Source organism: Burkholderia sp. M6-3 (assembly GCF_050858985.1).
Classification (GTDB): domain Bacteria; phylum Pseudomonadota; class Gammaproteobacteria; order Burkholderiales; family Burkholderiaceae; genus Paraburkholderia; species Paraburkholderia caledonica.
This window is the reverse complement of record NZ_CP110090.1, coordinates 3,281,409-3,510,280: the sequence shown is the minus strand read 5'-3', so window position 1 is coordinate 3,510,280 and position 228,872 is coordinate 3,281,409. Positions and strand designations below refer to the sequence as shown.

The window sequence follows — 228,872 nt, the reverse complement described above, 5'->3', positions numbered from 1 at the left end:
ATCCGCGCTTCCAGCGACGGCAGCGGCGAGGCGCGCAACAGCGCGGCGGGCGTGGCCGCATCTTCGCGATCGGCTGAGGCGTTCGACGTCATGGACGCTTAGTCCGCATCGCCAAGCGAAGCGAGCAGCTCGGCCTGATGCTCGCTGACGAGTGCACCGATCAGTTCGTCCAGGTCACCGTCCATAATCGCGTCGAGGCGATACAGCGTCAGATTGATCCGATGGTCTGTCAGACGTCCTTGCGGGAAGTTGTAGGTGCGAATCCGCTCGGAGCGATCGCCCGAGCCGATCAGGCTCTTACGCGTGGCGGCTTCCTTTGCCTGTTGCTCGTGCGACTGCTTGTCCTTGATGCGAGCCGCCAGCACTTTCAGTGCGCGGTCTTTGTTCTTGTGCTGTGAACGGTCGTCCTGACATTCGACGACGATCCCCGTCGGCAAGTGCGTAACGCGCACGGCCGAGTCCGTCTTGTTGATGTGCTGACCACCGGCGCCGGACGCACGGAACGTGTCGATCCGCAGATCCGCCGGATTGATTTCGACCTCGCCGATTTCGTCCGCTTCCGGCATCACGGCGACCGTGCACGCGGACGTGTGAATGCGGCCCTGCGTTTCGGTTGCCGGCACTCGCTGCACGCGGTGGCCGCCGGACTCGAACTTGAGCTTCGAATAGGCGGCTTCGCCAGCGATTCGCACGATCACTTCTTTATAGCCGCCCAGGTCGGATTCGCTTGCCGACATCATCTCGACCTGCCAGCGATTACGCTCGGCATAACGCAGATACATGCGCAAAAGATCGCCGGCGAAGAGCGCGGACTCGTCGCCGCCCGTCCCCGCGCGAATTTCGAGGAAGATGTTGCGGTCGTCGTTCGGGTCTTTCGGCAGCAGCATTTTCTGCAGTTCGCCGCCGAGCTGTTCCATCCGCTCGCGGGCCGCGCGAATTTCTTCTTCCGCGAACTCGCGCATGGAAGCATCCGCGAGCAGTTCCTGCGCGGTGGCGGCGTCGTGCATGGCCTGGCGCCAGAGCGCGTATTGCTCGACAACCGGTCCGAGCTCGGCGTGTTCGCGCGTGAGCTTGCGATACTGGTCGAGGTTCGCTGTGATGTCCTCTCGGCTCAACAGGTCGTTAAGTTCGGCCAGCCGGGTAGTCAGCTGGTCGAGCTTGCGTTGCATGCTCGTTTTCATCAGGCGGGTATCGGAGCGGACTCCGGCAAGGACGACAACTAGGAAGTGGGCGGATGCCCCAAGGCAGAAGCACGTCGCGGGCCACTTGCGGGTGGCGCGGACAGGCGGCATGTGCGCCGCTAACGCTCCGTGGAACCGGAGTGTTTGTAGAACCCGCTCATCAACTCGATGAGCGTGTCGCGGTTCTCGCCACTCGCGCGGTTGAGCGCGTGGGTCGGACCGTGAATCAGTTTGTTGGTGAGCGCTTGCGAAAGCGCTTCGAGCACAGCGGCAGGATCGTCGCCCCGCGCGAGCATTTTCTGCGCACGTTCGACTTCGGCCCGGCGCAGTACGTCGGCTTGCGTATGCATATGGCGGATCACCGGCACGATGCTGCGCGCTTCGAGCCACTGCATGAAGTTCTGCACGCGCGTTTCGATGATCGCTTCGGCCTGCGCAACGGCGGCCTGTCGCGACGCATTGCCTTCGCGGACGATCGCGCCGAGGTCGTCGACGGTGTACAGAAACACGTCTTCGAGCTGGCCGACTTCCGGTTCGATGTCGCGCGGAACCGCCAGATCGACCATGAAAATTGGCCGATGGCGACGCGCTTTCACCGCGCGCTCCACTGCGCCGAGACCGATGATCGGCAACGTGGAAGCCGTGCAGGACACGATGATGTCGAACTCGTGCATGCGAGTCGGCAGGTCGGACAACGGAATGGCGCGTCCGTTGAAGCGCTCGGCGAGCCGCGTGCCGCGCTCAGCCGTGCGGTTGGCGACCACGAGTTCGCGCGGTTGCTGCGCGGCAAAGTGCGTCGCGCACAACTCGATCATTTCGCCGGCGCCAATAAACAGCACGCGCTGGTTCGACACCTTGTCGAAGATGCGCTGCGCCAGCCGGACCGCGGCGGCGGCCATGGAAACGGATTGCGCGCCGATCTCGGTCGTGCTCCGCACTTCCTTCGCGACGGCAAACGTGCGCTGGAACAACTGGTTCAGATAGGTGCCCAGCGCGCCGGCTTCAGATGCCGTGCGAACGGCGTCCTTCATTTGTCCGACGATTTGCGTCTCGCCCAACACCATTGAATCCAGGCCCGACGCGACCCGAAATGCGTGGCGCACGGCTTCGGACTGCGGCAACGCGTAGACGTGCGGCGCGAGTTCTTCGATGGGCAGGTTGTGATAACGGGACAGCCACTGGATCGCGGCTTCGCGCACGGCCTGGTCGTCGGTCGCGCAGTAGAGTTCGGTGCGATTGCAGGTGGACAGAATCGCCGCTTCAGGCGCGGTGCGGGCTGTGGCTCCCAGCCAGACGCTTTTGAAAGTGTCCAGTGCGGGCTTGATCTGTTCGAGCGGAAACGCCACGCGTTCGCGCAAGGCGACAGGCGCAGTGTGGTGATTGATTCCGATCGTTAGGAGCTGCATTCTGGGGAGCTATGGTTTAGCTCGATATTATAGCGTTTTCACGATTCTTACATTGTGACGCGCGCTCAGCCGGGCGCGGCAACTGCTTCCGGCGGGAATGCGTCCAGTTGATAGCCATAGCCGTAGAGCGGCGTTAGCGAATAGCCCAACTCCGGGCGCAGTTCCAGCTTTGACCGCACGCGCGACGCATGGGTGTCGACGGTGCGCGACTTTACGTCGCGGCGGCGCGCCCACACGGTTTCGAGGATGTGCGCGCGCGACACGGGCCGCGACAGATTGGAGAACAGCAGCAGCGCGAAGCGGAATTCCTTCGGCGTCAGCGTGACCGTGCGGTGACGGAACGTCACGGCGAAGTTTCCGGTATCGAACGCATAGCCGCGAATCACGTCGTGCCGGCGGTTGGGCGGCCGGCGCAGCCCCGCGCGCCGTAGCAGCGCGTCTACTCGCGCGAGCATCTCGGGGCCACGGACCGGTTTGGTCACGCAGTCGTCGGCACCCGCATGGAGCACGGCGACGATCTGGCTTTCGCGCGGCTCCGTCATCAACACGATAACCGGCAGGCTGGGCAGGATCGCGCGGGCGTGCGCGATTACGTCTTCGGCTGAATGATCGCCGGCCCAGTTTTCGGTGATCAGCAGATCGAAGAACTGATCTGCAGCCTGTGCAAGGAAAGGGACGCTGGTAGTGAAGTGCTGACACACGTGGCCGCCGGCGAAAACAAGCCGAGTGACCAGTTTGGCGTGACTTGTATCCGGCTCGATAAGGGCAATTCGCATGGGCGCGTTGAGCTCGACGACGGCCGGGAACCAGGCTTTTCCGTAAGGCCTATAGCTTGCCTAACGTCACCCCGACCCCTAAACTCAACCGCTGTGCGGAAAGCGCCGTGCTGATTTTTTGAGAAAGAGACAAAAATGCTAGCTGTCGTCGAGCCTCGCGCCCATGAGACAAATCCGAAACTGCGCGAGACCGGCCACTAATGGGCTGGCCCGGAATCGTGGTGTTGGGGGCAGCAATCGGTATCGCGGGGTGGTGGTTGCATCCGCTGCGCCGCTTGAACCGCTCTAGCCGCGCCCGCTTGTGGGTGGCGGTGCTTGCCGGAATAGTGGGCGCGAGCGTCGCGCGCATGGCCGGCAATGTGATTGGCCTTTTCCATGACGGTGAGACGCTCGAATGGCCTGTTTGCACGGCCATTGCCATGATCGCCGTCGCCGTGACGGTCGGCTCGCTTTCCCGTCGATGAATATTTGCAGGTGACTTCCATGAATGCCCGACTTCCCCATACCTCTCCCATCCCCGAACGCCTCGCCACGTTGCGCAGCGCGATGGCACGCGAAGGCGTGGCCGCTTACCTCGTGCCGTCGGCGGATCCGCATTTGTCCGAATATTTGCCAGGGCGTTGGCAGGGGCGGGAATGGCTTTCCGGGTTCACCGGCTCGGCGGGCACCCTCGTCGTCACGGCGGACTTTGCAGGCGTCTGGACGGACAGCCGCTATTGGGAGCAGGCCAACGCGCAGCTCGCGGGCACTGGCGTTCAGCTCATGAAAATGACGGGCGGCCAGCAAACCGCGCCGCATTTCGATTGGCTCGCGCAGAACGTTGCGCCCGGTAGCGCGGTCGGCGTGGACGGCGCGGTGCTCGGCGTGGCGGCTGCGCGTGCTCTGACTCAGGCGCTCACGGCGCGCGGCGTGAAGCTGCGCACCGACGTCGATCTGTTCGACGCGATCTGGCCACAGCGTCCGACACTGCCGGTTGCCGCCGTGTTCGAGCACGCGGCGCCGCATGCAAGCGTCGCGCGTTCCGAAAAGCTTGCGCAGGTCCGCCGGGCAATGGCGGAGAAGGGCGCGCAATGGCACTTCATTTCCACACTCGACGACCTCGCGTGGCTGCTGAATCTGCGGGGCGCCGACGTTAGCTACAACCCGGTCTTCGTGGCGCACGCGCTGATCGGCGAAAACCGCGCGTCGCTGTTCATTGCCGACGGCAAGGTTCCGCAGGCGCTCGCCGAAGCTCTTGCACGCGACGGCGTCAGCGTCGAGCCATACGCGAAGGCCGCAGAGGCGCTCTCTGCGCTGCCCGCCGGCACGACGCTGCTCATCGACCCGCGCCGCATTACATATGGCTCGCTGCAATCGGTGCCGTCGACAGTAAAGATAGTCGAGGCAGTCAATCCGTCCACGTTCTTCAAGTCGCGCAAGACCGAGGCTGAGGCCAGGCACGTGCGCGAGACCATGGAGCAGGACGGCGCCGCACTGGCGGAATTCTTCGCGTGGTTCGAAGGCGCACTGGGCCGCGAGACGATCACCGAACTCACTATCGACGAACGTCTGACGGCGGCGCGCGCGCGCCGTCCCGGCTTCGTGTCGCTGAGCTTTGCGACCATTGCGGGCTTCAACGCGAACGGCGCAATGCCCCACTATCGCGCCACTAACGAATCGCATGCGGTAATCGAAGGCAACGGCCTGTTGCTGGTCGACTCCGGCGCACAGTATTTAAGCGGCACGACGGACATCACACGCGTCGTGCCGGTCGGCACCGTCAGCGACGAACAGCGGCGCGATTTCACGATCGTGCTGAAAGGCACCATGGCATTGTCGCGCGCCAGGTTCCCGCGCGGCATCCGTTCGCCGATGCTCGACGCAATCGCTCGCGCGCCGATCTGGGAAGCCGGCGCCGATTACGGCCACGGCACCGGTCATGGCGTCGGCTATTTCCTGAACGTGCACGAAGGCCCGCAAGTAATTTCGCACTACGCGCCTGCCGAATCGTGGACGGCAATGGAAGAAGGCATGATCACCTCGGTCGAACCGGGTATCTACCGGCCGGGCAAGTGGGGCGTGCGCATCGAGAACCTGGTGCTGAACGTGCCCGCCGGCGAGACGGAATTCGGCGACTTCCTGAAGTTCGAGACGCTAACGCTTTGCCCGATCGACACGCGGTGCCTCGACCTGTCGCTGCTGCGCGACGACGAGCGCGCGTGGCTGAACGACTATCACGATACGGTGCGCGCGCGTCTGTCGCCGCATGTTTCGGGCGACGCCAAGGCATGGCTCGAACTGCGCACCCAGCCCGTGTGAGCGCTGCAACCGCAATGGCAACCGCATAGCTAAAGGAGAGCGCATGGCCATCAAGGCAGTCGTGTTCGATTTCGGCGGCGTGCTGATCGACTGGAGTCCCGAATATCTTTACCGCCAACTGATTCCCGGCGAAGCCGAGCGACGCTGGTTCCTGACACATGTCTGCTCAATGGATTGGGTGATTCGTCAGGACGGCGGGCAGCCTATCGTCGAGGCGACGGAAGAACTCGTCGCCCGCTTTCCTGATCACGAAGCGCTGATCCGAGCTTTCTATGAGCGCTGGCACGAGATGGTGGCCGGGGTGCTGGAAGACGGCGTGGCGATCATGGAAAAGCTCGAAGCCGCGGAAGTCCCGCTTTTCGGTCTGACGAACTGGTCGGCTGAGACGTTCCCGTATGCGTGGGAGCACTACCCGGTGCTGCGACGCTTTCGGGACATTGTCGTCTCCGGCCGCGTGGGGCTGGTGAAACCCGATCCGGCGATTTTTGCGGCAATGCGCGAGCGGATCGACGTGCAACTACCAGGCGTCGAGCCGGGCGAACTAGTGTTTATCGACGACAACCTGAAGAACGCTGCAGCCGCCACCGCACTCGGCTGGCATGGCGTGCATCACACGAACGCCGCGCAAACAGAAGCGAAACTGCGGGAACTGGGTTTACCGGTCTGACGAGGCGAGTGTCGCTCGCGCGTCATGCAGTACGCGACATGTGTAGCGCGTTCGTGTCGCCGCGAGTGACTTCCCGTCGCGCGAAGTCTACTGCCCGAGCAAATTCTTCAAAGCATTACCCAAACCCTTCACGGTTTCTCCCGCGCCTTTTGCCACGCCTTCCACACTGACGCCCAGCGCTTTCGCGAATCCGGCGGCGATGCGAGTCGTCAAACCTTCCTGCACTGAGAATTTCGGATCGCGCAAGTTGCCGTCGAGCACGAAGTGCAGCGTGATGTCGCCGTTGCGAGCCTTCAGTGCGGCGACGGCGGCTTTCGTCGGAATCGACATGAAGGTGTCGAGCGGACTGCCGGTGTCCGCGAGTTGCAACTGGTGAACCGTGATCGTGCCCGGCGCATGCAACTGATAGTTGCGCACCGACGACTCGACGCTCAGGTCGACCGTGCCGCCCGTCACTCGCGCCTCGGCCCCGGCTTTCTTAACGAGGTAAGGATCGAGCATCACGACGTCGACGCCGCGCAGCGTGCTCGTCGTTTGCGAGTCCTTGCTGGCGATCTTGATCCATCCGCCGAATGTGACCGTGCCCGTGTGCGACGGCCCTTTGATCGAGCCGCTGACACTGACGTTGGTCGGCTCGGTGAGGGCCGGCAGATGAACGTTGTCGACCGTCGCGTTTGCGTTGCTTACCGTCACCTTGTAGGCGGGCGGACCGACGGTCATGTCATAGAAATGGAACCGCCCCTGCTCCAGGCTGATGTGATCGACCTGTTTTTCGCGGGGCGTTGCGCCAGCGGCGGTACTGCTCGCGTCGTCGTTCGCGCTCGTGACCGACTGTCGCAAATTCGGAAGCAGGCGGATCGTACCGGTTTGAGTTCGCAGCACCGCCATATCGAAACCGCGAACGACGACATTGCGAAAATGCATGCGCCGCGCGAGCAGGTCGCGGATATCCGGCGTGATAATGATTTCGTCGGCTCTCAATGGATCGCCGGCCGGCCAGCCTGGCGGCGCCTTCAACAGCACGTTGGTGAGATGAACCGAGGTCAGGCCGACGTCGATGCTTTGCGCGCTGCCCAGTGGACCCAGCGCCGTCACCACGCGCTCTTTCACTTCTCGCTGCGCGTATTGCAGCAGACCGAGCGCAATGACGACGAGCACAACCAGCACGCTGCCCACGGCAACGATCCAGCGTTTGCCCTTCGACATTGCCATGCTGTGCTCCTCGGTGCCGTGTGCGCGGCGTGGCGGTGATGGATGCGCGCGTGGTGGACGCGTGGCGCGAATCGACATATAGCACGCCCAGGTGAGCAATGGCTGTGCCCCGTCGCCACGTCGCCGACATGTGGCGTCTGCGGCTGCTATCGAGCGGATGTTTGCTGCGGCCAATCGCAGTACCGCCGACGCAAGCCGTTAGAGGCGACCCGCATGGGGCGACCTGCATGAAGCGACCCGCCCGTCTCCCGACGAGCAGGCCGCAGCTACTTTTACGCGGCGAGTCTTAGCGCGTAATCGGCTTGTAACGCAGACGTTTCGGACGCGCGGCTTCTTCGCCAAGGCGTGCACGCTTGTCCGCTTCGTACTCCTGGTAATTGCCGTCGAAGAACGTAACTTGCGAATCGCCTTCGAACGCGAGAATGTGCGTGGCGATGCGGTCAAGGAACCAGCGATCGTGCGAGATCACCATCACCGAGCCGGCAAATTCCAGCAAGGCGTCTTCGAGCGCGCGCAACGTTTCCACGTCGAGGTCGTTCGACGGTTCGTCGAGCAGCAACACGTTGCCGCCCGCGATCAGCGTCTTAGCAAGATGCAAACGGCCGCGCTCGCCGCCCGACAGATTGCCGACGATCTTCTGCTGATCGCCGCCCTTGAAGTTGAAACGGCCGATGTACGCGCGCGACGGCGTTTCATACTTGCCGACCGTCAGCACGTCGGCACCGCCGGAGATTTCTTCAAACACGGTCTTCGAAGGGTCCAGCGCGTCACGGCTTTGATCGACGTAAGCGAGCTTCACGGTCGGGCCCTTCACGATCTCGCCCGAATCGGGTTCTTCGCGGCCGGTGAGCATGCGGAACAGCGTGGACTTACCGGCGCCGTTCGGACCGATGATGCCCACGATCGCGCCCGCCGGAATCTTGAAGCTGACGTTATCGAGCAACAAACGATCGCCATACGACTTGCTGACATTCTTGAACTCGATCACTTCGTTGCCGAGGCGGTCGCCGACCGGAATGAAGATTTCCTGCGTTTCGTTACGCTTCTGATAGTCCTGGCTGTTCAGTTCCTCGAAGCGGGCGATACGCGCTTTCGACTTCGCCTGACGGCCCTTCGGGTTCTGCCGCACCCACTCCAGTTCCTTCTTGATCGCCTTCTGACGCGCCGATTCTGACGACTCTTCCTGCTTCAGGCGTTCTTCTTTCTGATCTAGCCAACTGCTGTAGTTGCCCTTCCACGGAATACCGTGGCCGCGGTCGAGTTCGAGAATCCACTCGGCCGCGTTATCCAGGAAGTAGCGATCGTGCGTGACCGCGACGACGGTGCCGGGAAAACGCGTGAGGAACTGTTCGAGCCAGTCGACCGATTCGGCGTCGAGGTGGTTGGTCGGCTCATCCAGCAACAGCATGTCGGGCTTTTCGAGCAGCAGCTTGCACAGTGCGACGCGGCGCTTTTCACCGCCCGACAGATGTTCGATTTTCGCGTCCCACGCGGGCAGGCGCAGCGCGTCGGCGGCGATTTCGATCTGCTGTTCGGCGCTGCCGCCGTCGGTTGTCGCGAGAATCGCTTCGTACTTGGCCTGCTCGGCAGCGAGCGCGTCGAAGTCGGCGTCGGGCTCCGCGTAGGCCGCGTAGATTTCATCGAGCTTTTTCTGCGCATTGAACACGTCGCCTAGACCTTCCTCAACGGTTTCCCGCACCGTCTTGTTCGGGTCGAGCTGAGGTTCCTGCGGCAGATAGCCGATGTTCAGGTTCGGCATTGGCGTGGCTTCGCCTTCGATGTCCTTGTCCACACCGGCCATGATGCGGATCAGCGTCGACTTGCCCGAGCCGTTCAGGCCGAGCAGGCCGATCTTCGCGCCGGGAAAAAAGGACAGCGAGATGTCTTTCAGGATTTGACGCTTGGGCGGCACGATCTTGCCGACCCGATTCATGGTGAAGACGTATTGGGCCATTTGCTTGCGAGACGTTGGCGACGCCGGCCGCGAGGGGGCGGGCAGTCGCGGGTGGATGGGTAACCGGTGCCACGGCGGTGTTACGGCGACGTCATGGCCGGGCGGAGCGCCCGGCGTTGGCCGGCGCGGTGTCGAGCGCGGTGTCCAGCGCAGTGTTCTGCTCACCGACGGCCGCGCGCGGGCCGTGTGCAGATGGCATTGTACTTCGGCGTGAGCGCGCGGCGGGCGGTGAGGCATGCGCGGTTGCGGTTGCTCCGAGGCTGTGTGCGATCTACAGCCAGCTGGCTACGCCGCCGTGTCGCGAGCATGTACCGCTGTGATGCCGGCTGAAACTGTAGCTGCCGTCGCGGCAGCGCGCCGTCGCGCCTTCAGGCGCCTTGCCTGACAGCGACCGGGCCGGCGCATGGACCGTGTTGCCGTCGCGATTGGTGTAGGTGTTGTGATTGCTGAGGTCGGCTTCGCCGGGCGTCGTACCCGGCGCGACATATGCGAAAGCCGGCGACATGCCGACCAGCAGCGCCGCCAGGACTGCAACGCCGCAGCGAGCGGCGTTCGAGCCAATGCATTGCATCATTTTTATGGATTGTTGTTGTGACCGCGTCTGTCAGTTCACCCGCCGCCCGCTTGCCGGATCGAAGAAATGCAGATGCCGGGCGGGCAGCGCGACCTGCAGCGCTTCGCCGGCCGCCGGCCGGTGCGCGTGCGGCAATCGCACCGTCACGTCGTGCTTGCCCCAACGTCCGTGCGCGAGATTGTCCGCGCCGAGCAACTCGCATGAATCGACGGTGAGCGTTGTATGCGGCGCATCGGCCTGCCCAGGACTCATGTGCTCGGGACGAATGCCTAGCGTCCACTCGCGTCCTTTGGCGACTTCGCGGCCAATCGACGCGACGCCGGCGAGCGGCAACTGCGGACCGTTGCCCGCCACATCGAAAGTCGAACCGTCGTCGGACACCCGGCCTTCCAGCAGATTCATGCCAGGCGAACCGATGAAGCCGGCGACGAACACGGTTGCGGGCCGCTCGTAGACTTCGGTTGGCGCGCCGATCTGTTCGGCGTGACCCTTGTTCATCACGATCACACGTTGCGCCAGCGTCATTGCTTCGATCTGATCGTGCGTCACGTAGAGGCTCGTTGTCGCGAGCCGCGCATGCAGCCGCTGGATTTCGAGCCGCATTTGCACGCGCAGACGCGCATCGAGATTGGACAGCGGTTCGTCGAACAGGAACACGGCGGGTTCGCGCACGATCGCGCGGCCCATTGCCACGCGCTGACGCTGTCCGCCCGACAGCTCGCGCGGCTTGCGTTGCAGCAGCGGTTCGAGTTCGAGAATCTGCGCGGCGGCGTTCACGCGTTGCGCGATCTGCGCCCGGTCGACGCCCGCGATCTTCAGCGCGTAGCCCATGTTTTCCGCCACGCTCATATGCGGATAAAGCGCGTAGTTCTGAAACACCATCGCGATGTTGCGGTCTTTCGGCTCCAGCTCGTTGACCACTTTGCCGGCGATCGAGATGGTTCCTTCGGAGATCCGCTCGAGCCCAGCGACCATCCGCAGCAATGTGGATTTGCCGCAACCCGACGGCCCGACCATCACGACGAACTCGCCGTCGTTCACGTCGACGTCGATGCCATGCAACACAAACTGTTTGCCGTCGTAGGTTTTTTTAACGCCTTGCAGTGTCAGTGCAGCCATGCGGTTTTAGCCCTTCGTTTCGTGTCGTTTATCTGTTGCCTGTGCGGCGTCAGTGCATTGATGCGTTGATGCGCTGGCGAGGCGCTTTCATTTTTCCGCATCGACAAGTCCGCGCACGAACCAGCGTTGCATGGTCAGCACGACGGCGAGCGGCGGCAGCATGGCGAGCAGCGTCGCCGTCATCACCAGATGCCACTCCGTTGCGGTGTCGCCCGACGCGATCATGCTCTTGATGCCGACCACGGCCGTAGTCAGCGACTGCTGGCTCGTGATCAAAATCGGCCACAAGTATTGATTCCAGCCGTAAATGAACGTGATCACGAACAGCGCCGCCATGTTCGTTTTGGACAGCGGCAGCACGACGTCCCAGAAGAAGCGCATGGCGCTCGCACCGTCGATGCGCGCGGCTTCCATCAACTCATCGGGCAAGGTCATGAAAAACTGACGGAAGAGAAACGTGGCAGTGGCCGAGGCGATCAACGGCAACGTCAAGCCGCTATAGGTATTGCTGAGGTGCATCGACGAGACGACTTGCACGGTCGGAAAAATGCGGACTTCGACCGGCAGCATCAACGTGATGAAGATCAGCCAGAACGACAGATTGCGAAACGGGAAGCGGAAAAATACGATCGCGAAAGCGGAGATCATCGACACGGCGATCTTGCCGATAGCAATGGCAAGCGCCATGACGAGGCTGTTGAACAGCATGCGGCCGAAGGGCGCCGCCGCGTTCCCGCTGCCGTGCGCCCAGACCGTCGCAACGTTTTCCAGGAGATGTGAACTCGGCACCAGTGAGAGCGGCACGGTGAACACTTCGTGCTCGCTCATGGTCGCCGCGCAGAACGCGACGTACACCGGAAACACCACCAACGCGACGCCGAGTATCAGCACCGCGTGGCAGAAGAGGTCGAAACCGCGGCGGTTTTCGATCATGAGTATTGAACCCTGCGTTCGATGAAGCGGAATTGCACGACCGTCAACGCGACGACGATCACCATCAGAACCACCGACTGCGCGCCGGAACTGCCGATGTCGAGTCCCTGGAAGCCTTCCGCGAAAATCTTGTAGATCAGCGTGCGCGTGGATTGCGCGGGACCGCCGCCGGTCGCCGCGTCGATCACGGGGAACGTGTCGAAGAATGCGTAGGTGATGTTGATGACCAGCAGGAAGAAGCTGGTCGGCGACAACAGCGGCAGTGCGATGCCGAAGAAGCGCCGCACGGGACCGGCGCCGTCGATGGCCGCGGCTTCGATCAACGAGCGCGGAATCGCCTGCAAGCCCGCATAGAAGAAGAGGAAGTTATAGCTGACCTGCTTCCACACCGAGGCTAGCACGACGAGAAACATCGCCTGTCCCGCATTGAGCGCGTGGTTCCACACGATGCCGTACTTTGCGAGCGCGAATGTGACGAGGCCGATACTCGGGTTGAACAGAAACGACCACAACACGGCCGCGATTGCCGGCGCGACTGCATACGGCCAGATCAGCAGCGTCTGGTAAGCCTTCGCGCCGCGCGTGACGCGGTCAGCGCAGACGGCCAGCAGCAGCGAAATCACGAGGCCGGAAACGGTGACGAGCGCACAGAAAATCAACGTCGTATTGAACGATGACAGATAGAGCGGATCGGCGAATAGTTGGCGGAAGTTGGCGAGCCCGACAAACTCGCTCGAGGTGCCGAACGCGTCCTGGCTTTGCGTGGATTGCCACAGCGCTTCGCCTGCGGGCCACAGAAAAAACAGCGCCGTGATCGCCAGTTGCGGCGCGACGAGCAGGTAGGGCAGCAGACTGGTGCCGAAGCGGGAGCGCTTTTCCATCGAAGATTCCCAAGGGTTGCTGCAAGCGGGTTTCGACGCGATTGCGCCGAAACCCTGCCGACTGGCTTTATGCTTTTATTGCGCCGGGTTGCGGTTGTTCACCGCTATTGCTGCATGAACCGCATGGTCTACACGAGCTGCGCAGACCGATACTGCGCTTAACTGCCGGCTTTTTCGAAGCGCCGCAGCAACTCGTCGCCACGCGAAACCGCTGAGTCGAGCGCCTGTTGCGGCGTTTTCTTCTCAGCCCACACCTGTTCGAGCTCTTCGTCGATGATCGTGCGGATCTGCGGCATGTTGCCCAAACGCAGGCCCTTCGTGTACGGCAGGGGCGGCTTGTTGAGCATCTGCTTGATGGCCGTGTCGCTGCCCGGGTTCTTCTCGTAGAAGCCCTGTTGTTGCGTCAACTGATAAGCGGCGGTCGTGACCGGCAGGTATCCCGTGTCCTGATGCCACTTGGCGGCCACCGGCGCCGACGACAGATACGACAGGAATTTCGCCACGCCCTTGTAGACAGCCGGGTCCTTGCCCGCCAACACCCACAGGCTCGCACCGCCGATTATCGCGTTCTGCGGCGCGCCCTTCACGTTTGCGTCGTAAGGCATCATGCCGGTGCCGAAGTTGAACTTCGCGTATTTCTTGATGGTGGCAAGCGAGCCCGACGAGTTCGTGATGATCCCGCAATCGCCGCTGTAGAACTTCGAGACGGGTTCGTCCTTGCGGCCAACGTAGGTGAACGAGCCATCCTTCTGCATGTTCTGCAGGAACTGGATGTGCGCGACCTGCAGCGGCTTGTTGAATTCGAGTTGCGCGTCGGCGCCGTCAAAACCATTGTTCTTCGACGCAAACGGCGCACCGTGCCACGCGCTGTAGTTCTCCAACTGGATCCAGCTTTGCCAGCCCGACGAATAACCGCACGCCATGCCGGAGGCTTTGAGCTTCTGCGCGTCGACCTGCAATTCGGCCCATGTCTTCGGCGGCTGGTTTGGATCGAGGCCGGCTTTCTTGAACGCGTCCTTGTTGTAGTAGAGAACCGGCGTCGAGCTGTTGAACGGCATCGAGATCAACTGGCCGCTTCTGGCGTCGCTGTAATAGCTGGCGATGGTCGGCACGAACGCTTTCTCGTCGAGCGGCACGCCGGCTTGCTTGAACACTTCCGATACGGGAATAACAGCCTTCTTCGCCTGCATCATGGTCGCGGTGCCGACTTCGTAGACTTGCAGGACGGCTGGCGCGTTGCCGCTGCGGTAGGCGGCGATGCCGGCGGCAAGCGTCTGGTCGTAAGTGCCTTTAAACACCGGCACGATCTTGTAGTCGGATTGCGACGCATTGAACGCGTTGGCGATATCGTTCAGACGTTCGCCCAGAGCGGCTTCCATTGCGTGCCAGAACTGGATTTCGGTGGCGGCCTGGGCCGTCTGGCTGGTGGCCATAATGCCCGCGCCCAGCACGGCGGCAACGGAAAGCGAACGGAACAGCGGCTTCAAACTCATCGATTAGTCTCCTGTGTCGATGGGAGTTAGCGCTTCAGCGCTTACTCCCATCCCATGCAACGCGGTCGATGGGAGTTAGCGCTTCAGCGCTTACTCCCATCCCATGCAACGCGGTCGATGGGAGTTAGCGCTTCAGCGCTTAGTCCCATCCCATGCAAAGCGATCGATAGGAAGGAGTTAGCGCTAAAGCGCCACCTCCCGTCTCAGCAAAGCAAATGCGGAAAGGGCGCAATTGCGAATCGCGCGATTCTATTTGTGTTCGATGACAGTCCGGCGTCGCTTTTACTGTGGCGCCGACTGCCGCAATTTAACATCGCATGTCATGAAATTGAAACATTTGCGGTTGGATCAAATACTCGGCGAGCCCGAGATGACCCTCGAACCTGCGAGCAATCCAGACGCGCCCGGCATGGATAGCAGAGCATTGCCAGACACTTCCTAAACCCGCAAAAAAGCACAAAGCCCGCACGAAGCGGGCTTTGATAGATGTATTACAGGCGGGAGCCGCGTGCGGCAACGCAGCCAAGTATCAGCCGGCAGGCGCTCGCGGAAAGCGCCGGGCGTTACACGTTGAACAGGAAGTTCATCACGTCGCCGTCGTGCACGACATATTCCTTGCCTTCGGCGCGCATCTTGCCGGCTTCTTTCGCGCCTTGCTCGCCCTTATAGGCGATGTAGTCGTTGAAAGAAATGGTCTGCGCGCGAATAAAGCCGCGCTCGAAGTCCGTGTGGATCGCGCCCGCCGCTTGCGGCGCCGTGTCGCCCACATGAATGGTCCATGCGCGTACTTCCTTCACGCCGGCCGTGAAGTACGTTTGCAAGCCCAGCAGCTTGAAGCCGGCGCGAATCACGCGATTCAGGCCCGGCTCTTCCATGCCCATGTCGGCGAGGAACACTTCCATATCGGCTTCGTCGAGGTCGGCGATTTCCGCTTCGATTGCCGCGCAGACGGCGACCACCGGCGCGTTTTCCGACGCCGCGTACTTCGTCACCGCGTCCAGATGCGGATTGTTCGTGAAGCCGTCTTCTTTCACATTCGCGACGTACATGGTCGGCTTTGCCGTGATCAGGCAGAACGGCTTGAGCGTGGCCTTTTCTTCGTCCGACAGATCGAGCGCCCGGACCGGTTTGGCCTGATCCAGTTGCGCACGCACCTTTTCCAGCACTGCGGCGTTCTTGATGGCTTCCTTGTCGTTGCCCGACTTGGCGGCCTTCGAATAGCGCGCGAGCGCTTTTTCGACCGTTGCGAGGTCCGCGAGCGCCAGTTCGGTGTTGATGACCTCGATGTCCGACAACGGATCGATCTTGTTGGCCACGTGAATCACGTTTTCGTCTTCGAAGCAGCGGACAACGTGCGTGATCGCATCGGTTTCGCGGATGTTCGCGAGGAACTGGTTGCCGAGGCCTTCGCCCTTGCTCGCGCCCGCCACCAGACCGGCGATGTCGACGAATTCGACGACGGCCGGCAGAATGCGCTCGGGTTTGACGATTTCGGCGAGCGCCTTCAGGCGCGCGTCCGGCACTTCGACAATGCCGACGTTCGGCTCGATCGTGCAGAACGGGTAATTTTCGGCGGCGATGCCCGCCTTGGTCAGCGCGTTGAACAGAGTGGACTTGCCGACGTTAGGCAAGCCGACGATGCCGCATTTGAGGCTCATGGAAATCCTTCAGTAATTCAATAAATTGCGTGATGCGCTCGACGCTGTGTGCAGGATTCGGGAAGCCACCGCGTTTGGCGGCAAAGGGAACGCAGCGGAGCGGGACGCGACGCCAGAGCGGGTGTTGCCTCGACGATTCTGGGCGAGTTCTGTCACGGAAAACGCAATTGTAACCCGTTCCAATCAGCTTCTTGACGTGGCTTCAGAAAGCTGCGCGCGCGATCCGTCCCTCGCAACCCCGCAGCTATAATGCGCGGATGAACGCACACCATCAGACTTTCGATGCCGCCGTGATCGGCGGTGGGCTGGTCGGCAAGACCGCGGCGCTTGCGCTCACGCAAGGCGGATTGCGCGTCGCGCTGCTCGCGCAGCCCTGCGCGCCGCTCGCCGCCGGCGCTTCGTTCGACTCGCGGGTGTATGCGTTGTCGTCGAGTTCGCAAGCGTTGCTCGAGCGCTTACGTGTCTGGCAGGCGCTCGACTTGTCGCGGCTCGGTCCTGTCTACGACATGCGCGTCTACGGCGACGCCCACGCCGAACTGCATTTCTCCGCGTTTCAGGCTTCGGTGCCGCAACTGGCGTGGATCGTCGAGTCGTCGGTGATCGAGCGCGCGCTCGATGCGGCGCTGCGCTTCCAGCCGAACCTCACGTGGATCGACAGCCGCGCGCAAGCGCTCGATTTCACCGCCGACAGCGCGAGCGTCGGTCTCGCGAACGGAAGCGTGCTCGTGGCGGAGCTGCTCGTCGGCGCAGACGGCGCGCATTCATGGGTCCGCGCACAGATCGGCTCGAAGATGAACCGGCGCGACTACCGGCAGACCGGCGTCGTCGCGAATTTCAAGGCCGAGAAACCGCACGGCGAGACCGCTTACCAATGGTTCAAGGACGGCGAGATCATCGCGCTGCTGCCCATGCCTGACGGTCACGTGTCGCTCGTGTGGTCGGCGCGCACGGAGCACGCCGAGCGGCTGATCGCGCTCGATCCGGCACAGCTCGCAGCGGAAGTGGAGCGCGTGACGGGCGGCCAGCTCGGCGGCCTCGACTGCGTGACGCCGGCACAGGGCTTCCCGCTCGCGCTGCAAACTGTCGACCGCCTGGTGGCGCCGCGCGTCGCGCTGGTCGGCGACGCCGCGCATCTGATCCATCCGCTCGCCGGACAGGGCATGAACCTCGGTCTGCGCGACGTCGCTGCGCTTGCTGATGTCGTCGCGGGCAAGGAGTCGTTTCGCGATCTCGGCGACATGGTCCTGCTGCGGCGCTACGAACGCGCGCGCCGCGAAGATATTCGTGCGCTGATGATCGCCACCGACGGTCTGCAGAAACTGTTTTCCGTGCCCGGCCCGCTGGCCAAGATCGTGCGCAATAGCGGCATGGCTTTCGTCGGTGCGCAGCCGTTCATCAAGCGCTGGCTCGTGTCGGCCGCGCTCGGCTGAAAGGCGGGCCGCATGACGGCTTCAACCCGGCTCTAACCCGGCGCGGCATGCCGAACCGGTGAGACAGGTATCATGAACGCACAGTTGCTGCGGCCTTCCCACGCAAAGGAGGGCAACGGCATGAACGCCCAACGCGCGCAGCGCGCGATTGAACCAGGAATTCAGCATGAAACGAACCTTCCGCATGGCGACCGCCATGCTTGCGATTGCCGCCGTCACCATCGGCTGCTCCGCGCAAGCCGACCAGTCCACCGACAAACTCAAGGCCACGCTGCAAACGCGTCTCGCGGACGTGACGATCAAGAGCGTGACCAAGTCGCCGATTGCCGGCTTGTATGAAGTGAACCTCGGCAGCCAGATCGTGTACAGCGACGCCAACGGCGACTACGTGCTGCTCGGCGACATGGTCGACACGAAGACGCGCAAGAATCTGACGGAAGCGCGCCTGTCGGAAACCAATCGGATCGACTTCGCGAGCCTGCCGTTCGCCAACGCGGTGAAGGTCGTGAAGGGCAACGGATCGCGCAAGATCGCGGTGTTCTCCGACCCGAACTGCCCGTACTGCAAGCAGCTCGAAACCACGCTGAAGTCGATCGACAACGTGACGGTCTACACGTTCTTGTACCCGGTTTTGTCGCCCGACTCGACCGCCAAGTCGAAGTCGATCTGGTGCTCGACTGATCGCGCGAAGGCGTGGGAATCGTGGATGCAAGACCATCAGGCGCCCACGGCCGCCGGCAGTTGCGACACCGCCGCGATCGACAAGAATCTCGCGCTCGGACATGCGATGAACGTGGAAGGCACGCCTACCGTGTTCCTCGCCGACGGCCGCCGCCTGCCGGGCGCGGTGCCGGCCGACCGGCTCGACAAGGAAATGGCAGCGGTGCACTGACACACGCGGCACTGACCAAACCGAAGGAGGCGCAAATGGCGCCTCCTTTCGCATCAAGCCCCCAACAATCAGCCAAAACCACCAATCGCCGCCGATGAAGCCGATCCGCTACACCATCGTTCCCAAGCAACCCGCCGCTCACCTGTTCGAAGTTACCGTCACCGTTGCCGATCCCGATCTCGCCGGGCAGCGTTTCATGCTGCCGGTATGGATTCCGGGCAGCTACATGGTGCGCGAGTTCGCGCGCAACATCGTGACGCTGCGCGCCTTCAACGACGCGGGCCGCAAGGTGCGTGTCGAGAAAACGGACAAGCACACGTGGCAGGCGGCGCCGGTGAAAGGCGCGCTGACGCTGCGCTACGAGGTCTATGCGTGGGATCTGTCGGTGCGGGCGGCGCATCTGGACGACACCACGGGTTTTTTCAACGGTACGAGCGTGTTCCTGGCGCCGCTCGGCCACGAGGAAGCGCAGTGCGTGGTCGATATCCAGAAACCGGAGGGCGCGGCGTATCGCAACTGGCGCGTCGCGACGGCGCTGCCAGAAGCGCGCGGCACGAAGCGTTACGGCTTCGGGGAATATCGCGCACAGAATTACGATGAGCTGATCGATCATCCTGTCACGCTCGGCAAATTTGAATTGGCGACGTTCAACGCGCACGGTGTGCCGCACGACGTCGTGATCGCGGGGCGCGTGATCGGGCTGGACATGGCCCGGCTCAGCGCCGACCTGAAGCGCATTTGCGAAGCGCAAATCGCGCTCTTCGAGCCGAAGTCGAAGAAAGCGCCTGTGGATCGCTACGTGTTCATGACGCAAGCTGTCACGGACGGCTACGGCGGCCTCGAACACCGCGCGTCGACGGCGCTGATCTGCAATCGCGGCGATCTGCCCGTGCAAGGCCGCGACGCGCTGACGGAAGGCTATCGGACCTACCTCGGCCTGTGCAGCCACGAATACTTTCACACGTGGAACGTGAAGCGGATCAAGCCCGCGGTTTTTGCGCCGTATGACCTTTCCGTCGAGAACTACACGTCGCTGTTGTGGCTGTTCGAAGGCTTCACCTCGTACTACGACGACCTGATTCTCGTGCGCAGCGGCCTGATTTCAGTCGACGATTATCTTGGCCTGCTCGGCAAGGTGATCGGCGGCGTGCAGCGCGGCAGCGGGCGACTGAAGCAGAGCGTCGCGGAAAGCTCGTTCGACGCCTGGGTCAAATACTACCGGCAGGACGAGAACGCGCCGAATGCCATCGTCAGCTATTACACGAAGGGCTCGCTCGTGGCGCTCGCGTTCGACCTGGCAATCCGCGCGCAGACCAGCAATCGCAAGTCGCTCGACGACGTGATGCGTCTGCTGTGGCAGCGCTTTGGCCGCGATTTTTACCGCGGCAAGCCGGTGGGCGTCGACGAACGCGAGGTCGAAGCACTGTTTGCAGAAGCGACCGGCGTGCACCTGGGCGAGCTGTTTGCGGAAGCGGTGCACGGAACGCGCGATTTGCCGCTCGAAACACTGTTGGAACCGTTCGGCGTCACGCTCGCGCCGGAAGTCGACAAGAGCGGCAAACCGTCGCTCGGTGTGCGCGTGCGCGGCGGCGCGGACTGTACGCTGACGGCTGTCCACGAAGGCAGCGCAGCCCAGAAAGCGGGGCTCTCGGCCGGCGACGTGCTGATCGCGCTCGACGGCCTGCGCGTGACGGGCTCGAATCTGGACACACTGCTCGCCCGTTATCAGGCGGGAGCCAAAGTGGAAGTTCACGCATTCCGCCGCGACGAGTTGCGCACCGCGCAACTCACGCTGGAAGGGCCTGAAGTGTCACGCTACAAGCTCACCGTCGCCGACCAGCGTCCCGCCCCTCGCAAGGCGCGCGAGCGCTGGCTGACAAGCTGATCGTAATCCGCGCCGACGTCAATTCCGGTCGGCGGCCGGCGGATTGTTCTATCACTGCAACAATCCGTCGCTGCCGGACGGCTTTTTCCCGGATCGGTAAAAAAACACAATGGCTCCACTCGCGCAACACAGCGCGCCCCCCACTGGAGTCAACCATGACCACGATCCTGCAAATCAACTCGGCAGCCCGCTCGCAAGGCGCGAACTCGACGCTGCTCCTCAACGAGCTGACCGAAAAGCTGCAACAATCGAATCCGGGCGCGCAAGTCGTCGTCCGTAACCTGCAAGCCGAACCGCTGCCGCATCTGGACGACGCCATTCTGGGCGCGTTTTTCACGCCGGCTGATCAGCGCACCGCCGAGCAAGCCGCGATTGCCGCGCGCAGCGAAGCGCTGATCGCGGAACTGCAAGCCGCCGACATCATCGTGATCGGCGCGCCGATGTACAACTTCGGCATTTCGTCGCAACTGAAGACTTATTTCGACTTCATCGCCCGCGCCGGCATCACGTTCCGCTACACCGCGAACGGCCCCGAAGGTCTCGTGACGGGCAAGAAGGTGTACGTCGTATCCGCACGCGGCGGCAAGTACGCGGGCACGCCGAACGATAGCCAGACGCCGTATCTGAAGAGCTTCCTTGGCTTCATCGGCATGACGGATGTGAACTTCATCTACGCCGAAGGTCTGAACATGGGCCCGGACGCAGCGGGCGCGGCGTTGGCTGCGGCGCGCGAAGCGATCGCGGCTGCTTGAGTTGGCTGACGAGGTCGCGGCCCAGGTTCGCTGCCTGGTTCGCGATTTTGGCTTGCTGCTGAGGTTCGCAAGTTAAGCCGATTGCGAGCGTTGAAAACTAAAACGCCACGGAAATAAATTCCGTGGCGTTTTTGTTTCCTGGCGCCGGTTCTGCCGCGGTTTGCAGACAGGAGCCGCTAAGCCAGCATTTGCGCTTCTTCGGGCAGGCGCCAGTCGATCGGCTCGCGGCCATGCTTCACGAGGTACTCGTTTGCCTTCGCGAAATGTCCGCAGCCGAGAAAGCCACGATGCGCGGACAGCGGCGAAGGATGGGGCGCCTCCAGCACGTAGTGCGACTTGCCGCCGAGCAGCGCGCGCTTCGCCTGCGCATGGGCGCCCCACAGCATGAACACGAGACCGTCGTGACGCATCGCGAGTTCGTGAATCAGCGAGTCTGTGCATTTTTCCCAGCCGCGCTTCGCGTGGCTGGCGGCAGAGTCGCGCTCCACGGTCAGCACCGTGTTCAGCAGCAGTACGCCTTGCTTCGCCCACGTGTCGAGGCAACCGTGACGAGGCGGTTCGTGGCCGAGGCTTGCCGCAATTTCCTTGAAAATGTTGCGCAGCGACGGCGGCGTGCGCACGTTCGGCGCGACTGAAAATGCGAGCCCGTGAGCTTGTGGCGTGCCGCGATCCTCGCCGTGATACGGGTCCTGGCCGAGAATCACGACCTTCACTTCATCGGGGCTCGTAAGCCGCAGCGCGCGGAACACGTCGGTGGGATAAACGGTTTTGCCGGCCGCGCGCTCACCGTCGACAAAACGGCAGAGCGGCGCGTAGGCATCGCTTTCAATGAAAGACTTCAGGTGCGCTCGCCACTCAGCCGGTAGCGCGGCGAACTGTTCTTCGAGCGTGGGCGGCGTGCCGGCTGGCTGCTGGGATTGCGGCTGCGACTCGGCGGGAAAAGTGCCGGTCGGCGCCGCGGCGTCGCCGAATAATGATGCTTGTGACGGCGCGGAGCGGGGGCGGGATGCAGTAGTCATGGCGCAGAAGTGTCGCAGCAAACGCGGTGTGACTCAAGCCGAGGCGGCGGCGCGCACTGTAGGCGGCGAACGCGCGGCGATGACGCAACCCGCGCTCAGCCCGCGCGCAATTGATACCCGCGCTGCGCCTTGCTGATGTTCTCGGGCGCGAGGCCGGCGATCTGCTTGCCGAGTTCGCTCGAAAGCGCGTGCAGCGCGGCTTCGTCGCCGGACTTCAGTTCGAGTTCGATTTCCGAAATAGGCGCGCGGCGCAATTCGCCGTTCACTTCGGCCAGCACGTTGCCCTGGTCGATTGCGGCTTCCACCTCGGAGCCGTCAACGCTCACTTGCCACAGCGTGCGTGTGAAGTCCGTGCGAAACAGTTCGATCAGTTGCGGCGCCGCTTCGCGCAACGCTTGTGCGGCGGCGGGCTCGTCGCATTCGCGCAGCAACGCGTCAATCTCGAGCGCCTCGCCCGCGACGGGCATTTCCCATTCGTGACGGCTGTGCAAGCCGTCTGCCGCACTGCCTACCGTCTTGAACGTCTGCAGCCAGCCGTCGGGTGTATGGCGCAGGCGCAACGCGCTCTTTGAGGCTGCCAGCGTGAGTTGCGGCGTGTCGAAGTAGATATTCGACAGCTTGATCGCGCGGCCCTCGTTGCCAGTGCGTGCGACGAACCACTGCCCGGCCGCGTTCACTTGCGCGGCCGGCAGCAGCAACTTGATCTCGCGTTCCATGGCCATGTCGTGCTCCGCTGCCTGTGTGCTACATGGGCTGCGGCATGCTCACGCCGCGCCCGGGAAGAACATGCGAGCAAGCTCCACGCCCGGCTCATCTGCGCGCATGAATGCCTCGCCGACGAGGAACGTGTTCACGTCCATCGCGCGCAGCCTTTCGACATCGACGCGCGACAGAATGCCAGATTCCGTTACCACGATGCGGTCGTCGGGAATCGCTTCGAGCATGCCGATGGTGTTTTCGATCGACGTCTCGAAAGTGCGCAGATTGCGATTGTTGACGCCGATCAGCGGTGTTTTCAGCGTGAGCGCCTGCATCAGCTCGTCGCTGTCATGCACTTCGACGAGCACCGCGAGGCCGAGCGAATGCGCGAGCGCTTCGAGGTCCTGCATCTGCGAAGTTTCCAGCGCGGCGGCGATCAACAGAATCGCGTCGGCGCCCATCGCGCGTGCCTCGACAATCTGGTACGGATCGACGATGAAGTCTTTGCGCAGCACCGGCAACTGGCACGCGGCGCGCGCCTGTTCCAGATACGCGACGCTGCCCTTAAAGAACTGCACGTCGGTCAATACCGACAGGCAGGCCGCGCCGTGCGTTTCATACGAACGCGCGATTTGCGCAGGGACGAAGTTCTCGCGCAGAACGCCTTTGGACGGGCTCGCTTTCTTCACCTCGGCGATCACTGCGGCGAGACCGGCCGCATGTTTTGCGCGCAGAGCGCCGACGAAATCGCGAATATCGCGCGACGACGCTTCGAGGCGCAGCTCTTCGAGCGGCGCGCTTTGTTCAGCGGCGCGGACTTCTTCGCGTTTGACCGCGATGATACGGTCGAGGATGTCGCTCATAAGAATCTCGCTACGTTGGTTGCTGCGTGATTAGTGCTTGAATTGCTGCGTGAAGCGGATCAGTTCGTCGACTTTTGCGCGAGCCTTGCCGCTGGCGATGGCTTCGCGTGCAAGCTCGATGCCGTTAGCGATCGACGACGCCACGTTCGCCGAGTACAGCGCCGTGCCCGCGTTCAGCGTAACGATCTCGCGTGCGACGCCCGGTTTGTTGTCGAGCGCTTCGAGCAGCATTGCTTTCGATTCCGTAGCGTCCGCCACTTTCAGCGTTCGATTCGACACCATCTGCATGCCGAAGTCTTCCGGATGAATCTCGTACTCGCGCACTTCGCCGTCACGCAACTCGCCGACTTGCGTGGCCGCGCCGAGCGACACTTCGTCCATGCCGTCCATACCGTACACCACGAGCACATGCTTTGCGCCGAGGCGCTGCATCACCCGAACCTGAATGCCGACCAGATCCGCATGGAACACGCCCATCAGCTGATTCGGCGCGCCTGCCGGATTCGTCAGCGGACCCAGAATGTTGAAGATGGTCCGCACGCCGAGTTCGCGGCGCACCGGCGCGATGTTTTTCATCGCCGGGTGATGATTCGGCGCGAACATGAAACCCATGCCGGTTTCGGCAATCGACGCTGCGACTTGTTCCGGCTGCAGGTCGATATTCACGCCGAGCGCTTCGAGCACATCTGCGCTGCCCGACTTGCTCGACACGCCGCGGTTGCCGTGCTTCGCGACTTTAGCGCCAGCTGCGGCGGACACGAACATTGTCGCCGTCGAGATATTGAACGTATGCGAACCGTCTCCGCCGGTGCCGACGATATCGACGAAGTTCGAGTTGTCCTGCACTTCCACGTGCCGGGCAAATTCACGCATCACCGTGGCGGCGGCGGTGATTTCGCCGATGGTCTCTTTTTTGACGCGCAAGCCTGTAATGATCGCGGCCGCCATGACGGGCGAAAGTTCGCCGCGCATGATGAGCCGCATCAGATGCAGCATTTCGTCGTGGAAAATCTCGCGGTGCTCGATGGTCCGTTGCAGCGCTTCTTGCGGCGTGATTGTCATGATGGTTTCTCGCTTCATCAGGCGGTGCGTTGGGCCGGCTTCGCTTTTGACTGCTTTACGAAATTTTCGAGCAGCGCATGGCCGTGTTCGGAAAGAATCGATTCCGGATGGAACTGAACGCCTTCGACGGCCAGTTCCTTATGACGCACGCCCATGATTTCGCCGTCTTCGGTCCATGCCGACACCTCGAGACAGTCCGGCAGCGATTCGCGTTCGATCGCGAGCGAGTGGTAGCGTGTCACGACGAAATGCTTCGGCAAATCCGAGAACACGCCTTTGCAATCGGTCTGGATCGTGCTGACCTTGCCGTGCATGATGGTTTGCGCGCGTACGACGCGGCCGCCGAACGCTTCGCCGATCGCCTGATGGCCGAGGCACACGCCGAGAATCGGCGTCTTGCCCGAGAACTCGCGCAGCACGCCGAGCGTAATGCCGGCGTGTTGCGGATTGCTTGGGCCGGGCGACAGGCAGATGCGCTCGGGGTTGAGCTTCGCGATTTCGTCCAGCGTGATTTCGTCGTTCCGATAGGTGCGCACGTCTTCGCCGAGTTCGCCGAAGTACTGCACCAGGTTGTAAGTGAACGAGTCGTAGTTGTCGATCATGAGCAGCATGGTGTGTCTCCGGTCAGAAGTCGCTATCGAGGCCGTCTTGAACCTGCTCTGCCGCGCGCAACACGGCGCGCGCCTTGTTCTCGGTCTCTTGCCATTCGGATTCCGGCACCGAATCCGCGACGACACCCGCCGCCGCCTGCACATACAGATTGCCGTTCGCGATCACGCCGGTGCGAATTGTGATCGCCAGATCCATTTCGCCGGTGAACGACAGATAGCCGACTGCGCCGCCGTAGAGGCCGCGCTTCACAGGTTCCAGTTCGTCGATCAATTCCATCGCGCGGACTTTTGGCGCGCCCGACAGCGTGCCGGCGGGGAAAGTGGCGCGGAGCACGTCGAAATTGGTGGTGCCGGGCTTCAGCTTGCCTTCAACCGAACTCACGATGTGCTGCACGTGCGAGTACTTTTCGATCACCATCTTGTCGGTGACGACCACAGAGCCGATCTGCGCGATGCGGCCCACGTCGTTGCGCGCGAGGTCGATCAGCATCACGTGCTCGGCGATTTCCTTCGGGTCGTTCAGCAGTTCCGTGGCGAGTTCGGCGTCGCGTTCGGGCGTGTTGCCGCGCGGACGCGTGCCGGCGAGCGGACGAATCGTGACGATACGATCTTCGCCGCGCTTTTCCTGACGCACGAGAATTTCCGGCGACGCACCTACCACGTGGAAGTCGCCGAAATTGTAGTAATACATGTACGGCGACGGATTGAGCGAACGCAGCGCGCGATACAACGACAGTGGGTTGTCGCGATACGGTTTCGTCAGACGTTGGCCGACCTGGACCTGCATCAGTTCACCGGCGGCGATGTATTCCTTCGCCTTGCGCACGGCGGCCAGATAGTCGTCTTTCGCAAACTCGCGGTACGTCTCGGTGCGCACGCTCGCCGAGGTGACCGGCGGCTCGACCGTTGCCCGCAAACGCTGACGCAGTTCGCGCAGACGCTGCTTTGCCTTCGTGTAAGCCTCAGGCTGCGTCGGGTCGGCGTAGATCACGAGGTACAGCTTGCCCGCGAGGTTGTCGATCACCGCGACTTCCTCGGTCAGCAACAACTGGATGTCCGGCAGATTCAGATCGTCTTTCGGCGCGCTATGCGCGAGCTTTTTCTCGATGTAGCGCACCGCGTCGTAGCCGAAATAGCCGGCGAGGCCGCCGGCGAAACGTGGCAAGCCCGGCCGCTGCGCGACCTTGAAACGGCTTTGAAACTGCTGGATGAACTCGAGCGGATCGCCCTCGTGCGTTTCGACAACCTTGCCGTCGCGTACCACTTCCGACACGCCGTTACGCGTGCGCAGCAGCGTGCGCGCCGGCAGTCCGATGAACGAATAGCGGCCAAAGCGCTCGCCACCCACGACCGACTCCAGCAGGAACGAATTCGCGCCGTTGCGCTCGGGTTGCGCGAGCTTCAGGTACAGCGAGAGCGGCGTTTCGAGGTCGGCGAGCGCTTCGGCGATCAGCGGAATACGGTTGAAGCCCTCGTTGGCGAGGGACTGGAATTCGAGTTCGGTCATGTTCCGATCCTGTACGTAGGTCCGGCGGCAGCGTGCGTCGGACAAAGCGGGGCATTGCGCGGCCGGTCAGGCGTTCGTGCGTTTTTCGATGATGAACCGACCGGCGCGATTTTCCCATCGACGCGAGCACGGAGTTCCAGCCACACATGTACGCACGTACTTTTTGTGGGTACACGCAGGCGGAATCAGCCGATGCAGCGAAACAGAACGATGGAAAAACGCGTGAGCGCAGCGAAGTAAAAAACGGTTGCCGAAGACGAGCTTCAGCGTACCTCAGGCGAGGTTAGCGCGACCAGCGACGCCAGGGCCAGGCTCCCCGGTCGATGCTAATCAGACTCCGTTTTTTATTCAGAAACATGAGGATGAAGGACTTTTCAAGTCGTGGATTGGTGCGCTGCGATCACCTTGGCGGCGTCCAGCAGCGAGGCAACTATACCATCGGATTTTATTGTTTGTATAGCTTGCCCATGGTTGTAGCCATAGGGCACGGTGAGCGTCGCCATGCCTGCCGCGCGGCCCGCCAGCGCGTCGTTTTCCGAATCGCCGATGGCGACCGTGGCGCGCGGTTCCACTCCGAGTTGCGCGGCGGCGGTGAGCATGGGCAGCGGGTCCGGCTTCTTTTTCGGCAGACTGTCGCCGCCGAGCACGACGCTGAAATATTGTGCGAGCCCATATTGCTGCAGCAGTTCGAGCGCGAAACGATGCGGCTTGTTGGTCACGCACGCGAGCTTCAGGCCGGCGTCGCCTAGCGCGACGAGGCCGGCTTCCACATCTGGATAAAGGCGTGTGTGCAGGCCGTTGATCTTCGCGTACTCGGCCTGATAAATGGCGAGCGCTTCGTCGAAACGGTCCTGCGCGTGCTCAGCCTCGAAGCGCGGCGCCAGCACGCTGCGGATCAGATGCTCGGAGCCTTTGCCGACATAGCCGACCACTTCTTCACGCGACGTTTCGACTGCGTCGAGTTGCGCGAGCATGCCGTTCAGGCCGGCGGTGAAGTCGTCGGCGGTGTCGACCATCGTGCCGTCCAGGTCGATGATCGCGGCTTGCAGGCGCGGGCCGTTGAAAGTCGGGGCAGGGAACGAAGCGGTCATGTGGCGCGAGTGTCAGTGCTGAATGTTGGCGAGCGCGGCGCGCATCTTGTCGATCACGACCTTGTGATCCGGCTGGCCGAAGATCGCCGAGCCAGCCACGAAGGTATCCGCGCCGGCCGCCGCGATTTCGGCGATGTTGTCCACTTTCACGCCGCCGTCCACTTCCAGATGAATCTCGCGGCCGGTGCGCTCCTTGTACGCGTTGATACGTTTGCGCGCTTCGCGAAGCTTGTTCAGCGCTTCGGGAATGAACGACTGGCCGCCGAATCCCGGGTTGACCGACATGATCAGCACGAGGTCGAGCTTGTCCATTACGTGATCGAGGTAATTCAGCGAAGTGGCGGGGTTGAACACGAGGCCCGCCTTGCAGCCGTGATCGCGAATCAGCGACAACGTTCGGTCGATGTGGTCCGAGCCTTCCGGGTGGAAGCTGATCAGATTCGCGCCCGCTTTCGCGAAGTCCGGCACGATGCGGTCGACGGGACGCACCATCAGATGCACGTCGATAGGCACGTCCACGTGCGGACGGATCGCCTCGCACACTAGCGGGCCGATCGTCAGGTTTGGCACGTAGTGGTTGTCCATCACGTCGAAATGGATCCAGTCGGCGCCGGCGGCGACGACGTTGCGCACTTCTTCCCCGAGGCGGGCGAAGTCGGCGGACAGAATGCTGGGAGCGATTCGAAATTGCGTCATGGCGGCGGGCGGATGCAAGCGGGAAAGCGTCATTTTACCGTGTTGTGTCGCGCACGCGCGAAGCGGCGGGCGGGCGCCGGAACGACGCGCGGCGCAGCCTCGGGCTTGAGCCGCGAGGATGGCAAAACGCCTTAAGCGTCCCTGGCCAAAGGATATGTCCGGTTGCGGGCATGTCGCGCATGACGCAGAATGCCAAACCATGGCGCTGCGTCGCCAATGGCCGCTTAAGCCATTGGCACTCGGGCTTTCCAGCGATTTTGTCGCCCCGTTTCACCAGATTGGAATCAGGATGAGCCAGTACGAATTCAGCGTGTCGGCGCAGGTGCAATTCCTGCCCGAAGAGTCGGACCCGGAGCGCCGCCAGTATGCGTTCGCCTATACGCTGACCATCCGCAACACCGGTCAGGTGCCTGCACAATTGATCGCGCGGCATTGGGTGATCACGGATAGCGACAAGACCGTGCAGGAAGTGAAGGGTTTGGGCGTGGTCGGGCACCAGCCGTTGCTGAAGCCCGGCGAGCAGTTCGAATATACGAGTTGGGCGGTCATTGCGACGCCGGTCGGCACGATGCGCGGGGAGTATTTCTGCGTGGCCGAAGACGGCGAGCGTTTCGACGCGCCAGTGCCGGAGTTCATTCTGCGCATGCCACGCACATTGCATTGAACCGTGAGCGCGGTTCACGGTCTTTAACGGTTCTGTGCGCGGGTTCTATGCGCGCCGTGGAATGCGTGAATCTGCGCCGCTTCAGCGCGGTTCTTGCGGCTTCTGTGTTTCCTTGCTGCTGGCGCGCGCCGCTTTCTTTTTACCAGACGACGTCCACACAACGATGAACACGAGCAGGAACAGCGCGAGAAGCGATTCCAGCGCGAAGATGAGCATCGGGTATTCGTCGAACAGATCAGACATGGCGGTTTCCATTAAGAACGAACATTGTAGGCGTTATGTCCGCGCGACCGGGGCTTGGCTCAGCGCGCTTTCAGTGGCGGCGATTCTCGCCGCCTGCGGTGGCGGCGGTGCGGTTCGACCTGTGGTTTCGCCTCCCACGGGCGCGGCGATCATTCCTGGCCAGATCTCGGCGACGCGGCTCACGCCGGTCGCCTGGCAGCAGGTTCCCGGCTGGCAGGACGATTCGCTGATCGGCGCAACAGCGGCATTGCGGCAGAACTGCGTGAGGCTTGCGCGCCAGGCGAACTGGGCGCGGGCATGTGCTGCGGCGGCGCAACTCGACGATCTCGACGCGACCAGCGCCCGTGCATTCTTTGAAGCGTATTTCACACCCTTTCAGCTAGCGAATACCGACGGCACGCTCGACGGACTCGTCACCGGCTACTACGAGCCGTTGTTGCGCGGCTCGCGCACCCGCCACGGCGTGTATCAGACGGCGCTTTATCGTTGGCCTTCCAGCTATCGTCCTGGCGCGGCGATGCCGCCGCGGGCGCAGCTGGAACGCATGGGCGTGCTCAACGGCAATGAACTCGTCTGGGTGGACGACCCGATTGAAGCGTTCTTCCTGCAAGTGCAGGGCTCCGGGCGCATTGTGATGGAAGATGGAAGCGTGATGCGCCTCGGTTTTGGCGGCACGAACAACCAGCCGTATAAATCCATCGGACGGTGGCTCCTGGATCGCGGCGAACTCACCCCCGCGCAGGCCACCATGCAAGGCATCAAGGCATGGGCGCGCGCGAACCCGAATCGGGTCGATGCGCTTCTCGATACGAACCCGCGCTTCGTGTTTTTCCGCGAGATGCCGTCAGGAGAGGGCATGCCCAAAGCCGGCGCCGACGGACCTATCGGCGCTTTGGGTGTGCCGCTGACGCCGGAGCGTTCCATTGCCGTCGATCCGACTTCGATCCCTCTCGGTACACCGGTGTTTTTGCAGACCACGCGTCCGCTGACAAATTCGCCGATGAACCGTCTCGTGTTTGCACAGGACACCGGCTCCGCGATCAAGGGCGGAGTGCGCGCAGACTACTTCTGGGGCCTCGGCGACGACGCCGGCGATCTCGCCGGCAAAATGAAGCAGGGCGGCCGGATGTGGTTGCTGCTGCCGAACTCCTGACCTGGGCTAGGGCGCGCAAAACCTTGCCGGAAGTGGCTGTCGTGCGGCGGTCCGGCTGACCGCCGCTTTTCCCGCGGCGTAGCTTCGCGCGATTCCGAGGCGCTGCTTACAGCCCCGACTTGCGCTTATCGACTACCCGGCGCGCCTTGCCCACCGAGCGTTCAATCCCGTTCACCGCGAGCACGTTCACCACAGCGCTGACGCCGATCAGCGCTTTGATGTCATAGGCCAGCGCCTGCTTGGCCGTGTTCAACACGGACGTGTCCGGCGCCGTTTCCGGACAAGGCTCCACGTTCAGCGTCAAAACGTCGAGCGGACCTTCCCTGGTGAGTACGATTTGATAGTGAGGCGCGAGCGCGTGCTGCTTGAGCAGCAGTTCCTCGATCTGCGTGGGAAACACGTTGACTCCGCGCACGATCATCATGTCGTCTGAGCGGCCGGTGATCTTTTCCATGCGACGCATGGTGCGCGCGCTGCCCGGCAAAAGACGCGTGAGGTCGCGCGTCCGGTAACGGATAATGGGTAACGCTTCCTTGGTCAGCGACGTGAACACCAGTTCGCCTAGTTCACCGTCCGGAAGCACCTCGCCCGTTTCGGGATCGATGATTTCTGGGTAGAAATGATCTTCCCAGATCGTCGGGCCGTCTTTCGTCTCGACGCATTCCGACGCCACGCCGGGGCCCATCACTTCCGACAAGCCGTAGATGTCGACAGCGTCGATCCCCATGCGCTTTTCGATTGCATGACGCATGTCGTTCGTCCACGGCTCCGCACCGAAGATGCCGATACGCAGCGAACAACTGGCCGGGTCGACGCCCTGGCGTTCGAGTTCGTCGGCGATCGAGAGCATGTAGCTCGGCGTCACCATGATGATGTCGGGCCGGAAGTCCTGGATCAGTTGCACCTGTTTTTCAGTCTGACCGCCGCCGAACGGGATGACGGTGAGGCCGGCGCGCTCTGCGCCGTAGTGGGCGCCCAAGCCGCCCGTGAACAGCCCGTATCCGTAGCTCACATGAACTTTGTCGCCGGGTTTGGCGCCCGCGGCGCGGATTGAACGCGCAACCAGATTCGCCCACGTGTCGATATCGCGCGCGGTGTAGCCCACGACGGTGGGCTTGCCGGTCGTGCCCGACGAAGCATGAATGCGCGAGATTCTGTCTTGCGGCACGGCAAACATTCCGAACGGATAGCTGTCACGCAAATCTTTTTTCGTCGTGAATGGAAAGCGGGCGAGGTCCGCAAGCGTGGTCAGTTCGCTCGGGTGGACGCCGGCTTCGTCGAACTTGCGACGATAGACCGGTGAGTTTTCATAAGCGTGGTTCAGCGACCATTTGAGCCGTTCAAGTTGAAGCGCGCATAGCTCGTCGCGGCTGGCGGTCTCGATCGGATCGAGGGGAAGGGCAGTGGTCATCGAATGTCTCCTTGCTGCTTCAATGCTCAGGTCTGGTATGCGTTGCGCTCACGCGCGAAACTAGGTGCGGCGTTCGCCGACTGCGCCTCTGCGGGGGCTCGGTGGTCGGTGTCACCGCTCAATGGCGGCTATGGACTGGCGACTCTTGCGAGGAGCGCCTTGCGTGCGCCTCTTTGTCTGTCATGCCGACGTTCCTGCGTCTTAGTCCGGTGCCGCTGCTGCCGTGCCGGACGCTATCGGCGGTATCACATTGCCTTTGATCTGCGCCGATTTGCCGCGAAACATCGCGACCGTATCGCCCGCCCGATTGGTTACTCGAATATCGTAAATGCCCGTGCGGCCGCTCAATGTCTGCTCGACCGCCTCTGCGGTGAGCACGTCGCCACCATGCACGGGTCGCAGAAATTCGATCGAGCATCCTGACGCGACGGTGTTCAGGTTGTACGAGTTGCAGGCGAACGCAAAGGTCGAATCGGCGAGCGTAAATATCAGGCCGCCATGGCAGATTTGATGACCGTTCAGGAAGTCGTCCCGTACGGCCATGCGCAAACGTGCGTAGCCGGCGCGTACTTCCAGAATTTCGAGACCGAGCGCGCGGCTGCACGCATCGTTTTCGTACATCGCGGCAGCGGTCGCGCGGGCGAGTTCGTCCGGTGTTATTTCGGCGGGATACGAAGGTTGCGTCGACATGTCAGCGGCCCTCGAAACGTGGTGCGCGTTTTTCGACGAAGGCTTGCACGCCCTCTGCATAGTCGTGGGAGGCACCCAGTTCGCGTTGCAGATCGCGTTCGAGATCGAGTTGCTGATCGAGCGTTTGAGTTGCGCCGGCGCGCATGGCCTGCTTGATTGCGGCGATGGCGCGCGTGGGTTGCTGCGCGAGTTGCGCAGCCAGTTTGGCCGCGGTTGCCGCCAGTTTCTGATCGTCGACCGCTTGCCAGATAAGTCCCCAGCTTTCGGCTTTTTCGGCGCTGAGTTTGTCGCCGGTAATGGCAAGTCCTAATGCGCGTGCCATGCCGACCCGCTGTGGCAGGAACCAGGTGCCGCCCGAATCCGGCACGAGGCCGATCTTCACGAATGCCTGGATGAAACTGGCCGAACGAGCCGCGAGCACGATGTCGCAAGCGAGCGCAAGGTTTGCACCGGCGCCCGCGGCCGTACCGTTGACTGCCGCTATGACGGGCAACGGCAACGCTTGCAGGCGGCGGATCAAAGGGTTGAAGTGCAAGCCGATCAATTCGCCCAGATCGGTCATGGCGACGGGCGTGAAGTCGAGGTCGGCGAGGTCTTGCCCTGCGCAGAATCCGCGCCCCGAGCCCGTCAGGACGAGAGCGCGGGCACCCGAGGTTTCGACCTCGCTGAGCGCTGCGTTCAACTCCTGATGCATTGCACGCGTGAAGCTGTTGAGCTTGTCCGGGCGGTTCAGCGTGATGGTTGCTACGCGGCTCGCTGCGTCGATGTCGAGGCCGATCGCTTCATATGACATTGGGTGTCTCCTCAAGGTCTCTATTCGCCAGGCTGCGGCGCTTATGTAAGAGGTCAGAGCCGTTCAATTACGAGCGCGATGCCCTGGCCGACGCCGATGCACATAGTGCAGAGCGCAAAGCGGCCGTTGCTGCGTTCCAACTGATGCAGCGCGGTCGTGACAAGGCGTGCGCCCGATGCCCCGAGCGGATGGCCGAGCGCAATTGCTCCGCCGTTGGGATTGACGCGCGGGTCGCCGTCGCTCAGACCGAGCATGCGCAGAACTGCGAGGCCTTGCGATGCGAACGCCTCGTTCAACTCGATCACGTCCAACTGATCGAGCGTCATGCCGAGTTGCCTGAGCAGCTTTTGCGTGGCAGGTGCCGGCCCAATGCCCATAATGCGCGGCTCGACGCCCGCCGTTGCCATGCCCACCACACGTGCGCGGCGGCGCAGGCCATATTGGTCGGCCGCCTGTTCACTGGCGATGAGGAGTGCGCAAGCGCCGTCGTTCACTCCCGACGCATTGCCTGCGGTTACAGTGCCGTCGGGGCGGACGACGCCCTTGAGCCTGGCCAGGCTTTCGAGCGATGTTTCCCGCGGATGTTCGTCGAGCGTCACACGAATCGCATCGCCCTTTTTCTGCGCGATTTCCACGCCGACGATCTCCTGTGCGAGCGTACCGTCGCGTTGCGCGCGGGCAGCCTTCTGCTGGCTGGCCAACGCGAACGCGTCCTGATCGGCGCGGCTGATTCCAAACTGCTCAGCCACGTTCTCCGCGGTCTCAGGCATTGAATCGACGCCGTACTGGCGCTTCATTAGCGGATTGACGAAACGCCAGCCAATAGTCGTGTCGTGGATTTCCGCTTGCCGCGCGAATGCGCTCGCCGCCTTGCCCATGACGAACGGCGCGCGAGTCATACTTTCGACTCCGCCGGCGATCATCAACTGCGCTTCACCTGCCTTGATCGCGCGCGCGGCTGTTCCGACGGCGTCCATGCCAGAGCCGCACAGCCGGTTTATCGTCGCGCCGGGCGCGTCTGCCGGCAGTCCCGCGAGCAACGCCGACATGCGAGCGACGTTGCGGTTGTCTTCGCCGGCCTGATTGGCGCAGCCGTAGATCACGTCGTCGACGGCACGCCAGTCCACGCCAGGATTACGCTCGATCAATGCCTTGATCGGCACGGCGCCGAGGTCGTCGGCCCGGACATCTTTCAGGGCGCCGCCGTAGCGGCCGATGGGAGTGCGAATCGCGTCGCAGATATAGGCGTCGTTCATAAGGTTCCTGCTGGGAAGACCGGCGGGCGGGCCGATCCGATGTCTCATGTTAGTTGGCGCGCACGGCGTGGTCCATTCGGCCAAACGGCATAGGACAAGCCGTGCGTTTGTCTTATGACGTTCAGCCAGCTATCGCTGGCGCGGCTTTCGGTTCAACATGAACGCGGCTCTGAATTACACGGAAGCGATTCGCGACGAAGGCCGCATCGGCGAGCGCGGCATTTGCAGCCGGATTCGCACCGGTGCCATGAAAGTCAGAGAAAGCTGCCGACTGATTGACGAACACACCGCCCGTCAAATTGATTGATAGCGCAACGCCGCCGCGAATCGACGCCTCGTGTGCCTGGTCGAGCACGGCTTCGTCGGTGCTGTAGACGGACAGGGTGAGTGCGCCGTGCTCGGCTGCGATGGTGCTGGCGAGATCGAGGGAGTGAGCGGTCGAGTCGGTGGCGATAACGAACGATATCGGGCCGAACCATTCCTTGGTGAACTGCTCACCGTCGGTTGCGGCGTCGAGCTGTAGCACGAGCGGCGTGCGCACGCGGGCACCGGCGAAAGCCGGGTGCGCGAGCGCCCGGCTTTCGACCAGCACGCGACCGAGCCTCGCGGCTTCGTCAATCCGCTGGGCGACGCCTTCGTTCTGGATAGCGCCCAGCAGTTCCACGGCGCGGGCCGGGTCGGCAACCAGTTTCTGCACGGCGCCGGCAATGGCCTGAGTGACTTCGTCGAAGCTGAGCGTGCCGTCCGCAGTCCGGATGCCGCCGCGCGGCACGTAGATGTTTTGCGGCGCGGTGCACATCTGGCCGGAATAGAGCGCGAGCGAGAAGGCAATGTTGCGAGCGACGGCTTTGATGTCATCGGCCGAATCGATCACGATCTGATTCACGCCGGCTTTCTCGGTGTAGACCTGCGCCTGATGCGCATTGCGTTCGAGCCACGTGCCGTTTTGCGTGCTGCCGGTGAAATCGATCAGTTTGATCTCCGGGCGCACGGCGAGGCTCTGGACGATCGCGCCGTCGTTCGGTTCAGTTGCTAGTAGCGTGACGACGTTTGGATCGAAACCGGCCTCACGTAGAACGTCCCGCGCAATTCGCACGGTCACGGCGAGCGGCAGAATTGCGCCGGGATGTGGTTTGACGATCACGGCGTTGCCGGTTGCGAGGTCGGCGAACAGCCCCGGATAGCCGTTCCACGTCGGGAACGTGCAGCAGCCGAGAACGAGCGCGGTGCCTCGCGGTACGATCGTGTAGCGCTTGTGCATGGCGAGAGGCGGGTTCTTGCCTTGCGGTTTTTCCCAGTGGGCGTCGGCGGGGATGCGGCGCAATTGGTCCCACGCGTATACGACGGCTTCGAGCGCCCGGTCCTGCGCGTGCGGGCCCCCAGCCTGGAAGGCCATCATGAAGGCCTGACCGGTTGTGTGCATCACGCTATAGCCGATCTCGAAGCTGGCTCGATTCAAGCGGGCGAGAATCTCGAGCGATACGCCGATCCAGGCTTGGGGGCCTGCAGCGCGCCAGTCGCGTTGCGCGTCCGCAGCGGCCGCCAGCAGGGCGTCGGGATCCGATTTAGGGTATCGAATGCCGAGCGGAAATCCGAACGGTGATACTTCAGCGCCAACGGTTTCTCCGGTCGACGGTTGGCCCAACTCGAACGTTGCGTTCAGATGCGCTTTGAACGCGGCTTCGCCGTCCGCGTTGGCTGTTTCCCCGTACACTTTCGGGCTGGGCATTTCAACGAAAGGGCTCCAGTAACCGCGCGTTTCGACCGCGGCGAGCGCCTTTTGCAGCGTGTCTTCATGCTTGGTGAATAACGGATGTGTCATGGCAGAGGGCTTGGTGTACGTTGGGAAAAGCCTGTCTAATAATTGACCGACCGGTTGGTTGGGGAATGTTAGCATTATTAAGATGGCTGCGCGAAGCGTTTTCGCGGTCGATTAACCACTAGGAGGCGGCATGGTTTACGAGAATATTCTGGTCGAAACGCGCGGGCGGGTCGGCCTCGTCACGTTGAATCGTCCTAAAGCACTGAACGCTTTGAATGATGCTTTGATGGACGAGCTCGGAGCGGCACTGCGCGAGTTCGATGCGGACGACGCGATTGGCGCGATCGTGTTGACCGGCAGCGAAAAGGCGTTTGCGGCCGGCGCCGACATCGGAATGATGTCGACATACTCCTATATGGACGTCTACAAGGGCGACTACATCACGCGTAACTGGGAGACGGTTCGCTCCATTCGTAAGCCGATCATTGCAGCGGTGGCGGGATTTGCACTGGGCGGCGGCTGCGAATTGGCGATGATGTGCGACATGATCTTCGCCGCGGACACGGCGAAGTTCGGCCAGCCGGAAATCAAATTAGGGATCATGCCGGGGGCTGGCGGCACGCAGCGCCTGCCGCGCGCGGTTTCGAAGGCTAAGGCAATGGACCTGTGTCTGACGGCGCGTTTTATGGACGCCGCTGAAGCAGAGCGCGCCGGGCTGGTATCGCGCGTGATTCCCGCTGCGTCTTTGATTGACGAGTCGATCGCGGCCGCCGCAACTATCGCCGAGTTTCCGCTGCCGGCAGTCATGATGGTGAAGGAGTCGGTCAATCGTGCATACGAAACGACGCTTGCCGAAGGTGTGCATTTCGAGCGTCGCCTCTTCCATTCGCTCTTTGCCACGGAAGATCAAAAAGAGGGGATGGCGGCGTTCGTGGAGAAGCGCAAACCGGTTTTCAAGCACCGTTAATACGCTTGTCAAAATAACGCTTGCAAGGTGCTGGCCGGCTCGCTAGAATCTCGCTCTTTCGTGCTCCGGACGCCGGGGCACGGGAAGCGGGAAAGCCAGTAGTGGCAAGGCTTCGAGCGGTGGCAGCGGGTTCAGGCAGTAACAGAAACCTGTTGACGGCGCAGCCGGAGTTCTTCATAATCTCGTTTCTCTGCTGCAGATGCAGCGACGCAGAACGAAGCGGTGCCGGGTAGGTGTGGTAAGGCAGCGCGGCGTGAGGCGAACCGATCTTTAAAAACTAACAGCCGATAAGTGTGGGCGCTTGATGCGCGACGCGGGTGGATCTTCGGATTCACATAAAGCGAAAGTATCAAGTCTCACACAGTAATGAAAGGAAGGTTTGGTCATCGAGAGATGGTTGAACACTTCGTCAGTACGTTGAGTGAGCGACCGGTTGGTAAAACAACCGAAAACAGTAACAGGTTTGAACTGAAGAGTTTGATCCTGGCTCAGATTGAACGCTGGCGGCATGCCTTACACATGCAAGTCGAACGGCAGCACGGGGGCAACCCTGGTGGCGAGTGGCGAACGGGTGAGTAATACATCGGAACGTGTCCTGTAGTGGGGGATAGCCCGGCGAAAGCCGGATTAATACCGCATACGCTCTGCGGAGGAAAGCGGGGGATCCTTCGGGACCTCGCGCTACAGGGGCGGCCGATGGCAGATTAGCTAGTTGGTGGGGTAAAGGCCTACCAAGGCGACGATCTGTAGCTGGTCTGAGAGGACGACCAGCCACACTGGGACTGAGACACGGCCCAGACTCCTACGGGAGGCAGCAGTGGGGAATTTTGGACAATGGGCGCAAGCCTGATCCAGCAATGCCGCGTGTGTGAAGAAGGCCTTCGGGTTGTAAAGCACTTTTGTCCGGAAAGAAAACCTCGTGGTTAATACCCGTGGGGGATGACGGTACCGGAAGAATAAGCACCGGCTAACTACGTGCCAGCAGCCGCGGTAATACGTAGGGTGCAAGCGTTAATCGGAATTACTGGGCGTAAAGCGTGCGCAGGCGGTTCGCTAAGACAGATGTGAAATCCCCGGGCTTAACCTGGGAACTGCATTTGTGACTGGCGGGCTAGAGTATGGCAGAGGGGGGTAGAATTCCACGTGTAGCAGTGAAATGCGTAGAGATGTGGAGGAATACCGATGGCGAAGGCAGCCCCCTGGGCCAATACTGACGCTCATGCACGAAAGCGTGGGGAGCAAACAGGATTAGATACCCTGGTAGTCCACGCCCTAAACGATGTCAACTAGTTGTCGGGTCTTCATTGACTTGGTAACGTAGCTAACGCGTGAAGTTGACCGCCTGGGGAGTACGGTCGCAAGATTAAAACTCAAAGGAATTGACGGGGACCCGCACAAGCGGTGGATGATGTGGATTAATTCGATGCAACGCGAAAAACCTTACCTACCCTTGACATGTATGGAACCCTGCTGAGAGGTGGGGGTGCCCGAAAGGGAGCCATAACACAGGTGCTGCATGGCTGTCGTCAGCTCGTGTCGTGAGATGTTGGGTTAAGTCCCGCAACGAGCGCAACCCTTGTCCCTAGTTGCTACGCAAGAGCACTCCAGGGAGACTGCCGGTGACAAACCGGAGGAAGGTGGGGATGACGTCAAGTCCTCATGGCCCTTATGGGTAGGGCTTCACACGTCATACAATGGTCGGAACAGAGGGTCGCCAACCCGCGAGGGGGAGCCAATCCCAGAAAACCGATCGTAGTCCGGATCGCACTCTGCAACTCGAGTGCGTGAAGCTGGAATCGCTAGTAATCGCGGATCAGCATGCCGCGGTGAATACGTTCCCGGGTCTTGTACACACCGCCCGTCACACCATGGGAGTGGGTTTCACCAGAAGTAGGTAGCCTAACCGCAAGGAGGGCGCTTACCACGGTGGGATTCATGACTGGGGTGAAGTCGTAACAAGGTAGCCGTATCGGAAGGTGCGGCTGGATCACCTCCTTTCTCGAGCTAGACGTGTCAAACGTTGAGCGCTCACGCTTATCGGCTGTAGTAGTAAAGAAACGCAGACAGACTCAGGGGTCTGTAGCTCAGTCGGTTAGAGCACCGTCTTGATAAGGCGGGGGTCGATGGTTCGAATCCATCCAGACCCACCACTGTCTTGTCTGGTGCGCTGGGCGTCTGAATACCTCTGGGGTCACTGTATGACTGGGGGATTAGCTCAGCTGGGAGAGCACCTGCTTTGCAAGCAGGGGGTCGTCGGTTCGATCCCGTCATCCTCCACCAATCCTCAATGCGTAGGGTTCTGTGTCAGGTACACAGAGCGTTGTGCATTGGCGATTGAGCCAGTCAGTAAGGATACGCGGTTACAGCAATCGCGCTATCGGCTGAACGTTCTTTAACAATCAGGAAGAAGTAGTAAAGAGATTCACGAAAGTGTACTTAGAGATGGGTACATGAGTAGGTGAATCAGGGTTGTGATTGTATCGATGTATTTTTAAGTGATCGAAAGATTGCTTTGGAATACGGCGCAACACGAATACTCAACCTGTAACGATTGTGAATCGACAGAGACACACCCGTTATAGGGTCAAGCGAACAAGTGCATGTGGTGGATGCCTTGGCGATCACAGGCGATGAAGGACGCGGTAGCCTGCGAAAAGCTACGGGGAGCTGGCAAACGAGCTTTGATCCGTAGATGTCCGAATGGGGAAACCCACTCCGTATGGAGTATCCATGACTGAATCCATAGGTCATGTGAAGCGAACGCGGTGAACTGAAACATCTAAGTAACCGCAGGAAAAGAAATCAACCGAGATTCCCAGAGTAGTGGCGAGCGAAATGGGAGCAGCCTGTACTCTTTATCTTCATTGTTAGTCGAAGGCTCTGGAAAGTGCCGCCATAGCAGGTGATAGCCCTGTAGACGAAAACAGCGAGGAAGAACTAGGTGTACGACAAGTAGGGCGGGACACGTGAAATCCTGTCTGAAGATGGGGGGACCATCCTCCAAGGCTAAATACTCGTGATCGACCGATAGTGAACCAGTACCGTGAGGGAAAGGCGAAAAGAACCCCGGGAGGGGAGTGAAACAGATCCTGAAACCGCATGCATACAAACAGTCGGAGCCTCGTAAGGGGTGACGGCGTACCTTTTGTATAATGGGTCAGCGACTTACATTCAGTGGCAAGCTTAACCGATTAGGGCAGGCGTAGCGAAAGCGAGTCCGAACAGGGCGTTCAGTCGCTGGGTGTAGACCCGAAACCAGGTGATCTATCCATGGCCAGGATGAAGGTGCGGTAACACGTACTGGAGGTCCGAACCCACTAACGTTGAAAAGTTAGGGGATGAGCTGTGGATAGGGGTGAAAGGCTAAACAAACCTGGAAATAGCTGGTTCTCTCCGAAAACTATTTAGGTAGTGCCTCGTGTATCACCTTCGGGGGTAGAGCACTGTCATGGTTGTGGGGTCCATTGCGGATTACTACGCCATAGCAAACTCCGAATACCGAAGAGTGCAATCACGGGAGACAGACATCGGGTGCTAACGTCCGGTGTCAAGAGGGAAACAACCCAGACCGCCAGCTAAGGTCCCCAAATATGGCTAAGTGGGAAACGAAGTGGGAAGGCTAAAACAGTCAGGAGGTTGGCTTAGAAGCAGCCATCCTTTAAAGAAAGCGTAATAGCTCACTGATCGAGTCGTCCTGCGCGGAAGATGTAACGGGGCTAAGCCATATACCGAAGCTGCGGATGCACATTTATGTGCATGGTAGGAGAGCGTTCCGTAAGCCTGCGAAGGTGCACTGGAAAGTGTGCTGGAGGTATCGGAAGTGCGAATGCTGACATGAGTAGCGATAAAGGGGGTGAAAGGCCCCCTCGCCGTAAGCCCAAGGTTTCCTACGCAACGTTCATCGGCGTAGGGTGAGTCGGCCCCTAAGGCGAGGCAGAAATGCGTAGCTGATGGGAAGCAGGTTAATATTCCTGCACCATTGTTGAATGCGATGGGGGGACGGATCGCGGAAGGTTGTCCGGGTGTTGGAAGTCCCGGTCCTTGCATTGGAGAAGGCGCTTTGGCAAATCCGGGCGCGTAATTCAAGGGTGTGAGGCCAGTCACTTCGGTGACGAAGCAATCGGAAGTGGTTCCAGGAAAAGCCTCTAAGCTTCAGTTCAACAAGACCGTACCGCAAACCGACACAGGTGGGCGAGATGAGTATTCTAAGGCGCTTGAGAGAACTCGGGAGAAGGAACTCGGCAAATTGGTACCGTAACTTCGGGATAAGGTACGCCCCTGTAGCTTGACTGGCCTGCGCCAGGAGGGTGAAGGGGTTGCAATAAACTGGTGGCTGCGACTGTTTAATAAAAACACAGCACTCTGCAAACACGAAAGTGGACGTATAGGGTGTGACGCCTGCCCGGTGCCGGAAGATTAAATGATGGGGTGCAAGCTCCTGATTGAAGTCCCGGTAAACGGCGGCCGTAACTATAACGGTCCTAAGGTAGCGAAATTCCTTGTCGGGTAAGTTCCGACCTGCACGAATGGCGTAACGATGGCCACACTGTCTCCTCCCGAGACTCAGCGAAGTTGAAGTGTTTGTGATGATGCAATCTCCCCGCGGCTAGACGGAAAGACCCCATGAACCTTTACTGTAGCTTTGCATTGGACTTTGAACCGGTCTGTGTAGGATAGGTGGGAGGCTGTGAAGCGTGGACGCCAGTCTGCGTGGAGCCATCCTTGAAATACCACCCTGATCTGTTTGAGGTTCTAACCTTGGTCCGTAATCCGGATCGGGGACAGTGCATGGTAGGCAGTTTGACTGGGGCGGTCTCCTCCCAAAGTGTAACGGAGGAGTACGAAGGTACGCTAGGTACGGTCGGAAATCGTGCTGATAGTGCAATGGCATAAGCGTGCTTAACTGCGAGACCGACAAGTCGAGCAGGTGCGAAAGCAGGTCATAGTGATCCGGTGGTTCTGTATGGAAGGGCCATCGCTCAACGGATAAAAGGTACTCTGGGGATAACAGGCTGATACCGCCCAAGAGTTCATATCGACGGCGGTGTTTGGCACCTCGATGTCGGCTCATCTCATCCTGGGGCTGTAGCCGGTCCCAAGGGTATGGCTGTTCGCCATTTAAAGAGGTACGTGAGCTGGGTTTAAAACGTCGTGAGACAGTTTGGTCCCTATCTGCCGTGGGCGCTGGATATTTGAAGGGGGCTGCTCCTAGTACGAGAGGACCGGAGTGGACGAACCTCTGGTGTACCGGTTGTCACGCCAGTGGCATCGCCGGGTAGCTATGTTCGGAAGAGATAACCGCTGAAAGCATCTAAGCGGGAAACTCGCCTTAAGATGAGATATCCCCGGGGCTTCGAGCCCCTTGAAGGGTCGTTCAAGACCAGGACGTTGATAGGTCAGGTGTGTAAGCGCAGTAATGTGCTCAGCTAACTGATACTAATTGCCCGTAAGGCTTGATCCTATAACAGGTGTGTCTCGGCAGCCGTTAGTGCTTCAGCACTTATGGATGCCCCACCCTGCGCCACGCGCAGGGTCTTATGCAGACCACACACGGTTGAGAGATCGATGTTGTGCCCGATACAGCACAACCCCGCATCGCCTGGTGAGCATCACCAGAAACTACTTCTTCCCGATTGGCTGTATTGCCCCAAAGGCAGTACGGCAACCCGTCAAAGCCTGATGACCATAGCGAGTCGGTCCCACCCCTTCCCATCCCGAACAGGACCGTGAAACGACTCCACGCCGATGATAGTGCGGATTGCCCGTGTGAAAGTAGGTAATCGTCAGGCTCCCCAGCAGCACCAGAAACCCCACCCCAGCAAAGGTGGGGTTTCTGCGTTTACGCGGCGAAAAAACGCGACGCTAAGACAGCGAGGCCACCTTGCAGCCTCACTGCCTGCCGATCCGCAGCGCGTTCGCATAACCCGTCAGCTCCAGATAAGCCCGCCCGAGATCCGCACCGTCGCGGCTCACGCGCGCACCGCGCCTTCCCGGTACACCGCGCCGGTAGACTGCCGCGAGTCCAGTTCCTGGTCGTCCATCAGCGGATCAACCAGCACGTCAGCGCGACGTGCCATCTGAACTTCATCGATCCGTCGTATCGCTCCCCGCCAGAAAGCGCTGTGCAAGTCGCACCCAATACGTCGAGCCGATAGGAAGCAGTTCATCGTTGAAGTCGTAACTGGCGTTGTGCAGCATGCACGGGCCCGCACCGTGGCCCGCATCGCGGTGGCCCCCGTCGCCGTTACCAAGAAACGCGTAACACCCTCGCTTCGCCAGCAGCATGAACGAAAAGTCCTCGGCACCCATCGTGGGTTCCACGGAATCGTCGACGTTCTCTGCACCGACGATCTCCTTCATTACGGCCGCCGCGAAGCGGGCTTCTTCGCCGCTGTTGATCGTTGGTGGGTAGTTCCGGTGAAAGTGCACCTCGGCCGAGCAATCATAGGCCTCCGCCGTGCTTTTTACGATCTTGCGCATGCGCGCTTCGATCAAGTCGAGCGTTTCTGTCGTGAACGTGCGCACTGTGCCCGCGAGCCAAGCATCGTTAGGAACGACGTTGACCGCATCGCCGGCGTGAATCTGGGTGATTGAGAGCACCGCCGTATCAAGCGGCTTCTTGTTTCGCGTGATGATGCTCTGCAATCCGTTAGCGATCTGCACGGCGGTAAATACCGGGTCACGACCATTGTGCGGTAGCGCTGCGTGCGAGCCGACGCCTTTGATCTCGATACGAAACTCATTGCTGGAGGCCATAATCGGCCCTTCAGTCACGCCAAATTTGCCGGCAGGCATGCCCGGCCAGTTGTGAATGCCGAACACTGCGTCGACCGGGAATTTCTCGAATAATCCATCGTCGATCATCGCTTGGGCACCGGCGCCGCCTTCTTCGGCAGGCTGGAAAATGAATACGATGGTGCCGTCGAAGTCACCGTGTTTCGCAAGATGTCGCGCCGCGCCGAGCAGCATTGCTGTATGGCCGTCGTGGCCGCACGCATGCATTTTCCCGTCGTTTTTCGATTTGTGTTCGAAGCTGTTCAGTTCCTGGATTGGCAGCGCATCCATGTCGGCGCGCAGACCGACAGAACGTGTACTGTTTCCGCGTTTGAGGACGCCAACTACGCCTGTCTTTCCCAATCCACGGTGAGTTTCTATGCCCCACGACTCAAGCGTTCTGGCGACGAGATCAGCGGTCGCAGTCTCTTCGTAACGCAGTTCGGGGTGAGCGTGGATCGTTCGTCGAAGACTCTGTATTTCTCCGTGAGCAGCTTGAATTTCGGGGATCAGTTTCATAATAGAGTGTCGATGCGCTTTAGCTTTTGACTTGCAAGGAATCGCTCGGGCGAGTTGCGCCCGGACGCAGTGCTAACGATTCTACGCCGAAGCCTTTTTGGCGGCAGCATGCAGGCAAGCGCCGACGGACGTAATAAAATCCGGCGTTACGCCGTACTTCCCGTCCCCTGAATGGTTACCCCATGAACGCTCCGACTGAATTCGCTCGCGCAGTTTGCCCACACGACTGCCCCGACACCTGCGCGATGCGTGTAACAGTTGAGGCTGGTCGGGCGGTCAAAGTGGTCGGTGACCCGGACCACCCGCCAACCCAAGGCGCGTTGTGCACCAAAGTCAGTCGATATGCAGAGAGAGTTCACCATCCGCACCGTCTGACAACGCCGATGAGGCGCATTGGCCGCAAGGGCGAAGGGCGTTTCGAAGCCATCAGCTGGAGCGAGGCGTTTGAACTTGGCGCGAAGCATCTGTCGGAGATAGCGCAGCGCGCGCCGGAGGCGATCCTGCCATACAGCTACGCCGGCACCATGGGCCTGATTCAAGGCGACAGCATCGCTCAACGTTTCTTCCATAAGCTCGGCGCATCGCAGCTGGATCGGACGATCTGCGCAGCGGCTGGCGCGGCGGGCTTGAAATACACGTACGGCGCGGGCATCGGCATGCTCACGGAGTTTTTCGACGAAAGCGAGGTCATCCTGATCTGGGGCTCGAATCCGATCACGTCGAACCTGCACTTCTGGACACGTGCGCAGCAGGCCAAGCGCCAGGGCGCCCGACTCATTGCGATCGACCCGTATCGCTCGCTGACCGCCGAGAAGTGCCATCAACACATTGCGCTGAAGCCCGGGACCGACGGCGCACTCGCGCTCGGCATGATGAACGTGCTGATCTCCGAAGATCTGCTCGATCACGCTTACATCGCGGCGCACACACTGGGCTTTGATGAGCTGAAAGCGCGGGCGCTCGGGTATCCGCCGTCCCGCGTCGCCGAGATTTGCGGCATCGACGAGCAGGTTATCGTCGACTTGGCGCGACTTTACGGCAGCACGAAAAAGGCTGCGATTCGCCTGAACTATGGTCTGCAAAGAGTGCGCGGCGGCGGTAATGCCGTGCGCGCCATTGCGTGCTTGCCGTCGCTGACCGGCGCGTGGCGCGAGCGGGCAGGCGGCGCCTTGTTGTCGTCGTCAGGGTGGGCGCCGGTCGACTCGCATGCATTGCAGCGTCCCGACCTGATGCCAGGCTGGCCGACCAAGCCCAGCCGCGTAATCAATATGAACGCAATCGGCGACGCGTTGCTGCATCCGGGCGACGCGGCATTCGGTCCGAAGATCGAGGCGATCGTCGTCTATAACTCGAATCCTGTTGCCGTTGCACCTGATTCTGAACGCGTCGCTGCAGGGTTCGCACGCGAAGATTTGTTCACGATCGTACTTGAGCACTTCCAGACCGACACCGCCGACTATGCGGATCTGCTCCTCCCGGCCACCACGCAACTGGAGCATCTCGACGTGCACAAATCGTACGGCCACACGCACGTCATGGTGAACGTGCCTGCAATTCCTCCTGTCGGCGACGCGCGTCCCAATACTGAAATCTTTCGCGGCCTGGCGCGTCAGATGGGGCTGGATGAGCCGTCGCTGTTCGAAAGCGACGAAACCGTTGCGCGCAGCGCTTTGCGTTGGCAAGACAAGACGCTTGAAGGCGTCGATTGGGAATCGCTCAAACGGGTCGGTTGGGCAAAGCTGAACCTCCCCGACGCGCCTTTTGCCGAAGGCGGCTTTCGCACGCCCTCGGGCAAGTGCGAGTTCTACAGTGAACAGCTCGCGCAGCAGGGGCTCGATCCGCTTCCGGACTACGTGCCGCCGTATGAATCTGCGGAGTCGGCGCCCGAACTCGCCGCTCGCTACCCGCTTGCGATGATCTCGCCGCCCGCGCGCAACTTCCTGAACAGCACCTTCGTCAACGTTGAAAGCCTGCGGTCTACCGAAGGTGAGCCACATCTCGACATTCACCCGTCAGACGCCGGATCGCGGAATATTGTCGACGGTGACCAGGTGCGTATCTTCAACGACCGCGGCTCAATGCAGGCGCGCGCCCGTGTCACCGACCGGGCGCGTCAAGGCCTCGTGGTCGGCCTGTCGATCTGGTGGAAGAAACTGGCGCCCGATGGCCGCAACGCAAATCAGGTTACGAGCCAGGCGCTGACCGATCTCGGTGGATCGGCGACCTTCTACGACTGCCTGGTCCAGGTCGAGCGCGTCTGACGAATTTCTTCCATCCAGCCACGCCGCGCCGCGGAAGCCTCAGAACGTTCGAGGCAGCAGTCTAACCACGCCGTCACTCGCCATTACCGCAGGGGTCCCCATGCTACGATGCGTTTTTAGCACGACCATTCGAAAATAAAGAAGGAGACGCTGCATGGATAAAATCTGGCTGAAATCTTACCCGCCCGGCGTTCCCGCAGAGATCGACCCAACCCGCTATTCGTCCGTCGCGGAACTGCTCGAAGAGGCGTTTCGCGAGCACCGCGACAAGCCCGCGTTTGTCTGCATGGGAAAAGAGATCAGCTACGGCGAGCTGGACGCGCTTTCGCGCAAGCTGGCCGCCTGGTTTCAGTCGAAGGGTCTTGCGCGTGGCGCTCGCGTCGCGATCATGATGCCGAACGTGCTCCAGTATCCGGTGGCGATCGCTGCAATCTTGCGCGCGGGTTACGTGGTCGTGAACGTCAATCCGCTTTACACGCCGCGTGAGCTCGAGCATCAGTTGAAGGATAGCGGCGCGGAAGCAATCGTCCTGCTCGAAAACTTCGCGGTGACTTTGCAGGCAGTTGTGCGCAATACCACCGTGAAGCATATCGTGGTCGCGGCAATGGGCGATCTGATGGGCGTCAAAGGCGCGGTTGTGAACTTCGTCGTGCGTCAGGTGAAGAAAATGGTGCCGGCCTGGAGTTTGCCGGGCCACGTCAAATTCAACGCCGCAATCGCGGAAGGCGAACGGCAGACTTTCAAACCCGTTCAACAGGGCCCGGACGACGTCGCATTCCTGCAGTACACCGGCGGCACCACAGGCGTGGCCAAGGGCGCGACACTGCTGCATCGGAATCTTATTGCCAACGTGCTGCAATCGGAAATCTGGCTCAATCCGGTTCGCGCAAATCGTACGGACATCGAGCAGTTCGTCACCGTTGTCGCGCTGCCGCTATATCACGTCTTCGCGCTGACAGTGTGTGGGCTGCTGACCATTCGCACGGGCGGCTTGGGCGTTCTGATCCCGAACCCACGCGATATCCCCGGGATGATCAAGGCTCTGCAAGGCTATGCGATCACGACGATCCCTGCGGTCAACACGCTGTACAACGCGCTGTTGAACAACCCGGACTTCCACAAGCTCGACTTCTCCAAACTGATCGCGGCCAACGGTGGTGGGATGGCGGTTCAGGAAGCCGTCGCGAAACGGTGGTTCGAGAACACGCATACGCCGATTATCGAGGGCTATGGCCTGTCGGAGACGTCGCCGTGTGTGACTTGCAACCCGGTGACGGTAACGGAATATAGCGGCACGATCGGTCTGCCGCTGCCGTCGACCGAAGTCTCGATTCGGGACGACGAAGGCAACGAGGTCCCACTTGGCCAGCCCGGCGAGATTTGCATTCGCGGTCCGCAGGTCATGGCCGGCTATTGGAACCGGCCAGACGAAACGGCCAAGGTCATGACGTCGGACGGCTTCTTCAGATCGGGCGATGTGGGCTTTATGAACGAGCGGGGCTTCGTGAAGATCGTCGACCGCAAGAAAGACATGATTCTGGTTTCGGGCTTCAACGTTTATCCGAACGAGATCGAGGACGTAGTGGCCAGGCTGCCCGGCGTATTCGAGGTGGCTGCGGTCGGCGTGCCCGACCAGCATTCAGGTGAGGCGGTTAAGCTGTTCGTCGTCAGGAAGGATGACGCGCTCACCGACGCGGATATTTTCGCCTACTGCAAGCAGCAGCTGACTGGCTACAAACGGCCAAAGATCGTCGAATTCCGCACCGAGCTACCGAAGAGCAATGTCGGCAAGATCTTGCGGCGCGAGCTACGCGACGGGCGTGCATGAACGTAAGGCACTAATTAAATCCGGGCTCTCAACGAGTTCCGGCTAGCAAGACCAGAAAGCCCGGCAGACGAACAGTCTGCCGGGCTTTTTATTTGCGCTATCGCAAACGCAAAGCCCGCAAGCGTCGCGGCTCGCCGGACCCATAAAAAAAGGCGCCCGAAGGCGCCTTTGAGGCAAAACTGCGTATTTACGACTTATTAGAACTTGTGGCGGATGCCGACGCGAGCCGCGAGTTGGTTCTGGTTCTGCGAGCCCGACAGACCGTTGATGCCAGCCTTGGCCGAAGTCACAGCGCCGGTAGCGGTCAGCGTGTCGCCCAAAGCGTGCTGGTACACGCCCATCACGTAGACGTCGGTACGCTTGGACAGGAAGTAGTCCACGCCCAGTGCGCCTTGGTGGTACTGAGCACGCGATGCACCAGCGATGTCTGCGCCGCGCGTGTAGTCGTATGCCGCGCCGACCAGCAACGCCGGGGTCAACTGATACTTGAAGTTGATTTCCGCGTTGTTGAACGTAGCCGACTGACCCTTGAACGGCGATGCAAACGAAGCGCCCAAGTTGGCGAAGCGGATGTTCGAGTACGTCAGGCCGACCGTTGCCGCGCCGAACGTGTATGCGCCGCCTGCACCGACCACCTGGTACGTGTTAGCCGACGAGAAGCCAGCGTAGACCGGCGACGTCACTGCAAAGTTTGCTGCAGCCGTCGGGGTCGCCGGCGTGTTCGTCGCGATCGTGCCACCGTTGTTGAACAGGCCGCCCGAAGCTGCCGGCGTACGTGCGTTCAAGTAACCGACGCCCAAGACCAGCGGACCGTTGTTGTAGCCAGCGCCCAACGACCAGATCTGGTTCGAAGTAAAGTTGCCCGCAACACCGCCGAAGCTGTACGTGCCGCCGAACTTCAGGCCGGCGTAATCCGCGCTGGTGTATTTGACCGTGTTGTTCGTACGGTATGCGTTGTTGAAGTTGTCGATGTCGCCCGGGTGAGCAGCGATGTAGCCGCCCCACTGGTCGCCGGCTTCCAGCGGACCAACGTAGTCGACGACGGAGTCGTACTGACGACCCAGCGTGACCGTGCCGAACTGGCTCGACAGACCGACGTATGCTTGACGACCGAACATCAGGCCGCCTTGACCCAGCTTGCCGTTGTTCACGTCAAAGCCGTTTTCCAACACGAACAGTGCCTTCAGACCGCCGCCCAGATCTTCCGTGCCGCGCAGGCCGAAACGCGAGCCTTGCATAACACCGCTGGACAGGTTGTACAGGTGCTTGCCACCCGAGTTGGTGTTGATGTTGAAGCCTTCGTCAATGATACCGTACAGGGTCACGCTGCTCTGAGCATGTGCGACGCCTGCGAATGCGCCCAGTGCTGCGAGAGCGAGAAGCGACTTTTTCATCGAATGATCTCCAAGGATTACGAATCTTTTGTACAAGGCGAATATTTATGTAGCGTTGAGGCCTTGCTTGTCCAACTTCGCGAGAAGTTGCACGTAATGTAACAAAACGGCTACATGGCACAAAGAAAAAGGAGGGCGTCTGGAAGGCTCCTGTTTCGTTTACGCAACATGATCTAAAATCGAAATTTTGATGTCTCCGAAGGCCAGATCCGGCCTCGCCGGAGACTGCGTTTTCTTCCGCAAAGGCTTGCTGCACAGGCAGCGCGGAGCGGGGAGCTGGATGTCGAATCAGGGAGTGCCGAATGTTTCTGGACGAGTTGATTACTGAATTTGATCGGGGTTTACGCTCAATGACCGGCGTCTCACGCATGAGCCGTCCGTTGCCGGTTCCGCAAGAATCGACTGCATACGGTGAGGTGCCCGAGCTGTCGCCGGCCGAGCGCGCCCACTCCGCAGGTCTCATGCGCGTGAATCACGTGGGCGAAGTCTGCGCACAGGCGCTCTACCAGGCGCAGAAGCTCGCGACGAGGTCGCCATCGCTGCGGACCGTGTTCGATCGGGCCGCAGTCGAAGAAGAAGATCATCTCGCGTGGACGGCCAGGCGTCTTCAGGCACTCGACTCGCGCCCGAGTCTGCTGAATCCGCTCTGGTATGCGGGCGCGCTCGCCATCGGCCTCGTAGCCGGACGTCTGGGCGACCGCGTCAGTCTCGGCTTCATGGCGGAGACGGAGCGCCAGGTCGAACAGCATCTGGATAGCCACATGGACCGTTTGCCTGCCGCCGACCGTGAGTCGCGTGCTATTGTCGACCAGATGCGGGCCGACGAGGCCGAGCATGGCAAGGCCGCCATGGACGCTGGCGGCATCGAGCTGCCATTCCCAGCGCGCGCGCTGATGCGTGCGATGTCCAAAGTGATGACCCGTACCGCCTACTACATATAAGAGACCGCAGACGTCGGTTTTCTGCCCGAAACCGCCCCGAACTACCGTATGTGGGACGACGCCCAGGGCGTCGTCCTTGCTCGATCCCCTAATCCCCGCCTAACACCTCCCAGCCGCCTGCCGCGATCGCTTACGGTCCGCGCCTTTCCCTCGTACTTTTCACGTATCACCTTCACAAGCCGCAGTAGCTCGTTCATTTATAACGATTTTCCGTTTTATGTCTGACATGAACGAGTCGCGCTAAGTCCTTGTTCTAACAAACAAATTTCGCCGAAAAACCGTCTGTCTCCCTTGACCCCCGTTTAGCGTTCCTCTAAAGTGGGAGACAGTGTGAGAAAGTGTATTTTTGTGTGATCTGACACGCGGTTTCGGGTAGATTTTTACGAATCGGGCAGCCGGCTCAAAAGCGCCGGTCAAGAGGGAGAGCTAAGTGTTCCAAGGGGCGTCGGCGCTGACTCTCGATGCGAAAGGACGGATGTCAATTCCGTCCCGCTATCGGGATGCGCTGCAAACACAGGCAGAGGGCCGGGTGACGATCACCAAGCACCCGGACGGCTGCCTGTTGCTCTTTCCGCGCCCGGAATGGGAAATCTTCCGCGACAAAGTCGACAAGCTGCCCATGAACGCCGCCTGGTGGAAGCGCATTTTTCTCGGTAACGCAATGGACGTGGACATGGACGGCGCGGGCCGTGTGCTCGTGTCGCCGGAGTTGCGCGCCGCCGGCACGCTGGAAAAAGAAGTGACGCTGCTCGGCATGGGCCGCCACTTCGAGCTGTGGGACGCACAAATTTACGCCGCGAAGGAACAGGCGGCGATCGCCGAGGGCATGCCCGAAGCGTTAAAGAATTTCACGTTCTGATCGCGGCATACATATATGGCATCTGCGATGAGAAGCGAATTGCAGCATCGCACGGTGCTGCTGGAAGAAGCGGTCAACGCGCTGGTCACTCGCGCGGACGGCGTTTATGTAGACGGCACGTTTGGGCGTGGCGGTCACAGCCGGCTGGTGCTGGAGAAGCTGAGCGAGTCGGGGCGGTTGATCGCTTTCGACAAAGACCCGCTCGCGATCGCCACGGCGCAGCAGATCGCCGATCCGCGCTTTGGCATCGTGCATGAGAGTTTTGCTTCACTGCGCACCGCGATTGCGGAGCGCGGGATTGAACGGGTGTCGGGTGTTTTGCTGGATCTGGGCGTGTCGTCGCCGCAAGTCGACGACCCGGAGCGGGGTTTCAGTTTCCGCGCCGACGGCCCGCTCGACATGCGGATGGACCCGACGCGCGGCGAGTCTGCTGCTGAATGGCTGGCGCGGGCCACGGTGCAGGAACTGACGGAGGTGATACGAGATTATGGGGAAGAACGGTTTGCTTTTCAGATTGCAAAGGCGCTTGTTGCTCGCCGGGCAGAGTCCGGCCGTCTTGGGCCTCTCGTCAGCACGGGCGAGCTTGCCCAAATCGTGGCTAACGTCGTCAAAACCCGTGAGAAGGGCAAGGATCCGGCAACCCGCACCTTTCAGGCTATACGGATTCACATCAATCAAGAGCTTGCGGAGCTGCAAGTCGTTTTAGAAGCAGCGTTAGCGCTGCTGGAGCAAGGGGGACGGCTGGTGGTCATCAGCTTTCATTCGCTCGAGGACCGGATCGTCAAGCGATTCATGCAGGCGCACGCAAGTACGCCTGCGGTCGATCGTCGCCTGCCGATTCGCGCCGTCGACCTGCCGAGTCCCCCGCTCAAAATCATCGGCCGTGTGTTTGCAAGCGACGCTGAAGTCGCCGCCAACCCGCGCGCCCGTTCTGCCGTGATGCGCGTGGCGGAGCGAATCGCACCATGAATCGTCTCAACATTTTCCTGCTGATGATCGTGATGGGCTGTGCCTTGTCTGTCGTCAACGCAACCAATCAGCAGCGCCAGATCTTCATCCAGTTGCAGCGCGCGCAGTCTCAGGAGCGCCAGCTGCAACAGGACTATTCGCAGCTTCAATACCAGCAGAGCGCGCTGTCGAAAACGTCGCGCATCGAGCAGATCGCTACCGCGTCGCTAAAAATGCAATCGGTCTCGACCGGCCGTACACAATATCTGACGCTCGATCCGGGCTCGGCGAAGGCTGAAGACGCGCCAATTCCGACTTCCGGTCCGGCGTCCGCGCCTGCAACGAGCCGCAGCGGAGGCGTGCGATGAAAAAATCGTCGGCTCGCAAGAGCGTCGCTTTCTCGGCGAATCCGATCCTGTCGGTGCGCTTGCCTATGTGGCGCTCCAAGCTTGTCGTGTTCCTGCTTTTCATGGCGTTCGTCGCGCTGACCGCGCGCGCCTTCTGGATTCAGGGCCCCGGCAACGCGTTCTATCTGAAGCAGGGCGAAATCCGTTATCAGCGCCGGCTGGAATTGCCCGCCACGCGCGGCAAGATTCTCGACCGCAACGGTCTCGTGCTGGCCACGAGCTTGCCGGTGCGCGCCATCTGGGCAATTCCGGAATCGGTGCCGGACGATCTCGGCGCGGAAAAGCTGGGCGCGCTCGGCAAACTGCTCGGCATGACCGATAAGGAATTGCGCAGGAAGCTCTCGGAAGACAAGAACTTCGTGTACGTCAAGCGTCAGGTGCCGGTCGACATCGCCGAGAAGGTAAAGGCGCTGGACATCCCGGGCATTTACGCGCGCGACGAGTACAAGCGTTTCTATCCGGAAGGCGAGATCACCGCTCACCTGATCGGCTTCACCAACGTCGAAGATGAAGGCCAGGAAGGCGTCGAACTCGGCGATCAGAAGCTGCTGGCGGGCATGTCGGGCAGCCGCCGGGTGATCAAGGACCGCATGGGCCACATCATCGAGGACGTGGACGAGCAGGTCGTGCCGCACAACGGCCAGGACGTGGATCTGTCGATCGACAGCAAGATCCAGTACATCGCGTACACGAACCTGAAAGCGGCCGTCGAAAAATTCAAGGCGAAGGCCGGCGCGGCAATGGTGATCGACGTGCGGACCGGCGAAGTGCTGGCGCTCGTCAATTACCCGACCTACAACCCGAACGACCGGTCGCACATGACCGGCGACCAGTTGCGCAATCGCATCCTGACCGACACGTTCGAGCCGGGCTCGATCATGAAACCCTTCACGGTGTCGCTCGCGCTCGATCTGCACCGCGTCACGCCGACTACACTGGTTGATACAGGCGGCGGCCGCTTCGTGCTTGACGGTGCGCCGATTACCGACGACAGCGCGTTCGGTGTCCTGACCGTCGGCGGCGTGATCCAGAAGTCGAGCAACATCGGTGCGACGAAGATTGCGATGCAGCTCAAGCCCGAAGAGATGTGGAATATGTACACGAGCATCGGTCTCGGTCAGGCGCCGAAGGTCGGTTTCCCCGGCGCGGCGGCGGGACGTCTGCGTCCGTGGAAAAGCTGGCGCCGTATCGAGCAGGCGACCATGTCATACGGCTATGGCCTGTCGGTGTCGCTGTTCCAGTTGGGTCGCGCGTATTCGGCCATCGCGCACGACGGTCAGATCATGCCGGTGTCGATTTTCCGCACGCCTGGCGATCAGCCGGCAACGGGTCCGCAGATTTTCTCGCCGACTACCGCCCGCGAAGTGCGCGCGATGCTCGAAACGGTCGTCTCGCCGGGCGGCACGTCGCCGGATGCAGCGGTGCCGGGTTATCGCGTCGGGGGCAAGAGCGGTACGGCGTATAAGCACGGTCCGCATGGTTACGACCACTCGAAATATCGCGCGTCGTTTGTCGGTATGGCGCCCATGCCGAACCCGCGTATCGTCGTCGCGGTATCGGTCGACGAGCCGACCGCAGGTAGCCACTTCGGTGGTCAGGTGTCCGGGCCCGTGTTCTCGGGCATCGTCGGCGATACGCTGCGTTCGCTGAACGTGCCGCCGCAAATGCCGGTCAAGCAAATGGTGGTGTCGGACGATTCCGCATCTCCCGCGCCGTCTGCAACGCCCGCGCCGTCTGCTGCGAAAAAGATCTCGACCAGCGCCGGCGCAAAGAAGATGACGATTTCCGCGAACGCGAAGAGCCATCCGGGAGTCGTTCGATGAGCGCGCTGCGCAACAATCATCCGGCGCATCGGGAGATCGCCGAAGCGCTGGGCTGGCTGCGCGCACGCGTGCAGCCCGGCGCTCATCTGCACGCCGACACGCGTTCGCTCGCCGCCGGCGACGCATTCTTCGCCTACGCAGTGGATGGCGCGGACAACCGTCCGTTCATCGACAGTGCAATTGAACGCGGTGCTGCCGCCGTGCTCGTTCAGGCCGAAGGATTCAACGGCGCGATCGATGCATCTACGACGCTTGCGGTGCCGGCGTTGAACGACCTCGCCGGTTCAATCGCGAGTGCCTGGTACAACGATCCGAGCGACAGCATGCTGACGGTCGGCGTAACGGGCACGAACGGCAAGACTTCGTGCAGTCAGTGGATTTCTGCGGCGCTTACGGCCCTCGGCACACGTTGCGCGATCGTCGGCACGCTTGGCACCGGTTTGCCGGGGCAACTGGTGCACACCGGCTTCACGACACCCGACGCGCCGCAATTGCAGCGCAGTCTTGCGCAATTGCGCGACGCCGGCGCGCGCGCAGTCGCAACGGAAGTGTCGTCGCATGCGCTGCATCAAGGGCGCGTGAACGGCACGGCGTTCGACATCGCCGTGTTCACGAATCTCACGCAGGATCATCTCGACTATCACCGCACTTTCGAAGCGTATGAAGCGGCGAAGGCGCGTCTTTTCGCGTGGCCTGAACTGCGCGCGGCGGTGATCAATCGTGACGATGCGGCCGGCCGCCGTCTGCTTGTCAGCACTCGAGGCCACGCGCGCACCATCGCTTACGGCCTCGACTCCGCGCCGCACGACGCGTCGCAAAGTGCAGGGCAAAGCGAGCCGCAAGCGGACGCGTGGTTGCTCGCGTCGAACGTGCGCGCCACCGCGACCGGCACGGCGTTTCATCTGAACACGTCCGACTGGGGCGAGGCCGACGTCGAAGTACAAACGCTCGGTGCGTTCAACGTGAGCAATCTGCTCGCCGTGCTCGGCGCATTGCTTGCCGCCGACATGCCGTTCGACGCCGCGCTCGCCCAACTGGCGAAGCTCGAATCGGTGAACGGCCGGATGGAACGCCTCGGCGGCCGCTTGCAGAACGACGAGCCGCTCGTCGTGATCGACTACGCGCACACGCCAGACGCGCTTGAAAAAACGCTGGAAGCGCTGCGCCCGATGGCAACCGCGCGCGGCGGCGAACTGATTTGCATGTTCGGCTGCGGCGGCGACCGCGACGCGACCAAGCGTCCGCTGATGGGCGCAATCGCCGAGAAGATCGCGGACGGCGTCGTAGTCACGAGCGACAACCCGCGCAGCGAAGATCCGCAATCGATCATCGAGCAGATCGCGGCGGGAATGAAAGACGCGTCGAAAGCGCGTCGCATCGAAGACCGCGCGAGCGCGATCCTTCAGGCGATCCGCAGCGCCGCGCGAGAAGACGTCATCGTGCTGGCCGGAAAAGGGCACGAAGCAACGCAGGAAATCATGGGCAAGAAGCGCGCTTTCTCCGATCAGGATCACGCCCGTCTCGCGCTCGCCGCGCGGGCGACGCAGGCACGCGGAGGTGGCGAATGAGCGGGCAAGGAAATCCAATGTTCTCGCTGCGTGAAGCCGCGGCGCTGATTCCTGGCGCGACCGTGGTCGGCGACGACAGCGTCACCTTCGAACGCGTGTCGACCGATAGCCGCAGCGCGGGTCCGGGCGATCTCTTCGTCGCGATCAAGGGCGAGCGTTTCGACGCGCACGACTTTCTCGCCGACGTTGCAGCGCGCAACGTGACGGCGGCGCTCGTTTCGCGCGCGCCGCAAGACTGGAGCGTGCCGGCGCTGCGCGTGACCGATACGCGCGTCGGGTTGGGCGCGCTGGCTCGCGGCTGGCGTCGCAAGTTCGGCATGCCGCTCGTCGCCGTGACAGGCAGCAATGGCAAGACCACGGTCAAAGAAATGATCGCGTCGATCTTCGCCGCCGCCGTTGGAGCGGATGCACGGCTCGCGACCGCGGGCAACTTCAACAACGATATCGGCCTGCCGCTCACGCTGTTCCGTCTGAATGTCGCGCATCGGCTGGCCGTGGTCGAGCTCGGCATGAATCATCCTGGCGAAACGTCGTTGCTCGCGAAGATCGCCGAGCCGACGGTTGCGGTCGTGAACAACGCGCAGCGCGAGCATCAGGAATTCATGGCGACCGTCGAAGCGGTCGCGCTCGAGCATGCGAGCGTAATTCATGCACTGAATCCGGACGGCGTCGCCGTGTTCCCTGCGGACGACGCCTTCGCCAGCATCTGGCGCGTGGCCGCGACCGGCAACCGGATCGTCGACTTCGCGCTGAACAGCGACGAACGCGCGACCGAAGCCGCCGTCACCGGCAGGTTCGACGGCAAGCTGCTCAGCGTCGACACACCGCAAGGCCATGTCGAAATCACGCTGCAAGTGCTCGGCAATCACAACGCGCACAACGCACTGGCCGCGACATCGGCCGCTCTGGCCGCGGGCGTTTCGCTCGATGCGATCAAGCGCGGCCTCGAATCGTTCGGCGCGGTGAAAGGCCGCTTGCAGGTCAAGCATGCCGCGCTCGGCACGCTAGCCGGCGCAACGGTGATCGACGACACGTACAACGCGAATCCCGACTCGATGCGCGCCGCGATCGACGTGCTCGCGTCGCACGCTTCGCCGCGTGTGCTCGTCATGGGCGACATGGGCGAAGTCGGCGACAACGGTCCCGAGTTCCACCGCGAGATCGGCGCATACGCGAAGGAACGCGGTATCGACGCGCTGTATGCAATGGGCGACGCCTCGCGCGACGCCTGCACCGCGTATGGCGCTGGCGCGCATCACGTGGCCGACATCGGCACGCTGGTCGCGCAATTGCAGCAGGCCGGCTTCGGCGCCGCTGCAACGCTTCTCGTGAAAGGCTCGCGCTTCATGCAGATGGAGCGCGTGGTGGACGCCGTTACGAGTCCACAACCCAACGCAGCGGGCAGTACGCCCGCCGCACACTGAAATAGAAGGACCGAAGCATGCTACTGGCGCTGGCGCAATGGCTGCAGAATGACGCAAGCTTCTTGCGCGTGTTCAGTTATCTCACTTTCCGCGCGGTGATGGCGACCATCACCGCGCTGCTGATCGGGCTCGTCTGCGGCCCGGCGGTGATTCGCAAGCTGACCGCCATGAAGGTCGGTCAGGCTGTTCGTAAAGACGGTCCGCAAACGCACCTCGTGAAATCCGGCACGCCGACCATGGGCGGTGTGCTGATTCTGCTCGGCATCGCCGTGGCCACGCTGTTGTGGGCGGACCTGACCAATCGCTTCATCTGGATCGTGATTCTGGTTACGTTCGGCTTCGGCGTGATCGGTTGGGTCGACGATTACCGCAAGGTCGTCTACAAAGACCCGCGCGGCATGTCGTCGCGCGAAAAGTATTTCTGGCAGTCGGTGATCGGTCTGTTCGCCGCGGTGTATCTCGCGTTCAGCGTGTCGGAGGCGAGTAACGTGCGTGTGTTCGACCTGTTCATGGCGTGGGTGCGCAGCGGCTTGTCGATGGGCTTGCCCGCGCGTGCCGACCTGATGTTGCCGTTCGTCAAATCGATCAGCTATCCGCTCGGCGTGTGGGGCTTCATCGTACTGACGTATCTGGTTATCGTCGGCGCGAGCAATGCGGTCAATCTCACTGATGGTCTCGACGGGCTCGTGATCATGCCGGTCGTGCTGGTCGGCGCATCGCTCGGCGTGTTCGCTTACGTGATGGGCAGCTCGGTCTACTCGAAATACCTGTTGTTTCCGCATATCGCCGGCGCGGGCGAATTACTGATTTTCTGCTCGGCAATGGGCGGCGCGGGGCTCGCGTTCCTCTGGTTCAACACGCATCCGGCACAAATGTTCATGGGCGATGTCGGCGCGCTTGCGCTCGGCGGCGCGCTCGGCACGGTCGCGGTCATCGTGCGCCAGGAAATCGTGCTTTTCATCATGGGCGGCATTTTCGTCGCGGAAACGCTTTCGGTGATGTTGCAGGTGGCGTGGTTCAAATTCACCAAGCGCCGTTTTGGCGAGGGCCGGCGTCTGTTCAAGATGGCGCCGCTGCATCACCACTTCGAATTGTCGGGTTGGAAGGAGACGCAAGTGGTCGTGCGCTTCTGGATCATCACGTTGATGTTGTGTCTGTTCGGATTGTCCACGCTCAAGTTGCGTTAAGCAGGTATTAGGGGAAGCAGGCGATGTTCGGCGAGAAGTTTCGGGATCGGCAAAAGCCGATGGTGCTCGTGCTGGGACTGGGTGAATCCGGTCTCGCGATGGCGCGCTGGTGCGCGCGGCACGGCTGTCGGCTGCGTGTGGCCGATACGCGCGAAGTACCGCCGAATCTGTCCGCACTGGAAGCGCATGGCGTCGACGCTGCGTTCGTCGGCGGCCCGTTTTCGCCGGTGTTGCTCGAAGGCGTGGAGCTCGTTGCAATCAGCCCGGGTTTGTCGCCGCTCGCCGCCGACCTGCTGCCGCTGATCGCCGCAGCCCGCGAGCGGGGCATCCCCGTGTGGGGCGAGCTCGAACTGTTCTCCCAAGCGTTGAAAACGCTCGGCGAGAGCGGCTACGCGCCGAAAGTCATCGCGATCACGGGCACCAACGGCAAGACCACGACTACCAGCCTGACGGGCCTGCTGTGCGAACGTGCGGGCAAGAAAGTCGCAGTGGCGGGCAATATTAGCCCCGCGCTGCTCGACAAACTGAGCGAAGCGATCGACAACACCGCACTGCCCGACGTGTGGGTGCTCGAACTGTCGAGCTTCCAGCTTGAAACAGCGCATACGTTCGAGCCGGACGCCGCGGCGATTCTCAACATCACTCAGGATCACCTCGACTGGCATGGCGGGCTCGACGCGTACGCTGCCGCGAAAGGCCGGATCTTCGGTACACAAACGGTGCGCGTGCTCAATCGCGACGACGCGCGCGTGATGGCGCTCGCGCCTTCCGACGCTGGGGACATCGAAGTCGTGACCTTCGGCGTAACCGAACCGAAGAGCGACGGCGACTACGGTCTATTGCGCGATAACGGCATGATCTGGCTCGTCGAAGCACATGATCTTGACGCGAGCGACGAACCCGCGCCGAAGCGTCGTCGCAAGAACGAAGCGGTTACGCCGCCGAACATTGCGCTGAAGCGCCTGATGCCGGCGGACGCGTTGCGCATTCGCGGTCTGCATAACGCGGCCAACGCGCTTGCCGCCTATGCACTCGCGCGCGCCATTGGCCTGCCCGGCGCGCGGCTCCTGCATGGCTTGCGCGAGTATCACGGCGAGCCGCATCGCGTGGAACTGATCGCATCGATCGACGGCATTGATTATGTCGACGACAGCAAGGGCACTAACGTGGGCGCGACGGTTGCCGCACTCGACGGTCTCGCGCAGCGCGTCGTGCTGATTGCAGGCGGCGACGGCAAGGGCCAGGACTTCGAGCCGCTTGCCGCGCCGGTCATGCGCTGGTGCCGCGCAGTAATGCTGATTGGCCGTGACGCGCCGCAGATTCGCGCGGCGCTCGAAGAGACCGGCATCGCGATGACTGACCACGCCACGCTCGAAGAAGCGACGCGTGCGGCAACGGCGCTCGCGCAACCGGGCGACGCCATCCTGTTGTCACCGGCTTGTGCAAGCTTCGACATGTTCAAGGGTTATGCGCATCGTGCGGCGGTGTTTCGCAGCACGGTAGAAGAAATCGCGGCCGAACGGGGGACGATGATATGAGCTGGTCCGAACGATTCGGTTCACGCGCCGCCGCGAATGGCGACCCGGCAAGCGCCACGCGCGCTGCCGGCCGCACGGGCGGCAGCGGTCTCGCGAGCGCCGTCAACGGTGTGCGGCCGTTGCGCTCGCGCATGCTCGACTACGATCATTCGCTGCTGTGGGTGGTCGTCGCGCTGCTCGGCCTGGGCGTGGTGATGGTGTACTCGGCGTCGATCGCGATGCCCGACTCGCCGAAGTACGCGTCGTACCGCGACTACGCGTTCCTCGTGCGCCAGATCATTTTCGTGGTCATGGGAGCAGTGGTCGGCGTCGTGGCGTTCCGAGTTCCGATTTCGACCTGGGACAAATACGCGCCCAAGCTATTCCTGATCTCGCTCGTCGCTCTGGTGATCGTGCTGATTCCGCACGTCGGCAAGGGCGTGAACGGCGCGCGCCGCTGGATTCCGCTCGGCATCACGAACATGCAGCCGTCCGAAATCATGAAGCTCGCGGTGACGATCTACGCGGCGAACTACACGGTACGCAAGCAGGAATACATGCACAGCTTCGCCAAAGGCTTCCTGCCGATGGCAATGGCGGTGGGTTTCGTCGGCGCGTTGCTGCTGCTCGAACCGGACATGGGCGCGTTCATGGTGATCGCGGCGATCGCGATGGGTCTGCTGTTTCTCGGAGGCGTGAACGGCAAGCTGTTCGGCGGGCTCGTCGCGACCGCGGTCGGCACATTCAGTTTGCTGGTGTGGGCATCGCCGTGGCGGCGCGAGCGGATCTTCGCTTACCTGGACCCGTGGGACGACCGTTACGCGCAGGGCAAAGCTTATCAATTGACGCACTCGCTGATTGCGTTCGGCCGCGGCGAGTGGTTCGGCGTAGGTCTCGGCGGCAGCGTCGAGAAGCTCAACTATCTGCCCGAAGCGCATACCGACTTCATTCTCGCGGTGATCGGCGAGGAACTCGGCTTTGTCGGCGTGCTTGTCGTGATCCTGATGTTCTACTGGATAGTGCGCCGCGCGTTCGAGATCGGCCGTCAGGCGCTCGCGCTCGACCGCACGTTCGCGGGCCTGGTCGCGAAGGGCGTCGGCATCTGGTTCGGCGCGCAGACGTTTATCAACATGGGCGTGAACCTCGGCTTGCTGCCGACTAAAGGCCTGACGTTGCCGCTCGTCAGTTATGGCGGTTCCGGCATCTTGCTGAACTGCGTCGCCGTCGCGGTGTTGATGCGCGTCGACTATGAAAATCGTGTGTTGATGCGTGGGGGGAAGGTATGACCCTCACGCAGCAACGCACGATTTCGGCGAAGGCTAACTTCGTGCGCAAGGCGCGCGAAGTTAAGCGAAGCGGCCGCAGCCACAACCGGTTTTCATTCATGTTGATGCGTGGAGGGAAGGTATGACCCTCATGCAGCAACGCACGCTGATGGTGATGGCCGGCGGCACCGGGGGACACGTGTTCCCCGGGCTCGCGGTCGCGCATCTGATGCAGGCGTGGGGCTGGAAAGTCGTATGGCTCGGCAACCCTGCCGGCATGGAAGCCACGCTCGTGCCGAAGCATGGCATTCCCATGGAGTACGTACGCTTTGGCGGACTGCGCGGCAAGGGCCTGAAGACCAAGCTGATGTTGCCGCTGAATCTGCTGCGCGCATGCACGCAGAGTCTGAGCGTGCTGCGTCGCGTGAAGCCGGATGTCGTGCTCGGCATGGGCGGTTACATCACGTTTCCGGCGGGGTTGATGACCGCATTGAGCGGCCGTCCTCTCGTGCTGCATGAACAGAATTCGATTGCAGGGCTCGCGAACAAGGTCCTCGCGAAGCTTGCCAGACGCGTGCTGGTTGCATTTCCGAATGCGTTGCCGCACGGCGAATGGACCGGTAATCCGATTCGTGCGGAACTTGCGCGCGCGATTGCGCCCAAAGCACGCTATGCAGAACGCAACGGTCCGCTGAATGTGCTGGTGGTCGGTGGCAGTCTCGGCGCTGCGGCGCTCAACGAAGTCGTGCCCCGCGCGGTCGCGCTGCTTGGTGCGAACGAACGGCCGCGCATCGTGCATCAGGCCGGCGCCAAACATATCGACGCGCTGCGCGAGAACTACGCGGCGGCTGGCTTGCAAACTGGCGCGGACGTGCAACTCGTGCCGTTCATCGACGACATGACGAGCGCCTATGCGAAAGCCGATCTCGTGATTTGCCGCTCGGGCGCAATGACGGTGTCCGAAATTTCAGCAGTAGGTGTGGCCGCGTTGTTCGTGCCGTTCCCGTACGCGGTGGACGATCATCAGACCACTAATGCAGCGTTTCTCGCCGATAACGGCGCAGCGCTGGTCGTGCAGCAACGCGATCTGTCGGCGGAAAAACTCGCCGACTGGTTGCGCAGCCAGACGCGGGAAAGTCTCGCGGACATGGCAGAGCGTTCGCGCTCGCTCGCGAAACCCGACGCCACGGAACAGGTCGCGAAGATTTGCGCGACTGTGGCGGGTTCGATTTCGGGCGCGAGCCCAGAAGGAAAGCAATGAAACACATCGTCAAACACATTCACTTTGTCGGCATCGGCGGTGTCGGCATGAGCGGCATCGCGGAGGTGTTGGTCAACCTCGGCTATCACGTGAGCGGCTCGGATCTGTCGAGCAATGCGGTTACCGATCGACTCGCCGCGCTCGGCGCGCGCATTGCGATCGGTCATGCCGCGGAGAACATAGAAGGCGCTAACGCTGTGGTCGTCTCGACCGCGGTACGTAGCGACAACCCCGAAGTGCTGGCGGCGCGTCATCGCCGTATTCCGATCGTGCCGCGCGCGGTGATGCTCGCGGAACTGATGCGGCTGAAACAGGGCATTGCGATTGCCGGCACGCACGGCAAGACCACGACCACGTCGCTGGTGGCAAGCGTGCTCGCCGCGGGCGGGCTCGACCCGACCTTCGTGATCGGCGGCAGGCTGATCAGCGCGGGCGCGAATGCGCGCCTCGGCACCGGCGACTTCATCGTGGCGGAAGCGGACGAGTCGGACGCGTCGTTCCTGAATCTGTTTCCGGTGATCGAAGTCATTACGAACATCGACGCCGATCACATGGACACCTACGGCCACGACTTCGCGCGGCTCAAGCAGGCATTTATCGAATTCACGCACCGTTTGCCGTTTTACGGCATCGCAGTGCTGTGCGTCGACGATCCGAACGTGAAGGAGATTCTGCCGTTCGTGTCGAAACCGATCATCCGCTACGGATTCGCCCCGGATGCACAGGTGCGGGCGGTGAACGTTCAGGCGCGCGACGGCAAGATGCATTTCACGGCAATGCGCGAAGACGCGCCGCCAATCGACATCGTGTTGAACCTGCCGGGCGAGCACAACGTGCAGAACGCGTTGGCCGCAATCGCGATCGCGACCGAACTCGAAGTGAAAGATGCCGACATCCAGCGGGCGCTGGCCGATTTCAACGGCGTGGGCCGGCGTTTTCAGCGCTACGGCGAAGTGCCGGTGGTCGGGGAAGGCAACACGTCGGGCGCATACACGCTGGTCGACGACTACGGCCATCACCCGGTCGAAATGGCGGCAACGGTCGCGGCGGCGCGCGGTGCATTCCCGGGGCGGCGTCTGGTACTCGCATTCCAGCCTCACCGCTTCACGCGCACGCGCGACTGTTTCGAGGATTTCGTAAAGGTGCTGTCCACAGTTGACGCGCTCGTGCTGACCGAAGTCTATTCGGCGGGCGAAGCGCCGATCGTCGCGGCGGACGGCCGTGCGCTCGCGCGTGCGTTGCGCGTGGCGGGCAAGGTGGAACCCGTGTTCGTCGATACGGTGGACGAAGTGCCGGACGCGCTTGCAGCACTCGTGCGCGACGGCGATGTAGTGATCACGATGGGTGCGGGGTCGATCGGCAGTGTGCCGGGTCGTCTCGCTCTCGAAACGAAGGTGTGAGATGAGCAGTATCCAGTCAGATCAACTCGCTAAACAATTCGGCAAAGTGGCCGTGCTGCTCGGTGGGAATTCCGCCGAGCGCGAGGTGTCGCTCAATTCCGGGCGCCTCGTCTTACAGGGTCTGCGCGATGCCGGCGTCGACGCGCATCCGTTCGATCCGGCCGAGCGTCCGCTTGCCGCGTTGAAGGAAGAAGGCTTTGTGCGCGCGTTCAATGCGCTGCACGGCGGTTACGGCGAAAACGGCCAGATTCAGGGCGCGCTCGACTTTTACGGCATCAAGTACACGGGCAGCGGCGTGCTTGGCTCGGCGCTCGGGCTCGATAAATTCCGCACCAAGCTCGTGTGGCAGCAACTCGGTATTCCGACACCGCCGTTCGAAGCCGTACTGCGTGGCGACGACTACGAAGCGCGCGCGAAAGACATCGTCGCGAAGCTCGGATTGCCGCTTTTCGTGAAGCCGGCAAGCGAAGGCTCGAGCGTCGCGGTCATCAAGGTGAAAAGCGCCGACGCATTGCCGGCTGCGCTCGTCGAAGCGGTCAAGTACGACAAGATCGTGGTGGTCGAAAAGAGCATTGAAGGCGGCGGCGAATACACGGCGTGCATTGCGGGCGACCTGGATTTACCGGTGATCCACATCGTGCCGGCAGGCGAGTTCTACGACTATCACGCGAAGTACATCGCAAACGACACGCAGTATCTGATTCCGTGCGGTCTGACGCCCGACGACGAAGCGCGCCTGAAAGTGCTGGCGCGACGTGCGTTCGACGTGCTCGGCTGCACCGATTGGGGCCGCGCCGACTTCATGCTGGACGCCGACGGCAATCCGTATTTCCTCGAAGTGAACACGGCGCCCGGCATGACCGATCACTCGCTGCCGCCGAAAGCGGCGCGCGCGGTGGGCATCAGTTATCAGGAACTGGTTGTCGGCGTATTGGCGCTGACGCTCAAGGATTAACGGGCAGCACTAACCGAAGCACTAACCGGGGCAACCCGAAAGCAACACCATGTGGAACAACGTTCGCCAGCTCAATTTCGCCGCCAACGCATTGCATGCGTTGCTGGTGCTCGTGCTGCTGGCGGCGGGCGGTTACTGGCTGATCCAGCGCCCGAATTTCGCACTGCGCGAAATCCAGATCGACGGCGATACCGAGCATATCAATTCGCCGACGGTGCGCGCAGGCGTGGTTGGGCGGCTGAAGGGCAACTTCTTCACGGTCGATCTCGACGTCGCGCGGCAAGCCTTCGAGCAGATGCCGTGGGTGCGTCACGCGAGCGTGCGGCGCGTCTGGCCGAATGCGCTCGCTGTCACGCTCGAAGAGTACAAACCGCTTGGCACGTGGGGCAGCGATCAACTGGTGAGCGTCGACGGCGATCTGTTCACCGCGAACCAGGGCGAGCTGGAGCAGGACTTGCCCGCATTCGACGGCCCGGACGGTACGGCGAAAGAAGTGGTCGCGCGTTATCACGACTTTCAGAAGTGGTTCGCGCCGCTTGGCGCCACGCCCGAAGAAGTGACGTTGTCGCCGCGTTACGCGTGGACCGTCAAGCTGTCGAACGGCATGCAGGTGGAGTTGGGGCGCGAGCGCAATCAGGACACGCTGCTCGATCGGAGCAAGCGCCTAACCGCGGCCTGGAACGCGGTGACGCAACGTTGGGGAAAGGATATCGAGTATGCGGACTTGCGCTATCCGAACGGTTTCGCGATTCGTGCCGCTGGCATGCGCTTTATCAGCGAACCCGACAAGGGCAAGAAGTAAACGGACATCACACGCAATGAGCACGCTATGAGTAAAGACTATAAAGATCTGCTGGTCGCCCTCGACATCGGGACGTCGAAGGTGGTGGCCATCGTCGCCGAGCTGAAGGGCGAAGGTCACTACGAGGTGATCGGCCTCGGCCAGAGCGAATCGAAGGGGCTCAAGAAAGGCGTGGTGGTGAATATCGAAGCCACCGTGCAGTCCATTCAGCGCGCGCTCGAAGAAGCCGAGCTGATGGCCGACTGCAAGATCACGAACGTCTTCACCGGCATTGCCGGCAGCCATATCCGCAGCTTCAATTCGAGCGGCATGGTGGCGATCAAGGAAAAGGAAGTCACGCAGGCCGATGTGGCGCGCGTGATCGAAACGGCGAAGGCGATCAACATTCCGACCGACCAGCAGGTGCTGCATATCCTCACGCAGGAATTCATCATCGACGGTCAGGAAGATGTGCGCGAGCCGATCGGCATGAGCGGCATCCGGCTCGAAGTGAAGGTGCATATCGTCACTGGCGCGGTGAGCGCGGCGCAGAACATCGTGAAGTGCGTGCGCCGCTGCGGGCTCGAAGTGAACGATCTGATTCTGCAGCCGCTCGCGTCGTCGCTCGCGGTGCTGACGGAGGACGAAAAGGAACTGGGCGTGGTGCTGGTCGACATCGGCGGCGGCACGACGGACATTGCGATTTTCAGCGAAGGCGCGATCCGACATACGGCGGTGATTCCGATTGCCGGCGACCAGATCACAAGCGACATCGCCATGGCCTTGCGCACGCCGACGCCGGACGCGGAAGACATCAAGGTCGACTACGGCATCGCCAAACAGGCGCTGGCCGATCCGGACGAAATGATCGAGGTGCCGGGTCTCGGCGAGCGCGGCCCGCGCACGCTGTCGCGCCAGGCGCTGGCGGCGGTCGTCGAGCCGCGTGTCGAAGAACTGTTTTCGCTCGTGCAGCAGGTCGTGCGCGAGTCGGGTTACGAGGAACTGCTGAGCTCCGGCGTGGTGCTGACCGGCGGCGCGTCGATGATGCCCGGCATGGTCGAACTGGGCGAGGACATCTTCCTGAAGCCCGTGCGGATCGGCGTGCCGGAATACGCGGGCGGTCTTGCCGACGTGGTGCGCAACCCGCGCTATTCGACGGCGATGGGCCTGCTCGTCGAAGGACGCTCGCAACGCATGCGCGGCCGCAAGGTGGCGGTGCAGTCGGGTTCGATGGGGCAAGTGTTCACGCGCATGAAGGACTGGTTCCTCGGCAACTTTTAAGAATTTGTTGTACCGAGCAGGTTTCAACGGGTTTTCGACAGTTTCAGAAATACGCGCTGGTGCCGGCGGCCGGCGCGCGACAGGGGGTTGCCCGATCTCTTGCCGAATAACGGCCGAGTGGCTGAATTTTTTATCTTGACGGAGGCAACATGGAATTCCAGATGCTGGAAACCGAAACGAACGGCACCATCATCAAGGTGGTCGGAGTAGGTGGCGCTGGCGGCAATGCCGTTCAGCACATGATCAACAAGGGCGTGCAAGGCGTCGACTTCATCGTGATGAACACGGACGCGCAGGCTTTGTCGCGTTCGCGCGCTACCGCGGTGATCCAGTTGGGCAACACGGGTTTGGGCGCCGGAGCCAAGCCGGAGATGGGCCACGCCGCAGCGCAGGAAGCACGTGAGCGCATCGCCGACGCATTGCGCGGCGCGCACATGGTCTTCATCACGGCCGGCATGGGCGGCGGCACGGGCACGGGCGCAGCGCCGGTGGTCGCGCAGATCGCGAAGGAAATGGGGATCTTGACCGTTGGCGTGGTCAGCAAGCCGTTCGAATTCGAAGGCGGCAAGCGCATGCGTGTGGCAGAAGCCGGTTCGCAGCAACTGGAGGATCACGTCGACTCGCTGATCGTCGTCCTGAACGACAAGCTGTTCGAGGTGATGGGCGATGACGCCGAGATGGACAAGTGCTTCCAGTGCGCAGACGACGTTCTGAACAACGCAGTTGCCGGCATCGCGGAAATCATCAACGTCGACGGTCTGGTGAACGTCGACTTCGAAGACGTGAAGACGGTGATGGGCGAGCAGGGCAAGGCGATGATGGGCACGGCGACGGTTGCCGGCGTCGATCGCGCGCGTCTCGCTGCCGAGCAGGCTGTTGCCAGCCCGCTGCTGGAAGGTGTGGATCTGTCGGGCGCGCGTGGCGTGCTGGTGAACATCACGTCGAGCCGTTCGCTGCGTCTGTCCGAAACGCGCGAAGTGATGAACACCATCAAGAGCTATGCTGCAGAAGACGCAACCGTGATTTTCGGCGCGGTGTACGACGATGCAATGGGCGACGCGCTGCGCGTGACGGTCGTGGCAACGGGTCTCGGCCGCGCGGCGAAGAAGCAGCAATCGGCACCGATGACGCTGCTGCGCACCGGCACCGACAATCAGCCGATCAGCACGCAACACGCGGCCTACGCAACGCCGTCGCACGCAAGCACCGCCGACTACGGCGCGCTGGACACGCCGGCTGTGTGGCGCACGTCGCGCGACACCGCGGCTTCGCACGTGCAGGCGCTGCAGGAAAAGGGCGTCGACACGTACGACATTCCGGCATTCCTGCGTAAGCAGGCGGACTGAGCGCACGGGCAGGCTTTCGCTGCCGCGCCTGTTCCAGGGCGTTGGCGGACGAATGCACGAGCGTGGCGGGTGAACGGCAAACAAGCCGCGTATCGTCGGATTCGCGGCAAGGACAAGTGCCCTCTTCGGAAAATGAAGCGGCTTGGGCAACTGTCGCCGATTCACTGCGACACGATGACGTGCGAGAGACGCTTCGCATCGATGCAAAGGACTGAGCATGATTCAAGCTGGTGACAAGCTGCCCGACGCAACGCTCTTCGAGTATGTCGAAGACGAGCGCGCGGGCTGCACGATCGGGCCTAATAGCTTCGACGTGCGCGAGCAGACGGCGGGCAAGCGTGTGGTGATCTTCGGATTGCCTGGCGCGTTCACGCCGACCTGTTCTGCCAAGCACGTACCGGGTTATGTCGAATACGCCGAGCAGTTGCACGCGCTCGGCGTCGACGAAATCTGGTGCGTGTCCGTGAACGACGCGTTCGTGATGGGCGCGTGGGGACGCGATCTGCACGCCTCGGGCAAGGTGCGCATGATGGCGGATGGCAGTGCGGCTTTCACACGAGCGCTTGGTCTCGAGCAGGATTTGTCGGCGCGCGGCATGGGGATCCGTTCCCAGCGCTACGCAATGGTTGTCGACGACGGCGTGGTCAAGACGCTGAACGTCGAGGCTGCGGGCAAATTCGAAGTGAGCGATGCAAGGAGTATCCTCGCTACGTTGAGCTAGTTATGGCGGCGTCATCACACTGACGCGGCACGCGGAAAACCGCGTTGTACCGCGGCAACAGTGAATGCGACGCTTTTGTGACAGGCCGTTACGCGGGCCGACGACCGGAAACGCCTCCGTTCCGGACGTCGGCCCGTCACGCTTTCCCTCACGGGCGCCCAATGAATAATGTGGGTAACGCAGCGAAACAGATTGATACGTTCCGTGCGAAGACGCTCCTTAGGGTTATGGAGTATAATTCGTGCTATGGAACAAAAAGTCCCGATTGGGATTTTCAATCGAATAAAAGATCACCATGTTGAAGCAGCGCACCATCAAATCAATCGTCAAGACGGTCGGCATCGGCTTGCACTCCGGCCGTAAGGTCGACCTGACGCTCCGCCCGGCAGCGCCGGACACGGGCATTGTGTTTTCGCGCGTGGATTTGCCCACGCCGGTAGACATTCCCGCGTCGGCAATGGCGATTGGCGATACACGTCTCGCTTCCGTATTGCAGAAAGACGGCGCGCGCGTCTCTACCATCGAGCATTTGATGTCCGCCTGCGCCGGACTCGGCATCGATAACCTTTATGTCGACGTCACCGCTGAAGAAATTCCGATCATGGACGGTAGCGCCGGCTCGTTCGTGTTTCTGATTCAATCGGCGGGAATCGAAGAGCAGAACGCAGCGAAGAAATTCATCAAGGTCACCAAGCCGGTCGAGATTCGTGACGGCGAAAAATTCGCCCGGCTCGATCCGTTTTTCGGTTTCAAGCTCAAGTTTACGATTGATTTCCGTCACCCGGCTGTCGATAAGACCGGCCAGGCGCTGGAAGTCGATTTCGCGAATACGTCGTACGTGCGCGAAATCGCCCGCGCACGCACGTTTGGTTTTGCTCACGAAGTGGAAATGATGCGTGAGTTGGGGCTCGCACGCGGCGGCAGCATGGACAATGCGATCGTGCTCGACGAGTACCGCATTCTGAACAACGACGGTCTGCGTTACGACGACGAGTTCGTCAAACACAAGATGTTGGACGCGATCGGCGACCTGTACGTGGTGGGCCATCCTTTGCTCGCTTCGTACAACGCGTACAAGTCGGGCCATGGCCTGAACAACGCGCTTCTGCGGGAACTGCTCGCGCATGAAGATTCGTACGAGATCGTCACTTTCGACGACACGCGCAAGGCGCCGCGCGGCTTCGCTTATGAGACGCAGACGGCTTTTGCGTGAAGATTTAGCTTCACGTCTTCGGTGAAATCTCGGAAGCGAACGCGCGAAAAATAAGCGGCTCAAATGAGCCGCTTTTTCTTTTGTTCAGCGATTTCTCCGATGCCGCGCCGCCATTTTCGCCAGCGCTTCCTGCAGCGGCGAGGGCGCAAGCGATTCGCTCAGCGCGTGCAGCGCCTCGGCGCCGACAGGCGTCATGCGCGCCTGCTTGACCGGCGGCGGCTCCTTCGCGGGTTGCGGCCGCACCCGGATGCGCAGCGCGTTGACCGGCCAGCCGCGCTGCTGCAAGTCTGACAGCAGCCGCGGCTCCAGATGCCGCAGTCGCGCCGCCAGCGCGTTGTGGGCGGCGAACAGCGCCAGCACGCCTTCCTTGATAAAGCTGGGTTCCACGCTCGTCGCCAGATAGTCGGGCAGCAGGTCCCGCAAATCTTTCTCCAAAGCGGCAATCTGCTCGACGCCCGCGCGCAGCGCGGCAAACGCGTCGGTGCGATTGAGCACTTCGACTACCGGCTGGGGCCGGCGCACGCTGAACTGCTTTGGCGGCGGCCTTGAAAACGAGGGGAAACGGCTCATGTTTGACAGTGGCGGCGCGTTCGCACCCAATGCGCGAACACGCCCCGATTGTACCGCGCGGGATGCACGCAGACCCGCCCGTGTGTACGCCGCCGAAGCGCGGCGCGGCGGGCTCCGCTGCCTTGCCGGCGACATCAGCGCAGGCGGGGGCGCGTGCTAAAATGCCCGATTCGGTGCGACACGCACGCTCGTGTCCGGCGGCTCCACGTTACGGAGCATCGACTAGAGGGTTATTGAGGCAACTCACCATGCCCTCCGCAGGCGGCCACCTTGTGGGCTGCACTTTAAGAAGCAGATGCGACCCTATGGGAAGCATCCTTGTAGTGAAATGGGTAACCGGAGCAATCAGCCGGGGACCTTGTTGCATGGACTTGATTACCGTCAGGTCCCGCCCAGTCAGCGGCTTCACCTCCGCCGACAGGGCGGGGTGATGTTTGCAATTCCCGAGCCTTCAGGCAAGGGTTTCGCTAAACGATACGAGCGAAAGCTCGGTGTGTCATTGTTCGACCTCGTTGCTGAAGATGAGGGTAGTGAACCTGCTGTACGACCAGCAGTAGCCTAGGAGGACATGCGTCACTGGCAACGGTGCGGTGTGAAGCTCTTCTGACAATGTAGCCCCCGGATGTTTCGGGCAGGTCGTTTCCGTGAGGAATCGGTCTGGATACTCCTAGCAGCAAGGGGGTAAGGCGCTAGGCTGGCTGATAGGGTTAACGGAAGTGAACTGCTGATAAACCTCGTTAGCATTGTGTGCCAAAGCTGCTGATAGGCACTGACCAAAAGGTATGCGGTTGGATAGCCCGCTCGAATCTCGGGTTACGTCGTTAGTGATACCGCCGGGGAATAGGCAGAACCTAAGTCAGTCGTGTGACATGCCGGGAACGTGGTAAGCCTGTATGGTTGCCAGCGCAGTTGGGCTGGCAGGCGAACCGTGAGGGACGCTGATGATTGTGCAGGTATGGGAGGACGGAAAAAGCGAAAGCCGGGCTGTAATGGTTTGGATAGGGGTTGGAACATCACCCCACGCGAAAGCGGGCAGACTTCCGTCTGGTCTACCGTCGCAAGACGGCTGACTACCCTCTGTAACTTGGTCAGATGCAGGTGCATGCGCCTGCATTGAGTTTTTGTTGTTCCCCAGCGGGGTGTATCTGCCCCGCTGGGGGAGATGCGCCTTCTGTCTGGGGACTTTTCCAGGTAGGAGAGCAGCATGAAAGTATCTGGTCGAAAGACCGGATCTGCGCTTTCCCACGCGCCGGACAACTGGTACGCCATAGATTGGCGACGGGTTGAGCGGAACGTGAGAGGGATGCAGATTCGAATTGCGAAGGCGACGCGGGAAAGCGATTGGCGAAGGGTGAAAGCCCTGCAACGGATGCTGACCCGCACGTTGTCTGCGAAGCTGTATGCGGTACGACGTGTTACGCAGAACCAGGGTGCGCGAACGGCTGGAGTCGATCGCGAGCTGTGGGATTCGCCTGAAAGCCGGTGGGAAGCCATCGGCAGGTTGAAGCGGCGCGGATACAAGCCTCTGCCATTACGGAGAGTCTTTATCCCCAAGGCCAATGGGAAGGAACGCCCTCTGGGCATTCCGACCATGCGGGACAGGGCGATGCAAGCTCTGCATCTGCTGGCTTTGGAGCCCGTATCGGAGTCGACGAGTGACCTGAATTCCTACGGGTTCAGGCTAAATCGTTCGACCGCTGATGCGATGGCCCAAATCCGCGTTTGTATGTCCCAAGAGGCTTCTGCCAAATGGGTCCTCGAAGCGGATATCAGGGGATGCTTTGACCACATCAGTCATAACTGGTTGGAAAACAATGTCCTGATGGACAGAGTAATCCTCCGGAAATGGTTGAAGGCTGGCCTGATTTATAAGGGGCAGCTACAGGCGACTGAGGCCGGTACGCCGCAGGGAGGCATCATCTCCCCGACGTTGGCAAACGTAACGCTGAATGGGCTGGAGCGAGAACTGGAGGCGCACCTCGGTGCAAAACTAGGGATCATGAAAGCTCGAAGGCTCAAAGTAAATGTGGTGCGGTACGCGGACGACTTTGTAATCACCGGCGACTCGCGTGAGTTGCTGGAGTGCGAGGTCCGACCTTGGGTAGAGGCATTCCTTGCGGTTCGGGGACTGCAGTTATCGGAGGAGAAGACGCGGATCACTCACATTGACGACGGCTTCGATTTCCTTGGGTGGAATTTCCGGAAGTACTCGGGAAAGATGCTCATCAAACCGAGCAAGAAGAACGCGCAAGCGTTCTACAGCAAGGTGGCGGAAACGATTCGCAGCAACAAGACGGTGAAGCAGGAGGAGATGATCCGACTGCTAAATCCAATGTTGCGCGGATGGGCGCAGTATCACCATCCGGTTACGGCCAAAAAGGCGTACACCCACATGGAGCATCTGGTGTTTCGGAGGCTCTGGTGGTGGTCCAAGCGGCGGCATCCGCGAAAGAGCAGCAGTTGGGTGAGACAGAAGTACTTCCACTCAATCGACGCTCGACAGTGGGTGTTTGCGGTCCGGACGGTTCGAGACGATGGCAGTTGGGGTCTGATGGAGTTGTACCAACTCAGCGGTACGACGATCAGGAGACACCAGAAGATCCAAGGAGAATTTAATCCCTTTGATCCGAAGTGGGAGCAATATGGCGAGCAACTGCGGCAGACGCGTCTGTGGGATTCGATGCGCTACCGGAAACAGTGGGCAAAGCTGTACATGTCGCAGAGCGGGCTGTGTGCGCACTGCGGCTGTGCCTTGACGGACGAAACAGGCTGGCACGACCATCATCTGGAATATCGGATGCATGGCGGGTCAGACAAGTTGTCCAACCGGGTCTTGCTTCACCCGCACTGTCACCAGCAGGTACACGTTGGTAAACTTGTAGTAACTAAGCCGGTTCTGTCGTAGACAGAACTTTGTTTGTAGATTTGAGCCGTATGCGGGGAAACTCGCACGTACGGTTCTCGGGGGGCCCGATCTTCGTAAGAAGGTCGGGCTACCCGACAATTCACTCTTGGACTAAGCCGCCGAGGCCACTCCGACCCCGGAGCGCGCGTGCTTTAATCGCACGCCGCAACCCAGCCGAAGCCGCGACGCAGACACCGATCCGATGACCACCGGTTTTCTACAGAAGATTTTTGGCAGCCGCAACCAGCGGCTAGTCAAGCAATATCAAAAGACCGTCGCGGCGATCAATGCGCTCGAACCGCAGATCGAGCAATTGACGGACGATCAACTGCGCGCGAAAACGGACGAGTTCCGCCAACGCGTCGCGAGCGGCGAGTCGCTGGATAAACTGCTGCCGGAAGCGTTTGCGGTCTGCCGCGAGGCGAGCAAGCGCGTGCTGAAAATGCGCCACTTCGACGTGCAGCTGATCGGCGGCATGGTTCTGCACTACGGCAAGATCGGCGAAATGCGCACCGGTGAAGGCAAGACGCTCGTGGCCACGCTGCCGGTGTATCTGAACGCGCTGTCGGGCCGCGGCGTTCACGTCGTCACGGTGAACGACTATCTGGCCCAGCGCGACGCCGAGTGGATGGCGCGCCTTTATAACTTCCTCGGTATGTCCGTCGGCATCAATCTGTCGCAGATGGACCACGAGATGAAGCAGCAGGCATACGCGGCCGACATCACGTACGGTACGAACAACGAGTTCGGCTTCGACTACCTGCGCGACAACATGGTGTACGAGCCGGAAGCCCGCGTGCAGCGAGCGCTGAACTTCGCCGTGGTCGACGAAGTGGACTCGATTCTGATCGACGAAGCGCGTACCCCGCTGATCATCTCCGGTCAGGCGGAAGATCACACCGAACTCTACGTGCGCATGAACGCGCTGCCGCCGCTGCTCGAGCGCCAGATCGGCGAAGAAAAGGCTGACGGCACAGGCGTGGAAAAGCCGGGCGACTACACGCTCGACGAAAAAGGCCGCCAGGTCTTCCTGACCGAATCGGGTCACGAGAAAGCGGAGCGCCTGCTCGCCGAGTGGGGCCTGATCGGCGAGGGCGAAAGCCTCTACGCGCCGCAGAACATCACGCTGATGCACCATGTGTACGCCGCACTGCGCGCTCACACGCTGTTCTACAAAGACCAGCACTACGTGGTGCAGAACGGCGAGGTGATCATCGTCGACGAATTCACCGGTCGTCTGATGGCAGGCCGCCGCTGGTCGGACGGCTTGCACCAGGCTGTCGAGGCGAAGGAGCACGTGAAGATTCAGAGCGAGAACCAGACGCTCGCGTCGATCACGTTCCAGAACTACTTCCGCATGTACGCCAAGCTGTCCGGCATGACCGGCACGGCCGACACGGAAGCGTATGAATTCAACGAGATCTACGGTCTCGAAACGGTCGTGATCCCGACCAACCGTCCGCCCAAGCGGATCGACAAGCAGGATCAGATCTACAAGACCGCCAAGGAACGTTACGACGCGGTGATCCGCGACATCCGTGATTGCTACGAGCGCGGTCAGCCGGTGCTGGTCGGCACCACGTCGATTGAAAATTCGGAACTGCTCTCGCACCTGCTGAAGCAGGCTGGTTTGCCGCACGAAGTGCTCAACGCGAAGCAGCACGCGCGTGAAGCGGAGATCGTCGCGGAAGCCGGCCGTCCGAAGCGCATTACGATCGCCACGAACATGGCCGGTCGCGGCACTGACATCGTGCTCGGCGGCAATGCGGAAAAACAGGCGTCGTTCATTGAACTAGACGAGACAATCCCCGAGGACGAAAAGCAGCGCCGCATCCAGAAGCTGCATGACGAATGGCAGGCGCTGCACGATCAGGTAAAGGCCGCGGGCGGTCTGCACATCATCGGCACGGAGCGTCACGAATCGCGGCGGATCGACAACCAGTTGCGCGGCCGTGCGGGCCGTCAGGGTGACCCGGGTTCGTCGCGCTTTTATCTGTCGCTGGAAGATCCGCTGCTGCGCATTTTCGCGGGCGACCGTGTGCGCGCGATCATGGACCGCCTGAAGATGCCGGAAGGCGAGGCGATCGAAGCGGGCATCGTTTCGCGCTCCATCGAATCGGCGCAACGCAAGGTCGAGGCGCGCAACTTCGATATCCGTAAGCAACTGCTCGAATACGACGACGTCTCGAACGATCAGCGCAAGGTGATCTACCAGCAGCGTAACGAACTGCTCGAGGCGAACGACATTACCGAAACCATCGGCGCGATGCGTCATGGCGTGATCGCCGAGATCGTTCACCAGTTCGTGCCGGCGGGCAGCATTGAAGAACAGTGGGACGTGCCGGAACTGGAGGAAGTGCTGCGCAACGAATGGCAGCTCGACCTTGCAATCCAGGAAATGATCAACGAGTCGAATTCGATCACATCCGACGAAATTCTCGAAGCGGTGCAAGCCGCTGCAGACGAAGCATACGAAGCCAAGGTCGAACTGGTCGGCCGCGAGTCGTTCAGCGCGTTCGAACGTTCGATCATGCTGCAAACGCTCGACCGCAGCTGGCGCGAACATCTCGCCGCGCTCGACCATTTGCGTCAGGGCATCCATCTGCGTGGCTACGCGCAGAAGAACCCGAAGCAGGAATACAAGCGCGAGGCTTTCGAACTGTTTGCTGCCATGCTCGACGCGGTGAAGCTCGAAGTCACTCGCGTGGTGATGAACGTGCAGATCCAGTCGCCCGAGCAGTTGGAGCAGGCGGCCGAACAGATGGAAGAGCAGGGCGGCCACCTCGAGAACGTCGAGTTTCGTCACGCCGAATTTGCCGAAGCTTCGTCCGCGGCGCCTGCTGCAGCAGAGGCCGCAACCGCCGCGATGATCGGCGACGCGATGAGCCACGGCTCGTCGCCGCAAACGGCGTCGCCTGTCGGTACGGACAATGTGCCGAAGGTCGGCCGCAATGATCCGTGCCCGTGCGGCAGCGGCAAGAAGTACAAGCAGTGTCACGGCAAGATCGCATAATGCCTTGGGCGGCGCGCTTACGAGCGCGCCGCGTCGCATGACGCAGTCTTTCTTGCACCGTGTTGTGTTGCTGATTTCGCGGTGGTCCGGCATCTGGCCGAGCTACTAGTTCCGTTTCCCTCAATGCCGGCACTCGCCGGCATTTTCTTCGACAGGTCGCGACCATGGCTGTCAATTTCCCCTCGATCGATCCCGCTCAACTGCATCCCGTCGCCGGCGTCACGCTCGGTTGGGCGGAGGCGAACATTCGCAAGCCGAACCGCAAGGACGTGCTCGTCATTTCCGTCGATGAAGGCGCGACGGTAGGCGGCGTCTTCACGCAAAACCGCTTTTGCGCGGCGCCGGTCACGGTGTGCCGCGAGAACCTGGAACGGGTGCGCGCTGGCGGCAAGCCGATTCGGGCCTTGGTGATCAACACCGGAAACGCGAACGCGGGCACCGGCGAGCCGGGTCTGGTGGCGGCTCGCGAAACCTGCGTGGAACTCGCGCGCCTCGCCGACATCGCGCCGGAGCAGGTGCTGCCGTTTTCAACGGGCGTGATTCTGGAACCGTTGCCGGTCGATCGTCTGAAGGCGGGTTTGCCGGCCGCGCTCGCGAACCGCAAGGAAGCCAACTGGTACGACGCCGCGCAGGCGATCATGACCACCGACACGTTGCCGAAGGCGACCTCGCGCAAGGTCACGATCGACGGCCACACGGTCACGCTGACCGGCATCAGCAAGGGCGCCGGCATGATCAAGCCGAACATGGCGACCATGCTCGGCTTCCTCGCGTTCGACGCGGCGCTTGCGCAGCCGGTGCTCGACGCGCTGGTCAAACACGTTGCAGACCGCTCGTTCAACTGCATCACGATCGACGGCGATACGTCGACGAACGATTCGTTCATCCTGATCGCATCGGGCAAATCGAGCCTGCCGGCGATCACGTCCACCGACTCGCCCGCGTACGCAGCGTTGCGCGACGCGGTGACCGAGGTCGCACAGACGCTCGCGCAGCTGATCGTGCGCGACGGCGAAGGCGCGACGAAATTCATGACGGTGCACGTAGAAGGCGGTTCGAGCGTCGGTGAATGCCGGCAGATCGCGTATGCGATCGGCCATTCGCCACTCGTGAAGACAGCCTTTTATGCATCGGACCCGAACCTCGGCCGCATTCTCGCGGCTATCGGTTATGCCGGCATCGACGATCTCGACGTCGGCAAGATCGATCTGTATCTGGACGACGTGCTGGTCGCGACCGCCGGCGGCCGCAATCCGGCGTACCGCGAAGAAGACGGCCAGCGCGTCATGAAGAAGAGCGAGATCGGCATTCGCGTCGTGCTCGGCCGCGGCAATGCGCAAGCCACGATCTGGACTTGCGATCTGTCGCACGACTACGTAAGCATCAACGCCGACTACCGCTCCTAACCAGGTTCATCATGCGGCCTCTGGCTGCTCACTCATTGTTATGGACAAACTCGAACAGTTTCTGACACGTGCCGAAGCCGTGCTCGTCCGCCTGGAAGCGATGCTTCCGCCCGCCGCGCCTGAGATCGACTGGGCGGCGGCGGTCGCTTTTCGCTGGCGCAAACGCCAGGGGCGCGGCTACCTGCAGCCGGTGCCGGCCATCTCCGACATCACGCTCGACGATCTACAAAACATCGACCGTCAGAAAGCGCTGATCGAACAGAACACGCGCCAATTCGTCCACAAGCTTCCGGCCAATAACGTGCTGTTGACGGGCGCGCGGGGTACCGGCAAGTCGTCGCTGATCAAGGCGTGCCTGAACGCGTATGCGAAAGACGGCTTGCGCCTGATCGAAGTGGACAAGGACGATTTGCACGACCTGGGCGACATCGTCGAACTGATTGCGAAGCGGCCGGAGCGCTTCGTGGTGTTCTGCGACGACCTCTCGTTCGAAGACGGCGAGTCGGGCTACAAGGCGCTGAAAGTTGCGCTCGACGGCTCGGTTGCCGCGCAATCGGACAACGTGCTCATTTACGCGACGTCGAACCGCCGCCATCTGCTGCCGGAGTACATGAGCGACAACGAGACCTACAAGCACACGTCAGACGGTGAGATTCATCCCGGCGAACTGGTCGAAGAAAAGATCTCACTGTCGGAACGTTTCGGCCTGTGGGTCAGCTTCTATCCGTTCAAGCAGGACGACTACCTGTCGATCATCGGCCACTGGCTGCGGCATTTCGGCTGCAATGACGCTGAAGTTGAAGCCGCGCGCGGCGACGCGCTGGTGTGGGCACTCGAGCGCGGTTCGCGCTCGGGGCGCGTCGCGTGGCAGTTTGCGCGCGACTGGTCCGGCCGGAAATCCGAAGCATGAGCGACGCGCAGACGAACTCGGCCGGTCGTCCGGTGACGGAAGTCGCCGTCGGCGTGCTGGTGCAGCCGGACGGGCGCTATCTGCTGGCGCAGCGTCCGGCGGGCAAGCCATACGAGGGCTACTGGGAATTTCCGGGCGGTAAGCTGGAAACGGGCGAATCGGTCGAGGCGGCGCTTGCCCGCGAGTTACATGAAGAGCTGGGCATCGAAGTGGAAGCGTGCCACCTTTGGCATACGCTCGAACACGATTATCCGCATGCTTATGTGCGGCTTTTTTTCTGCAAGGTGACGCAGTGGAAGGGCGAGCCGCACGGCCGCGAAGGCCAGGCGTTCGCGTGGCAGGCGCTGCCGGCCGAGGTTGCGCCGCTCCTGCCGGCGACCATTCCCGTGCTGGAGTGGCTCGCGTCGGAGAAACGCTGACCGCGGTTCAAGCGGACGACGCGCCCGCGCGCTCAATGCGGGTTGTAGTCGCCGCCAGGCGCCTCGTCTGACGGCGCTTCCTGATCGGTCCCGCCGATTTTGTACTTCTCAGCGGCCCACGCGCCGAGATCGATCTGTTTGCAGCGGTCCGAGCAGAACGGGCGGAAGCGGTTTTCGGGCGTCCAGCGGACGTCCTTTCCGCAAGTAGGGCATTTGACGACGGTTGGCATACGGTCAGGCGGTCAGTACAAATGGAACAAGTAACGAATATAGGGGCTTTTGCTACCGCTTTAAAGGCGCGGCGAGCAAGCCGACCGCTTTATTGAGTCCGTGCAGCGCTTGCGAAGGGCTTGCTTACAGGCTGCAAAGCGTGAGCTGGAAGGGCACATCCACATCGACGGCACGTGGACGCAGATCGCCGTCCTGCACCGTGAAGCGCACCCAGAGCATGTATTTGTTGGCGCTGGCCTCGGGAATCACTCGCAGTTCGGGCGCCACGCGCACCTGCATCAACTGATACGAGCGGCCCGACAGCATTTGCTGATAGCTGCCTGCCATGGCCATAACCTTCGACGCCTGCCCCGACTCCCGTGCAAGCCTTAACACGATCGTGGCCGCGTCGCGCAAAGGCAGCAGCGGTGTGACCCACTTGGCAATGTCCTGACGACGCTGATCCGGATGCAGCTGCTGCCACGCGTAATAAGAGGGCAGGTCGAATTTGCAGGTGCCGCCCGGAATGATCGCCCGGCTGCGGATGCTCGCGAGCCATTCGTTCTCCGCAAGATGCTGGCCCGTCTTGCCCTGCATCTGCGAAAGTCCCGCTAATGTGTGCTCGATTTCGCCGAGCACTGCTTCAAGCGCGCTCTGCTCGATTCCCGGATTGCCGCGAAACGGGGCGAGCGTTTGCCGCTGCCGTTCGAGTTCCTTCATCAGGTCGGACTTGAGATCCGCGCGACCCGCCACCTCTGAGATTTCGAACAGCGTGGTGAGTGCGACATGATGTTCCCTGGCGTCTTCTTGCGTCAGAAAAAACGTGAAGCGCTCGAACAGGTCTTCGAGGCGCAATAGCGTCCGGATTCGCTCGTTGAAGGGGTACTCGTAAAGGATCAAGCGGGCTCGCCTCGGGCGTGGTCGGTGACGGGAATGCAGGACATTCTAATGCCGTGGGACTACCCTAGCAATCACGCGCTTTTCCTGCGGGTTTTTGCACATTTTTGGGCGCGTTTTTCATGGTTTTCCGCTGCTTCGGCATACAGCTAAAGCCAAAGTTCAACGTTTCGCGCCAATAGGTCGCGCGGGCTCTGCGCGCGCCAGCGCCAGGTATGCGCGATGCTGCGCGTCGACCTGCGCTTCGAGCGCGCCGAGCGGCGCATTGTCGTTGACGATCACGTCATCTGCGGCGGCGAGCCGCGCTTCGCGCGTAGCCTGGCGGGCGATGATCGCGAGCACCTGTTCGCGGCTGAAACCATTGCGGGTCATTACGCGCGAGATTTGCGTCTCCACGCTGCAATCCACGGCGAGTACGCGATTCACGCGGGTTTTCCAGCTGCCCGACTCCACCAGTAGCGGAACCACAACGATCACATAAGGGCCGGTGGCCTCGCGTTGCTCGCGTTCCGTTTCTGCGCGAATTAGCGGATGCGTGATGTTCTCGAGCCGCTTGCGCGCCGCGTCGTCGCTGAATACAAGCGTGCGCATGCGTGCGCGGTCGAGCGAGCCGTCCGCGGCGACGAACTCGTTGCCGAACTCGGCGGCGATCCGGGGCATCGCCATGCCGTGCGGTGCGGTGATGCGATGCGCGATCAGATCGGTGTCGACGAGCGGCACGCCGTGCGCCGCGAACAGATCGGCAACAGTCGATTTGCCGCTGCCGATGCCGCCTGTGAGTCCCACAACGAACATGCTTCAGCCTCCGAGAGCCAGGTAAAGCGGTGTGCCGAAAAACAAGGTGAGAACGCCGCCTGCCGCAAGAAACGGCCCGAAAGGCAGCGGCTCTTCGAAGCGCATGCGGCCGCGCCACGTTGCCGCAAGACCGACGACCGCGCCCGCGACGGCGGCGACCAGCACGATCTGAGGGAGCGCCGCCCACCCAAGCCACGCGCCGAGCGCCGCGAGCAGTTTGAAGTCGCCGTAACCCATGCCGTCGATACCTCGCGCGAGCCGGAACAGCCAATGCACGGCCCACAGCACGAGATAGCCGAAAATGGCGCCGAGCACGGCATCCTGGAGACTTGCGAACACGCCGTAGAAGTTGACGATGATGCCTGCCCAAAGCAGGGGCAACGTCATCGAGTCCGGTAGCAGATGCGTGTCGATGTCGATGGCGCTCATCGCCAGCAGGGCGGCGCACAGTCCGAACCCGGCGAGCGCGGCGAGCGTCGGACCGAACAGCGCGAGAGCGCCGGCCGCGAGGGCTGCAGTGCAGAGTTCGAGGAGCGGATAACGTGCGCTCACGCGCGCCCCGCATGCGGAACAGCGACCGCGCAGCAGCACATAGCTGAGCAGCGGCAGATTCTCCCATGCGTGCAGCACATGCCCGCAGTGAGGACAGGCGCTGCGTGGCACCCATAGGTTGTAGCGCGCCGGCAGGCCGTCTTCTTCGAGAGGTTGGTTAGTCGCCTCGCTCACTTCCAGGCGCCACGCGCGTTCGAGCATGATCGGCACTCTATGCACGACGACGTTCAGGAAGCTGCCGATGACGAGCCCGAATACGATCGCAAAAGCAAACTGCAAGGCGGCCGGCAGGCTGCCGAATGCCTGACCGAGACCCGCTGCGAAATGATCCGGCAGCAGGTTCGAAAGCGAGCCCGAAAGCACGGTGGAGGAGGTTTCTGGCACGAGTGGGTGAGCTGCCTGCATGGACGAAACGGTGGATTCGGCTGCGATGCTACACCACGTTGCCGAGTTGAATAATGGGAAGATACATCGCGATGACAAGCCCGCCGACCAGCACCCCCAGCACAACGATGACGAGCGGTTCGCACAGACTCGACAGCGTGCCGATCTTTTCGTCTACCTGACGATCGGCCAGCGACGCCACGTCGAGAAGCATGGTGTCGAGTGCTCCGGACTCCTCGGCAACGGCGACCGGCTGCACGACATCTTGCGGGAAGCAGCTTGCCGAACGCATGGCCGCTGCAAGCCGTTCACCGCGCCGCAGGCGCGCCGCGATGTCCACGGTTGCGCGATCGAAAAAGGCGTTGCCCGTGGCGTGAGTCAGCGAATCGAATGCGTCGGCGAGCGGCGTGCCGGCCGACAGCAAGGTGCCGAGCGCGCGGCTCCACCGAGCGGCGCAGAGCGTGGCCAGCAGTGAACCGGCAATCGGTATTTTCAGCGATAAACGCGCGAAACGGATGCGCGCCGTTTCGGAACGCCGCAGGAGAAACGTCGCCGCGAAATACGCCGCGACGACGACCGCGATGGCGGGCACACTCCATTGCGCTGCACCCGACGATAGCGCTACTACAAACTGCGTTGGCGCCGGCAAACGCGCTCCAAATCCATCGAAGATCTGTTTGAAAGTCGGTACCACCCACACGAGCAAAGCTGCGGTGATTGCCAGAGCCAACAGCAAGATTACGACAGGATAGGTCAACGCCGCGCGCACTTTCGCCCGTTCCGCGGCGGCGCGCTCGCGGTCGTCGGCGATACGCGCGAGAACTGCGGGCAGAGCGCCAGCAGCCTCGCCCACTTCGACGAGTTGACAATACAGAGCGTTGAACTGCAAGGGATGATGTTGCAAGGCAGCCGAAAATCGCAGGCCGGCCGTGATGTCGCGAGCCAATGCGCCGACGATCCGCGGCATGCCGGGACGGCGCGAACTTTGCGCCTGCCCCAGTAGGTCCAGTGCGGGAGCGAGCGGCAAGCCGGCGCGCAGCAGGCTTGCTAGCTGGCGTGTGAACAGCGTGACGTCTGCGGTAGTTGCTTTCGGGCGCGGCGCGGGTCCGTGGGCTTTCAGATCGACCACGAACAGGTTGTCGCGTTTGAGCAGAGCGCGAGCGGTGCCCGCATCCGGCGCAATGAGCAAGCCCGTTCTATGGTTTCCGTCGGGATCGACACCGTGCCATCGGAAGCGCGTGTCGGTCGACGCAGGGCGATGTGTAACGGTATTGCTCACGCGACCTCGGTGGCGGCGAGTGCTTCGGCGAGGCTCGTCGTGCCGTCGCGCACGCGAGCCAACGCGGCGTTGCGAAGCGTGCCGATGTTTTCGCTACGCGCCTGCCGCGCGAGGTCGTGCGTTCCCGCTCGCGCGACGATCAACTCACGCATGGCATCGGATACGGGCATGACCTGATGCACGCCGACGCGGCCCCGATAGCCAATGCCGTGACAAGCCGCACAGCCCTTCGCAGCGTAGGGCTGCCAACCGTCGACCTGTTCTTCGGCGAAGCCCGCGGAACGAAGTGCCGCGGGGGAGTGCGGCGCGGGCGTCCGGCAGGCTGTGCATAGGCGGCGCACCAGTCGCTGCGCCGTCACCATGCGCAGGGCGGCCGCGAGGTTATATGGCGCCACGCCAATGTCGATCAGACGCGCTGCAGCGGCTGGCGCGTCGTTCGTGTGCAACGTCGACAGCACCAGGTGGCCGGTTAGCGCGGCCTTTACGGCGACGTCGGCGGTTTCCTCGTCGCGTATTTCGCCAACCATGACGACGTCCGGATCCTGGCGCAGAAAGGCACGCAGCGCGACGGCGAAAGTGAGCCCGGCCTTTTCACGCACGCTGACCTGGTTGATGCCGGCCAGCTGGATTTCCGCCGGATCTTCGACGGAACAAAGATTGCGCGACTCGCTGTTGAGCAGATTCAGGAAGCAGTACAGCGACAGCGTCTTGCCGCTGCCTGTCGGCCCCGTGACGAGCACCAGGCCGTGCGGCGCGCGAATTGCAGAATCGACGGCATTGCGCTGCTGTGCATCGAGCCCGAGCGAGTCGAGCGAAAGATCGGTTGGCAGCGCGTCGAGCCTGCGCAATACGAGCTTTTCCCCGAACAGCGTGGGCAGCGAGTTGACGCGGTAGTCCTCGATCCTGCCTGGCGACGTGGCGAGCCGAAGCCGGCCGTCCTGTGGAACACGCCGCTTGGCGATGTCCATGCGCGCCAGAACCTTCACGCGCGTGATAAAGGCGTCCCGCAGATGGGCGGGCGGCGTCGCGATTTCATGCAACACGCCGTCGATGCGCAAGCGCACCCGCCAGCCGTTTTCCGCTGGTTCGATGTGCAGATCCGATGCGTTGCGGCGTGTCGCTTCCCGCAGCGTGTCAGTCAGCAGACGCACGGCGGGGGCGTTGTCGGGATCGTGGGCCAGTGCGGCAACGCCGTCGGTTTCGCCGGTGCGCGCGTTCGGCTTATTGCGAGAGGCGCTCTCGCTGCCTGCCGGTAGTGGCCGCAGCAAGGCCGCGGGTTGAAAAGAAGCTTGCATGAAGAGCCGGCGACTAGCCGCCTGTAGAACACGACGGCTTCATCTTCGAGCAAGGCGGTCGGCGCCGCCACTCGGCCGTTCGGCTAATGGCACTCGGCACGGGCTTATGCGATGCTGGGGTGTGCTACGGCCTCAACCTTGAGCGGTAGGCACTTAGCCCAACAGCGCCTTGCCGCCCTTCACGCGCGCTGGCGGCTTGAACAGCTTTACGGTGCGGATCGCCTGGTCGTCGCTGCGCATCACTTCGAGCTTTACGTCGCCGATCTGCACACAGACATCGCCATCGGGAATGTCTTCGAGAATTTCGAGGATCAGCCCGTTAAGCGTTTTCGGGCCGTCAGTGGGCAGCGAAAGTTGCAACCAGCGGTTCAGTTCACGCAGCGGCATGCTTCCCGAAACGATGCATTCGCCCAGCTCGTTCCAGCCCCCACGCGAATTGGCGCCGCGCGGGATCGACGTGGTGAACTCGCCGATCAGTTCCTCGATGATGTCTTCCGGCGTGACGAGCCCTTGCAACTCGCCGTATTCGTTGACGACGAGCGCGATCCGATGCCGGCTCTCCTGGAAGTACTGCAATTGCTGGAACACCGGCGTGCCGGTCGGCACGAAGTACGGCTCGGCGAGCAGTTCGCGCAGCGTCTCGCGTTCCAGCTCCTGGTTGTGCAGCGCGGCGAGTGTCTTGCGAACGTGCAGCACGCCGAGCACGCGGTCAATGTCGCCTTGATAGACGATCAGCTTGTTGTGATAGCAGGTTTCGAGCTGGTGCAGAATCTGCTCGAACGGCGCGTCGAAGTCGAGCGCCTCGATACGTCGCCGGGGGATCATCACATCGTCGACGGAAATGTTTTCGAGGTCGAACAGGTTCAGCAAAATGCTCCGGTGCTTGGTCGGCATGAAGCTGCCGGACTCGAGCACGATGGTGCGCAGTTCTTCAGTGGAGAGGCGCTGATCGCGCGCGCCTTTTGTGTTGATGTGCAGCACCCGCAAGATGCCGGTGGCGAACAGATTGACGAACCAGACGAGCGGCCTGGCAATGCGCATCATCGGCGCGATGAGCAGGCTGGCGGGCAGCGCGATCTTTTCGGGAAACGTCGCGCCGACGATCTTCGGCGTGATCTCGGCAAAAACGATAATCAGAAACGCGACGATGCCGGTCGCGATAGACAGCACCACGTTGTTACGACCGAACGTATGCAGCGCGATCGAAGTAGTCAGCACCGGAATGATGGTGTTGAACAGATTGTTGCCGATCAGCACGACGCTCAGCAGTTGATCCGTGTGCGCCAGGAGACCCTGAGTGGTCTTCGCGCCGAGCGCATTCTTGTTGGCAAGGTGCTTCAGGCGATGGCGGTTGAGCGCCATCATCGCCGTTTCGGAAATGGAGAAAAAGCTCGAGCAGATAAGCAGCAGAAAGACGGCGCCAATCTGCGCCCATAAGGGAAGTTGTTCCACGCGTCGTGAAGAATAGAAGAGGGGAAAAGGATGGGGAGAATATAGCAGAGGGGGCGGAGCAACCCGCCACCAGGGAAGTTGCGAGCCGGGAGGCTTCAGCCTGAACTGCCTGCGGGTGCCGCGAGCAGGGCGACAAGATCGGGCCGCAAAAACAAAAAACCGCCGAGCAAGCTGGGCGGTTTTTCGAGCCTTGAACTAACAAGGCGAATCTGGTCGGGGTGAGAGGATTCGAACCTCCGGCCTCTACGTCCCGAACGTAGCGCTCTACCAGGCTAAGCTACACCCCGATGTGTACTGCAGACTCGATTCAGACTTAACCAGCGTTTGAGTCTTGTTTAAGACTGTCTCGCCGTCGAGTAAGAACATAATTCTAGCAGGCTTTCTTTGTAAATGGAATCAGGAAACGAACAAATCGCGGCTGCCGCAGCTTGCGCTTCCTGTTTCGCGCATTCGAGCGTGTGATCAAGTGCGCCGGACCGTGTGATCGCCTCGAAGATCGTGTCGAAACGGTCGGTGCCGCCTTGCTCAATGGCCTCGCGAGCGAGAGCCGACTGCTCGGGGGTGCCGCGCTCTATCAAATAGATGAGCGGCAGCGTGGGCTTGCCCTCGCGCAGATCGTCGCCGGCATTTTTCCCCATCGACTCGGCCGTGCCCGTGTAGTCGAGCCAGTCGTCCATGATCTGGAAAGCCGTACCGATGCGCCGGCCGAATTCCGCCGCCGCTGCTTCGGTTCTGGCATCTGCGCCGGCCAGCACCGCGCCGAGCTGAGCCGCGGCCTCGAAGAGTTTGGCAGTCTTGTAGCGGATCACCTGCATGTAGCGGGCTTGGTCCACGTCGGCGTCGTGCATGTTCAGCAGCTGCAGCACTTCGCCTTCGGAGATGATGTTGGTGGCTTCCGACAGAATCTCCATGACGCGCATCTTGCCCACTCCCACCATCATCTGGAACGAGCGCGAATAGAGAAAGTCGCCGACGAGCACGCTCGCCGCATTGCCGAACAGCGCGTTGGCGGTCTGGCGGCCGCGCCGTAGATCCGATTCGTCGACCACGTCGTCGTGCAGCAGGGTTGCCGTGTGGATGAATTCGACGACCGCCGCCAGTTCGTGCCGATGCCCCGTGGTCTCGCCGAGCGCGCCGGCCACCAAGAGCAGCAGGGCTGGCCGCAGCCGTTTGCCGCCGGCACTGATGATGTACTCGGAAATCTGGTTGATCAGCATCACCTCGGACGCAAGACGGTGCCGGATGACGCGATTCACCTGCTGCATGTCTTCGGCGATCGGAGCGAGCAGGCTGGCGGCGTTGGAGGAGGTGGTGGCAGTCGACGACATGATGGCTGAATTGGGTAGTGCCGCGAATTATAAGGCGAATCGCGGTTGGTCCGGGTCGCGGACTGCCGCGCGGCGCGCTCGTGGGCACCGCCAGGCGCTCGGCTGCGCGTCACCCGGGCGGAACGCAGGGCCGCTCTGAATGAGTTTTGACCGAGCAGCTAACTCTATGTATAATCACGGGTTTCCGCGCGCGGTGCGTGGGAAAAATGAACACAGAGTGAGGTTCTCAATGTACGCGGTCATAAAAACCGGTGGCAAGCAGTATAAAGTTGCCGTCGGCGAAAAACTTAAAGTAGAACAGATACCGGCAGACATTGACGCTGAAATCACGCTCGACCAGGTTCTCGCAGTGGGCGAAGGCGAATCGATTAAGTTCGGTGCGCCGCTGGTCAGTGGGGCTTCCGTCAAGGCTACCGTCGTGTCGCAAGGTCGTCACAAGAAAGTGACCATCTTCAAGATGCGTCGCCGGAAGCACTACCAGAAGCATGGCGGCCACCGCCAGAACTATACCGAACTGCGCATCGACGCGATCAACGCGTAAGCGCACCGGTTAAGGAGCAAATCAAATGGCACACAAAAAGGCAGGCGGATCGTCCCGGAACGGCCGCGACTCCGAGTCGAAGCGACTTGGCGTGAAAGTGTACGGCGGTCAGGCTATCAACGCTGGCGGCATCATCGTTCGTCAACGTGGCACGCGTATGCACGCTGGCGAGAACGTCGGCATTGGCAAGGATCACACCTTGTTCGCGCTGACGGACGGCCACGTTCAGTTCTCGACGAAAGGCGCCGCGAAGAAGCACATGGTCAACGTCGTCCCGGCAGCAGTCTGAGTTCACTCAGGCACGGGCTTCAGGACCGGAAAAAGGCCCCGCGAAGTTAGCGGGGCTTTTTTTATTGCGGCAAGGGACGTCGGCGCTGCAATTTCGGCACTGCGCCTATGCCGTTCGGTCGATTGATCAACGCGCGACGGGCGCGGCAAAATAGCAGCATCCAGTAGTATTCAGCAGCACCATCTGGCAGTACACCACGGGACGGAGTTACGCATGAAGTTCATTGACGAAGCGAGGATTGAAGTCATCGCCGGCGACGGAGGGGATGGCAGCGCGTCGATGCGCCGCGAGAAGTTTGTTCCGTTCGGCGGCCCGGATGGCGGCGACGGCGGCCGGGGCGGCAGCGTCATTGCGGTAGCAGACCGCAACATCAACACGCTGATCGACTACCGCTACGCGAAAAAACACATGGCGCGAAACGGCGAGAACGGCCGCGGCGCAGACTGTTACGGCAAGGGCGGCGACGACATCACGCTGCGCATGCCGGTCGGCACCACCATTACCGACATGGAAACCGGCGAACTGATCGCCGATCTGACCGAGCACAATCAGAGCGTGCAGATCGCGCAGGGCGGTGCGGGCGGTCTCGGCAATCTGCACTTCAAATCCAGCACCAACCGCGCTCCGCGTCAGAAAACCGACGGCAAGCCGGGCGAGCGACGCATGGTGCGCCTCGAGTTGAAGGTGCTGGCCGACGTCGGCCTGCTCGGCATGCCGAACGCGGGCAAGTCCACGTTCATCTCTTCCGTGTCGAACGCGAAGCCGAAGATCGCCGACTATCCGTTCACTACGCTTGCGCCGAATCTCGGCGTGGTTCGCGTTGGTCCGAGCCGCAGCTTCGTGATCGCCGACATTCCGGGTCTGATCGAAGGTGCCGCGGAAGGCGCGGGCCTCGGCCACCAGTTCCTGCGGCATTTGCAGCGCACGGGCTTGCTGCTGCACATCGTCGACCTGGCGCCGTTCGACGAAGCGGTCGATCCAGTCGCGGAAGCCAAGGCGATTGTCAACGAACTGCGCAAGTACGACGAGCTCCTGTATCAGAAGCCGCGCTGGCTCGTGCTCAACAAGCTCGACATGGTCCCCGAGGACGAGCGTGAAGCGCGCGTTTCGGCGTTTATCGAAGGTTTCGGTTGGGACGGCCCGGTCTTCGAAATCTCGGCGCTGACCGGTCAGGGTTGCGAGAATCTATGCTATGCGGTGTTCGACTACATCGCGGCCCATTCCGAAGCGCAGCGCGCGGCCGAAGCCGAAGACCTCGCCGCCGACGTACGCTTTCGCGATAAGCCGGAAGCACCTGCCGCCGCTAGCGAATCCAGCGCCGATCCGCAGGGCTAAACAATTGGGGCGCCGGGCCTTTGCGGGTTGGCGGCGCGCGTCAGGCGTCATCTTGGGAGCTGCGCACAATGCGTTCCGTCATCGCAGATTCACGGCGATTGGTAGTGAAAGTCGGCTCGAGCCTCGTCACGAATGACGGGCGCGGCCTCGATCATGCTGCGATCGGCCGCTGGGCTGCGCAAATTGCCGCACTGCGCGCGCAGAGCAAGGAAGTGGTGCTGGTCAGTTCCGGCGCCATCGCCGAAGGAATGCAGCGGCTCGGTTGGAGCAAGCGCCCCCGCGAGATCGACGAATTGCAGGCGGCCGCCGCTGTCGGTCAAATGGGCCTCGCGCAGGTATACGAGAGCCGCTTCGCCGAGCATTCGATTCAAACCGCGCAAATCCTGCTGACTCATGCCGACCTTGCAGACCGCGAGCGCTATCTGAACGCGCGCTCCACGTTGCTGACGCTGCTGCGGCTCGGCGTGGTGCCAATCATCAACGAGAACGACACGGTCGTCACCGACGAAATCAAGTTTGGCGACAACGACACGCTGGGCGCACTGGTCGCGAATCTCATTGAGGGTGACGCGCTCATTATCCTCACTGATCAGCAAGGGCTTTTTACCGCCGATCCCCGGAAGGACCCGAACGCCACGCTCGTTCAGCAGGCAGATGCCGGCGCGCCTGACCTGGAAGCCATGGCTGGCGGCGCCGGCTCAAGCCTCGGTCGCGGCGGCATGCTCACCAAGATTCTCGCCGCCAAGCGCGCCGCTCACAGCGGCGCAAACACGGTGATCGCGAGCGGGCGCGAAGCGGACGTGCTGTCGCGGCTCGCGTCTGGCGAGGCGATCGGCACGCAGTTGATCGCTCGCACCGCGCGCATGGCGGCGCGGAAGCAATGGATGGCCGATCACTTGCAGGTGCGCGGCCACGTCGTGATCGACGACGGAGCCGTGGAGAAACTGACGGCAGGCGGAAAGAGCTTGCTGCCCATTGGCATCGTCGGCGTGCAGGGCGCCTTTGCTCGCGGCGAGGTGATCGCGTGCCTCAACGCAGCGGGCCGGGAAGTGGCGCGCGGCCTCACCAACTACAGCAGTGCAGAGACAAAGCTGATCCAGCGGCGTCCGAGCGGCGAGATCGAATCAGTGCTCGGCTATATGCTAGAGCCCGAACTGATTCATCGCGACAACCTGGTGCTGGTTTGAGTAGCTAACTGGCTCACGCGCAACATGTGAAAAAGCCGTTCCAGCGAGATGCAGGAACGGCTTTTTTCTGGCGCGTCGGCGAAGCGTCAGTGAATCAACGAAGTCGCCGTGCGCTTGTAGCGGATGTTCTCCACAATCGTCTTTGCGCTCCCCGTCGGGATCTTGTTTGCGCACAGATAGTCCTGATACAGCGCCGCGTGATACGCGTTCAGCGCACCATTCTCGATACGCGTAAAGTCGTTCGCGACTGTCCTGTCCCAATCGTCATGATCCGCGTTCAGGCCGGCATACAGGCGCCATTCATAGTTGTCGCAGCGGATGCCTTCATAGTTCACGTTGCGCGCGCCACTCGGGCTCGTCACCACCACGGTATAGCGCACGACGCCGTCGGAGCCGACAGTCAGCGAGTTCTTGTCGATCGCGAAATGTAGCGGCGTATTGCCTGACACCTCGAAAGGCAGCAGGTTCGAGTCCTGCGGCAGCGGTGGCAAAGTCTCGACCTTGTTTTCGACCCAATTGCTCGGCCGGTCCAGCAAATAGGCAAAGGCGCTGTCGTCCTTGTTGGTGGCTGTGCCGGCGCTCGAACAGCCAGTCAGCAGAGCGCCGGTGGCGACGCACGCCACGACGAGAGCAAGTGCTTTCAATATGGTTTCCTCGAAAAAGCGGGCGCGGCTCAAGAAGCCGCGCCCGCATAGACGACAAAGGCGACGTAGACGGCCACGCAGAATGGTCAGTTGCGCACGCCGTGATGACGGAACATCGAACCCGCAGCCTCGCGAGCCGAGTCGTCGTCGAGTTCCGATACGGTGCCGGCCTCGTTCCCCGAGCCGGCAGCTTCGCCGCAATCGGACACGCTTGTCGTGTGAACCGAAGTTTCGATTCTGACGGACGTTACCGTGGTCACCGTCATTACCGTGGAATCCGGCGGACTTTCCATGGACGACGCTATCCGGGGATAACGCGGCCCGTGGTGCCCGCCAGGTTTTTCCGCACGCGGCGCAGTGCGGCGCATGAAACGGGATAGCTCCGTCAGCGCCAACTGATAAACATCCCGCTTGAACTCGATCACACAGTCGAGCGGTACCCAATACTCGTTCCAGCGCCAGGCGTCGAACTCCGGGTGGTCTGTGGCGCGCAAGCAGATGTCGCAATCGCGTCCTACCATTCGGAGCAAGAACCAGATTTGTTTCTGGCCGCGGTAGTGACCGCGTACCTCGCGCTTGATGAACTTGTCAGGCACCTCGTAACGCAACCAGTCGCGCGTGCGACCAATCACCTTGACGTGCTCCGGAAGCAGACCGGTTTCTTCGTGTAACTCCCGATACATCGCTTGCACGGGGGTCTCTCCGTACTTGATGCCCCCCTGCGGAAACTGCCAGGAATGTTCACGGAGCCGTTTGCCCCAAAACACCTCGTTGTGCGCGTTCAAGAGGATGATGCCGACGTTCGGGCGAAAGCCTTCACGATCCAGCATACAACCACCTTCGAATCCTTTAAAATTGCTTTGATTATAAACAGATAACGGACCCGACGCACCGATTCGCACCAGATTGGAACGATTCGCCGCAAAAGGCCTGCTTTGCGGTAGCCTGTCCGTCTTTGCGTGCCTGATCCCTTGTGCGAAAGACTTTGCACGGCGGCTTGTGCGCCCCGGCGGCGGCCCTTGCGCCGGAATGGCGAACCGGGCGGGCCCGGCCAGGCAGCCGTATCGATTTCCCCGTTTTTACCCTTTCGGGCGGTCCCTCCGGAGCCGCCGCTTTTGGAAAATCTGAATGAAAGCTTCCCGTTTCTTTATCGGCACCCTGAAAGAAGCTCCGGCCGACGCCGAGATCGTCAGTCACAAGCTCATGGTGCGTGCCGGCATGATCCGCCGCGTCGCCGGCGGCATCTATAACTACCTGCCGATCGGCTTGCGCTCGATCCGCAAGGTGGAAGCGATCGTGCGTGAGGAAATGAACCGGGCAGGCGCGATTGAACTGCTGATGCCGGCTGTGCAACCGGCCGAGCTGTGGCAGGAGTCGGGTCGCTGGGAAAAATACGGCCCTGAACTCCTTCGTTTCAAAGACCGCAAGCAATCCGACTTCGTGATCGGACCGACCCACGAAGAAGTGGTGACAGACATCGCGCGTGGGCAGATCAAGAGCTACCGTCAGCTGCCGGTCAACTTCTATCAGATCCAGACGAAGTTCCGCGACGAAATCCGTCCGCGTTTCGGCGTGATGCGCGGCCGCGAGTTCATCATGAAAGACGCGTACTCGTTCGACAAGGACGCGGCAGGCCTGCGCGAGTCATATCGCAAGATGTACGACGCGTACGTGCGCATCTTCACGCGCCTCGGTCTCGATTTCCGCGCGGTCGCGGCGGACAACGGTTCGATTGGCGGCAGCGGCTCGCATGAATTCCACGTGATCGCCGATACGGGTGAGGACGCAATCGCCTATTGCCCGACGTCCGACTTCGCCGCGAACGTCGAAGCGGCCGAAGCTTTGCCGCTCTACGCACAGCGCGCGGCGCCCACCGAGCAGATGAAAAAGACGCCGACGCCCGGCAAGGCGAAGTGCGAGGCCGTCGCCGAACTGCTGAACATTCCGCTCGAGCGCACCATCAAGTCGATCGTGCTCGCCACCGAAAACGAGGGCGCCGAACCGACCATCTGGTTGCTGATGCTGCGCGGCGATCACGACCTGAATGAGATCAAGGCAAGCAAGCTGCCGGGACTCGCCGATTTCCGCATGGCGACCGAGGCCGAGATCATCGAAACGTTCGGCACGCCGCCAGGCTATCTCGGTCCGCTCAACACAAAGAAGCCGGTGAAAGTCGTGGCGGACCGCACGGTCGCGAACATGAGCGACTTCGTGGTGGGATCGAACGAGGTGGACTACCACACCACGGGCGTGAACTGGGGTCGCGATCTGCCGGAACCGGTCGTTGCCGATATTCGCAACGTGAAAAAGGGCGATCCGTCGCCGGACGGCAACGGCGTGCTAGACATTTGCCGCGGCATCGAAGTCGGCCACGTGTTCCAGCTCGGCACCAAGTATTCGGAAGCGATGAACGCAACGTGCCTCGACGAAAACGGCAAGCCGCAGCCTATGGAAATGGGCTGCTACGGCATCGGCGTCACGCGTATTCTGGGCGCCGCGATCGAACAGAATTTTGACGACAAGGGCATCATCTGGCCGGAATCGATCGCGCCGTTCGAAGTCGTGCTGTGCCCGATGGGCTATGACCGCAGCGAAGCCGTGCGCGAGCAGGCCGACAAGCTCTACGCCGAACTGGTCGAAGCGGGCATCGACGTGATTCTCGACGATCGTGGCGAGCGCCCCGGCGTGATGTTCGCCGACTGGGAGCTGATCGGCGTGCCGCATCGTCTCGTGATCGGCGATCGTGGCCTGAAGGAAGGCAAGCTCGAATATCAGGGCCGCCGCGACGCGGAGGCGACGTTGCTGCCGGTCGATGAAGCCGCGCAAACGGTGATCGAGAAGGTTCGCGCGGCGCTGGCGCGCTAAGCGGGGCGGACGGTGGAGTACACCTTCCTGTCCGCGACCGTGCTGCTGATCCTGATCACTGACCCGCTCGGCAACATTCCGCTTTTCATCAGTTGTCTGCGCGGTGTGTCGCCGAAGCGGCGCACCGCGGTGATTCTGCGAGAAGTCGCGATCGCGTTTGCGATCCTGCTGGTGTTCATGGTCGTCGGCGACGCGTTTTTGCGCATGATGAGTCTCACCGACCAGTCGTTGCGCATCGGCGGCGGCATTGTGTTGTTTCTGATTGCGCTGCGTATGGTGTTCCCGCATCCTGACGGCCCTTTTGGCGGCGACGTGCGTGGCGGCGAGCCGCTGATCGTGCCGCTTGCCATTCCGGCGCTGGCAGGGCCGTCGGCGCTCGCAACCGTGATGCTGCTGACGTCGCAGGCGCCCGGCAAGATGTTCGAATGGATCGGCGCGCTGACCGTCACCATGATCGTCTGCGCAGTGGTGCTGATGCTGGCCGAGCGTATTCAGGCCTGGCTCGGCGAGCGAACCATGATGGCATTTGAACGGTTAATGGGACTCGTGCTGGTGGCGATCTCAGTGGAGATGATGCTTGGCGGTATCCGCGCGTTCGTGCATCAACTGTGAGTGGCGCGCGCTGTCAGTCGAAGCGGCAATTGGCAACACGTGGACGGATCTCTGAGTCGAACTCAGTTGAGTGAAACCCCGCAAGCAACATTCGACGCAACAAATAGCGGCCCAGTGGGCCGCTTTTTTTATCTCGTGATTTGCGCGCCGGGCAAGTCACGCGCCTTCAGTCAACGCGCGAATAGTCGGCAGGTTGCGCCAGTAGCCTTTGGCGTCCATGCCGCAGCCGAAAACGTAGCGGTCCGGCACTTCGAAGCCGCAGTAATCGGGGCGCAGCGGCTTGGCTTTCGGAATGATCTTTTCGCACAGCACGGCGCTCAGGAAGCGCTTGGCGCCCATTGCGAGGATGCGGTCGCGGATCGCGGCCATCGTCTCGCCTTCGTCGAGGATGTCGTCGAGCACTAGCACCACGCGATCCTTCACCGACTCGGCCGGCGCCACGCGCCATTGCATCTCGTTGCCGCCCTTTGTGGTGTTGCGATAGCGGGTGAGGTGGATGTAGTCGAACTCGAGCGGGAAATCGAGGTGCGGCAACAGCATGCCGGTGAACACCGCGGCGCCGCCCATCACCGACAGCACGAGCGGAAAGTCCTCGCTCATTTCGTTGCGGATGGAGGTCGCCATGCCGCTGATCGACGCGTTGACCTCGTCGGCCGAAACGATTTCTTCGGAGTGGCTAAAAATGTGGAGAGCTTCTTCGCGGTTCATGACGTCTGGCGGGCGGTAACTGTATACATAGTGTGAGTGAGAACGCCCTGAAGGAAGTTCCCATGGTGACGGTGGCTGCGGGCCGGGTCGGCAACCCGCGCGCCGCCGTCTTGCTAAAGCTTAGCGCATGCCGGGCAACATGCCCTTCATGCCGCGCATCATCTTTTGCAGATTGCCGCCTTTCAGCTTTTTCATCATGGTGCGCATCTGATCGTACTGGTTCAGCATGCGGTTGACTTCCTGCACCTGCACACCCGCACCTGCGGCGATGCGGCGCTTGCGCGTCGCCTTGATCAGATCCGGCTTGGCGCGCTCGAGCGGCGTCATGGAGTTGATGATGCCTTCCATGCGGCGCATCTGTTTTTCGGCCTGGCTCATGTCGGCGCCGGCGGCGGCCTGCTGGAATTGCGCGGGCAGCTTGTCCATCAACGAAGAGAGACCGCCCATGCCCTTCATTTGCGTCAGTTGTGCGCGGAAATCGTTGAGGTCGAAGTCGCCGCCTTTCTTGACCTTATCGGCGAGCTTCTGTGCGGCTTGAACGTCCACGCCGCGTTGCGCTTCCTCGACGAGAGCGAGAATGTCGCCCATGCCGAGAATCCGGTTCGCCATACGATCCGGGTAGAAGACTTCAAGACCGTCGAGCTTTTCCGCGACGCCGACGAACTTGATCGGCTTGCCCGTCACGTGACGCACCGAGAGTGCGGCGCCACCGCGCGAGTCGCCGTCGAGCTTCGTGAGCACCACGCCGGTGAGCGGCAGCGCGTCGCTAAATGCTTTGGCGGTGTTGACCGCGTCCTGGCCGAGCATTGCATCGACGACGAACAGCGTTTCCGCCGGCTTCAACGTGGTGTGCAGCGCGGTGATTTCCTGCATCATCGCTTCGTCGATACCTAGACGGCCGGCCGTGTCGACCAGCAGCACGTCGTGATAATGACGCCTGGCCCAGTCGACCGCGGCGCGCGCGATGTCGACCGGCTTCTGATCCGGTTCCGACGGGAAGAAGTCCGCGCCGACCTGCTCGGTCACCGTCTTCAACTGCGCGATAGCAGCGGGGCGATAGACGTCGCACGAAACGGTCAAAACCTTTTTCTTGTACTTCTCGCGCAGCAGCTTGGCGAGCTTGCCGACCGTGGTCGTTTTACCCGCGCCTTGCAGACCCGCCATCAGAATGACGGCCGGCGGCGTGACGGCGAGATTCAGCTCGGCGGCTTTGCCTTCGTAGTCGCCGCCGATCACGGCGGTCAGCTCGCGCTGCACGACGCCGACGAGTGCCTGACCAGGCGACAGGCTGCTAATCACTTCTTCGCCGAGCGCCTTCTCTTTGACCTTGGCGATGAACTCGCGCACGACGGGCAGCGCCACGTCCGCCTCGAGCAGCGCCAGACGCACCTCGCGCAGCATTTCCTGGGTGTTCGCCTCGGTGAGCCGGGCTTCGCCGCGCAGCGTCTTGACGACGCGCGCCATCCGTTGAGTCAGATTGTCGAGCATGGGGAGCGATGAACAGTGCGGCCCCGGGCGAGCGCGAAGTGGAAGACGTCGCGGATCAGGGGCCTAGTGTAAACTTCGAATATGGATATTGTACTGTATGCCCTCACTGCGCTCCTGTACGGCGGACTCGCCATAGCCGGCTGGCGCTCGCACCGGCACGCCGGGTCGCGCCCCGTGCTGGAAAGCGTTCCGCCAATGCCGGCTGCCGCGACCACCGGCGCGAACACACAGGCACAGTCCGGGTTCGCCGGCTCGGCAGCTTCGGGCATGAGTTCGTCGGGCCGCACGTTGCTGTTCGTCGCGCTGCTCGCGCATGGCGTGCTGCTGCATACCACGATCTTCCCGCAGAACGCCATGGTGTTCGGCTTTGCGTTTGCGCTGTCCGCCATGTTCTGGCTCGGCGCGGGCATCTACTGGATAGAAAGCTTCTTTTTCCCGCTCGACGGACTGCGTCTGCTGGTATTGCCGCTCGCCTGCGTCGCCTCGTTATTGCCGCTCGCCTTCAACGGCGTGCGTGTGCTGCCGTATTCGGCCGCACCCATGTTCAAGCTGCACTTTCTGATCGCCAACATCGCCTATGGTCTGTTCGCGATCGCGGCGCTGCACGCCATTCTGATGCTGCTCGTCGAGCGGCGTCTTCACGCAATGCGCGGCGGAATCGCGCAGCGGAACGTGGCTGCGGCAGGCAACGGCTGGCTGTCCAGCTGGCTCGACACGCTGCCGCCGTTGCTCACGCTCGAGAAGTTGCTATTCCGTCTGATCGGCGCCGGCTTCGTGCTGCTCACGCTGACGCTCGTGTCGGGCATTCTGTTCAGCGAGCAACTGGTCGACCGCGCGCTGCGTCTCGATCACAAGACCGTGTTCGCGATTCTTTCGTGGGTCATGTTCGGCGCGCTTCTGACGGCGCGCAAAGTGTCCGGCTGGCGCGGCCGTGCTGCATTGCGCTGGGTGCTGGCGTCGTTCGTCGCGTTGCTGCTGGCGTACGTCGGCAGCCGTTTTGTTTTCGAGGTGCTGTTGCACCGTGCTGTAGTGTGAGCGTGCCCCATGCGACAAATTTTTCTGCTCATCATATTGTTCTTCGTCGGCCAGTGGCTCGTGAAGGCGCTGCGCCGTCATGACGCGCACTCGGCACAACGCACCGGCGCCGGCGGCGCGCGAGGCGCATCGGGCGCCGCCGGCAATGGCAACGGTGCCGCGCGTCCCGCACAACCGCCTCAACTCGCCGAGCCGATGATCCGTTGCGTCGAGTGCGGCGTGCATGCGCCTAAGAGCGACTCGGTGGTCGTCGCCGGGCAACCGTTCTGCAGCGCCGCTCACGCGCGGCGGCACGGCGCACGACCCACGGGCCGCGACGCCCGATGAGCATCGCGTTCGCCGTCGACGCAGACGGTTGGGTCGCACAAGCGCGCAGGCTGCCATCGCCGAATTTCGAAGCACGGCCGCAAGGCGCGGTGCCGACTCTGATCGTGGTCCATAACATCAGCCTGCCGCCTAACCAGTTTGGCGGCACGGCGATCGCCGAACTGTTTCTCAATACGCTCGATTGTGACGCGCATCCTTATTACGAAGCGCATCTGCGCGGCGTGCGGGTGTCCGCGCACTTCGTGATTCATCGCGACGGCGCGCTCGAGCAGTTCGTGTCGTGCAATGAGCGCGCATGGCACGCAGGCCCATCGAACTTCTTCGGCCGTGAGCGTTGCAACGATTTCTCGATCGGCATCGAACTGGAAGGCAGTGACACGACTCCTTTCGAGGCGGCGCAATACCGCACGCTCAGCTCGCTCGTCAGTGCGCTGACAGCTCGCTATCCGATCGAAGCGCTTGCCGGGCACTCCGACATTGCGCCTGGTCGCAAGACTGATCCAGGACCACATTTCGAGTGGGCGCGTCTGCAACGCGATACGTTGCTGGCGGATCGGTATTTCCCCTATCTCAAGTTTTCCAGAACGCTGTAACGGCACTTTGCGCGACGTCGCGCGTGAGCCGCAGAGCGAGGCTCTGCCTGCTTCTGCGGGTGGAGCGCTTCGCGCCGCGCGGTGCAAAAGTCAAGACTTCAAAAGCAAATAAAACCGTTTGACCTGTCTCGAATCTCCACTATACTTGGTGCCACAAATTCAGTTACGCACTAGATATTGTGTGTCCTGTGTATAACTGTGTGAATAACCGAGTGCATAACTACTTGCACAAGTCGCGGCGCCCCGCTCTTTGAGCACGGCGCCGCAAGCATTCCAGGCAGCGAAAAATAATCCTGCAGCGCAGCCGGACCTGACCAGCCGGCGGCAACCAAAAGCATCAGGAAAGGGGCTGAGAGTGATCGCGACGCATACGACGAAGACCGTTTTCAATTCGAATCAGGCTTCATCGCAGTCGCATCCCGCCAGCCGCCCAGGCCGGTCTTTTTCCTGCACCTCCTCGCTTGCGCACGCGGCGGCGCAGCGTTCGTTTTAATCCGCGGCACTCGCCGCAACATTTCCAGGACCAGGAGCTTTGCACATGCAAACCACCGACAACGTGACGACCCGGTATGAGGGATCACCGACTGGCCAGGCGTTCGGCCAGGCACAAGGCACTCAAGCGCTCGCGCCGCAAGCGACGTACGCCGACTACAAGGTGATCCGTCGTAATGGCAGCGTGGTGTCGTTCGAACCGTCGAAGATCGCCATCGCCGTGACGAAGGCATTTCTCGCCGTCAACGGTGGTCAAGGCGCGGCGTCGGCGCGTGTGCGTGAACTGGTCGAACAACTGACGCAGAACGTGGTGCGCGCGCTGCTGCGCAGCCGTCCGAACGGCGGCACGTTCCATATCGAAGACATTCAGGATCAGGTCGAACTCGCGCTGATGCGCGGCGGCGAGCACAACGTCGCACGTGCGTACGTGCTGTATCGCGAGAAGCGCACGCAGGCGCGCGCTCATGACGATCACGCTGCCGCCGGCACGCCGGGCCTCACGGTCACGGACAATGGCGTGACGCGTCCGCTCGACCTCGCTGCGCTGCGCGGCATTATCGAGTCCGCTTGCGCGAACCTGGGTGACGCGGTGAGCGCGGAGCCGATCGTCGCGGAAACGGTGAAGAATCTGTACGACGGCGTGCCGATGAGCCAGGTCTACGACTCGGCGATTCTGGCTGCCCGTACGATGATCGAAAAAGACCCGGCGTACAGCCAGGTCACCGCTCGCATTCTGCTGCACACCATCCGCCGCGAGATTCTCGAAGAAGAAGTCACGCAAGCCGAAATGGGCGAGCGTTATGCCGAGTACTTTCCGCAGTTCATCAAGCGCGGCGTGCAAGCCGAGCTGCTCGACGACAAGCTGCTGCAGTTCGACCTGAAGCGCCTGGGTGCCGCGCTCGACAACAACCGCGATCTGCAATTCGGCTATCTCGGTCTGCAGACACTGTATGACCGTTACTTCCTGCACCACGACGGCGTGCGTATCGAAATGCCTCAGGCATTCTTTATGCGTGTCGCAATGGGCCTGTCGCTGAACGAGATCGACCGCGAAGCGCGCGCGATCGAGTTTTACAACGTGCTGTCGAGCTTCGACTTCATGTCGTCCACGCCGACGCTGTTCAACTCGGGCACGCGCCGCTCGCAGCTGTCGTCGTGCTACCTGACCACGGTCGACGACGACCTGGACGGCATCTACGAAGCACTGAAGGAAAACGCGCTGCTCTCGAAGTTTGCCGGCGGTCTGGGCAACGACTGGACGCGTGTGCGTGCGCTCGGCTCGCACATCAAGGGCACCAATGGCAAATCGCAAGGCGTGGTGCCGTTCCTGAAGGTCGTCAACGACACGGCTGTCGCCGTGAACCAGGGCGGCAAGCGCAAGGGCGCGGTGTGCGCGTACCTGGAAACGTGGCACCTGGACATTGAAGAGTTCCTCGAGCTGCGCAAGAACACCGGCGACGACCGTCGTCGCACGCACGACATGAACACGGCGAACTGGATTCCCGACCTGTTCATGAAGCGCGTGATGGAAGGCGGCGACTGGACGCTGTTCTCGCCGTCCACCTGCCCGGACCTGCACGACAAGTTCGGCGCCGAGTTCGAAGCGGCTTACACGGCTTACGAAGACAAGGTCGCGCGCGGCGAGATCAAGCTGTTCAAGAAGGTGCCCGCGGCGCAACTGTGGCGCAAGATGCTCGGCATGCTGTTCGAAACCGGCCACCCGTGGATCACGTTCAAGGATCCGTGCAATGTGCGTTCGCCGCAACAGCACGTCGGCGTCGTCCACTCGTCCAACCTTTGCACGGAAATTACGCTGAACACGAGCGACTCGGAAATCGCGGTCTGCAACCTGGGCTCGGTGAACCTCGTCGCGCATCTGAAGGAACAGGCCGACGGCACGCTCGCGCTCGACCATGACAAGCTCAAGCGCACGGTCAGCGTTGCAATGCGCATGCTCGACAATGTGATCGACATCAACTATTACGCAGTTGCCAAGGCGCGTAACTCGAACCTGAAGCACCGTCCGGTCGGCATGGGCATCATGGGCTTCCAGGACTGCCTGCATCTGCTGCGCACGCCGTACGCGTCTGAAGAAGCGGTCAAGTTCGCCGACACGTCGATGGAAGCGGTCTGCTACTACGCTTACTACGCGTCGACCGAACTGGCGCAAGAACGCGGCCGCTACTCCAGCTACCGCGACTCGCTGTGGGATCGCGGCATCCTCCCGCAAGACTCGGTCAAGCTGCTGGCCGACGCGCGTGGCGGCTATGTCGAAGTCGATTCGAGCGAGTCGATGGACTGGACGGAACTACGCGAGCGCATCGCCACTTACGGCATGCGCAACTCGAACTGCATCGCGATCGCGCCGACGGCGACGATCTCGAACATCATCGGCGTGTCGGCTTGCATCGAACCGACGTTCCAGAACCTGTATGTGAAGTCGAACCTGTCGGGCGAGTTCACGGTGGTCAACGACTACCTGGTGCGTGACCTGAAGGCGCGCGGCCTGTGGGACGAAGTGATGGTCGCCGACCTGAAGTACTTCGACGGCACGCTCTCGCGCATCGACCGTATCCCGGCCGACCTGCGCGCGATCTACGCGACCGCGTTCGAAGTCGATCCGAAGTGGCTCGTCGAAGCGGCGTCGCGCCGTCAGAAGTGGATCGACCAGGCGCAGTCGCTGAACATCTACATGGGCGGCGCATCGGGTAAGAAGCTCGACGAGATCTACAAGCTCGCATGGGTGCGCGGTCTGAAGACCACGTACTACCTCCGCACGATGGCGGCAACGCACGTCGAGAAATCGACAGTCGCTCACGGCGCGCTCAACGCAGTGAGCTCGGGCGGCGGTGAAGGCACGGGTGGCGTCGGCGGCGGCGCGGCAGGCGGTTTCGGCGCGAGCGGCGGTGCCGGTGGTGCACTCGGCAACGGCGGCGGCCTTCAGGCAGCAGCAGCGGCAGCGCCGGCAGTCGCAGTGGAAGCGGCACCCGAAGCAGACGGTCCCGTCTGCATGATGCGTCCGGGCGACCCCGGCTTCGACGAATGCGAGGCTTGCCAGTAAGGGCCGAGCAGCAAGCGGGTTCGTTGCTTGCTGACGGGTTCCAGGTAAAGACCCGCATGCAGCGATCAACGAACCTGATAGAGATGAAGCAGATATAAACCGACGAGCGGCGCGACAAGCAAGATAGACGAAGTCAGCGAGGCCGCACCGCTCATCGACGCAACGAAGCGAAGCATCCACGCAACGAAGCGTAGGCAACGAAGCCGGGCGACAAGCGCAACGAAGCAACGAAGCCAGGCAACGAAGCAACGAAGCAACGAGTCGGCACTTCACAAAGCGCGCGAGACAACATCCGGGCGCGCGACCCAACGCTTCGACCGATGGAGCGAACAACGCAGTCGGCCACACGCATCGCCACGCATTGCATTGAACTTCATCTCGCTAGCGCTGACGAACCGGCAACTCGCAGAGAAGTGCAAGACACAGCAAACGCACTCCGCAATACAGATAGATAGAGCAGCGAAACGACGCTTCAACGCGTTGCTCTTCGAACTCGCGAAGCACCTCGGCGACACACGTTCAACTCGCTTCATACGAGGCAATGCACACAGTCTGTTGAACAAAGTGTTGTATGAACGTAGCAACGCGAATCGAAAACAGGATTTTTCGCGAGTGGACTCTTTTATCGCTCGTGAAAAGATGGTACAAACCGTTCTAAATTGATGGTGACATTTATGCTCAACTGGGATGACGAGATCACTGCCGTAACTCCCTCGAGCGCTACGCAACCGAACGTGTTGCGCAACGCTGCGGGACCGGCTGTCGGTTCGCAAGTCGGAACGCGTTCCGCTCCTCATGCTCCCTCGGCTCAAGACATCTTCGCGAACGACATCGCTGTCGCTCCCGTTGCTCATGCTGCTGGAACTGCTGCAGTTTCAGAAGCGCGAGTGAATGTCGCCGACAAGCGCATCATCAACGGCCAGACTGACGTGAATCAGTTGGTGCCGTTCAAGTACAAGTGGGCTTGGGAAAAGTATCTGGCTGGTTGCGCCAACCACTGGATGCCGCAAGAAGTGAACATGTCGCGCGACATCGCCCTCTGGAAAGACCCGAACGGGCTGACCGAAGACGAGCGCCGCATCGTCAAGCGCAACCTGGGCTTCTTCGTCACGGCCGACTCCCTCGCCGCCAACAACATCGTGCTGGGCACCTACCGCCACATCACGGCTCCCGAATGCCGCCAGTTCCTGCTGCGCCAGGCGTTCGAAGAAGCGATCCACACACACGCCTATCAGTACATCGTCGAATCGCTGGGCCTCGACGAAGGCGAAATCTTCAACGCGTATCACGAGGTCCCCTCGATCCGCGCGAAAGACGAATTCCTCATTCCGTACATCAACGTGCTGACCGATCCGGGTTTCCAGACCGGCACGCTCGAGACTGACCAGACGCTGCTGCGCTCCCTGATCGTGTTCGCCTGCGTGATGGAAGGCTTGTTCTTCTACGTCGGCTTCACGCAAATTCTGGCGCTCGGCCGTCAGAACAAGATGACGGGCGCCGCGGAACAGTACCAGTACATCCTGCGCGACGAGTCGATGCACTGCAACTTCGGCATCGACCTGATCAACCAGATCAAACTTGAGAACCCGCAACTCTGGACGGCTGAGTTCCGCGCGGAAATCCGCGAGATCTTCCAGCAAGCGGTCGAACTTGAATATCGTTACGCAGAAGACACGATGCCGCGCGGGGTGCTCGGCCTCAATGCGTCGATGTTCAAGAGTTATCTGCGCTTCATCTGCAACCGCCGTTGCCAGCAGATCGGTCTCGATCCGCTGTACCCGAACGAGGAAAACCCGTTCCCGTGGATGAGCGAGATGATCGACCTGAAGAAGGAGCGCAACTTCTTCGAGACGCGTGTGATCGAATATCAGACTGGCGGCGCGCTGACCTGGGAGTGATCCGGGTTCGTGTCGTAGATGCATTCATCGATGGGGATGCCGTGAGCCTTGGCCGCGGCAATTATGTTTAGGAGCTGAACCGCCTGATGCAAAGCGTGCCCGGTGCGCCGCGTGCCTTCGCGGCCCACAAACATGACAGGCACTTTGCGAACCCTTCAGTGGGATGGGCAAACTTCCCCCCGGAAAAAGTCGCCGGCGTTATCGCCGGCGGCTCGATCAAGCAATTGCCGGTGTTGAAACCCAACACCGATGACATTTGGCGCGCGGTGCCTTCGGGCACGGCGCGCCTTACCGCATTCATTAGCGTAAGCGCGCGGCACCTGCGTACGCCGATGAATAGCCCGCTTCGTAGCGCGCGCCCTGAGAAGCGTCCGCGGGAAGCGGGTTTTGACGAAGGGTGTAGTTTGAACTGACTCTCATCTGAAAACCTGAAGGAGAAAATGATGGCAACTGCAAAGAAAGCCGCCGCTAAGAAGCCTGCAGCAAAGAAGGTCGCAGCAAAGAAGGCAGCTCCGGCGAAGAAGGCTGCACCGGCAAAGAAGGTAGCAGCGAAGAAGGCAGCGCCGGCTAAGAAGGTCGCGGCAAAGAAAGCTGCACCGGCTAAGAAGGTAGCAGCGAAGAAAGCTGCACCGGCTAAGAAGGTTGCAGCGAAGAAAGCCGCACCGGCAAAGAAGGTAGCAGCGAAGAAGGCAGCGCCGGCTAAGAAGGCCGCAGCAAAGAAGGCAGCACCGGCGAAGAAGGCAGCAGCGAAGAAGGCTGCACCGGCTAAGAAGGCCGCAGCCAAGAAGACCGCGCCTGCGAAGAAGGCTGCTGCGAAGAAAGCCGCGCCTGCTAAGAAGGCTGCCGCCAAGAAGGCTGCGCCCGCGAAAAAGGCTGCTGCTAAAAAGGCTGCGCCTGCCAAGAAGGCTGCTCCTGCGAAGAAGGCCGCTGCTCCTGCGAAGAAGGCTGCCCCTGCGAAGAAGGCTGTCGCCAAGAAGGCTGCGCCTGCACCCGCTGCGACTTCTGTTTCGAGCGCACCGGCGGCGACGGTGAAGACCGCGCTGAACCCGGCAGCGGCATGGCCGTTCCCGACGGGCAGCCGTCCGTAACTCGGGCAGTTAGCAGGTCAGTAAGCAGTAGGAGTGCATGGACGCATCGCACGATGCGTCCAATGATCGAGTGGCGCTCAACGTAGCTTCGCGAGCGCTACCCGGTCAGGGTCCCGTTGCCGGTTTCCGGCGACGGGATTTTTTTTCGTCGGTGCATAACGGGGAACGTCGGCACGCGGAATCAACCCCACGGATGCAGCCACACACGCACCGCGCGCAGGCGAAAAAAAACGCATGCACAGGGGAGGGCATGCGTGTGAGGTCGACGCGGCCGCGTTATGCCTGGCCGTTCGAGAGGGGAACCTTAATGCGTGACGCGCGTAACGCCGCCGCTGGAAAGAAGCCGAACGCGCTCGCCGGCACGGAAGATCTCGCCGGTTGAGCTTTGCGTGATCGCGCGGATGTCGCCGTTATCGAGCCGCACGGTAACTTCCAGACCGTCGTGCACGGCCACCCGGTTCTCGACCGTGTTGCCGGCCACCGCACCCGCCAGACCGCCAATGATCCCGGTGATGATCGAGCCCGTGCCGCCGCCGATAGTGCTGCCCGCCACTGCACCGAGAGCGCCGCCGCCGATTGCGCCAATGCCGCTCGGCTGGCCGTTGTTCGAGCTGATCTTGACTGCGCGCACACTGTCGACCGTGCCCATGCGGACCGTTTCTTCGCGCTGTGCCTGCGACGCCGTGTAAACGTCGGCAGAGCTGCTGTTGTATGCGCACCCCGACATGACCAGCGAACCGGCGATCAAGGTGGCCACCATCAGGCGACTCGTTATTCTCATTCCCTAACTCCAATAGCTTCGGTATTACGGCAGGTCGTACCCGAACGCCTGCTTGAACCGTTCGTTGATCTGCGCCCGGGTGGGCGCATAGTTTTGCGGACCCTGATGCTCGATCTTCAGCGCGCCCATCAGGCTCGCGAGACGGCCGGCGGTCGCCCAGCCGAGCTTGTTCTCGATGCCGTACAGCAAGCCGCCGCGAAACGCGTCGCCGCATCCTGTAGGGTCCAGCACCTGCTGTGCCTTAACGGCCGGAATCTCTTCGACGCCGTCCGCGTGATGAATCTGCGCACCGTGTTCGCCGAGCGTGACGATGAGCGCTTCGACCTTGCCGGCGATCTCTTCGATCGACCAACCTGTCTTGTTGCTCACAAGTTTGGCTTCGTAATCGTTGACAGCTACGTAAGTCGCAAGTTCAATCATGCGCCGCAGTGCAGCACCGTCGAAGAGGGGCAAACCTTGACCTGGATCGAAGATGAACGGCACGCCCGCCGCGGCGAGGTGCTCGGAATGCTGAATCATGCCGTCGTAACCGTCGGGCGCGACGATGCCGAGCGTGATGCCTTTCGCTTCGTCCGCGCGGTTCAGGTGCGACTGCATCATCGCGCCCGGATGGAACGCGGTGATCTGATTGTTTTCGAGGTCGGTGGTGATCATGGCCTGCGCCGAATAGGTGCCCGGCACGACCAGCACGTTTTCCGTCGATAGCCCGAGTTGCGCGAACCGGTCCATGTACAACTGGGCGTCGACCGCGCCGAGCGTGCCCATGATGCGCGCGTCGCCACCCAGCAGGTTCAGCGAATACGCGATGTTGCCCGCGCACCCGCCGAACTCGCGGCGCATCGTCGGCACGAGAAAGCTCACGTTCAGGATGTGGACCTGCTCCGGCAGGATGTGCTCCCGGAAGCGGCCTTCGAAGGTCATGATGTTGTCGTAGGCGAGCGAGCCGCAAATCAGCGTAGCCAAGGCGAGCGTCCTGTAAAAAATGAAGAAATAGGTGGTGAGGACGTGACAGCGCCGCGCGTGAAGCGCGGCGCCGGAGTCTTCGGGTGCTGAGGTTTTACTTCAGCGCGGCAAGTGCTGCGTCGTAGTTCGGTTCGTTCTTGATTTCGTCGACCAGTTCCGCATGAACCACCTTGTCGTTCTCGTCGATCACGACAACCGCGCGCGCCGTGAGACCCGTGAGCGGACCGCTCGTCACGTCGACGCCATACGCCTGCGCGAATTCATGGCCGCGGAAAGTCGAGGCCGTGACGACGTTTTCGATGCCTTCCGTCGTGCAAAAGCGCGAGGCGGCGAACGGCAGGTCGCCCGACACGACGATCACAGCGGTGTTACTCAGCTTCGCAGCGGCTTCGTTGAACTTGCGGGTCGACGTCGCGCAGGTCGGCGTGTCGAGGCTCGGGACAATGTTCAACACTTTGCGCTTGCCGGCGAAATCGGCGAGCGACAGCGGCTTGAGGTCCTTGCCGACCAGCGAGAAAGCGGGAGCGCTCTGACCCACCGACGGGAAGGTGCCGGCTACATCGATCGGGTTACCACCCAGCGTGACTTGACTCATGTTGTTGTGCTCCGAAAGTTCGTCTGTGATGACGGTGAACGCGCCCGCTCGACGCGAGCGCGCAGGGATGCGTTACGGATAGAAGATCTGTACGCGGAAATTGGAGGCGACCGCGTTGCCGGTATCGAGGTGCACGATCATGGTTTGCGTCATGTGCGGCGGCAGGCCGGCTGCGATAGGCGTACCCGGCGCAACGTAGTCTTGCGGGAACAGCACGCGGCGCAACGCCACGTTGTTCTGATCGTCGAGAAGCGTGAGTTCGATCGCCGGATAGGCCAGCGCGACATTGAAGCGGTTGCGCAGCGGCATTCGCAACTCGAGCTTGTGCGGCCCGTCGATTTGCCGCAAATCGGACGGCTCTACCTGCAAGCCGTCGATATCGTGCGGTGCGGTGAGCTGACAGCCGAGCGACGCGCACACCTTCGCGTACAGCGCATGGGTACCCGGCAGATAGACGAGTACCGTTTCACGCTGCCACCACGCGAGTTGCGCAAGCAACGCGACGACGAGCAAGACTGCCGCCACCGATCCGCCGATGATCCATGCGAGGCGCCGTGGTTCTGCGGCGCGCGTCTCCCGCGTGACCGGAAACGGATCCATGTCGTCGCTGATCGGCGGCTGCACCGAGAACGGTTCACCGCTCGGCGTCGCAGCCGCGCGAGTCGGCCCGCGCAGGTCGGGATCGGCGGAATAGGGGTGCGGATGCGTTGCGCCGAGGCCGGCCGCGCCTACGCCGGTCGTTCCGAAATGAGGTTCGTTATCCGAAAATCCATGGAACGCACCCGACTCGTTGAGCACCGGTTCGTCGATTGGAAAATCGGAAGGGCGTTCGGTCTTGTGCCACACGCGCGGCGCTTCCTCGGCGGGCGGCTCCGCTTCATAGGCGAAGGGTTCGAGCGGCGCGTCCGCGAGCAGCGGTTCGTGGTCGGCCGGCGCCGCGGTGCCGGGGGCGCCCGGCGGTGACGTGGGCTCCGTCGCGGCATGGCCAGGCGCGCCAGCGGTGCCTGCGCTGGTGTGGCCGGGCTGGGCCGCGACGTTCTGTGCGTTATGACGGAAGCGTTCCTCGAAGAGCGGCGTGGGGCGCGGCGCCCAGGGATCCCAGGCGGCGGGGCTGAAGTCGGCGCCGCTCGGACGCACGCCGGAGAGCGCTTCGATTGCCGCGGCTGCGGAGACCTGTCTGGCGGTGGAGAAGTCGCCGCCCTCGCTTATGTCGAAGAGGCTGCCGGATGCGTCGAATACTTCATGGCATTGCCCGCAACGCACGAGGCCGCGGCGCAGCGCCAACTGCGTCGGTTGCAGGCGGAAGACGGTTTCACAGAAGGGACAGCGCGTCGCCAGAAGCATATTGAGCCGGTTAGCCGAGGGGCCGTTGGTTGGACAATACGCCTTATTCTAATGGCTTTCGCGGCGTGTTCCCGTCAGACATACCCACCCTTCGTGTTCGCGCCATACGCCGATGTCGATCCATCGCGCGTACACCTGCGCGACTTCATCGGCCTGGCGCGCCAGAATACCTGACAGTGCGATGCGGCCGCCCGGCTTGACCTTCGACGAGAGCATCGAGGCCATCAGCTTGAGCGGATTGGACAGAATATTGGCGACGACGATGTCGAACTCGCCGGTGGGGCATTCGTTGGGCAGACCGTAGGTGACTTCGGCGCGGTTGCGCTCGCTGTTATGACGCGCCGACTCGACCGCTTGCGGATCGATGTCGATGCCGTACACCGGATCGGCGCCGCATTTTTTCGCGAGAATCGCGAGAATGCCGGAGCCGCAACCGTAGTCGAGCACGGATTGTCCAGGCTTCACCGATTGCTCCAGCCACTCCATGCACAGACGCGTGGTGGGATGGCTGCCGGTGCCGAACGCGAGGCCGGGATCGAGTTCGAGTACCAGCGCGTTGGGGTCCGGCGCGTCGTGCCACGAAGGCACGACCCAGATGCGCTCGCCAATCGGGATCGGATCGAACTGCGACTGCGTGAGACGCACCCAATCCTGTTCTTCAACGTCACGCACAGTGAACGACGGCGCCGCCGGAAGGCCGACCTCGTTCGCAGCGGCGGCGAGCAGCACCGCCGGTTCATGTTCCGCCGCGAGCAGCGCGATCACGCGCGAACGCTGCCACGCGGTGCGGTCGGGCGTGAGACCGGGCTCGCCGAAAAGCGGCTGCTCGTCGGGCGTATCGGCGTCCGCATCTTCGACCGATACGGACAGCGCGCCCAACTCGAGCAGCGCGTCGGAAAATTCCTCTGCATGCTCGCGAGCCAATTCAGCGACCAGTTCCCGGTAACTCATGACTTACGCTTCTTCCGGCGCGGCCTGCAGCTTCGCGGCCAACCGGTTTTCGAGGTAGTGAATGCTCGTGCCGCCTTCGACGAACTTCGCATCCAGCATCAGCTCGCGATGCAACGGGATGTTCGTCTGGATTCCTTCGACGACCATTTCCGACAGCGCGATGCGCATCCGCTTGATTGCCTGCTCGCGTGTGGCGCCGTAAGCGATCAGCTTGCCGATCATCGAATCATAGTTCGGCGGCACGAAATAGCCATTGTAGGCATGCGAATCGACGCGGATGCCCGGGCCGCCCGGCATGTGCCACGACGTGAGACGTCCCGGCGACGGAATAAACTTGAACGGATCTTCAGCGTTGATCCGGCATTCGATCGCATGGCCCTTGAACACGATGTCGCGCTGACGGAACGCGAGCTTTTCGCCGGCCGCAATGCGGATCTGTTCCTGGACGATGTCGACGCCCGTGATCAGTTCGGTCACCGGGTGCTCGACCTGCACGCGCGTGTTCATTTCAATGAAGTAGAACTCGCCGTTTTCGTAAAGGAATTCGAACGTACCGGCGCCAAGATAGCCCATCTTCTTGCACGCATCCGCGCAACGGTCGCCAATGCGGTCGATCAGACGGCGCGCAATGCCAGGTGCCGGCGCTTCTTCGATCACTTTCTGGTGGCGGCGCTGCATCGAGCAATCGCGCTCGCCGAGCCAGACTGCGTTCTTGAACGAATCGGACAGCACCTGAATTTCGATGTGCCGCGGGTTCTCCAGGAATTTTTCCATGTAGACCTGCGGGTTGCCGAACGCACGGCCGGCTTCTTCGCGCGTCATGTTGACCGCGTTGACGAGCGCCGCTTCGGTGTGAACGACGCGCATGCCGCGGCCACCGCCGCCGCCGGCGGCCTTGATGATGACCGGATAGCCGACTTGCCGCGCAATTTTCACGATCTCTTTCGGATCTTCCGGCAATGCGCCTTCAGAACCCGGCACGCACGGCACGCCGGTCTTGATCATGGTCTGCTTGGCAGTCACCTTGTCGCCCATCATCCGGATGGTTTCCGGACGCGGACCGATGAAGGTGAAGCCGGATTGCTCGACACGTTCGGCAAAGTCGGCGTTCTCCGACAGAAAGCCGTAACCGGGGTGAATCGCCTCGGCGTCCGTGACTTCCGCCGCGCTGATCAGCGCCGGCATATTGAGGTAGCTCAGATTCGAAGGCGCCGGGCCGATACAGACGGCTTCGTCGGCGAGCTTGACGTATTTGGCTTCCTTGTCGGCTTCGGAATAGACGACGACCGTCTTGACGCCCAGTTCGCGGCAGGCGCGCTGGATGCGAAGCGCGATCTCGCCACGATTGGCAATGAGAATTTTTTCAAACATAGCGGGTTTTCGACTCATCAATGGGCGCCGGGTTGCTCAGAACACCGGCTGCCTCAGAGGATCGGGCGCGCGCCGAGTGCAACGGCGCGCGGGGCGGCATGCGCACAGCGGGGCGCAATGCGCCGCGTTAGCCGACCACGAACAGCGGTTGGCCGTATTCGACCGCCTGACCGTTTTCGACGAGAATTTCCTTCACGACGCCGGACTTGTCCGACTCGATTTCGTTGAGCAGCTTCATTGCTTCGATGATGCAGATCGTCTGGCCTTCCTTGACCGTGTCACCGACCTGGACGAACGGGTCGGCACCCGGCGACGGGGCACGGTAGAACGTTCCAACCATCGGCGAGGTTACGACATGACCTTGCGGCGCGGCGGCTGCCGGCGTGGCCGGGGCACCTGCCGCCGTTACGGCGGGCGCTTCGCCGCCTGCCATCGGGGCCGGCTGTGAGTATTGCGGCGCGTACGAAGCGGACGGCTGCACATAAACCGGCGGCGCGTTCTTGACGATGCGAACCTTGCCCTCGCCCTCGGTCACTTCGAGTTCCGAGATGCCGGACTCCGACACGAGATCGATCAGAGTTTTCAGTTTGCGTAGATCCATCAGGAAGCCCCTTTTTTCTATGCGTGGAGTGCCGGCGCGTGTGCGGCCGGCGCAAATTAGACGTGTTTGTATTTCAGCCCCGCGACGAACCGGCGGCCAGCCGGTCGAGCGCGAATTCGAGTGCGTACAGATAACCCTTCCAGCCGAGGCCGCAGATCACGCCCTCAGCCTGGTCGGAAAAATACGAGTGATGCCGGAACGCTTCACGACGATGCACGTTCGACAGATGAATCTCGACGAACGGAATGCCGACGCCCGCGAGAGCGTCCCGGATGGCGACACTCGTGTGCGTGTACGCAGCCGGATTGATCAGGATGAAATCGGTTTTTTCTGTCCGGGCGGATTGGATGCGATCCACCAGAGCACCTTCATGGTTGCTCTGGAACGACGCGAGTTCTACGCCGGCGTCGGCGGCGCGGTCGGATAGTGCCTGATCGATCTGCGGCAAGGTCACGCGGCCATAAACCTCGGGTTCCCGGGTGCCGAGAAGGTTGAGGTTGGGGCCGTGCAGTACCAGCAGTCGCGTCATGGTCGCTTCTTTTTCCGTGGAATTGGGCGCACTTTAGCGCTGATTAGAGAAACTTGTCTAGTTTCCTGCACGGACGAAGCGTTCGGAAGCTGTTTGGAGCTGGGCGCCGGGCGCCTAATTTCTCGCAAATCCGGCGGATTTGCTCCGAATTTTGTGCCTTTCTCTGCAAAACCGCTGCCAAAAGATTGAGAAATTTACAGCGCGTCGAGGGTCTGTTTTAAGGCGACGGGATCGATCTGGCCTAATTTTGTCGACCGAATGTTGCCCTTTGCATCAATTACGACGGTGAACGGCAGGCCGCCCGCCGTATTGCCGAACGACCGCGCAAGGTCGGCACCGCCGAACCCCGTCACGTAAACCGGGTAGGCCACCTTCACTTTTTGTAGGAAGGCCTGCACGTTTTTCTCGGAATCGACGCCAAGTCCAACGAACTGGATGCCTTTCTTCGCGTAATCGCGCTGAAGTTGCGAGAGCGCGGGCATTTCCTCGACACACGGGCCGCACCACGAAGCCCAGAAATTGACGACGATCGGGCGTCCTTTCAGCACGGAAAGCGATCCGGGCTTGCCGTCCGCGGTAGTGACCGGGGCCGCCCAAAGCTGGGCAACAGCGCCTTCTCTCGACGCGGAACCGGCGGCGTGAGCGGTCGCAGTCAAACCGTCGTCGCCGTTCAGCCAGTAATTGGCGAGGACGCCGCTTCCTGCCGCGACTCCGGCGACGAGCGCCCCCATCAGAATCCGTCTGGTGTTCATCATGTGTCTAGTTGGGTGAAGGCGCTACGCCGCCTGCTGCGAGCAGCGACTGGACGGTCTGAAGATTCGCGCGCGCCGTGCGCCCGCGCGCGTCGGCTTTGACAGCGCCGCGCAGGTCGTCCGCCTCATAAAGCGCGACATGAACGCCTACGGGCTCCGAGTCGCGCCCTTCGCTTGCCGGCCGCCACAGAAAGCTCAGTGTCTCGACGTAGCCGCGGCCCGCAAAGTGGCGCGTTTCCGAGACGTCGTATTGAATGTTCGCGTTGAGGAAGTAGATGGCTACCTCTTTCGGGTTGTCGCAGAACACCTGAAGATGAATGTCCGAATGCTCGCCGGCCGTGCCGCCCAGCACTGCGCCCGTCAAATAAGGGTTGAAAGGCGCGAGCCGCTCCATCCATTCGACCGCGATGCCGCGCAGGCGCCGCAGCAGCGCCGGCTGGCTGTCGCCCTGAAAGAGCGATTGATATTCGCGGATTTCTTCCTCGATCTGATCGTTATCAGGCAGCCATTCGCCGGCAATCCGGCTTTCTCCAATGACTTGTCGAGCCGCTTTGCGCTTGGCCGTTGCATAGTCGAGACCGTCTTCGGCGATCAGGCGCGCAGCCGCAATGGCGATTTCCTCGCGCACGCGCTGCGGATCAAAATGTGATTTGCGAACCATCCGTCAATCATACTAGAGATTGATGACAGCCCTTTCCGGCGGCGCTGGCCGGCTGCCGGGCGTGGCCAAAGCGGGCGAGTCCGCTTAGGGGTTCGGGAGGCGTCGGTTACAATGACGTCCTTCGCGGACGGCTCTTTTGGCCGCTCCCGCTCTCCCATCCCTCTCAGGAAAACGCCGGGCCGCCCCACAAGTTTTCTTGCCCCTGCGGGGGCCTGGCACGAACCGCCAGGTAAGGGCCTTTCAGGAAAAAAACGCCCGCGCGGCACGACAGGCTTATGCATATCCACATCCTCGGTATCTGCGGCACGTTCATGGGCGGTCTCGCGGTCCTCGCGCGCGGCGCGGGCCACACGGTGACGGGCTGCGACGCCGGCGTCTATCCGCCAATGAGCACGCAGCTCGAAGCGCAAGGCATCCGTCTGATCGAGGGCTACGACGCGGACCAGTTGAACGGTCTGAACGCCGACCTGTTCGTGATCGGCAACGTGGTGTCGCGCGGTAACCCGCTAATGGAAGCGATTCTCGACCGTGGCCTGCCGTATGTGTCCGGCCCGCAGTGGCTCGGCGAACACGTGCTGAACGGCAAATGGGTGCTCGCCGTGGCCGGTACGCACGGCAAGACGACCACCAGTTCCATGCTCACATGGCTGCTCGAAGATGCCGGTCTCAATCCCGGTTTTCTGATTGGCGGTGTGCCGCTGAATTTCGGCGTTTCCGCCCGGCTCACCGATTCCAGCTTCTTCGTGATCGAAGCCGACGAGTACGACACGGCCTTCTTCGACAAGCGGTCCAAGTTCGTCCACTACCGACCGAAGACCGCAGTTCTGAACAACCTGGAATTCGATCACGCCGACATCTTCCCGGATCTGGCGGCTATCGAGACGCAGTTTCATCACCTGATCCGCACGGTGCCGCGCATCGGTCGTGTTGTGACGAACGGCCGGGAAGACCCGCTCGAACGCGTGCTGACGCGCGGCTGCTGGAGCGAAGTGGAGCGTTTCGGCGTGCAGGGCGGCTGGGAAACCCTACCCGCGGAGGACGGTGTGCCCGTCGACGAACGTTTTGCGGTGTATCACAACGCCGAGCGCGTCGGCGTGGTCGAGTGGCAGGTGCAGGGTGAGCACAACCGCATGAACGCACTCGCCGCGATTGCGGCCGCGCGCCATGTCGGCGTTCCGCCGGCGCAGGCCGCAAAGTCGCTGTCGAGTTTTCGCAACGTGAAGCGGCGCATGGAAGTGCGCGGCAGCGTAGACGGCGTGACGGTGTACGACGACTTCGCACATCACCCAACCGCGATCGACACCACGGTGGCTGGACTGCGGGCGCGTGTGGGCCGCGACAATACGCGGATTCTCGCCGTGCTGGAGCCGCGCTCGAACACGATGAAGCTCGGCGTGATGAAGGCGCAACTTCCGGCAAGTCTCGCAGACGCCGATCTCGTGTTCGGCTACGGCGCACCGAGCGGCCGCGACGCGCTGGGCTGGAATTTGGGCGAGGCACTGGCGCCGCTCGGCGGCAAGGCGCAAGCCTTCGAAAATCTCGACGCGCTGGTCAAAGCCGTGGTCCACGCAGCGCGCCCCGGCGATCAGATTCTGGTGATGAGCAACGGCGGCTTTGGCGGCGTGCATCAGAAACTGCTCGACGCCCTGTCCGCGAGAGGCGCTTCGTGATTCTTTATCTGCACGGTTTTCGTTCTTCGCCAAATTCGTTCAAGGCGCGAGTGCTCGCGGCGCGGCTCGTGGAGCTCGGCCGCAGCGACGAATGGTGCTGCCCGATGCTGCCCGTTTCACCGTTTGAGACGGTCGCGCTCGCCGAGGCGCTCGTGGCCGCCGCCGGTTCAAAGCGCGTGACGGTGATCGGCAGTTCGCTCGGCGGGTACTTCGCCACCTATCTGGCGGAAAAGCACGGCTGGCCGGCCGTGCTCCTGAATCCGGCGGTCGTGCCGCAGCGCGACCTGAGCGCCTATCTCGGCGAACAGCCGTTGTGGCACGGCGGCGGCAGTATCGTCGTCGAACCGCATCATCTTGACGAACTGCGCGCGCTCAGTGTGACGTCCATCACGCGCCCCGAACGTTATTATTTGCTGGCGGCGACCGGCGACGAAGTGCTCGACTACCGTGAAATGCTCGCGCACTATCGCGGCGCGCGCACTACGCTGATCGAAGGGAGCGACCACGCGATCAGCGAGTTCGCCGACTATGTCGACGACGTACTGGCGTTTTGCGACGCAGAAGACGTCGAGCCGCCGGCGCCACGCGAGGCTGCTTGACGGTCGGTAGGCGTGCGGAGCGGGGACTGATATTGAGCCCTGAGTGCGGTCGCGAGCGGGCTTGAAAGCTTGCAGAACTGCGCAGAACCGGCCCCGAACCAAAGCCGCCGACGCAATGGCACCGCCCCAGCAGCAGGAGCGCAGCCAACTATTAGATTCATGCCGCCAACGCGCGCCTCACGCGCGGCGGATCCATTATCACGAATACGTTGCCGTGCCGTGCACGCCGGCGGATGCAAGTCAGACGAGAGTATTGAGTGAACGTTTTCTTCGAGGAATCGGGAAGTTTCAAGGCAGGCAGTGTGCTGTCGCGCCAAGGCGATGCTTTTCAGGTCGAGTTGCCGGGCGGCCGGCGCGCGAAGGTGCGCGCGAAGGACGTGCTGATCGAATTCGAAAAGCCGGGTGCGGCCGAACTGATGCAGCAGGCCGACGCCGTTGCTCAGGAGATCGACCTGGATTTCCTGTGGGAATGCGCGCCCGACGACGAATTTCCGTTCGCCACGCTTGGCGCGGAGTATTTCGGCGAGCGCTTTGGCCCGATCGAACGCGCGGCGCTGGTGCTGCGCATGCACGGTGCGCCGGTATATTTCCGCCGCAAGGGCCGCGGCATGTATCAACGCGCGCCGCAGGAGCAGCTGAAAATGGCGCTCGCGGGCCTTGAGCGTAAGCGTCAGCAGGCGCTCGTGCAGCAAGGCTACGAAGAGGAACTGAAGGCCGGCCGCTTGCCGGAGGCGTTCACCGGCAAGACGGCGCTCGCGTTGCTCACCAAGCCCGACAAGAACACGATCGAGTACAAGGCGCTCGAAGCCGCTGCGGCTGCGCGCGGCATTTCGCAAGCGCGTCTCATGCTCGAGTGCGGCGCGATTCCGTCGGCACGAGCTTTGCACGAGGCTAAATTCCTGTCGGAGTTTTTCCCACACGGCACCGGCTTTCCGCTTGTCACGCCCGGCAGCGTGCCCGAAGATCTGCCCGAAGCGAACGTGCAGGCGTTCTCCATCGACGACATTACGACCACTGAGATCGACGACGCGTTTTCCGTCGAGCATCTCGCGGACGGCCGCGTGCGGATCGGCGTGCACATCGCGGCGCCGGCGCTTGGCATTCAACGCGGCGACGAGGTGGACGCCATCGCGCGCACACGTTTGTCGACCGTGTACATGCCGGGCGACAAGATCACGATGCTGCCCGATAGCGTGGTGGACGCGTTCACGCTCGCCGAAGGCGGCTTGCGTCCGGCGCTTTCACTGTATGTGATCGTCAATCGCGAGACGCAGGAGATCGTGGCGAGCGAAACGCGTGCGGAGCGCGTGTTCGTGAAGAACAATCTGCGGCACAACACGCTCGATGAACTGGTCACCGAAGAGGCGCTCGCCGCGGGCACGGGCGACTATTCGCACAAGGAAGATATCGCCGTTTTGTGGCCGTTCGCGCAGGCGCTGTTCGAGAAGCGTCAGGCTGCGCGCGCGGGTTATGGTCTGCGCCGCGAGGTGCAGCGCAATACCGACTTCAACTTTTACGTCGAGGGCGAGCACATCACGATCACGCCGCGGCGGCGCGGTTCGCCGCTCGACACGATCGTCGCCGAACTGGCGATCCTGGCAAATTCGTCATGGGGCGCGTTTCTGCACGACCACGGCGTGCCGGGCATCTATCGCACACAGCGCGCGTTCGGCGCACCCACCGGCCCCAAGCGCACCCGCATGCAGACGAACGCCGCGCCGCACGAAGGGCTCGGCGTCACGCAATATGCGTGGAGCACGTCGCCGCTGCGCCGTTACGTCGACCTGGTGAACCAGTGGCAGTTGCTCGCCTGCGTCCAACACGGCGTAACCGCGAAGCTGGCCGCGCCGTTCAAGCCCAAAGATGCCGACCTGTTCGCCGTCGTTCAAGGTTTCGACGACACGTACAGCGCGTACGCCGATCATCAGCGTCGCATGGAATATTTCTGGTGTCTGCGCTGGCTGAAGCAGGAAAACCGCAAGCAGGTGGTGGCGTCCGTTGTGAAGGGCGACCTCGTGCGGCTCGAAGAGATTCCGCTGCTGCTGCATGTGCCGGGGCTTGGCGTGCATGCGCGCGGCACGCGTCTTCAGATGGAGGTGATGTCGATCGACGAGTTGACCGTCGAGGCGTCCGTGCGTCTTCTGCATGTGCTCGACGCTCCGACTGTCACGAGCGGCGCCGAAGCTGATGAGGCCGACGACGCGGACGAAGCGGAAGAGGGCGAAGAGGAAATCGTCGAGGCGTCCGATGAAAGCGCCGAAAGCGAAGCCGAGGCGCAAGCGGAAGCCGATATCGACGGTGCGGAAAGCGGCGCAACCTCGGCGGACAGCGCCGATAACGACAATGGTTCGAGCGATGCCGCCGCCGAGCAGCGCATCACGGAACCGGGTCGATGAGCGGGGCCGAAATGAAAGACCGTTATGCGGTGATCGGAAATCCGGTCGGCCACAGCAAGTCGCCGTTCATTCACAGCCGGTTTGCCGCGCAAACGGGCGAGCCGGTCGAGTACAGCGCGTTGCTCGCGCCGGTGGACGCTTTCGTGCCGCACGTGCGCGCCTTCATCGAAGCAGGCGGCCGCGGGCTGAACGTGACCGTGCCGTTCAAGCTCGACGCGCACGCATTCGCCAGCAGCCTGTCGCCCCGCGCGGCCGCTGCTGGCGCGGTGAATACCTTGCGCATCGATCCGAACGGCGTGTATGGCGACAATACCGACGGCTTCGGTCTCGTTCGCGACATCGAGGTGAATCTCGGCGTGTCGTTGAAAGGGGCGCGCATTCTGTTGCTCGGCGCAGGTGGCGCCGCGCGCGGCGTGGTGCTGCCCATGCTGGATCGCGCGCCGCACACGCTGACCATCGTTAACCGGACGGCCGCGAAGGCCGAGGCACTGGTCGATCAGTTCGCACAAGCCGCGAGTGGCATTGCGTGCCGTCTGAGCGGCGGCAACGCGCGAGCGATAGAGCCGGGCGCATACGACGTGATCGTGAATGCCACTGCGGGCAGTCTGGAGGCATCGTTGCCGGAATGCGACGACGGCGCGTTCGGCAGCAGCACGCTTGCGTACGACATGATGTACGGCGCGCATCCGACGGTGTTCATGGAGCACGCGCAGAAGCTCGGAGCGCGGGGCGCCGACGGCCTCGGCATGCTGGTCGAGCAGGCCGCAGAATCGTTTTACGTGTGGCGCGGCGTGCGACCCGACAGCGTTCCTGTGCTGGCCGAATTGCGCGCGTTGCTGACGGCGTCGTCGCACGCTTGAGACAGCTTTCGTCAGACGCCCCACGAACTCGAGGACCGACTCTACGATGACAGCCACGCGACGCACGAACCGGCCAGGTCCGGCGCGATGGATCGCTTATCTTGTCGCAGTGCTCGTCTTTGCGTGGCTCTCGACGCAGGTGTTCTACTTCGCGCAGATTGCGGTGTGGAACTATGTCAATCCGCGTTCGACGGCTTACATGCGCTCCGACGCGTGGCGCTTGTCGCAGGAAAAGCCTGGTCTTTCGATGCAGCACACGTGGGTGCCGTACGACCAGATTTCGCGCAACCTGAAGCGGGCGATCATTGCGTCCGAAGATGCGAACTTCGTCAACAACAACGGCTACGAAACCGATGCGATCCTGCAGGCGTGGGAGCGCAACAAGGCGAAGGGCAAAATCGTTCGAGGCGGCTCGACGATCACGCAGCAACTCGCCCGCAATCTCTTCTTGTCGCGCGAGAAGAGTTACATACGTAAAGCGCAGGAGCTGATCATCACGTGGATGCTGGACACCTTGATGAACAAGGAGCGCATCTTCGAGATTTACCTGAATTCCGTTGAGTGGGCCAATGGCGTTTATGGCGCCGAGGCGGCGGCGCGTTATTACTACAAGACGCCGGCGAGCGGGTTGACAGCGGCGCAGTCGGCGCGGCTCGCGGTCATGCTGCAGCAGCCGAAGTATTACGACGAGCATCGCGGGTCCGCGTATCTGGCGCAGAGGTCCAGGGTGATTGCCCGAAGGATGGGGGCGGCTGAGTTGCCCGAGTAGGTTTTTGTTTGCGGTGTTTTGTTTCTGAACCCGTTGGCCTTTCCTTGAATTCGCGGTGGTCTGCTGGTGTTGCCCCTGTGCGGGGCGGCACTTACTTTCTTTGCATGCCGCAAAGAAAGTAAGCAAAGAAAGCGGCTTCAAACCGCCAGCTTATAAGTGGGTCCCCTGGCTTGGAGGGGGCAGTGGTGCATCTGGAGTCCGTGCCCTCGCGCACTCCGCCCCCGTGACAAGGCAGTCATTCTTCCGGCGACGCTTCGCGCGCCGCAGCGGTCGTTCTTAGAACCGCTGCCGTTCAAACTTCTTTTCCCGTTTCCCATCGCCGTCTGTCTCGCCACGACGCTGCCTGCGCTCGGCGACGGCGCCAATCGCGAGCCGTTGGTGCTAAGCGGACCTATCCGGCGAGCACGCAGTGCGAGGCGGGAGGTATGACTGCCTTGTCGCCGAGGCGGAGTGTGCGAGAGCACGGATTCCAGATGCACCACTGCCCCCTCCGAGCCAGGGGACCCGCTTACGAGCTAGCGGTGTGAGCCGCTTTCTTTGCTTACTTTCTTTGCGGCATGCAAAGAAAGTAAGTGCCGCCCCGCACAGGGGCAACGCCAATAGACCGCCGCGAAATCAAGGAAAGGCCAAAGGTCCTCAACACCAGACCCACCAACACCCCACAAGCCCGCGGCAACAACAAATCCCATTATCTGACCACACAAATCACATATTGGAGCTTTCTCAAAAACCCCCCTACAATCCACTCCATCAGCAGGAACCAAAATTCTGCGACAGCAAAAAAACCGGAGACAAGCCAAACCATGCCTACCAAAGCCCTCAGGCAGCACCCCCGCGCCCACGCCGCCGCGCACACCCAAGGCCCGCTCTCCGGCCCCGCGCTGTAAGCGCAGAAACCACCGACAAGCGAATCGCCATGAACAAAGCGATGCCCAACCACGCCGAAAGCGCAGCCGAAGCCGAACTGGCGCCACACGCCGACCATGACGCGTCTAGCGCCACGCCGCGCACGGCGCCCGCAACCAATGCGCCACGCGCCACGCCTCAGCCTGCCGTTGTGAACGGAATTGCGTTGCCGAGTACGCTGCTCGACATCACGCCGCAACAGGCCGGCACGCAGACGCTTCTGCGCGGCCTCGCGATTCTCGAAGCGGCTGCCGCCGGCGTGCGCGATCTCCGTACCTTCGGGGCCGCGCTCGGCACGACGCGCAGCACCACGCATCGGCTGGTCAGCAGCCTCGTGCAGGCGCGCTACCTGCGTCAGGTGCAAGGCGGTTATTTGCTCGGCCCCAAGCTGATCGAACTGGGCACCATCGCGCTCGAACAGATGCCGCTCACCGCGGTCGCTCGCCCGCATCTCGAATCGCTCGCGGAACAGACGCTCGACACGATTCACCTCGGCGTGCGCGATGGCGACGACGTGCTCTACATCGACAAGATTCCCGGCACGCGCGGACTCGAAATGCGTTCACGCGTCGGTCACCGGATGCCGCTGGCGTCGACCGGAATCGGCAAGGCTATGATGCTCGATCTCACGCCGGAGCACTGGCAGTCGCTGTTCGACGCATCGCGACGCGCGCTTGCCAGCGTTACCTTCAAGCCCGACAACCGTCCCGACGCGCAGACTTTCATGCAGCGCATGACGAACTACGCCGCCGGCGGCTACACGTTCGACCTCGAGGAAAACGAAGCGTCGATTCGCTGCGTCGCGGCTCCGGTGCGCGATGCGTCGGGCGCGGTTGTCGCGGCGCTGTCGGTGGCCAGCACGATTCCTTATATGTCGCTGGAGCGCATGGACGAACTGATTCCGGTCGTGCAGCGCGAAGCGCGCGCGATCTCCGAAGAACTCGGCTGGCGAGCCCCGCAACCCACAACCCGCAGGATCAAGCGATGAAACACGCGGGTTCTCCCACGCCGTCGGACGCGCAAGTCGCGGTCGGCGCCGCCGCGGCCAGCGCACCAGCGAACGCCGAAACTAACGCAGAAGCGAATGCCGAAGCGAACAGTCACGCGGCGCTGATTGCGCTCGACTGGGGCACGACGTCGCTGCGCGCGTATCTGTACGACGCGTCCGGCAACGTGCTGGCGACGCGCGCATCGACGGCCGGCATCATGAACCTGCCGCGCAGCGCGGAGCAGGGCGGTTTCGACGCCGCATTCGAGGACGCCTGCGGCGCCTGGCTCAAGGCCACGCCCGGCGCACCCGTCATTGCTGCGGGCATGGTCGGCAGCGCGCAAGGCTGGCTCGAAGCGCCCTACGTCGATGCGCCCGCGAATGCGGATGCGCTCGCGGCGGGCATCGTCCGCGTGAAGGCGGCTTGCGGCGCGACGCTGCATATCATCCCCGGCGTGCTGCAACGCGGTGAGTTGCCCAACGTGATGCGCGGCGAAGAAACGCAGATCTTCGGCGCATTAAGCGAGGATTCCCGCGACGCGGACAGCAGCAAGCGCGCGCTGATCGGCTTGCCCGGCACGCACGCGAAGTGGGCGGTGGTGCAGGCCGGGCGTATCGAACGTTTTCATACGTTCATGACGGGCGAAGTATTCGGCGCATTGCGCGAGCACACGATTCTCGGCCGCACGATGGTCACGCCCGACCGTCCGGATTCCGAAGCGTTTCTGCGCGGCGTGAACATCGCGCGCGACAAGGGACAGGCGGGCGTGCTGGCGACGGTCTTCAGCTCGCGCACGCTCGGTCTCACAGGACAACTTTCGCGCGAGCAGCAGCCGGACTATCTATCGGGTCTGCTGATCGGGCATGAACTGGCCGGCCTCGAAACCGTGCTGAAGCAGCAGCAAAGCTCGCTTGCGGGACAGAGCCTGCGCCTGATCGGCAACGAAGCGTTGTGCGAACGTTATCGAGTCGCGCTCGCACAGTTCGGCTGCACGCAGGCCGAACTCGTCAAGCAGGCGACCGAGCGCGGCCTGTGGCGCCTCGCGTCGCAGGCGGGGCTCGTCAACCCGGCCGCCCATGCAGCGCAGGCCGGTTAGTCAGCGCGCCGCCATCCACGAAACAAGGAACCGACATGCAACCTCACATCAATCTGCCCGCTCCGTATATGCCGCACGCGGGTTTGATCGCCGCGTTCGAGGCATGTCCGCTGATCGCGATCATGCGCGGCGTGACGCCCGCCGATGCGGCGGAGCACGGACAGGCGCTGTACGAAGCCGGCTTTCGCATCGTCGAAGTGCCGCTGAATTCGCCGCAGCCGTTCGACAGCATTGCGGCTATCCGCAAGGCGCTACCCGCCGATGCGATCGTCGGTGCGGGCACGGTGTTGCATCCGAGTTTTGTCAACGACGTGAAGTCGGCCGGCGGTGAACTGATCGTGATGCCGCACAGCGATCCGGACGTCATCGTCGCCGCCAAAGCGCAAGGCATGGCCTGCGCGCCCGGTGTCGCCACGCCGACTGAAGCGTTCATCGCGCTAAAAAACGGCGCGGACGTATTGAAGATGTTCCCGGCCGAACAACTCGGCTGCCAGGTGGTGAAGGCCTGGCGCGCGGTGATCGCGGCGCAGGTGCCGCTCGTACCGGTCGGTGGCATCGCACCTGACAACATGGGACCGTTTCTGAGCGCCGGAGCGAACGGCTTCGGTCTCGGCTCTGCGCTCTATAAGCCGGGCCAGAGCGCGGCGGTGACGGCTTCGCACGCGAAGGCCTTTATCAACGGATTGCGCGTTGCGCGCGCAGGTGTGAAGAAATGACACGCCTGGCGGGCAAAGTCGCATTAGTCACCGGCGCGGGGCGCGGCATCGGCGCGGCGATTGCCCTTGCGTTTGCGCGCGAAGGCGCAGCGGTGGCGCTTGCCGAACTCGACATCGACACGGCGCGGGAGACGGCGCAGCAGATCAGTTCGGAAACCGGGGCGCGCGTGTTGGCTGTGCATACGGACGTCACGCAATCGGCTTCGGTCCAGCACGCGGTGAGCGAAGCGGAAAAAACGCTCGGGCCGCTCGACGTGCTGGTGAACAACGCGGGCATCAACGTGTTTTGCGACCCGCTGACCATGACCGACGACGACTGGCGCCGCTGCTTCGCGGTCGATCTCGACGGCGTCTGGAACGGCTGCCGCGCGGTATTGCCGGGTATGGTCGAACGCGGCGCGGGCAGCATCCTGAACATCGCGTCGACGCATGCGTTCAAGATCATTCCCGGTTGTTTTCCGTACCCGGTCGCGAAGCACGGCGTGATTGGCCTCACGCGCGCGCTCGGCATCGAGTACGCGCCGCGCAACGTGCGCGTCAACGCAATCGCGCCGGGCTACATCGAAACCCAGTTGACGCATGACTGGTGGGACGAACAGCCGGACCCGGCCGCCGCGCGGCAGGCGACGATGGATTTGCAGCCGATGAAACGCATCGGCCGCCCGGAAGAAGTAGCGATGACGGCGGTATTTCTCGCATCGGATGAAGCGCCGTTCATCAACGCTACGTGTATCACCGTCGACGGCGGCCGCTCCGTGCTTTATCACGATTGAGCCGGCGACCGGGCAGCAACCGGCCAGAAAAGCGGGCAGTAGAGCAAAAAAGAAACGCCGTACAAAGCGAACCAGAAAAACGTAGCACCGTTTCACCGGACGACGCGCTGGCCGCGTGTGTCACAACCGGTACAAGAAGACGCGGCCGATACCTTCTCGTTATCAATTAGTCAGGAGACACGCAACATGAAACGTAGAATTTTCCTCACGCTGGCAGCAGCGGCGGCGGGTGTGGTCTTCAACGCGCCGGTCGCGCAAGCCGCCGATCCGGTCAAGATCGGTTTCCTCGTCAAGCAGCCGGAAGAACCGTGGTTCCAGGACGAATGGAAGTTCGCCGAAATTGCCGCCAAGGAAAAGGGCTTCACGCTGGTGAAGATCGGCGCGCCGTCGGGCGAAAAGGTGATGAGCGCGATCGACAACCTGTCGGCGCAAAAGGCGCAAGGCTTCGTGATCTGCACGCCTGACGTGAAGCTCGGACCGGGCATCGTCGCCAAAGCGAAAGCCGACGGCCTGAAGATGATGACGGTGGACGACCGCCTGGTCGACGGCGCGGGCAAGCCGATCGCGTCGGTGCCGCACATGGGCATCTCGGCGTACAACATTGGCAAGCAGGTCGGCGACGGTCTGGCCGCAGAAATCAAGAAGCGCGGCTGGGACATGAAGGACGTGGGCGCGATCGACGTGACCTACGAACAACTCCCGACCGCGCATGACCGCACGAGCGGCGCAACCGACGCGCTGCTCGCCGCCGGCTTCCCGAAAGCGAACGTGATCGCCGCGCCGCAAGCGAAGACCGACACGGAAAACGCGTTCAACGCCGCCAACATCGCGCTGACGAAGAACCCGCAGTTCAAGCACTGGGTCGCGTATGCGCTGAACGACGAAGGCGTGCTCGGCGCGGTGCGCGCAGCGGAAGGGCGCGGCTTCAAGGCCGACAACATGATCGGCATCGGCATCGGCGGTTCGGATTCGGCCTTGAACGAGTTCAAGAAGCCGAACCCGACGGGCTTCTTCGGCACGGTCATCATCAGCCCGAAGCGCCACGGCGAGGAAACCGCGACGCTGATGTACGACTGGATCACGCAAGGCAAGGCGCCGCCCCCGCTCACGCTGACGACCGGCATGCTGGCCACGCGTGAGAACGTCGGCGAAGTGCGCGAGAAGATGGGGCTTGCTTCGAAGTAACGCGCGCTGCAATGAAGGATTGCCGGCGCGTCGCCTACGGTGCGCGCGCCGGCAACTGAAACGGAACATGAGCAACAGGACATAGGCCATGCGTTGCAGGTGTCGAACTACGATGCCCAGCGAGGCGCGGCCGAGATGAAACAGCGAGGAGGCGAAGTGTCAGCGACGCTACGTTTTGACAATATCGGCAAAGTCTTTCCAGGCGTGCGCGCGCTCGACGGTGTGTCCTTCGACGTCAACGTCGGCCAGGTGCACGGCCTGATGGGCGAAAACGGCGCAGGGAAATCGACCCTGCTGAAGATACTCGGTGGTGAATATCAGCCAGACTCGGGCCGCGTGATGATCGACGGAAAAGAAGTGCGCTTTACGAGCGCGGCTTCGTCGATCGCGGCGGGTATCGCGGTGATTCACCAGGAATTGCAGTACGTGCCCGATCTGACCGTCGCGGAAAACCTGCTGCTAGGCCAGTTGCCGAATTCGTTCGGCTGGGTCAACAAGCGCGATGCGAAGCGCTTCGTGCGCGAGCGTCTCGAAGCAATGGGCGTCGCGCTGGACCCGAACGCGAAGCTGCGCAAGCTCTCCATCGCGCAACGGCAGATGGTGGAAATCTGCAAGGCATTGCTGCGCAACGCTCGCGTGATCGCGCTCGACGAACCGACCAGTTCGCTGTCGCATCGCGAAACCGAAGTGCTGTTCAAGCTGGTGCGCGATCTGCGCGCCGACAACCGCGCGATGATCTACATCTCGCATCGCATGGACGAAATTTACGAACTCTGCGACGCGTGCACGATTTTCCGTGACGGTCGCAAGATCGCTTCGCATCCGACGCTCGAAGGCGTGTCGCGCGACACCATCGTCAGCGAAATGGTCGGGCGTGAGATCTCGGACATTTACAACTATTCGGAGCGGCCGCTCGGCGAAGTGCGCTTCGCGGCGAAGGCGATCGAAGGCCATGCGCTCTCGCAGCCGGCCAGCTTCGAAGTGCGGCGCGGCGAAATTGTCGGCTTCTTTGGCCTCGTGGGCGCAGGCCGCAGCGAACTGATGCATCTCGTCTACGGCACGGAGCATAAGAAGGGCGGCGAACTGGTGCTCGACGGCAAGACGATTCGAGTGAAAAGCGCCGGTGAAGCGATTCGCCACGGCATCGTACTGTGTCCGGAAGATCGCAAGGAAGAAGGCATTGTCGCGATGGCGACGGTGTCGGAGAACATCAACATCAGCTGCCGCCGTCACTATCTGCGCGCGGGCGTCTTCCTTGATCGCAAGAAAGAAGCGGAAACCGCGGACCGCTTCATCAAGCTGCTGAAGATCAAGACGCCGAGCCGCCGCCAGAAGATCCGCTTTCTTTCGGGCGGCAATCAGCAGAAGGCGATTCTGTCGCGCTGGCTCGCCGAACCCGATCTGAAGGTCGTGATTCTGGACGAACCGACTCGCGGCATCGACGTGGGCGCGAAGCACGAAATCTATAACGTGATTTACCAGCTTGCCGAACGCGGCTGCGCGATCGTGATGATTTCGTCGGAACTGCCCGAAGTGCTGGGCGTGTCCGACCGCATCGTCGTGATGCGCCAGGGCCGCATTGCCGGCGAACTGTCGCGCAAGGATGCAACGGAACAAGCGGTGTTGAGCCTCGCGTTGCCGCAAAGCTCGACCGCACTGCCCGCAACCGGAACTGCCGCTCAACAGGCGGCCTGAACATCATTGGACGAAAGTCCGGCAACCCGTGGGGAACGGGAGGAGTCTTCATCATGCAAGCTAGAGAAAACCTCACGCAACAGGCCGCCAAGAGCGCGGCTGAGGCGCTGATCCCGCAGACGAGCGACAAGGCGAAGTGGTGGCAGCAAATCACCGAGTACAGCCTGATCCTGATCTTCGTGGTGATGTTCGTGACGATGTCGCTGACCGTAGACCACTTCTTCTCGATCGAGAACATGCTCGGCCTCGCGCTGTCCATTTCGCAGATCGGCATGGTCGCGTGCACGATGATGTTCTGTCTCGCGTCGCGAGATTTCGACTTGTCGATCGGATCGACCGTCGCGTTTGCTGGCGTGTTGTGCGCGATGGTGCTCAACGCGACCGACAATACGTTCATCGCGATCGTTGCCGCAGTGGCGGCCGGCGCGGTGATCGGCTTCGTCAACGGCGCGGTGATCGCGTATCTGCGCATCAACGCACTGATCACCACGCTCGCAACGATGGAAATCGTGCGCGGCCTCGGCTTTATCGTGTCGCACGGTCAGGCGGTGGGTGTGTCGTCGGATACGTTCATTGCGCTGGGCGGCTTGAGCTTCTTCGGCGTGTCGCTGCCGATCTGGGTCACGCTGCTGTGCTTCATCGTGTTCGGCGTGATGCTGAATCAGACCGTGTACGGCCGCAATACGCTTGCGATCGGCGGCAATCCGGAAGCGTCGCGGCTCGCAGGTATCAACGTCGAGCGCACACGCGTGTACATCTTCCTGATTCAGGGCGCCGTCACCGCGCTCGCAGGTGTAATCCTAGCGTCGCGGATCACGTCGGGACAGCCGAATGCCGCGCAAGGCTTCGAACTGAACGTGATTTCGGCGTGCGTGCTCGGCGGCGTGTCGCTGCTCGGCGGACGTGCGACGATCTCCGGCGTCGTGATCGGCGTGCTGATCATGGGCACCGTCGAGAACGTGATGAACCTGATGAACATCGACGCGTTCTATCAGTACCTCGTGCGTGGCGCGATCCTGCTCGCAGCCGTGCTGCTCGACCAGTTGAAGAACCGCGGTTCGCGCGACTAATCCCGGCTTAATCATCTCGCTCTAAAAGGAATCGAACGATGTCGTCTCCGGCCAATGCAAACGAGCGTCTCGCGAACAGCGCATTCGCGCGCTACCCTAGTCTTGTCGACCGCACGGTGTTGATTACGGGCGGCGCGACCGGTATCGGCGCATCGTTTGTCGAGCATTTCGCGGCGCAGGGCGCGCGCGTTGCGTTCTTCGATATCGACGCAACCGCGGGCGAAGCGCTGGCGGACGAACTCGGCGACTCGAAGCATAAGCCGCTTTTCCTGCCCTGCGATCTGACCGACGTCGACGCGCTGCAAAAAGCGATCGCCGACGTGAAAGCTGCCCTCGGCCCGATCCAGGCGCTCGTGAATAATGCAGCGAACGACAAGCGTCACACGATCGGCGAAGTCACGCGCGAATCTTTCGACGCTGGCATCGCGGTGAACATCCGTCACCAGTTCTTTGCCGCGCAGGCGGTGATGGAAGACATGAAAGCCGCGAACAGCGGTTCGATCATCAATCTCGGCTCGATTAGCTGGATGTTGAAGAACGGCGGTTATCCGGTGTACGTGATGTCGAAATCGGCGGTGCAGGGTTTGACCCGCGGTCTTGCACGCGACCTGGGGCACTTCAACATTCGCGTGAACACGCTGGTGCCGGGCTGGGTGATGACGGAAAAGCAGAAGCGCCTGTGGCTCGACGATGCCGGTCGCCGCGCGATCAAGGAAGGGCAGTGCATCTACGCAGAACTCATGCCGGACGACCTCGCCCGTATGGCGCTTTTCCTCGCCGCCGACGACAGCAGAATGATCACTGCGCAGGACATCGTCGTGGACGGAGGCTGGGCATGACGGCAAGCGCGCGCCCGCACGCCGGTGCGCAATTTACAAAAAGCGCGGCGCTGCTGCTCGACACCAAGTGCACGTTGGGCGAAGGCGCGACATGGTGCGCGAGAACCGGCCGCTTCTACTGGACGGATATCGAAGGTGCGCGTTTGTGGCGCTACGACCCGAGCGACGGCCGCAGCACTTTCTGGCCGATGCCCGAACGTCTCGCCACCTTTGCGCTGTGTGCCGATCCGCATTACCTGTTGCTCGGCCTTGCCTCGCAGCTCGCCTTCTTCGACATTGCGACGGGACAGACGCGGCACATCGTCGATGTGGAAGCGGGTATGAATACGAGGGTGAACGACGGCCGCTGTGATCGTCAGGGGCGTTTTGTGTTCGGCACGAAAGACGAAGGTTCGCCGTTGCAGGCGATCGGCGGGTTCTACCGGCTCAATCACGACCTGTCGCTGGAGCGTCTGCCGCTGCCCGCGCCGGCCATTTCCAACAGCGTCGCGTTCAGTCCCGACGGCGCGACGATGTATTACTGCGACTCGCCCACACGTGAGATCCGCGCGTGCGACTATCGTGCGGACGGCGGCGTTGCCAACGACCGGCTTTTCGTGCGCCTCGCAGACGCCACTGGCGAACCCGACGGCTCGACTGTCGATCGCGACGGCGGCTTGTGGAACGCGCAGTGGGGTGGCAGACGCGTCGTGCGTTACGGCGCGGACGGCGTCGAAACGGAGCGCGTGGAAGTGCCCACGGCGCAGCCGAGTTGCGTTGCGCTCGGCGGCGCGCAACTGGGCACGCTGTACATCACGAGTGCGCGCGTCGGTCTCGACGCAGCGGCGCTTGCCGGCGATTCGCGGGCGGGCGGCGTGTTCGTCGCGACACCTGCGCGGCGCGGTTTGCCGGAGCCGGTGTTCCAGGGCGCGCCAGCGTAGCGCAGAATGACGCTGCTTCGCGGTTGATTCAGTAACGAAAACGCGCGGCTGCAGTGACGAGCCGTGCTTGACAGCAACCAGCAACAACCGAGCATTCCGCGCAACACGGCAGCAAGCAGTTCGGACCAGAGGCGACCTGTTCAAGAAAATCGCCCGACAGCACCCGTCAGCCACGACGGCAACGTCCCAGCCTCTCGAAGGAGCAGATATGACTGTTGCGAATCCTGTTTCCGCCTCGTCCCAAACATCACAAAGCGCTCAGAGCCGGCGCTCGCGACTCGCGGCGGCGGCCAATCCGGTGTTGCCGGGGCCGAGCACGTCGGCGGTAGCGGTCGGTGAGACCTCGGCCGGCGACGTCGCGTGCATTACGCTCGCCAATGCACATTTGCGTCTCGACGTTGCGCCGACGCTGGGTGGCGGAATCACGCGCTTCGACTGGCGCGACGACGGCGCGCTCACGCCGATTTTTCGTCGCTGCCGCCATGTCGCCGCCGACACGCAACCGAACGAACTCGCCTGTTATCCGCTGCTGCCCTATTCGAACCGTATCGGCGGCGGGCATTTCAATTTCGCTGGGCGGCGTGTCGACGTGGCGTGCAATCGCGCGGACGAGCCGTTTCCGATTCACGGCGACGGCTGGCAGTCGGCGTGGCATGTCGTCGATTCAGACCGGGAGAACGTGCGGCTCACGCTCGATCGCCGTGACGGCAAGCCCTACGCGTTTCGCGCGGCGCAGACCTACAAGCTGGACGGCCCGTCGCTCGTCATCACGCTCGAAATCGAGAACGCGGGCCGCGAGGCGTTGCCTTTCGGGCTCGGCGTGCATCCGTTTTTCGTGCGCGACGCCGACACGGAACTGTCGGCTGCGGCAGGCGGTCTATGGCTCGCCGGCGATGACTGGCTGCCGGTCCGCCACGTTCAGGCGCCGCCGGCGTGGCAGTTCGGCGTCGCTTATCCGCTGCCGGAAACCATCGTCAATCATGCATTCACTGGGTGGAGCGGGCAGGCGGCCGTGGTGTGGCCCAAGCGCCGGCTGTCGCTGAACATTGCCGCCGACACCGATTACTACGTGCTGTACACGCCTCCTGGCGAGGATTTCTTCTGCTTCGAGCCCGTCGATCATCCGATCAACGCGATGAATCTTGCCGGCGGCGCATGCGAAAACGGCATGACGCTGCTTGGGTGTGGCGAGCAACTCGTGCGGACGTTCCGCTTTACCGTTGAACGTACCGGTTTGCGTTCGATGCCGGGCGCGCGAGGATCGCGGCGTCGGCAGTAGAGCGCGGTCTGGTGACTCGCGGCGCCTCGAAGGGCTCGCGCTGAACGGAGTCAGAAGAGTGAAGCGAGTGAAGCGAAGGGAGCCGCGCCGCCCGCCCACGCCGGACAGGTAAAATACGCGCCTCTTCCGACTACCGGCTCGCCGCGAGACTCACCATGTCCAACTTCATCCAGACACTCAACGACGCGTGGCAGCGCACGAACTCGCTGCTGTGCGTCGGCCTCGATCCGGAGCCCAGCAAGTTTCCGGGCGCGCTTGCCGGCCGCGCTGACGCGATCTTCGACTTCTGCCGCGAGATCGTCGACGCGACTGCACCGTATGCGTCGTCGTTCAAGCCGCAAATCGCCTATTTCGCGGCGCATCGCGCGGAAGACCAGCTTGAGCAGCTGATCGCGCACATCCACGCACATCATCCGGGCTTGCCGGTCATTCTCGACGCGAAGCGCGGCGACATTGGCAGCACTGCGGAGCAATACGCGCGGGAGGCGTTCGAACGCTATCAAGCGGACGCGGTGACGGTGAATCCGTACATGGGCTTCGATTCGATCGAGCCGTATTTGCAGCATGAAGGCAAAGGCGTGATCGTACTGTGCCGCACGTCGAACGCGGGCGGCTCTGACCTGCAATTCCTGGAAACGGGGGGGCGTCCGCTGTATCAAGTCGTCGCGCAACTGGCGGCGGAAAAGTGGAATGCGAGCGGCCAGCTGGCTCTGGTGGTCGGCGCGACTTTCCCGAAGGAAATCGAAGCGGTGCGCGGAATTGTCGGCGATATGCCGCTACTGATTCCGGGCATCGGCGCGCAGGGCGGTGACGTGCAGGCGACCGTGAGCGCGGGCCGCACCGCCAACGGCACGGGCATGCTGATCAACTCCTCGCGCGCGATCATCTATGCAGGCAAGGGCGAGGATTTCGCTCAAGCGGCAGCGAAGGCCGCCATGGAGACGCGCGACCGGATCAACGCATTCCGTTGAATCACGTAGTGAGTTGGTGAAGGGGGCCGGCTTAGTCCGCGGCCGGCCCGAGCCGCTCGATGTGCGCGGCATGCTGCGGGTATTGCGCTTTCAACGCATCCACATCCGCAAGCTCGAATTCACTGAACTCGAAACCGGGCGCCACCGTGCAGCCCACGAGCGCGAACGTCGCCGGGTCTGCACATTCGGCGGCGAACCACAAACCGGCGGGCACCACCGCCTGGAACACGGTGTCGCGATGAGTCAACGCGTTGCCGAGCCGATGTGTAACGAGGACGCCGGACTCGTCCAGCACGTGGACATGCAGCGGTTCGCCTGCATAGAAATGCCAGACCTCGTCGGACTTGATCCGGTGCCACGCCGAATGCGCGCCGCCGCATAACAGGTAGTAGATCGCCGTCGACGCCGAACGCGTCTCGGCCGAGCCGCCCGCGCGGCTCACGCGCTCCGCCGACCGGTAGGTCTCGCTGAAAAATCCGCCTTCTGGATGCGGCTTCAGATCGAATCGGTGGATCAGTTCGTCTCTGGCTGCGTGCGAATCGCGCATCGGGTTCCCGCCTTCAATGAAACTCAATGTTCGCGTTCGTCGAGCAGCGCGAGCACGCCGCGCAGCGCGTGCGCCGCGGCCTGCACGCGAATCTGTTCGCGGTCGCCTTTGAAAATCTTCGTTTCGACCGATGTGTGCAGCCGGTTGCTCCAGCCGAACGACACCATGCCGACCGGCTTGGTCTCCGTGCCGCCGCCCGGGCCGGCGACGCCCGTGATCGACAACGAAACCTGGGCGCGGCTGTTGCGCAGCGCGCCTTCCGCCATCGCGCGCGCCACTTGCTCGCTGACCGCGCCGTACTTGTCGATCATGTCCGCGGGCACGCCGATCATTTCGCTCTTGGCCTGATTCGAATACGTGACGAAGCCGCGCTCGAACCAGCCGCTGCTGCCTGAGATGTCGGTGATCGCGGTCGCGACCATGCCGCCCGTGCACGACTCGGCGGTGACAAGCATCAGGCGCTCGTCGCGCAGGCGGTTGCTCACGCGGATCGCGAGCTGGTGAACGACGGAATCGGTAGGCATGGCGTCAATCCGGAACGGGGCGGAGCGGTTAAACGGACATGCGCCAGAGCGCAATCACGAGCAAGGTGAAAAACGCGGCAACGAGGTCGTCGAACATGATGCCGAAGCCGCCTTTCAGCCGGCGATCGAAATAGCTGATGGGCGGCGGCTTCACCATGTCGAAAAAGCGGAACACGATGAACGCCCAGAACTGGCCTGTCAGCGTGACTGGCGTGACCATCAGCAGCACGAGCCAGAAGGCGACGATTTCGTCCCACACGACCGGCGATGGGTCGTCAGTGCCGAGCTTCCTGGCGGTAAAGCCGCAAATCGCAATGCCGCCCACGAAGCCGACGACGATCAGCACGCCCCACTCGATCACGGTCAGATAGCGGCTGAACACGGCAAACGAGGCCCACGCGAACAACGTGCCGATCGTGCCGGGCGCGATCGGCGACAAGCCGCTGCCGAAACCAAGCGACAGAATGTGCAGCGGGTGCGACAACATGAAGCGCGCGGTCGCGCGGCGCGGCTGAGGGCGTTGCGGCTTGGGCGGCTGGCCGCCGACAAGATTGTCGGCGGGCGTGAGCGGGCGATCAGTCTGCATGAAAGTGGTCGAAGCCTTGCAACGTCAGGGAGAGCGGCGCGCCGGCAGAGTCGCGCCAGTCGATCGCCGGGCGGTCGTCCGCCGTTTGGAGAGCGCTTATTGTACCGATGCGCGTGACGGGCACGCCCGCCCTGTGGCCGGCGGCCTGAACGGCGTCGCGCGCGGCCGGCGGCGCGGTGAAGCACAACTCGTAGTCGTCGCCGCCCGCGAGCGTGCAGCGCCGCTGCGTTCCGAGCGGCAGCCTGCGCAGTGCGGACGAACGCGGCACCGCGTCGGCGTCGACGGTGGCCTGCATATTCGATCGATCGAGAATGTGCTTGAGGTCGCCGGCGAGCCCATCCGAAATATCCAGCGCCGCATGGGCGACGCCGCGCAACGCCAACCCGAGCGCGATGCGCGGCTCCGGGCGTTCGAGCGCGCGGCGAAACGCCGTGGCGTCGCCGGCATCGGCGGTCCACTCGCCGCGCTGGATGCCGAGGCCTGCACGCGCGTCGCCGAGCGTGCCCGACACCCAGATGTCGTCGCCCGCTCGAGCGGCGTCGCGGCGCAGTGCGGCTTGCGGCGGCACGCTGCCGAACACGGTGATGCACAGGTTCAGCGGGCCGCCGGTCGTATCGCCGCCGATCAGCGCACAGCCATGACGCTCGGCGAGCGCGAACAGTCCTTCGCTAAATGCGGCGAGCCACGTTTCATCGGCCTTGGGCAAGGAGAACGCGAGCGTGAACGCCTGCGGTTGCGCGCCCATCGCGGCGAGGTCCGACAGATTGACGGCGAGCGCCTTGTGTCCGAGCGCCTCCGGATCGACATCCGCGAAGAAGTGGCGGCCTTCCACCAGCATGTCTGTCGAAATCGCCAGCATTTCGCCCGCGGGTGGCGCGAGCAGCGCGCAGTCGTCGCCGATGCCTAGCGAACCGGTCGGGGCCGCCGACGCCTTGCCCGCCGCGCGGCGCGCAAAGAAACGTTCAATCAGCGAGAACTCTGAAAGCATTGTGAGGAAAAGTGAAGGGACGACCGCCTTTCGCTACGTTTCAGTCTCGGCAGTTGTACCCGTATTGAAGGAATCGAGCCGGCAATTGGGGCTACAATGCCGTCGAACATCTATTCTAATCCGCACTTCGAAGCCCGCCTTATGTCGACTCCCGTCAATAGCAAACTCCGCGAAGCCGCCCTCGATTACCACGAATTCCCGACCCCCGGGAAGATCGCGATCGCCCCCACCAAGCAGATGATCAACCAGCGCGATCTCGCGCTGGCGTACTCGCCAGGTGTCGCGTTCGCGTGTGAAGAAATCGTCGAGAACCCGCTGAATGCCGCGCGCTTCACGGCGCGCAGCAACCTGGTCGGCGTCGTGACGAACGGCACGGCGGTGCTCGGCCTGGGCAATATCGGCCCGCTCGCATCCAAGCCGGTCATGGAAGGTAAGGCGGTGCTGTTCAAAAAGTTCGCCGGCATCGACGTGTTCGATATCGAGTTGAACGAGTCCGATCCGCACAAGCTCGTCGACGTGATCGCGGCGCTCGAGCCGACGTTTGGCGGTATCAATCTCGAAGACATCAAGGCGCCGGACTGCTTCATCGTCGAGCGCGAATGTCGCAAGCGCATGAAGATTCCGGTCTTCCACGACGATCAGCACGGCACGGCGATTGTCGTCGCGGCGGCGATCACGAACGGTTTGAAGGTTGTCGGCAAGGACATCAAGGACGTCAAGCTGGTCTCCTCCGGCGCGGGCGCGGCGGCGCTGGCCTGTCTGGACCTGCTCGTCGATATCGGGCTGCCGCTCGAAAACATCACGGTCACCGATCTGGCCGGCGTGGTCTACAAGGGCCGCGTCGAACTGATGGACCCGGACAAGGAACGCTTCGCGCGTGACACCGAGGCCCGCACGCTCGCAGAGGCAATTGGCGGCGCGGACGTGTTCCTGGGCCTGTCGGCGGGCGGCGTGCTCAAGCAGGAGATGGTCAAGCAGATGGCGGAACGGCCGCTGATTCTGGCGCTTGCTAACCCGACGCCGGAAATCCTGCCGGAACTGGCGCTCGAAGTGCGTCCGGACGCCGTGCTGTGCACGGGCCGCACCGACTACCCGAACCAGGTGAACAACGTGCTGGTGTTCCCGTTCCTGTTCCGCGGCGCGCTGGACGCGGGCGCGACCACGGTCACGCGGGAAATGGAAATCGCCGCGGTCAATGCGATTGCCGAACTGGCGCGCCAGGAGCAGAGCGACATCGTCGCGACGGCTTACGGCATTCAGGACCTCTCGTTCGGTCCGGAATACCTGATTCCGAAGCCGTTCGACCCGCGTCTGATCGTCAAGGTCGCGCCGGCAGTGGCGAAGGCCGCGATGGATTCGGGTGTCGCCGAGCGTCCGATCGAGGACATGGATGCCTACGAGCAGCATCTGCAGCAGTTCGTGTATCACAGCGGCACGACGATGAAGCCGATCTTCCAGCTGGCGCGCGGCGTCGAGCCGGAGAAGAAGCGCATTGTGTTCGCGGAAGGCGAAGAAGAGCGCGTGTTGCGCGCCATGCAGATCATCGTCGACGAAAAGCTGGCTAAGCCGATCCTGATTGGCCGTCCGGCCGTGATCGAGCAGCGCATTGCGCGCTACGGTCTGCGTCTCGTCGCAGGTCAGGATTACACGGTCGTCAATACGGACCATGACGAGCGTTATCGCGACTTCTGGCAGGAGTATTACAAGATGATGTCCCGCAAGGGCATCACCGCGCAGATGGCCAAGCTCGAAATGCGCCGCCGCACCACGCTGATCGGCGCGATGCTGGTCAGAAAAGGCGAGGCGGACGGCATGATTTGCGGCACGATCAGCACGACGCACCGCCATCTGCACTTTATCGACCAGGTGATCGGCAAGCGCGAAGGTTGCGCCGTCTATGCCGCGATGAACGCGCTGGTGCTGCCGAATCGCCAGATTTTCCTGGTCGATACGCACGTGAACGTGGACCCGACGCCGGAGCAGCTGGCCGAGATCACGATCATGGCCGCCGAGGAAGTGCGCCGTTTCGGTATCGAGCCGAAGGTCGCGCTGGTGTCACACTCGAACTTCGGTTCGAGCAATGCGCCGACCGCCCAGAAAATGCGCGATACGCTCGCGATCCTGCAAGAACGCGCGCCCGAATTGCAGGTTGACGGCGAAATGCACGGCGACGTCGCGCTCGACGCCAATTTGCGCCGCGAAGTGCTGCCCGACTCGACGCTCGAAGGCGATGCCAACCTGCTGGTGCTGCCGAACATCGACGCCGCCAACATCTCGTACAACCTGCTGAAGACGGCGGCGGGCAACAACATCGCCATTGGCCCGATGCTGCTGGGCGCGGCGCAGCCGGTGCACGTGCTGACGGCCTCCGCGACGGTTCGACGCATCGTCAACATGACGGCGTTGCTGGTTGCGGATGTGATCGCGGCCCGTTGATGCTCCGTCCACGCTGACCGGCGCCGGCTTCCGCCGGCGTGGTTGGCGGAGAAGCTTGCCGGCGGCTCCTGCCGGCCTCGTCCAACGAAAAAAAAAGGCGTGCCCGCAATGGGCACGCCTTAGGGCGAACAGGGGATAGCCGCCCAAAACGGCAAACAACAGACTTCCTTGCAAGAATTCAGCGCCCGGCATTCCGCGTGGAAAAGCCGGTGTTGCTACGTCTTTTGCTTGGTTGAGCTAATGTTAGCGCGCCTTGGATAAATTTTGTGTCAAAAGTCGTCAAAGCACTGCTGGTGGGGCTTTCGCGTCGAATCGGATCATTTTGCGACTCCGGCGAACGTTGATTCCGGGGACCATTAGCGATACCCTTACGACTTTCATGGTCGTAAAACTCGTGATCTAACAGCCGGGAAACTTGGTAATGGCACGCAGATGGCAGCGCATCAAGGGCGTGCTGATCAGTGCTATTGCGCTGTGCGTTTTCTGCGGCCCCGTGCCTCACGCCATCGCGCGCAATTACCCGGCACCCACCGGCACGAATGCACAGGGCCAAGGCACCATTGCGGCGGCGCAGTTGCCCCGCGAGGCGGTCAATACATTGAACTTGATTGCCGCTGGCGGGCCTTACCCGTATGAAAAGGACGGCGTCGTGTTCGGCAACCGCGAACGGTTGCTACCGCCCAACCGGCGCGGCTTTTACCACGAATACACCGTTCCCACGCCTCGTTCACGTAATCGCGGGGCGCGTCGCATCGTCTGCGGAGGTCCGCTGAAGCGCACCGACAATTGTTACTACTCGGACGACCATTACACCAGTTTTAATCGTATTGTTGAATGACATCGGGATGAACGGCATGAGCGACAACGTCTACGCGCACGACACCGGAGTCGCGACGGATCTTTTCGCGGCCGGCGACGGCAATCTTTTCCAGCGCGTCATGAAGATGCGCGCCGGCGAGCAGGGCCGTGAGAACCGGAGCGAAGCTGACAGTGTGGTTTCATCGAACGAGGAGCCCATGAGTCTTTTCAAGACCGTACGACCGAACATCGTACAGTCGATCCGCGCGTTTCGCGTTCAGGATCTCGCCGACGAGGCGAATCGACTCGGACAGCACTTTCTCTACGCGTATTGCGCAAACGCGCAATCCAAGCAGGAAGTCCTGGAAACCATCGCTACATCGTTCCTGTTTCCGAAACATTTCGGCAAGAATTATGACGCGCTCTACGATTGCCTAACCGACTTGGTCCATAAGGCCGGTGCCCAGCCTGGCTTTGTAATCGTGCTCGAGCAATTGCCCGTCGCGCAGAAATTCGACAAGGAAGGGCGAGAGACGCTGCTCGACGTGTTTCGCGAAGCGGCCGAATTCTGGGCCGAGCGCAAGGTTGCGTTCCGCGTCTTTTATTCGTTCGCCTGAATGCTTTGAGCCGAGCTTCTCAGTTCGGCCACAGCCGGAATCGCAAAGGCCCGCCAACTGGCGGGCCTTTGCTTTTGGCGGATCGGGCTTGCGCTTAGCGTCAGTGGCACTGGGTGGCGCCATTGGCGCTCCTATTGCGTGCGCCGCCGTCGGCTTCGATCGCTGCCGTTGCGGCTGCCTAGGGGCTCAGGCGCCAACGAAATCACCACCTCACCAGCCGCCCCACGCAGCCGCGAGTGCGGACAGAACCGCCATGCCAGCGGTCTCGGTGCGCAACACGCGCGGTCCGAGCCCGACCGCCTGAAATCCGTGGTCCGTCGCGGCGGCTTCTTCCGCGGCGGAAAAGCCGCCTTCGGGGCCGACCAGCACGGTGACGGGCCCCTTCGGCGGAATCGTCGGAAGCGCTGAAAAATGGATGCTCGCGCGTGGCGACAACAGAATGCGCAGTTCGTCTTCTGCGGGAACGCGCGGCATTGCGGCGAGCCAGGTGGCGATTTCCCGTACCGGCATGACTGTCGGCAGGCGGTTGCGTCCGCATTGCTCACACGACGCCCGCACAATACCTTCCCAGTGCGCATGCCGCCGAAGCGCACGATCGCCGTTCAGACGCACGACGCTGCGCGTGGTGGTCAACGGCACGAAGCTCGACGCGCCGAGTTCGACGGCCTTCTCGATCAGCCAGTCCATCTTGTCGCCGCTTGCTATGCCCTGAGCGAGCGTGAGCCGATACGGCGGCTCGACTTCGATGTTGCGGAATTCGCCGACCTTCACGGTGACCGTGCGGCGTTCGATTGCGACGAGTTCGGCGCTGTATTCGCCGCCCTCACCGTTGAAAAGCACAATGGAGTCACCGGTCTGCAAGCGCAGCACGAGGACGTGCCGTACGACGTCATCGGGAAGTTGCATGATGTCGTCGGGCGAAAGAGGCGTACCGACGAAGAAGCGAGGCATCAGAAAAATACTCATTAGTTCACGAAAGGTGGCGAGCGAGCGCCCAACGGTAGCCGTCCAGATCCTCGACCTGGGCGAAGCGGTCGCCCCAGAACTGGTCCTGTGGCTCGCTCAACGATTTGGCGCCGGCGGCAAGCGCCCGGGCGTAAACCGTGTCGACATCGTCGACGTAGACATAGAATGATTGCGGCGCGATCGCGCCCGCGCTGCGGGGTGTTTTTGCGGTGGAGCCGAACGCGCCTTCTGGCGCGAACATCACGATCAACTGACCTTGATAGGTCATTTCGACATGCATGACGATGCCGTCGTCCTGCACGCTGTCCCGCAATTCGAAGCCGAATGCCGCGGTGTAAAAGGCAGTCGCGGCTCGCGCGTCCCGTACCGTCAGATAGGGGGTCAACCAGGGCACACCGGCTGGGCGGGAGGCGGTCATGGGGTTCTCCAGATCTAGGGTTATTGGGCGCATGCCGGGCGTCCGGCAACGGATTGCGCATCGGCAAAGAGATAGCGCACTCCGGCGAAGCCGTGCATTTTGCCCGTGCGTCAGTGTGACGGCTTTAAGAATTGACCTAGTTTATCTTGCACCGACGGCGATGCCGTAAAGAGTCCGGCATGCGCGGCAGGGCTGTAGTGCTTCCGTGCGTCGATTCCTCGCATGGCGAGGCGCTCGGCCACGATATCCGCCGTCAGCGCGGCAGGATCGAGCGTGTCGCTGGCGGTCGCCATCATCCACAACGAGCCGTATAGCGGGACATACGTGTTCATGGTGCGTACGACCGCGAACGCGCCGCGCAGATCGCCAAGCAGGGCGGCAATGCGTTCGGCGTGGAAATAGGGCGAGCCCAGATGGACGGACAGCACGGCGTTCGTGCTCATCACCCGCTTGAGCTGACTGTAGAAGGCGGTCGTGTACAGGCCGGCCGCTGGCGAGTCGGGCGGCGTCAGATCGAATACGACCAGATCGAACTGCGCAGACTGGGCTTGCGCGGCCGCGGTCACGAAATGCGCGGCATCGCCGATCACGAGTTCGACGCGCGGATCGTCGAATGCGCCGCCCTGTACTTCGGGCAGGTGTTCGCGTGTCAGGCGAACCACCTGTTCGTCGAGTTCGGCGACCACGATCCTTTCAATGCCCGGATGCGCCAGCAGTTGCCGCGCGGCGCCCCCGTCGCCTCCGCCTAGCACCAGCGCGGCTTTCGGTGCCGGATGCGCCAACGCCGCCGGATGCACCATGCACTCGTGATAGATGAATTCGTCGCCGGTGGACGTCATGGGACGGCCGTCCAGCGTGAAGATCCGGCCGAGCTGGCGCGTATCCCACACCTCGATGCGCTGATACGGCGAATCGACGCGTGCGATCAGCGACGCGTCCGGAAATCCGTAGACAGCGTCCGGACTCGGGTGGAACAGCAAAGTAGCGCTCAAGGTGGTTTGCCCAGTGTGAACGGGTTGGTTTCTGCTGCCCGATTGTAAGGGCGACGCGCCGCACGGTCTCGTGCGCGCCCCACGATGCGGAACGAATCAGCCGATCTCTGGAGGCACCGGGCGGCGCCCGCCATGCGGCTTTGCGCACAGGGAGCGACACAACGTTCTGTTAGAATGGCACGCTTTCAGCCTTGTCCGTTTGCTCTGCCCGTTTCGCGTCTTCCGGCGCCGCACCGTGCGCCGAAGCGGACTGGCCGCCGAGCTTCCGGGCCTCAAGCGCACATCGCTTTCTGACTCTGTCTCCGGACTCGACATGACGACCCCGTCTCCCGCACCCACTTCCTTGATGGCCAACGCAATTCGCGCGCTGTCCATGGACGCCGTTCAACAAGCGAATTCCGGGCACCCCGGCATGCCAATGGGCATGGCCGAAATCGGCGTGGCCCTGTGGTCGCGCCATCTGCGCCACAATCCGAAGAACCCGCAATGGGCGGACCGCGACCGTTTCGTTCTGTCGAACGGCCACGGTTCGATGCTGCTGTACTCGCTGCTTCACCTGACCGGCTACGACCTGCCGATCAGCGAACTGAAGAACTTCCGCCAGATGCATTCGAAGACGCCGGGCCACCCGGAATACGGCATCACGCCGGGCGTCGAAACGACCACCGGCCCGCTCGGCCAGGGTCTGGCGAACGCGGTCGGCATGGCACTCGCGGAGTCGCTGCTCGCCACCGAATTCAACAAGCCCGACGCGAAGATCGTCGACCACCACACGTATGTGTTCGTCGGCGACGGCTGCCTGATGGAAGGCATTTCGCATGAAGCGTGTTCGCTCGCGGGCGTGCTGAAGCTGAACAAGCTGATCGCGTTCTACGACGACAACGGCATTTCCATCGACGGCGAAGTGGTGCACTGGTTCCACGACGACACGCCGAAGCGCTTTGAAGCATACGGCTGGAACGTGATTCCGAACGTGGTCGGCCACGACGTCGACGCAGTCGACGCCGCCATCAAAAAGGCCAAGCAATCGGACAAACCCACGCTGATCTGCTGCAAGACCGTGATCGGCGAAGGTGCGCCGACCAAAGCCGGCAGCCACGACTCGCACGGCGCGCCGCTCGGCGACAAGGAAATTGCGGCGACGCGTGAGGCTATCGGCTGGAAGTGGGAGCCGTTTGTGATTCCGCAGGAAGTCTACGCAGCGTGGGACGCGAAGGAAGCGGGCGCGCGTTTCGAATCCGACTGGGATAAGGCGTTCGCGGCGTATGCGGCGAAATATCCGCAAGAAGCGGCTGAATTCACGCGTCGTATGGGCAAGCAACTGCCCGCTGACTGGAAGGAAAAGGCGAAGGCGATCATCGCCGGCGCGAACGAGCGTGCAGAAACGGTCGCGACGCGCAAGGCATCGCAGCAGGCCATCGAGGCATTGTCCGCAGTGCTGCCGGAGCTGCTCGGCGGCTCGGCCGACCTGACCGGCTCGAACCTGACCAACTGGAAGGCCGCGAAGCCGGTTCGCGTGAACGGCGAAGGCCGCGCGGCGGGCAACTACGTCAACTACGGCGTGCGCGAGTTCGGCATGAGCGCCGCGATCAACGGCGTTGCGCTGCACGGCGGCTTCAAGGCGTTCGGCGGCACGTTCCTGACGTTCTCCGACTACAGCCGCAACGCGCTGCGCGTTGCCGCACTGATGAAGGCGCCGTCCATTTTCGTGTTCACGCACGACTCGATCGGTCTCGGCGAAGACGGCCCGACTCACCAGTCGATCGAACACGTAGCGAGCTTGCGTCTGATTCCGCATCTCCAGGTGTGGCGTCCCGCAGATACCGTCGAAACGGCGGTGGCGTGGACTCATGCGGTCGAACACCATGGCCCGTCGTGCCTGATTTTCAGCCGTCAGAACCTGCAGTTCTCGGAGCGCACCGACGCGCAGATCGCTAACATTGAGAAGGGCGGTTATGTGCTGCGCGACTGGAACGACGAGATCGTTGCGCGCAAAATCATCCTGATGGCCACTGGTTCGGAAGTCGAACTGGCGCTCAAGGCGGTCGAGCCGCTGGCGCGCGAGGGCATCGCGGCGCGCGTCGTCTCCATGCCGTCCACCACGGTTTTCGACAAGCAGGATGCCGAATACCGCGAACGCGTGCTGCCGCAAGGCGTGCGCCGTGTCGCGATCGAAGCGGGCGTGACGGATTTCTGGCGCAAGTACGTGGGTCTGGAAGGCGGCGTGGTCGGCATCGACACGTTCGGCGAATCGGCCCCGGCTGGCGTGCTGTTCAAGCATTTCGGCTTCACCGTCGAACACGTGGTAGAGACGGCCAAAGCCGCACTCGGCTGATCTGAATCAAAGCGTTGCCGCACGGCTGCAGCAGGAGCACGAACGCGCGGCAACGCAGCCGGTCAGACGAACATCGACGTATTTTTTTAGTCATCAGGAGATAGATCATGACGATTCGCGTTGCAATCAACGGCTACGGCCGGATCGGCCGCAACACGCTGCGCGCCTTCTATGAAAACGGCAAGAAGCACGATATCGAAATCGTCGCCATCAACGATCTGGGCGATGCCAAGACCAATGCTCACCTGACGCAATACGACACCGCGCACGGCAAGTTCCCGGGCGAAGTGTCGGTGGACGGCGACTACCTGGTTGTGAACGGCGACAAGATCCGCGTGCTGGCCAACCGCAACCCGGCTGAACTGCCGTGGGGCGAGCTGAACGTCGACGTCGTGATGGAATGCACGGGCTTTTTCACGACGAAGGAAAAGGCAAGCGCGCACATCAAGGGCGGCGCGAAGAAGGTCATCATTTCGGCGCCGGGCGGTAAGGACGTCGACGCAACGATCGTCTACGGCGTGAACCACAACGTGCTGAAGGCATCGGACACGGTGATCTCGAACGCATCGTGCACGACGAACTGCCTCGCGCCGCTCGTCAAGCCGCTGAACGACAAGATCGGCCTCGTAAACGGCCTGATGACGACCATTCACGCGTACACGAACGACCAGGTTCTGACGGACGTGTACCACGAAGACCTGCGCCGCGCGCGCTCGGCCACGCATAGCCAGATCCCGACCAAGACGGGCGCTGCGTCGGCTGTCGGCCTGGTGCTGCCGGAACTGAACGGCAAGCTGGACGGCTACGCGATTCGCGTGCCGACCATCAACGTGTCGGTGGTCGATCTGTCGTTCATCGCCGCACGCGACACCACGGTCGAGGAAGTCAACTCGATCATGAAAGAAGCGTCGCAAGGCGCGCTGAAAGGCATCCTCGGCTACAACGACGCGCCGCTGGTGTCGATCGACTTCAACCACAACCCGGCTTCGTCGACGTTCGACGCAACGCTGACCAAGGTGTCGGGCCGCCTGGTGAAGGTGTCGAGCTGGTATGACAACGAGTGGGGCTTCTCGAACCGCATGCTGGACACGGCCGTGGCGCTCGCCAACGCGAAGTAAGCCGTTCTATGCTTTTCCGGACGCCGTCGGCGCAATGCTGGCGGTTGGGAAAAAGGCCGCTCTTCGGAGCGGCTTTTTTACGCCTGCCGAGTGTCGAAATAGACGCCGGACGTCGCGGCGTTTAAGGCAAAGAAGTTCGCCCGACCAAAAAAATGGCCCGGCCGATTCAACCCGGCCGGGCCATTTTTCTGCTGATCGCTAATCGTTCGACCGCGCCCCCCGACACGGCCGACACCACGTCAATGCTTGCGATGCGGGCAGTTTTCCTTAGTGCAGGCGCCGTAAAGTGCCAGGGCGTGTTCCTGCAGCTTGAAGCCGCGTTCCTTCGCGATGGACTGCTGACGACTCTCGATTTCGGAGTCGAAAAATTCTTCGACGAGGCCGCAATCAAGGCACACCAGATGGTCGTGATGCGACCCTTCGTTCAGCTCGAAAACAGCCTTGCCCGATTCGAAATTACTGCGCGAGAGCAGGCCGGCCTGCTCGAATTGCGTCAGCACACGATAGACGGTGGCAAGACCGATATCGAGCTCCTCGTGCAGGAGGTTGCGGTACACGTCTTCGGCCGTCAGGTGACGCACCGGGCTGTGCTGGAAAATCTCGAGGATTTTGAGGCGCGGAAGGGTCGCCTTGAGCCCGATGTTCTTGAGATCGGTTGGATTGGTCATGACAAGGGATCCCTAGAGTACAATGCTGGGCTCTCATAGTAATGTGTTTTTGCCGTTCTGGTCATCTTCGATGGAATGAAACTCGCGCGGCTCGTCAGCGGGCCCGCACGGTGAGTGAAATGATTTCAAAATCTCAACTGATCTACCGGGGGAGCCGCATGCGGGGTACCTTGACCGCTGTTGCGGCTGTCGCGATTCTTGCAGGATGTTCCACGTACGACAGCCTCACTCAGCGGGTTGCTCAAAGCATCACGCCGTACCGGATTACCGTTGTGCAAGGCAACTTCGTTTCGAAAGAAGCCGCCGCGCAAATGCAGGTGGGCCTTTCGCGCGCACAGGTGCGTCAGTTGCTGGGCACGCCGCTGCTCACCGACATGTTCCACGCAGATCGCTGGGACTACGTGTTCTATTTCAAGCGTGGCTCGACTAGCGTCGTGCAGCAGCGCGACTTCGTGGTCAACTTCGCAGGCGATCGCGTCGCCAGCTGGAGCGGCGGCGAAGATCTGCCGTCCAACCTCGAACTGCTTGCTGAGATCGACGGTGACAAGCGCGGCAAAAAGGCGGCCGCGGCGAGCGTAGCGAGCAGCACGGGCGAGGCAAGCGCGCCGGTAGCCACGGCGCCGGTCACGGTCGACACCGCGCGTCCGCCGTCCGTCGAAGGTGCTGCCGCAGCGGCCGCGCCGTCCACCGACGCGAACGCTGAAGCCGCTCAAGCCGCGAATCGTGCGACGAATGCGGTGCAAGCGCCGTCGCGTAATACGCCGTCGTCGGTGCGCTCAACCGCTCCGACCGCGAATGCCGGCGGCATCCCGCCGCAAGGCCCGACGTCCGGTGGGCAGCCGCAGTTCCAGTTCCACCGTCCGCCGCCGCCGCAATCGCCGTCGTCGAAGGACAATCCGGTCGGGCCGACGGGCTCGCAAAGCAGCGGCCCGACGCAGAATGCGCCGGTTGGCACGCCGTCCACTTCGGGAACGAGCCAGTAATAGCGCTGTCCTTGTTTTAAGACGGCCGCTGCGCATTCGCCCGCCGTGGAGTGTCACTCCAAAGTCGCTTCGGGCTTCGCGCGGCGCCGTCGGATTCTCTGCTGTTCCAGTCCCGCGCGGTGCGAGGGCGTGCTGCCCGCCGCCGCTTTTGCCCGCCTCTGCCGGGCTGTGTCTTTCGAACCCTCGTACCATGAAAATTGCGATTGCTGGCGCATCGGGCCGTATGGGCCGCATGCTCATCGAAACCGTTCTCAACGATTCCGACGCCACGCTGTCGGGCGCGCTCGACCGTCCGGGTTCTCCGCAACTCGGTCAGGACGCTGGCGCCTTTCTCGGCAAACAGACGGGCGTGATTCTGACTGACGACATTGAACGTGTGTTCGCGGAATCGGACTACCTGATCGACTTCACGCGCCCTGAAGGCACGCTGACGCATCTGGAAGCCGCGCAGCGTCACAACGTGAAAATGGTGATCGGCACGACCGGCTTCGACAATGAGCAGAAGGCGCAACTGCGCGGCGCGGCGGACAACATCGCGATCATGTTTGCGTCGAATATGAGCGTGGGCGTGAACGTTACGCTCAAGCTGCTCGAGTACGCCGCGAAGCATTTCGCGACCGGCTACGACATCGAGATCATCGAGGCGCATCATCGTCACAAGGTCGATGCGCCGTCGGGCACCGCGCTGACGATGGGCGAAGTGATCGCCAACGCTCTCGGGCGCAATCTCGACGACTGCGCGGTCTATAGCCGCGAAGGCGTGACCGGCGAGCGCGATCCGTCCACGATCGGATTTTCGGCGATCCGCGGCGGCGATATCGTCGGCGACCATACGGTGCTGTTCGCCGGCATCGGCGAGCGCATTGAAATCACGCACAAATCGGCGAGCCGCCTGTCGTACGCACAGGGCGCGCTGCGTGCCGTGCGTTTCCTCGAAGGCCACCAGACCGGCTTCTTCGACATGCAAGACGTGCTCGGCCTGCGCTAAACGCGGCGCGCACAGCTTGCTTATCCGCACGAACTCACTTTTCCCCGGCGAAATCAGATGGCAGGCGGCAGCAGCATCATCCATTACCTGCAAACGAGCGACGCGATCACGCATGGTGTCGCTTATGTGCTGCTGGCGATGTCGATTGCGAGCTGGTGCTTTCTGATCGTCAAGGCCTGGGTGCTGGTGCGGGCCAAACGTCAGGCGACGCGCGCTGTCGCGCGCTTCTGGCAGGCGCCGACCCTCGCGGAAGGCGTCGCCGAATTGAAACGCGCCGACCGCGAGCGCGTTTTCGCGCCGCTTGCGGAAGCGGCGCTCCATGCAGCCGAAGTCGATATTCCCGGCGCACTGCTTGCGCGCGTCGAGCGCAGTGAGCGTGTGGTTCGCGCGTTGCGTCAGGCGCTCAATGCGTCGCAGCGCAGGCTCGAATTCGGCCAGGTGCTGCTCGCTTCGGTGGGCAGCACGGCGCCTTTCGTCGGCCTGCTCGGCACCGTTTGGGGCATTTATCACGCGCTCGGCAGCATTGCCGCGAGCGGTCAGGCGCAGATCGAGAACGTCGCCGGGCCGGTCGGCGAGGCGCTCATCATGACGGCCTTCGGCCTCGTGGTGGCGATTCCCGCAGTGCTTGCCTACAACGTGCTGGGGCGCCTCGTGCGGCAACTGTCGGAGGAACTCGACGGATTCGCGCACGACCTGCACGCGTACGTGTGCGCGCCCGTGGGCCAGCCGCAAGCACCGGTGCGCGGTCCGCAGGCCACGACTCACTAAGGGCAATAAGCGCAATAGGGCACTAAGCGCGCGTCACGACATAAGGAGGCGGCATGGCGTTCGGCGGACTGGAGAAAAAGCAGACGGCTGCACCGATGGCCGAGATCAACATGACGCCGCTGATCGACGTGATGCTAGTGCTGCTGGTGATTTTCATCATTACCGCGCCCTTATTCACGCACGCGATCCGGCTCGACCTGCCGAAGGTCGCGTCGGCGCCGGCGCGCGAAACGCCGCAAACCATTTCTCTTTCAATCGACGCCGCCGGCAAGCTGTACTGGGACGGCAGCGTCATCACGCTCGAGCAGATGCGCACGCGCTTCGCGCAAGCCGGCAAGCAGGCCGACCAGCCCGAAATTCATCTGCACGCCGAGCGCAATACGCGCTACGAGGTGATCGCGCAGGTCATGGGCGCCGCGCAGCAGGCCGGTCTTGAGCGCATCGGCTTTGTGACCGAGCCGCCGCCACCGGGCTCGCAGCAGTAGGCGCGCGGGCGCTCGCCGCGCGGCGCAGCCGTCCGCGAACGGTATAATCAGCCCTTTCCCCGCAGTACGGGAAACGACGCCATTTCATCCAGCAAAAGCACCAAGCGGCCGGTGCGGAAGCACCGAACCCAGCGATCCCATCACACCATGCACGAAAAATACGTTCCCTCCGACGTCGAATCCGCCGCGCAAGGGCAATGGCGCGCCATCGACGCGTACAAGACATCGGAAACCACCGACAAGCCCAAGTTCTACTGCGTCTCGATGCTGCCGTATCCGTCGGGCAAGCTGCACATGGGGCACGTGCGCAACTACACGATCAACGACGTGATGTACCGCTATCTGCGGATGAACGGCTACAACGTGCTGATGCCGATGGGTTGGGACGCGTTCGGCATGCCGGCTGAAAACGCCGCGATGGCTAATAACGTGCCGCCGGCAAAGTGGACCTACGACAACATCGCTTACATGAAGAAGCAGATGCAGTCCATGGGCCTCGCAATCGACTGGTCGCGCGAAGTCGCCACCTGCAGCCCCGATTACTACAAGTGGAACCAGTGGTTGTTCCTGAAGATGCTGGAAAAGGGCATCGCGTACAAGAAAACCGGCACCGTCAACTGGGACCCGGTCGATCAAACGGTGCTCGCGAACGAGCAGGTGATCGACGGTCGCGGCTGGCGCTCGGGCGCGCTCGTCGAGAAGCGTGAAATCCCGATGTACTACATGCGCATCACGCAGTACGCAGACGAATTGCTGAACGATCTGGAAGGCCTCGGCTGGCCAGAGCGCGTGAAGATCATGCAGCAGAACTGGATCGGCAAGAGCTTCGGCGTGAACTTCGGTTTCCCGTATGAAATCGACGGCGAACAGAAGCTGTTGCGTGTGTTCACCACGCGCGCCGACACGATCATGGGCGTGACCTTCGCCGCGATCGCGGCCGAGCATCCGCTTGCCACGCGTCTCGCGAAAGACAAGCCGGAACTGCAGGCGTTCATCGACGAATGCAAGCGCGGCGGCGTGGCGGAAGCCGACGTCGCGACCATGGAAAAGAAGGGCATGCGCACCGGCTTTTTCGTCAAGCATCCGCTCACGCAGGAACCGGTCGAAGTGTGGATCGGCAATTACGTGCTGATGACTTACGGCGAAGGCGCGGTGATGTGCGTGCCGGCGCACGACGAGCGCGATTTCGCGTTCGCAAAGAAATACGGCCTGCCGATCAAACAGGTGGTGGCCGTCGAAGGCAAGGAATTTTCGACGCAGGCCTGGGAAGAGTGGTACGGCGAGAAGGGCGGTACGCTCGTCAACAGCGGCAAGTACGACGGCCTGAACTATGAACAGGCAGTAGACGCGATCGCCGCCGACCTGAAGGCGCTGGGCCTGGGCGACAAGCAGATCACGTGGCGTCTGCGTGATTGGGGCGTGTCGCGCCAGCGTTACTGGGGCACGCCGATTCCGATCATCCACTGCCCCAAGTGCGGCGACGTGCCGGTGCCGGAAAAAGACTTGCCTGTCGTGCTTCCCGAGGACCTCGTGCCGGACGGCACGGGCAATCCCCTCGCGAAGTCCGAAGCGTTCGTGAACTGCACCTGCCCGACCTGTGGCAGCGCAGCCAAACGCGAGACGGACACGATGGACACGTTCGTCGATTCGTCGTGGTACTTCTACCGCTATGCATCGCCGGGCGCACCGACCATGGTCGACGAGCGCACCGACTACTGGGCGCCGATGGACCAGTACATCGGCGGCATCGAACACGCGATTCTGCACCTGTTGTACTCGCGCTTCTGGGCCAAAGTGATGCGCGACCTCGGTCTCGTCAAGTTCGGCGAGCCGGCGAAAAACCTGCTCACGCAGGGCATGGTGCTGAACGAAACCTACTATCGGGAAGACGCAACGGGCAAGAAAACCTGGTACAACCCGGCCGACGTCACCGTTTCCTTCGACGACAAGGGCCGCCCGGTTGGTGCGGTGCTGAATTCGGACGGCCTGCCGGTCGTGCTGGGCGGCGTCGAGAAAATGTCGAAGTCGAAGAACAACGGCGTCGATCCGCAATCGCTGATCGATCAGCACGGCGCGGACACCGCGCGTCTGTTCGTCATGTTCGCCGCACCGCCCGAGCAGCAGCTGGAGTGGTCGGGCTCGGGCGTGGAAGGCGCGAGCCGTTTCCTGCGTCGCGTGTGGAGCTTCGGTCACGCGAACGAAGCGGCGCTGCGCGCGGGCGGCCAGTTCGACGTCGCGCAACTCGCGGACGCTGACAAACTGCTGCGTCGCGAAATCTACAGCGTGCTCAAACAGGCTGACTTCGACTACCAGCGTTTGCAGTACAACACGGTCGTGTCGGCCGCGATGAAAATGCTCAATGCGCTCGATAGCGCAAAGGACGCGCAGCCTGCTGTGTTGCGCGAAACTTATGGTGTGATGCTGCGCGTGCTGTATCCGGTCGTGCCGCACCTCACGTTCCAGTTGTGGCAGGAACTCGGTTACGCCGACGAGTTCGGCTCGCTGCTCGACGCGCCGTGGCCGAAGGTCGACGAGAAGGCGCTCGAGCAATCGGAGATCGAACTCGTGCTGCAGGTGAACGGCAAGGTGCGCGGCGCGCTGACGGTGTCGAAAGACGCGTCGCGCGAATCGATCGAGCAGTTGGCGGCCGCGCACGAAATGGTCGCGAAATTCAGCGAAGGCAAGGCGCCCAAGAAGATTGTCGTGGTGCCGGGCCGCCTCGTGAACGTGGTCGTTTGACGAGCCAGCAGCATCTGTCAACAGGCATAGCGCCGTCGCGTGCGGCGGCGCGTGCCTCTCGCCGGGAACCCACTGCGAACCAGGAGCCAATGTGACTCGCAGATCGTTTTTTTTGACGCTGGCTTGCAGCGTATTGATGTTGTCCGCGTGCGGTTTCCAATTGCGCGGCCAGCAGGACTATGCGTTCAAGCGCCTGTTCGTCGCCGGCGGTTCGGCATCGGCGAACGCGCGGCTCGCGCGCATGGTGCAAGGCGGCAGCGACACGGTCGTGGTGAACTCGGTGACCAGCGCGGACGCTACGTTGCAGATTACCGAAGGCCGCGGCTACAGCACGCTGACGCTGAACTCACTGGGCGTCGTGGAAGAGTATCAATTGAATCTCTCCATGAACTACTCGCTGATCGGCAAGGACGGCACGGTGCTGATTCCGCCGAGCGTGATCGCACTGAACCGCGCGATGACCTATAGCGACAAGTACTCGCAAGCGAAAGCCGCCGAGTCGGACATCCTCTTCGCCGATATGGAAAACGACGCGATCGACCAGCTCACGCGCCGTCTTTCGAGCGTCCGTTCGCTGCATCCGGCGCCGGGTGAGCAGGTGCCGGCCGTCGCGCCGCGTGCGCCTTTGCCGCCGCCGCCGCTGTGAGCGCGGGCGTCGACGGGATCTGAGAACTACATAGCCATGCAACTGCGACTTGACGCGCTCGAAGCGCATCTCGCCAAGGGACTCGCCGGACTGTACGTCGTGTACGGCGACGAGCATCTGCTCGCGCAGGAAGCGTGCGACCGGATTCGCGCGGCGGCGCGCGCGGCCGGCTTCACCGATCGCTCCGTGTTCACCGTGGAGCGCGGTTTCGACTGGAGTTCGCTGTTGGGCGCGAGCCAGTCGATGTCACTGTTTGGTGACCGTCAACTGGTCGAACTGCGCATTCCGTCGGGCAAGCCCGGTAAAGAAGGCGCAGACGCCCTGAAAGCGCTGGCGGCCGCCGTCAATGACGACGTATTGACCATGATCACGCTGCCGCGGCTCGACGCGGCCACGCAGAAATCCGCCTGGTTCACGGCGCTTGCCGACGCGGGCGTCGCGTTGAAAATCGATCCGGTCGAGCGCGCGCAGTTGCCCAACTGGGTCGGCCAGCGGCTCGCGGCGCAAGGCCAGCGGGTCGCCGCCGGGGAAGAAGGGCGGCGCGCGCTCGCGTTTATCGCCGAGCGTGTCGAAGGCAATTTGCTGGCGGCGCATCAGGAAATTCAGAAGCTCGGCTTGCTTTATCCGGCCAGCTCGCTGAGCTTCGAGCAGATTCACGACGCCGTGCTCAACGTCGCGCGCTACGACGTGTTCAAGCTGAACGAGGCGATGCTCGCGGGCGACGTCGGCCGTCTGTCGCGCATGCTCGACGGCCTGCGCGGCGAAGGCGAAGCCGCGGTCCTCGTGCTGTGGGCGGTCGTCGAAGAATTGCGTACGCTTTTGCGCATCAAACGCGGCGTCGCGGCCGGCAAACCGCTCGCGATGCTGGTGCGCGAAAACCGCGTCTGGGGTCCGCGCGAGCGGTTGATCGGGCCGGCTTTGTCACGTGTTACCGAGGCCTCGCTTGAAAAAGCGCTGGCGCTGGCGGCGCGGCTCGACCGCCAGGTCAAGGGCTTGTCGGGCGGCACGCCTGGCAATCATCGCAATGACCCGCCGCCCGATCCTTGGGACGGCTTGTTTGAACTCGCGATGACGGTCGCGTCGCCGAAAACGGCGCCTGTTCCGCCGCCGCGACCTCGAGGAGCAGCCGGAGCCGCAGCGGGCGCACGCAGGCCGGCGTGATCCGGTAATGCAGGCCAGGCCGTGGTCACATTCGGTGTGGGCACACGCAGGGCATGACGATCGCCACGGCTCTGGCGGACGGCTGAACCGTCCGGACCACTAGTTCGCTTTAGCCTGCCGGGCTTCGCGTGCTGAAGAGTCGGCGGATTCCGCGGGATAGATAGCGCTGGCCACCATCGCAAGCAGAGCGCGTTGCCCCGACTTACAATCGTTGAATCATTCGCTAATCAGCCTTTGCGCCGCACGTCGACGTGCGCGCCATCACGAGAATCACATGGATATCGACCAGTACATGACCGACCTCGGCCGCCGCGCCCGCCAGGCCTCGCGTGCGATGGCGCGGGCGTCGACGGCCGCGAAGAACGCTGCACTCGCGGCGGTCGCAGCGGGTATCGAGCGCGACGCCGCGTTGCTCAAGGAAGCCAACGCGCGTGACCTCGCGCGGGCACGCGACAAAGGCCACGACGCGGCTTTCATCGACCGGCTGACTTTGTCGGATAAAGCGCTGAAAACGATGGTCGAAGGCCTGCGCCAGGTCGCGGCGCTCGCCGACCCGATCGGCGAGATCAGCAATCTGAAGTACCGGCCAAGCGGCATTCAGGTCGGGCAGATGCGCGTGCCGCTCGGGGTGATCGGCATCATCTACGAATCGCGTCCTAACGTGACGATCGACGCCGCCGCGCTCTGCCTGAAGTCGGGCAACGCCACGATCCTGCGCGGCGGTTCGGAAGCGTTGGAATGCAATACGGCGCTCGCGAAGCTGATCGGCGAGGGGCTCGAAGCTGCCGGTTTGCCGCAGGACGCCGTGCAGGTCGTCGCAACCGCGGACCGCGCCGCGGTCGGCAAGCTCATCACGATGAGCGAGTACGTCGACGTGATCGTTCCGCGCGGTGGCAAGAGTCTGATCGAGCGGCTGATGAACGAAGCGCGAGTGCCGATGATCAAGCACCTCGACGGCATCTGCCACGTGTACGTGGACGACCGCGCGGATCTCGCGAAGGCGCTGACGGTTTGCGACAACGCCAAGACGCACCGCTATGGCACCTGCAACACGATGGAGACGCTGCTCGTCGCGCGTGATATCGCATCGACGGTGTTGCCGCCTCTTGGCAGGCTGTATCGCGAGAAAGAAGTTGAGTTGCGCGTGGACGCGGCGGCGCGTGCGGTGCTGGCCGACGCGGGCGTGGGCCCGTTGGTCGATGCAACGGAAGACGACTGGCGCACCGAATATCTCGCGCCGGTGCTGGCGATCAAGGTGGTCGACGATCTGGACGCGGCGATCGAGCACATCAACACTTATAGCTCGCAGCACACCGACGCAATCGTCACCGAAGACCACGACCGCGCCATGCGTTTTCTCCGCGAAGTGGATTCGGCAAGCGTGATGGTGAATGCATCGACCCGTTTCGCCGACGGCTTCGAGTTTGGCCTTGGCGCCGAAATCGGCATCTCAAATGACAAGCTTCATGCACGCGGTCCGGTGGGACTGGAAGGTTTGACGTCGCTGAAGTATGTCGTGCTCGGGCATGGCGAAGGGCGTCAATAAGCGCTCATCCAACGGTAGGCGTGGCCGTGCAACGCGGCCACGTTTGTCCGCCTGCCTACGCCTCCTGACGTTGCCGCGACCGTCGGTCACTGTGCGTCGCGATGGATGGCCGCCATGATTGCCGCCGCTGGTCACAACAGGCTGTCAACACAGGCTGACCACGACACGCTGGTTACAACACTCAACACGCACCCAAGGACATCCGATGCTCTGGATCAAGACGTTTCATATCGTTCTGGTCGCTTCCTGGTTTGCCGGTCTGTTCTATTTGCCGCGCATTTTCGTCAACCTGGCGATGGAAACCGAGCCGGCGGCGGTGAAGCGTCTCCTGATCATGGCGCGCAAGCTGTTTCGCTTCATGTCGTTGATCGCAGCGCCGGCGCTCATTTGCGGGTTGTGGCTTTGGCTCGTCGTGGGAATCGGACAAGGACAGGGCTGGATTCACGCGAAGGTCGGCGTCGTCGCGCTGCTGGTGATTTACCACGCGTACTGCGGCGTGTTGCTGCGGACATTCGAGCGCGGGCAGAACCGCCGCACGCACAAGTGGTATCGGATGTTCAACGAACTGCCCGTGCTCGGGATGCTGGCCGCGGTCGCGCTGGTGGTCATCAAGCCGTTTTGATGTGAGTCACACGCCGAGCGTGTCGGATGACTAATTGTTCGCATGTCACGCTGCGGGTAGTGTCGCTCGCAGCGTGACAACTAACGTAGTGGCTTGGCTTCAGCGACGCGGCATTCCCCCGCCGCTCAGCTACAAGAGTGAATGTGTGAAGCTTGCTCCTTAGAAGCGGTCCGCACACTCTGTGGGCATCCTAAATTTCCGCTTCCCCACCGATTTCAGGCGCTGAACCCTGCCGCCTTCGTTAAGACTTTTCAGAATTGTGGTGCGGCACATTTGCCGCGCTTGTCCGTGCGCGGCATCCCTCGCCGCTAATATCGGCGGACTCGCTTCGCATCGAATTTCTTGCTTGCGTCCATCGCGCAAGCGCCTCACGGACTCTTCCATTCTCTCGCCGCTAGCCTGCTAGACGGCAAGCCCGCCTCTGCGCCCTAAAGCGCGCCGCATCGACTCCACGTTTGTCTGCAAACGCCTGCCGCCGCAGGACGCGCTTTTAGTCCTCGTCTGATTCTGTCTGTTGGACGCGTCTCATATTCTCAACTTCGAACATTAGCAAAGCACGACGGCATAGCCCCGCTTCGCTCAATGTCGAGCCGCAGTGCGCGGTTGTCGTGTGTCCAACTTAATTATGAGTGTTTCATGAAAAGAATCGGTTCCGCCGGGTATTTAGCAAACGTCTCGGCATGCTCGTCGCTGTCGCGGAAAACGTCGCGAGTCAAGGTAAGCAAGCAGGTGAAAGCGCCGGCGTGGGTCCTTCGGGCCGCGAACTGGGCGTCGTTTCCACGATGACCGCCATGGCCGTCGCGCTCGTCGCATTTCAGCCGTCGGTGAGCCGCGCGCAGTCGCTGCCGACCAACGGCCAGGTGATGGCAGGTCAGGCGAGCATTTCGCAGAACACCAACACGATGACCGTCAATCAAGGTACGCAACGTACCGCCGTGAACACGAAAAGGCGAGCCGTGAACTGCTTCAGCTGCTCAGCAAGATCGACCAGCATTACGGCATCCTGATGGACGTCGACGTCTGGGCTCAATCGAATGAAGCCCAGGACATCATGGACGATCACCTGCTCGCACGTCTCACGTCCGCAATCACGAGCCTTGTGACTGATCCGAAGTTCACGTTCTCCGACGCAGGTATCGTTCGCACGGCGTTGTTCCAGCGTTGGCTTGCCGCGATGTTTGCCGCGAGCCCGTTCCGCAACGCCGATCACATTCTTCGGTCGCTTGGCGTCGACGAGCACGCGCGCAATGCCATCGAGCTGCGCAACAGCGAAGTCCGCAAGTTCCAGCTGTTTTATCTGCCGGAGTCGGAAGTCCGTCTCGACTGGGACGCGCTGTGGAAACTCGACAAGACGATGGCCGCATCTCTTGCGATGACGATCATGTCGTCGCGCTTTCTCGGCACGCCGTCGGCGCACCAGAAGCGCGAACTGCTGCTGCGTTGGTTGCCCGAGCGGCTCGAGCAGATCGACAGCATCGATTCCCTGCCGATGGGCGTCTTGCACGACGTCTACATGCACTGCAGCTACGCGGACATGGCGGCCAAGCACGACATCAAGAAGCCGATTAACGCGCTGATTCGCCGCAAGCTCGAGTCGCTTGGCATTACGGACGTCACGCGCACGGCCGCTGGTGTCGAGGGTGAGAAGCCGGTGCTTCTGGTCGTGCTCGAATGGTTCTCGAAGAACCACTCGATCTATCGCACGCATTCGCAGACGCTCGTCGCGATGCGCGACAAGTTCCACCTGATCGGCATGGGCTACGACGGCCGTGTTGACGACGCCGGCAAGGCGGTATTTCATGAGTTCATCCCGCTGCAAGGCGCGAACGTGTGGGAAGCCGCGCGTCATGCGCGAGACACGAGCGAGGCGCGCAACGCGCAGCAGATGTACATGCCGAGCGTCGGCATGTTCCCGATCACGATGGTCCTCGCGTGCCTGCGCGTCGCGCCTTTGCAATTGATGGCGCTGGGTCATCCGGCCACGACCCACGGTCATGCAATGGATTACGTCGTGGTCGAAGAAGACTATGTGGGCGACGAAGCATGCTTCAGCGAAAAGCTGTTGAAGCTGCCTTCGGACGGCATGCCGTATCGCGCGCCGGCCGCCATGCTCGAACTGGAACTGCCGGCTGAGAAAGAGCCGTCCAATGTCGTGAAAATTGCAGTGGCCGGCACGACGATCAAGCTCAACCCAGGTTTCCTGCACACGTGCGCAGCGATTGCCCGCGAAGCAAGCGTGCCGGTGGAGTTCCATTTCCTGGTAGGTCAGGCGACGGGTCTCGTATTTCCGCAAGTGCGCAACCTGATACGTCGATTGCTTGGGAAAAATGCTGTCGTTCACAAGCATCAAGGCTACGCCGGTTACATGAAGGTGATCGCCGGTTGCGACATGTTCCTGAACCCGTTCCCGTTCGGCAACACGAACGGAATCGTCGATACGGTCTGGGCCGGGCTCGTGGGTGTCTGCAAGACAGGCCGCGAGGTGCATGAACATATCGACGAAGGTATGTTCCGCCGCCTCGGTTTTCCAGAGTGGACCATCACGAAGACGAACGACGAATACAAGGCTTCCGCGCTGCGTCTGATCGAAAACGCGCACGAACGACGCGAGTTGGCCGCGGCAATGGCAGGCCCGAAGGCCATTGAAAAGCTGATCTTCCACGGACGTCCGGAAATCCTGGGTGAGCGTATGCAAGCGTTGTGGCTCGACAAGCTGCATGGAGCGCAGTGAGACGAACATGAAAGAGACCAGCAAATCCGCTATGCGTCGCGCACGCGACCCGTCGTTCCAGCAGCACTACTTCGCGGGCAAAGGCATCGACATCGGCGCCGGCGACGACCCCTTGAGCGCGCATGCACACGCCTTTCCGCGCGTGACGGAGATCGTGTCATGGGACAAGGCACAAGGCGACGCGCTTCGCATGGCGGGCGCACCGGACGCATCGTTCGACTTCGTGCACTCGAGCCATTGCCTCGAACACCTGGCCAATCCGTTTCAGGGACTCGCCAGATGGCTGGAACTGCTGAAGCCGGGCGGCTATGCGATCCTGACCGTTCCCGACGAAGATCTGTATGAGAAGGGCAAATGGCCGAGCCCGTTCAATCGCGAGCACAAGGTCAGCTTCACGATCTGCAAGCCGGAGAAAACGCTGCCGGGCTCGGTGAACGTGCTGGATCTGGTGCGTGCATTCGCGCCGGTCGCGTCGTGCGAACGCGTAACTCTGGTGCGTGAGAATTACGATGAGCGGCGCGCGAATGTCGATCAGACAGCGCGTGGTCTCGCCGAATGTGCGATCGAAATCGTGCTGCGAAAGCGCGCGGTACCGAGCGCGCGCGAGATGATGAACGTTGCGTCGAAGGCGCGAGACGCGCAGGAAAGTCTGCGTGCCTGGCGACTCGCCGTGAAAACGTATCCGTACCGCTTCGAGGTTTACCACGGCGCGATGCTTGCATGGTTGCGCTGGGATCTCATCGAAGATATCGACCGACTGTGGGCTCAATGCATCGAATGTCTGCCGGATCAGCATCTGCCGCGGCTCTATCTCGCGCTGCACACCATCGCGCGAGGCAAGATACAGGAAGGCTTCCGCACGCGCGAATCGTGGATGAGCAAGTTCGGATGGCAGCGCCGCACGACAGTGCAACCGCCGTCGACGATTCCTGCCTGGTCCGGCGAGCCGCTCGGCGGGAAGTCAATCGTGATATGGAGCGAGTTCGGTCTCGGCGACGAAATCTTCTTCTTGCGATTCGCGCGTATTCTGCGTGAGCAATGTGGCGCTGCGCAGGTGTCGGTGGTATGTCAGGCACCGCTCGTGGCGTTGTTCGAGCGCTCGGGAGAGGCCGACACGGTGCTCAGCGTCGCGCAAGCCGCCGAGCTGCCGCCGCACGACTACTGGGTGTTTCCGCATGCGATTCCGGCTCACGTCGCGTTGGACCTCGAAGCGTTGCCGAAGTCCGTGCCATACCTGCATGCGCCGGGCACAACCGGGTTCGCTGCGTTGACGAAAAGTAAGGACAAGCTGAAAGTGGGCGTCGTGTTCAAAGGCGCGCCGACCCATGAGAACGACAGGCAGCGGTCGTTGCCGTCACTTTCTGTGCTGGACGACCTGTTCAAGGTAGATGACGCGGAGTTCTTCAGTTTGCAGAAGGGCGCAGGTGCCGACGAAGCTGCGACCTACGCGAAGCGTCTGCCGAACTTCCACGATGTCGGCGCTTCGCTGCGCACCATGGACGAAACTGCCAACGCGATCGCCGCGCTCGACGTCGTGCTGACCGTGGATACATCGGTTGCACATGTGGCGGCTGCAATGGGCAAGCCGGTGTGGTTGATGCTGCCGTTCTTCGGCGACTGGCGCTGGCACTACACGCGCAATGACAGTCCGTGGTATCCGACAATGCGTCTGTTCCGTCGGCTTCCGGGCGGCGACTGGTCGGAGGTGGTCGCGCGCATTCGCGGCCGCTTGCTGATGGCGCTGACCTCGGGCGACGCAGACTTGTGATTAGCCAAGTGTCCTTCGAGCGACACAAAACAAACGGGCTCCCTTGGGAGCCCGTTTTGCATTCAGGTAAAGCAACACGCAGTGAAAGGGGATTGCTCCCCTGCGCAACCCTTCATCCGTCTGTCCCAATTCTTCTGCGCGCAATCAGTTCTTTCGCATCCGCCAGTTTCTCCGCAAGCTCCGGCCCGCGTTTTAGCGCGACGCCCACAGCGAGAATGTCGCCGATCGCAAGATGCGAAGTGCGCGAGGTCATCGGCGAAAAGATATCGGTGTCTTCGTCGATGTTGGCGAATAGTCCTACCGACGCGATCCGCGCGAGCGGCGAGTTGCCATGCGTCACGGCAATCACTTTTGCGCCGCCCGCCACAGCCGACCTGGCTGCATCGACGATATCGCGCGTGCGCCCCGTATTCGAAATCGCGACCACGACGTCGCCCTGGCCGAGCATCGCTGCCGACATCAGGAACGTATGCGGGTCCGAATAAGCGACGCTAGGCATACCCAGCCGGAAGAACTTGTGCTGCATGTCGAGCGCGGTGATGCCCGATCCGCCGGCGCCGTAGAACTCGATCCGCTTCGCTTGGGCGAGTACGTCGATCGCCGCCGCGACGCTATCCGACGACAGATTGTTGCGCACCTGGATCAGCGCGCCGATCGTCCGGTCGAACACCTTGGCGGCGACGCCCGGCGCCGGTTCGTCCGCGCGCACGTCCCGGTAAACGGCAGGTACTTCAGTCGCAATGCCCTGCGCGAGCCGGATCTTGAACTCGCGGAATCCCGAGAAGCCGAGCGCGTGACAAAAACGCGCTATGGTCGGCTGGCTCACGCCCGCACGCGCGGCGACTTCCGTCATCGAAAGATCGAGCACCTCGCGCGGCGCCTCGATCACGTAATCGGCCAGCTTGCGCTCGGAGGGGCGCAGCTGCTCGCGCATCTCTTCAACCTGGGACAGCATCATCGGAAATCTCGCACTATGCTGAAGAATGCGTGGACTATAACTGATTGCCTAGTATGTACAAAAACTACATATCCGCCGTAGGTGTTATCCCTTAGCTCTTTGCTCAATCTCTCGGATCAGCCGTCAGCAAGGCGTTCAGCGGAATTGCCGATGTCGCATTGCAGCAGGGATTCCGATTGCGGACGTGTAGTTTTTCTACTAACATTGCCGTCGTTGGTTGATTCGACTCTCCGCGATATCTATCTCGCATCATGTCCGCGCGCCTGCCGCCAGCGACGAAGGAGCTCCGATGGTTTCCCCGCATTCGCAATTGTTAAAGGTCACGCAGCGCGTGGTCGAACGCAGCAAGCCGACTCGCGAGGCGTACCTCGCGCGTATTCACGAGGCGCAGGGCAGGTTCCCGGCGCGCGGCGCGCTTTCCTGCGCCAATCTGGCCCACGGTTTCGCGGGCCTGGAAGGCAATGACAAGCTCGTCATCAAGCAAATTCGTGAACCGAACATCGGCATTGTCTCCGCGTACAACGAGATGCTGTCGGCTCACGCGCCGTACAAAAACTACCCGGACATCATCAAGCAGGCCGCGCGCGAGAACGGCGGTGTCGCTCAGTTCGCGGGCGGCGTGCCGGCCATGTGCGACGGCATTACGCAAGGCAACGCGGGCATGGAGCTGTCGCTTTTCTCGCGCGAAGTCATCGCGATGAGCACTGCGGTTGCGCTTACGCACAATATGTTCGACGCGGCGCTGTGCCTCGGCATCTGCGACAAGATCGTGCCGGGCCTGTTGATCGGCGCGCTGCAGTTCGGCCATCTGCCGACCATCTTCGTGCCGGCCGGCCCCATGACGAGCGGTCTTTCGAACGACGACAAAGCCAAGACGCGCCAGCAGTTCGCAACCGGCCAGTGCGGCCGCGACGCGCTGCTCGAAGCGGAAGCCGCCGCCTATCACGGCCACGGGACCTGCACGTTCTACGGCACCGCGAACAGCAACCAGATGCTGATGGAAATCATGGGCCTGCATCTGCCCGGCTCGGCTTTCGTGCATCCGCATACGCCGTTGCGCGACGCGTTGACCGCCCAGGCCGCGCGCCGCGTGCTCGACCTCACCGTCGAGCGCGGCCACTACATGCCGATTGGTCACGTGATCGACGAGAAAGCGATCGTCAACGGAATCGTCGCTCTGCTGGCGACAGGCGGCTCGACCAATCACACGCTGCACCTCGTCGCGATTGCGCGTGCCGCCGGCATCGTGATCGATTGGGACGACTTCGACACGCTGTCGCAAGCGGTGCCGCTGCTCGCGAAGATCTATCCGAATGGCAAAGCCGACGTGAATCATTTCCACGCCGCCGGTGGCGTGGCGTTCCTGGTGCGCAATCTGCTCGAAGGTGGATTGCTGCATGAAGACGTCAACACGGTGGCGGGCAAGGGACTTCATCACTACACGGAAGAACCGAAGCTGCTCGACGGCAAGCTGCAATGGGTTCCAGGCGTACAGGCCAGCGAAGACACCGCGGTGTTGCGCGGCATCAAGGAGCCTTTCCAGGCGGACGGCGGCCTGCGTTTGATGCAGGGCAAGCTTGGACGCGGCGTGATCAAGATCTCGGCCGTCGCGCAGCAACATCGCAAGGTGAAGGCGCCGGCCATCGTATTCGACTCGCAGGAAGCCGTGCAGGAAGCGTTCGATAACGGCGAACTGAAGCGTGACTTCATTGCCGTGGTGCGTTTCCAGGGCGCGCGGGCAAACGGCATGCCGGAACTTCATCGTTTGACGCCGCTGCTCGGTGTGTTGCAGGATCAAGGTTTCCATGTCGCGCTGGTCACCGACGGGCGCATGTCAGGAGCGTCGGGTAAGGTACCCGCGGTGATCCATCTGTCGCCGGAAGCACTGCTGCAAGGTCCGATCGGCAAGGTGCGCAGCGGCGACATGCTGGTGATCGACGCCGAAGCTGGCGTGCTCGACATCGAGATCGACCCGGCCGAATGGGCTGCGCGCCCGAACGCCGTGCCGCTGCATCAGGCGGAGAACGAAGTCGGTTTTGGCCGCGAGCTGTTCGGTGTGTTTCGCGCGGCGGCAGCGCCGGCGGAGCAGGGCGCGTCGGTGTTCGGGCCGATGGTGGGCGAACGTGCGACATCGCACGGCGAGCACATCGCCCCTGCTGCGAGCCATGTGGGTGAGCCGGGCGTGACTGTTGCGAGCACCACGCAGGCGGGGTAAGCGGTACCCTCGCCGGGCGAACTGAGTCGCCAGAAAAAACGGCAATCAATCAAGCCAGCCATCCAGCCAGCCAAGCGCGCCAACCGGCAGCTGGCAGAAACAAGGAGTTTGACAATGACGTCGAAAACAGTAAGCGATATCGTGCGCCTTGGTCCGGTGATTCCGGTGCTTGCGTTCGATTCCGCCGAGCAGGGCGAACACGTGTCGCGCGCATTGCATGCGGGCGGCGTGAAGGTGCTCGAAATCACGCTGCGCACGGCTGCCGGCCTGGAAGCGATTGAGCGCGCAAGCCACCTTGCCGATGACATCGTGGTCGGCGTCGGCACGATCACCCGGCCCGAGCACTGCGCTCAGGCGAAGAAAGCAGGCGCGCAGTTCGGTGTCTCGCCGGGCCTCACGAAGGACATGCACAAAGCCGCGCAGGACGCCGGACTGCCGCTTCTGCCTGGTGTGATGACGCCGACCGACATCATCACCGCGCTCGAACTCGGTTACGAGATCGTGAAGTTTTTCCCGGCGCAGCAAGCGGGCGGTGTGCCAATGCTGCAAGCTTTTCATGGCCCGTTCCCGACGCTGAAGTTTTGCCCGACCGGCGGCATCACCGCGGAAACGGCCACGCACTTTCTGTCGTTGCCGAATGTGGTGTGCGTCGGCGGATCATGGCTCACGCCGAAAGCTGCATTGGCCGCGCAGAACTGGGAAGAAGTCACGCGTCTTGCGCGCGCCGCTAGCCAGTTGGCCGCGCCCGCTCACTAGTTCCTATCCGCCGCATCTAGCCCGGTCAGCGAACCAGGAAAGCAAAAAGCCTCGTCGATACAGCCGCTCCGGCTGTCGCGGCGAGGCTTCGTTGCAAATATGCTCGTTAGTTTCGCGGGCATTTCGAGACAACAAACAGTAAAATTCAGCGTCCGCGCGGTTCGCATAGTTCTGATGCGTGCCGGTCGCCATGAGACGAGGTGGCTGCTGTCTTGCGCACCCACAATCAATAACGCAAAAAGGAGGAGCTTCATGGAAGCTGTTCACGGCAGCACGCTGCTGGTATTCGGGGTAATCGCCATCGCCTTGCTGATCTTGTTGATCACGCGCTACAAGGTCTATCCGTTCCTCGTTCTGATCATCGTGTCGCTGCTGCTCGGGCTTGCGTCCGGCATGCCGATGGCGACCATCGTCAAATCGTTCGAAACGGGCAACGGCAACACGCTGGGTCACATCGCGGTAGTGGTGGGGCTTGGCACCATGCTTGGCAAGATGATGGCCGAATCGGGCGGCGCCGAACGCATCGCCACGACGCTCATCAACTGGTTCGGCGAGAAGAATATTCACTGGGCGATGATGGTCGTCGCGATCATCGTCGGTCTGCCGGTGTTCTTTGAAGTCGGCTTCGTGCTGCTGATTCCGATTGCCTTCAACGTCGCGAAGCGCACCAATAAATCGCTGCTGCTGGTCGGCCTGCCGATGGTCGCGGGTCTGTCCGTCGTGCACGGGCTGATTCCGCCGCATCCGGCCGCAATGCTCGCAGTGCAGCAGTATCACGCCGATATCGGCAAGACGATTGCCTATGGTCTGATTATCGGCGTGCCGACCGCTATCGTCGCCGGTCCGCTGTTTGCGCTGCTGATTAGCCGCTACGTCAAGCTGCCGCAAGAAAACGCGCTGGCCGCGCAATTCCTCGGTCACGACGACGCGGCGAAAAATGGTGCAACGAACACGGCGCCGAAGCGCGAACTGCCGAGCTTCGGCATCACGCTCTTCACGGTTCTGCTGCCTGTGATTCTGATGCTGGTGGGTAGCTGGGCGGACCTGGTGTTCACGCCGAAGACCTTGCCGAACGACCTGCTGCATTTCGTCGGCAACTCGGACGTCGCGCTGCTGATCGCGGTGCTGGTCAGCTTCTGGACCTTCGGTGCGAGCCGTGGCTTCAATCGCGATCAGATCCAGAAATTCTGCGGCGAATGTCTTGCGCCGATCGCGGGCATCACGCTGATCGTTGGCGCGGGCGGCGGTTTTGGGCGCGTGCTGATGGATAGCGGCATTTCGAAGGAAATCGTTGCTGCGGCCACCGCAGCGCACTTGTCGCCGTTGCTGTTCGGCTGGCTGGTCGCGGCGCTGATTCGTCTTGCCACGGGCTCGGCGACGGTCGCAATGACCACTGCCTGCGGCATCGTCGCGCCAATCGCGGCGGCAAGCGGTGTGCAAGTGAAGCCGGAATTGCTCGTGCTGGCAACGGGCTCGGGCTCGCTGATTTTCTCGCACGTGAACGACGGCGGTTTCTGGCTGATCAAGGAATACTTCGGTATGACGGTGGGGCAGACCTTCAAGACATGGTCGCTCCTCGAGACCATCATTTCGTTGATGGGTTTGGGCTTGACCTTCGCGCTAGCGGCGGTCCTGTAAGGAGTTTTTGATGATTCTGATCGCAATGGGCGTGTCGGGCGCCGGCAAAACGAGAATTGGCGAGATGCTGGCGGAACGCCTGCACTGCGCGTTCACCGACGGCGACGCGTTCCACAGCGCCGCCAACAAGGAGAAGATGCACCACGGCATTCCGCTCACCGACGAAGACCGGTGGCCGTGGCTCAAAACTATCCGCGCCGCGATCGAAGAAAAGCAGAAGGCGGGCGAGACAGCGGTGTTCACATGTTCGTCGCTGAAACGCTCGTATCGCGACATTCTGCGCGACGGCGACAAGGACGTGTGCTTCGTTTATCTGAAGGGCTCGCGCGAGGTGTTGGAACAACGTCTGACCACGCGTACCGGGCACTTCTTCGATCCGTCGCTGCTGCAGAGCCAGCTCGATACGCTTGAAGAGCCGGGTGCAGACGAGGCAGTGACGGTGAGCATTGAACTGTCGCCGGAACAGATCGTGGACGAGGTGTTGAAGCAGGTCCAAAAACGGTAAGTTCTGGCGCAGTGTTTGCCGGTGAGATGAAAAAAGCCGCTCGATTGAGCGGCTTTTTTTTGCCCTGCAGAATGACGACGGCGTTTAGCGGATGCGCTTCGCCAGTTCGACGGCCTTGCCGATGTACGAACCCGGCGTCATGGCAAGCAGGCGGTCTTTCGCGTCTTGCGGAATGGCCAGGCCGCCCACGAACGTTTGCAACGCCTCGCGCGTGATGCCCTTGCCGCGCGTCAATTCCTTCAACTGCTCATACGGATTCTCAATGCCGTAGCGGCGCATCACCGTCTGCACTGGCTCGGCCAGCACTTCCCAGCAATTGTCGAGGTCTTCGTTCAGGCGCTGCGCGTTCACTTCGAGCTTGTCGAGACCGCGGATCAGCGAGTCGTACGCGAGCAGCGAGTAACCGAACGCGACACCCATGTTGCGCAGCACCGTGGAGTCGGTCAAGTCGCGCTGCCAGCGCGAAACCGGCAGCTTGTCGGCGAGATGTCGCAGCGTGGCGTTTGCGAGACCCAGATTGCCTTCGGAGTTTTCGAAGTCGATCGGGTTGACCTTGTGCGGCATCGTCGACGAACCAATCTCGCCGGCCTTCGTGCGTTGCTTGAAGTAGCCGACCGAAATGTAGCCCCACACGTCGCGGTCGAGATCCAGCAGGATCGTATTTGCGCGCGCGACCGCGTCGAACAGCTCGGCCATGTAGTCGTGCGGCTCGATCTGGATCGTGTACGGATTGAATGCGAGCTTCAGACGCTGTTCGACCACTTCACGCGAGAACGCTTCCCAGTCGAACTCCGGATACGCCGACAGATGCGCGTTGAAGTTGCCGACCGCGCCGTTCATCTTGCCGAGCAGTTCGACCTTCGCGATACGGTCGATCGCGCGTTCGAGGCGCGCGGCCACGTTGGCGATCTCCTTGCCGAGCGTTGTCGGGCTAGCCGGCTGGCCGTGCGTGCGCGAGAGCATCGGCTGCTCCGCTTGCGCGTGAGCGAGTGCAACGAGCTTCTGATGCACCGTGCGCAGCGCCGGCAAAATGACGTGTTCGCGGGCGCCCGCAAGCATCAGGCCGTGCGACGTGTTGTTGATGTCCTCCGACGTGCACGCGAAGTGGATGAACTCGCTCGCGCGCTCCAGTTCTTCCTGACCTTTGACCGATTCCTTCAGCCAGTACTCGACCGCTTTCACGTCGTGATTCGTTACGCGCTCGATTTCCTTGATGCGCGCGGCGTCGTGCGCGGTGAAGCGCTCGGCCAGTTGCAGCAGGAATTGCTCGGAGGCATCGGAAAAGCGCGGCACTTCCGCGAAACCCGCGCGCGAAAGGGCGATCAGCCAATGGATTTCGACCGTCACGCGATTGCGCATGAACGCGGCTTCCGAGAGCCAGTCGCGCAGGGCTTCGGTTTTCGACGCATAGCGTCCGTCGAGCGGAGAGAGCGCATTCAGCGCGAACAGGGTGTCGGGGCGGGTGTCGAACATGATGGCGGCTGGCTCTAGGCGTTGAGCGCTCACTGAACTCACGGTGAGCGGATCGGAACGGAGGGAACCGCGGATTTTACCACCAGACCAGCATCCGGCCGGAGCGCCGGCCGTCAGCCTTCATTGAACGTGCCGCGGCGAAAGCCTGCGACGCTCAAGCCGGCGAGCCTTCGTAGCAAGGGAATAGCGTAGGCAGGATGAACGAAGGCATCGAGTAGCGCGAGAAACAGCGCGACGTCGAGCCCGGATGCACGATATGCAGGCAACTCGCCTGCGGATCGTCCGCGGCAATGACTTTGCGGCCTGCTTCGACCACGGGCCGGATAAAACTTTCGTCGTCGCACAGGTCGATATCGTCGAAGGCGGACACCGCAGCCAGTGCCTTTTCGTACACGTATGAGAAGCCGTAGAACAGCACGAAGTCCGCGCCTATCTGCATTTTTTCGTGGAACTCCACATGACTGACCGACTGGCCGCTCAGTTCGTAATGCAGGCCGACTTTCGCGTTGAGGTCCATGTAGCCGAAGAATCGTGTGTGCGGTGCATACATGAAAAAGCCCGACAGCTTGACGAGATCGGCGCGGTTTTCACGCATCGTCGTGACCATGTGGGCGAGGTAATGCGGCGCATAGTGGTCGTCGTCGTCGAAATGGGCGATCACCGTACCGCGCGCTTCGCCGATCAAAAAGTTACGCTTCGAGCCGATCGACATTCGCGCCGGCGAATGAAAATAGCGAATGCGTGCGTCCTGCGAAGCCAGCGCCAGCAGATACGCGCTCGGCACGGCGCTGTCATCGAGAATCAGCCATTCCCAGTCGACTCGCTGGCGCAACACGCAGCGCGTGATGGCAGGCAGCAGGTGCTCTCGATTGGCGGTCGGCGTGATGATCGAAACGAGTGGCGGCATGGGCGGGGCCGTGTTGCGCGGCAAGGTGAGGTGACGTGGGTAGAGGAATGACCGACGTGTGCCGGCCGTGTCCGCGGTGGCGGTGTAGCGCAACGAGGGTTGACCGCCCGCGTCTCGCGCCGACGCAAGATAGCGATGCGCGGCGCGCGGGCCTATCGGCGGAATCCGATTTTTTGGCCAAGCTGCGATAAAGCCTTCGCGGCCAACGCCGGTGTCGCCTCGACACCCACTAGAATGCTGACTTCTTCTTTCTTGCCGGCAGCAGGCTTCGCATGGAACTGAAATGGCTGGAAGACTTCGTTTCGCTCGCGGAAACGCGCAGTTTCAGCCGCTCGGCTGAGTTGCGTCATGTCACGCAGCCGGCGTTCTCGCGGCGCATTCAGGCGCTCGAGGCGTGGCTCGGCACCGAATTGATCGACCGCTCGGTTTATCCGACGCGGCTCACGGCGGCGGGGCAGGTCTTCAACGAGCAGGCGCTCGCGATGCTCTCGCAGTTCCACGAAGCCCGGGCACTCCTGCGCGGCCACACAGCGACGCCGCAAGCGACCATCGAGTTCGCCGTGCCGCACACGCTGTCGCTCACGTACTTCCCGCGCTGGCTTCAACGCATCGAAGCGCAAATGGGCCCGATCCATACGCGGCTGCGCGCGCTCAACGTGCACGACGCGGCGCTGTCGCTGGTGGAAGGCGGTTGCGATCTGATGATGGGTTATCACCATCCCAGTCACCCAGTCGCGCTCGATCCCGGCCGCTACGACATGCTGACGCTAGGCAACGAGCCGATCAGCCCATTCTCCGCGCCGGGGCGCGCAGGTCGGCCGCGTCATACGTTGCCGGGCACGGCCGAAGCGCCGACGCCGTACCTGTCGTACACGCCGAACGCGTATCTCGGGCGCATGACCGAGGTGATTCTCGCGAACGCGCACGAACGCCTCTATCTCGACCGGCTCTACGAAACCGACATGGCGGAAGGCCTCAAGGCGATGGCGCTGGCCGGTCACGGCATCGCCTTCCTGCCGCACAGCGCGGTGGAAGACGCGGTCGCGGACGGCAAGCTGATCCGGCTCGATCGCGGCACGCGCGGCACGCCCGAAGGCCAACTCACGCTGACAATGGAAATTCGCCTGTATCGAGACAAACTGGCCGCGAAGAGCGACGACGCGCGGCAAATCCTCGTGCGGCAGTTGTGGGACGTGGTGTCGGAAGAACTCGCGCATGGCAGCTCTTGAAGCGACCCGTTACCAACCTGCTTGCCTACGACGCAAATTTGCGGCTTTTCTCGGGTTATGCAAAAAAAACATAATCGGATAAGGAAACGGCATTGGATTTCAAAACGGCGTTTTTCGACAATGCTGCTATTCGAACAACGCCGGAGCGTTCATGTCTTCCCAGCAGCAAGTCGCCCAATCCGCCTCAACGTTGCAGTCCGTTCCCTCCTACCTGAATAGCGAAGACCTCGGCCCTTGGGGTAACTACCTGCGCCAGGTCGACCGCGTCGCGCCGTACCTCGGCTCGTTGTCCCGCTGGCTCGAAACCCTGAAGCGCCCCAAGCGCATCCTGATCGTCGACGTGCCTATCGAACTCGATAACGGCACCGTCGCGCACTTCGAGGGCTACCGCGTGCAGCACAACGTGTCGCGCGGTCCGGGCAAGGGCGGCGTGCGTTATCACCAGGACGTGACGCTGTCGGAAGTGATGGCGCTGTCCGCGTGGATGTCGGTGAAGAACGCTGCGGTGAACGTTCCTTACGGCGGCGCGAAGGGTGGCATCCGTGTCGATCCGCGCACTTTGTCGCGTGGCGAACTGGAGCGCATGACGCGTCGCTATACCAGCGAAATCGGCATCATCATCGGACCGAATACCGACATTCCCGCGCCGGACGTGAACACGAACGAGCAGATCATGGCGTGGATGATGGACACGTATTCGATGAACCAGGGCCAAACGGCGACCGGCGTCGTGACCGGCAAGCCCATCACGCTCGGCGGTTCGCTCGGCCGCCGCGAAGCGACGGGCCGCGGCGTGTTCGTGGTCGGTTGCGAGGCGGCACGCCGCATCGGCTTCGACATCGAAGGAGCTCGCATTGCCGTGCAAGGTTTCGGCAACGTAGGCGGGATCGCCGCGCGTCTGTTCCAGGAAGCCGGCGCGAAGGTGGTCGCAGTGCAGGATCACACTGGATCGCTCTACAAGTCGAGCGGTATCGACGCGGTTGCGTTGCTCGATCACGTCGCGAAGAGGGGCGGCGTCGGTGGTTTCCCTGAAGCCGACGCGGTCACGAATGAAGAATTCTGGACCGTCGAATCCGACATCCTGATCCCGGCTGCGCTGGAAAACCAGATTACCGAAAAGAACGCCGGCAAGATCAAGACGAAGATCGTCGTGGAAGGCGCAAACGGCCCGACCACTACGGCGGCCGACGACATCCTGCACGATCGCGGCATCCTCGTCATTCCGGACGTGGTGGCCAACGCGGGTGGCGTTACGGTGTCTTACTTCGAGTGGGTGCAGGATTTCTCGAGCTTTTTCTGGACCGAAGACGAGATCAACCAGCGCCTCGAACGCGTGATGCGCGAAGCATTCGCCGCTGTGTGGCAGGTGTCGAGCGAGCAGAACGTGTCGGTGAGAACGGCGGCGTTCATCGTCGCGTGTAAGCGGATTTTGCAAGCGCGCGAAATGCGCGGCCTGTATCCCTGATCGCAGATTGTAATTGCAGGAAACGGCGGGTCTGTTACCTTACCGATCCGTCGCGCATTTCACGTGAATGCGTATGCTTGAACGCGATCCACAAGAGCGCGTGTTTTGCCCGGCGGGCGGCATCGTTACGATGCCGCCCGCCTTTGTATATGCCGAAACCCCGGCCGACTGTGCGAAGCGCCGCCAGGCAATAGCGGCGTGCGCGCAACAACAATGGTTTATAGCCATACTTTCAGAATAATTACTTTGCTAAACTGGCGCCGGTTCTTGCCAAGGAGATCAAACATGAAGGTTAAAAAGGCTGCGCTGCTGCTCGCGACTCTCGGACTGTTTACGGTTGGCGCGCACGCGCAAGACGCCGGTACGCTGAAGAAAATCAAGGACACGGGCGTTATTTCGCTGGGTCATCGCGAATCGTCGATTCCGTTTTCCTACTATGACGACAAGCAGAACGTCATCGGCTATTCGCAGGAATTCGCACTGAAGGTGGTTGAGGCAGTCAAGCAGAAGCTGAACATGCCGAACCTGAAGGTGAAACTGACGCCGGTCACGTCGCAAAACCGTATTCCGCTGGTGCAGAACGGCACCGTCGACATGGAATGCGGCTCCACCACGAATAATGCAGAGCGCCAGCAACAGGTGGCGTTCTCGAACACGATCTTCGTGATCGGCACGCGTCTGATGACCAAGAAAGATTCGGGCATTAAAGACTGGGCCGACCTGAAGGGCAAGACGGTCGTCACGACCGCCGGCACCACCTCCGAGCGCCTGCTTCGCAAGATGAATCAGGACAAGAGCATGGGCATGAACATCATCAGCGCGAAGGACCACGGCGAGTCGTTCCTGACGCTGTCCACCGGTCGCGCCGCTGCCTTCATGATGGACGACGCGCTGCTCGCCGGCGAGCGCGCCAAATCGAACACGCCCAACGATTTCGTGATCGTCGGCGCGCCGCAATCGCATGAAGCTTACGGTTGCATGCTGCGCAAGAACGATCCGGAGTTCAAGAAGGTTGTCGACGACGCAATCGCGAAGGTCGAAACTTCGGGCGAAGCCGATCAGATCTACAAGAAGTGGTTCGAAACGCCGATTCCGCCGAAGGGCCTGAACCTGAACTTCCCGGAAAGCGACGACATCAAGGCGCTCTTCAAGAGCCCGAATGACAAGGCGATCGACTAAACCTTAGCTGTTTTTTTGAAACGCTGAACGAAACGGAAGGGGCCACGCGCTTCTTCCGTTTCTTTTTGCTGGAGTCTTGGTCATGTCATATCACTGGAACTGGGGCATTCTGCTGAGTCCGGTCTCCACCGGCGAGCCGACCACCTATCTGGGCTGGCTGCTGTCGGGCTTTTGGGTGACGATTACCGTGTCGCTGTCGGCATGGGTGATCGCGTTGATCGTCGGTTCGTTGTTCGGCGTGCTGCGCACGGTACCGAACAAATGGGCGTCGGGCATCGGCACGCTCTACGTCGCGATTTTTCGCAACATCCCGCTGATCGTGCAATTCTTCATCTGGTATCTGGTGATACCCGAATTACTGCCGGTCTCGATGGGCACCTGGTTCAAGCAACTGCCGCCTGGCGCGCAGTTCTTCTCGTCGTCGATCATCTGTCTCGGGCTCTTTACCGCCGCGCGCGTGTGCGAGCAGGTGCGCTCGGGCATCAACGCATTGCCGCGCGGCCAGCGCGCCGCGGGTCTCGCAATGGGCTTTACGCAATGGCAGACATACCGCTATGTGCTGCTGCCCGTCGCGTATCGGATCATCGTGCCGCCGCTCACGTCGGAGTTTCTGAATATCTTCAAGAATTCGGCGGTGGCGTCCACGATCGGTCTGCTGGATCTGTCCGCTCAGGCACGCCAACTCGTCGACTACACGTCGCAGACGTATGAGTCGTTTATCGCGGTCACGCTGGCCTACGTGCTGATCAATCTGGTCGTGATGCAACTGATGCGCTGGGTCGAAGCCAAGACCCGGTTGCCCGGCTATATCGGAGGCAAGTGATGCACCACTTCGACTGGAGCGGTATTCCGGGTGCACTGCCCACGCTGTGGACCGGCGCGGTGGTCACGTTCAAGATCACGCTCATCGCAATCGTGATCGGCATTGTGTGGGGCACGGTCCTCGCCATGTTGCGGTTGTCGTCGTTCAAGCCTTTCGAGTGGTTCGCCAAGGGCTATGTGACGATTTTTCGCTCGATCCCGCTGGTGATGGTTCTGCTGTGGTTCTTCCTGATCGTGCCGCAGGTGCTGCAGAACGTGCTCGGTCTGTCGCCGGATATCGACATTCGTCTCGCGTCCGCGATGGTCGCTTTCTCGCTGTTCGAGGCGGCGTACTATTCCGAGATCATCCGCGCGGGTATTCAGTCCGTGCCGCGCGGGCAGGTCAACGCGTCGTTCGCGCTCGGCATGAACTACGCGCAGTCCATGCGTCTGGTGGTGCTGCCGCAGGCGTTCCGTGCAATGGTGCCGCTGCTGCTCACGCAGGGCATCGTGTTGTTTCAGGATACGTCGCTCGTTTACGTGATCAGCCTCGCCGACTTCTTCCGCACCGCCACGAATATTGGCGATCGTGACGGCACGAATGTCGAGATGGTACTGTTCGCGGGCGCGTGTTATTTCGTGATCTGCGTGATCGCGTCGAGCCTCGTCAAAGGTCTTCAGAAAAAGGTCGCAAGATGATCTCTATCAAGAATGTTTCGAAGTGGTACGGCCAGTTTCAGGTACTGACGGACTGCACGACGGAAGTCAAAAAAGGTGAAGTGGTCGTGGTGTGCGGACCGTCGGGTTCGGGCAAGTCGACGCTGATCAAGACCGTCAATGGTCTTGAGCCGTTTCAGAAGGGCGAGATCGTCATCAACGGCCAATCGCTGACTGACAAGAAAACCAATCTGTCGAAGCTGCGTTCGAAGGTCGGCATGGTGTTCCAGCACTTCGAGCTGTTCCCGCATCTGTCGATCGTGCAAAACCTCACGCTCGCGCAAATCAAGGTGCTCGGCCGCTCGAAAGACGAAGCGTCGGCGAAGGGGCTGAAGCTGCTCGATCGCGTCGGTCTGCGCGCACATGCGGACAAATTTCCAGGCCAGTTGTCGGGCGGTCAGCAGCAGCGCGTGGCGATTGCGCGCGCGTTGTCGATGGATCCGATCGCGATGTTGTTCGACGAACCCACGTCGGCACTCGACCCGGAAATGATCAACGAAGTGCTCGACGTGATGGTCGAACTTGCGCAGGAAGGCATGACCATGATGTGCGTGACGCACGAAATGGGCTTTGCGAAGAAGGTCGCGCATCGCGTGATCTTCATGGACAAGGGCTTGATCGTGGAAGACGACCGCAAGGAAGACTTCTTCGCCAATCCGAAGTCCGATCGCGCAAAGGATTTTCTCGCGAAGATCCTGCACTGAGATTGCGAGTGTCGCGTCGTTTCGCACGCGACTGCCCGCTAGGGCCGCAACAAAAAGCCGCTCGAAAGAGCGGCTTTTTTATTGCTGAAACGCGGCTGATTTGCGTGTGATCAGGACTCGAACGCCGCGGCGTCGTCCGCCGCTTCGAGATCGACTTCGGCTTCTATGGCGGGGGCGGCCGGCGTTGATGCCGCGATCGTGCTCGCCGAAGCGGACGCATCCAGCGCTGGGTTGCGAAGCTTTTCCAGCACCGAAGCCGGCACAGGCACATTGACGCGGCCAATGACGTCGCCGTGCTGGAACATCAACAGATCGCCGGGTTCGAACGCGCTCCACACCTCGTTGTCGGTCAGCGGCTGCGTCGCGATTACCGCAACGCGGTCTTCGGGCGTGGTGTATTTGGCGAAGTCGATCGAGACGTCGGCGTCGACCAGATGCGCGGTAGAAAAAGGCCAGCGCCGCACGATGTAGTGCAGATGCGTGGAGCAATGCGCGAACAGCGCCTGGCCATTCGACATCAGAAAATTGAACACGCCGAATTGCGTAATCTCGCGCGTGAGTGTTTCGAGCGCGGCGAAGAGTTCATTGAGCGGCGGTTGCTGCGCGCCGGGAAACGCCTTGCGCAGACCCTCGAGCAATGCGCAAAAAGCAAGCTCGCTGTCCGTCGTGCCGACTGGCTGATAGACGCCCGAAAGCACCGGCGAAAAGTCTTTCAGATCGCCGTTGTGCGCAAAGATCCAGTGGCGTCCCCACAGTTCGCGCATGAACGGGTGGCAGTTTTCAAGCAGGATGTGCCCTTGCGTCGCCTTGCGAATATGCGCGATGGTGTTCTTCGACTTGATCGGATAGCGCTTGACCATTTCGGCGATCGGCGAGGTGGCCGACGATTGATGGTCGATGAACAGGCGACATGCTTTGTCTTCGAAGAAGGCGATGCCCCAGCCGTCGGCGTGGTGATCGGTGACGCCGCCTCGCGCCGCAAAGCCGGTGAACGAGAACGTGACGTCCGTCGGCGCGGCGCAGTTCATTCCGAGAAGTTGGCACATGTTGCGGGTAAGCCTGTGAACGGGGCGAGCCGTTACAATGATGATTGTCCAAGCATATCACCGAGCCAGAAACGCCAAATAGCAAAATAGACGTGTGTTCAGGCCGCAACACGGCGGTTTGACCTCATTGCTGGCGCATTGCTCGCATTTTCAGCTGCCCCTGTTCCGCTCTCGCTCTCCTCTCGCCATGACCGATTCCAACGCTTCCCCTGATTCCCGCGACTCGATCACGCTCGCACGCCCGGACGACTGGCACTTGCATGTGCGCGACGGCGCAATGCTTGCAGCCGTGTTGCCGGACACAGCCCGCCAGTTCGCTCGCGCGATCATCATGCCAAATCTGAAGCCGCCGGTCACGACCACGGCGATGGCGCAGGCGTACCGCGAGCGCATCGTGGCCGCCATCCCGGCCGGCGCAAAATTCGAGCCGCTAATGACGCTGTATCTGACGGACAACACGCCGCCGGACGAAATCCGCCGCGCCCGCGACAGTGGTTTCGTTCATGGCGTGAAGCTGTACCCGGCGGGCGCTACGACCAACTCGGACGCCGGCGTGACCGACATCATGAAGTGCGCGAAAACGCTCGAAGTGATGCAGGAGACCGGCATGCCGCTCCTCGTGCATGGCGAAGTGACGGACTCGTCGATCGATCTGTTCGACCGCGAAAAGGTGTTCATCGACCGGGTCATGACGCCGTTGCGCCGCGACTTCCCCGCGCTGAAGGTGGTGTTCGAGCACATCACCACCAAAGACGCGGTCGACTACATCCGCGAAGCAGGCGTTGCGCCGAACCTCCTCGGCGCGACGATCACCGCACACCACTTGCTGTACAACCGCAACGCGATTTTCCAGGGCGGCATTCGCCCGCATTACTACTGCCTGCCGGTGCTCAAGCGCGAGACGCACCGCGTCGCGCTGGTCGAAGCGGCAATCTCGGGTAATCCACGTTTTTTCCTGGGTACCGACAGCGCGCCGCATCCGAAGGGTTTGAAGGAGCACGCTTGCGGCTGTGCCGGCTGCTATACGGCGCTGCACGCGCTGGAGCTGTACACCGAAGCCTTCGACCAGGCGGGCGCGCTCGACAAGCTCGAAGGCTTCGCGAGCTTCTTTGGCGCGGACTTTTACGGTCTGCCGCGCAATCAGGAGAAGGTCACGCTGCGTCGGGAAGAGTGGACGTTGCCTGCTGAACTGCCAGTCGGCGATACGCCTGTTGTACCGCTGCGCGGCGGTGAGTCGATCGGTTGGCGGCTGATTTGAGGCTTTGCTAGATGCAGAGTGAAGCGGGCTCGGGTGTGGTCGACGGCGAAGGCGCGGCGGCACAGGTGGGTGCAGAACCGGTGCCGGCAGCGGACGCCGGGGCGCGCTTCGCCGCCATCGACTGGTCAAAGCCGTGGTTCGCGCAGTTCGCCGGACGCGGCCAGCGCTGGCAGCGGGCCGCACTTACGAGTTACGCCGCATTGCTCGCCGAAATGAATGCCGACGCCGCCGGCACGTGTCAGACCACGGGCCGTGGCCAACGTCTTGCGTTCATCGCGCAGGACGAACTCCCGCCTGGCGCCGCCTACGAAGGGCACATCGCGTCGACTGGCTGCGTGCCGACACGCCACAATCTGCACGACTTCTTCAACGCGTCGATGTGGTTCGCCTTCCCGCGCATCAAGGCCGCGCTCAATACACGGCAGTCGGCGGCGATCGACCTGCTCGGCGTCGGCTCGACGCGCGGCAGGGTGCGCGATGCGCTGACTCTCTTCGACGAAAACGCACTGCTGTTTGCGTGTAGCGATCCAGCGTTGAGCGCCGCGCTGCGCGGCTTCGACTGGCAGACGTTACTGCTCCAGCGGCGCGACGCATGGGGTTCGAGTTGTGAGGTGCGCTGCTTCGGCCATGCGCTGCTGGAAAAACTCATCGCGCCGTTCAAGGGTTGCACCGGGCATGCATGGATCGTCGACGTACCGTCGGCATACTTCGAATGGAACGCCGCCGCCCGCGACGCGTGGCTGGACGAGGCCGTCAGCGCCGCGTTGCTGACCACCGACGCGCTGACGAGCAGGCTGTTCGCGCCGCTTCCGGTGCTCGGAATTCCGGGCTGGTGGCCCGACAACGAGACCCCCGGGTTTTACGACGATAAGTCTGTGTTCCGCTCCGGCCGGCGCGCAGATGTTAAAATCGGCGCCAGCAAAGCAGGCCAGGCAGTCGCGGCCTCAGCGGCTTCGGCCAAAGAGGGCGAGGAAAGTCCGGACTCCACAGGGCAGGGTGATGGCTAACGGCCATCCGTGGCGACACGCGGAACAGGGCAACAGAAAGCAAACCGCCGATGGCCCGGCGCAAGTCGGGATCAGGTAAGGGTGAAACGGTGCGGTAAGAGCGCACCGCGGCTGCTGCAAGGCAGACCGGCACGGTAACCTCCACCCGGAGCAATTCCAAGTAGGCAGGCGCGCATCTTCGAGATGCAGGACGGGGCCCCCGTCTCGTCTGCGGGTAGGAAGCTTGAGCGTGTCAGTAATGACTCGCCTAGAGGAATGGCTGCCACGCGCGTCGCGTCCTCGGACGTTGCGCGTGCACAGAATCCGGCTTATCGGCCTGCTTTGCCACCTCATAAAAAATGCCGGCGTCTTTTCAGAGCGCCGGCATTTTTCGTTTCTCCGTGCGGGGCTTCGGCCAGGACAGCCCGCGCGGCTCGTGCTTTCGCCGTGACACTGCGCTCAGTTCGCCACAATATCGAACGAGTGCGTGAGTTCGGCCGTCTTCGCGATCATGATCGACGCCGAGCAGTATTTGTCGTGCGACAGGTTGATCGCGCGTTCCACGGTGGCCGGGTTCAGATTCTTGCCGGTCACGGTGAAGTGGAAATGGATCTTCGTGAACACTTTCGGATCTTCGCTGGCGCGCTCGGCCTTTAGCGTCACCGAGCAGCCCGCGATTTCCTGGCGGCTTTTCTTCAGGATCATCACGACGTCGTAGGCGGTGCAACCGCCCGTGCCGAGCAGAACCATTTCCATCGGACGCGGTGCGAGATTGCGGCCGCCGCCCTCGGGCGCGCCGTCCATCGCAACCAGGTGGCCGCTGCCCGTCTCAGCAGCAAACGCCATCCCGTCTTGCCCCATCCAGCTCACTTTGCATTCCATGCTGTACTCCACCGCGCATCGCTATATCGAGACGGCATTGTAGCCCGGCGATCCAGCATCCGCCCGAGGCGACTCGCGAGCCAAATATGCGAATCGACGTCTCTCATGCTGCACCGCGGCATGTTGGGACGACGTTCGGAAGATTTTCCGGTGTTTAGGGGTTTTACTCTAGTAGCGCTGGCTTGCGTCGCAGAACCGCGTATGGCTCGCCGCTGTAACTACTTGAGCGGACGTTTCTTTTGACACCCGTGCACCGCATTATGAAATCACATTTCACATTGCAAATGTTCTTGCGTTGCACAAGCTTGCTTCATATAATTGCGTCATCGGTTGCGGCAGTTCGCAACCTCCGCTGTCTCCTCCACCTCCTCCTTTGGTGGATTAAACCCGAACCACTTGTTCGGGTTTTTTTTCGCCTAGTTCTTACGCGCTCCGAAGGTCCACGAGGGCAGATTTGGTACCAAGTCCAGCACGTTTTGACTTGACGTCGCAAATTCCTTTATAATTCAGGGCTTTTCCGCATTCGCGCCCGCGGAGGAAGAACAGGGAGAGCCTGCACGCGCCTCGATGCGCACACTACAAGCAGGAAAAAACACATTGGGCGCAGCAATTTTTTTGGATCGATCATGAAGACGTTTTCCGCAAAAGCCCATGAGGTGACGCGCGAATGGTACGTGATTGACGCGACGGATAAGGTTCTCGGGCGTGTCGCCAGCGAAGTGGCACACCGTCTTCGCGGCAAGCACAAGCCTGAATTCACTCCGCACGTCGACACCGGTGATTTCATCATCGTTATCAACGCCGGCAAGCTGAAGGTCACGGGCAACAAGGCTACTGACAAGAAGTACTATCGCCACTCGGGCTACCCGGGCGGTATCTATGAAACGACGTTCGGCAAGATGCAGGAACGCTTCCCGGGCCGCGCGCTCGAAAAAGCGGTCAAGGGCATGCTGCCGAAGGGCCCGCTCGGCTACGCGATGATCAAGAAGCTGAAGGTCTACGCTGAAGCAACGCATCCGCATTCGGCGCAACAGCCGAAAGCGCTCGAGATCTAAGGGGAGCCCACATGATCGGTAACTGGAATTACGGCACGGGCCGCCGCAAGAGCGCCGTCGCACGCGTGTTCATCAAGGCAGGCAAGGGCGAGATCATTGTGAACGGCAAGCCTATCGCCGATTACTTCTCGCGCGAAACGTCGCTGATGATCGTTCGTCAACCGCTGGAACTCACGAACCACGGCGTCACGTTCGACATCAAGGTCAACGTGAACGGTGGCGGTGAAACGGGTCAAGCCGGTGCGGTTCGCCACGGCATCACCCGCGCGCTGATGGACTACGACGCAACGCTGAAGCCGGAACTGTCGAAGGCTGGCTTCGTTACGCGTGATGCTCGTGAAGTCGAACGTAAGAAGGTCGGCTTCCACAAGGCACGTCGCAGGAAGCAATTCTCGAAGCGTTAATCGCTTCGGGTGCGCACCGGCTCCAGGGTCGGAACGCAGCAAAAAGCCGCCAACGCTGTCGCGAAGGCGGCTTTTTTTTATGATCATTGGCGCCAATTGGGTAATGGCGCGGTCGCTGCTCGGCCCGTTGCGGCGCCAATGTAGGCAGACTGCGCGCGCAACGGCAGCGTCGATCAGGGCGACTCTAAGAACCCATTGATTTTGTGGGCTTCGGCACGATATTGAGATCAGCCCTACAATAGCGGTTAGAAGCTTTTTGGAGAGTTCGAATGAACGCAGTCACCGACACACCCGTGACCGAGATGCCCGCCCCCTTCGTCTTTACCGACGCAGCGGCTGACAAGGTCAAGCAACTGATCGAAGAAGAAGGCAATGCGGACCTGAAACTGCGCGTTTTCGTGCAGGGCGGCGGCTGTTCCGGCTTCCAGTACGGCTTTACGTTCGACGAAGCCGTCAACGAAGACGACACCGTCATGAACAAGAGCGGCGTGCAATTGTTGATCGACTCGATGAGCTACCAGTATCTGGTCGGCGCTGAGATCGACTACAAGGACGATATCAACGGCGCGCAGTTCGTGATCAAGAACCCGAATGCGACGACCACGTGCGGTTGCGGTTCGTCGTTCTCGGTCTGACAACGGACACACAAAGCGTTGGAAAGCAACGGGGCTTCGCGCCCCGTTTTTTATTGCCTGTGCACGCCGACGAGACGCGCGCCCGCGCGACGTGGGCCACCGCGCTCGCTCGACGACCACCGCGTCAACGCGGGTAAATTGCTCCCAACACGCGTTCCGCGCTCGCGCCGGTAACAGCCGGCAAACTTCCCGGCAGGCGCGCGACACAGCGCATCGCGAGCCATGCAAAGGCCAGCGGCTCGACCTGGCTCGGCGGCACGCCGAGGGCGTCGGTCGTCATCACGGGAACGCCGCTTACGCCGCTGTCTTCCAGTGCCTGCTGCAGCGCCTTCAATATCTCCGGATTGCGCGCACCACCGCCGCACACGTAAACCGCTCGGGCGTCCGGCGCGTGCCGCTCGATCTCCCGCGCCACTGTCACAGCGGTCAGCGCGACCAGCGTCGCTTGCACGTCGGCCGGCGCGAGGTCCCCAAACGGGCGCAGTTTGGCGTCGAGCCACTCGGCGTTGAACAGGTCGCGTCCGGTGCTTTTAGGCGGCTGTTGCGCAAAAAACGGCTCGTCGAGCAGCGCATTCAGCAGTGACTGGTCCACTTGGCCGCTTGCCGCGAACTGACCGTTTTCGTCGAATGGCTTGCCGAGATGGCGCTGCGCCCATTCGTCGAGAAGTGCATTCGCCGGCCCGCAATCGAAGCCGCGCACGCTGCCGGTCGCATTCAGAATGGTGATGTTGCTGATGCCGCCAAGATTGCACACCACGCGCGTCTCGTCTTTCGCGCCGAAGATGGTCGCATGAAACGCCGGCACGAGCGGCGCGCCCTGGCCGCCAGCCGCGACGTCCCTACTGCGGAAGTCGGCGACCACGTCGATATGCATCATCTCGGCGAGCAGCGCCGGGTTGTTGATCTGCCGCGTGTAGCCTTTTTCCGGCCTGTGCCGCACCGTCTGCCCATGCACGCCGATCGCGCGCACTTCGGCGGCGGAAACGTGGCAGCCGCGCAGGAGCTCGTGACAACACACCGTATAGCGCGTGGCGAGCGCGTTGGCGGCCAGCGCTTCCCTTTCGATCTCGTTCTCGCCCGGCTGCTGCAGCGCGAACAATGCGTCGCGCAAGCCGGCTGCAAAGCCGACGAACGCCTCGGCCAGCACCAGGGGCGGTTTCCCTTGCGCGAACCGGACAGCCACGCCGTCCACACCGTCCATGCTGGTGCCGGACATTAATCCAAAGTAGACGCCGTCTGCGGGGTCTTGCGCCACGTTGCTGCTCTTGGTCATGGTTCGTTGCTCTTTCATTGCCGCTGCTTTGCGAAGGTTTTAGCAGATTATCGATGCAAGCGCCCTCGAATATAAAGCGCGTCCCTGCCGAAGCGACGCGCTGCAGTTGGGATGCGACCTGCAACTCGCACCGGCAGGGGGCGCGTTGCCCCTGCCGGTGGGCGCGGCGGCGCGCATCTATGGGACAATCTACCTTTTCCGCGACTTCCCGTTTCCAGCATGAGCACCGAGTCCACCAAGCCTAACGCCGCCCCCGCCTTCCCGATCACCGACGAAGTCCGTCACGCGCTCGCCGTCACCAAGCGAGGCGTCGACGAATTGCTGATCGAAGAAGAATTCGCGCAAAAACTCGCGAAGAGCGCGGCGACCGGCACGCCGCTGCGTATCAAGCTCGGGCTCGATCCGACCGCGCCGGACATTCATATCGGCCACACGGTCGTACTGAACAAGATGCGGCAGTTGCAGGATCTCGGTCACACCGTCATTTTTCTGATCGGCGACTTCACGTCGCTCATCGGCGACCCGTCGGGCCGCAATGCCACGCGCCCGCCGCTCACGCGCGAGCAGATCGAATCGAACGCGAAGACGTATTTCGAGCAGGCCGCGCTGGTGCTCGACCGCGAGAAGACCGAGATCCGCTACAACAGCGAGTGGTCGATGCCGCTCGGCGCCGACGGCATGATCAAGCTCGCGTCGCGCTACACGGTCGCTCGAATTCTCGAACGCGAAGATTTCACCAAGCGTTTTCAGAGCGGCGTGCCGATTTCTATCCACGAATTCCTGTATCCGCTGATGCAGGGTTATGACTCGGTCGCGCTGAATGCCGATCTGGAACTCGGCGGCACCGATCAGAAGTTCAACCTGCTGGTCGGTCGCGAACTGCAGAAGCAGTACGGCCAGGAGCAGCAGTGCATTTTGACGATGCCGCTGCTCGAAGGCCTCGACGGCGTCGAGAAGATGTCGAAGTCGAAGAACAACTACATTGGCATCAGCGAAAAACCGACAGAGATGTTCGGCAAGCTGATGAGCATTTCCGACGTGTTGATGTGGCGCTACTTCGAATTGCTGTCGTTCCGTCCAATGGACGAAATCGCAGGCTTCAAGAAAGAGATCGAGGCCGGCCGCAATCCGCGCGACTTCAAGGTCATGCTGGGCCAGGAAATCGTCGCGCGCTTTCATTCGCAGGCCGATGCCGAGCGTGCACTGGAAGACTTCAACCACCGCGCGAAGGGCGGCGTGCCGGACGATATTCCGGCGGTGATGCTGGCAGGCGCACCGCTAGCTATCGGCCAATTGCTCAAGCAGGCCAACCTTGTGCCGTCGACGAGCGAAGCGTTGCGCAACATCGAGCAGGGCGGTGTGAAGATCGACGGCGCGACCGTGTCGGACAAGGGCCTGAAGGTCGAGTCGGGCGAGTACGTCGTGCAGGTCGGCAAGCGCCGCTTTGCGCGCGTCACGCTGACTGCGTAAGTGTGCGGGCAATGAAACGACCCTCGCAGCCGGAGCCGGCCCGATGATCGCGTTGATCCAACGCGTGCGGCGCGCCGAAGTGCGCGTGGCCGACCGCGTGACAGGCGCGATCGACGCGGGCCTGCTCGCGCTCGTGTGCGCGGAGCGCGGCGACACCGAAGCGGCGGCCGACCGTCTGCTCGCCAAAGTGCTCGGCTACCGCGTGTTTAGCGACGCCGCAGGCAAGATGAATCTTTCTGTGCAAAACCTGGACGGCGCCGGCCGCGCTGGCGGCCTGCTGCTGGTTTCGCAGTTCACGTTGGCCGCGGACACCAACAGCGGCTTGCGCCCGAGCTTCACGCCGGCCGCGCCGCCAGACGAGGGCAAACGCCTGTTCGACTACTTTGTTTCGGCGGCTCGTGCAAAGCATCCTATCGTCGAGACCGGCGAATTTGGCGCCGAGATGCAGGTGTCGCTCGTCAACGACGGGCCGGTCACGTTCTGGCTGCAGACCAACGCCTGAGTTTCGCGCAGCTCTTGCAACCATAGCGGTTCGGCACAACCGGCCAACAGCGCCCAACTGGATCCCATGACCACGCAGATTCTGTTTATCCGGCACGGCGAGACCGACTGGAACCGCATCAAACGCATTCAAGGGCACATCGACATCCCGCTCGCGGCGGTGGGACTTGCGCAGGCGCAAAGCCTCGCACGCCGCATCGCCGATGAAGTGAAGCACGGCGCGCGGCTCGATGCGATCTATTCGAGCGACTTGCAGCGCGCGCGGCAAACCGCGCAACCCGTCGCGGACGCGTTAGGTTTTCCCGTGCATTTGCGCGAAGGGTTGCGCGAGCGCTCATACGGCGCGTTCCAGGGTCACGACAGTGACGAAATCGCCGCGCGTTTCCCGGACGAATACGCACACTGGCAAACCCGCGACCCCGGCTTCACGCCGCCGGCAGGCGAGTCGCAGCGCGCGTTCTACCACCGCGTGCTGCACGCGATCGAACCGCTCGTCGCCGCGCATCCGGGCGGGCGAATAGCCTGCGTCGCGCACGGTGGCGTGCTCGATTGTGTGCGTCGCTTTGCATGCGGTTTACCGCTCGATGCGCCGCGTGACTACACGCTGCTGAACACTAGCGTGAATGTGGTGGACTTCGACAACGGCCGTGCGACGGTGGTGTCGTGGGGAGACATCGCGCATCTCGACGCGCCTGGCGCCGACGATAGCTTGAAGAAGGGTCCGGAACCGGGGTGTTAATCACTCGCGCCACGCTACGTGAACTCGTGTCACGCCGTTGAGCGAAGATCCGATGCCGCGCGCCGCAGTAGCCGACGACGCGGGCGTTCGAACACGCCGTTCATCCCGTTAATTTGATAACAGGCCGCGACGGCCGGCACGCGCGCCAGGCTGCTCAACCGGCCCCGGAATAGCCGCTCGCGCCGAGATCCGGCTTCAGGTCGCAGCCGAGTCCCACAGCCCAGGCAACGTGCTGGACGCGTCCGGCGCCGCGAGCCCGAAGTGCCGGTAAGTCAGCAGCGTGGCCACACGGCCGCGCGGCGTGCGTTGCAGGAAGCCTTGCTGGATCAGATACGGCTCGAGCACGTCTTCAATAGTGTCGCGTTCTTCGCCAATGGCCGCTGCAAGGTTGTCTACGCCGACCGGTCCGCCGTCGAACTTGTGCAAAATCGCTTCCAGCAGCTTGCGGTCCATCAGGTCGAAGCCAACCGCGTCGACGTCGAGCATTCTGAGCGCCGCGTCGGCGACTTGGGCGGTGATGTTGCCGTCGGCTTTGACTTCGGCGAAATCGCGCACGCGGCGCAGCAGCCGGTTGGCGATACGCGGCGTGCCACGCGCACGCTTGGCGATTTCGAACGCGCCGTCAGGATGAATCTGCGCATTCAGCAGCGAAGCCGAACGCGTGACGATGCGCGCGAGTTCCTCGGCGTTATAAAACTCCAGCCGTGCAACGATGCCGAAGCGATCGCGCAGCGGATTGGTCAGCATACCCGCGCGGGTAGTCGCACCGACCAGCGTGAACGGCTGCAAGTCCAGCTTGACGCTGCGCGCGGCCGGCCCTTCGCCGATCATGATGTCGATTTGATAATCCTCCAACGCGGGGTACAGAATTTCTTCGACGACCGGTGAAAGCCGGTGAATTTCGTCGATGAACAACACGTCGTTGGCTTCGAGATTGGTCAGCAGCGCGGCCAGGTCGCCGGCGCGCTCCAGCACCGGACCGGAAGTTTGCCGCAAATTGACGCCCATTTCCCGCGCGATGATGTGCGCGAGCGTGGTTTTGCCCAAGCCCGGCGGCCCAAACAGCAACACGTGGTCGAGCGATTCGGAGCGGCGCTTGGCTGCCTCAATGAAGATTTCCAGCTGACCGCGCACTTTTTCCTGCCCGACATATTCTTCGAGCTGGCGCGGTCGCAACGCTCGTTCGAACGCTTCTTCGTTCGGCGAGACGGGCGTGGCCGCGATGATGCGCTCGGCGGCGAGTTTGTCGGTTTCGATCATGTGGTCATTGTACCGCGCGAGGACGGTCGGGAAACCCGGCCGAATGGCCAATGCGCGTCGACCCGATAGACGACCTCACATCACGCGGGCGTCATTGCCCGAGCACGGCGAGGCCGCCGCCGAGACCCCGGCTTCAGGCCTTGGACAACGCCTTGAGCGCGAGCTTGATGCCTTCCGAAACGCCGGTGCCGGCCGGCACGTTCTTGATCGCCGCCAACGCTTCTTTCTCCGAGTAGCCCAATGCGAGCAGTGCGTTGAGAATGTCGGATGCGTGATCCGATGCCGACGCCGCGCCGGCCATCGCGCCGAGGTCCGCGCCAAGCTTGCCCTTCAGTTCGAGCAGCAGTCGCTCTGCCGTTTTCTTGCCGATGCCAGGTACGCGCGTGAGGCGCGCGGCGTCCTGCAGCGTGACGGTCTGCGAAAGCTCGTGCACGCTCATGCCGGACAGCACGGCTAGCGCCATGCGCGCGCCGATGCCCGAGATTTTCAACAACTCGCGGAAAGTGGAGCGTTCCTCCGTCGTGCCGAAGCCGTAGAGCAGATGCGCGTCTTCTCGCACGATCATTTGGGTGAGCAGCACCACGCGTTCGCCGGTGGACGGCAAGTTGTAGAACGTGCTCATGGGCACATCGACTTCATAGCCGACACCGTTGCAGTCGACGAGCAGATGCGGCGGGTTTTTTTCCAGCAGAACGCCGGCAATGCGACCGATCATGGCGAATTCAGATTCGAGAGAAAGGGCGAGTGTAGCGCAGGGCGTGTGCGCCGCTTAAGGCCAGTCATTGCATCAAGCGAAAAAAGCGGCGGGCGGCACGGAAACGGCGGGCGGCACAGAAATATTAGCCAACCAGACGCCCGCGCCGCACGCGCAGTCCTTTCTTTGCAAGCGATGGCGCGATGCCACCTAGCGTGCTCAATGTCGTGCCGCCATGCGCATGACAAATGGCCATGCCGAGCGCGTCGGCGGCGTCGGTGCTCGGCACGCCAGAAAGATTGAGCAGGCGCACGACCATCTGCTGCATCTGTTCCTTGGTCGCGCGGCCGTAACCGACTACCGCCTGCTTCAGCTGCAGGGCAGTGTATTCGGCGACCGGCACGCCGCCCGCGACGAGTCCGCAGATGGCCGCGCCGCGCGCCTGGCCGAGCAGCAACGTGGATTGCGGATTGACGTTGACGAACACCTTTTCGATCGCCGATTGATCCGGCGAGTGCTGCCGAATCAGCGTCGAGATACCCTCGAAGATAGTGCCGAGCCGCGACGGCAAATCGGCGTCAGCGGTCTTGATGATGCCGCTCGCGACATAGCTCAGTGTGTGACCGCTTTGATCGATCACGCCGAAGCCGGTCACGCGCAAGCCGGGGTCGATGCCGAGAATTCTCATGAAGTGCCGCAGATGCGGTTAAAACCAAGTGCCTGCGATACTACAACACACACGCCGCGCGGCGGTCCGCATGTGGCGGGGCAGGCGGAATAAAAACTGCTGCCGTGGGCACAGGGAGGCGATCGCACATGCAGCGCTATGGGAACAGGAGCGGAAAATCGGGCGTCGTGGCTTACGAAATCGGCGATAACTTCGTCGCCGCTCGCTTCAACTCGGGCACGACCTACTGGTATTCGAAACAGAGCGTCGGCGCGAAACATGTTGCTGCGCTCAAGCGCCTCGCGAAGCAAGGCGAGGGCCTTGGCACCTACATCAGCCAGCACCCGGACGTGAGGGACGGCTACGAGCGCAAGGATCCCCCGGACTGACGACTCAGTCGGCGTTGCCCGGGCGTCCGGAAACAAAACGGCCCGACGGAAAATTCCACCGGGCCGTTCTATCGTCGCCTACTGCGGATGTTGCAATGACACGCCGCTCGTCAAACCCGAATCAATGCCGGAAATGACGCACGCCGGTCAACACCATCGCGATGTTGTGTTCGTCAGCGGCGCTCACCACCTCGTCGTCGCGCATCGAGCCGCCCGGCTGGATCACGCAGGTCGCGCCCGCTGCCACGACCACGTCGAGGCCGTCGCGGAACGGGAAGAACGCGTCCGACGCGACCGCCGAGCCACTCAGCTTCAAACCGGCGTTCTGCGCCTTGATGCTCGCGATGCGCGCCGAGTCCACGCGGCTCATCTGGCCGGCGCCGACGCCGAGCGTCATGCCGTTGCCGCAGAACACGATTGCGTTCGACTTCACGTACTTCGCCACGCGCCATGCGAACAGCAGGTCGTCCATTTCCTTCGGCGTCGGATGACGCTTCGTGACCACGCGCAGCTCGCGCGGCTGCACGTTCTTCGAATCGAGTGATTGGACCAGCAGGCCGCCGCCCACGCGCTTCAGATCGAACGCGTTATGGCCTTCGCCCAGTGCGATTTCAAGCAAGCGCACATTCTGCTTCGCCGCGAAAACCTGGCGCGCTTCGGCACTGAACGACGGCGCGATCAGCACTTCGACGAACTGCTTGGCCACCGCTTGCGCCGCCGCTTCATCCACTTCGCGATTGAACGCGATGATGCCGCCGAACGCCGACGTCGGATCGGTCTGGAACGCCTTCGAATAGGCTTCGTTCGCGTCCGCGCCGACCGCCACGCCGCACGGATTCGCGTGCTTGACGATCACGCAGGCCGGCACGTCGAAGGTCTTCACGCATTCCCACGCCGCGTCGGAGTCGGCGATGTTGTTGTACGACAGTTCCTTGCCTTGCAACTGGTTGTAGTTCGCGAGCGCGCCGGCCGGCACCGACAGGTCGCGATAGAACGCGGCGCTCTGATGCGGGTTTTCGCCGTAGCGCAAATCCTGCACCTTGTTGAAGGCGAGGTTGAAGGTCGCCGGATAGGCGTTGCGCGACGCGTGCTGCAGTTCGTCGGTGAGACTCGTCAGATAGTTCGTGATCGCGCCGTCGTACTGCGCGGTGTGTGCGAACACCTTGGTCGCGAGACGGAAGTTCGTCTTGTACGACACCGCGTTGCTGTTCGCGCGCATTTCCTCGAGGACGACCGCGTAATCAGCGGGATCGACCACCACGGTCACATCGCGATGATTCTTCGCGGCGGAGCGCAGCATGGTCGGGCCGCCGATGTCGATGTTCTCAATTGCGTCTTCCAGCGAGCATTCTTCTTTCGACACCGTCTGCACGAACGGGTACAGGTTCACGACCAGCAGATCGATGGTCGGAATGTCGTGCTTCTCGAGCGCGGCCATGTGTTCCGGCAGGTCGCGGCGCGCGAGAATGCCGCCGTGCACCTTCGGATGCAGCGTCTTCACGCGCCCGTCGAGCATTTCCGGGAAGCCCGTGTAGTCGGCGACTTCGGTGACGGAGAGGCCGGCGTCCGCGAGCAGTTTCGCGGTGCCGCCGGTCGACAGGATCTTGACACCGAGATCCGACAGCGACTTGGCGAAGTCGACGATGCCGGACTTGTCGGAAACGGAGATGAGCGCTTGCTTGATCATGATGAAGACGAAAAGCCGAAGGGAAACGTGGCAGGGCGCGAGAAAACTACTTCGAGCTACAACAAACCGTGCTGTTGCAGCTTCTTGCGCAGCGTATTGCGGTTGATGCCGAGATACTCGGCGGCCAGCGACTGATTGCCGCCGGCCTGCTCGAGCACCACTTCGAGCAGGGGTTTTTCAACGCACGAAATCACCATGTCGTACACGTCGTGCGGATTCGAGCCGTCGAGATCCTGGAAGTACACGCCCAGGCTGTCGCGGACAGATTGTTCGATATTATTCTTGCTCATGCTGCTAGTCGGTCTGTGTGGTCCTCGCCCGTATTGTCTGGGCCGGAGTTGCCGACGGTTTCGTCGACGTAGACGAGGCGGTCGGAGATCGCCTTCTGTGCGTCGAAAAACTCGTTGACGGCGAGGAGTTGTTCGCGCGTGGTGTCCAGCGTATTCATGCGATGCCGGAACACGTTGGCGCCGGAAAGGCCGCGAGTGTACCAGCCGATGTGCTTGCGCGCAGTGCGAACGCCGGTAAATTCCCCGTAGAACTCGTAGTGATCTTCCAGGTGCTCGTTCATGACCTGCTGGATTTCGTCGATGCGCGGCGGCGGCAACAACCCGCCCGTCTGCAGGAAATGTTCGATCTCGCGGAACAGCCACGGGCGCCCCTGCGCCGCGCGGCCGATCATGATGGCGTCCGCGCCCGTGACGGCAAGCACGTGGCGCGCTTTCTCCGGCGACGTTATGTCGCCGTTGGCGACCACCGGAATTCGCACCGCCGCCTTTACTGCAGCGATGGTCTCGTATTCAGCGTCGCCGTGATACAGGTCGGCGCGGGTGCGGCCGTGCACGGTCAGCATCGAAATGCCGGCGTTTTCCGCGAGGCGCGCGACGTTCAGCGCATTCCTGTTCTCGCGATCCCAGCCGGTGCGGATTTTCAGCGTGACCGGCACCGCGTCGGGACCGACGCCCACCGCGCTCACCACCGCCTCGACAATGCGCTGCACGAGCGGCTCGTTCTGCAACAGGGCCGAGCCGGCCGCCACATTGCAGACCTTTTTGGCCGGACAGCCCATATTGATGTCGATGATCTGCGCGCCGTTCGCCACGTTGTAGCGGGCCGCTTCGGCCATCATGGCGGGATCGGCGCCGGCGATCTGCACGGCGATTGGCTCGACCTCGCCCGCGTGATTCGCGCGGCGCATGGTCTTCTCGCTTTTCCACAACTGCGCGTTCGACGCGACCATTTCGGACACGGCATAGCCCGCGCCCAGCCGTTTGCACAACTGCCGGAACGGACGGTCGGTCACGCCGGCCATGGGCGCGACGAACAGGTTATTGCGTAGATTGTGCGGGCCGAGAGTGGGCATGACATGGACGCGCCAGCGACCGATTGCACAGTGTTGTCAATCGGAGCGTTCGCGAAATGCGAGGGAAAATCGCTATTTTAGCGTTAACAGATAACCCGCACCGGACCTGCGAGTGCTGTAACCCATTAAATCTTCTATGAAAGTGGTCGGCGTCATAGAGTTCTGGCTGCTCGCCGAACCAGGCTCGGGCGGCAAAGGCGCGACGAAAGCGGAGCCGCGCGTAGACCGGGATGCGAGCCGCGCGTCTTTGCTCAGCGGCGTTGCCCGAACATCATCTGACGCGCGAGCGCGGTTTTCACAGGAGGCACGAATTCGAGCGCGGTCAGCGCGAGGCCGCGCATGATCGCGAGCGGCGCGAAGTCGACGGTGAAAAGACGCGCGAGCGTGTCGGTCGCACCGATCGTCATGCGGCGGTCGAGCGCGCGGCGCTGCGCGAACGTCGCGAGCGCGAGCGGCGTGGGACCTTCCGCCGACAACGCGTCGGCGAGCGCATGCGCGTCGCGCAAGCCGAGATTGAGCCCTTGACCCGCTACCGGATGCAGCGTTTGCGCTGCATTGCCGATTGCGACAGCGCGACCCTTGACGAGCGTATCGACGGCGTTCAGGCCGAGCGGGAACGACGCGCGCCCCTTGATGTGCGTGAAGCGTCCCATGCGACCGCCGAACGCGCTGCCGAGTTCGTGCAGGAAATCGTCGTCGGAGAGTTGCGCGCGGCGCGCGGCTTCGTCCGGCGAGCAGCACCACACGAGCGCGTAGTCCGCGCCACGCACGCCGCCCATCGGCAGCAACGCGATCGGGCCTTCGGGCGTGAAGCGTTCCCACGCGACATGCGGTTGCGGCGCCGACACGGTCACCGTGCCGACCAGCGCTGTTTGCCCGTAGTCGCGCGTGCTCTGCGTGCCCTGTTTGTCCGAGCGTTTGCCGGCATGCTCGCCGGCGTCGTTCGACGCCGATGTGCGCGTGTGCGCTTCGGGGTCGCGCCCGTCGTCTGCTTCGGTGTCGTTCTCGGTACTTGCGCCGACGGCCGCGGCTGCGCGCCTCTTTGCGCCGCCGTGCCCGCTTTTCTGGTCGCCGAACAGGCCACCTTCCGCGTTCACAAGAATCCGTGTGCGCAAGCGGCGCGTGACGCCGGCGGTTTCGATCGGCAGCGTGACGCCGTCGTTTTCCTGAATGGGCGCGGCGGCGGAGGTCGAGCGGAACCAGTGCACCGGCGTCGCGTGCACGGCCTCGGCGAGGCCATGCACGATCGAGCCATAGCGCAGCACATAGCCGAGCGCCGGCAGGCCGTGCTCAGCGTGGTCGATCAGCGTGCGGCCGAAACGACCGCGCTGCGATACGTGGATGCGTTGGATCGCGGTGGCGTCGGCGGGCCAGCGCAGCGGCTCCAGGATCATGCGGCTGCCGTGCGAGACGGCGATCGCGCGCGGATCGGCAATCGAATCTTCGGGCTCGCGGGCGTCCACGAGGCCGACTTTGAGCGCGCGCGTCGCGCTGCGGCGTGCCAGCCAACCGGCAAGCGCGAGCCCCACCGGCCCGGCGCCCACGATCGTCACGTCGAAATCGAATGCCTGATCGAGTGCGGCCGGCCTCAGGATCACCGTGGACGGGGAGACATCGTTCATTGCGGGTTACTTCCTCGTTTCATGAGCCGCGGGCGTCGCGCATCAGCGCTTCGATCTCGTCGGCGGCGACCGGCACGTCGCGCGTCATCAGTTCACAGCCTGCTGGCGTGACGATCGCATCGTCCTCGATGCGAATGCCGATGTTCCAGTAGCGCTCGGGCACGCCTTCGGCCGGGCGGATATACAAGCCGGGCTCGATCGTCAGCGTCATCGAAGCCTGCAACGTGCGCCAGGGCAACGCGCCAGCTTCGTCGCGCGGCGCGCCGCGTTCACGGTAGTCGCCGACATCGTGCACGTCCATGCCGAGCCAGTGACCGGTGCGGTGCATATAGAACGGCGCGTAGGCGCGCTCGGCGATCAGGTCGTCGACAGAAGCGAATTTGTTGCGCTCGACAATGCCCGTGTCCAGCAAGCCTTGCGACAGCACGCGCACGGCGGCCTGATGCGGATCGTCGAAGCTCGCGCCGACGCGCGTTGCGTCGACAGCCGCCTGCTGCGCGGCGAGCACAATGTCGTAAAGCTCGCGCTGCGCCGGCGTGAAGCGGCCGCTTGCCGGGAACGTTCGCGTGATGTCGGATGCGTAGCTGTCCAGTTCGCAGGCCGCGTCGATCAGGATGAGATCGCCATCCCGCGCAATCGCGTTACCGGCCGGATAGTGCAGCACGCAAGCATTGGCGCCGGCCGCGACGATCGACGTATAGGCGGGCGCCTGCGCACCGAATTTGCGGAACGTGTAGAGCAGCTCCGCTTCGAGTTCGTACTCGCGCACGCCGGGGCGGCACGCCGTCATCGCCCGGCGGTGCGCCTGCGCGGAAATCTGTCCGGCGCGGCGCATGATCGCCAGTTCGTGGTCGTCCTTGATGAGCCGCATGTCGTCGAGCAGCGGCACGAGATCGCGCGCGGCCATGGGCGCCGCGACGCCGCTGCGGCCTTGAGCGCGCACGGCCTCGAGCCAGCTGCGCACCTGGCCGTCGAGTTTCTCCGACGCGCCCAGCGCGTAGTGCAGCGACGGCTTGTCCGCGAGCAGCCTTGGCATGTGCGCGTCGATTTCGCCGAACGGAAACGCGGCGTCGAATCCGAAGGCTACCCGCGCGCCGTCGGGCCCGAAACGGAAGCCTTCCCACGTTTCGCGCTCGATATTTTTCTCGCGGCAGAACAGGATGGACGCGGGCTCGCCGGTTGCGGCGCTTGCGTCGAGCACGAGCAGCGCTTCGGGCTCGGTGAAGCCGGTCAGATAGTAGAAGTAGCTGTCGTGCCGGTACGGATAATCCGCGTCGCGGTTTCGCAGCGCTTCGGGCGCGGTCGGCACGATGGCGACACCGCCGCCCGCTGCGCGCAGCGCGGCGAGTACGCGCTCGCGGCGTGTACGGTAGACGTCGATGGCAATGGTGGGTTCGGTCGGCTGGTTCATCGTGCGATTGTAGCGCCCAATGCACAGAGTCATTTCGTGCCTATGCCGACGCCGAACGACCGGCGCGTTGGCCGTTCGGCCGGCTAGACGGCGCCCGGGCGGCGCGGCAATGTTGCAATCCATCCACAGCGGACGTGCATGCGGCTCGCAGAGAGCGCACGGGCCGCTCGCGCAAGGCGCCAAGCACTTATACTTTCGCCGGATTCAGAAAAAGGCAGATGGCAATGATGAAACTCATCGGTTCGCTCGCCAGCCCGTTCGTGCGCAAAGCGCGCATCGTGCTGGCCGACAAGAAGATCGACTACGAGCTGGTGCCCGAGAACGTCTGGGCGCCGGATACCCGCATCCACACCTTCAATCCGCTCGGCAAAGTCCCGTGCCTCGTGATGGAAGATGGCGAAGCAGTGTTCGACTCGCGCGTGATCTGCGAATACGTGGACACGCTGTCGCCGGTCGGCAAGCTGATTCCGCAAGCGGGGCGCGAGCGCATCGAGGTGCGTTGCTGGGAAGCGCTCGCCGACGGCTTGCTGGACGCCGCCGTGCTGATCCGCCTTGAAAGCACGCAGCGCACGCCGGAGCAGCGGGTCGACGCGTGGGTGGCGCGGCAGCAGCGCAAGATCGACGAATCGCTCGTTGCCATGTCTCAGGGGCTGGGCAGCAAGCCGTGGTGCGCGGGAAATCACTACACGCTCGCCGATATCGCCGTGGGTTGCGCGTTGGGCTATCTCGACTTCCGCATGCCCGAACTGAACTGGCGCGAGTCGCACCCGAATCTCGACAAGCATTTTCAGAAGCTTTCGTTGCGCCCGTCGTTTATTGATACTGTGCCGGTTAACTGACTGAGCCGATAAAGCAGGTTGCCCGCGATTACAGCAAGTTTGCAAAATTGCGTTAATCAGTCTTTCAAAATAATGAATTAATGCTTTCGTTTGTGGTAAAAAAGCGCCTCCCGTCAGGCGCTTTTTTTCGTCTGCCGCGTGGGGAATGGTTCTACGGTTATTTATCCGGCATGTTTCAGCGCCGAAAGCGGCCATTGCGAATAGGCGACGCGTTATGCGTCGTCAAAACGAATACACCACAAAGAGACTTTCATGATGAAAACGTATCGCTTTGTTATTGCCGCCTCCGCCTGCTCGCTGTTTGCCGCGTGCTCGAATGTGAGCAGCCTGGATCCGTCGGCACTGGTTCAATCGGGCCAGCTGGTCACGCAAGCGGCTACGCTTTCCGACGCCGACGTGCGCACGCTGACCGACAAATCGTGCGCGCAACTCGACAGCGAAAACACGATCGCGCCCGCTAATAGCAAATACCAGAAGCGTGTAAACAAGATTGCCGCGCAATTGGGCGACAATATCAACGGCACGCCGGTGAATTACAAGGTGTACATGACGAAGGACGTCAACGCGTGGGCAATGGCTAACGGTTGCGTGCGCGTGTACAGCGGTCTGATGGACATGATGAACGACAACGAGGTGCGCGGCGTGGTCGGCCATGAAATGGGCCACGTGGCGCTCGGCCATACGAAGAAGGCAATGCAGGTTGCGTATGCGACATCGGCGGCGCGTTCGGTCGCTTCTTCGGCGGGCGGCGTTGCGGGTGCGCTGTCCGGTTCGCAATTGGGCGATTTTTCCGAAAAGCTGATTAACGCGCAGTTCTCGCAAACTCAGGAAAGTGCCGCCGACGACTATTCGTTCGATTTGCAGAAAAAGAAAAATCTCGATCCGTCGGGCCTTGTCACGGCATTCAACAAACTCGCGCAAATAGACGGCGGAAAATCGAGTATGTTGAGTTCGCACCCGGCGTCGCCTGCACGCGCGCAGCATATTCAGCAGCGTATTGCTTCGAATCAGTAACGCTCGCGTGGTTCACCAAACGCGCGCTTGCGGCCATGCCGCAGCGCGCGTTTTTTTATTGCTTATGCTTCACCGTTCCCGGATTTACCGTTTCTCCGGAAGGTCCTGCCCGGCCCGAAAGCAAAGCCAAATGCGAGTAGGAATAACGAAACGGCGAGCACCGTGTTATTGCCGCTCGTCACATATGGCGTACGGCCGGCCGTGCCTTGCACGGTGACGTCGAGAGAACCGATCGTATAGGGCGTGAGCCGTCCGAGCACCTTGCCGTCGGCGTCGATCGCTGCCGTCATGCCCGTGTTGGTCGCACGCAGCATCGGGCGGCCGGTTTCGAGCGAGCGCATGCGCGCTATCTGCAAGTGCTGGTCGAGCGCGATCGTGTCGCCGAACCAGGCGAGATTGGTCGAGTTGATCAGCACGCCCGCCGGCGTATCGCTTTCGCGGATGGTCCGCGCAATTTCTTCGCCGAAAATGTCTTCGTAGCAAATGTCGACCGCGACCGGCTGGTTGTGCACGATGAACGGCTTTTGCACCGGACCGCCGCGGGCGAAGTCGCCGAGCGGAATGCTCATCAGGTTGACGAACCAGCGAAAGCCCCACGGTACGAACTCGCCGAACGGTACCAGGTGATGCTTGTCGTAGCGGTAGATGTCGCGTGTGCCGGGCGTCACGCCAAACAGGCTGTTCGTGTAGTCGACCACGCGGCCTTCGGGCGTGACGGAGCCGCCAATTGCGCCAAACAGGATCGCGCTGCCGGTGGAGTCCGAGAAGCTGCGCACCGCCGACGCGAACGGCGCCGGCAACTGCTGCGCCAGCACGGGAATGGCCGTCTCCGGCGTGACGATGAGGTCGGCGGCCTTCGAGGTGATCATCTGCTGATACTGATCGATGGCGGCGCGCATGCCCGCTTCCTCGAACTTCATTTCCTGTTTGACGTCGCCTTGCAGGAGCCGCACGGACAACGGCGCGTTGGCAGGAACAGTCCACTTGGCGAGCGGCAGCAGCAGGCCTGCCGCGATCAACGCCAGCGCGACGCCGGCCGGCGCGGCAATCCGCGAAGTGCCGCCGCGGGTATGCTCGCCGCTGGACGCAGCCTCGCGAGCCTCGCGCCGACGGCGCAGCAGAGCAACGACCGCCTGCACGACCAACGCCGCTGCGAGCGCGAGCACCCAACCGACGCCATACACGCCCGCGAGCGGCGCAAATCCCGCGAACGGGCCGTCGACTTGCGCGTAGCCGCTAGAGAGCCACGGAAAACCGGTGAACACCGTGCCACGCAACCATTCGCCGATCGCCCATGCGCTGGCGAACGCGAGCGCTCCATGCCACGTCGGCGAGAACGGCGTATCGGTACTCGACGACCCATTGCGGGCGTGACCGGCGCAGAACGACCAGATGCCCGCGGCCAAAGCAGGATACAGCGCGAGATAAAGCGAAAACAGCACGAGAGCCGTGCCGGCAAGCGGCGCTGGCATGCCGCCGAAAAAATGCATGCTGACGTACAACCACCAGACGCCGCTCACGAAGTTGCCGAAGCCAAACGCGCCGCCTGTCAGGGCAGCACTTTTCCAGCCCGTGGTGCGCGTCAGCCAGCCAAAGAAAAACACGAAGATGACAAGTTCGAGCCAGCCGCCATGCGGCGTGGGTGCGAACGACAGCGTGTTGGCCGCGCCGGCCGCCAGCGCGACGAGATAATGCCAGCGGGGAAGCGTGCGCGCTCGCGTGGGTCTGGCGGCAGAAGCGCTCGTGCCGTGACGGGAGCGGGAAGTAATCGGGTCGGCCATTGTTGCGCGGTCGGCGTGAGGAGTGGCAAATTGAAAAGTCAGGCCGCTGAGCCGGCGGGTAGGCATCGGCGGCTTGAAGCGGGAGCAGCCGGGTCGCTCAGGTGCTCAGGTTTGCACGTGCTGCGCTTCGCGCTCGCGCTGACCGGCAAGCGGGTCGCGCCGCACAAGCAACATGTGAACCTGGCGGGCGTCGCCCCGCAGAATCTCGAAAATGAGATCGTCGATGCGAACCTTCTCGCCGCGATGCGGGACGCGCCCGAAGTGATGCGTGACGAGTCCGCCGATCGTATCGACTTCTTCGTCCGGGTAGTGTGTGCCGAATGCCTCGTTGAACTGCTCGATTTCGGTCAGCGCCCGCACACGGAAGCGTCCGTCCGGCGAGGCGATGATGTTGCCGCTTTCTTCGTCGAAATCGTATTCGTCTTCAATATCGCCGACGATCTGTTCCAGCACGTCCTCGATAGTGATGAGACCGGCTACGCCGCCGTATTCGTCGACCACCACCGCGAGGTGATTGCGATTCACCCGGAAATCGTGCAGCAACACATTCAACCGCTTTGATTCGGGGATAAAGACGGCGGGGCGCAACATGCCGCGCACATCGAACTCTTCTTCCGCGTAGTAACGCAGCAGGTCTTTCGCCAGCAGCACGCCGATGATGTTGTCGCGATTGCCTTCATACACCGGATAGCGCGAATGCGCTTTTTCCAGCACGTAAGGGATGAATTCTGCGGGATTGTCCGCGATGTTGATCGCGTCCATTTGCGCGCGCGGCACCATGATGTCGCGTGCGCTGAGTTCGGTGACCTGGAATACGCCTTCGATCATCGACAGCGAGTCGGCGTCAATCAGGTTGCGCTCGTGCGCGTCCTGCAGAATTTCCAGAAGTTCGGCGCGCGAGTCGGGCTCGGGCGAGATGAAATCGGTAAGACGCTCGAGCAGCGAGCGTTTTTCCTGCGGTTTGTCGGTGTGGCGTCGACTGGGATACGTGTCGTTCATGGTAGTGCGCCCGGCAAGACTGGGCGCGCTGTTGCAGAGCATTAAGGATACACCAGGCACATGGCAGGACCGTGTCCCGCCGCACTTGGCGATGAATGAAACCGGGCTGACACCGTTGCGCCGCAAGGCGCGGGCCATGGGTCAATCCTAACTGATTACCGGATGGAAAGCGTTTCGGAACAAAAAACGGCGCGGCGCTCAACTAGCGCTTACTGACGCTTTGTTGAGCCTCACTTACCCGCTTGCGGCTGCCTGCGCATCTCAGCGCCCGCGGAAGCGGGCTCGTCGCTGTCGGCCTGACAGCGCTGGAGTAGCGCTTCCAGCGCCCGGTCCGGCATGCCGCTTTCGCGCAGCGCGTGAACCGTGCGGCTCACATAGTCGAGTGTCGTGCCATAGCGGCCGCGTGCGCAGCCGAACACCGTTTTGACAATTTCGTCGCCCAGCTTGCCCGTGTAACTCGGCACGTCGCGGCGCATGACGAACGCAAGTGCATCGACGCGCCGACCGTCGGCGAGCAGGCACGGCAGCCATGCTGGCCGGTACGAACCCATCGCCATCTCGCGGCGCCAGAGCGCTTCGAGATGCGGCATGGCGCCTTGCGCCGCGAGACGAAACGCAATGCCCGTGCAGGAGCCGCCGCGATCGAGCGCGAGCACGAGGCCCGGCTGTTCCGGCGTGCCCCGATTTACGCGCGACCAGAGATACAGGCCCCGGTGATAACCATGCACCTTCGAGCGCGTGGCTTCGACGGTGGGCAGTCCGGGATTCCAGATCAGCGAGCCATAGCCGAACAGCCATAAGTCGCTCTGTCGATCCCAATCGCGCAGCGTGCATTCGAGCGACGCGCGCAACTCCTCGTCCGTCAGCAGCCGCGACTCGCCGAGCGCGGGAGGATAGTCCGGGCAGGGCGTTCGCGTGTCGGCGTCAGAGGAGGATGAGCTCACGGTTCGGTCCGGGCGACGGTTAGCGATAAGGGTCGGGAAAGCCGAGCTTGCCGAGAATTTCCGTTTCGATCGCTTCCATTTCCTCGGCTTCTTCCTCGACTTCGTGGTCGTAGCCTTGAGCGTGAAGCGTGCCGTGCACGAGCAGATGCGCATAGTGCGCGAGGAGCGGTTTGCCCTGCTCGGCGGCTTCTTTCTCCACGACGGGGCAGCACAGGATCAGATCGCCCGTCACCGGATCGTCTGCCGATTCCGCGTAAGCGAAAGTCAGCACATTGGTCGAATAATCCTTGCCGCGATACGTGCGGTTCAACGTCCGGCCTTCTTCCGCGTCGACGAAACGCACGGTCAGCTCGCCGTCCGCGAAAAGCGCAGCCTTGATCCAGCTTGCCACGGTGGCGCGAGGCAGCAGTGCCTTGTGCTCGGGCCACGCCTTGGCCGCGGGGAATTGCAGGTTCAGCGTCAGTTTAGGGGCGCGGGTCATGCTGGTTTGAAGTGATGCGTGAAGCGAGGCGCGGAACACAGCCGGTCCGTGGGCCGCGCATTCAGCGGATTATCGGTTGCGTCGAGCCGCATTAACGCGAATCCGCCGGGTTGGCAGTTTTCTGCGAATGCGCGTCGTACGCCTCGACAATTCGTGCGACGAGCGGATGCCGCACCACGTCCGCACTGGTGAAGCGCGTGAGCGCGATCCCGCGCACGTCGGACAGAACCTGCTGCGCTTCGATGAGCCCGCTCTTGTGCCCGCGCGGCAAGTCGACCTGAGTCGTGTCGCCGGTCACCACGGCCTTCGAGCCGAAGCCGATCCGCGTGAGGAACATTTTCATCTGCTCGGGCGTGGTGTTCTGCGCTTCGTCGAGAATGATGAACGCGTGATTCAGCGTGCGGCCGCGCATGTACGCGAGCGGCGCGATTTCGATCATTTGCCGCTCGAACATCTTGGCGGTTTTGTCGAAGCCCAGCAGATCGTAGAGCGCGTCGTACAGCGGACGCAGGTACGGATCGACCTTCTGCGCGAGATCACCCGGCAGAAAGCCCAGACGCTCGCCCGCTTCGACGGCCGGGCGCGTGAGGACGATGCGCTTGACCTGATCGCGTTCGAGCGCGTCAACCGCGCAGGCGACCGCTAGATAGGTCTTGCCCGTGCCGGCCGGACCGACGCCAAACGTGACGTCGTGAGAAATGATCTGCTTCAGATACTCGCGCTGCGCCGGCGTGCGGCCGCGCAGATCGGCGCGCCGTGTGTACAGTTTCGGACCGAGTTCTTCGAGGTCGTCTTCGTCGCTGTCGGCGGGCTGGTCGAACGGATGGTCGGGATTGCCGGGAAAGCCCGGCTCGCCCGCTTCGTCGCCATTGCCGTTGCCGTTGGTGCGATGCCGCGCCGGGTGGCGCACTTCGACGAGCGCAAGCTGAATGTCGTCGACCGACAGCGGCTCGCGCGCGTTGTTGTAGAAGTTTTCGAGAGCGGTAAGCGCAAGCTTGGCGCCGCGTCCGCGAATCGTAATGCGATGTCCGCGGCGTTGCAGCGTCACGTCGAGCGCCTGCTCGATTTGCCGCAGATTTTCGTCGAGCGGTCCGCAGAGGTTGGCGAGCCGCGCGTTGTCGTCGCGCGGAGCAGTGAATTCCAGATGCGGCTGAGTGGTTTTCAAGGCGGTGATTCGATCCTGTCGGTTTCAGTACTCGGGTGCGTCGGGCGGCGCGTGGCGCGGCCCGGCCGCGCCGCTCTGTCAGTTGTCAGTCGGTCAATGCGTGACAGCGCTTGCGTTGTCCGCTGCATTGTCGTGCACCAGCACGAGCTCCCCACGCAGTGAATGTGGGTACGCTTTGACGATTTTCACGTCGACCATTTGACCGGTCAGCCGCGCATGCGAAGCCAACGGCGCCGGAAAATTCACTACGCGGTTGTTCTCCGTGCGGCCCGCGAGTTCGTTCGGATCCTTACGCGCCGGGCGTTCAACCAGAATGCGCTCCACCTTGCCGACCATCGAATCGCTGATTCGCTGCACGTTTTCTTCGATCGTGGCTTGCAGATGTTGCAGGCGGCGCAGCTTCACTTCGCGCGGCGTGTCGTCGTGCAGGTTCGCAGCCGGCGTGCCCGGGCGCGGACTGTAGATGAACGAGAAGCTCGTGTCGTACTTCATCTCGTGCACGAGCGCCATCATCTTGTCGAAATCTTCTTCCGTCTCGCCGGGGAAGCCGACGATCATGTCCGTGGAAAGTGACAGGTCCGGGCGGATAGCTCGCAATTTGCGGATCACAGACTTGTATTCGAGCACGGTGTAGCCGCGCTTCATCGCCATGAGAATCCGGTCGGAGCCGTGCTGCACCGGCAGATGCAGGTGACTCACGAGCTTGGGCACCTTCGCGTAGGTGTCGATCAGGCGCTGCGTGAATTCCTTTGGATGCGACGTGGTATAGCGAATCCGCTCGATCCCCGGAATATCCGCAACGTATTCGATCAGCGTCGCAAAGTCGGCGATTTCGGACGAACCCAAGGTAAGCGCGCCACGATACGCGTTCACGTTCTGACCGAGCAGCGTGACTTCGCGCACGCCCTGGTCAGCGAGGCCCGCAATTTCGGTGAGCACGTCGTCGAGCGGACGCGATACTTCTTCACCGCGCGTGTAGGGCACCACGCAATAGCTGCAGTACTTGCTGCAGCCTTCCATGATCGACACGAACGCGCTCGGACCGTCGACGCGAGCCGGCGGCAAATGGTCGAACTTTTCGATTTCCGGGAAAGTGATGTCGACCTGCGCGCGGCCGCTTTCACGGCGCTTGTCGATCATTTGCGGCAGACGGTGCAGCGTTTGCGGCCCGAACACCAGATCGACGTACGGCGCGCGCGCTACGATCGACGCGCCTTCCTGGCTCGCCACGCAGCCGCCCACGCCGATAATCAGGTTCGGGTTCGCTTCTTTCAGTTCGCGAACGCGGCCGAGGTCGGAGAAGACCTTTTCCTGAGCTTTCTCGCGTACCGAGCAGGTGTTGAACAGAATGACGTCCGCGTCTTCCGGCGTGTCCGTCTTGATGAGCCCTTCAGCCGCGCCCAGTACATCGACCATTTTGTCGGAGTCGTACTCGTTCATCTGGCAGCCAAAGGTCTTTACATAAACTTTCTTGGTCATCGAATTTCGCCGGTCGCAGTGGTTAATCTGGGGGCGTCGTATTAGGGGTCAAGGAGATGCGAAAACGTGCGCGAAGCCTCGAAACGGCCGGCACTTTCAGCGCACTGGGGCGGGCAGGGACCGTCATTCCAGTCATGTCTAGCCGCTCACCGCGCCCGCTCGCAGCGTAACGCAACATTATAGCCCTTCGCCGGATACAGTTTGTCCGCCCGTTCCGGCCCGCGGCACGTGTGTGGGCACGTCTGGCGGCACGTCGGGCGGCAAGCCCAGCAGGCTTTCCAGTTCGTCGGACACTTGCGCGAAGCGCTCGCTCAGGAAATCCAGCAGCACGCGCACGCGCGGCGCCATGAAACGGTTACGGTGGTAGAGCGCGTGCAGCGGCGCGTCGGGATAGCGCCACTCAGGCAGCAGAATTTTCAGGCCGTCGGCGCGCAGATCCGCTTGCACGTCCCACATCGACTTGATTGCGATGCCGTAGCCGCGCAGCGCCCATTCGCGGGCGACGGCGCCGTCGTTGGTCTCGCGCGCGGTTTCGAACGGCACGGTGTACTGCTGCACTTCGTCGCCGCGCGTGAAACGCCACTCGTTCACCGGACCCGAGCCGGTGCTGAGCACGATGCAATCGAAATTGGCGAGATCGTATGGGTCTTTGGGCTCGCCCTTGCGTGCGATATATTCCGGCGATGCGCACAGCACGCGCCGGTTGGGCGCCAGCTTGCGCGCGACCAGCGAACTGTCTTGCGGCACGCCGAAACGGATCGCGAGATCGATGTCCTCCTGCACCAGATTCGACAGAGAGTCCGACAGCGTCAGGGCGAAGGTCACTTCCGGGTAGAGCGCGTTGAACTCGTCGAGCCAGTGCATCAACAGATTGCGGCCGAAGTCCGACGTCGCGGATACGCGCACCTTGCCGCGCACCACCCCTTGCCCTGCTTGCAGCGCGGCTTTTGCGTCGTCTAGCGATTGCAGCGCCTGGCGGCAGCAGTTCAAGTAGAGACGGCCTTCGTCGGTGAGTCGCAGCTGGCGGGTGGTGCGCTCGAACAGGCGCGCCTTGAGGCTGGCTTCGAGTTTCGCGAGGCGCGCGCTAGCAGCGGCCGGTGTCAGCCCCATTTTGCGGCCCGCCGCGGACAGACTGCCGTGCTGCGCGGCTTCTACGAAGAGACGAATGTCGCCAAGGTTATCCATTGCGTTCTTCAAATCGCATTTGAAAATGCTTCAAATACTACGCCAATTATCAAATTGACGCGTCGCGGTCACAATGCAAGCCTCGAAAACCGATGCGGCGCAGTCAGCCGACCGAAGCCATGCAACTCGATCACGCGACTATCGTCACAGCCGATCTCGACACGGCCCGGCGTTTCTTCGTCGATGTAGTCGGGTTGACGCAGGGCGCCCGTCCGGCGTTTTCTGTCGGCGGCTACTGGCTGTATGCCAACGGCAGCCCGGTGATCCATCTGGTCGAGAGCACGGTGCCGGACGCCTCGATGAGAGCCGCGCCGCGCATCGACCACATTGCATTCCGTCTGGAAAGCGCCGTCGAGTGGCAGGCGCTGCTCGCGCGCCTGCGGGCAACCGGCGTCGACTATCGGACGGCGCAAGTGCCGCCGATGGGCCCGCAAGAAGCCGCCATGCAGATTTTCGTGGCGCTTACGCCGGGTGTCGTCGTCGAGTTCGTGACGGCGCTGCATCACGCTCAACCGTAGAACCTGGAGAACAACAGTGCCAATTCCATTACTCGCGCTCGCGATCAGCGCCTTCGCTATCGGGACGACCGAGTTCGTCATCATGGGCTTGCTGCCCGAGGTCGCGCGCGATCTCGCGGTGTCGATTCCGTCGGCGGGATTGCTGGTGAGCGGGTATGCGCTCGGCGTCGCGGTCGGCGCGCCGCTGCTCGCCGTCGTCACGAGCCGGATGCCGCGCAAGCTCGCGTTGCAATTGCTGATGGGCGTGTTCATCGTCGGCAATACGTTGTGTGCGATTGCATCGGATTATTCCGTGCTGATGATCGCGCGCGTGGTGACGTCGTTCGCGCACGGGTCGTTTTTCGGCATTGGCGCAGTGGTGGCCGCGTCGCTCGTGCCGCTCGAGAAGCGCGCGAGCGCAATTGCGTTGATGTTCACCGGCCTCACGCTTGCCAACGTGCTCGGCGTGCCGTTCGGTACTTTCGTGGGCCAGGAGTTCGGCTGGCGCGCGGCCTTCTGGATTGTCAGCGGGTTCGGCGTGCTGTCGCTCGCAGGCGTGACGGCACTCGTGCCGAATCGCCACGATTCGGGTCCTGCTGGTCTCGGTCATGAAGTGCGCGTGCTGAAGGACCCGCAAGTCTGGACCGCGCTTGCGATGACGGTGCTCGGCTTCGGCGGCGTATTCGTCGTGTTCACGTATATCGCGCCGATTCTGGAGCAGGTGAGCGGCTTCTCGCCGCGTGCCGTCACGCTGATCCTGGTGCTGTTCGGCGTGGGGCTGACGATCGGCAACACGGTCGGCGGCAAGCTCGCGGACCGCGCGCTGATGCCCTCGTTGATGGGCATTCTCGCCGCGCTCGCGGTCGTGATGGCGATCTTCGCGCGTACCAGTCATTCGCCCGTGGCCGCGGCAATCACAGTGTTCGTGTGGGGCATTGCCGCCTTCGCGACCGTGCCGCCGTTGCAGATGCGCGTGGTCGAGAAGGCCGCCAAGGCGCCGAATCTCGCGTCGACGCTGAACATTGGCGCGTTCAATGTAGGCAATGCGGGCGGCGCGTGGCTGGGAGGTCTCGTGATCGATCACGGCCATTCGCTGGATACATTGCCATGGGTTGCCGCGGCCGTGAGCGTCGTGGCTCTGTTGCTGACCTGGTTGGCATCGCGCATGGATCGGCCGGTGCCGCAGCCGGTCAATCGGCGCGACATGGAAGTGCGCGAGCGGGCTTGAGTGCTCAGGAAGTGCAAGCGCTGTTGCCTGCAGTGGACGGGCGCGCTCTGACGAAAAGCGAAGCCGCGCCCATATGAAAAATCCGCACAAGCTTTGCGAGAAACGTCCTCCGCAATGCTGATAACAGTGTGAAGATAACTTCGTTGGGCACGGCGGGGCGCGATGCTATCTTGCTTCCACTAACTGCTTGCCCGCCGTCCGGCGGCGCTTCTGGAGGCAATCATGCATTCCCCGCTTGCGCTGGTTCGCGATCCCACCGCTGATACCGATGCGCCGCCGCGTGCTGCTGAACCCTTCGATGCACTCGAACATCTCGTCGGCGTCAATCTCGCGCGCTTGCGCGCCGAACGCCAGTTGTCGCTCGATGCTCTCGCACGCGCGTCCGGCGTGTCGCGCGCCATGCTCGCGCAGATCGAGTCGGCGCGCAGCGTGCCGTCGATCAAGGTGCTCTGCAAAGTGGCGGCCGCGTTGAAAGTGTCGGTCGCGGCATTCCTGCGACGTCACGCGACCAACGGCTTCGAACACTTGCCGGCGGAGCGCTCGTCGCGCGTCGTCAGTTCCAACGGACGCTATTCGGCTCGTCCGCTCTATCCCGATACCGAACCGACCGCCGCCGAATTCCACGAATTGCGCATCGCGCCGTTGCACACGGAACCCGGCACGCGTCGCGCGCCGGGCACGACGGTGAACCTCGTCGTCAGTGAGGGCACGCTCGAGGTGAGCGTGCACGATCAACGTCAGTTGCTGGCCACGGGCGACGCGATCGTGTTCGACGCCGATCAGCCGCATAGCCTGCGCAATCCCGGCGACACCGAGGCGCGCGCGTTTCGCGTAACGTTGAAGGCCGAGACGCCGCCGCGTTGGGACGTGCCCTCGCAGCCGGACACGGCGCGCGATGCGGCGCCGGTTTGATCGAACGCAGGGCGGCGCGTCGTCTCGCTGGTCAGCGTCTCGAAGTCAGAAATATGGATGAGCACGGCGCTCACCGCGAATCCCGTTGCGCAGTAGGGTTGCACTGCAGTTCGCGCGCGACTGTTGTATGCTTGGCCCGCCGGTTATCCGGCAATCAGTGCGTCTTCAGGGCGGGGTGAAATTCCCCACCGGCGGTATGCCGGCAACGCGAAAGCGTGAGCCGGCGAGCCCGCGAGCGCCCGCAGTAGTCTGGCTTTCAGTGAACCGGAAGCCGCCGCGGGGTCAGCAGATCTGGTGAGAAGCCAGAGCCGACGGTCACAGTCCGGATGGAAGAAGATGTGCAGATAGTCATGTTCGTCTCCGTGGCGCCGCTCGCGGGTCCGGGCGGTGCATGAACGCCGCTTCGACTATGCAGAGGCGGTTCGCGGCGCGTCTTTGTCTGTTTGCAATGCCCTGAAACGTTTTTCGCCCCACTTTTGCGATGAGCGTTTCAACTATGTCCTTTGCTACTTTTCCTGCCCCCTCGACGATTGCGGACGATGCATTCGCCGATCTCCCGCTGCTCGACACCGAATCCGTTCCGCCGCGTATCGCCGCCGCGCTGCAAGCAATGCGCGATGGCCGCGCCGTCGTGCTGCAAGACGACGATGACCGCGAGAACGAGGCCGACCTGATCGTATCCGCGGAGCGTCTTTCCGTCGAAACAATGGCGCTGCTGATTCGCGAATGTAGCGGGATCGTCTGCCTGTGCCTGCCCGACCAGAAGATCCGCGCGCTCGAACTTCCGCCGATGGTCGCCAACAACGAAAGCCGTCATGGCACGGCGTTCACGGTTTCGATCGAAGCACGCGAAGGCGTGACGACCGGCGTGTCCGCACTCGACCGCGTGACAACCATTCGCGCCGCCATTGCCGATACGGCGAAGCCCGGCGACATCGTGAGCCCCGGCCACGTGTTTCCGTTGCGTGCGATGCCTGGCGGCGTGCTTGCGCGGCGCGGACATACGGAGGGCACGGTGGATCTCGCGATTCTCGCGGGTCTGAAGCCGGCCGGGGTACTGTGCGAATTGATGAACGCTGACGGCACGATGACGCGCGGCGCGGACGTCGAACGCTTTGCCGCACAACACAATCTGCCGATGCTGACGATTGCCGAGTTGGCCGAGTTCCGTCGCGCGTTGGCTGAGGCGCGTGAATGCGTCGAGCAGGAAGCGTGAACCCAAGGATGTAGTTCGGGCGGCGCGTTGAATCAACGCGCTCATCGACGTCGCTCTTTAACGGGCTCTTTCGGCTCTTTTGCAGCACGTTGTACTCAAAGCACGAGGCCGACCGCATACGGTCGGCCTGTCTTCTTGAACGTTACCTTCGGCGAAGTCGCTACGACTGCACGTCGCCGAATTCTCCCCGCACGCCCGCTTCGAGCAACGCGGGCAATTCGTCCATGTGTTTCATGATGCGCGTCATGCCCATCTTGCGCAGCGCGTCCGCGTAGCCGTCGGGAATATGGCTCGCGCCGACGAAAGCGATCGTCTTCATGCCCGCCGCGCGCGCCGCGTTCAGACCCGCCACGCTGTCTTCCACGACGATGCATCGCGATGGCTCGACGCCGAGCGTCTGCGCAGCAAACAGGTACACATCGGGGAAAGGTTTGGGACGTGCGACCTGTTCGGCGCTGAAAATGCGCTCACCGAAAATCTGCTGCAGTCCGGCGCGCTGCACCGACGCCGTCACGCGTGACATGCGGCTGTTCGACACGACCGCGGCCGGCAGCGTCACGCGTTGCAGCGCAGTTCGAACACCGTTGATCGGACTGAGCGACGCGGCCAGCGCGAGCTCGACATTGTGTTCAATCGTGTTCAGGAAATCGGGCGGCAGAGCGATGTCGAACGCTTTCTCGATGCCTTCGAGGAAGCGCGACGTTTGCTGGCCAAAGGCCGTCTTGACGATGGGTTCGAAGTCGAGGCCGGGGAAAGTCGCCGATAGCGTCTCGAACATGACGCGGTCAGCAATGACTTCGCTGTCGACGAGTACGCCGTCGCAGTCGCAAATGAGATGGTCGATCATGCCTGAAGGAACGGAAAGCGGGGGCGCGTGGGCCGGAATGGCCGGCCCATGCACGCCGGGTGAAAGCGCCATGATACGTGCTTTGACGCGGCAAGCGTCGCGCAGCCGCTTTCCGCTGCATTCCACCGATTCCATCGCCAGCGATCCTCGCGCGCGTCGGCTATTCACCTCCGCGCGGCGAGATCAGCGCGTATGCAGATACAGATAAAGAGCCGCCGCCACCGCGCCGCCGACGAGCGGCCCGCACACCGGAATCCATGCATAGCGCCAGTCGCTGTCGCGCTTGCCGGGAATCGGGAGCAGCGCATGCATCAGACGCGGCGACAGATCCCGCGCCGGACTCATCGCGTAACCGGTCGGGCCACCGAGCGAGATGCCGATGCCGAGCACGAGCAGGCCGACTGGCAGCGCGTCGAGCGCACCGAGACCGACCTGCGGCGAGGCGAGATACAGCACGCCGAGAATCAGCACGAAGGTCGCGATCATCTCGGTCAACAGGTTGTGAGGCACGCTGCGAATCGCCGGCGCGGTGCAGAACACGCCGAGCTTGACGTCGGCGTCGCCTTCTTTCGCAAAGTGCTGGCGATACGCGACCCACACGAGCAACGCGCCGGCCATCCCGCCCAGCATTTGCGCCGCGATATAGCCGGGGACCTTGGCCCACGCAAACTTGCCAGCGAGCGCGAGACTGACCGTCACGACCGGATTCAGGTGCGCACCGCTGTACGATGCAGTGACGTAGACCGCGATGAAAACGGCCATTGCCCAGCCCATCACGATCACGATCAGATCGGCGCCCTTGCCTTTGGTGCGCGCGAGCAGCACGTTGGCGACAGCACCGTCGCCGAGCAGCACGACGAGTGCCGTGCCAATGAATTCCGCAATGTATGGTGACATTGTTGGGTATCCGAAATATTGTTGTTGGGAAAACCGCTGGACGGGCAGCCTGGTCGCGTTTCGTGGCCTGGTGCTTGCCGCCTCGTCGTTGGTTTTTTTTGATTCGTTGCGGTTGTGTCGCGATCGGATCGCGCTTTCATCGCGCTGCGGTCGCGGCCGCATTCATCCTGGTTGGACTTGCCTCATGGCGAACGCTTCGCCGCGCCCATCGCGACCACTGCTCTCAAGGTGTGTCGGCCCATGCTTTGGCCGCGCGAATCGCGCGCTTCCAGCCGTCGAGACATTCCTCGACATCCGCTTGGTCGAGCGCGGGCGTGAAGCGGCGGTCGAGCTTCCACTGGCTTTGCAGTTCGTCCACATCTTTCCAGTAGCCGACTGCGAGGCCCGCCAGATACGCCGCGCCCAACGCAGTGGTTTCCGACACTTTGGGGCGAACCGCATCCACGCCGAGGATGTCGGCCTGGAACTGCATCAACAGGTTGTTCGCGCAGGCGCCGCCGTCCACACGCAATTCGCCGATGCGAATGCCGGAGTCGGCTTCCATCGCCTTCAGAACGTCGAGTGACTGATACGCAATCGAATCGAGCGCGGCGCGAGCGATATGCGCCGACGTCGTGCCGCGCGTCACGCCGAACAGCGTGCCGCGGGCGCGCGCATTCCAGTGCGGCGCGCCGAGCCCGGCGAACGCGGGCACCAGATAGACGCCGTCGCAATGCGGCACGCCGCGCGCCAACGTTTCGATCTCAGCCGCGTTTTTGATGATGCCCAGACCGTCGCGCAGCCATTGCACGACCGCGCCGCCGATGAAGATGCTGCCTTCGAGCGCGTAGTTGATCTGATCGCCGATCTGCCACGCAATCGTGGTGACGAGATTGTTCTTCGATTCAATCGGCTTGTCGCCGGTGTTCATCACCAGGAAGCAGCCGGTGCCGTAGGTGTTCTTCACCATGCCGGATTCGGTGCACATCTGGCCGAAGAGCGCGGCGTGCTGGTCGCCGGCAATGCCCGCGAGCGGAATCTTCGAGGCGAATACGGTGGTCTTGGTAGGCCCATACACTTCGGACGAAGGACGCACTTCAGGCAGCATGCTGCGCGGAATGTCGAGTGCGTCGAGCAGTTCGTCGTCCCACTTCAGTGTGTGGATGTTGAACAGCATGGTGCGCGACGCGTTGGTCACGTCGGTCACATGCAGGCCGCCCTTGGTGAAATTCCACACGAGCCAACTGTCGACGGTGCCGAACGCGAGGCGGCCTTGCTTCGCTTTTTCGCGTGCACCTTCCACGTTGTCGAGAATCCAGCGGATTTTGGTCGCCGAGAAATACGAGTCGATCGGCAAGCCGGTTTTCGCGCGAACTTTGGCTTCGAGGCCTTGCTCCTTGAGCTGATCGCAGAAGTCGGCGGTGCGGCGGTCCTGCCACACGATCGCGTTGTAGATCGGATGGCCGGTCTCGCGGTCCCAGACGATCGTGGTTTCGCGCTGATTCGTAATGCCGATGGCGGCGATCGACGTGCCGTTCATCCCGGCGCGCGTCACGGCTTCGGCAGCGACGCCCGCCTGCGTCGACCAGATTTCCTGCGGGTTGTGCTCGACCCAGCCCGGACGCGGATAGATCTGCTCAAACTCCTTCTGTGCCGTCGACACGACGTTGCCGAGGCGGTCGAACAGCATCGCGCGTGAACTGGTGGTGCCCTGGTCAAGCGCGAGGATGTACTGATCCTGCATTGTCTCTTCTCCATGCGTTTTATGAATCGCCGTAACAGCTTACCGGCGACGGGAACGGCTTGTCGTTCCAAGCGGCCGCGACCGCTCGGGTCGGTGCAGCCGGCTCGATGCAGCCGAGGGGTGAAACGTTTTTTTTACGCTGCGAGCGCGCGGACTTTCACCCGGTCAGGCGCTCTGTCGCTCGGGTTGGCGAGCGAACCATGCGTCGATGTCGCGTGTAATCGAGTCGAGCGTGCCCGGCTCGACGTGAAGGCCGAGCTTCGAGCGGCGCCATAGCACGTCGTGCGCGCTGCGTGCCCATTCGGTGTCGCGCAGATAAGTCAGCTCGGCCTCGTAGAGACCAGGCGCGAACGCCTGGCCGAGACCGGCCAGCGAGCGCGCGTCGCCGATCACGTTCTTCACTCGCGTGCCATAGGCACGGGCCAGACGATGCGCGAGGTCGGGCGGCAACCACGCGTGCTGCTGCTTCAATCCAGCGAGAAAGCGCTCGAAGTTTGCCTGCGGAATATCGCCGCCCGGCAACGGTGCGCCGGCCGTCCACGAAGGCGCGTCGCTGCCGAGAGCAGGCGCAAGCTTGTCGACGGCTTCTTCCGCGAGCTTGCGAAAGGTCGTGATCTTGCCGCCGAACACGGACAGCAGCGGCGCTTCGCCCGCCGGCGCGTCGAGTTCGAGCGAATAGTCGCGCGTCACCGCCGACGGATTGTCCGCGCCTTCTTCCTCAAGCAGCGGCCGCACACCCGAGTAGGTCCAGCGCACGTCGGCCGGGGAGATCTTCTGCTTGAAGTAGCGATTGATCGAGTCGCACAGGTACTGCGTTTCGTCGGCGCTGATTGCCACTTTCGCGGGGTCGCCGCGATATTCGAGATCGGTTGTGCCGATCAGCGTGTAGTCGTGCTCGTACGGAATCGCGAAGATGATCCGCTTGTCCGGATTCTGGAAGATGTACGCGTGGTCGTGTTCGAACAGGCGCCGCGTGACGATGTGGCTGCCCTTGACCAGTCGAACGCTGTGCGACGCCGCGCGGCCGAGCGCGCCCTGGAGCAGTTCGCCGACCCACGGGCCAGCGGCGTTCGCGATCGACGCGGCCCGTACGTCGAAGATCGTGCCGTCCGCGCGTTTGAGTTGCGCGCGCCATTCGCCGCCTGCGCGCACGGCGCTCAGCAGCCTGGTGCGCGTGAGAATCTTCGCGCCGTGCTCGGCGGCGTCGAGCGCATTCAACACGACGAGGCGAGCGTCGTTGACCCAGCCGTCGGAGTACACGAAGCCGCGCTTGATCGATTCGACGAGCGGCGCGCCGGCCGGATGATTGCGCATCACGATGCCGCGCGAGCCGGGCAGCAGTTCGCGCCGGGCGAGATGATCGTAAAGGAAAAGACCGGCGCGAATCAGCCAGGCGGGACGCAGATCGGGCATGTGCGGCATCACGAAGCGCAGCGGCCACATGATGTGCGGCGCGGCGCGCAGCAACGTCTCACGCTCCTGCAACGCTTTGCGCACCAGTCCGAATTCGCGGTATTCCAGATAGCGCAAACCGCCGTGGACCAGTTTGGTACTCGCCGAGGACGTGTGCGCTGCCAGGTCGTCCTGCTCGCACAGAAGCACGGACAGGCCTCGGCCCGCCGCGTCGCGTGCGATGCCTGCGCCGTTGATCCCGCCGCCCACGACGAGCAAATCGTATCTCGTGCCTTGCGTCACCTGCTGCGTCTCCTGACTTATCCGAAAGTTTTGTCCGAACCCTATCGAACCGATAGTGTTCGTTTTCGAACTTTAATGAACATATTCGAAAAAGTAAAGTTCGCGCATTTGACGTGCGCCTCTATCGAAAGGCTAAGGCAGTGGCGCAACCTGCGGCCACGGACGATACTCTTGGCAGTAGCCATTCCAGGGTGATTTCATGCGTGTACTTTTCATGGTGGGCGCTGCAGCGCTTCTCGCAGGGTGCGTTGCTTCGCCGAGCTTGAGCGGAACGATGGGCGCGCCGTCGTTCGCGTCGTTGCAGCAGATGTGCAGCGCCCAGACGGTCGATTACGGCAACGACGCCCAAGGCGTGTATGCGACGTTGTTCGACGCTTACGTGGCGAACCGGCGCGGGCGGTTGTCGAAGGAAGATTACTGCGCGTTCCAGACGGAAATCGCGCAGCGCTACACGAGCCAGGGGGCGAGTACCGACCCGCAGATTCGCAATCAGTGGGTTGCGTTCTTCACGGAGCAGCGCGCACGAGCAATCAGCTGGCGCGCCGCAGTGGATCCGACGTTGCGCAGCGGTTGAGGTTTGTCGTTAGGTAGCGGCGGCTGGGCGGTCAACCGGTCATCGGTGGCGCGGCCGTAATGAAAGTGGGCGCCGTTGCGGGCGCCCACGTCGACACAAACAGAATGGACCAGGCCGGCTCGATGGTTGGCCGTGCGCGTGCGGCTGAACTGGCAGCCCCACCGGCCGTGAACCGGCAATCAGCCCGACGATGCGCGGGTTGTTATCAGGAAAGGCGTTTGATTGCTCGGAGTGCGCTATCGCCGGATTCCGTTACACGCCATTGTTCATTGCCCGAGGCGAGACGCTCCAGTTGCACAAGCTGGCGTTCGAGGAGGGCGTCGAGTTCTTCTCGCTCCATGTCCACCTGATTGGGAGCGTCCTTGACGAGCAACAACGTGGCGAATTCGTGCGGACTCAGCATCGTTTCTCTCCATGTCAAGCAAACGCGGACAGCCTCGACGGCGACTGGCATGCATGGCGACAGCCATGGCCGGGTGGTCCGCAAAAAGATGGGGCGGGAGGTGCAGCTACGACAGGTTTACTTAGCACCGGCGACACGCGGGCACGCAATGAACGCCGGGGAACTGGAGTGTAGTCAAGCAAACGTTAAACACCAAACTGGCCCCTGCAAATTTTCCCTTTGACAAGCGCCCCCCGCAGAGGCGGTTATTCGCCGCGGCCAAATCCTTGATTTCACTTGAAGTTTTGCGTGCGCTGCAACATGTCCGCAACTGCCTGGTCAACTGGCCACGTACACCTGGCAATTGGCGGCGGTGAGCGTCTCCGCCATGTCAGGCGGCGGGGCGGCGTCGGTGAACAGGGCGTCGATCTGGTCGAGATGTCCTTGACGAACCAGCGCAGGGCGGCCGAATTTCGAACTGTCGGCGGCGAGAAAAACGGTGCGTGCGTGGTGAATGATGGCTTCGGCCACGCGCACTTCGCGCGTATCGAAATCGCGCAGGGTTCCGTCGGGTTCAATGCTCGAGGTACCGATGATCGCGAAATCCACCTTGAACTGGCGGATGAAGTCGATGGCGAGTTCGCCCACGATGCCTTTGTCCCACGGCCGCACGATGCCACCCGTCACCAGCACCTCGCAGTCGGGATAGCCACTCATCATGCTCGCGACATTCAGATTGTTGGTAATCACGCGCAATCCGCGATGCCGGTTGAGCGCGCGCGCGACTTCCTCGGTGGTGGTCCCGAGGTTGATGAAGAGCGACGCCTGGTCGGGAATATGAGTGGCCACTAGCGCCGCGATGCGCCTTTTTTCGTCGTGGAACATGCGCTGCCGCGCCGTGTACGAGACGTTCTCGGAACTGGTCGGCAGGCTCGCGCCGCCGTGATAACGACGCAGCAGATTCATGTCGGCGAGCCAGTTGACGTCGCGGCGGATCGTCTGCGGTGTCACGTCGAAGTGTGCTGCGAGGTCGTCCACGGTCACGAAGCCGTCACGTTGCACCCACTCCAGCAGTTCCTGTTGCCGGGCATTGAGAGTGAGGCGGGGGTCTCGGGTCATGGGTCTCGGTGATGAGTTGTTATCGGCCTGCCGCAGTCGGCGTGGGCGGGATGCGTATGCGAGTGTGCGTGTATTGTAAGACCATCGCGCGGGTCGTCTGCCAGGTCGTGCGACATGCATAAGCCTGCGCGCGCCGCACAGAGGCGCATTTATCCATGCGATAAATGAATTTGCGTTTTGCGGCCGCTCGCGCTGCAATCGAAGATTTTCTGTTCCGTCCGCGTTTCACCTTTCCTATTGTGTCCGGCGGCTGGCGTCGCCTGACCGTGCTTTCTAGAGCGTTCGACATGACTGGCTTCAACTGGCAGAACCCTTACCCGACTCCGCGCTTGCCCGTGTTCGCGCGCAACATCGTTTCGACGTCGCATCCGCTCGCCGCCCAGGCGGGTCTGCGCATGCTGTGGAAAGGCGGCAACGCGGTCGACGCTGCAATCGCCGCCGCGGCCGCGATCACGGTCGTCGAACCGGTCTCCTGCGGTCTTGGCGGCGACGCGTTCGCGCTCGTGTGGGACGGCCGCAAGCTGCACGGCCTGAATGCATCGGGCGTGGCGCCGGCGGCGTGGAGCGTCGACTACTTCAAGCGCAAATACGGCGAGGAAGACGGCCTCGCGATTCAACCTAAGCGCGGCTGGGATGCAGTCACCGTTCCTGGCGTCATTGCGGGCTGGGAAGCGCTGCACGAGAAATTCGGCTCTCTGCCGTTCGCGGATCTGATGGAGCCGGCCATCGAAATTGCCGAGCGCGGTCACGCGGTGGCCAGCATCGTCGCTCATAAGTGGGCCGCGGCGGTTCCGGAATTGAAGGACCAACCTGGGTTCGCGTCCACCTTCATGCCCCGCGGCCGCGCGCCCGAAGTGAGCGAACTCGTGCGTTTTCCCGGCCACGGCAAGACGCTGCGCAAGCTCGCGGAGCAAGGCCCGCGCGCGTACTACGAAGGCGAGATTGCCGAGCGAATCGCCGCGTTCTCGCGTGAATGCGGCGGCGCGCTGACCGTCGACGATTTGCGCAACTATCGCGCGGATTGGGTCGAGCCGATCGGCAAGGACTATCGCGGGTACACCGTGCACGAGATTCCGCCGAACGGGCAGGGCATCGCGGCGCTCATCGCACTTGGCATCCTCGAACAGTTCGACGTGAAGGAATTGACGGTCGACAACGTGGAGTCGCAGCACCTCCAGATCGAGGCAATGAAACTCGCGTTTGCCGACGTCTATCGCTACGTTGCCGATCCGCGTTCTATGGAAGTTACACCGGAGCAGATGCTCGACGACACATACCTTGCGTCGCGCGCGAAGCTGATCGATCAGAAGCGCGCGACACAATTCGATTTCGGCATGCCGAAGGCAGGCGGCACCATCTACATGTCGGTGGCGGACGAGCGCGGCATGATGGTCAGCTTCATTCAGTCGAACTACATGGGCTTCGGATCGGGGATCGTGGTGCCCGATACCGGCATCTCCATGCAGAATCGCGGCTGCGGTTTCTCGATGGATCCGAAGTCGCCCAATGTGGTGGAAGGCGGCAAGCGTCCGTTCCACACGATCATCCCGGCGTTCCTCACGCAGCAGGTGAACGGGCAGCAGGAGGCGGTCATGAGCTTCGGCGTGATGGGCGGCGACATGCAGCCCCAGGGGCATTTGCAATCTGTCGTGCGCATGCTCGACTACGGTCAGCAGCCTCAGGCGGCATGCGACGCACCGCGCTGGAAGGTCAACCGCGACTTCACGATCGACATTGAATCGACGCTCGACGCAAAGACGGCAGCAGGGTTGCAGAAGCTCGGCCACACGATCAAATCCGTCGACGATCCTTACATGGATTTTGGTTCCGGCCAGTACATCTGGAAGCTCGATCGCAATGATCCGGAGCGTGGTTACGTGGCCGCCAGCGACAGCCGCCGCGACGGTTTGGCCGCCGGCTTCTGACGCCCGTCGGCGCCTTTTTCAGCGGGGCGCGAGAGGTAGCTGGAAAGGTGACTCGAAGTATCCGTGCGTCGTAGTTTTCGAGTCGCGGTTTGTCGCGTTTCGCGAAGCAAAGCCAGCTCGTTGAGCTGGCTTTTTCGTGCGCCGTGCAATCGTGCTTGCCTCACCGAAACTTTCGTCTATCGTGAAATTGGAACCCTGGCCAATCGGTAGGGTCTGTGCTGGGTTGTCTGCAGACTTGCGAAACTGCGGCTAAGATGCAGACACAAGGGGTTAACTCTAATTCACGGCGCTGTATCCGACACGGCGAACCGCAACGCGAGGTAGCGCGATAGCAGCGGTTCCAAGCATGCTCCACGAGTCGATACAGCTTTCGGAGCAAGACACGATGCACACAGAGCTGAACCATGTCATGCCCTGGCGGATCGAGGACATAGACCTCACGCGTATTGATCGCCAGAAAGCGGTCGCGAACGAAGACCTGTTATTGCTGCTGTGCGCCGCTTCATTTATTGAAAGCGGCACCGATCTTTACACCAGTAATCTGAGCAAGTTTTTCGACGGCGATCCGGAAGTTTCCGCGTGGCTCAACAACGAGTGGGAGCCCGAGGAAATGCAACACGGCCGCGCACTCAAAACGTATATCGCTTACGTGTGGCCAGAATACGATTGGGACACGGCGTTCCGTAATTTCATGGAAGAATATTCGCTAACGTGTTCAGTGGAAGATTTCGAAAAAACCCGCGCACTTGAAATGGTGGCGCGGTGCGTCGTCGAAACAGGTACGGCCACTTTGTATCGCGCGATTGGCGAGTGTTCGGATGAACCGGTGCTCAAGGAGATTACCGACAACATTCGTACCGACGAGGTCCGTCATTACAAACACTTTTTCAAGTACTTCAAGAAGTACAACAAGATCGAGGGCAATGGCCGGCTTGCCGTTCTGGGCGCGTTAATGCGTCGTGTAATGGAGATCAAGAACGAAGACTCGGAAATCGCGTTGCGTCATGTGTTCGCGATTCGTTATCCGGAGCGCGTGCGCGACCAGGCTTACAACCGCGAGCGGGCCGCGCGGATTAATGCACTCGTGCGGCGTAATCTGTCCGCTGACATGTGCGTGAAAATGCTGCTCAAACCGCTCGATTTGCCGGCGAAGATTCAGCCCGGGGTGCATTACCCGCTCGCCAAGATCACACAGCATGTGTTTTTCCGTTAAACGGTAGAGCGTACGTCGGCAGTTCGCCGGCGTAGAAGATGGGCCGCCTATGCGGGCCATTTGTGTTTCAGGGCATCATGGAGGCTTGCCTCTTAACCGGACCCATGCGATGAGCGATTCCTCCTTGCCCCAGCGCCCGCTCGAACAGACTGCATTCGACGAATGGCCCGACGCGGTTCGCGCGCTATTCGACGGCTCGTCGCTCGCGAGCAAGACCGGTTTCACGGCCTCGCTGCTGACCGTCGACGCGAATCAGCATATCCGCACATCGCTGCTCGGCGCGGGCGAATTGTATGCGCCCGATTCGCGCACGCTTTGTATCGCGCTGTGGCCGCAAGCCCGGGCGGCGCGCGCAATCGCGCAAAGCGGGCGGGCGGCAGTGAGCTTCGTCCTGGAAGGGGCGTTTTATCAGGTGCAGTTGCTCGTCGCGCCCCTGCCGCCCGCCGATGGCGACGACAGTGGTCTCGTTTATATGAGCTGCACGATCGATTCAGGCGAAACGCAAAGCGTACGCTACGCGCGCCTGACAAGCGGCATTACGTTTGAACTGGAAGAAGGGGCGGAGAAGGTGCTCGACCGATGGGAGCGGCAGATCGAGCAGCTGAAACGGGCCGCGGCGGTGGGGGGCTGAGGTGAAGCTTGGCGCCGGTGCTGGGGCTGTGTTTGCTGGGTGGTGACCAGGAGGGCTTTGCGGCTTTGGGCGCCGCATAGCGCGTCTTGCGTGCAGCGACTGATGGCGAGGCTTGACGGTGTCGGAGCTTGTCGCCGGGCTGGGCGGCGGTAGTCAGCGGCCGACCTGGGAGCCGGCAACCTTCACTGCCAACCTCAGCCGACCCGAAGCCTCAGCCGACCGAAGTCTCAACTGCCCGAAGCTTTAACCGCCCAACGCCTCAACCTCCGACCTTAACGACCACGCTGCCCGCTGCGCGCCGGGTTGCCCCCGCGCGGCGAGTCGTTGCGCGACTTTGCGCCGCCGAGCAATGCACCGGGATTGCCGCTCTGCGGTTTGCGCGGCGCGTGCTGCGCGCCGCTACCTTCATGAGCAAGAGCGCGCGGACGGTCGTCCTGACGCTGACCGTCGCGGCGCGGCTGGCCACCGTTGCCGGCCGGCTTCGCGGCTTGCGGCTTCGGCTGCTGCTGGCCGTTCGCCGGGCGTTGCCCCGAGCGTTGCGCTGGTTTTGCCGCGCCGCCGTTGCCAGCCTTCGGCGCACCTTGACCTTGACGCGGCGAACGACCGCCGCCGCCACCGCCCTGGCCCCGACGCAAAATCGGTTCCGGCTTCGCGGTCGGGTCCGGTTCGAACCCGGCGATCACTTCCTGCGGCACCGGACGCTTGATCAGCTTCTCAATGTCCTTCAGCAATTGCAGTTCGTCGACGCACACCAGCGAAATTGCCTCGCCCGTCGCTCCCGCGCGACCCGTGCGGCCGATCCGGTGGACGTAATCTTCCGGCACGTTGGGCAGATCGAAGTTGACGACGTGCGGCAGCTGATCGATGTCGATACCGCGCGCGGCGATGTCGGTCGCGACCAGCACCTGCAGCGTGCCGTCCTTGAACTCGGCAAGCGCACGCGTACGAGCCGACTGGCTCTTGTTGCCGTGAATCGCCAACGCGCTGATGCCATCTTTGGTCAACTGTTCAGCAAGGCGATTGGCGCCGTGCTTGGTGCGCGTGAATACCAGTACTTGAAACCAGTTGTGCTGCTTGATCAGGTGCGTGAGCAACTCGCGCTTCTTGTCGCGATCCACCGGGTGAATCTTCTGCGCGACTGTTTCCGCCGTCGTGTTGCGGCGCGCGACTTCGATCAGCGCCGGCGAGTCGAGCAGATTGTCGGCGAGCGTTTTGATCTCGTCGGAGAAAGTGGCCGAGAAGAGCAGGTTCTGGCGCTTCGGCGGCAGCTTGGCCAGCACGCGTTTGATGTCGTGAATAAAGCCCATATCGAGCATCCGATCCGCCTCGTCGAGCACGAGAATCTCGAGATGCGACAGGTCGATGGTCTTCTGCTGCATATGGTCGAGCAATCGGCCAGGCGTTGCGACGACGATGTCCACGCCGCTTCTGAGCGCACCGATCTGCGGATTGATGCCGACGCCGCCAAACATTACCGTCGACTTCAGCTTCAGATACTTGCCGTAGGCGCGCACGCTTTCTTCGACCTGTGCAGCGAGTTCCCGCGTAGGCGTGAGGATCAGCGCGCGGACCGCACGCTTACCCGACGCGGATGCGTGCGGCGGCATGGAATTGAGACGTTGCAGGATTGGCAGCGTGAAACCGGCCGTCTTGCCGGTGCCGGTTTGCGCACCAGCGAGCAGATCGCCGCCGTTCAGCACAGCGGGAATCGCTTGCGTCTGGATGGGAGTCGGAGTGGTGTAGCCGAGTTCGTGTACAGCGCGGACCAGGGGTTCGGACAAGCCGAGGGAATCAAAAGACATAGAAACTCTTTGCAATGCAGTTTCGCGAGCGGCACACGTGGGCCCCCAGCGGGCACAAATGCGGCATGAACACGCCGCATGGCGTGATCGAGATCAAGGCCGAAGCCCAGTTCCGTTCGCAGAGAAATCGGCGGCACGCTCGGATGCGTGCCGAATGCTTCAACGCGCTATGCAGACACGTTGACTGGCCTTAAGTTGCATTTCGCCGCCGTGGACGTTACGCGACATAGCGCGCAACGCTGACGAATTGACACAGACTGCCCGCCAGTACGAACAGGTGCCAGATACCATGTCCGTGCCGGATGCGCTCGTCGTTGATGAAGAAGTAGATGCCGGCGCTGTAGATGACCCCGCCGGCCACGAGCCAGGCAGTGCCCGCAGCCGGTAATGCTTGAACCAGCGGGCGGACGGCCACGAGCGCGAGCCATCCCATCAGGACATACAGCACCATCGAAACGCTGCGGGTGCGTCGCCCGAGCGTCAGTTCCTGCACGATGCCGAGAGCAGCAAGCCCCCAGCTTACGCCGAATAGCGACCAGCCCCACGGCCCGCGCAACGTGACAAGCGTGAACGGAGTGTAGCTTCCGGCGATCAGCAGATAGATCGCCGAATGGTCGCATTTCTGCAGCACTGCCTTGATACGGGGACTGCGCACGCTGTGGTAAAGCGTCGAGATAGCATACAGCACGAACAGCATCGCACCGTACACGCTGAAGCTGACTACCTTGTATGCGTCGCCCTCTACCGCACCCATCGTCACGAGCGTAGCCAGCCCCGCCACCGACAGCACGGCGCCGACGAGGTGGGTAATGCTGTTGAAACGCTCACCGACATGCACGGGTCTTTCCTCCTGCACGGTTTCATCGAGGCATGTGTTGCCGAAGCCTCATGATACCGGTCCTCAAAAAACGAAGGGCGCGGCCGCGAATTTCGCAGGCCGCGCCCCCGGTGCATCGAACGCTGCTTAGTCGAGCGGCGCCGAACGCAGATCCGACACTTGCTGCGGCGACACGGCCGTGCCGTGGTTGCCCCACGACATACGGATATACGTGACGACAGCGGCTACTTCCTGATTCGACAGCGATTGCGCGAACGGCGGCATGCCATACGGATGCGGATTCGCGTCCGTGCTCGGAGGATAACCGCCGTTCAGCACCATGCGGATCGGGTTGACCGCCGACGGCATCTGGATCGACTGGTTGTTCGCGAGCGGCGGGAAGGCCGGCGGCTGGCCGAGGCCGTTGTCCGCGTGGCACTTCGCGCAGTTGTCAGCGTAGATCTTCTGACCTTGCTTCAACAGTTCGCCGCCGAACTTTTCGGACGTTTCCAGTTGCAGCGGTTCAGGTGCTTCGCTCTTCTGCGGAATCGTCTTCAGGTACGTGGCCATTGCGTTGATGTCCGCATCGGTCATGTACTGCAGGCTGTTGTGAACCACTTCCGCCATCGGGCCGAAGACCGCACCGCGGTTCGACACACCCGTTTTCAGCAGATCGGCGATGTCTTTCGTTTCCCAGTCGCCGAGACCCGCTTCCTTGTTCGACGTGAGCGACGGTGCGTACCAGTTCTGCAGCGGGATCAGGCCGCCAGCAAAAGCCGCCGAGCTGACCGGGCCGCCCATGGCGTTGATCGACGTGTGGCACATGCCGCAATGGCCGAGGCCTTCAATCAGATACGCGCCGCGGTTCCACTCGACCGACTTGGTCGGATCCGCCTTGTACTCGCCTTCACGGAAGAACAGCGTGCGCCAGCCGATCAGCATGTTGCGCTGGTTGAACGGGAACTTCAGTTCGTGCGGGCGGCTCGGGACGTTGACCGGCGTGACCGAGCGCAGATACGCATAGATCGCGTCCGAGTCGGCGCGCGTGACCTTCGTATAGCTCGTGAACGGGAAGCCCGGATAGAGCAGGCTGCCGTCTTTCGAGCGGCCGGTGTGCATGGCGCGGTAAAAGTCGTCCTGCGTCCACTTGCCGATACCGTACTGATCGTCAGGCGTGATGTTCGGCGTGAACATCGTGCCGAACGGCGTGGCCATGGGCAGGCCGCCGGCGAACTGCTTGCCGCCGCGGACCGTGTGGCAGGCGATACAGTCGCCGGCGCGGGCGAGGTATTCGCCCTTCTTCACGAGCGCAGCCTGGTCGGCGGGCGTTGCCGCCACAGCCGAGCCGTTATGCAGATTGTCGCCGCCCGACCACAGGACGGGAACGAGTGCAGCAGCCGCAACAACGACAACTGCCGAGAGGGCGAACAAAGACTTGCGTTTCATTTGAGTGTCTCTCCCGGTGCCTTATTGCGGTTCGCTGCCGCAGGCAAGCGGAGTCTTCATCGAGCGGGCCGGAGCCGGCACGGGGTTTTGTGGGGCCTGTTGCGTGGAAAGCCAGGCAGCGACCGCGTTCACGTCTTCGTCTGTGAGACGAGTGGCGATGGTGTGCATGCAATCCGGTGCGATTGCGTGGCGCGTGCCCGAACGCCATGCGCCGAGCTGCGCGCTGATGTAGTCGGAGTGCAGACCGACGAGACCCGGGATTGCCGGCTCCATACCGGTCAGACCCTTGCCGTGGCAGGCGGCGCAAGCCGGAATCTGCTTCGACGCGTCGCCGTTCAGCACGATCTGCTGGCCGCGAGCGAGCGTGGTCGACGACACCGTCGGCTTGGCCGGCTGTGGATAGGGCGGACGTTGTTTCGAGAAGTACGTGGCGATCTGATGCAGGTAGTCGTCGGAAAGATACGTGACGAGGTAATTCATGGGCGGGTACTTGCGGCGCCCTTCGCGGAAATTCTGCAACTGGTTGTACAGATAGTCGGCCGGCTTGCCCGCGAGACGCGGGAAGTAGTCGTTGTCAGTACCTTGACCGTGCGTGCCGTGGCAGGCCGTGCAACCTTGCACGCGCGCTTCCATAGTATCGGGGGCCTTCGGTTGAGTCTGCGCTTTCGCAGCGCTATAGACACCCGCGGAGCCGATCAGCAGAAGGGCAAGCAACGGGCGGAAAATGCGTCTTGAAGACACGCGTAACTCCATCAAAATCGGGGACCTGACCGAACTTCGAGCGGCTCGGTGTGAAGGGCAGCCGGCGCTGCGGCGACGCAGCATTCTATCATCGAAGGGTGATGATGACTATTTGCCACATTCGACAAGCTTGCGGCCGTCTCAGGCGTGCGACAGTTTGACGCGTATCGCCATACCGAACCGCCGCGACTTTCAGACTTCGCTGCGTCGTGCACGGTTGCAATCGCTGTACCCGGCAAACTTTTGTCCGCTCGATGTTGAACCGACCCGCGCGCGTGCCATCGAAGCGTACACTTCCGGGCGCCGAATCGCGGACGAGATCTGTCCGCGGCCAGGAACCCGGTTCAACCGGTCCGGCAGGCGCCCGCCGTTTTCCCGTTCATCCGCTATCGGCCTTACATGAAGCTAATCAATCTTTTCAGTCCGGCGTGGTTTTCGTCCGCGCTCGGCGCCGCGGCGCTCGTTATGACGTCCTCGGCATTCGCACATGCGCATCTCGTTTCCAGCGAACCCGCAGCCAACGCCGAAGTCGCGACACCTGCAGAGGTCACCCTGCACTTCAGCGAGCCGCTTGAGCCGGCCTTCAGCAAAATCGCGCTGAACGACGCGAACGGCAAGGCAGCCGCGCCCGCTGCGTCGCAAGTCGACAAGCACGACGCGCGTGTCATGCATCTGCCGCTGCCGCAGTTGGGCGCGGGACGCTACGCGGTGCACTGGACCGCCGTGGCAACCGACGGTCATCGCACGCAAGGCGACTTTGCGTTCATCGTCAAATGAGCATCGACGGATTGTGGATCGGGCAGGTCGCCATGGCCGCGCTCATGAATGTCGCGTTTGCGTTTGCCGTCGGTTCGGCATTGCTCGGCGCGTGGCTCGCGAACGACGCCAAGGCGAAGATCGCGCCAGGGCGTGCCGCCTGGTTGCGCGCGCAACGTTCAATGCTGACGGCGAGCGTCGTCCTGGTGCTCGCGGACCTCGGCTGGCTGTTGTATCAGGCGGCGTCGATGAGTGGCGTTGCGCTTCCCGCCGCATTTGCCTTCGTGCCGACGGTGCTCACCCAAACGCATGTCGGCTACGGCTGGAGCATTGCGTTCGCGGGCGCACTGGTGTTGCTGGGCACGGCAATGACGGCTCATAGCGGCATGCTGCGCAACGCGCTGCTGTGGCTCGCGGTGATCGCGATCGCCGCAGGCAAGGCGTCGCTTGGGCACGCGGTGGACGCGGGCCCGGCATCCGCGGCCATCGCAATGCAAACGCTTCACGTGCTCGTGACCAGCGTGTGGGCCGGCCTCGCAATTACAGCCGGCCTGGGAGTGCTGCCGGCGCTCGGCACGTCGACCGCTCGCGGCATATTGATCCGCACAGCGACGCAGGTGTCGAACGTGTCGGTGGTCGCGGTGGGATTCGTGCTGCTCTCCGGCATCTTTAACGCAGTGCGCGGCTCCGGTGGCTCATTCGAGGCGATCGGGTCGAGCACATGGGGCCACGTTTTGATCCTCAAGCTTTCGCTTGTCGCTCTCGCGCTCGTGCTCGGCGGCCTCAACCGCTTCCTTGCGCTTCCGCGTCTGCGCCGTACCGCATCGACGATGGACGCCCATACGTTCACCAACGTGCTTTATCTGGAAGCGCTTGCCATGATCGGCGTTCTCGTCGCTGCCGCAGCGCTGTCGCATAGCGTGCCGGCGTTCGCGGTGGTGAACTGAGTTCTAAAACGCGAGGGGACCGGCACCACCGCGCGGGCTGTATTGTCAGTAGGCGTCTCTGACTCCGCGTAAGAATGCGCCGCACGGTTTCAACGTGCGGCGCGATGACCAACTCGCGTCAACAATCGCGTGTCGAGCATTCGACCGATCAGCCAATTCATTCGAGACCCAGCCTGTGACCGAGAATCGGCGCACAAAATAGCGCGATTGCGCAGCCAGCTACTTTGCCTTCGAATTCGGCTGCTGCGGCATGTCCGCCGTAGACATGCATGAGCAGATCGAAAAGCTGGGGGATGCAGTACACGACGGCGGCGACGACAAACCATTTTTCGATCGCCGCGATGCGCCACCCGCGTTCGTATGCAATGGCCGCGCCTATCACGCGAAGCACCCCGAACAGCACCAGCGCGCCGACGGCTGCCTGCTCGCGCAGCAGATAATCCGGAATGAATTCGCCCATGAGACTCCCCGATGCATTCGTTGTTTGGACGCATTTCAGCAAGGAGCAGGCCATGTATCTGTCTGATGCCGAACAAAGGGCAAGCAAGCCTATCGGGCAAGGCCAGAGGGGACGCAAGTCGCAGCGCTGTGATCCGTCACGGCGCACAAAAGAGGACGCCGCCCGCAGGCGGCGTCAGTCAGCAAGCGAGTGAAGCGATCACCACTCGGCGACGCTGCCGTCCGCGTGACGCCAGACCGGATTGCGCCAGCGATGGCCGACCTTCGCCATCTCGCGCACTTTCTCCTCGTTCACTTCGATTCCGAGGCCCGGGCCTTGCGGGATTGACACGAAGCCATCTTCATATTTGAAGACTTCCGGGTTTCTGATGTAGTCGAGCAGGTCATTGCCCTGGTTGTAGTGAATCCCGAGGCTTTGTTCCTGGATGAACGCGTTGTAGCTTACGGCATCGATCTGCAGGCAGGTTGCCAATGCAATCGGGCCGAGCGGGCAGTGCAGCGCGAGCGCGACGTCGTAGGCTTCGGCCATCGACGCGATTTTGCGGCACTCGGTGATCCCGCCCGCATGCGATGCGTCTGGCTGGATGATGTCGACATAGCCGCCGGACAGAATGTGCTTGAAGTCCCAGCGCGAATAGAGACGCTCGCCCAGTGCGATCGGCGTGTTCGTCTGATTGACGATGTCACGCAGCGCTTCTGCATTCTCCGAAAGCACTGGCTCTTCGATGAAAAGCAGCTTGTACGGGTCGAGTTCTTTCGCCAGCACCTTGGCCATGGGCTTATGCACGCGGCCATGAAAGTCCACGCCGATGCCGATGTCCGGCCCTACCGCCTCGCGCACCGCCGCGACGTTGTTGATGACGCCTTGCACCTTGTCGAAGGTGTCGATGATCTGCAGTTCTTCCGAGCCGTTCATCTTGACGGCCTTGAAGCCACGTTCGACCACGGCGCGCGCGTTGTTTGCGACGTCGCTCGGGCGGTCGCCGCCGATCCACGAATACACCTTGATGCGGTCACGCACCTGGCCGCCGAGCAGCGCGTGCACTGGCACGCCGTGATGCTTGCCCTTGATGTCCCACAGCGCCTGGTCGACGCCGGCAATCGCGCTCATCGTGATCGGACCGCCGCGATAGAACCCTGCGCGATACATGACCTGCCAGTGGTCTTCGATTAGAAGCGGGTCTTTGCCGATCAGATAATCCGACAACTCCTCAACCGCTGCCGCGACCGTATGCGCGCGGCCCTCGACTACCGGCTCGCCCCAGCCGACGATGCCTTCGTCGGTCTCGATCTTCAGGAAACACCAGCGCGGTGGAACGATGAAAGTTTCGAGCTTGGTGATTTTCATAGTGTGCGTCTCCGATCGCATGCCAAATATTCGAGGATCCCCATGCTACAACAAAAGGCCGCTACAGTACTATTAATAGTACTATTGGCCACATGTTGAGCGGCGACGCCGCAAGGAGGAACCTATTCAGCACGATCTGCATGGGCGCGTCGCCCACAGGCTGGCTACTGCGATTCTGCGCGGCGATTACGCGCCCGATTCGATTCTGCCGCGTGAGGCGGAGCTAATGGACGCGTTTGGCGTGAGCCGCACGGTGTTGCGCGAGGCGCTGCGCACGCTGACGTCGAAAGGGTTGATCGAATCGCGCCCGCGCGTTGGCACGCGGGTGCGGCCACGACACGCGTGGAATCTGCTCGATGTC

204 protein-coding genes, 3 tRNA genes, 3 rRNA genes, 1 other RNA gene, 3 pseudogenes and 1 riboswitch (2 of these 215 cut by a window edge) are annotated in these 228,872 nt (G+C 62.2%); of the genes and pseudogenes, 120 read left to right on the top strand and 94 right to left on the bottom strand.

Going from position 1 to position 228,872, the window contains the following annotated elements:
• The 4 genes from prmC to OH764_RS15275 form a co-directional block, all read right to left on the bottom strand.
• A protein-coding gene (prmC, locus tag OH764_RS15290) for a HemK/PrmC family methyltransferase (RefSeq protein ID WP_498847347.1) crosses the window boundary here: on the bottom strand, positions 1-92 show its beginning. Its footprint begins 778 nt before the window's first position; only the first 92 of its 870 coding nucleotides appear in the window; its start codon is at positions 90-92; its stop codon lies off the left edge, out of view.
• A 6-nt stretch (positions 93-98) separates the two neighbouring features.
• On the bottom strand, positions 99-1,181 hold the full coding sequence (gene prfA / locus OH764_RS15285) for a peptide chain release factor 1 (RefSeq protein WP_027779442.1): 1,083 nt from the start codon (positions 1,179-1,181) through the stop codon (positions 99-101).
• 119 nt (positions 1,182-1,300) lie between these two features.
• Positions 1,301-2,587 (bottom strand): glutamyl-tRNA reductase, encoded by a 1,287-nt coding sequence (hemA, locus tag OH764_RS15280; protein WP_088176509.1) that lies wholly within the window; start codon positions 2,585-2,587, stop codon positions 1,301-1,303.
• Positions 2,588-2,652: 65 nt separating this feature from the next.
• Positions 2,653-3,363 carry a response regulator transcription factor gene (locus OH764_RS15275; RefSeq protein ID WP_110405703.1) on the bottom strand — a complete coding sequence of 237 codons (711 nt, stop codon included), beginning with the start codon at positions 3,361-3,363 and terminating at the stop codon, positions 2,653-2,655.
• A gap of 200 nt (positions 3,364-3,563) precedes the next feature.
• On the opposite strand from OH764_RS15275, the gene OH764_RS15270 reads away from it, so the two are divergent.
• The 3 genes from OH764_RS15270 to OH764_RS15260 are packed head-to-tail and all read left to right on the top strand — an operon-like array spanning position 3,564 to position 6,328.
• Complete coding sequence (locus OH764_RS15270; RefSeq protein WP_020070680.1) at positions 3,564-3,827, top strand: hypothetical protein; 264 nt, start codon at positions 3,564-3,566, stop codon at positions 3,825-3,827.
• A 19-nt stretch (positions 3,828-3,846) separates the two neighbouring features.
• A complete protein-coding gene (locus OH764_RS15265) occupies positions 3,847-5,661 on the top strand; it encodes an aminopeptidase P family protein (protein ID WP_498847346.1) in 1,815 nt (604 codons plus the stop codon).
• Between the two features lie 43 nt (positions 5,662-5,704).
• Positions 5,705-6,328, top strand: coding sequence for an HAD family hydrolase (locus OH764_RS15260; RefSeq protein ID WP_498847345.1), 624 nt, complete (start codon positions 5,705-5,707; stop codon positions 6,326-6,328).
• A gap of 87 nt (positions 6,329-6,415) precedes the next feature.
• On the opposite strand, the gene OH764_RS15255 is transcribed toward OH764_RS15260, so the two are convergent.
• The 8 genes from OH764_RS15255 to ychF all read right to left on the bottom strand — a co-directional run bounded on the left by OH764_RS15255 (position 6,416) and on the right by ychF (position 16,152).
• Positions 6,416-7,540, bottom strand: a complete 1,125-nt coding sequence (locus tag OH764_RS15255; protein ID WP_498847344.1) for a DUF748 domain-containing protein — start codon at positions 7,538-7,540, stop codon at positions 6,416-6,418.
• Positions 7,541-7,826: 286 nt separating this feature from the next.
• Complete coding sequence (ettA, locus tag OH764_RS15250) at positions 7,827-9,494, bottom strand: energy-dependent translational throttle protein EttA (protein ID WP_020070684.1); 1,668 nt, start codon at positions 9,492-9,494, stop codon at positions 7,827-7,829.
• Positions 9,495-9,765: 271 nt separating this feature from the next.
• Complete coding sequence (locus OH764_RS15245; protein WP_498848837.1) at positions 9,766-10,065, bottom strand: DUF3761 domain-containing protein; 300 nt, start codon at positions 10,063-10,065, stop codon at positions 9,766-9,768.
• A gap of 33 nt (positions 10,066-10,098) precedes the next feature.
• Complete coding sequence (locus tag OH764_RS15240) at positions 10,099-11,187, bottom strand: sn-glycerol-3-phosphate import ATP-binding protein UgpC (RefSeq protein WP_087751749.1); 1,089 nt, start codon at positions 11,185-11,187, stop codon at positions 10,099-10,101.
• 87 nt (positions 11,188-11,274) lie between these two features.
• Positions 11,275-12,120 (bottom strand): sn-glycerol-3-phosphate ABC transporter permease UgpE, encoded by an 846-nt coding sequence (gene ugpE / locus OH764_RS15235; protein WP_498847343.1) that lies wholly within the window; start codon positions 12,118-12,120, stop codon positions 11,275-11,277.
• Positions 12,117-13,001 (bottom strand): sn-glycerol-3-phosphate ABC transporter permease UgpA, encoded by an 885-nt coding sequence (gene ugpA / locus OH764_RS15230; RefSeq protein WP_027779432.1) that lies wholly within the window; start codon positions 12,999-13,001, stop codon positions 12,117-12,119. The genes ugpE and ugpA overlap by 4 nt, the downstream gene beginning before the upstream one ends.
• 158 nt (positions 13,002-13,159) lie before the next feature.
• Positions 13,160-14,494 (bottom strand): ABC transporter substrate-binding protein, encoded by a 1,335-nt coding sequence (ugpB, locus tag OH764_RS15225; RefSeq protein WP_498847342.1) that lies wholly within the window; start codon positions 14,492-14,494, stop codon positions 13,160-13,162.
• Between the two features lie 563 nt (positions 14,495-15,057).
• Positions 15,058-16,152, bottom strand: coding sequence for a redox-regulated ATPase YchF (gene ychF, locus OH764_RS15220; RefSeq protein ID WP_020070690.1), 1,095 nt, complete (start codon positions 16,150-16,152; stop codon positions 15,058-15,060).
• 257 nt (positions 16,153-16,409) lie between these two features.
• On the opposite strand from ychF, the gene OH764_RS15215 reads away from it, so the two are divergent.
• From OH764_RS15215 to OH764_RS15200, 4 genes are all read left to right on the top strand, one after another.
• Positions 16,410-17,582, top strand: a complete 1,173-nt coding sequence (locus OH764_RS15215) for a UbiH/UbiF family hydroxylase (RefSeq protein WP_498847341.1) — start codon at positions 16,410-16,412, stop codon at positions 17,580-17,582.
• 166 nt (positions 17,583-17,748) lie between these two features.
• Positions 17,749-18,474 (top strand): DsbC family protein, encoded by a 726-nt coding sequence (locus OH764_RS15210; protein WP_498847340.1) that lies wholly within the window; start codon positions 17,749-17,751, stop codon positions 18,472-18,474.
• A 94-nt stretch (positions 18,475-18,568) separates the two neighbouring features.
• Positions 18,569-20,359 (top strand): M61 family metallopeptidase, encoded by a 1,791-nt coding sequence (locus tag OH764_RS15205; RefSeq protein WP_498847339.1) that lies wholly within the window; start codon positions 18,569-18,571, stop codon positions 20,357-20,359.
• A 155-nt stretch (positions 20,360-20,514) separates the two neighbouring features.
• A complete protein-coding gene (locus tag OH764_RS15200) occupies positions 20,515-21,111 on the top strand; it encodes an FMN-dependent NADH-azoreductase (RefSeq protein ID WP_087754939.1) in 597 nt (198 codons plus the stop codon).
• A 176-nt stretch (positions 21,112-21,287) separates the two neighbouring features.
• Here OH764_RS15200 and OH764_RS15195 read toward each other — a convergent pair whose 3' ends face one another.
• From OH764_RS15195 to rpe, 8 genes are all read right to left on the bottom strand, one after another.
• The gene (locus OH764_RS15195; RefSeq protein WP_498847338.1) at positions 21,288-22,130 is read right to left on the bottom strand and encodes a uracil-DNA glycosylase; all 843 of its coding nucleotides are present in this window, start codon (positions 22,128-22,130) and stop codon (positions 21,288-21,290) included.
• 95 nt (positions 22,131-22,225) lie between these two features.
• A complete protein-coding gene (locus OH764_RS15190; RefSeq protein WP_498847337.1) occupies positions 22,226-22,852 on the bottom strand; it encodes a CYTH domain-containing protein in 627 nt (208 codons plus the stop codon).
• Between the two features lie 42 nt (positions 22,853-22,894).
• Complete coding sequence (gene trpC, locus OH764_RS15185; RefSeq protein WP_498847336.1) at positions 22,895-23,692, bottom strand: indole-3-glycerol phosphate synthase TrpC; 798 nt, start codon at positions 23,690-23,692, stop codon at positions 22,895-22,897.
• 30 nt (positions 23,693-23,722) lie between these two features.
• Positions 23,723-24,754, bottom strand: coding sequence for an anthranilate phosphoribosyltransferase (gene trpD, locus OH764_RS15180; RefSeq protein ID WP_027779424.1), 1,032 nt, complete (start codon positions 24,752-24,754; stop codon positions 23,723-23,725).
• A 17-nt stretch (positions 24,755-24,771) separates the two neighbouring features.
• Positions 24,772-25,365, bottom strand: coding sequence for an aminodeoxychorismate/anthranilate synthase component II (locus OH764_RS15175; protein ID WP_498847335.1), 594 nt, complete (start codon positions 25,363-25,365; stop codon positions 24,772-24,774).
• A gap of 13 nt (positions 25,366-25,378) precedes the next feature.
• On the bottom strand, positions 25,379-26,872 hold the full coding sequence (gene trpE / locus OH764_RS15170; protein ID WP_020070700.1) for an anthranilate synthase component I: 1,494 nt from the start codon (positions 26,870-26,872) through the stop codon (positions 25,379-25,381).
• Positions 26,873-27,246: 374 nt separating this feature from the next.
• Positions 27,247-27,963, bottom strand: a complete 717-nt coding sequence (locus OH764_RS15165) for an HAD family hydrolase (RefSeq protein ID WP_498847334.1) — start codon at positions 27,961-27,963, stop codon at positions 27,247-27,249.
• A 12-nt stretch (positions 27,964-27,975) separates the two neighbouring features.
• Positions 27,976-28,659, bottom strand: a complete 684-nt coding sequence (gene rpe, locus OH764_RS15160) for a ribulose-phosphate 3-epimerase (protein ID WP_027779421.1) — start codon at positions 28,657-28,659, stop codon at positions 27,976-27,978.
• A gap of 289 nt (positions 28,660-28,948) precedes the next feature.
• Here rpe and apaG point away from each other — a divergent pair, with 289 nt between their 5' ends.
• On the top strand, positions 28,949-29,323 hold the full coding sequence (gene apaG / locus OH764_RS15155) for a Co2+/Mg2+ efflux facilitator ApaG/CorD (RefSeq protein ID WP_020070703.1): 375 nt from the start codon (positions 28,949-28,951) through the stop codon (positions 29,321-29,323).
• 81 nt (positions 29,324-29,404) lie between these two features.
• On the opposite strand, the gene OH764_RS15150 is transcribed toward apaG, so the two are convergent.
• A complete protein-coding gene (locus OH764_RS15150; RefSeq protein WP_020070704.1) occupies positions 29,405-29,566 on the bottom strand; it encodes a hypothetical protein in 162 nt (53 codons plus the stop codon).
• Here OH764_RS15150 and mltA point away from each other — a divergent pair.
• On the top strand, positions 29,565-30,719 hold the full coding sequence (gene mltA / locus OH764_RS15145) for a murein transglycosylase A (protein WP_498847333.1): 1,155 nt from the start codon (positions 29,565-29,567) through the stop codon (positions 30,717-30,719). The genes OH764_RS15150 and mltA overlap by 2 nt on opposite strands.
• Positions 30,720-30,825: 106 nt before the next feature.
• Here mltA and paaK read toward each other — a convergent pair whose 3' ends face one another.
• The 5 genes from paaK to paaN form a co-directional block, all read right to left on the bottom strand.
• Positions 30,826-32,130 (bottom strand): phenylacetate--CoA ligase PaaK, encoded by a 1,305-nt coding sequence (paaK, locus tag OH764_RS15140; protein ID WP_020070706.1) that lies wholly within the window; start codon positions 32,128-32,130, stop codon positions 30,826-30,828.
• Positions 32,131-32,331: 201 nt separating this feature from the next.
• A complete protein-coding gene (gene paaI / locus OH764_RS15135; RefSeq protein ID WP_498847332.1) occupies positions 32,332-32,820 on the bottom strand; it encodes a hydroxyphenylacetyl-CoA thioesterase PaaI in 489 nt (162 codons plus the stop codon).
• 1 nt (position 32,821) lies between these two features.
• Positions 32,822-33,613, bottom strand: a complete 792-nt coding sequence (gene paaG, locus OH764_RS15130; RefSeq protein WP_498847331.1) for an enoyl-CoA hydratase — start codon at positions 33,611-33,613, stop codon at positions 32,822-32,824.
• 53 nt (positions 33,614-33,666) lie between these two features.
• On the bottom strand, positions 33,667-34,869 hold the full coding sequence (gene pcaF / locus OH764_RS15125; protein ID WP_498847330.1) for a thiolase family protein: 1,203 nt from the start codon (positions 34,867-34,869) through the stop codon (positions 33,667-33,669).
• 121 nt (positions 34,870-34,990) lie between these two features.
• Positions 34,991-36,691: an aldehyde dehydrogenase family protein gene (paaN, locus tag OH764_RS15120; RefSeq protein ID WP_498847329.1), complete on the bottom strand. Its 1,701-nt coding sequence runs from the start codon at positions 36,689-36,691 to the stop codon at positions 34,991-34,993.
• Positions 36,692-36,821: 130 nt separating this feature from the next.
• Between paaN and OH764_RS15115 the strand changes: the two genes are divergently transcribed.
• The 6 genes from OH764_RS15115 to rrf all read left to right on the top strand — a co-directional run bounded on the left by OH764_RS15115 (position 36,822) and on the right by rrf (position 43,387).
• The gene (locus OH764_RS15115) at positions 36,822-37,598 is read left to right on the top strand and encodes an enoyl-CoA hydratase (RefSeq protein WP_087754929.1); all 777 of its coding nucleotides are present in this window, start codon (positions 36,822-36,824) and stop codon (positions 37,596-37,598) included.
• A gap of 465 nt (positions 37,599-38,063) precedes the next feature.
• Positions 38,064-39,596 (top strand): 16S ribosomal RNA (locus OH764_RS15110).
• 75 nt (positions 39,597-39,671) lie between these two features.
• Positions 39,672-39,748, top strand: a tRNA-Ile gene (locus OH764_RS15105).
• A gap of 54 nt (positions 39,749-39,802) precedes the next feature.
• A tRNA-Ala gene (locus OH764_RS15100) sits at positions 39,803-39,878 on the top strand.
• Positions 39,879-40,180: 302 nt separating this feature from the next.
• Positions 40,181-43,059 (top strand): 23S ribosomal RNA (locus tag OH764_RS15095).
• Positions 43,060-43,273: 214 nt separating this feature from the next.
• Positions 43,274-43,387: ribosomal RNA gene (gene rrf / locus OH764_RS15090) — 5S ribosomal RNA — on the top strand.
• The 16S, 23S and 5S rRNA genes sit together here with 2 tRNA genes alongside, the layout of an rRNA operon.
• A 100-nt stretch (positions 43,388-43,487) precedes the next feature.
• Here rrf and OH764_RS15085 read toward each other — a convergent pair.
• Both OH764_RS15085 and OH764_RS15080 read right to left on the bottom strand, forming a co-directional pair.
• Positions 43,488-43,651 (bottom strand): annotated as a pseudogene (locus tag OH764_RS15085) (lipocalin family protein); the annotation flags it as partial.
• A 31-nt stretch (positions 43,652-43,682) separates the two neighbouring features.
• Positions 43,683-44,891 carry a M20 aminoacylase family protein gene (locus OH764_RS15080; RefSeq protein ID WP_498847328.1) on the bottom strand — a complete coding sequence of 403 codons (1,209 nt, stop codon included), beginning with the start codon at positions 44,889-44,891 and terminating at the stop codon, positions 43,683-43,685.
• A gap of 182 nt (positions 44,892-45,073) precedes the next feature.
• Here OH764_RS15080 and OH764_RS15075 point away from each other — a divergent pair, with 182 nt between their 5' ends.
• Positions 45,074-47,152, top strand: a complete 2,079-nt coding sequence (locus OH764_RS15075) for a molybdopterin-containing oxidoreductase family protein (RefSeq protein ID WP_498847327.1) — start codon at positions 45,074-45,076, stop codon at positions 47,150-47,152.
• A gap of 154 nt (positions 47,153-47,306) precedes the next feature.
• Positions 47,307-48,980, top strand: coding sequence for a long-chain fatty acid--CoA ligase (locus OH764_RS15070; RefSeq protein ID WP_498847326.1), 1,674 nt, complete (start codon positions 47,307-47,309; stop codon positions 48,978-48,980).
• 197 nt (positions 48,981-49,177) lie between these two features.
• Here the strand turns inward: OH764_RS15070 and OH764_RS15065 are convergent, their stop codons facing one another.
• Positions 49,178-50,374: a porin gene (locus tag OH764_RS15065; RefSeq protein WP_498847325.1), complete on the bottom strand. Its 1,197-nt coding sequence runs from the start codon at positions 50,372-50,374 to the stop codon at positions 49,178-49,180.
• Positions 50,375-50,676: 302 nt separating this feature from the next.
• Here OH764_RS15065 and coq7 point away from each other — a divergent pair, with 302 nt between their 5' ends.
• The 18 genes from coq7 to lpxC all read left to right on the top strand — a co-directional run bounded on the left by coq7 (position 50,677) and on the right by lpxC (position 71,271).
• Positions 50,677-51,315: a 3-demethoxyubiquinol 3-hydroxylase gene (gene coq7, locus OH764_RS15060; RefSeq protein WP_498847324.1), complete on the top strand. Its 639-nt coding sequence runs from the start codon at positions 50,677-50,679 to the stop codon at positions 51,313-51,315.
• Positions 51,316-51,745: 430 nt separating this feature from the next.
• On the top strand, positions 51,746-52,174 hold the full coding sequence (gene mraZ / locus OH764_RS15055) for a division/cell wall cluster transcriptional repressor MraZ (protein ID WP_027802334.1): 429 nt from the start codon (positions 51,746-51,748) through the stop codon (positions 52,172-52,174).
• A gap of 15 nt (positions 52,175-52,189) precedes the next feature.
• Positions 52,190-53,143, top strand: coding sequence for a 16S rRNA (cytosine(1402)-N(4))-methyltransferase (gene rsmH, locus OH764_RS15050; protein ID WP_498847323.1), 954 nt, complete (start codon positions 52,190-52,192; stop codon positions 53,141-53,143).
• Entirely contained in the window at positions 53,140-53,490 is a 351-nt protein-coding gene (gene ftsL, locus OH764_RS15045) for a cell division protein FtsL (RefSeq protein WP_498847322.1), read from the top strand. Before rsmH ends, ftsL begins: the two co-directional genes overlap by 4 nt.
• Positions 53,487-55,352, top strand: a complete 1,866-nt coding sequence (locus OH764_RS15040) for a peptidoglycan D,D-transpeptidase FtsI family protein (protein WP_498847321.1) — start codon at positions 53,487-53,489, stop codon at positions 55,350-55,352. The genes ftsL and OH764_RS15040 overlap by 4 nt, the downstream gene beginning before the upstream one ends.
• Positions 55,349-56,920, top strand: coding sequence for a Mur ligase family protein (locus OH764_RS15035; protein ID WP_498847320.1), 1,572 nt, complete (start codon positions 55,349-55,351; stop codon positions 56,918-56,920). The genes OH764_RS15040 and OH764_RS15035 overlap by 4 nt, the downstream gene beginning before the upstream one ends.
• Positions 56,917-58,344: a UDP-N-acetylmuramoyl-tripeptide--D-alanyl-D-alanine ligase gene (locus OH764_RS15030; protein WP_498847319.1), complete on the top strand. Its 1,428-nt coding sequence runs from the start codon at positions 56,917-56,919 to the stop codon at positions 58,342-58,344. The genes OH764_RS15035 and OH764_RS15030 overlap by 4 nt, the downstream gene beginning before the upstream one ends.
• 17 nt (positions 58,345-58,361) lie before the next feature.
• Positions 58,362-59,531 carry a phospho-N-acetylmuramoyl-pentapeptide-transferase gene (gene mraY, locus OH764_RS15025; RefSeq protein WP_020071217.1) on the top strand — a complete coding sequence of 390 codons (1,170 nt, stop codon included), beginning with the start codon at positions 58,362-58,364 and terminating at the stop codon, positions 59,529-59,531.
• A gap of 23 nt (positions 59,532-59,554) precedes the next feature.
• Complete coding sequence (murD, locus tag OH764_RS15020) at positions 59,555-61,069, top strand: Mur ligase family protein (RefSeq protein ID WP_498847318.1); 1,515 nt, start codon at positions 59,555-59,557, stop codon at positions 61,067-61,069.
• Positions 61,066-62,334 (top strand): putative lipid II flippase FtsW, encoded by a 1,269-nt coding sequence (ftsW, locus tag OH764_RS15015; protein ID WP_020071219.1) that lies wholly within the window; start codon positions 61,066-61,068, stop codon positions 62,332-62,334. Before murD ends, ftsW begins: the two co-directional genes overlap by 4 nt.
• Positions 62,335-62,455: 121 nt before the next feature.
• Positions 62,456-63,574 carry a UDP-N-acetylglucosamine--N-acetylmuramyl-(pentapeptide) pyrophosphoryl-undecaprenol N-acetylglucosamine transferase gene (gene murG, locus OH764_RS15010; RefSeq protein ID WP_498847317.1) on the top strand — a complete coding sequence of 373 codons (1,119 nt, stop codon included), beginning with the start codon at positions 62,456-62,458 and terminating at the stop codon, positions 63,572-63,574.
• Complete coding sequence (murC, locus tag OH764_RS15005) at positions 63,571-64,974, top strand: UDP-N-acetylmuramate--L-alanine ligase (RefSeq protein WP_408131438.1); 1,404 nt, start codon at positions 63,571-63,573, stop codon at positions 64,972-64,974. Before murG ends, murC begins: the two co-directional genes overlap by 4 nt.
• A 1-nt stretch (position 64,975) precedes the next feature.
• Positions 64,976-65,929, top strand: a complete 954-nt coding sequence (locus OH764_RS15000; RefSeq protein WP_498847316.1) for a D-alanine--D-alanine ligase — start codon at positions 64,976-64,978, stop codon at positions 65,927-65,929.
• Positions 65,930-65,978: 49 nt separating this feature from the next.
• A complete protein-coding gene (locus OH764_RS14995) occupies positions 65,979-66,731 on the top strand; it encodes a cell division protein FtsQ/DivIB (RefSeq protein ID WP_020071224.1) in 753 nt (250 codons plus the stop codon).
• 27 nt (positions 66,732-66,758) lie between these two features.
• The gene (ftsA, locus tag OH764_RS14990) at positions 66,759-67,991 is read left to right on the top strand and encodes a cell division protein FtsA (protein WP_498847315.1); all 1,233 of its coding nucleotides are present in this window, start codon (positions 66,759-66,761) and stop codon (positions 67,989-67,991) included.
• Positions 67,992-68,140: 149 nt separating this feature from the next.
• The gene (gene ftsZ, locus OH764_RS14985; RefSeq protein ID WP_020071225.1) at positions 68,141-69,337 is read left to right on the top strand and encodes a cell division protein FtsZ; all 1,197 of its coding nucleotides are present in this window, start codon (positions 68,141-68,143) and stop codon (positions 69,335-69,337) included.
• 217 nt (positions 69,338-69,554) lie between these two features.
• Positions 69,555-70,058, top strand: a complete 504-nt coding sequence (locus OH764_RS14980) for a peroxiredoxin (RefSeq protein ID WP_020071226.1) — start codon at positions 69,555-69,557, stop codon at positions 70,056-70,058.
• Between the two features lie 295 nt (positions 70,059-70,353).
• Positions 70,354-71,271, top strand: coding sequence for a UDP-3-O-acyl-N-acetylglucosamine deacetylase (gene lpxC / locus OH764_RS14975; protein WP_498847314.1), 918 nt, complete (start codon positions 70,354-70,356; stop codon positions 71,269-71,271).
• A gap of 84 nt (positions 71,272-71,355) precedes the next feature.
• On the opposite strand, the gene OH764_RS14970 is transcribed toward lpxC, so the two are convergent.
• On the bottom strand, positions 71,356-71,841 hold the full coding sequence (locus OH764_RS14970) for a DciA family protein (RefSeq protein ID WP_498847313.1): 486 nt from the start codon (positions 71,839-71,841) through the stop codon (positions 71,356-71,358).
• Between the two features lie 1,204 nt (positions 71,842-73,045).
• On the opposite strand from OH764_RS14970, the gene ltrA reads away from it, so the two are divergent.
• From ltrA to OH764_RS14945, 5 genes are all read left to right on the top strand, one after another.
• Positions 73,046-74,746, top strand: coding sequence for a group II intron reverse transcriptase/maturase (ltrA, locus tag OH764_RS14965; RefSeq protein ID WP_498847312.1), 1,701 nt, complete (start codon positions 73,046-73,048; stop codon positions 74,744-74,746).
• Positions 74,747-74,948: 202 nt separating this feature from the next.
• Complete coding sequence (gene secA / locus OH764_RS14960; protein WP_498847311.1) at positions 74,949-77,759, top strand: preprotein translocase subunit SecA; 2,811 nt, start codon at positions 74,949-74,951, stop codon at positions 77,757-77,759.
• Between the two features lie 164 nt (positions 77,760-77,923).
• Complete coding sequence (gene argJ, locus OH764_RS14955; RefSeq protein WP_498847310.1) at positions 77,924-79,165, top strand: bifunctional ornithine acetyltransferase/N-acetylglutamate synthase; 1,242 nt, start codon at positions 77,924-77,926, stop codon at positions 79,163-79,165.
• A gap of 40 nt (positions 79,166-79,205) precedes the next feature.
• Positions 79,206-80,075, top strand: a complete 870-nt coding sequence (locus tag OH764_RS14950) for an ATP-binding protein (protein ID WP_498847309.1) — start codon at positions 79,206-79,208, stop codon at positions 80,073-80,075.
• Positions 80,072-80,494, top strand: coding sequence for a mutator mutT family protein (locus OH764_RS14945; RefSeq protein WP_498847308.1), 423 nt, complete (start codon positions 80,072-80,074; stop codon positions 80,492-80,494). Before OH764_RS14950 ends, OH764_RS14945 begins: the two co-directional genes overlap by 4 nt.
• Before the next feature lie 32 nt (positions 80,495-80,526).
• Here the strand turns inward: OH764_RS14945 and yacG are convergent, their stop codons facing one another.
• The 9 genes from yacG to OH764_RS14900 all read right to left on the bottom strand — a co-directional run bounded on the left by yacG (position 80,527) and on the right by OH764_RS14900 (position 88,686).
• Positions 80,527-80,724, bottom strand: a complete 198-nt coding sequence (yacG, locus tag OH764_RS14940; protein ID WP_498847307.1) for a DNA gyrase inhibitor YacG — start codon at positions 80,722-80,724, stop codon at positions 80,527-80,529.
• 124 nt (positions 80,725-80,848) lie between these two features.
• Complete coding sequence (gene zapD / locus OH764_RS14935) at positions 80,849-81,604, bottom strand: cell division protein ZapD (RefSeq protein WP_498847306.1); 756 nt, start codon at positions 81,602-81,604, stop codon at positions 80,849-80,851.
• A gap of 159 nt (positions 81,605-81,763) precedes the next feature.
• A complete protein-coding gene (coaE, locus tag OH764_RS14930; RefSeq protein ID WP_498847305.1) occupies positions 81,764-82,396 on the bottom strand; it encodes a dephospho-CoA kinase in 633 nt (210 codons plus the stop codon).
• A 3-nt stretch (positions 82,397-82,399) separates the two neighbouring features.
• Positions 82,400-83,353 carry a prepilin peptidase gene (locus OH764_RS14925; protein WP_498847304.1) on the bottom strand — a complete coding sequence of 318 codons (954 nt, stop codon included), beginning with the start codon at positions 83,351-83,353 and terminating at the stop codon, positions 82,400-82,402.
• A 28-nt stretch (positions 83,354-83,381) separates the two neighbouring features.
• Positions 83,382-84,611, bottom strand: coding sequence for a type II secretion system F family protein (locus tag OH764_RS14920; RefSeq protein WP_498847303.1), 1,230 nt, complete (start codon positions 84,609-84,611; stop codon positions 83,382-83,384).
• Positions 84,608-85,906: a GspE/PulE family protein gene (locus tag OH764_RS14915; RefSeq protein ID WP_498847302.1), complete on the bottom strand. Its 1,299-nt coding sequence runs from the start codon at positions 85,904-85,906 to the stop codon at positions 84,608-84,610. The genes OH764_RS14920 and OH764_RS14915 overlap by 4 nt, the downstream gene beginning before the upstream one ends.
• 153 nt (positions 85,907-86,059) lie before the next feature.
• Positions 86,060-87,358 carry an HlyC/CorC family transporter gene (locus tag OH764_RS14910; protein WP_498847301.1) on the bottom strand — a complete coding sequence of 433 codons (1,299 nt, stop codon included), beginning with the start codon at positions 87,356-87,358 and terminating at the stop codon, positions 86,060-86,062.
• 210 nt (positions 87,359-87,568) lie between these two features.
• Positions 87,569-87,645 (bottom strand) — tRNA-Pro (locus OH764_RS14905).
• 48 nt (positions 87,646-87,693) lie between these two features.
• The gene (locus tag OH764_RS14900) at positions 87,694-88,686 is read right to left on the bottom strand and encodes a polyprenyl synthetase family protein (RefSeq protein WP_020071241.1); all 993 of its coding nucleotides are present in this window, start codon (positions 88,684-88,686) and stop codon (positions 87,694-87,696) included.
• A gap of 229 nt (positions 88,687-88,915) precedes the next feature.
• On the opposite strand from OH764_RS14900, the gene rplU reads away from it, so the two are divergent.
• From rplU to proB, 4 genes are all read left to right on the top strand, one after another.
• Positions 88,916-89,227: a 50S ribosomal protein L21 gene (gene rplU / locus OH764_RS14895; RefSeq protein ID WP_006051835.1), complete on the top strand. Its 312-nt coding sequence runs from the start codon at positions 88,916-88,918 to the stop codon at positions 89,225-89,227.
• Positions 89,228-89,252: 25 nt separating this feature from the next.
• Entirely contained in the window at positions 89,253-89,516 is a 264-nt protein-coding gene (gene rpmA, locus OH764_RS14890) for a 50S ribosomal protein L27 (RefSeq protein WP_020071242.1), read from the top strand.
• A gap of 213 nt (positions 89,517-89,729) precedes the next feature.
• Positions 89,730-90,851: a GTPase Obg gene (gene cgtA / locus OH764_RS14885; RefSeq protein ID WP_498847300.1), complete on the top strand. Its 1,122-nt coding sequence runs from the start codon at positions 89,730-89,732 to the stop codon at positions 90,849-90,851.
• 68 nt (positions 90,852-90,919) lie between these two features.
• The gene (gene proB, locus OH764_RS14880; protein WP_027779645.1) at positions 90,920-92,038 is read left to right on the top strand and encodes a glutamate 5-kinase; all 1,119 of its coding nucleotides are present in this window, start codon (positions 90,920-90,922) and stop codon (positions 92,036-92,038) included.
• An 86-nt stretch (positions 92,039-92,124) separates the two neighbouring features.
• On the opposite strand, the gene OH764_RS14875 is transcribed toward proB, so the two are convergent.
• Entirely contained in the window at positions 92,125-92,682 is a 558-nt protein-coding gene (locus OH764_RS14875; protein ID WP_498847299.1) for a CNP1-like family protein, read from the bottom strand.
• Between the two features lie 86 nt (positions 92,683-92,768).
• Entirely contained in the window at positions 92,769-93,512 is a 744-nt protein-coding gene (locus OH764_RS14870; protein WP_027779647.1) for an RNA pyrophosphohydrolase, read from the bottom strand.
• 298 nt (positions 93,513-93,810) lie between these two features.
• Between OH764_RS14870 and OH764_RS14865 the strand changes: the two genes are divergently transcribed.
• A complete protein-coding gene (locus tag OH764_RS14865) occupies positions 93,811-95,547 on the top strand; it encodes a proline--tRNA ligase (RefSeq protein WP_498847298.1) in 1,737 nt (578 codons plus the stop codon).
• 12 nt (positions 95,548-95,559) lie between these two features.
• A complete protein-coding gene (locus OH764_RS14860) occupies positions 95,560-96,159 on the top strand; it encodes a MarC family protein (RefSeq protein ID WP_020071248.1) in 600 nt (199 codons plus the stop codon).
• Positions 96,160-96,315: 156 nt separating this feature from the next.
• On the opposite strand, the gene OH764_RS14855 is transcribed toward OH764_RS14860, so the two are convergent.
• Positions 96,316-96,867 (bottom strand): hypoxanthine-guanine phosphoribosyltransferase, encoded by a 552-nt coding sequence (locus OH764_RS14855; protein ID WP_020071249.1) that lies wholly within the window; start codon positions 96,865-96,867, stop codon positions 96,316-96,318.
• A gap of 120 nt (positions 96,868-96,987) precedes the next feature.
• Complete coding sequence (ffh, locus tag OH764_RS14850; RefSeq protein ID WP_020071250.1) at positions 96,988-98,355, bottom strand: signal recognition particle protein; 1,368 nt, start codon at positions 98,353-98,355, stop codon at positions 96,988-96,990.
• An 81-nt stretch (positions 98,356-98,436) separates the two neighbouring features.
• On the opposite strand from ffh, the gene OH764_RS14845 reads away from it, so the two are divergent.
• The 7 genes from OH764_RS14845 (at position 98,437) to OH764_RS14815 (ending at position 106,849) form a co-directional block, all read left to right on the top strand.
• Positions 98,437-99,390 carry a cytochrome C assembly family protein gene (locus tag OH764_RS14845; protein WP_498847297.1) on the top strand — a complete coding sequence of 318 codons (954 nt, stop codon included), beginning with the start codon at positions 98,437-98,439 and terminating at the stop codon, positions 99,388-99,390.
• A 9-nt stretch (positions 99,391-99,399) separates the two neighbouring features.
• Complete coding sequence (locus OH764_RS14840) at positions 99,400-99,717, top strand: PP0621 family protein (protein WP_392395635.1); 318 nt, start codon at positions 99,400-99,402, stop codon at positions 99,715-99,717.
• Positions 99,714-100,310: an N-acetylmuramoyl-L-alanine amidase gene (gene ampD / locus OH764_RS14835; protein ID WP_498847296.1), complete on the top strand. Its 597-nt coding sequence runs from the start codon at positions 99,714-99,716 to the stop codon at positions 100,308-100,310. Before OH764_RS14840 ends, ampD begins: the two co-directional genes overlap by 4 nt.
• A gap of 538 nt (positions 100,311-100,848) precedes the next feature.
• A complete protein-coding gene (locus OH764_RS14830) occupies positions 100,849-103,863 on the top strand; it encodes a ribonucleoside-diphosphate reductase subunit alpha (RefSeq protein WP_498847295.1) in 3,015 nt (1,004 codons plus the stop codon).
• Between the two features lie 674 nt (positions 103,864-104,537).
• On the top strand, positions 104,538-105,761 hold the full coding sequence (locus tag OH764_RS14825; RefSeq protein WP_498847294.1) for a ribonucleotide-diphosphate reductase subunit beta: 1,224 nt from the start codon (positions 104,538-104,540) through the stop codon (positions 105,759-105,761).
• An 86-nt stretch (positions 105,762-105,847) separates the two neighbouring features.
• Positions 105,848-106,174: a hypothetical protein gene (locus OH764_RS14820; RefSeq protein ID WP_020071258.1), complete on the top strand. Its 327-nt coding sequence runs from the start codon at positions 105,848-105,850 to the stop codon at positions 106,172-106,174.
• Positions 106,175-106,204: 30 nt separating this feature from the next.
• Positions 106,205-106,849, top strand: a complete 645-nt coding sequence (locus OH764_RS14815; RefSeq protein WP_498848836.1) for a histone H1-like DNA-binding protein — start codon at positions 106,205-106,207, stop codon at positions 106,847-106,849.
• 304 nt (positions 106,850-107,153) lie between these two features.
• On the opposite strand, the gene OH764_RS14810 is transcribed toward OH764_RS14815, so the two are convergent.
• From OH764_RS14810 to OH764_RS14765, 10 genes are all read right to left on the bottom strand, one after another.
• Entirely contained in the window at positions 107,154-107,630 is a 477-nt protein-coding gene (locus OH764_RS14810; RefSeq protein ID WP_498847293.1) for an outer membrane lipoprotein, read from the bottom strand.
• A gap of 24 nt (positions 107,631-107,654) precedes the next feature.
• Positions 107,655-108,593 carry a carbohydrate kinase family protein gene (locus OH764_RS14805; RefSeq protein ID WP_498847292.1) on the bottom strand — a complete coding sequence of 313 codons (939 nt, stop codon included), beginning with the start codon at positions 108,591-108,593 and terminating at the stop codon, positions 107,655-107,657.
• A 94-nt stretch (positions 108,594-108,687) separates the two neighbouring features.
• Entirely contained in the window at positions 108,688-109,188 is a 501-nt protein-coding gene (gene tpx / locus OH764_RS14800) for a thiol peroxidase (RefSeq protein WP_020071262.1), read from the bottom strand.
• Positions 109,189-109,260: 72 nt separating this feature from the next.
• Complete coding sequence (locus tag OH764_RS14795) at positions 109,261-110,532, bottom strand: zinc-ribbon and DUF3426 domain-containing protein (RefSeq protein ID WP_498847291.1); 1,272 nt, start codon at positions 110,530-110,532, stop codon at positions 109,261-109,263.
• A 48-nt stretch (positions 110,533-110,580) separates the two neighbouring features.
• Positions 110,581-111,483 (bottom strand): 50S ribosomal protein L11 methyltransferase, encoded by a 903-nt coding sequence (gene prmA, locus OH764_RS14790; protein WP_498847290.1) that lies wholly within the window; start codon positions 111,481-111,483, stop codon positions 110,581-110,583.
• A 3-nt stretch (positions 111,484-111,486) separates the two neighbouring features.
• Complete coding sequence (accC, locus tag OH764_RS14785; protein ID WP_020071265.1) at positions 111,487-112,854, bottom strand: acetyl-CoA carboxylase biotin carboxylase subunit; 1,368 nt, start codon at positions 112,852-112,854, stop codon at positions 111,487-111,489.
• A gap of 127 nt (positions 112,855-112,981) precedes the next feature.
• The gene (gene accB, locus OH764_RS14780; RefSeq protein ID WP_020071266.1) at positions 112,982-113,455 is read right to left on the bottom strand and encodes an acetyl-CoA carboxylase biotin carboxyl carrier protein; all 474 of its coding nucleotides are present in this window, start codon (positions 113,453-113,455) and stop codon (positions 112,982-112,984) included.
• Positions 113,456-113,528: 73 nt separating this feature from the next.
• Positions 113,529-113,984, bottom strand: coding sequence for a type II 3-dehydroquinate dehydratase (gene aroQ / locus OH764_RS14775; protein ID WP_027779662.1), 456 nt, complete (start codon positions 113,982-113,984; stop codon positions 113,529-113,531).
• A gap of 194 nt (positions 113,985-114,178) precedes the next feature.
• The gene (locus OH764_RS14770) at positions 114,179-114,736 is read right to left on the bottom strand and encodes a TlpA family protein disulfide reductase (protein ID WP_498848835.1); all 558 of its coding nucleotides are present in this window, start codon (positions 114,734-114,736) and stop codon (positions 114,179-114,181) included.
• 7 nt (positions 114,737-114,743) lie between these two features.
• The gene (locus tag OH764_RS14765; RefSeq protein WP_498847289.1) at positions 114,744-115,397 is read right to left on the bottom strand and encodes a UDP-N-acetylmuramate--alanine ligase; all 654 of its coding nucleotides are present in this window, start codon (positions 115,395-115,397) and stop codon (positions 114,744-114,746) included.
• 275 nt (positions 115,398-115,672) lie between these two features.
• Here OH764_RS14765 and mpl point away from each other — a divergent pair, with 275 nt between their 5' ends.
• The 16 genes from mpl (at position 115,673) to pyrF (ending at position 134,130) form a co-directional block, all read left to right on the top strand.
• Positions 115,673-117,067, top strand: a complete 1,395-nt coding sequence (gene mpl, locus OH764_RS14760) for a UDP-N-acetylmuramate:L-alanyl-gamma-D-glutamyl-meso-diaminopimelate ligase (RefSeq protein WP_498847288.1) — start codon at positions 115,673-115,675, stop codon at positions 117,065-117,067.
• Positions 117,064-117,666: a YqiA/YcfP family alpha/beta fold hydrolase gene (locus OH764_RS14755; protein ID WP_498847287.1), complete on the top strand. Its 603-nt coding sequence runs from the start codon at positions 117,064-117,066 to the stop codon at positions 117,664-117,666. Before mpl ends, OH764_RS14755 begins: the two co-directional genes overlap by 4 nt.
• Positions 117,667-117,923: 257 nt before the next feature.
• Positions 117,924-120,062: a ribonuclease catalytic domain-containing protein gene (locus OH764_RS14750; protein ID WP_498847286.1), complete on the top strand. Its 2,139-nt coding sequence runs from the start codon at positions 117,924-117,926 to the stop codon at positions 120,060-120,062.
• Positions 120,059-120,922 (top strand): shikimate dehydrogenase, encoded by an 864-nt coding sequence (gene aroE, locus OH764_RS14745; protein WP_498847285.1) that lies wholly within the window; start codon positions 120,059-120,061, stop codon positions 120,920-120,922. Before OH764_RS14750 ends, aroE begins: the two co-directional genes overlap by 4 nt.
• A gap of 46 nt (positions 120,923-120,968) precedes the next feature.
• Positions 120,969-121,691: a biosynthetic peptidoglycan transglycosylase gene (gene mtgA / locus OH764_RS14740; protein ID WP_498847284.1), complete on the top strand. Its 723-nt coding sequence runs from the start codon at positions 120,969-120,971 to the stop codon at positions 121,689-121,691.
• A 916-nt stretch (positions 121,692-122,607) separates the two neighbouring features.
• Positions 122,608-123,585 carry an IclR family transcriptional regulator gene (locus OH764_RS14735; protein ID WP_498847283.1) on the top strand — a complete coding sequence of 326 codons (978 nt, stop codon included), beginning with the start codon at positions 122,608-122,610 and terminating at the stop codon, positions 123,583-123,585.
• Positions 123,582-124,682 carry a 2-dehydro-3-deoxygalactonokinase gene (locus OH764_RS14730; RefSeq protein WP_498847282.1) on the top strand — a complete coding sequence of 367 codons (1,101 nt, stop codon included), beginning with the start codon at positions 123,582-123,584 and terminating at the stop codon, positions 124,680-124,682. Before OH764_RS14735 ends, OH764_RS14730 begins: the two co-directional genes overlap by 4 nt.
• 35 nt (positions 124,683-124,717) lie before the next feature.
• Positions 124,718-125,398 (top strand): 2-dehydro-3-deoxy-6-phosphogalactonate aldolase, encoded by a 681-nt coding sequence (locus OH764_RS14725; protein WP_498847281.1) that lies wholly within the window; start codon positions 124,718-124,720, stop codon positions 125,396-125,398.
• Complete coding sequence (locus OH764_RS14720) at positions 125,395-126,171, top strand: SDR family oxidoreductase (protein ID WP_498847280.1); 777 nt, start codon at positions 125,395-125,397, stop codon at positions 126,169-126,171. The genes OH764_RS14725 and OH764_RS14720 overlap by 4 nt, the downstream gene beginning before the upstream one ends.
• 186 nt (positions 126,172-126,357) lie before the next feature.
• Positions 126,358-127,356 (top strand): arabinose ABC transporter substrate-binding protein, encoded by a 999-nt coding sequence (locus tag OH764_RS14715; protein ID WP_020071279.1) that lies wholly within the window; start codon positions 126,358-126,360, stop codon positions 127,354-127,356.
• A 156-nt stretch (positions 127,357-127,512) separates the two neighbouring features.
• Positions 127,513-129,051 carry an L-arabinose ABC transporter ATP-binding protein AraG gene (gene araG / locus OH764_RS14710; protein WP_027805132.1) on the top strand — a complete coding sequence of 513 codons (1,539 nt, stop codon included), beginning with the start codon at positions 127,513-127,515 and terminating at the stop codon, positions 129,049-129,051.
• A gap of 53 nt (positions 129,052-129,104) precedes the next feature.
• A complete protein-coding gene (araH, locus tag OH764_RS14705) occupies positions 129,105-130,121 on the top strand; it encodes an L-arabinose ABC transporter permease AraH (protein WP_498847279.1) in 1,017 nt (338 codons plus the stop codon).
• 38 nt (positions 130,122-130,159) lie between these two features.
• A complete protein-coding gene (locus OH764_RS14700) occupies positions 130,160-130,960 on the top strand; it encodes an SDR family NAD(P)-dependent oxidoreductase (RefSeq protein WP_498847278.1) in 801 nt (266 codons plus the stop codon).
• Entirely contained in the window at positions 130,957-131,880 is a 924-nt protein-coding gene (locus OH764_RS14695; protein WP_498847277.1) for an SMP-30/gluconolactonase/LRE family protein, read from the top strand. The genes OH764_RS14700 and OH764_RS14695 overlap by 4 nt, the downstream gene beginning before the upstream one ends.
• Before the next feature lie 208 nt (positions 131,881-132,088).
• Positions 132,089-133,159, top strand: a complete 1,071-nt coding sequence (locus tag OH764_RS14690) for an aldose 1-epimerase (protein ID WP_027779677.1) — start codon at positions 132,089-132,091, stop codon at positions 133,157-133,159.
• A gap of 155 nt (positions 133,160-133,314) precedes the next feature.
• A complete protein-coding gene (gene pyrF, locus OH764_RS14685; RefSeq protein ID WP_408174643.1) occupies positions 133,315-134,130 on the top strand; it encodes an orotidine-5'-phosphate decarboxylase in 816 nt (271 codons plus the stop codon).
• 31 nt (positions 134,131-134,161) lie between these two features.
• On the opposite strand, the gene OH764_RS14680 is transcribed toward pyrF, so the two are convergent.
• The 4 genes from OH764_RS14680 to thiL are packed head-to-tail and all read right to left on the bottom strand — an operon-like array spanning position 134,162 to position 136,775.
• Complete coding sequence (locus tag OH764_RS14680; protein ID WP_498847276.1) at positions 134,162-134,677, bottom strand: cupin domain-containing protein; 516 nt, start codon at positions 134,675-134,677, stop codon at positions 134,162-134,164.
• 23 nt (positions 134,678-134,700) lie between these two features.
• Positions 134,701-135,201 (bottom strand): CinA family protein, encoded by a 501-nt coding sequence (locus tag OH764_RS14675; RefSeq protein WP_088175741.1) that lies wholly within the window; start codon positions 135,199-135,201, stop codon positions 134,701-134,703.
• A gap of 28 nt (positions 135,202-135,229) precedes the next feature.
• Positions 135,230-135,787 (bottom strand): phosphatidylglycerophosphatase A family protein, encoded by a 558-nt coding sequence (locus OH764_RS14670; protein WP_498847275.1) that lies wholly within the window; start codon positions 135,785-135,787, stop codon positions 135,230-135,232.
• Entirely contained in the window at positions 135,777-136,775 is a 999-nt protein-coding gene (gene thiL / locus OH764_RS14665) for a thiamine-monophosphate kinase (protein ID WP_498847274.1), read from the bottom strand. Before thiL ends, OH764_RS14670 begins: the two co-directional genes overlap by 11 nt.
• Positions 136,776-136,871: 96 nt before the next feature.
• Here thiL and OH764_RS14660 point away from each other — a divergent pair, with 96 nt between their 5' ends.
• From OH764_RS14660 to OH764_RS14650, 3 genes are all read left to right on the top strand, one after another.
• Positions 136,872-139,211: an NADP-dependent malic enzyme gene (locus OH764_RS14660; protein ID WP_498847273.1), complete on the top strand. Its 2,340-nt coding sequence runs from the start codon at positions 136,872-136,874 to the stop codon at positions 139,209-139,211.
• Between the two features lie 421 nt (positions 139,212-139,632).
• Entirely contained in the window at positions 139,633-140,049 is a 417-nt protein-coding gene (locus tag OH764_RS14655) for a ribonuclease (RefSeq protein WP_498848834.1), read from the top strand.
• Positions 140,050-140,056: 7 nt separating this feature from the next.
• On the top strand, positions 140,057-140,626 hold the full coding sequence (locus OH764_RS14650) for a barstar family protein (RefSeq protein ID WP_020071292.1): 570 nt from the start codon (positions 140,057-140,059) through the stop codon (positions 140,624-140,626).
• 210 nt (positions 140,627-140,836) lie between these two features.
• Here OH764_RS14650 and OH764_RS14645 read toward each other — a convergent pair whose 3' ends face one another.
• The 3 genes from OH764_RS14645 to speE form a co-directional block, all read right to left on the bottom strand.
• Entirely contained in the window at positions 140,837-141,577 is a 741-nt protein-coding gene (locus OH764_RS14645) for a 16S rRNA (uracil(1498)-N(3))-methyltransferase (RefSeq protein WP_310067349.1), read from the bottom strand.
• A 19-nt stretch (positions 141,578-141,596) separates the two neighbouring features.
• Complete coding sequence (locus OH764_RS14640; protein ID WP_498847272.1) at positions 141,597-142,010, bottom strand: VOC family protein; 414 nt, start codon at positions 142,008-142,010, stop codon at positions 141,597-141,599.
• A 110-nt stretch (positions 142,011-142,120) separates the two neighbouring features.
• Positions 142,121-143,002 (bottom strand): spermidine synthase, encoded by an 882-nt coding sequence (gene speE / locus OH764_RS14635; RefSeq protein WP_498847271.1) that lies wholly within the window; start codon positions 143,000-143,002, stop codon positions 142,121-142,123.
• A 313-nt stretch (positions 143,003-143,315) separates the two neighbouring features.
• Between speE and tkt the strand changes: the two genes are divergently transcribed.
• Both tkt and gap read left to right on the top strand, forming a co-directional pair.
• Positions 143,316-145,337: a transketolase family protein gene (gene tkt, locus OH764_RS14630; RefSeq protein ID WP_498847270.1), complete on the top strand. Its 2,022-nt coding sequence runs from the start codon at positions 143,316-143,318 to the stop codon at positions 145,335-145,337.
• A 107-nt stretch (positions 145,338-145,444) separates the two neighbouring features.
• Positions 145,445-146,455, top strand: a complete 1,011-nt coding sequence (gene gap, locus OH764_RS14625) for a type I glyceraldehyde-3-phosphate dehydrogenase (RefSeq protein ID WP_020071297.1) — start codon at positions 145,445-145,447, stop codon at positions 146,453-146,455.
• Between the two features lie 239 nt (positions 146,456-146,694).
• On the opposite strand, the gene fur is transcribed toward gap, so the two are convergent.
• A complete protein-coding gene (gene fur / locus OH764_RS14620) occupies positions 146,695-147,123 on the bottom strand; it encodes a ferric iron uptake transcriptional regulator (protein ID WP_012434340.1) in 429 nt (142 codons plus the stop codon).
• A gap of 158 nt (positions 147,124-147,281) precedes the next feature.
• On the opposite strand from fur, the gene OH764_RS14615 reads away from it, so the two are divergent.
• The 12 genes and pseudogenes from OH764_RS14615 (at position 147,282) to OH764_RS14560 (ending at position 161,560) form a co-directional block, all read left to right on the top strand.
• Positions 147,282-148,106 carry an outer membrane protein assembly factor BamE gene (locus OH764_RS14615; protein WP_498848833.1) on the top strand — a complete coding sequence of 275 codons (825 nt, stop codon included), beginning with the start codon at positions 147,282-147,284 and terminating at the stop codon, positions 148,104-148,106.
• Between the two features lie 190 nt (positions 148,107-148,296).
• Entirely contained in the window at positions 148,297-149,094 is a 798-nt protein-coding gene (dapB, locus tag OH764_RS14610; protein WP_498847269.1) for a 4-hydroxy-tetrahydrodipicolinate reductase, read from the top strand.
• Positions 149,095-149,151: 57 nt separating this feature from the next.
• Positions 149,152-149,862, top strand: coding sequence for a MotA/TolQ/ExbB proton channel family protein (locus OH764_RS14605; RefSeq protein ID WP_498847268.1), 711 nt, complete (start codon positions 149,152-149,154; stop codon positions 149,860-149,862).
• A 53-nt stretch (positions 149,863-149,915) separates the two neighbouring features.
• Positions 149,916-150,347, top strand: coding sequence for an ExbD/TolR family protein (locus tag OH764_RS14600; protein WP_498847267.1), 432 nt, complete (start codon positions 149,916-149,918; stop codon positions 150,345-150,347).
• A gap of 147 nt (positions 150,348-150,494) precedes the next feature.
• Positions 150,495-153,086 (top strand): leucine--tRNA ligase, encoded by a 2,592-nt coding sequence (leuS, locus tag OH764_RS14595; protein WP_498847266.1) that lies wholly within the window; start codon positions 150,495-150,497, stop codon positions 153,084-153,086.
• Between the two features lie 91 nt (positions 153,087-153,177).
• Complete coding sequence (locus OH764_RS14590; RefSeq protein ID WP_204522440.1) at positions 153,178-153,732, top strand: LPS-assembly lipoprotein LptE; 555 nt, start codon at positions 153,178-153,180, stop codon at positions 153,730-153,732.
• Positions 153,733-153,768: 36 nt separating this feature from the next.
• Positions 153,769-154,893 (top strand): DNA polymerase III subunit delta, encoded by a 1,125-nt coding sequence (gene holA / locus OH764_RS14585; protein WP_498847265.1) that lies wholly within the window; start codon positions 153,769-153,771, stop codon positions 154,891-154,893.
• A gap of 274 nt (positions 154,894-155,167) precedes the next feature.
• Entirely contained in the window at positions 155,168-156,439 is a 1,272-nt protein-coding gene (locus tag OH764_RS14580) for a glutamate-5-semialdehyde dehydrogenase (RefSeq protein ID WP_498847264.1), read from the top strand.
• A gap of 205 nt (positions 156,440-156,644) precedes the next feature.
• Positions 156,645-157,061 carry a CopD family protein gene (locus tag OH764_RS14575; protein ID WP_498847263.1) on the top strand — a complete coding sequence of 139 codons (417 nt, stop codon included), beginning with the start codon at positions 156,645-156,647 and terminating at the stop codon, positions 157,059-157,061.
• A 680-nt stretch (positions 157,062-157,741) separates the two neighbouring features.
• Positions 157,742-158,068 (top strand): hypothetical protein, encoded by a 327-nt coding sequence (locus tag OH764_RS14570; RefSeq protein ID WP_498847262.1) that lies wholly within the window; start codon positions 157,742-157,744, stop codon positions 158,066-158,068.
• A pseudogene (locus OH764_RS14565) lies at positions 157,981-159,792 on the top strand (peptide transporter); the annotation flags it as partial. The gene OH764_RS14570 and the pseudogene OH764_RS14565, both read left to right, overlap by 88 nt.
• A 7-nt stretch (positions 159,793-159,799) precedes the next feature.
• On the top strand, positions 159,800-161,560 hold the full coding sequence (locus OH764_RS14560) for a methyltransferase domain-containing protein (RefSeq protein ID WP_498847261.1): 1,761 nt from the start codon (positions 159,800-159,802) through the stop codon (positions 161,558-161,560).
• Between the two features lie 112 nt (positions 161,561-161,672).
• On the opposite strand, the gene OH764_RS14555 is transcribed toward OH764_RS14560, so the two are convergent.
• Positions 161,673-162,518 carry a MurR/RpiR family transcriptional regulator gene (locus OH764_RS14555; RefSeq protein WP_087752256.1) on the bottom strand — a complete coding sequence of 282 codons (846 nt, stop codon included), beginning with the start codon at positions 162,516-162,518 and terminating at the stop codon, positions 161,673-161,675.
• A 289-nt stretch (positions 162,519-162,807) separates the two neighbouring features.
• Here OH764_RS14555 and edd point away from each other — a divergent pair, with 289 nt between their 5' ends.
• The 4 genes from edd to OH764_RS14535 all read left to right on the top strand — a co-directional run bounded on the left by edd (position 162,808) and on the right by OH764_RS14535 (position 167,632).
• A complete protein-coding gene (gene edd / locus OH764_RS14550) occupies positions 162,808-164,733 on the top strand; it encodes an IlvD/Edd family dehydratase (RefSeq protein WP_498847260.1) in 1,926 nt (641 codons plus the stop codon).
• Between the two features lie 114 nt (positions 164,734-164,847).
• Entirely contained in the window at positions 164,848-165,489 is a 642-nt protein-coding gene (gene eda, locus OH764_RS14545; protein WP_498847259.1) for a beta/alpha barrel domain-containing protein, read from the top strand.
• A gap of 252 nt (positions 165,490-165,741) precedes the next feature.
• The gene (locus tag OH764_RS14540; RefSeq protein WP_020069318.1) at positions 165,742-167,127 is read left to right on the top strand and encodes a GntP family permease; all 1,386 of its coding nucleotides are present in this window, start codon (positions 165,742-165,744) and stop codon (positions 167,125-167,127) included.
• Positions 167,128-167,137: 10 nt separating this feature from the next.
• Positions 167,138-167,632, top strand: coding sequence for a gluconokinase (locus OH764_RS14535; protein WP_214877878.1), 495 nt, complete (start codon positions 167,138-167,140; stop codon positions 167,630-167,632).
• 84 nt (positions 167,633-167,716) lie between these two features.
• Here OH764_RS14535 and purB read toward each other — a convergent pair whose 3' ends face one another.
• Together purB and OH764_RS14525 are read right to left on the bottom strand one after the other, a co-directional pair.
• Positions 167,717-169,105 (bottom strand): adenylosuccinate lyase, encoded by a 1,389-nt coding sequence (gene purB / locus OH764_RS14530; RefSeq protein ID WP_498847258.1) that lies wholly within the window; start codon positions 169,103-169,105, stop codon positions 167,717-167,719.
• A gap of 154 nt (positions 169,106-169,259) precedes the next feature.
• A complete protein-coding gene (locus OH764_RS14525) occupies positions 169,260-170,012 on the bottom strand; it encodes a glycosyltransferase family 2 protein (protein ID WP_498847257.1) in 753 nt (250 codons plus the stop codon).
• 272 nt (positions 170,013-170,284) lie between these two features.
• On the opposite strand from OH764_RS14525, the gene OH764_RS14520 reads away from it, so the two are divergent.
• The 7 genes from OH764_RS14520 to OH764_RS14490 all read left to right on the top strand — a co-directional run bounded on the left by OH764_RS14520 (position 170,285) and on the right by OH764_RS14490 (position 176,107).
• Positions 170,285-171,241, top strand: a complete 957-nt coding sequence (locus tag OH764_RS14520; protein ID WP_498847256.1) for a LysR family protein — start codon at positions 170,285-170,287, stop codon at positions 171,239-171,241.
• Between the two features lie 151 nt (positions 171,242-171,392).
• The gene (locus OH764_RS14515; protein ID WP_498847255.1) at positions 171,393-172,706 is read left to right on the top strand and encodes a Glu/Leu/Phe/Val family dehydrogenase; all 1,314 of its coding nucleotides are present in this window, start codon (positions 171,393-171,395) and stop codon (positions 172,704-172,706) included.
• Between the two features lie 73 nt (positions 172,707-172,779).
• The gene (locus OH764_RS14510; protein WP_179214155.1) at positions 172,780-172,947 is read left to right on the top strand and encodes a hypothetical protein; all 168 of its coding nucleotides are present in this window, start codon (positions 172,780-172,782) and stop codon (positions 172,945-172,947) included.
• A gap of 44 nt (positions 172,948-172,991) precedes the next feature.
• Positions 172,992-173,885 carry a glutamate/aspartate ABC transporter substrate-binding protein gene (locus OH764_RS14505; protein WP_498847254.1) on the top strand — a complete coding sequence of 298 codons (894 nt, stop codon included), beginning with the start codon at positions 172,992-172,994 and terminating at the stop codon, positions 173,883-173,885.
• 82 nt (positions 173,886-173,967) lie between these two features.
• On the top strand, positions 173,968-174,708 hold the full coding sequence (locus OH764_RS14500) for an amino acid ABC transporter permease (RefSeq protein ID WP_020069311.1): 741 nt from the start codon (positions 173,968-173,970) through the stop codon (positions 174,706-174,708).
• On the top strand, positions 174,708-175,385 hold the full coding sequence (gltK, locus tag OH764_RS14495) for a glutamate/aspartate ABC transporter permease GltK (protein WP_020069310.1): 678 nt from the start codon (positions 174,708-174,710) through the stop codon (positions 175,383-175,385). The genes OH764_RS14500 and gltK overlap by 1 nt, the downstream gene beginning before the upstream one ends.
• Positions 175,382-176,107 (top strand): amino acid ABC transporter ATP-binding protein, encoded by a 726-nt coding sequence (locus OH764_RS14490; RefSeq protein WP_020069309.1) that lies wholly within the window; start codon positions 175,382-175,384, stop codon positions 176,105-176,107. The genes gltK and OH764_RS14490 overlap by 4 nt, the downstream gene beginning before the upstream one ends.
• Before the next feature lie 110 nt (positions 176,108-176,217).
• Here the strand turns inward: OH764_RS14490 and OH764_RS14485 are convergent, their stop codons facing one another.
• Positions 176,218-177,153 carry a class II glutamine amidotransferase gene (locus tag OH764_RS14485; protein WP_498847253.1) on the bottom strand — a complete coding sequence of 312 codons (936 nt, stop codon included), beginning with the start codon at positions 177,151-177,153 and terminating at the stop codon, positions 176,218-176,220.
• A gap of 187 nt (positions 177,154-177,340) precedes the next feature.
• Here OH764_RS14485 and pyrC point away from each other — a divergent pair, with 187 nt between their 5' ends.
• The 3 genes and pseudogenes from pyrC to rnpB all read left to right on the top strand — a co-directional run bounded on the left by pyrC (position 177,341) and on the right by rnpB (position 179,745).
• Positions 177,341-178,411, top strand: a complete 1,071-nt coding sequence (gene pyrC, locus OH764_RS14480) for a dihydroorotase (protein WP_498847252.1) — start codon at positions 177,341-177,343, stop codon at positions 178,409-178,411.
• Positions 178,412-178,422: 11 nt separating this feature from the next.
• Positions 178,423-179,307, top strand: a pseudogene (locus tag OH764_RS14475) (DUF3025 domain-containing protein); the annotation flags it as partial.
• A gap of 24 nt (positions 179,308-179,331) precedes the next feature.
• Positions 179,332-179,745, top strand: an RNA gene (rnpB, locus tag OH764_RS14470) — RNase P RNA component class A.
• Between the two features lie 111 nt (positions 179,746-179,856).
• On the opposite strand, the gene OH764_RS14465 is transcribed toward rnpB, so the two are convergent.
• Positions 179,857-180,279 carry an OsmC family protein gene (locus OH764_RS14465; protein WP_025602559.1) on the bottom strand — a complete coding sequence of 141 codons (423 nt, stop codon included), beginning with the start codon at positions 180,277-180,279 and terminating at the stop codon, positions 179,857-179,859.
• 626 nt (positions 180,280-180,905) lie between these two features.
• Here OH764_RS14465 and rplM point away from each other — a divergent pair.
• The 3 genes from rplM to erpA all read left to right on the top strand — a co-directional run bounded on the left by rplM (position 180,906) and on the right by erpA (position 182,373).
• Positions 180,906-181,334: a 50S ribosomal protein L13 gene (gene rplM / locus OH764_RS14460; protein ID WP_020069304.1), complete on the top strand. Its 429-nt coding sequence runs from the start codon at positions 180,906-180,908 to the stop codon at positions 181,332-181,334.
• Positions 181,335-181,345: 11 nt separating this feature from the next.
• Positions 181,346-181,738 carry a 30S ribosomal protein S9 gene (rpsI, locus tag OH764_RS14455; RefSeq protein WP_007180423.1) on the top strand — a complete coding sequence of 131 codons (393 nt, stop codon included), beginning with the start codon at positions 181,346-181,348 and terminating at the stop codon, positions 181,736-181,738.
• A gap of 269 nt (positions 181,739-182,007) precedes the next feature.
• Positions 182,008-182,373 (top strand): iron-sulfur cluster insertion protein ErpA, encoded by a 366-nt coding sequence (erpA, locus tag OH764_RS14450; RefSeq protein WP_007180424.1) that lies wholly within the window; start codon positions 182,008-182,010, stop codon positions 182,371-182,373.
• Positions 182,374-182,497: 124 nt separating this feature from the next.
• Here erpA and OH764_RS14445 read toward each other — a convergent pair whose 3' ends face one another.
• Positions 182,498-183,646: an anhydro-N-acetylmuramic acid kinase gene (locus OH764_RS14445; RefSeq protein ID WP_498847251.1), complete on the bottom strand. Its 1,149-nt coding sequence runs from the start codon at positions 183,644-183,646 to the stop codon at positions 182,498-182,500.
• Positions 183,647-183,865: 219 nt separating this feature from the next.
• Between OH764_RS14445 and tyrS the strand changes: the two genes are divergently transcribed.
• The 3 genes from tyrS (at position 183,866) to OH764_RS14430 (ending at position 186,356) form a co-directional block, all read left to right on the top strand.
• Complete coding sequence (tyrS, locus tag OH764_RS14440; protein ID WP_498847250.1) at positions 183,866-185,116, top strand: tyrosine--tRNA ligase; 1,251 nt, start codon at positions 183,866-183,868, stop codon at positions 185,114-185,116.
• A 43-nt stretch (positions 185,117-185,159) separates the two neighbouring features.
• Complete coding sequence (gene dtd, locus OH764_RS14435) at positions 185,160-185,618, top strand: D-aminoacyl-tRNA deacylase (RefSeq protein ID WP_392394370.1); 459 nt, start codon at positions 185,160-185,162, stop codon at positions 185,616-185,618.
• A gap of 66 nt (positions 185,619-185,684) precedes the next feature.
• A complete protein-coding gene (locus tag OH764_RS14430; protein WP_498847249.1) occupies positions 185,685-186,356 on the top strand; it encodes a histidine phosphatase family protein in 672 nt (223 codons plus the stop codon).
• Between the two features lie 195 nt (positions 186,357-186,551).
• Here the strand turns inward: OH764_RS14430 and ruvB are convergent, their stop codons facing one another.
• From ruvB to ruvC, 3 genes are all read right to left on the bottom strand, one after another.
• Positions 186,552-187,616 (bottom strand): Holliday junction branch migration DNA helicase RuvB, encoded by a 1,065-nt coding sequence (gene ruvB, locus OH764_RS14425; RefSeq protein WP_020069299.1) that lies wholly within the window; start codon positions 187,614-187,616, stop codon positions 186,552-186,554.
• A 133-nt stretch (positions 187,617-187,749) separates the two neighbouring features.
• On the bottom strand, positions 187,750-188,331 hold the full coding sequence (gene ruvA, locus OH764_RS14420) for a Holliday junction branch migration protein RuvA (RefSeq protein WP_020069298.1): 582 nt from the start codon (positions 188,329-188,331) through the stop codon (positions 187,750-187,752).
• 124 nt (positions 188,332-188,455) lie between these two features.
• On the bottom strand, positions 188,456-188,998 hold the full coding sequence (gene ruvC, locus OH764_RS14415; protein ID WP_020069297.1) for a crossover junction endodeoxyribonuclease RuvC: 543 nt from the start codon (positions 188,996-188,998) through the stop codon (positions 188,456-188,458).
• Positions 188,999-189,126: 128 nt separating this feature from the next.
• On the opposite strand from ruvC, the gene OH764_RS14410 reads away from it, so the two are divergent.
• Positions 189,127-189,366, top strand: a complete 240-nt coding sequence (locus OH764_RS14410) for a hypothetical protein (protein ID WP_087752493.1) — start codon at positions 189,127-189,129, stop codon at positions 189,364-189,366.
• 121 nt (positions 189,367-189,487) lie between these two features.
• Here the strand turns inward: OH764_RS14410 and purH are convergent, their stop codons facing one another.
• The 5 genes from purH to OH764_RS14385 all read right to left on the bottom strand — a co-directional run bounded on the left by purH (position 189,488) and on the right by OH764_RS14385 (position 195,449).
• Entirely contained in the window at positions 189,488-191,053 is a 1,566-nt protein-coding gene (purH, locus tag OH764_RS14405) for a bifunctional phosphoribosylaminoimidazolecarboxamide formyltransferase/inosine monophosphate cyclohydrolase (protein ID WP_498847248.1), read from the bottom strand.
• A gap of 56 nt (positions 191,054-191,109) precedes the next feature.
• Entirely contained in the window at positions 191,110-191,343 is a 234-nt protein-coding gene (locus OH764_RS14400) for a Fis family transcriptional regulator (protein WP_020069294.1), read from the bottom strand.
• Complete coding sequence (gene dusB / locus OH764_RS14395) at positions 191,340-192,416, bottom strand: tRNA dihydrouridine synthase (RefSeq protein ID WP_498847247.1); 1,077 nt, start codon at positions 192,414-192,416, stop codon at positions 191,340-191,342. Before dusB ends, OH764_RS14400 begins: the two co-directional genes overlap by 4 nt.
• A gap of 251 nt (positions 192,417-192,667) precedes the next feature.
• On the bottom strand, positions 192,668-194,038 hold the full coding sequence (locus OH764_RS14390) for a UbiH/UbiF/VisC/COQ6 family ubiquinone biosynthesis hydroxylase (RefSeq protein WP_498847246.1): 1,371 nt from the start codon (positions 194,036-194,038) through the stop codon (positions 192,668-192,670).
• A gap of 19 nt (positions 194,039-194,057) precedes the next feature.
• A complete protein-coding gene (locus tag OH764_RS14385; protein WP_498847245.1) occupies positions 194,058-195,449 on the bottom strand; it encodes a Xaa-Pro aminopeptidase in 1,392 nt (463 codons plus the stop codon).
• Positions 195,450-195,667: 218 nt separating this feature from the next.
• On the opposite strand from OH764_RS14385, the gene OH764_RS14380 reads away from it, so the two are divergent.
• Both OH764_RS14380 and loiP read left to right on the top strand, forming a co-directional pair.
• The gene (locus OH764_RS14380; RefSeq protein ID WP_087752497.1) at positions 195,668-196,288 is read left to right on the top strand and encodes a glutathione S-transferase C-terminal domain-containing protein; all 621 of its coding nucleotides are present in this window, start codon (positions 195,668-195,670) and stop codon (positions 196,286-196,288) included.
• Positions 196,289-196,543: 255 nt separating this feature from the next.
• Positions 196,544-197,302 (top strand): M48 family metallopeptidase, encoded by a 759-nt coding sequence (gene loiP / locus OH764_RS14375; RefSeq protein ID WP_498848832.1) that lies wholly within the window; start codon positions 196,544-196,546, stop codon positions 197,300-197,302.
• A gap of 62 nt (positions 197,303-197,364) precedes the next feature.
• Here the strand turns inward: loiP and lnt are convergent, their stop codons facing one another.
• From lnt to OH764_RS14340, 7 genes are all read right to left on the bottom strand, one after another.
• Positions 197,365-199,083, bottom strand: coding sequence for an apolipoprotein N-acyltransferase (gene lnt, locus OH764_RS14370; RefSeq protein ID WP_498847244.1), 1,719 nt, complete (start codon positions 199,081-199,083; stop codon positions 197,365-197,367).
• Between the two features lie 105 nt (positions 199,084-199,188).
• The gene (locus tag OH764_RS14365) at positions 199,189-200,082 is read right to left on the bottom strand and encodes a CorC family transporter (protein ID WP_027778836.1); all 894 of its coding nucleotides are present in this window, start codon (positions 200,080-200,082) and stop codon (positions 199,189-199,191) included.
• Positions 200,083-200,312: 230 nt separating this feature from the next.
• Positions 200,313-201,026, bottom strand: coding sequence for a gamma-glutamylcyclotransferase (locus tag OH764_RS14360; RefSeq protein WP_498847243.1), 714 nt, complete (start codon positions 201,024-201,026; stop codon positions 200,313-200,315).
• A gap of 19 nt (positions 201,027-201,045) precedes the next feature.
• Positions 201,046-201,507 carry an rRNA maturation RNase YbeY gene (gene ybeY, locus OH764_RS14355; protein ID WP_498847242.1) on the bottom strand — a complete coding sequence of 154 codons (462 nt, stop codon included), beginning with the start codon at positions 201,505-201,507 and terminating at the stop codon, positions 201,046-201,048.
• Positions 201,508-201,598: 91 nt separating this feature from the next.
• Positions 201,599-202,672, bottom strand: coding sequence for a PhoH family protein (locus OH764_RS14350; RefSeq protein WP_020069283.1), 1,074 nt, complete (start codon positions 202,670-202,672; stop codon positions 201,599-201,601).
• 93 nt (positions 202,673-202,765) lie between these two features.
• The gene (miaB, locus tag OH764_RS14345; RefSeq protein WP_020069282.1) at positions 202,766-204,151 is read right to left on the bottom strand and encodes a tRNA (N6-isopentenyl adenosine(37)-C2)-methylthiotransferase MiaB; all 1,386 of its coding nucleotides are present in this window, start codon (positions 204,149-204,151) and stop codon (positions 202,766-202,768) included.
• Positions 204,152-204,328: 177 nt separating this feature from the next.
• The gene (locus tag OH764_RS14340; RefSeq protein WP_498847241.1) at positions 204,329-205,336 is read right to left on the bottom strand and encodes a LysR family transcriptional regulator; all 1,008 of its coding nucleotides are present in this window, start codon (positions 205,334-205,336) and stop codon (positions 204,329-204,331) included.
• A 119-nt stretch (positions 205,337-205,455) separates the two neighbouring features.
• Here OH764_RS14340 and OH764_RS14335 point away from each other — a divergent pair, with 119 nt between their 5' ends.
• From OH764_RS14335 to ribB, 4 genes are all read left to right on the top strand, one after another.
• The gene (locus tag OH764_RS14335) at positions 205,456-205,854 is read left to right on the top strand and encodes a VOC family protein (RefSeq protein WP_498848831.1); all 399 of its coding nucleotides are present in this window, start codon (positions 205,456-205,458) and stop codon (positions 205,852-205,854) included.
• Between the two features lie 16 nt (positions 205,855-205,870).
• On the top strand, positions 205,871-207,061 hold the full coding sequence (locus tag OH764_RS14330; RefSeq protein ID WP_498847240.1) for an MFS transporter: 1,191 nt from the start codon (positions 205,871-205,873) through the stop codon (positions 207,059-207,061).
• Positions 207,062-207,283: 222 nt separating this feature from the next.
• Positions 207,284-207,973, top strand: a complete 690-nt coding sequence (locus tag OH764_RS14325; RefSeq protein ID WP_498847239.1) for a helix-turn-helix domain-containing protein — start codon at positions 207,284-207,286, stop codon at positions 207,971-207,973.
• Between the two features lie 157 nt (positions 207,974-208,130).
• Positions 208,131-208,315: riboswitch (FMN riboswitch) on the top strand.
• A gap of 154 nt (positions 208,316-208,469) precedes the next feature.
• Complete coding sequence (ribB, locus tag OH764_RS14320; protein WP_498847238.1) at positions 208,470-209,189, top strand: 3,4-dihydroxy-2-butanone-4-phosphate synthase; 720 nt, start codon at positions 208,470-208,472, stop codon at positions 209,187-209,189.
• 160 nt (positions 209,190-209,349) lie between these two features.
• Here ribB and OH764_RS14315 read toward each other — a convergent pair whose 3' ends face one another.
• From OH764_RS14315 to glpD, 4 genes are all read right to left on the bottom strand, one after another.
• Positions 209,350-210,036 (bottom strand): HAD family hydrolase, encoded by a 687-nt coding sequence (locus OH764_RS14315; RefSeq protein ID WP_498848830.1) that lies wholly within the window; start codon positions 210,034-210,036, stop codon positions 209,350-209,352.
• Between the two features lie 183 nt (positions 210,037-210,219).
• Positions 210,220-210,933, bottom strand: a complete 714-nt coding sequence (locus tag OH764_RS14310) for an MIP/aquaporin family protein (protein ID WP_027778847.1) — start codon at positions 210,931-210,933, stop codon at positions 210,220-210,222.
• Between the two features lie 223 nt (positions 210,934-211,156).
• Complete coding sequence (gene glpK / locus OH764_RS14305; protein ID WP_498847237.1) at positions 211,157-212,656, bottom strand: glycerol kinase; 1,500 nt, start codon at positions 212,654-212,656, stop codon at positions 211,157-211,159.
• A gap of 165 nt (positions 212,657-212,821) precedes the next feature.
• Positions 212,822-214,351, bottom strand: a complete 1,530-nt coding sequence (gene glpD, locus OH764_RS14300) for a glycerol-3-phosphate dehydrogenase (protein WP_498847236.1) — start codon at positions 214,349-214,351, stop codon at positions 212,822-212,824.
• Positions 214,352-214,550: 199 nt separating this feature from the next.
• On the opposite strand from glpD, the gene OH764_RS14295 reads away from it, so the two are divergent.
• A complete protein-coding gene (locus OH764_RS14295) occupies positions 214,551-214,925 on the top strand; it encodes a hypothetical protein (protein ID WP_027778850.1) in 375 nt (124 codons plus the stop codon).
• 205 nt (positions 214,926-215,130) lie between these two features.
• Here the strand turns inward: OH764_RS14295 and OH764_RS14290 are convergent, their stop codons facing one another.
• Positions 215,131-215,328, bottom strand: a complete 198-nt coding sequence (locus OH764_RS14290) for a hypothetical protein (protein WP_006049938.1) — start codon at positions 215,326-215,328, stop codon at positions 215,131-215,133.
• A 318-nt stretch (positions 215,329-215,646) separates the two neighbouring features.
• A complete protein-coding gene (locus OH764_RS14285; RefSeq protein ID WP_027804832.1) occupies positions 215,647-216,426 on the bottom strand; it encodes a DeoR/GlpR family DNA-binding transcription regulator in 780 nt (259 codons plus the stop codon).
• Between the two features lie 287 nt (positions 216,427-216,713).
• Between OH764_RS14285 and OH764_RS14280 the strand changes: the two genes are divergently transcribed.
• From OH764_RS14280 to OH764_RS14270, 3 genes are all read left to right on the top strand, one after another.
• Positions 216,714-218,351 carry a gamma-glutamyltransferase family protein gene (locus OH764_RS14280; RefSeq protein ID WP_498848829.1) on the top strand — a complete coding sequence of 546 codons (1,638 nt, stop codon included), beginning with the start codon at positions 216,714-216,716 and terminating at the stop codon, positions 218,349-218,351.
• 385 nt (positions 218,352-218,736) lie between these two features.
• Entirely contained in the window at positions 218,737-219,564 is an 828-nt protein-coding gene (locus tag OH764_RS14275) for a ferritin-like domain-containing protein (RefSeq protein WP_498847235.1), read from the top strand.
• 109 nt (positions 219,565-219,673) lie between these two features.
• Positions 219,674-220,195: a hypothetical protein gene (locus OH764_RS14270; protein ID WP_498847234.1), complete on the top strand. Its 522-nt coding sequence runs from the start codon at positions 219,674-219,676 to the stop codon at positions 220,193-220,195.
• 272 nt (positions 220,196-220,467) lie between these two features.
• On the opposite strand, the gene OH764_RS14265 is transcribed toward OH764_RS14270, so the two are convergent.
• From OH764_RS14265 to OH764_RS14250, 4 genes are all read right to left on the bottom strand, one after another.
• Positions 220,468-221,997, bottom strand: coding sequence for a DEAD/DEAH box helicase (locus tag OH764_RS14265; protein ID WP_498847233.1), 1,530 nt, complete (start codon positions 221,995-221,997; stop codon positions 220,468-220,470).
• Between the two features lie 217 nt (positions 221,998-222,214).
• Positions 222,215-222,835 carry a PAQR family membrane homeostasis protein TrhA gene (gene trhA, locus OH764_RS14260; RefSeq protein WP_020069265.1) on the bottom strand — a complete coding sequence of 207 codons (621 nt, stop codon included), beginning with the start codon at positions 222,833-222,835 and terminating at the stop codon, positions 222,215-222,217.
• Between the two features lie 126 nt (positions 222,836-222,961).
• Positions 222,962-224,260, bottom strand: coding sequence for a c-type cytochrome (locus OH764_RS14255; protein ID WP_131320061.1), 1,299 nt, complete (start codon positions 224,258-224,260; stop codon positions 222,962-222,964).
• 21 nt (positions 224,261-224,281) lie between these two features.
• A complete protein-coding gene (locus OH764_RS14250) occupies positions 224,282-225,013 on the bottom strand; it encodes a c-type cytochrome (RefSeq protein ID WP_033379637.1) in 732 nt (243 codons plus the stop codon).
• A gap of 387 nt (positions 225,014-225,400) precedes the next feature.
• Here OH764_RS14250 and copC point away from each other — a divergent pair, with 387 nt between their 5' ends.
• Both copC and OH764_RS14240 read left to right on the top strand, forming a co-directional pair.
• The gene (copC, locus tag OH764_RS14245; RefSeq protein ID WP_498847232.1) at positions 225,401-225,778 is read left to right on the top strand and encodes a copper resistance CopC family protein; all 378 of its coding nucleotides are present in this window, start codon (positions 225,401-225,403) and stop codon (positions 225,776-225,778) included.
• Positions 225,775-226,704: a CopD family protein gene (locus OH764_RS14240; protein ID WP_498847231.1), complete on the top strand. Its 930-nt coding sequence runs from the start codon at positions 225,775-225,777 to the stop codon at positions 226,702-226,704. Before copC ends, OH764_RS14240 begins: the two co-directional genes overlap by 4 nt.
• A 157-nt stretch (positions 226,705-226,861) precedes the next feature.
• Here the strand turns inward: OH764_RS14240 and OH764_RS14235 are convergent, their stop codons facing one another.
• On the bottom strand, positions 226,862-227,164 hold the full coding sequence (locus OH764_RS14235; protein ID WP_498847230.1) for a hypothetical protein: 303 nt from the start codon (positions 227,162-227,164) through the stop codon (positions 226,862-226,864).
• A 198-nt stretch (positions 227,165-227,362) separates the two neighbouring features.
• Positions 227,363-228,511 (bottom strand): galactonate dehydratase, encoded by a 1,149-nt coding sequence (gene dgoD / locus OH764_RS14230; RefSeq protein WP_015003685.1) that lies wholly within the window; start codon positions 228,509-228,511, stop codon positions 227,363-227,365.
• A gap of 124 nt (positions 228,512-228,635) precedes the next feature.
• On the opposite strand from dgoD, the gene OH764_RS14225 reads away from it, so the two are divergent.
• Positions 228,636-228,872 carry the start of a FadR/GntR family transcriptional regulator gene (locus OH764_RS14225; RefSeq protein WP_498848828.1) on the top strand. 441 nt of this gene lie beyond the right edge of the window, so only the first 237 of its 678 coding nucleotides appear in the window; its start codon is at positions 228,636-228,638; its stop codon lies beyond the right edge, outside the window.

What these genes read in the sequence shown, in the direction of transcription:
- prfA (WP_027779442.1), bottom strand. Translation starts at nt 1,181, where the DNA reads ATGAAAACGAGCATGCAACGCAAGCTCGACCAGCTGACTACCCGGCTG.
- hemA (WP_088176509.1), bottom strand. Translation starts at nt 2,587, where the DNA reads ATGCAGCTCCTAACGATCGGAATCAATCACCACACTGCGCCTGTCGCC.
- OH764_RS15275 (WP_110405703.1), bottom strand. Translation starts at nt 3,363, where the DNA reads ATGCGAATTGCCCTTATCGAGCCGGATACAAGTCACGCCAAACTGGTC.
- OH764_RS15270 (WP_020070680.1), top strand. Translation starts at nt 3,564, where the DNA reads ATGGGCTGGCCCGGAATCGTGGTGTTGGGGGCAGCAATCGGTATCGCG.
- OH764_RS15265 (WP_498847346.1), top strand. Translation starts at nt 3,847, where the DNA reads ATGAATGCCCGACTTCCCCATACCTCTCCCATCCCCGAACGCCTCGCC.
- OH764_RS15260 (WP_498847345.1), top strand. Translation starts at nt 5,705, where the DNA reads ATGGCCATCAAGGCAGTCGTGTTCGATTTCGGCGGCGTGCTGATCGAC.
- OH764_RS15255 (WP_498847344.1), bottom strand. Translation starts at nt 7,540, where the DNA reads ATGGCAATGTCGAAGGGCAAACGCTGGATCGTTGCCGTGGGCAGCGTG.
- ettA (WP_020070684.1), bottom strand. Translation starts at nt 9,494, where the DNA reads ATGGCCCAATACGTCTTCACCATGAATCGGGTCGGCAAGATCGTGCCG.
- OH764_RS15245 (WP_498848837.1), bottom strand. Translation starts at nt 10,065, where the DNA reads ATGCAATGCATTGGCTCGAACGCCGCTCGCTGCGGCGTTGCAGTCCTG.
- OH764_RS15240 (WP_087751749.1), bottom strand. Translation starts at nt 11,187, where the DNA reads ATGGCTGCACTGACACTGCAAGGCGTTAAAAAAACCTACGACGGCAAA.
- ugpE (WP_498847343.1), bottom strand. Translation starts at nt 12,120, where the DNA reads ATGATCGAAAACCGCCGCGGTTTCGACCTCTTCTGCCACGCGGTGCTG.
- ugpA (WP_027779432.1), bottom strand. Translation starts at nt 13,001, where the DNA reads ATGGAAAAGCGCTCCCGCTTCGGCACCAGTCTGCTGCCCTACCTGCTC.
- ugpB (WP_498847342.1), bottom strand. Translation starts at nt 14,494, where the DNA reads ATGAGTTTGAAGCCGCTGTTCCGTTCGCTTTCCGTTGCCGCCGTGCTG.
- ychF (WP_020070690.1), bottom strand. Translation starts at nt 16,152, where the DNA reads ATGAGCCTCAAATGCGGCATCGTCGGCTTGCCTAACGTCGGCAAGTCC.
- OH764_RS15215 (WP_498847341.1), top strand. Translation starts at nt 16,410, where the DNA reads ATGAACGCACACCATCAGACTTTCGATGCCGCCGTGATCGGCGGTGGG.
- OH764_RS15210 (WP_498847340.1), top strand. Translation starts at nt 17,749, where the DNA reads ATGAAACGAACCTTCCGCATGGCGACCGCCATGCTTGCGATTGCCGCC.
- OH764_RS15205 (WP_498847339.1), top strand. Translation starts at nt 18,569, where the DNA reads ATGAAGCCGATCCGCTACACCATCGTTCCCAAGCAACCCGCCGCTCAC.
- OH764_RS15200 (WP_087754939.1), top strand. Translation starts at nt 20,515, where the DNA reads ATGACCACGATCCTGCAAATCAACTCGGCAGCCCGCTCGCAAGGCGCG.
- OH764_RS15195 (WP_498847338.1), bottom strand. Translation starts at nt 22,130, where the DNA reads ATGACTACTGCATCCCGCCCCCGCTCCGCGCCGTCACAAGCATCATTA.
- OH764_RS15190 (WP_498847337.1), bottom strand. Translation starts at nt 22,852, where the DNA reads ATGGCCATGGAACGCGAGATCAAGTTGCTGCTGCCGGCCGCGCAAGTG.
- trpC (WP_498847336.1), bottom strand. Translation starts at nt 23,692, where the DNA reads ATGAGCGACATCCTCGACCGTATCATCGCGGTCAAACGCGAAGAAGTC.
- trpD (WP_027779424.1), bottom strand. Translation starts at nt 24,754, where the DNA reads ATGACAATCACGCCGCAAGAAGCGCTGCAACGGACCATCGAGCACCGC.
- OH764_RS15175 (WP_498847335.1), bottom strand. Translation starts at nt 25,365, where the DNA reads ATGCTGCTCATGATCGACAACTACGACTCGTTCACTTACAACCTGGTG.
- trpE (WP_020070700.1), bottom strand. Translation starts at nt 26,872, where the DNA reads ATGACCGAACTCGAATTCCAGTCCCTCGCCAACGAGGGCTTCAACCGT.
- OH764_RS15165 (WP_498847334.1), bottom strand. Translation starts at nt 27,963, where the DNA reads ATGACCGCTTCGTTCCCTGCCCCGACTTTCAACGGCCCGCGCCTGCAA.
- rpe (WP_027779421.1), bottom strand. Translation starts at nt 28,659, where the DNA reads ATGACGCAATTTCGAATCGCTCCCAGCATTCTGTCCGCCGACTTCGCC.
- apaG (WP_020070703.1), top strand. Translation starts at nt 28,949, where the DNA reads ATGAGCCAGTACGAATTCAGCGTGTCGGCGCAGGTGCAATTCCTGCCC.
- mltA (WP_498847333.1), top strand. Translation starts at nt 29,565, where the DNA reads ATGGCGGTTTCCATTAAGAACGAACATTGTAGGCGTTATGTCCGCGCG.
- OH764_RS15150 (WP_020070704.1), bottom strand. Translation starts at nt 29,566, where the DNA reads ATGTCTGATCTGTTCGACGAATACCCGATGCTCATCTTCGCGCTGGAA.
- paaK (WP_020070706.1), bottom strand. Translation starts at nt 32,130, where the DNA reads ATGACCACTGCCCTTCCCCTCGATCCGATCGAGACCGCCAGCCGCGAC.
- paaI (WP_498847332.1), bottom strand. Translation starts at nt 32,820, where the DNA reads ATGTCGACGCAACCTTCGTATCCCGCCGAAATAACACCGGACGAACTC.
- paaG (WP_498847331.1), bottom strand. Translation starts at nt 33,613, where the DNA reads ATGTCATATGAAGCGATCGGCCTCGACATCGACGCAGCGAGCCGCGTA.
- pcaF (WP_498847330.1), bottom strand. Translation starts at nt 34,869, where the DNA reads ATGAACGACGCCTATATCTGCGACGCGATTCGCACTCCCATCGGCCGC.
- paaN (WP_498847329.1), bottom strand. Translation starts at nt 36,691, where the DNA reads ATGACACATCCGTTATTCACCAAGCATGAAGACACGCTGCAAAAGGCG.
- OH764_RS15115 (WP_087754929.1), top strand. Translation starts at nt 36,822, where the DNA reads ATGGTTTACGAGAATATTCTGGTCGAAACGCGCGGGCGGGTCGGCCTC.
- OH764_RS15080 (WP_498847328.1), bottom strand. Translation starts at nt 44,891, where the DNA reads ATGAAACTGATCCCCGAAATTCAAGCTGCTCACGGAGAAATACAGAGT.
- OH764_RS15075 (WP_498847327.1), top strand. Translation starts at nt 45,074, where the DNA reads ATGAACGCTCCGACTGAATTCGCTCGCGCAGTTTGCCCACACGACTGC.
- OH764_RS15070 (WP_498847326.1), top strand. Translation starts at nt 47,307, where the DNA reads ATGGATAAAATCTGGCTGAAATCTTACCCGCCCGGCGTTCCCGCAGAG.
- OH764_RS15065 (WP_498847325.1), bottom strand. Translation starts at nt 50,374, where the DNA reads ATGAAAAAGTCGCTTCTCGCTCTCGCAGCACTGGGCGCATTCGCAGGC.
- coq7 (WP_498847324.1), top strand. Translation starts at nt 50,677, where the DNA reads ATGTTTCTGGACGAGTTGATTACTGAATTTGATCGGGGTTTACGCTCA.
- rsmH (WP_498847323.1), top strand. Translation starts at nt 52,190, where the DNA reads ATGGCATCTGCGATGAGAAGCGAATTGCAGCATCGCACGGTGCTGCTG.
- ftsL (WP_498847322.1), top strand. Translation starts at nt 53,140, where the DNA reads ATGAATCGTCTCAACATTTTCCTGCTGATGATCGTGATGGGCTGTGCC.
- OH764_RS15040 (WP_498847321.1), top strand. Translation starts at nt 53,487, where the DNA reads ATGAAAAAATCGTCGGCTCGCAAGAGCGTCGCTTTCTCGGCGAATCCG.
- OH764_RS15035 (WP_498847320.1), top strand. Translation starts at nt 55,349, where the DNA reads ATGAGCGCGCTGCGCAACAATCATCCGGCGCATCGGGAGATCGCCGAA.
- OH764_RS15030 (WP_498847319.1), top strand. Translation starts at nt 56,917, where the DNA reads ATGAGCGGGCAAGGAAATCCAATGTTCTCGCTGCGTGAAGCCGCGGCG.
- mraY (WP_020071217.1), top strand. Translation starts at nt 58,362, where the DNA reads ATGCTACTGGCGCTGGCGCAATGGCTGCAGAATGACGCAAGCTTCTTG.
- murD (WP_498847318.1), top strand. Translation starts at nt 59,555, where the DNA reads ATGTTCGGCGAGAAGTTTCGGGATCGGCAAAAGCCGATGGTGCTCGTG.
- ftsW (WP_020071219.1), top strand. Translation starts at nt 61,066, where the DNA reads ATGAGCTGGTCCGAACGATTCGGTTCACGCGCCGCCGCGAATGGCGAC.
- murG (WP_498847317.1), top strand. Translation starts at nt 62,456, where the DNA reads ATGACCCTCATGCAGCAACGCACGCTGATGGTGATGGCCGGCGGCACC.
- murC (WP_408131438.1), top strand. Translation starts at nt 63,571, where the DNA reads ATGAAACACATCGTCAAACACATTCACTTTGTCGGCATCGGCGGTGTC.
- OH764_RS15000 (WP_498847316.1), top strand. Translation starts at nt 64,976, where the DNA reads ATGAGCAGTATCCAGTCAGATCAACTCGCTAAACAATTCGGCAAAGTG.
- OH764_RS14995 (WP_020071224.1), top strand. Translation starts at nt 65,979, where the DNA reads ATGTGGAACAACGTTCGCCAGCTCAATTTCGCCGCCAACGCATTGCAT.
- ftsA (WP_498847315.1), top strand. Translation starts at nt 66,759, where the DNA reads ATGAGTAAAGACTATAAAGATCTGCTGGTCGCCCTCGACATCGGGACG.
- ftsZ (WP_020071225.1), top strand. Translation starts at nt 68,141, where the DNA reads ATGGAATTCCAGATGCTGGAAACCGAAACGAACGGCACCATCATCAAG.
- OH764_RS14980 (WP_020071226.1), top strand. Translation starts at nt 69,555, where the DNA reads ATGATTCAAGCTGGTGACAAGCTGCCCGACGCAACGCTCTTCGAGTAT.
- lpxC (WP_498847314.1), top strand. Translation starts at nt 70,354, where the DNA reads ATGTTGAAGCAGCGCACCATCAAATCAATCGTCAAGACGGTCGGCATC.
- OH764_RS14970 (WP_498847313.1), bottom strand. Translation starts at nt 71,841, where the DNA reads ATGAGCCGTTTCCCCTCGTTTTCAAGGCCGCCGCCAAAGCAGTTCAGC.
- ltrA (WP_498847312.1), top strand. Translation starts at nt 73,046, where the DNA reads ATGAAAGTATCTGGTCGAAAGACCGGATCTGCGCTTTCCCACGCGCCG.
- secA (WP_498847311.1), top strand. Translation starts at nt 74,949, where the DNA reads ATGACCACCGGTTTTCTACAGAAGATTTTTGGCAGCCGCAACCAGCGG.
- argJ (WP_498847310.1), top strand. Translation starts at nt 77,924, where the DNA reads ATGGCTGTCAATTTCCCCTCGATCGATCCCGCTCAACTGCATCCCGTC.
- OH764_RS14950 (WP_498847309.1), top strand. Translation starts at nt 79,206, where the DNA reads ATGGACAAACTCGAACAGTTTCTGACACGTGCCGAAGCCGTGCTCGTC.
- OH764_RS14945 (WP_498847308.1), top strand. Translation starts at nt 80,072, where the DNA reads ATGAGCGACGCGCAGACGAACTCGGCCGGTCGTCCGGTGACGGAAGTC.
- yacG (WP_498847307.1), bottom strand. Translation starts at nt 80,724, where the DNA reads ATGCCAACCGTCGTCAAATGCCCTACTTGCGGAAAGGACGTCCGCTGG.
- coaE (WP_498847305.1), bottom strand. Translation starts at nt 82,396, where the DNA reads ATGTTCGTTGTGGGACTCACAGGCGGCATCGGCAGCGGCAAATCGACT.
- OH764_RS14925 (WP_498847304.1), bottom strand. Translation starts at nt 83,353, where the DNA reads ATGCAGGCAGCTCACCCACTCGTGCCAGAAACCTCCTCCACCGTGCTT.
- OH764_RS14915 (WP_498847302.1), bottom strand. Translation starts at nt 85,906, where the DNA reads ATGCAAGCTTCTTTTCAACCCGCGGCCTTGCTGCGGCCACTACCGGCA.
- OH764_RS14900 (WP_020071241.1), bottom strand. Translation starts at nt 88,686, where the DNA reads ATGTCGTCGACTGCCACCACCTCCTCCAACGCCGCCAGCCTGCTCGCT.
- rplU (WP_006051835.1), top strand. Translation starts at nt 88,916, where the DNA reads ATGTACGCGGTCATAAAAACCGGTGGCAAGCAGTATAAAGTTGCCGTC.
- rpmA (WP_020071242.1), top strand. Translation starts at nt 89,253, where the DNA reads ATGGCACACAAAAAGGCAGGCGGATCGTCCCGGAACGGCCGCGACTCC.
- cgtA (WP_498847300.1), top strand. Translation starts at nt 89,730, where the DNA reads ATGAAGTTCATTGACGAAGCGAGGATTGAAGTCATCGCCGGCGACGGA.
- proB (WP_027779645.1), top strand. Translation starts at nt 90,920, where the DNA reads ATGCGTTCCGTCATCGCAGATTCACGGCGATTGGTAGTGAAAGTCGGC.
- OH764_RS14870 (WP_027779647.1), bottom strand. Translation starts at nt 93,512, where the DNA reads ATGCTGGATCGTGAAGGCTTTCGCCCGAACGTCGGCATCATCCTCTTG.
- OH764_RS14865 (WP_498847298.1), top strand. Translation starts at nt 93,811, where the DNA reads ATGAAAGCTTCCCGTTTCTTTATCGGCACCCTGAAAGAAGCTCCGGCC.
- OH764_RS14855 (WP_020071249.1), bottom strand. Translation starts at nt 96,867, where the DNA reads ATGAACCGCGAAGAAGCTCTCCACATTTTTAGCCACTCCGAAGAAATC.
- ffh (WP_020071250.1), bottom strand. Translation starts at nt 98,355, where the DNA reads ATGCTCGACAATCTGACTCAACGGATGGCGCGCGTCGTCAAGACGCTG.
- OH764_RS14845 (WP_498847297.1), top strand. Translation starts at nt 98,437, where the DNA reads ATGGATATTGTACTGTATGCCCTCACTGCGCTCCTGTACGGCGGACTC.
- OH764_RS14840 (WP_392395635.1), top strand. Translation starts at nt 99,400, where the DNA reads ATGCGACAAATTTTTCTGCTCATCATATTGTTCTTCGTCGGCCAGTGG.
- ampD (WP_498847296.1), top strand. Translation starts at nt 99,714, where the DNA reads ATGAGCATCGCGTTCGCCGTCGACGCAGACGGTTGGGTCGCACAAGCG.
- OH764_RS14830 (WP_498847295.1), top strand. Translation starts at nt 100,849, where the DNA reads ATGCAAACCACCGACAACGTGACGACCCGGTATGAGGGATCACCGACT.
- OH764_RS14825 (WP_498847294.1), top strand. Translation starts at nt 104,538, where the DNA reads ATGCTCAACTGGGATGACGAGATCACTGCCGTAACTCCCTCGAGCGCT.
- OH764_RS14820 (WP_020071258.1), top strand. Translation starts at nt 105,848, where the DNA reads ATGCAAAGCGTGCCCGGTGCGCCGCGTGCCTTCGCGGCCCACAAACAT.
- OH764_RS14815 (WP_498848836.1), top strand. Translation starts at nt 106,205, where the DNA reads ATGGCAACTGCAAAGAAAGCCGCCGCTAAGAAGCCTGCAGCAAAGAAG.
- OH764_RS14810 (WP_498847293.1), bottom strand. Translation starts at nt 107,630, where the DNA reads ATGAGAATAACGAGTCGCCTGATGGTGGCCACCTTGATCGCCGGTTCG.
- tpx (WP_020071262.1), bottom strand. Translation starts at nt 109,188, where the DNA reads ATGAGTCAAGTCACGCTGGGTGGTAACCCGATCGATGTAGCCGGCACC.
- OH764_RS14795 (WP_498847291.1), bottom strand. Translation starts at nt 110,532, where the DNA reads ATGCTTCTGGCGACGCGCTGTCCCTTCTGTGAAACCGTCTTCCGCCTG.
- prmA (WP_498847290.1), bottom strand. Translation starts at nt 111,483, where the DNA reads ATGAGTTACCGGGAACTGGTCGCTGAATTGGCTCGCGAGCATGCAGAG.
- accC (WP_020071265.1), bottom strand. Translation starts at nt 112,854, where the DNA reads ATGTTTGAAAAAATTCTCATTGCCAATCGTGGCGAGATCGCGCTTCGC.
- accB (WP_020071266.1), bottom strand. Translation starts at nt 113,455, where the DNA reads ATGGATCTACGCAAACTGAAAACTCTGATCGATCTCGTGTCGGAGTCC.
- aroQ (WP_027779662.1), bottom strand. Translation starts at nt 113,984, where the DNA reads ATGACGCGACTGCTGGTACTGCACGGCCCCAACCTCAACCTTCTCGGC.
- OH764_RS14770 (WP_498848835.1), bottom strand. Translation starts at nt 114,736, where the DNA reads ATGAACACCAGACGGATTCTGATGGGGGCGCTCGTCGCCGGAGTCGCG.
- OH764_RS14765 (WP_498847289.1), bottom strand. Translation starts at nt 115,397, where the DNA reads ATGGTTCGCAAATCACATTTTGATCCGCAGCGCGTGCGCGAGGAAATC.
- mpl (WP_498847288.1), top strand. Translation starts at nt 115,673, where the DNA reads ATGCATATCCACATCCTCGGTATCTGCGGCACGTTCATGGGCGGTCTC.
- aroE (WP_498847285.1), top strand. Translation starts at nt 120,059, where the DNA reads ATGAGCGGGGCCGAAATGAAAGACCGTTATGCGGTGATCGGAAATCCG.
- mtgA (WP_498847284.1), top strand. Translation starts at nt 120,969, where the DNA reads ATGACAGCCACGCGACGCACGAACCGGCCAGGTCCGGCGCGATGGATC.
- OH764_RS14735 (WP_498847283.1), top strand. Translation starts at nt 122,608, where the DNA reads ATGAACAAAGCGATGCCCAACCACGCCGAAAGCGCAGCCGAAGCCGAA.
- OH764_RS14730 (WP_498847282.1), top strand. Translation starts at nt 123,582, where the DNA reads ATGAAACACGCGGGTTCTCCCACGCCGTCGGACGCGCAAGTCGCGGTC.
- OH764_RS14725 (WP_498847281.1), top strand. Translation starts at nt 124,718, where the DNA reads ATGCAACCTCACATCAATCTGCCCGCTCCGTATATGCCGCACGCGGGT.
- OH764_RS14720 (WP_498847280.1), top strand. Translation starts at nt 125,395, where the DNA reads ATGACACGCCTGGCGGGCAAAGTCGCATTAGTCACCGGCGCGGGGCGC.
- OH764_RS14715 (WP_020071279.1), top strand. Translation starts at nt 126,358, where the DNA reads ATGAAACGTAGAATTTTCCTCACGCTGGCAGCAGCGGCGGCGGGTGTG.
- araH (WP_498847279.1), top strand. Translation starts at nt 129,105, where the DNA reads ATGCAAGCTAGAGAAAACCTCACGCAACAGGCCGCCAAGAGCGCGGCT.
- OH764_RS14700 (WP_498847278.1), top strand. Translation starts at nt 130,160, where the DNA reads ATGTCGTCTCCGGCCAATGCAAACGAGCGTCTCGCGAACAGCGCATTC.
- OH764_RS14695 (WP_498847277.1), top strand. Translation starts at nt 130,957, where the DNA reads ATGACGGCAAGCGCGCGCCCGCACGCCGGTGCGCAATTTACAAAAAGC.
- OH764_RS14690 (WP_027779677.1), top strand. Translation starts at nt 132,089, where the DNA reads ATGACTGTTGCGAATCCTGTTTCCGCCTCGTCCCAAACATCACAAAGC.
- pyrF (WP_408174643.1), top strand. Translation starts at nt 133,315, where the DNA reads ATGTCCAACTTCATCCAGACACTCAACGACGCGTGGCAGCGCACGAAC.
- OH764_RS14680 (WP_498847276.1), bottom strand. Translation starts at nt 134,677, where the DNA reads ATGCGCGATTCGCACGCAGCCAGAGACGAACTGATCCACCGATTCGAT.
- OH764_RS14675 (WP_088175741.1), bottom strand. Translation starts at nt 135,201, where the DNA reads ATGCCTACCGATTCCGTCGTTCACCAGCTCGCGATCCGCGTGAGCAAC.
- OH764_RS14670 (WP_498847275.1), bottom strand. Translation starts at nt 135,787, where the DNA reads ATGCAGACTGATCGCCCGCTCACGCCCGCCGACAATCTTGTCGGCGGC.
- thiL (WP_498847274.1), bottom strand. Translation starts at nt 136,775, where the DNA reads ATGCTTTCAGAGTTCTCGCTGATTGAACGTTTCTTTGCGCGCCGCGCG.
- OH764_RS14660 (WP_498847273.1), top strand. Translation starts at nt 136,872, where the DNA reads ATGCCGTCGAACATCTATTCTAATCCGCACTTCGAAGCCCGCCTTATG.
- OH764_RS14655 (WP_498848834.1), top strand. Translation starts at nt 139,633, where the DNA reads ATGGCACGCAGATGGCAGCGCATCAAGGGCGTGCTGATCAGTGCTATT.
- OH764_RS14650 (WP_020071292.1), top strand. Translation starts at nt 140,057, where the DNA reads ATGAACGGCATGAGCGACAACGTCTACGCGCACGACACCGGAGTCGCG.
- OH764_RS14645 (WP_310067349.1), bottom strand. Translation starts at nt 141,577, where the DNA reads ATGCCTCGCTTCTTCGTCGGTACGCCTCTTTCGCCCGACGACATCATG.
- OH764_RS14640 (WP_498847272.1), bottom strand. Translation starts at nt 142,010, where the DNA reads ATGACCGCCTCCCGCCCAGCCGGTGTGCCCTGGTTGACCCCCTATCTG.
- tkt (WP_498847270.1), top strand. Translation starts at nt 143,316, where the DNA reads ATGACGACCCCGTCTCCCGCACCCACTTCCTTGATGGCCAACGCAATT.
- gap (WP_020071297.1), top strand. Translation starts at nt 145,445, where the DNA reads ATGACGATTCGCGTTGCAATCAACGGCTACGGCCGGATCGGCCGCAAC.
- fur (WP_012434340.1), bottom strand. Translation starts at nt 147,123, where the DNA reads ATGACCAATCCAACCGATCTCAAGAACATCGGGCTCAAGGCGACCCTT.
- OH764_RS14615 (WP_498848833.1), top strand. Translation starts at nt 147,282, where the DNA reads ATGCGGGGTACCTTGACCGCTGTTGCGGCTGTCGCGATTCTTGCAGGA.
- dapB (WP_498847269.1), top strand. Translation starts at nt 148,297, where the DNA reads ATGAAAATTGCGATTGCTGGCGCATCGGGCCGTATGGGCCGCATGCTC.
- OH764_RS14605 (WP_498847268.1), top strand. Translation starts at nt 149,152, where the DNA reads ATGGCAGGCGGCAGCAGCATCATCCATTACCTGCAAACGAGCGACGCG.
- OH764_RS14600 (WP_498847267.1), top strand. Translation starts at nt 149,916, where the DNA reads ATGGCGTTCGGCGGACTGGAGAAAAAGCAGACGGCTGCACCGATGGCC.
- leuS (WP_498847266.1), top strand. Translation starts at nt 150,495, where the DNA reads ATGCACGAAAAATACGTTCCCTCCGACGTCGAATCCGCCGCGCAAGGG.
- holA (WP_498847265.1), top strand. Translation starts at nt 153,769, where the DNA reads ATGCAACTGCGACTTGACGCGCTCGAAGCGCATCTCGCCAAGGGACTC.
- OH764_RS14580 (WP_498847264.1), top strand. Translation starts at nt 155,168, where the DNA reads ATGGATATCGACCAGTACATGACCGACCTCGGCCGCCGCGCCCGCCAG.
- OH764_RS14575 (WP_498847263.1), top strand. Translation starts at nt 156,645, where the DNA reads ATGCTCTGGATCAAGACGTTTCATATCGTTCTGGTCGCTTCCTGGTTT.
- OH764_RS14570 (WP_498847262.1), top strand. Translation starts at nt 157,742, where the DNA reads ATGCTCGTCGCTGTCGCGGAAAACGTCGCGAGTCAAGGTAAGCAAGCA.
- OH764_RS14560 (WP_498847261.1), top strand. Translation starts at nt 159,800, where the DNA reads ATGAAAGAGACCAGCAAATCCGCTATGCGTCGCGCACGCGACCCGTCG.
- OH764_RS14555 (WP_087752256.1), bottom strand. Translation starts at nt 162,518, where the DNA reads ATGATGCTGTCCCAGGTTGAAGAGATGCGCGAGCAGCTGCGCCCCTCC.
- edd (WP_498847260.1), top strand. Translation starts at nt 162,808, where the DNA reads ATGGTTTCCCCGCATTCGCAATTGTTAAAGGTCACGCAGCGCGTGGTC.
- eda (WP_498847259.1), top strand. Translation starts at nt 164,848, where the DNA reads ATGACGTCGAAAACAGTAAGCGATATCGTGCGCCTTGGTCCGGTGATT.
- OH764_RS14540 (WP_020069318.1), top strand. Translation starts at nt 165,742, where the DNA reads ATGGAAGCTGTTCACGGCAGCACGCTGCTGGTATTCGGGGTAATCGCC.
- OH764_RS14535 (WP_214877878.1), top strand. Translation starts at nt 167,138, where the DNA reads ATGATTCTGATCGCAATGGGCGTGTCGGGCGCCGGCAAAACGAGAATT.
- purB (WP_498847258.1), bottom strand. Translation starts at nt 169,105, where the DNA reads ATGTTCGACACCCGCCCCGACACCCTGTTCGCGCTGAATGCGCTCTCT.
- OH764_RS14525 (WP_498847257.1), bottom strand. Translation starts at nt 170,012, where the DNA reads ATGCCGCCACTCGTTTCGATCATCACGCCGACCGCCAATCGAGAGCAC.
- OH764_RS14520 (WP_498847256.1), top strand. Translation starts at nt 170,285, where the DNA reads ATGGAACTGAAATGGCTGGAAGACTTCGTTTCGCTCGCGGAAACGCGC.
- OH764_RS14515 (WP_498847255.1), top strand. Translation starts at nt 171,393, where the DNA reads ATGTCTTCCCAGCAGCAAGTCGCCCAATCCGCCTCAACGTTGCAGTCC.
- OH764_RS14510 (WP_179214155.1), top strand. Translation starts at nt 172,780, where the DNA reads ATGCTTGAACGCGATCCACAAGAGCGCGTGTTTTGCCCGGCGGGCGGC.
- OH764_RS14505 (WP_498847254.1), top strand. Translation starts at nt 172,992, where the DNA reads ATGAAGGTTAAAAAGGCTGCGCTGCTGCTCGCGACTCTCGGACTGTTT.
- OH764_RS14500 (WP_020069311.1), top strand. Translation starts at nt 173,968, where the DNA reads ATGTCATATCACTGGAACTGGGGCATTCTGCTGAGTCCGGTCTCCACC.
- gltK (WP_020069310.1), top strand. Translation starts at nt 174,708, where the DNA reads ATGCACCACTTCGACTGGAGCGGTATTCCGGGTGCACTGCCCACGCTG.
- OH764_RS14490 (WP_020069309.1), top strand. Translation starts at nt 175,382, where the DNA reads ATGATCTCTATCAAGAATGTTTCGAAGTGGTACGGCCAGTTTCAGGTA.
- OH764_RS14485 (WP_498847253.1), bottom strand. Translation starts at nt 177,153, where the DNA reads ATGTGCCAACTTCTCGGAATGAACTGCGCCGCGCCGACGGACGTCACG.
- pyrC (WP_498847252.1), top strand. Translation starts at nt 177,341, where the DNA reads ATGACCGATTCCAACGCTTCCCCTGATTCCCGCGACTCGATCACGCTC.
- OH764_RS14465 (WP_025602559.1), bottom strand. Translation starts at nt 180,279, where the DNA reads ATGGAATGCAAAGTGAGCTGGATGGGGCAAGACGGGATGGCGTTTGCT.
- rplM (WP_020069304.1), top strand. Translation starts at nt 180,906, where the DNA reads ATGAAGACGTTTTCCGCAAAAGCCCATGAGGTGACGCGCGAATGGTAC.
- rpsI (WP_007180423.1), top strand. Translation starts at nt 181,346, where the DNA reads ATGATCGGTAACTGGAATTACGGCACGGGCCGCCGCAAGAGCGCCGTC.
- erpA (WP_007180424.1), top strand. Translation starts at nt 182,008, where the DNA reads ATGAACGCAGTCACCGACACACCCGTGACCGAGATGCCCGCCCCCTTC.
- OH764_RS14445 (WP_498847251.1), bottom strand. Translation starts at nt 183,646, where the DNA reads ATGACCAAGAGCAGCAACGTGGCGCAAGACCCCGCAGACGGCGTCTAC.
- tyrS (WP_498847250.1), top strand. Translation starts at nt 183,866, where the DNA reads ATGAGCACCGAGTCCACCAAGCCTAACGCCGCCCCCGCCTTCCCGATC.
- dtd (WP_392394370.1), top strand. Translation starts at nt 185,160, where the DNA reads ATGATCGCGTTGATCCAACGCGTGCGGCGCGCCGAAGTGCGCGTGGCC.
- OH764_RS14430 (WP_498847249.1), top strand. Translation starts at nt 185,685, where the DNA reads ATGACCACGCAGATTCTGTTTATCCGGCACGGCGAGACCGACTGGAAC.
- ruvB (WP_020069299.1), bottom strand. Translation starts at nt 187,616, where the DNA reads ATGATCGAAACCGACAAACTCGCCGCCGAGCGCATCATCGCGGCCACG.
- ruvA (WP_020069298.1), bottom strand. Translation starts at nt 188,331, where the DNA reads ATGATCGGTCGCATTGCCGGCGTTCTGCTGGAAAAAAACCCGCCGCAT.
- ruvC (WP_020069297.1), bottom strand. Translation starts at nt 188,998, where the DNA reads ATGAGAATTCTCGGCATCGACCCCGGCTTGCGCGTGACCGGCTTCGGC.
- OH764_RS14410 (WP_087752493.1), top strand. Translation starts at nt 189,127, where the DNA reads ATGCAGCGCTATGGGAACAGGAGCGGAAAATCGGGCGTCGTGGCTTAC.
- purH (WP_498847248.1), bottom strand. Translation starts at nt 191,053, where the DNA reads ATGATCAAGCAAGCGCTCATCTCCGTTTCCGACAAGTCCGGCATCGTC.
- OH764_RS14400 (WP_020069294.1), bottom strand. Translation starts at nt 191,343, where the DNA reads ATGAGCAAGAATAATATCGAACAATCTGTCCGCGACAGCCTGGGCGTG.
- dusB (WP_498847247.1), bottom strand. Translation starts at nt 192,416, where the DNA reads ATGCCCACTCTCGGCCCGCACAATCTACGCAATAACCTGTTCGTCGCG.
- OH764_RS14390 (WP_498847246.1), bottom strand. Translation starts at nt 194,038, where the DNA reads ATGAACGATGTCTCCCCGTCCACGGTGATCCTGAGGCCGGCCGCACTC.
- OH764_RS14385 (WP_498847245.1), bottom strand. Translation starts at nt 195,449, where the DNA reads ATGAACCAGCCGACCGAACCCACCATTGCCATCGACGTCTACCGTACA.
- OH764_RS14380 (WP_087752497.1), top strand. Translation starts at nt 195,668, where the DNA reads ATGGCAATGATGAAACTCATCGGTTCGCTCGCCAGCCCGTTCGTGCGC.
- loiP (WP_498848832.1), top strand. Translation starts at nt 196,544, where the DNA reads ATGAAAACGTATCGCTTTGTTATTGCCGCCTCCGCCTGCTCGCTGTTT.
- lnt (WP_498847244.1), bottom strand. Translation starts at nt 199,083, where the DNA reads ATGGCCGACCCGATTACTTCCCGCTCCCGTCACGGCACGAGCGCTTCT.
- OH764_RS14365 (WP_027778836.1), bottom strand. Translation starts at nt 200,082, where the DNA reads ATGAACGACACGTATCCCAGTCGACGCCACACCGACAAACCGCAGGAA.
- ybeY (WP_498847242.1), bottom strand. Translation starts at nt 201,507, where the DNA reads ATGACCCGCGCCCCTAAACTGACGCTGAACCTGCAATTCCCCGCGGCC.
- miaB (WP_020069282.1), bottom strand. Translation starts at nt 204,151, where the DNA reads ATGACCAAGAAAGTTTATGTAAAGACCTTTGGCTGCCAGATGAACGAG.
- OH764_RS14340 (WP_498847241.1), bottom strand. Translation starts at nt 205,336, where the DNA reads ATGGATAACCTTGGCGACATTCGTCTCTTCGTAGAAGCCGCGCAGCAC.
- OH764_RS14335 (WP_498848831.1), top strand. Translation starts at nt 205,456, where the DNA reads ATGCAACTCGATCACGCGACTATCGTCACAGCCGATCTCGACACGGCC.
- OH764_RS14325 (WP_498847239.1), top strand. Translation starts at nt 207,284, where the DNA reads ATGCATTCCCCGCTTGCGCTGGTTCGCGATCCCACCGCTGATACCGAT.
- ribB (WP_498847238.1), top strand. Translation starts at nt 208,470, where the DNA reads ATGTCCTTTGCTACTTTTCCTGCCCCCTCGACGATTGCGGACGATGCA.
- OH764_RS14315 (WP_498848830.1), bottom strand. Translation starts at nt 210,036, where the DNA reads ATGATCGACCATCTCATTTGCGACTGCGACGGCGTACTCGTCGACAGC.
- OH764_RS14310 (WP_027778847.1), bottom strand. Translation starts at nt 210,933, where the DNA reads ATGTCACCATACATTGCGGAATTCATTGGCACGGCACTCGTCGTGCTG.
- glpK (WP_498847237.1), bottom strand. Translation starts at nt 212,656, where the DNA reads ATGCAGGATCAGTACATCCTCGCGCTTGACCAGGGCACCACCAGTTCA.
- OH764_RS14295 (WP_027778850.1), top strand. Translation starts at nt 214,551, where the DNA reads ATGCGTGTACTTTTCATGGTGGGCGCTGCAGCGCTTCTCGCAGGGTGC.
- OH764_RS14290 (WP_006049938.1), bottom strand. Translation starts at nt 215,328, where the DNA reads ATGCTGAGTCCGCACGAATTCGCCACGTTGTTGCTCGTCAAGGACGCT.
- OH764_RS14285 (WP_027804832.1), bottom strand. Translation starts at nt 216,426, where the DNA reads ATGACCCGAGACCCCCGCCTCACTCTCAATGCCCGGCAACAGGAACTG.
- OH764_RS14280 (WP_498848829.1), top strand. Translation starts at nt 216,714, where the DNA reads ATGACTGGCTTCAACTGGCAGAACCCTTACCCGACTCCGCGCTTGCCC.
- OH764_RS14275 (WP_498847235.1), top strand. Translation starts at nt 218,737, where the DNA reads ATGCACACAGAGCTGAACCATGTCATGCCCTGGCGGATCGAGGACATA.
- OH764_RS14270 (WP_498847234.1), top strand. Translation starts at nt 219,674, where the DNA reads ATGAGCGATTCCTCCTTGCCCCAGCGCCCGCTCGAACAGACTGCATTC.
- OH764_RS14265 (WP_498847233.1), bottom strand. Translation starts at nt 221,997, where the DNA reads ATGTCTTTTGATTCCCTCGGCTTGTCCGAACCCCTGGTCCGCGCTGTA.
- OH764_RS14255 (WP_131320061.1), bottom strand. Translation starts at nt 224,260, where the DNA reads ATGAAACGCAAGTCTTTGTTCGCCCTCTCGGCAGTTGTCGTTGTTGCG.
- OH764_RS14250 (WP_033379637.1), bottom strand. Translation starts at nt 225,013, where the DNA reads ATGGAGTTACGCGTGTCTTCAAGACGCATTTTCCGCCCGTTGCTTGCC.
- copC (WP_498847232.1), top strand. Translation starts at nt 225,401, where the DNA reads ATGAAGCTAATCAATCTTTTCAGTCCGGCGTGGTTTTCGTCCGCGCTC.
- OH764_RS14240 (WP_498847231.1), top strand. Translation starts at nt 225,775, where the DNA reads ATGAGCATCGACGGATTGTGGATCGGGCAGGTCGCCATGGCCGCGCTC.
- OH764_RS14235 (WP_498847230.1), bottom strand. Translation starts at nt 227,164, where the DNA reads ATGGGCGAATTCATTCCGGATTATCTGCTGCGCGAGCAGGCAGCCGTC.
- dgoD (WP_015003685.1), bottom strand. Translation starts at nt 228,511, where the DNA reads ATGAAAATCACCAAGCTCGAAACTTTCATCGTTCCACCGCGCTGGTGT.